Here is a 230,686-nt window from a genome sequence, read left to right on the forward strand (position 1 = left end):
TCAGGCATCTTGCCTGACAAGGGACAGCCAAGATGGCTATCCTACGTTGTTTGATTCCTGCTCCTAAAGGATTTGCGATCGCACTAAATTAGTCAATTAGTGAGAGTGATGAATAAATGTCCAGAAGTGACAAAGTTTTAGAATTTGCTAATTTTATATGTACTTTTGGAGAAGAAAAAGTACTTCTTGATTTCGCTCGAGAAATAGTTATACCTGCTTTTACAGATTCAGATTTGATACGTTCATATGCTGAGGTTGAGTACTTTTTTCTGGATGTCAATATCTTTGAAACAGTTGAAGGTGATGGTTCTTCCTTGGCAATTTCCGGACGTTTTGTAAAAGATACAAATCTCCAGAGAGAACAAATTTATGATCGAGAATCGGGAGAAATAATAAGAGATACAAGAAGCCTAAGATCATCGCCAACAGCTATATTCGTTTTGATTCTGGAAAACCATAAGTTGCTCTATCTTCATGAAACTGCGTATGCTCCACCCATAACTTCATTTGCAGCTACAATCAAAGACTTTATCAAGCGTAAGCATGATGAGCTTCTTTCAAGACTTCATAATGAATCAGAAAATCCTAAGGTTACATATTCAGAGCTTTTAAGGGAGTTCCCAAAACCCCAAGTAGATATCATTCCGCTAGCAAGTCAGGGGAGTGCTACAGAATTCATAAATAGATTTTCTATAGTTCAGAGAATCGAAATCATCTTGGTTAAGACAAATAATGAGTTAGATTTTTCCGAATTCATACAGAAGACGAGAGAAAGCGGCGAAACCATTGAAGCCCAACAAACAAAGTTAGAATATAGAAATTCACAGTCGGGATTATCCAAAGAGGAAGTGATAAACAGGATTTCGAATTCTTCTAACAATCAAAAAGTTAAGGTGAGCGGGAAAGACAAATCTGGTGCGATCTTGGCTGGCAACCAAAACCAATTTAAGGCAAGAGTATATATCAAAGCTGAAGAACTCGCTTCTACTATAGTTGGCATTGCCAAACAAGCTCGTCAACGTTTTATAGGAGCTTTATCTGAGGGGTCTCTACAAATTGGAGAGACAGATGAAAGTTCAAGATCGAAAGTTCAAGAATTGACAAACGACTTATTAGCAGATAATGAACAAGATCAATCCTGATGATATAACGAGGGAAGTAGACCTTTGGGATATATATAAGAAAAGCAGAAACTTACCTGAGGGAAGACTTAGTAGGAGAGTCGCAAAACCAGCATCATGGTTCGTTTTTGCATTACTCTCTACATATGCCATTTTTTCAGATGAGGAGGTTCATAAGCTCGCAGATCGAGCGAGAGACTGGGCTGATTTAGGCTTTAGTTTCTCTATTAGTATATTGGGTTTTTTGATTGCAGGTTTTACGATTTTTGCGACTGTTACTAAACCATCGCTTTTTGTTGAGCTAGCAAAACATGAACATTCCAAATCAGGTTTGAGCTATTTAAAGTACACTTTCTTCACTTTTATGAATGTGTTTATCATTTACCTAATGTTTGCCGTGGTATGTATTTCTGTAACGCTTCTCGCTGGTACTAACGGCTTACTATCGATGATAATAGGCTACATGTTTGATTCCCCAAGCTTAGTTATTCTCTCCAAAAGAATTCTTTCAGGTGTTGGAATTGTAGTGATTGGGACTTGGGCTTTTCATTTGATAGTTCTTCTACAATCCTTTATTTTTAATATCTATAAAACTATTATGCTGTCAATTCAATGGGAAATTGAAAAGAATAAGTAAGGAGAAAAAACAATTTTCGCACAAGTACATGAGAGTAAGAATTGATGAACTTTAGCGCAGCACATCAAACCACGTCATTCTACTAGCCACATCCATTTCAATAATCCTGTATTGACTCCACAGGCCAGATCCCGTACTGTGAAACGTTAAGTTGTTGAAGCGAACTGTCTAACCGCTGTCGGCAACTGGATACCAAAAATCTAGTCGGCGCGACCCAGCATTGCTGCGAACAATCCTGAGTCGCTAACCTGCCACGTTGAGCGAGCAACGCAACAGGCTTGGGAGATTATAGCTCCTTAGCCCTTCTGCATTGCACTTCAAAGCAGGAGGGCTAGATTTTTGGCTTTCCTCAGAAAGTCAAAAACACAGGAGAAACCAATGTCATATCTCATTCTCGGTGCTGCGCCCAACGCAGCGCCACAGCCTGCTGCGACCAATCCCAGCCCAGTTCAACGCGACGGTCGCCATCCGCTGCGGATCATTCTGCTCGGCACCCGTCCCGACATCATTGTCACGATTAAAAACCTCCATCGACGCGGCTTTGCCCCCGCTGACGAGTGGAGCCAACCCATTCCCTGCCCCAGCGCTAGCGACGTGGCGCGAATTGTCGCCCAGCGCCAGCCCGACGACCAAATCAGCATCCTCACCCGCTATCTGCACTAAAGGATAGGTTACGTAGGGGCGAATGGCCATTCGCCCCTACCAGGTATGCAAAACCTTAGTTACTACTTTTAACAGGACGAAACGCATTTAAGAAATTGATAAACGGGTACAAATTGCGCGACTGTACCCATAGTTTCCCTTCACCCGAAAAGCGGCAAACCAAACCTTCTCCGCCTAACACTCCCGTGCGTAAACCCTTCCAGGAGAGGCCGCCCATCATTTCCACCGAATAATTCAGCGTATCCTCAAACGCCACAATATAGCCCGTATCCACAATGTAATCCCCCGTCACAGGCACTTCAATAATGCCGCCAAACGACGAAAACCACAGATCGCCTGTCCCCGTCATCCGCAGAAGAAACAGCGATTCTCCACTAAAGAACCCGCGAAACCCTTGAAACTGAGCATCCAGCTCCACCGTTGGATCAGAGGCCACAAACGCCGACGATTGCAGCATGATTGACCGACCACCATCCAGCCGATAGTGCCGAATATCCCCCGAAATACCAGGCGCAATCCACAGCTTTCCGGGTTTGCCTTTAGCCGTAAACTCGCTCAAAAACAGCGACTCACCGCCCAGCATCCGGCCCAAGCTGCGACCCAGCCCCCCCTTCACCTTCGATTTCATCTCAATCCAGGGATCCATCCCCGCCATCGCGCCCGACTCCACCACCAGAGTTTGATTCGCGCGTAACTGCACCATCAGCGATGCATAGGCAGGCGAATGTTCAATTTTGTAAGCCGTTTCAGTTGCCATAAGGGGTTCCTAATATCCTCAATTAACGTGGCGGCAATTTACTGCCAATTTGCTGACCAAAAGCTCCGGGATTGTGGGTTTGACAGTAGAGTTTGCCCCGGCCTCGGAAGCGGCAGACCAGTCCTTCGCCGCCCAGGATTGAGCCGACCCAGCCAGCGCCAGCTTTAGTAATAGAAAAGTCGAGGGTGCGCTCAAAGGCAACGATATGTCCGGTATCGACAACGTACTCGCCATCGACATCAACGGTGTAAATGCCGCCGAAGGCGCTGAGGAAAACGACACCTGTACCGCTAATTCGTAGCCAGAAGATCGCCTCGCCGGAAAAGAAGGACTTGAGCCCCTGAAAGCCCAGGTCAACATCGACGCCGCCGCTACTCGCCATGTAGCCCGTTGACTGGACGACCAGCTCTTGTGAGCCATCCAGGTGATAGGGAAGAATATCGCCCATCAAGCGCGGAGCCAGATAGATCTCACCGGGGCCAGCGCCAGAGCGAAACACGCTGAGAAAGAGAGATTCGCCAGCCATCATCCGTTTTAGCCCGCCCATCAGACCGCCGCTTTTGCCTTGGCGCAGGGTGGTGCTGGCCTGAATGAAGCCACTCATAGAAATCATCGATCCGGCCTCAGCCATGATTTCCTCTTGAGGCTCCATGTGAATATGTGCGATCGCACTATCCGGCTGGTGTAAAAGCTCGTATTTCATAATCGGTTGCCCAATAATGCCAGTGAATGAGTTGCAGCGGAATTAACGCAGTTTGGGGCGTAGGAATCTGACTAGACCGTCAACACTGCGGGATTGCAGGTAAACCGTACCTTGCCCCTTCAAGCGATTGACTAAACCCTCTCCAGAGGTCATGGAACCCACTAGCCCTCCGGCCAAGCCGATATTTAGTTTGATAGTGGGCGGATAGGCCACCAGATGACCGCTATCGACCACAAACTCACCGTTAACCTGATATTTCTGAATACCGCCATAGGCTCCGAACAGAAGCAAACCTGGGCCTTTAACGGTTAGTCGAAACAGTCCTTCGCCAGCAAACAAACTAGACAAGCCAGCCCATTGCACTCCAAGCTTGGTGCTGCTAGAGCTGGCGATATAGGCTCCCGGTTGCAGACAGAGCGTTTCACCCGATTTCAACTGCAGCACTTCCACATCGCCGATGGTGGGCTGAGTGAGTACCACTTCCAGCGGTTGGCCGGTCTGATTTTTGAAAACGTTAACGAACAGGGATTCTCCGCCAAAAAACTTCTTCAGGAGAGCCGGAATCAGTCCGCCCGAAAGTTGGGTGGTCATGGTCAATGCTCCATCCATGCTGGCCATCGCACCCGCTTCGGCAATCAGGGATTCTCCAGGCTGGAGGGTCATAAAGGCTGTAGCAAAAGCTGGCTTGTAGCGAATCTCGTACCTCATGATTTCTCTCTTTGGGCAGTTGCCCTACATGACGCGCAGCGATTCCAGTGTGGCAGCAAATTTTGCTTCTGTCAGACCTTCTTAATGAAAGTCCAAACCTTGTATGGCTGACGGACAAATTGCCCAAATTTGGGCCAGTTCAGTATTTGTGGCTCATCGATTCGCACCCATGCGCATCTAATCCTGGCATTGATCAAATGTCCACAACGTATCCAAGATCAGCATCCAAGATCAGTATTTCTCACATCTTGCACCAAAACCCCGAAGGGTTATTTTGCCGCCGCATCGCGGCGGCAAAATAACCCTTCGCGTTTTCAAAGTGCAAGGTGCAAGATGTGAGTATTCAAGATTAATCCACAACAATCGCTATAAACAAAACTGCCTATATAGTGGACGCAACACTGGACAGGCTTCTGCTTCCTGCAAATTATCTGGCTTATTCCAGGTAAAGGGAGCCTGCTTCGCTGCCGACATCCACAGCAGTCGCCGAGCGCGAGTCATCGCCACGTAGAGTAAGCGGAACTCCTCCGCCGTTTTCAGCTGTCCCGCCTGCTGCCACGCCGTTTGCAAATCCGGTAGCTGCTGCGCCTCATGTACATATGACCGCAACTGGGCGCGAGCGACTTCTGCCAGGGTGAAATCGCCCAGAAACTTCATCTGCGGCGGCACCCAGGCGCTACCGGGAATCTGCCGCGCATGGAGAAATGGCAAAAACACCACGTCCCAGTCCAGCCCCTTGGCCTTGTGCATGGTGATGATTGTTAGCTGGCCTTTGCGCGTGTAGCGGCTGTCTAGATCCTCCGTTTCTACGGGTTCGAATCGCTCGGACGTGACGATATCGGTCAATGCTTGCAGCATGGCGCTGAGCGAACTATCGCCTTGGGTTTGCTGGAAAATCCGCGCCGCCAGCTTATTCAGCGTCGCCAAATCGCTCTGCTCATAGCTCAGCGTCAAACCAATAAACGGAATCAGTTGGGAGGGCGGCAGTTCCAACCGCGATCGCAACAGTCCCCCACAGTAGCGTCGCGCTTGGGTAATCGCGTCTGTGGTTGGAATGGGGCTGAGCGGCGTGGGATAGAGAAACTGCTCCGGCTGACTAGCCGCCAGGTTCAAATCCTGGGTTGGAATCAGCCGCCGCTGCATTAGAACCGTAAGCGCTCCTTTCAGGTAAGTCGGAGAATGGGGCCGCTGCATAAACTGCAGCAGAGACAAGACTTCGGCGGGAATATTGGAAGTGCGATCGCGCTCACCCACGTCATAAATCTGCACGTCACATTGAGTTAAATCAAACTGAAGCTGGCGCTGATCGGGATGGCGCAGTAGGTCAGCCAGAAACGTACCCTGTTTATTTTCCCGCACCAGAATTGCAGCGCGAGTTTCAGGATTTTCATTGAACAGCTCAATGACCCGCTGTCCAATCATCTCCACCGTCTTGTAAATATCCTCTGGTTGATACAGCTCTAAGCCTTGACCAATTGGTGCTGGATTTGCATCCGGTTGCGGATCGCCCGTTTGCACAGGATGAATCGCCTGGGGCCGAAACGGGGTGCGGTTCTGGTAGCGATATTCTTGATTTACCCAGTCCAAGACAAAATTGGCCGCCTGCATGATGATTGGACTGCTGCGACCCGCTTGGTCAATTGTGGCCAGTCGCCCCAAATCGGCACACTGCTCACAGAAATTGTTGAAGTACACCGGATCGGCGGGCGTAAACGTGGAGTTAATTGCCTGATTCGGGTCGCCGACTCGTACCAGGTTCAACTGCTGGGTGAGCGGCTGAACGGCTAATCGCTCCAACAACCGCGTTTGCAGCGGCGAGGAATCCTGCGCTTCATCCTCGAAAATGGCAAACACTTGTTCTTGCCAAAGCTGCCGCGCACTGTCGTTATCTAACACTCGCAGCGCCGCCAGAATCATATCGTCGTAGTCAATCATGCCGCGACTGCTGAGCAAATCCTGATAGCGCTCATACAGACCCGCAGCGATTTCGAGCAGGCTGTAATCCTCGTAGTCCGGCTGATCGGTGTTGACCAAGTAGCTCATCTGGTCGCTGAGCGATCGCAGATCCGCTGGCGACAAACCGGAACTTTTGGCCTCATGAATCACCGTATTGGCTAAGTCCGGCAGCACCTCGGTTCGTAATACGGACTGTCGCCGCAGTCGCTCGGTTTCCTCTCCGTCAAACTGTCGCCCCTCCAGCAGCCGCTGGTAAAGATTGGGATTCAGCGCAATCCACTGCTCCACGCAGGTACGCACCAGCCGATGTCCCTGATTCAGCGTCACCAGCGTCATCGTATCCAGGTTTATTCCCGACAAATCCGCGTGGCGAGTGGCAATATGTAGCGCTAACCCGTGCAGCGTATGCACCGCAAATCCATTCTGCGGCACGCCCAATTCTTGGAGATGTTGCCGAATTTTGGCCTTCAAATTCGCTGCCGCCGATCGCGTAAACGTGACCAAAATTAGCTGATGCCGCGCATGAAGCTGATGGTTGGTAATTGCGATCGCAGCCGCAGCAGCCATCCCGGTAGACTTACCGGAACCGGGTACTGCTGAGACTGCCAGTGGCCCGTTTTGCCAGTCGGCCATGTCGCGCTGCCCTGGTCGCAGTCCATTGCGAATGGCGCGGAGTTTGTCTTCACGGGTGAGTGACGGAGCAGTAGTCATGGCGGCCTAGCAGTACGGCTGTTTTAATTTTATTGTAGTGATTGTAGAAACTGGTGAATCAATGGCACGCAAACGATTAGTGATCGAAATGGGTATGGGCGTGGATCAGCATGGTCAAGATCCAACCGTGGCAGCAAAGCGCGCAGTCCGAAATGCGATCGCACATAATGCTCTACCGGGAGTTTGGGAAGTAGCAGGTTTGGATCATCCCAATGAAATGATTGTGGAAGTGCAGGTGGCGGTGCCCTATCCCGATCAGGTACGTGAGGAAGAAGTGCTGTCTGTCCTCCCGTTTGGCCAAAAAACACTCAAGCTGGAAACGGGTGGCATGGTGGTTGAGGGCAAGGCAATCCCCGAACTAGACGATAAAAACGATGACATGATCATCGCTGTCGCTGCGGTAACAGTGCTGATTCCCTAAAGTGCGATCGCACTTCTCGTATACAGCAATCACAAATAGGTAATGAACGAGGGAGAATAGAATAAAGAGTTATCCTCACCGAAGTAAATCAGCCATGACCTCCCTGGAAGAATTTATCCAAAGTAATCCCTCTGCCCAAGAACTGAAACGCGCCTTGGCCGTGCAACTGCACCAGAGAGGTCAAAGCTATCGGGCGATCCGAGATATCCTACAGGTTTCTCTGGGATTTATTAGTGCGAGTCACCAGCGCTATGAAGAGCGAGGAGTCGAGGGACTGAAATCCCACTACTGGGGCACCCAAGGCTATTTAAGCGCCGAGCAGAAACAGGACATCTTTGAGTGGTTGCAGCAGAAAAACTGGTGGACACTAGAGGAGCTTGTTGAGCAGATTGAAGAGCGCTATGGAGTGCTCTATCGCTCAGCCCAAAGCTATACCCAACTGCTCAAAGACGCAGGGTTTAGCTGGAAGAAATCCCACTCGGTGCATCCGGGCCAAGAGGAGGCCAAAGTCGAGGCAAAAAAGCCGAGATTCAACAGTTGCTGGTCCAGTGGCGAGCCGAGATCGCCAGTGGGCAGGTGCGAGTGATGTTTCTCGATGAGTGCCATCTGCTCTGGGGAGACCTCCGTGGATATGGATGGAGTCGGCGCAATCAGCGAGTGGACATCCCCATTGCCTCCATTCGAGAGCGGCAGACCTACTATGGAGCCTTGGACTATTTGAGCAAGAGCTTTGTTATTCATGAGTATGAGGCAGGCAATCAGCACAATACCGTGGCCTTTCTGAAGTATCTTCAATCTCAGTATGATGAGTCCACTCGCTTTTTCATCATCTGGGATGGAGCCAGCTACCACCGTTCCAAGGTGGTTCGCAACTACCTGAGTCAACAGAATCATGGTACTCGAGAGCAGCACTGGAAACTCACTTGCATTCAGCTTGCGCCTAATGCACCCGAGCAAAATCCGGTCGAAGATGTTTGGTTACAGGCCAAGCGATTTAGTCGTAAATTTGCCCGCTTGTGCCACTCCTTTCGCTCGGTCAAACTCCTCTTTTATCTGGCGACTCATCTGCAAACCTTCATCTTTGAGAAAGCCTTCATGTATGGTTACTGTTCATGTCCTGTTTGAGATTGCTGTAGGGAATATTACAATGAAGCGCACTGCACAAGATTTGTGATCGCACTTGTAAGCTCAACAGATTAAAAGCATTGAAATAAATTGAGATGAAGGAAATAGTGGTTGAAAAAACAAAATATATTTATTTGAGCAAAGACGAACTAGTGCCTGAAAGATTTGAGAGTTTTATTGTAAAAAATAAAAGCGATTTTACGGATGAAATTCTCAAGTATAAGCAGGATATTAGACTTGTTTTAATTAAAAGTATTTTGTCTGATTCTTTTTCGGTTTATTATTTATTTTGGAATGATGGCACAAATCTAGATGGATTAGATGTCGCCGTAGAAAACGATACGTTTGAAGACTATCAGTTTGAAAATGCGGTAAAGACGAATCACCAAAAAACAACTTGTTTTGAATGTTTTAGTATATGGAACACTTTAGTTATTCCGCCGGGAGATCCTTATCTTGGTAATCCAGGATTGGATAGAAAGAAGTATTTGCTAAGTACTATACTTCCCTGTCCTAATTGTCGAGCCTCACTTAGGCAATCAGTTGTTAAAATATTTTATCCACAAGTTGAATTGAAAGAAGGAGATATTGATCCTGCTGAATTGTTTGGCAAGAAAGATATTGAGAATCAAATACCTTAATTTGGCGACAAAGCGATTGCACTTCCCACACACCCACACAAGATATCAAGCCGTTAGATTAACACCACGATAGAGATCTGCGATCACCTTTAAGTAATGTTTTGGGAGTTGCTTATGACTTCGCTAATTTATGGAACTAATACGGATAATTTAGAAAAAATACTTGAGGTTCATGGGCAAGGAGGTTCAATTCTTTGTCCAGTTTGCAGCTCAAAACTTCTTATTTTGAACACTTATGAATCTGCTGCTAAGTATTCAAAAAAATCCAGGCATATATTGTCTAGAAAATGAAAATCATGTTCAAACAATATTTAACTTAGCTAATATACGCAACGAATTCTGGCGAAGATTTGAGCAACGTATGAAGTTGAAAGAGGAAGGTTCAAATAATACATAACGAGATCGCATCTATTGAGTAGGGTGCTGTTAGGCAAAGCCATAGCGCACCATTGAACTGCGATCACTTCAACATCTTGGAGAGATTAATTATGAGAGTTTGCTTGACTGCAGAAGAAGCATATGCTGCTATGTATTCTTATTTAGAAACGTTTTACGAGAGAACAAAATCTGACGATGTAGGAGGTTTATTAGGTAGTATGAGCATTTTGGAAGATGGCTCGACGGCTGACCCTGCTGTCTGGAAAGAGTGGATTGAATGTATAAATCTTGCTAAGCAAAAAAATATCGATCTCACACTATAAGTGAGATCGCACTTTCAGCAAGATATCAAGCCGTTGGATCAACGCCGAGGATTCCGGCTCGAAGAAACCCATCTGCGCGATCCCAATCGCTTGAGTAAGCTGTTTGCTTTGCTGACCTTGGCTCTCGGTTGGGCACTCAACAGTGGTCTCTGGTTACACCAGGCGAACCCCATTGAACCCCATTCCCCTCAAATCTTATGGACGGCGAGCCAAGAGCTTATTTCGTTATGGTCTCGACTACCTTCGCTCGATTCTCTCAATCTAGATTGCAACACAGCTCGGTTTTCAGCGGCTCTTCAGCTTTTGTCCTGTACTTAGGAACTCTGCTTTTAATTGCTTCAGCTCGGCAATTTTCTGGTTGAGTTCTTCCAAGATGTCTGGCATGGGCTTGTGTTCAGTTCGTTCGTCTCAATCCAATTTGAGTGGTTTTATTTTGAGACTTGCGATATTGATTTACCCAGCGCTTTTGAAGGTTTTCTTTGATTAAGTACAGGCTTGAGAGCCGATACTGGTTCTCGACGATTGGTTGTTGAACGATTTATTCCAAAGGCTCTAGCGCACCACCTCTGGCGATTGCCCGTTGATAGGCTGGACGCTCTTGATAGCGCCGCATAAACGCCTGAATCTGTGGATAGACAGCTAAATCAATGCGATTACTCGCGGCTTCTAACGGAAAGCTCATCTGAATATCGGCAGCGGAAAAGTCCCCTACCAACCAGTCTTGGCCCTGTAAACTGGCTTCAACAAAGCCTAGATGAGTGCTCAGTTGAGGATCGAGAAACTGGGTTTGCACCTTAGCCATAATCTGCTTGGCCACCGGACGCAGGAAAAATGGCATATCTGGACTTTCGGGAATGCGACTAAACACCAGCTTCATCACCAGCCACGGCATGAGCGAGCCTTCGGCGTAGTGTAGCCAGTAGCGGTAGCGGCGTCGCTGCTCCGGCTCGGTGGGAAATAATCGGCCTTGACTGTAAGTCTCTATCAGATAGTCAATGATGGCACCGGACTCGGCCACAGTGATATCACCATCGGTTATCACGGGAGACTTGCCCAGCGGATGCACGGCCTTCAGTCGTTCAGGTGCGAGCAGGGTTTGTGGGTCGCGCTCATAGCATTTGAGGTCATAGTCGAGTTCAAGTTCTTCTAGTAACCAGAGAATGCGCTGGGAGCGAGAGTTTTCGAGATGGTGGACAGTAATCATAAGCCCTCGAATTGTAGAAATTAAGATGACAAACGAATTACGCTACTTTATTTTCTGAGGTCTAACAGTTGACGCTGACCGACGGATAGCGCCCCCGTATAGGTCGGGTCGATGGAAAGATATGGGCAGTCTTCCAGCGCTCCCTTAGAAGAGTCGCTGCACAGCACCAGTTTCATCTGAGCGATTTGATCTGCGATCGCACTTAGCTCATTTAGCGCAGACGACCCGATCGCAAAATACTGATGATCAACCACAAGCCAAGTAAGCTGGCAGCAGCAAACAGCAAATAGCTGAGCCAGAGGAACTGACTCGCTCCACCTGTTGAAATTGTCGCCGCGCCGATAATCAAAGCTCCGACGACGATGCTAAAGGAGAGGCGATTGGCGGAATCGTCTAAGCTGCGGCGGAGGGCATCTAAGTTCTTCACCTGCAAGTTCCAGGTCAGCGTTTCCGTGGATACCCGGTCGAGCAGCGCTTCAACCTGGCGCGGCGATTCCAGCGAGAGATTTTTGACATCAATGGCCGTGCGTAACAGCGTTTGCACTGGATTATCACCCAACAACTGCCGCCGGAACAGGTCGGTCATCAGCGGACGAATTTCATCCAGCAGATTGACTTCTGGATCAAAGGAGCGGGCTACGCCTTCCAGATTAGCTAGGGTTTTGGCGTAGAGGCCCATATTGCCGGGTAGGCGAATCTTGTTGTCGCGAGCCACCTGCAAAATTTCGTAGAATACTTCGCTGAAGTTAATCTCGGCCAGACTGCGATTGTAGTAGCGGCGCAGCAGGCGCGTATAGTCCGCTTCTAAGCGTGACAGATTGACGGGGCGACCGGAGGATTCGGCCAGCTTGAGCGTCAGTTGAGCACAGCGCTGGGCGTCTAAGTCGATAATTGACAGCAGCATTTCGACCAAAATTGACTGCGTACGCGGATCGAGGCGACCGACCATACCGCAGTCAATCAGCGCTACGCGACCATCGTTGAGGTAGAAAATGTTGCCAGGATGCGGATCGGCATGGAAAAAGCCGTCAAGATAGATCTGCTGGAAAAAGGCCCGAAAAATCAGCCGCGTAATTTCTCGCCGCGACAGGACAACAGTTTGACCATTCCGATTTTCTAATACTTCTGCCATCAGAATTGGCACACCGTCCAGCCATTCCATCACCATCAGCTTTTCGGTGGTTAATGCCCAATAAATTTTGGGGACAACAATATGCTTGGTGTCAAACCAGCGGCTATTGGATAAGTTGCGCCGGAGCTGATCGGCATAGCTAGCCTCTTGCGTGAAGTCCAGTTCTTTTAGTAACGCCGAGGTAAACTCTTCTGCCAGCGTAGACGCATCATAATCTTGGCCAAACTCAGTCAGTTCGACCAGTTCGGCTAGTCCTTTGATGATGGCGATGTCCTGAGCAATGATGCTGTCAATGCCCGGTCGCTGAATTTTGAGTGCCACTTCTTCGCCAGAGGCCAGGGTGGCGCGGTGCGTTTGGGCAATGGAGCCAGCGGCCACCGGATTCGTTTCGATTTTGCTGAAAATTTCGTCCAGCGGTCGGATATACTGCTGCCGCAGTATCGCTTCAACTTCTGGCCAAGCAACGGGCGGAACATCGGCCTGTAGAGTGCTGAGCGCGTCAATGTAGCTGCCGGGCAACAGGTCGGGGCGGGTGCTGAGCAACTGGCCGAGCTTGACGTAGACTGGCCCCAGGTCGATCAGAATATTGCGTAAGACAGCAGGAGTCGGCAACCGGGGTTCGTCTGCTTTGCCGCCTGTCAATAACCCCCGCATATAATCCCAGCCGTTGCGAAAGACAACTTCCGCAATTTCGCGTTGTCGTCCACTCGTGCGAGCGATGCTAGAAAACACGGGGCCTCCCTTTAGTACAGTATTAAGACGAGTCAACTTGCCGTCATATTTAGCTTAAACGGTGGTTTTGCTTTGCGGCAGAATTTCTACTTGGGGATAGATTTATTGGGATAGGTGATGGGGTGGATGAGTGAATGGGTGGATGGTTATATCAAGTCTGTGTGTAAGAATCCGATTTATTTTTTGTGAAACGTTTGCGGAGCAAACGTTTCACAAAAAATAAATTATGGGTTTTCAATCAGACTTGGATATTAGAGGCGGTAGAGGACGCGATCGCAAATAAACAGCGTTCCGGCAGCGACACAAATCGGAATGCCGATCAGGTTGACGAAAGGGATACTCACTAATCCTAGACAAACCAGGCCAAAGGTTGCACTGGCGGGTAGGTTGCCAAACACAATGCCGAGCTTGCGGCGAAACTGGAGCCGTCGTCGCTCTAGGGGCGCATCGAAAAAGTCCAGGCAAACAATTGTGGCACCGAGAGTAATGCCGCCGATAGCTGCGATCGCAGTGCCAGCGACGGGAACCAAGTTACACAGCAGCAGCACTAAACCAACCGTGATCGCTAACCCTAGCTTTTTGATCTCAAACATAATCGCTCGCCACAGATCGCGGACGATGGCGGTGGGGCTAAACGGTTCTGGGGTTGGTTCTTTGCCCGTGCGGATTTTCTCTAGTTCTTCCGAGAGCTTGCCGTACCAGGGTGAACCGAGAATCACGCCAAACTGGAGCAGCAAGATTCCGGTCAAAATCAACAGCGCAATGCCCAGTAGCACTTGCAGAATCACTTCTACGACTGGCAGCACAACGCTCAAAAAGGCCAGCCACTCTGGCAGACGAGTCGCCAGCAGATCGAGCTGATCGATAAACCGAAAGCCGGGTAAAACTAAGCTGACATAAATGATTGCGCCCAGGAAGATATTCAGCAGAATCGGGAAAATGACGTACTGCAACAAGCGGGCGTTTTCCCGTAGTATCTTGATCGCTCGTAGCGGATAGGTTGCACCACTGAAGAAGCCGCGAATGCCTTTGGAGGGTTTACGGGGAGTCGAACGGGTTGCAGGAGCAATGGAATCCTGTCCATCTGATTTAGAGGACTCAGATGGTTTGGATGTTGAAGGTGCTTTTGGCCGAGTTGGCTCATTGGGCGGTTGGATGTCAGCCATATGCGACGGACGTGTGATAGTAAACGGTTGACAAGACCAATCCTGTCACGTCTTTCGCATTTTGAGCAGATGGGATACCCGAATCTGGATCTTACGACTCTATAAAGCTTCTAGTGACATAATGGCTTCGGCGTTGATAATGCTACGTGACTGGCAAAGTTGATTGGCGAAGCGAAGAGGAAGAAGTCATGGATGTGAAAGCTGCCGTTGCCTTTGAAGCGGGCAAACCTTTAAGCATTGAAACGGTTCAGCTTGAAGGGCCGAAAGCAGGCGAAGTCTTAGTCGAAGTCAAGGCTACAGGGGTTTGCCACACCGATGCGTATACGCTTTCTGGTAGCGACCCGGAGGGTCTGTTCCCCTCGATTTTGGGCCACGAGGGCGCAGGTATCGTCGTTGAAGTTGGCGACGGTGTCACCAGCTTGAAACCCGGCGATCATGTGATTCCTCTCTATACACCGGAATGTCGCCAGTGTAAGTTTTGCCTCAGCCAGAAAACGAACCTTTGCCAAGCGATTCGGGGTACTCAAGGCAAAGGCTTGATGCCCGATGGCACCAGCCGTTTTTCCTTGGACGGCAAACCGCTCTATCACTACATGGGCACCTCGACGTTTGCCAACTATACGGTGCTGCCAGAGATTGCCCTGGCCAAAATCCGCGAAGACGCGCCCTTCGATAAAGTCTGCTATATCGGCTGTGGCGTCACGACGGGGATTGGTGCAGTCATTTTCACAGCCAAGGTTGAACCGGGTGCCAACGTGGTCGTGTTCGGTCTGGGCGGCATTGGTCTCAACGTCATCCAGGGTTGCCGCATGGTGGGAGCCGACCAGATTATTGGGGTTGATATTAATCCCGACAAACGTGCGATCGCAGAAAAATTTGGCATGACCCACTTTGTCAATCCTAAGGAAATTGAAGGAGATGTGGTGTCGCACCTGGTCGAACTCACCGATGGCGGCGCAGACTATTCGTTTGAGTGCATCGGCAACGTCAACGTCATGCGCCAAGCTCTCGAATGCTGTCATAAAGGCTGGGGCGTCTGCACCATCATCGGCGTCGCAGGCGCAGGCCAAGAAATCAGCACCCGTCCATTTCAACTGGTCACGGGTCGCGTTTGGAAAGGCTCCGCCTTTGGGGGTGCCAGAGGCCGTACCGACGTGCCCAAAATCGTCGATTGGTACATGGACAACAAGATCAACATCGACGACCTGATTACCCACACCATGCCCCTCTCTGAAATCAACCACGCCTTCGACCTCATGCACAACGGCGAATCGATTCGCAGCGTCATTCTGTACGACTAAGAACTTATGTCTACCCTCACTCTTCGCTCCAAAACCCACTGCTTCAACGGCAGCGTCGAATTCTATAGCCACGAATCCACTGCCTGTAACTGCACCATGAATTTCGCCGTTTTCGTGCCCCACCAGGCTCAAAACGGCCCCGTTCCCGTCCTCTATTACCTCTCTGGCCTCACCTGCACCGAAGAAAACTTCACCACCAAAGCGGGTGCCCAGCGCTACGCCGCCGAACATGGCATCATGCTGGTCGCACCTGATACCAGCCCCCGTGGTTCAGGTATTCCGGGTGAAGATGATGACTGGGACTTTGGCACCGGAGCCGGATTTTACGTTGATGCGACCCAAGCACCTTGGTCGTCCCACTACCGGATGTATAGCTACGTGGTAGACGAGTTGCCAGAGCTAATCGCGGCCAATTTTCCAGTCAAGCGCGATCGCACTGGTATCTTTGGTCATTCAATGGGTGGTCATGGTGCCTTGATCTGCGCGTTGAAGAATCCGGATAAGTACCAGTCTGTCTCGGCTTTTGCGCCGATTGCTGCGCCGATGCAGTGTCCCTGGGGACAGAAGGCGTTTTCCAACTATCTCGGTGCTGATCAAACGCAGTGGCGAGCGTACGACGCAACGGAACTGGTCAAGACTGCAGCTCAGCCGATTTCGCCGATTTTGATTGATCAGGGAGGAGCGGATTCCTTTCTAGAGCAGGGGCAGCTTTTGCCGGATGTGTTTGAACAGGCTTGTCAGAATGCCGGACAACCCCTAACGCTGCGAATGCAACCTGGCTATGACCACAGCTACTACTTCATCGCCACGTTTATGGCCGATCACCTGCGCCATCATGCGGCAATTTTGTGTCGTTAACCTGGGCTCACACTGACAAGAGAGATTGATTTTGGGTTTGGCCAATTGAGCAATGAATTGATCAATTCATTGCTCAATTTAGTTTACTAGCTTCCTACCCATGCTCTCCCTACTCCATGTGCGCCCCATACCGCTGCACAAATTTTGAGATTGATACTGCAAGCCTCTTGAAGATTATGTCCAGTACATGTATTTAATTCACTTGGGCCAAGACCGTAAATAACGGCGTTTAGCGATTCGTACATAGTTCGCCATTCGCTCGCTGTCAGAGTGATTGATGGTGAATCGGCTTCAGACTGCGATCGCACTTTTGGTGCTAAGAGGCGTGCAGCTTCAACATGGTCGCCCAGAATATTTTGGATGATGCGTGTTGATCCGCCACCAAAAACTTCCATCAAAACAAAGGCCAGAAAGTGCTGTTCCTGTTCGTTGAAAGCGATCTCAATACTCATTGGCACAGATATTTGTGTAAATGCAACAGGAGTTCTCCAGTCAAGGCTGTGGAGGTGAATTAAGTCACAGAGTTGTACTTTTTCAGTCTCTACAGCCCTCTACAGCCTCTACAGCCTTTACAAATACTTCTTCAGCAACAACTCCAACTTAGCCTTCGTTTCCTCTGGAAACGCCTGCTTCGGCGTAATAATGGCATACTTCAAAGCCGAGTGCGCTTCTGAGACAAAGGGATTGGTGTTGAGCTGACGCACGGTTTCTTGAATCACCTTTTGGGCATTGACAGCATTCTTTTGCAGATTGCCAATTACCATCTCCACCGTGACGCTGTCGTGGTCGGGATGCCAGCAGTCGTAATCGGTGACGAGCGCCAGCGTAGCGTAGGCAATTTCGGCTTCTCGTGCCAGTTTTGCCTCTGGCAGATTTGTCATGCCGATGATGGTGGCGTTCCAACTGCGGTAGAGATTTGATTCGGCTTTGGTGGAAAAGGCTGGCCCTTCCATACAGACGTAGGTGCCGCCTTGGTGAACCGTGCTATCAGTCAAGTTGAGGCCGCGAGCCGCATCCGCAACAACTTGCGCGAGCTGGTGACAAATTGGATCGGCAAAGCCAATGTGAGCCACAATGCCGTCGCCAAAGAAGGTTGAAATGCGGTTCTTGGTGCGGTCAATGAACTGGTCGGGAATGACCATATCCAGAGGCTTTGCGGCTTCCTGAAGTGAACCGACTGCCGATGCCGAGATCAAGTACTCCACACCCAGACTCTTCATGGCATAGACATTGGCCCGGAAGGGCAGTTCAGACGGCATCAGGTGGTGATTGCGACCATGACGAGCAAGAAACGCCACGGATACGCCATCCAGTTTGCCCACAATCAAGGCATCGGAGGGATCGCCAAAGGGGGTTTCGACTCTGACTTCTTCAACGTCTTTGAGCGCTTCCATTTTATAAAGACCGCTGCCGCCGATGATGCCGATTTTTGCCTGTGCTGCCATAGGGGTTAGAGGTTAAGTGCTAGGGGAAATTTGCTTTCGTCATCATACGGTATTGCTGCGGGGGTGGGGCAAGGGGGCTGGAGAGAGTGAGGAGCGGGGAAGAAAGGGAGCAGGAGTATAGAAGAGGGCTGTAGAGGCAGGATCGGTAATTGTAGGGGCGAAAGGCTTTTCGCCTTCTAGCGAGGATGTGGAGTCAAAGGCAATGGGCACTGATAGAGCAAAGACCTATCCGCAGGTTGGACAGGTCTCTGTGACGATATTGAAGTTAAGAGAATTTTGAGTGATTACAGATTGCGCTGGTAGTCTTCGAGTAGTCTGACTAGCTCTTGCTGATTTTGGGCAGGAATTAAATCAGAGAGGGGAAGCTCGCGTTTGCCGCCGACTTTAACGGTCATGGTCTGTAAGGCTTGCATGACTGCATCTTCGGTTAGATTGCCCTGTTCCATCATTGGATAGAAGCGTTCAGCTAAGGGCGTGTGCAGCTTGGCATCACCGAGATAGAGATGCCATTTGGCGATATCCATGTAAATGTTTTCACCAATTTCAGCGGCTAAGGATTCAACTGCTTCAGTAGCGTAAGCCATGCTGATTTTTCCTCCTTATTATTTTTCTTCAGGTTACGTAGAACCCGGCGATGTGTCGTCTGTCGAGGGGACTGTGTTTTTGTTTGAATAGTCTGCGATCGCAAAAATAAAGATCGCATGTCCCAATAGAACAATTGCCCAAACCCCTGTCACATTTGCGACCCAGCTGACCCAGTTGGGATTGAGGGTATGCAGGAACCAGAGGCCGGAATTCGTGGCCGCAAAGATCGCGACATGCAGCGCAAAGTTCATGCGGTCATCGAGTTTGCGAAAAGCGGGATCATTTTTGCGATCGGGTTTGCGAGGCCAACGTGGAGGCATAAGGGTTCAGTCCGATTCTGTCTCATGAAAGTGCCTTTTCATTGTACGGTGTCGATGCGGCTATCGTAGGAGTATGACGAGACGGAATTCGAAGCGAGACTTGAAGCGAAATATAGACAGAAGTAGGCCACGCCCCAAACGTCAATTTCAGTCACCGTGGCAAGCCTTTCAATACTCTCTTTCAATTTACAAATACTGTGGCCGAGCGATTCGTCTGGTGTGGGCGACGGATTGGCGGTTGACGCTGGCGCTGGCGCTGTTGACGCTGTTGGGGGGAGTGCTGCCAGCGGCGACGGCCTATGTGGGGAAGCTGATTGTTGATAGTGTGGTGGCGGCGGCGCAGTCCGATTTAATGCGCGATCGCAACTTAGCCCTACTTTATCTGGGAATAGAAGCAATCTTAGTTGTATTGCTGGCGGGTAGTCGTCAGGGACAAGGCTTGTGCCAGTCGCTGCTGCGGGTGCTGCTGGGCCAAAAAGTCAACGTGCTGATTCTGGAAAAGGCGCTGACGCTCAGTCTGGAGCACTTTGAGGATTCTGAGTTTTACGACAAGATGACCCAGGCGCGGCGGGAGGCATCGAATCGGCCTCTGAGCATGGTGACGCGCACGTTTGGCCTGGTGCAGGACGTGATTTCACTGGTGACGTTCAGCGGTCTGTTACTGCAATTTTCCGCTTGGGCGGTGCTGATTCTGATGCTGACGGCGATTCCGCCGTTTGTGGCCGAGACGAAATTTGCCGGGGAAGCCTTTCGGCTGTTCCGCTGGCGATCGCCGGAAACCCGCCAGCAGACCTACTTGGAAGTGCTAATGGCGCGGGAGGACTACGCCAAAGAGGTGAAGCTGTTTCAACTGGGGCCGATGCTGCTCCAGCGCTACAAGGACATTTTTCACCGTTTGTACGCGGAAGATCGCAGTCTTACTGTTCGCCGCAATTTCTGGAGCTATGGGCTGAGTCTGCTGAGTACGCTGGCTTTTTACGGCGCGTACGCCTGGATTATTTTGGAAACGATTGCGGGCGCGATTTCTCTGGGCGATCTGACTATGTATCTGACGGTCTTCCGACAGGGGCAGACGACGTTTGCTTCTGTCCTAACTCGCATCGGCGGCATCTACGAGGATGGCCTATATCTGGCCAATCTGTACGATTTTCTAGAAGAGAAGGTGCCAGAGGATTTAGGCTATGCCCGCTATGGGCCAGCACCGGGCGATGGACTGCGGTTTGAGCAGGTGTCGTTTACCTATCCCGGCAGCGCCAAACCTGCACTACAGGGTGTTTCGTTTCATCTGCAACCCGGCGAGAAGCTAGCGCTGGTGGGTGAAAACGGCTCCGGCAAAACGACGCTGATTAAGCTGCTGACTCGGCTGTATGTACCAACTGGGGGACGCATTCTGCTCGATGGTCGCAATCTGCAAGAGTGGGATCTGGAGACACTACAGCGGCGGATCGGCGTGATCTTTCAGAACTTTGTGCAGTACCAGTTCAAAGTGGGCGAGAACATTGGCGTCGGTGATGTGGACGAGTTCGAAAACTGCGATCGCTGGCAAACTGCGGCTCAAAAAGGCACCGCTACACCGTTTATTGAAGCGTTGCCGGAGGGCTTTCACACCCAGCTTGGCCGCTGGTTTAAGGGTGGCCAAGAGCTATCCGGCGGCCAGTGGCAAAAAATTGCTCTTTCCCGTGCGTTTATGCGAACCGGGGCAGACATTTTGGTGCTGGACGAGCCAACTTCGGCGATGGATGCTGAGGCGGAGGTGAAAATCTTTGAGCAGTTTCGCCAAGCCACCGAGAACCAAATGGCGATCTTAATTTCGCACCGCTTTTCAACCGTGCGAATGGCGGACAAAATCATCGTCCTGTCGCATGGTGAGCTAATTGAGCAGGGCACGCACGAGGAGTTACTTGCGGCTCAGGGACGCTATGCACGCTTATTCAATATGCAGGCGGCGGGTTATCAGTAAGTATTCAAGTTTGAGTATTCAAGTTTGAGTATTCAAGTTTGAGTATTCAAGTTTTGTACTTGTTCATCCGTATTCCCACGGCGATGTCGATTAATTGTCATCAAGATATAACCAAATCTCCTCATAATCTTGGAGGTTAGAACCCATCGAAGAGAGGTATAACTCAAAAGGATTCAATCCTTGGTGCGGGCAAATTCATACGGAGTCTAGATATCATTACAGCTTCGCTCAAATTTTCTATTGAGTTCTCTTCTGCAACAAGTTGTGAGTCGGGATGAAAAAACTCGATGAATGTTTGTGAAAAGCCTGCCATATTTGCTTTTTATAAACATTATGATGTTCCAAGTCAGACCTGATATACCCATCAAACTCAGAGTCTGAATTCCATGCTTCATGACCTTTTACGCTTATCTTACGCTACATGATCACCGCTTTAATCTGACAAGTTTTAACTCTCGCATCACTACAATCGCATCAGAACCATGCTCAGATTTGGCGGGATCAAAAACCAGCAAATTGAGAGATCTTCATGTCTATTTCTGTCGCTCATAAGGCAATTGCGCTGGGTCTGCTGATTGCCATTGGTTATGCTCTAAAACGTAAATTTCCCGATCCCAATTCAATCAAAACGCTGCGATCGCTAATTTTGAACGTCGCACTGCCCGCTACCATTTTTCTGTCTACGCTGTCGATTGACACCAATCTGAATCTGGCCCTGCTGCCCTCATTTGCGATCACAATTAATTTAACGCTGCTGATCGTGGGCTTTGGCCTGGTCTACGGGTTTATGGGCGAGAACAGTCGCCCCCAGGTGCGGACGCTGGCGCTGCTGTTTCCCTCCTTGGCTCCAGGATTGACGCTGTATCCCTTCATTGAACAGTTCCTTGGTCGCGATGGTCTAGCCTGGGCAGCGTTAGCAGATGTCGGCAATAAGCTGTTTGTCCTGGTGGGGCTATATATTTTGGCCTTGGTTTGGTATCAGCGATCTCAGATTGATCCCGATCAGGCTGGACAGCCGCATCAGTCCCAAAAAAAGTCGGCTCAATGCGTTGAAATTCTGCGCTTCCTGGTAACGGAACCCGTCAACGTAGCCATTGTGGCGGGGCTGGGGCTGGCCTATTTCCACGTCACGCCCGAATCGTTACCCCCCGCGATATTCTCGGCGATTGATCGACTGGCGGACTGCTCCACGCCGCTGATTCTGATTTACATTGGCCTGTCGCTAAAGCTGCGATCGCCCCAGTTGGGCAAAACGCTGATGATTTTGCTGGTGCGCTCCGGCGTCGGCTTTTTAATCAGTGCAACTGCGATCGCACTTTTGAAGCCGACGGAACCAGAAGCGCTAATGCTGTTTGTGGCACTGCCGCAAGCGTCGTTTAGTCTGCTGCCGCTGCTTCATGCCGCCACGATTAATCAGCAGGCGGCACAAGCGCATCCCGATCCCACCGATCCCTTTGATGATCAACCAGACTCTGCATCGACTCCCTTCTTCGACACCGACTTCGCAACGACTTTACTCGCCCGCTCCTTTCTGTTTTCCATCAGCATCTTTATGCTAGTCTTCTCCAGCGGCACCCACTTCGCGCAGCCATTTAGCTTGGGTTTAGCGGGTTTAGGAGCATTCGCAGCATGTGCGATTGGCCAAGGATGGCGCTATTTACCGCTGCATTGGTTTCGCTTCAAGCGACCTAAGCACTCCATCGGCATGTGGATACCTTAAAGGCTCCTAATCAATCCGCACTGATGCAGTTTAGGCATATCCCAAGCCAGCGGATAAACAGCCAACTTTGATCAACAAGCTGGCAATGTTACATCGAGTCTGAATAGAAAGAACCCGAATAGGCTATTGTTCCGCTACATTATGGTGGCAAATATAGCAGTAGCCGCATTGGTTAGGACATTGGGAAACTCTAAAAACGTTCAAACGTTTAAATGTTGGATTTCGTAACTGTCTCAATCAAAGTGGTAAAGGCTCTACCTCTTCGGGTTCTTGATTTACAAGGTATAAGTCTGAGCTTGCTATTTGTCTCTTGTCTATCTCTATAGAGATTTGAGAACGTGTTTGATTTGTTTTATAGACTTTTGGTTAAGAGTAATTAATAGTTTGGTGGGCAGCAAAAATAAATTCTTCTTCAAACTTTCTGTCATTGGTAAAATAATTTCAGAGTTCTCAGAAGGAATAGCAACTTCTTGTTTAAGGCAAGCCTCGCGGAATCTAGGATCTGTATAAATTGATAGCTTGTGATGCAAAGGAAACGGAAACGGTTTCGCAGGAATACCAGCAGACTGTAAGGCATTTATAGCATCTGCGGCTGAAGCTCCAGCCTGCGTTACGTGAATTGGATATCCTTCATAGAAGCTGCCTCGAACTGCTTGTGGGGAAAGTTTGGCGAACTCAAAACCGTCTAGCTCTGCCAGCTCTTGATCAAGCATTTCCGCATGTCTTAATTTGATTTTATTGATCTGGTTGATGTGATCTAGATCGGCATTTGCTAATAGAGCACCAAGTGGATGCATGCGTCTTTTAAAGCCAACTCCGGTAAAACGAAACTCCTCCGCATCAATCTTAGAAAATAGATCGGCATGTCGCGTAAAATGTCCCCACATTGACATGCGAATGTAGCCTAAAAGGTGATTCGTTACAACAATTCCACCTTCACCGCTTGCTACCGTTTTACTACCTTGTAAACTGAAGGCTCCGTAATCACCAATACTACCGCCTAGCTGATCGCCCCAACGAGCACCATGTGCGTGGGAAACATCTTCAATCAGAGTGATGTTCCGTTCTTTGGCGATCTTCACTAAAGCATCCATGTCAGCAGGAATGCCAAACAAATGAACGACGATAATGGCTTTTGTATAAGGGGTGATCTTTCTAGCAACATCCAGAGGACAGATTGTGAATGATTGATCGACATCGGCAAAAACTGGTACTGCTCCGGCATTCACAATAGGATCAATAGATGCATGAAATGTACAAGACGGAACAATAACTTCATCTCCTTGTTTGACATTAGCAGCAAACAAGGCAGCTTCTATAGCGGAAGTGCCATTGCAAAAGCTGAGGGCATATTGCTTGTTTGAATACTTTGCGAACCGTTGTTCAAAGTCCTCAAGAAACTTGGGATAAAAGCTAATTTGTTTCGTTAGGACAGCTTTGCCGACTGCCATTAGTTGTTTTACGCGAACCTGAGACTGAATAAGCGAATAAGTTAGTGTACTCATTAATTTAATCTCATGAATTTGATACGGTACTAATTCTGTACATCGCTACTTTGGTTGCGGTTTTGCTCTTGCGAGATTTTATTGTGCCTAAGTCAATAACAAGAATGATTTTGTGCTGAATTTATCAATTCTTCGATTTAGTCAAACGCTTTATGAAAAAATTAAGATGGGTGGCGATTTGGTTCATGCAGCGGCTGCGAGTATGCTTATCGTATTGGCGCAAGATGGGAGTTGATTAACTTTCGTTCCTTGTTGCTGACGAATTGCGATCGCATATCCGATCCGAAAGTCCTCAGCGTATTATCTGCGTACTTTTAGCCAGTATGCTGAGTAGATTTGAGCATGCTAACCGTAGCTTGCTTCATTTAAATTTTCTGTCTTTGGGGTGAACAGCAGGTAGAGACACGGCACAACAACCAAGGCGCTGATAGTGGCCGCAATTAGACCGAAGATGATGGCGCTACAGAGGGGCATCCAGGTGGGATCGCTCAGCGCCAGGGGAATTAGGCCAATGATCGTGGTAACACTGGTGGTCAGCACGGGCCGAAGGCGATTGGCTACACCTTGAGCGGCAGCCTGTCGCACCCTCATGCCTTCTTGCTGATAGCTGTTCATCGTATCGACCATGACGATCGCATCATTCACGACGACACCGACCAAGGCGATGATGCCGATGAAGGCCGAAAAGGAAAAGGGAATACCCGCTAGAAAAAAGCCACCGACGGTGCCAATTAGGGCAAAGGGAATAGCCAACAGGATAATAAACGGTTGCCGAAACGAACCAAGCTGGAGAACCAAGACGGCAAAGACCAGAAAGATCGCCAGTCCCAGCGCTTGGCCTGCCGAGCCAAACGTTTCCGCTTGGTCTTCCGTTTCGCCCCCAAAGCTGTAGCCGTAGCCCTGCGGCCAGTCCTGCTGCAGCATCTCTTGTAGCTGCGGCTCTAGATCGGCTAAGATTTCGCCCACCGTGCGGTTTTGGTTCTTGGCCAGTACTGTTACGGTGCGCTGCCCGTCTCGCCGCGTGACTGAGAGGGGCGCTTCGGCCTGGACGGCATTGACGACGGCTCCGGCAGAAACAACTTCCTCTTCGGGATTGTTGGTAAAGAAGCGAGCCGCCAGCAGCTCATCGCGCCGGGTGGGGCCGCCAACTCTGCCCTCGCGTGAGGGCCAAGCCGTACTCAGCCGAATTTCTAGGTCTTCCTGATCACCACCGATCGCGTAGTCGCCCACGTCGATTGCCCGCGTGTAGTACTGGGCCTGGGCAGCTAGCTCATCTTCACTGAGGTCATAAAACGACAGCTCTTCGCGTTTGGGAATCAGACGTAAATCTTCTTGCAGTGCGCCCAAGTTGTCCCGCACGTCAGTGGCACCGGGGACTTGGCGCAGCACCAGCTGGACTTGCTGCGAAATCTGCCGGAGCTGGCTGAGGTTGCTGCCCGTAATTTCCACCTGAATGGGATCACCGCTCTGGGCGGACTGCTGGGCGTTGAGTACCAGCGTTGCGCCCGGATACTGGCTGACGGCTGCCTCTAGCTCGTCTCGCAGGTCATCCAGATATTCAAACGACAGCTGATCGCGCTCATCTTCCGGCAGAAAAATGCCTGAAAAACCCGCTAGATAGCTGCCTTCACTGGGCTGTAGCTCACCGGAAGCGACTAGATTACTGCGCTGTCCCACGTATTTGACCACGCTGTCCAGATAGGGCTGCTCCCGCAGAATCGCGCCCAGGTCATCGGCTACAGTCTGGGTTACATCTAGCGTCGTGGTGGGCGGCAGTTCAACGTTGACGCTGAAGTTGCGCTGGTTGCCTTGGGGAAAGAACTCAACCGAGATCTGGCTGAATGAGGCCATTGCACAAACAAACAGCGCGATCGCACCTAGCACCCAAGCCCAGGCCGTTTTCTTATTCTTGACGGTGTGATTGAGACTCCAACGCGCCCAGCGACGAGAAGCGGCTTCACTCAGACGGTCAATCCGAGACGTTTGCTCTCCCCCTTTGACATGGGCCAGAAAATAACGAGACAGGGGAATATTGACCAAAATTGCGATCGCAAAACTGAGTACCAGGCAAATAATCGCCGTATAGGGCAAAAGCTGAATGAATTTGCCGAGGGTGCCGCTAATCGCCAACAGTGGAAACAGCGCCAGAATAGTAGTGAGCTGCCCCGCAAATGCAGGTGGAGCATAGGTTTTCACCGTTTTCAGGGCTGCTTGATCAAAGCTGAGTCCTTGCACAAAGATGAACTCGTGCATCCCCTCCATCATCAGAATAAACACATCCACCAAGATGCCGAGAGCCAGCACCATGCCAATCAGCACCATGTTATTCAGCGTTTGTCCGGTCAGCCAGAGCACCGCCATCGTGCCCAAAAACGTCAGGGGAATCGACAGGCCCGCAATCAGTGCTTCGCGCCAGGAAAGGGCAATGAACAGGACGACAAACACCGCCGCCATCGCCTGGAGCGCGTTGACAAACAGGCTGCTCAACTGCTCCCAAATAATGTCCGCCTCGTTGGCAATCACGCTGTATTCCATGCCATTGGGCCAGTCATTGGGACTTTGCTGAATCTGCTCCACCGTGGCCAAAATGCGATCAATCACTTCAATCGAATCCTGCCCTGGCACCTTTTTAATGCCAACGCTAACGACGGGCTGGTAGGATTCGCCTTGGGTGCTGATGAAGGCGCGCGTCTCCTCCTGCTCCAGCTCGCGCTGCACGGTCGCCAGTTCCTCTAGGCGGACGACCCGCCCTTCTAGCCGGGCGACGGGCAATTCACGCAGGTCTTCGAGACTGCGAAACCGACCGTAAAACCGGACTTGTGAGCCAATGACGTCGCTTTCAATTTCCGATAGGGGAACATCTTGATTGGCCGAGCGAATTTGGTTGGCCACCGTTGTTGGCGCAATGCCCAGTGCTGCTAAGCGAAACGGGTTCATCTGGACGCTGATCACCTCTTCGCGCGACCCGCCCAAATTGACTTCGCTGACCCCTGCCACCTGTTCCAGTCGGTCTTGAATATTTTCTGCGGCTTGCGAAATCACCGTAGGATCAATATCGCCAAACAGCGCCAGCGTCAGAATCGGCGCATCATTGACTGAAACCTGTTCCACTACGGGCTGATCGGCTTCTTGCGGTAATTCTGACTCGGTTTGGGAAACCGCCTGTCGCAGTTCCTGAATCGCCTGATCCGGATCGGCCTCCGACGTGAATTCAACATTAATCACCGAAAAGCCTGTGTAGGAGGCGCTCTGGATTTCGCTCACGTTTTCAACCGAAGTGATTTCGGTTTCGATTTCGCTGGTGACCTGCTGCTCAATTGTGGTCGGGTCGGCTCCGCCCCAGGTGGTGGTGACGGTTGCAACCGCAATGTCGATATCGGGATTGGACTGCTTCGTCATCGCGAAATAGCCCAGCAGTCCACCCACTACCATCAGCAGACTGAGCAGAATCGCGAAAATAGTGTTGAGAAAAAAGAAGCGCTCCAGCCGCGATGCTCGTTTGGCACGAGGCTGAGCCGGACGATCGCCATCTCGATTGCTATTCAAGTCGTGCCCGTTGCCGTGCCTATTATTGCTGTTATTTTCGGTGTAATCATCATCCGTGCGAGCATGATCGGCGCGTTTGAACTCGCTCATTGTTATCCTTCACTCCCCTGATTCACCACCTGCACTACAGCCCCGTCTACCAAACGGTTTTGTCCAGCCGTCACGACCTGTTCTCCAGCCGTCACTCCACTTGCGATCGCTTGTTGGGTGATACCCGTAACCCCTAGCTCTACCTGGCGCTGCTCCACCATGCCTTCGGAATTGACCACAAACACGTAGGGCACCTGATCGCGGCGCACGATGGCATTGAGCGGCACCACAACCGCATCGGGGTTCTCGGCCACCGCAATCCAGGTTAAGACTTGCTCTCCGTGCCGAATATCGCCAGTGGTGGCTGGATTGAGTCGCACTCTGGCTTCAATGGCGCGTCCGCCAGGGCTAATTGCAGGGTTGACGGCAAAGACTTCTCCTCGTGCTCGGGCACTAGCAATCAGCGTGTCTTGATACGTCTCACCTTGATTGGTCGGATTATTGACGTCGGTTTCTGCGGCAACAAAGGCCGTTTGCCCTGCCTGCACTTGCTCACCCGTTGGCCCTGCTAAATCAACCAGCACCTCGTACTGAGCTGGATCAATAATCACCATCGGAATTCGCTCTAAGATGCCCTGATAGTCGCCCCCAAGCTGTGAGGTGACGACCTGCGGCGTAAAGTATTCGCCTTCTGAAATATTGAGATAGGCAATGATGCCGTCAAACGGCGCGTAAATACTGGCTCCTTCCAGTGCTACCTCTGCTTGAGACAGCCGCGCTTGAGCCGTTGTAATGGCGGATTCCCGCGCCTCCACCTGCTGCTGAGCCGCGTCTACCTGCGCCTGGGCCGAGGCAACTTGCTGGCGGGCTGATTCAACTCTGGCTTGAGCGGTCTGCACCTGCGCCTGAGCGTCCTCTAATGCATTCTGGCGCTGGTCAAACTCCAAGTCAGATACAGCACCTTGATTGGATAAATACTGGTATCGCTCAACATTGGTGGCCGCTAGATTCCTTGCCGACTGCGCATTCTGGAGCTGCGCCTGAGCTTCCTGCACCTGGGTGCGAGCTTGAGCCACCTGAGTGCGAGCGCGAGCCACATCGGCGGCGGCGGCGGCCCGCTGCTGACGGGCTTCGGCCACAGATGCTTCGGCCTGTTGCACATCGGCGGTCAGTTGCCGATCATCTACCCGCGCCAGTAGCTCACCTGCCCTCACCCGATCGCCTTCCCGCAAGCGACGACCATCCCGATCGGCTAAATACGTCACGTCACCTTCAACTTCAAAGGTGAGATGCTGATACTCAACCGCTCGCACATTGCCCTCACTGGACACCCAGGCGCGAATCGGCTGTCGTTCTGCCGTCACGGCCTGTACGGATAGAGGGGCCCGTTCCGTTACCTCAACGGGAGCATTGTTTTCTTGTAATCGAATAAAGGTAACACCGCCCACGGCAACCACCAGCCCCAGCACTGGAATCAGCCACCAGTACTTTTTGATGCCTGAATTCTGCTCGCCATCTTGTTTCGTATCTGCTGAGACACTGGATAGCTCCGTCGCTGCGTCGTCTTCGGTGGGTGCGATCGCAGTTGATCGTTGCTCCGCCATTGTGTCTTCCAGCGCATTCATGGGATTGGCCGCATCAGACCGAGATGATTCTGGATTGGGTGGTACGTTTGCAGATGGATGCTGATGGGCTGGTCGGTCTTGCGTGGGTTGTTTTTGGGGGGACATAAGGCAGATACAGTCAATAAGCAGCAGTCGATCAGACAGATTGGAATTCAAATCAGTAAGGGTCGGGACAAATTAGTTTGAGCAGTTCAGAAAATACAGTTCAGAACAGCGTTTCAACGTAATAAATCAAAGCGATAAAAGGAAAACTTGCATCAGAGTGCATCAGAGCAATACAAGTCTTTAGCGAATCTCTGCTGATTTTCTCAGTGAACCCTAGAACGTTTTGTGGCGAAGATTTTAAGAGTGATACGACTAGTGATGAGCGATCGCAGAGTATGCAGAACGCTCTTTCAATTTTGATTTTTTGAGGGTGGTTCCAGCATCCCCTCAGCGAAAGAGGATTCGTAGCTTGAAGTTCTTCATCTGTGACTCTGTGGGATGAATTGGTGAGGGAAAAAGGCTGTAGAGGGCTGTAAAGATTTGCACACTCTATTTGGAAAGAGTGAGAAGTGAGGCGAATGCCACTTTCCCTAAAACCCAGTCCCTCAAACCTAGAACCCAGCACCCAGCACCCGCCCATCCGCTAACTGAAAGTTATTTACGGGAAGAGTAAAGAGAGCGGCAAACTCGTAATCCGTATTCATTTGTGGCCTACGTATTTTTACAGGCTTTGCTTAGTTGGATGAGTCAAGAAAGCGCGATTGCAGATCCGGATCAGCAGAGCAAAGATTATCAAAATCACTGAATTAGTGAATTTTTGATGTGGAGTCGCCTAAATCGACGTATGGCTTGATAAATCGGCGAAAAATTGGTGCTTTCTATAGATGGGAGCATTTTCCGAATCGTTGCGTGCAAACCATTTAGCGAGAGATATCCATGACCATTTCCGTGACGCAGAAGGCCATCGCACTTGGGCTACTGATTGCAATTGGTTATCTCCTGAAAGGCAAGTTTCCAGATCCGAGTTCCGTTAAAACACTGCGCACGCTGATTCTCAACGTTGCGCTGCCCGCCACTATTTTTCTGTCCACGCTGTCGATTAATACTGACCTCAATCTGGCGCTGCTGCCGTCATTTGCGATCGCAATCAATTTAGTTTTAATCATCGTTGGCTTTGGTCTCACCCGCTGGTTTATGCGCGATAATCGCCCGCCGCAGGTGAGAGCGCTGGCGCTGCTGTTTCCTTCTCTGGCACCGGGACTGACGGTTTATCCGTTTATTGAGCAGTTTTTGGGTCGGGACGGTTTGGCCTGGGCCGCACTGGCCGATGTCGGCAACAAGCTGTTTGTACTGGTGGGGCTGTATACGCTGGCCTTTATCTGGTATCAGAGATCGCAAACTGAGCAATCCAAAACAGCTCAACAATCAGCGCCCCAGTCATCTAAGTCATCCGCTCAGTGGCTGAACGTGGTTCGCTTTTTAGTCACGGAGCCTGTCAACATCGCCATTGTCGCTGGATTGGGACTAGCCTTTTTCCGGGTCACGCCGGAAGCGCTGCCACCGGCTGTCTTTAGCGCCATTAATAGCTTGGCGGCCTGCGCGACGCCGCTGATTTTGATTTATATCGGCCTGTCGCTGAATTTGAAATCACTCCAGCTCGGTAAGACGCTGGCGATTCTGCTAGCCCGATCCGGTGTGGGATTTTTGATTAGTGCCGCTGCGATCGCGCTTTTACAACCGACAGAACCAGAAGCGCTGATGCTGTTTGTGGCGCTGCCGCAAGCTTCTTGCAGCCTCTGGCCGCTGCTGCACGCGACAACGATTAATCAACAAGCTGCTCAACAGTCGTCTACTCAAATATCCGGTAATTCCAGCACCGTATCTGACTCATTTTTTGATGTTGAGTTTGCCACAGCTTTATTAGCCCTTTCCTTCCCCTTTTCGATCAGCGTATTGATGATTGTCTTCTCTAACGGGATGCGCTTTACCCAGCCGCTGAACTTGGGATTAGCGGGATTGGCAGGATTAGTGGGATGTGCGATCGCATGGGGCTATTGCTGTTTACCGATTCGGATTCGCCTCCCGCTCCAAATGCGCGTCAGTCGTCAGCATCGCTACGGATTCAAGCTGCAATGGTGCAGTCTCGTGGAATCCATCACGCCCCTGTCAGCATCCCAATCCCAATCCGGCCCAACTAAGTAGAGATGGAAAGGCAACTGTTTCAAAAAGAAACAGTTGCGCTTAACTCGTTAATTCATTTGAGAATCCATATAGTTTTGCAATTCCCTCAATCTTGCGTATAACCTCATCCTCTACTATTATCTCTTTCTCCTCATTCTCTCTACGCTTCTTCTGATCTAATAAATCCAAGTAAATATTTAGGATTCTTTTTTTGTACTGCTCAAGTAGGTCTTTGTTGCTCGTGCGTCGGCTCAGATTGAGAAATAAATCAAATCCATCAAGCCACAAATTGTTTATATCTATAATTCGATCTAATAGTTCATCAGAGATATTATTGCATTTGACTTTATCTTCTTTTTGGTTTATCTTCCGCAAAACAATAGACAAATGAATTTTTATGTTTTGAATATAGTCTATTGCTTTTGTTACGCAAACTGGCTCCGCATAAAAATTTGCTGAAGCCGAGATTATAGTTTTATATGATGAATCAATTTTATTTAAAGAGTCTTTATAGCAGTTATTTATTAAATCTAAATCCATTTGAGACAGTTGACATACGTTTAACCTATTTTTTGCTGGGTCTAATTGTATTTTGTCTCGTATAGATTTATAGCTTTGGTCAATCTCTAGTAGGGAAAGCATGCAATTAGAAATATTGGCAGATAAAAAAGATAGAGCCTTCTCTCTATCTTTTATTAAATCGAATTTCCTTAAAAATAGATTGCCTAGGATTATGCTAGTAGCAGTTGTCAATATGGTTATTGGAGTTGCTATAATGCTTGAAAGATCTGCAAACAACTGGTGATTTCTTTGATAAAGATATATCGAGTCTGCAACGGCTCTTGATATCAGAAAAGGAGCAAATAAAGTGGTGAAAACAGAAAATATTATCTTAAGTCTATCTTTTTCTAGCCCGCTAAAATCGTTTTTTATCCATCCTGAATTTGAAGCTAGAAACAGTAAACAAAGTAGAAATACTGTGGCAAAAGTAATGTCAACAATTATCTTATTCTCAAATATTACAAAATCCCTATCTGAAATCCAGTAACCGAGGACATTGCACCAGTACTTGTATGTTATCCGAACGTGGATTTGAGTAATATCAATAGTCATATTGGCTTCGCTTTTACTGTAATGTTTGGGATATCATGGAGCGCCATTGTTCAGTAATTTTACTGACTTTGATGGTTTTCTGGCAGAAAAAACATCTATCTGAACGAAAAATGGCAATATTCTTCGTAAGAACCAATAGCTGTCTGGAATGTAGAGCTGAAACATAGCTTTGCGCGTCGTTACACAACTTGTATGGTTGCCAAAAGTATTCACACTGAGACAGCCAAGCTCAAACCCGATTGGGCTGGCTAAGGTTTTCTCTCTCGCCTCGTTAATCTGCTGATTTAAACTAAGCCGCTCCATATCCTAATAAAGCGACAGGCGCGGCAGGTTTTGATGTCAGCATGTCGGACGGGACGAACCACGGATTGGCGAAACCTGCCCCTACAAAATGTTTGGTAAACCCGTTTGGAGCGAACCATCGTTACGTGAAATCTCGGTCAAACCTGGGCACTCTAAGGCTACTTCCCCTCCCCCACGGCATATGAAATATTCAACCGATCTGCGTCAACTGAGAAAAGAGTGGCAGCCCCGCAACAGAGTCGTGTCGCTGCTCTTGATTAGTGGCACCATCTTAGCCGTTGGCGCGACGGCATTCACCAGCTACTGGTTTGTCCGCAATCTGATTTTGGACACGCTGAAGAATCATGCCCTGTCCAAAGTGGAAAAAGCCGGAGATGAGGTGGACGTTTGGCTATCGGGACGGCTGGGGGAAGTGGCCGCGATGGCCGAAACCTATGAAATTCGCTCAATGAACTGGGATATCGCCGAACCCTATCTTCAGCTAGAACAGGATCGGCTGTCTGACTTCTGGATGTTCATTCTGGTCAATCCTGACGGCACTTACTACACCACCCGCACAGGGTTTGCTGAAGGTCAGAACCTGACTGACCGCCCCTATTTTCAGATGGCGATGCAGGGCAAGGCACAAGCGTCTGACATGATTATTTCGCGCACGACGGGCAAGCGGCAGATTAATATTTCGGTGCCCGTTTGGTCGTTTCCGCCCGCCAATTATGACCAACTGCCAGAGGATCGGGTTGATATTCGTAGGGAAAGCTTACAGCGCCTGGGCTTACCGGATGATCCGAATGCTGAACCGGAGGTGATTGGCAATTTTGCAGGCAATATACCTGTCACCCATGTTACGAATGTCGTCAATCGCACCCAATTAGGTGAAGGCAGCTACGCTTTTGCGCTCGATTCCAACGGCGTACCGATTGCCCACCCCAACGAAGAATTTCTCCAGGGACTGGACAGCTTTTTAGATTCCAATAATCCAGCTCTGGCTCGTACCGCAGCCTCAATGGTGGCGCAAAAGTCCGGTGTGGAGCTGATGGAGATAGACGGGCAGTGGGTCTATGTCGCCTACAGTCCCTCGCAGCAGTCCAACTGGTCGCTGGCGCTGGTGATTCCGCGTGAGAACTTGGAGCATGAGCTACACGCTTTGAACTTATTGGCGTTAGTCATCGGCTGTCTGCTGCTGATCGCTACGATTACGGCCCTGCGCCAGGTGCAGATGCTCGATCAAACCCGCGATCGCGCCAATGAAGAAGCCCTGCTCAACCGGATGACACGGCGGATTCGTAAGTCTTTGGATCTCGATACCATTCTGCAAACCACAGTGGAAGAAGTGGCCAATCTGCTTAAGCTGGATCGAGTGGCCTTTGCCTGGTTAGATTTGCACAGTAATCAGTTCGTTAAGGTTTGCGACTATGTTTCCACCAACCAGCCCCGATTAACCCGCGAGCAGGAAGCAGCCCTATTTGAGAGCTTGGCTCAGCATACAAAGCCGGGTGAATCTCTACGGTTTGCCAAGGTCACTAACCTGCAAGACTGGACGGCTGAGGCTCGACAGGCGGTTGAGCAGGCAGGCATTCAGAGCTGTTTTGCGCTGCCTGTTCGACTCGGCACGCCGAAACGGATTGGCTACCTGATCTGCACGCAAAGCAAGGCCCGCCGCTGGGATGAGCGGGAAGCCAAGTTGCTCACTGCCGTCACCGACCAAATGGCGATCGCAATTAATCAGGCCAGCTTGTATCTACGGACGCAAGAGCAGGTCGAAATTGTCAGCACCCAGGCTGAACAACTCAAGGAAGCCAGCGCTCAGATTCGCGACACGCTGGCCTACCTAACGACCATTATTAACAACCTGGTAGACGGTCTGCTCGTCACCGATGCAGCGGGCACGATTACCCAAGCCAATCCCGCCTTTGCCGAGATGTTTGGTTTGGATGCTCATCAGATCATCAATCAGCCTTGTCAGCAGGTGCTGGATAGCGATCTGGCAGATTTAATCTACAAAACCCAGCAGTTTCCAGACGAAGTGTTTACCGCCGAGCTGTCGCTGATTGGTGGGCGAACCGGACAAGCGATCGCAACTGCCATCCATAAACACGCCGACTCAGACGCTATCCTCGATAATCAGCCCATCCCTTCTGACTTCACGATTAACCATGAACGACTAGCATCTGATTCCACCATCAGCCCCGAACCCCGACTCGGCACCGTCATCCTAATCCGCGACATCACCGCCGAAAAAGAAGTCGATCAGATGAAGACGGACTTTATCTCGACGGTCTCTCACGAGTTACGGACGCCGCTGACCTCCGTCCTCGGTTTCGCCAAGATCATCAAGAAAAAGCTGGACGACGTGGTATTTCCCCTGGTTGAGTCAGACGACAAGCGGGTGAAGCGCACCGTGCGCCAGGTGAAGGACAATATCGACATTATCTTGACCGAAGGGACGCGGCTGACAACGCTGATCAACGACGTGCTCGATATCGCCAAGATGGAAGCGGGCAAAGTCGAGTGGAAAATGGAATCGCTCAGCATTGCCGAGGTGATCGAACGTGCGATCGCAGCAACTTCTGCTCTATTCGAAGCCAAGCAACTGCGCCTGGTGCGGGAGATTGAGCCGGATTTGCCGCCGATTATGGGCGATCGCGATCGCTTAATTCAGGTGGTGATTAATCTGCTCTCGAACGCCGTCAAGTTTACCGATGAGGGTGCTGTTACATGCCGTGCGGTCTGCATCGAGCAGGACATCGTGGTGAGCGTGATTGACACCGGATCGGGGATTGCGCCGGAAAACTGTGACAAGGTGTTTGAGAAGTTCAAACAGGTGGGCGACACCCTGACCGATAAACCGAAGGGCACGGGCCTGGGCCTGCCGATCTGCGCTCAGATTGTGGAGCATCATCAGGGGCGCATCTGGGTTGAGAGCGAACTGGGCAAGGGCAGCACGTTCCGGTTTACGCTGCCTGTTCAGTCGGGAACTCGCGATCAGGTGCAGCGGATTGACCTCAATTCGCTGCTGCAACAACTGGCCCCGTCTCAAAAGTTGGCTTCTATTCCGGTAATTGACTCGACCGCCAAAACGGTTCTGATTGTGGACGACGAAGCCCACATTCGCGAACTGCTGCGGCAGCATCTGGAAGCCGAGGGCTATCACATTGAAGAGGCTCAGGATGGGCGGGAAGCTATCGGTAGGGTCAAGCAGGTCGCGCCGGATCTAATTATTTTGGACGTGATGATGCCCGATGTGAACGGGTTTGACGTGGCAGCGGTGATTAAGAATGACCCGCTGACGATGGGCATCCCGATTATGATTCTGTCAATTTTGGAGCATCAGGAACGCGGGCAGCAGATTGGTGTCGATCGCTATTTAACGAAGCCGATCAATACCGAGGAACTGCTGCAAGCGGTGCGGGAACTGATTTCTCAGGGTGGATCAAAGCGTCGGGTCTTGGTTGTCGATGAAGATGCGCTGACGGTGCAAACGCTGGTGGACGTGCTTAAAACCAAAGGATTTACAGTTGCCGAAGCCAGCAACGAAACTGAACTGATGGAAAAAGTGCTGGCGGCTCAGCCGGAAATGGTGATTGCCAACGCCAACTTCTGGGAACGATCCGACGCGGTGAAAACGCTCAAGTTAAAGAAAGGGCTAGAACATATTTCATTTCTGCTGATCGCTGATCACGATACCCATGATGCAACTGAGCCTGAAACAACTACTCCGTAAAAAAGATATCCAGGCAGTCTTTCACCAGCTTGCCAGCGCGATCGCACATCCCTTCTGCATCCAGTCCAGTGAGGGCACGGTGCTGCTGGGCGAGTATCGGCTCGATTATGCGCTGAAAACGCCCATCACGCTTGAAGATCAGGTACTCGGCTACGTCATGGGCAAAGCAGATTCAGTTGCGATCGCAACTCTCCTTTCGTTTCTGGGACAGCGCGAACTGGAAAAGAAAGCCCTGGCGCGTGAAACGCTAGATCGGTATAAGGAAATCTCGCTGCTCTACAGCATTTCCGAGCAGATCACCGCGCAGCTCGACTTAAAATCCGTTGCTAGTTTGGTACTGGATGAAGCGAAAAAGCTGGTGCAGGGCGATTGTGGTGCAGTAGTGCTCTACGACAAAGCTCAAGGTAGTTTTGAGACTATTGCCGAATTCTGCGATCGCGCTTTTAATGCCAGTGACATTACGGTCGGTCAAGGCATTATCGGCAGCGTCTTTCAGAAGGGGATCGGCGAAATCGTCAACGATGTTAGTACCGACCCCCGCTGCCACACCTGCGATGCCCAGTATCACTCCCTGATCTGCACGCCGCTGAAGAATCAAGACCAGAGCATCGGTCTGCTAGTCGTAGGCAGTACAACGCCGATTAGCTATACCGCTGGTGACCTGAAACGCCTGAATGCCCTAGCCTCCCAAGCCTCGGCAGCGATTGAAAACGCTCTGCTGCATGAGCAGGAGTTACGAGAAGCCCGCATCAAAAGCAACCTGGAGCGCTACGTCCCTGCCCAGGTGGTGCAGGCGATTCTGGAATCGAAGGGCAATATTTCCCTCGCCCCCGTCCGCAAAAACATCACCATTCTGTTTTCCGATATTCGCAACTTCACCACCCAGTGCGAAGAGCTAGAGCCAGAGCGGATCGTCGGCTACCTAAACGAATACTTCAGCTACATGGTGGACATCATTTTCAGCCACCAGGGCACGGTAAATAAATTCGTCGGTGACATGATTGTCGCCCTGTTTGGCGCACCGTCACCCGTGCCCAATCATGAGAAGCAGGCCATTCAAACTGCGATCGCAATGCAGCAGTGCCTCCAATCGATCCCAATTGATTGGATTCGCGAGAACTTCCATACTGGAATTGGCCTCAGCTCTGGGCGCGTCATCGTCGGCAACATTGGCTCACCGCAGCATACGGACTACACCGCCATTGGCGACGAGGTCAACACCGCCTCCCGTCTCCAGGCAGGGCTGATTTATTGAAAAAAGGAAAATAGACGGGGGATATCGTGGGCTAAATGCCGCAGTCCCTTGGTGATGGAGGCAAATCCGGCTTGGCGAAACAGATTGACCGCAATCGTTCGCACAATCGCAAAATTGGTCGGTGCATGACCATCACACAAAGGGGCGTGATCTTCATGAAGCACGACATCCTTTGGCCAATGCAATCGATTCTCAATGTGCCAATGAGAGCGAATGTGCTGAGCAAAGCCTACGGCATCCAACGGGAGTGAACTGATGTAGAACATGGTCTGAGTGTAAGGCTGGTTGTCACGAGTTCCGACTCGTTCGACTCGAACCATGCGCTCGACTCCAACCCAACCGGGGTCTATCCCTGCGACTGATTCCAAAACACTGACGGTACGACTTGTTTGGCGCTCACGCGTTCGTTCAACTTGGCAATCTGAACTGGTGGGTAACGATTGCTCAAACTGGGTTCGCAGATGCTCAAACAGCTTAGGTTGGTTCGGCTTGACGGCCATCAGGTAGTCATTGCCACTGGCAATAATCTGCTCAACCGTTTTTTTGAGTGTGCAACGCATCAAAACTGAAGCAAACTCCTTTGAATTGCAAGACATCTAACAAGGTCTGCACGGTGACAATCTCACTTTGCTGTTGGTTTCGCATCGATTGGAGTCCAACCACGACCCCTTGTTGCACACTGAAGGCAGAGACGACACTGACGAAGTCTTGATAACTTTGGTCATAGTCTGTGACGGTTGCCTTGATACTCTTGCCATCGGTGGCCAGTTGTTCTCCGGTTTGGGGCGCAAATGCCGTTGTTGCCCAGTCATTGAAGGCTTGACTCAGGTGTTCAAAGTTGGTTCGCACGATCACCTTGCGGATCGTTGAGTAGGCGGGCAGTCGGGTGTGAGGCAGCTCTAAACAGTCCAGCAACACCGTTTGATGCCGTTCGACGAAATCTTCAATCGCTCGGTAACCCAAGCACCCACTCATCGTTGCCATGATGATCAAAAGCAGCACGACCCACAGGGGATATCGCGGTTGAGTTCGAAAGTCTGGAATTTGCTTGAGATGGCTGATGAGGCTCATGGTTTAGTTGTTGTGCAAAAATGGTTACCTATCTCATTATCTTTTTTCTCTCATCAATAAATCAGCCCTGCCGTCTCCAGGGCATTGCCAAAGGCGGCCAAATCCTGGTCAGCCGCAGTGTGTATGAGGCGACTCGTGCTGATTTTGACTTCAAGGAAATGGGCACGGTGCAGCTCAAGGGTAAACGCAACGGCATCGAAGTGTTTGAAGTGAGATATTAGTGCGATCGCACGGATCAGGACAGTACGTACAAAGACAGTATCAAGAATAGACTTTATTGGAAATTGTTTTGTAGCGCGGCTTCGCCGCGCTACAAAACAATTTCCAACCCCAAAAACTTTATTTCCAATAAAGTCTAATGTTTATGCTTCATATCTGACACAGGACTAGCATTAGAACTGGTACAAGATACCGAGGTATTCACGATAGCCACAAATGTGTTCGCCACGGATATCAAACGAAATCGCCGCCTGATTTTGATAGGGTTTGCCCATCACCTCACCTTCGGATTGCACCTCAAAGACGACAGTATAGTCATTCCAGGTAATCCGTTTGACGATTAGCTGGAGCCCTTGCGGAAAAAACTGAGACACGTAGGCGAAAAACTCAGCCGCTTTCTCCTTCCCACTGTGGGTTCCCTGGAATTTGCCAATCGGAAATTCAAAGGTAAAGTCGTCGGTAATCAACTTGAGAAATGACTGCCACTCTCCCGTAGCTAAGCCATGTTGAAATGCTTCAAAGCCAAGCTGAGCCGTAATTAACAGCAAAGGAGTGGGTTCATGACGAATGCGATCGCGACTATTCATTAGTAACTCTATCTCAATAGCTTCGTAACAAAAGGGCTTCAAAAATGGCTCAAGAATGCAAGCAGCGGGTTTGGCAATCTATGCCTACTATGCCCAAAGTTTGGTAGGGATACTCAGAAGTGATATTCAGATCATAATGTTGGGTTTACGTGAGGGATGCCCATACAGCCCCGCATCCTGTCTGTTTGGCGGCTACCTACAAGTTTAAGGTAGTGCGAAGATTGAATGATTACCCATGCGGGGACTATCCACCTAGGCAAATCCTGAATACAGTGAATATGATTTGAACAGAAATAAAAGATACCCCTTCGGAATGCGATGAAACGATTAATCGTCTGTTGTGATGGTACCTGGAATTCTCTACAGCGCCCCTCCCAGGTCTCCCATAGTAACGTTGCAGAAATTGCCAAAGCGATTTTGCCCTACGATCCGCCGGAAGAATGCGATCAAACCGATGCAACTGCCGCCGGGGTGCAAACCGGGGTGCCACAAATCGTGTTTTATGATGACGGTGTGGGCACGGGCTATCTAACCATTGATCGCTTTTTAGGTGGCACGATTGGCCTTGGCATTGATGCTAATATTCTGGAAGCCTATCGGTTTCTCTGCATGAACTACTGCCCTGGTGATGAAATCTATCTCTTCGGATTCAGCCGTGGCTCTTATACCATTCGCAGCTTGGGCGGACTGATTAGTCGAATTGGACTGATGCGTCAGGATAAGCTCAATCAGTTGTGGAAAGCCTACAAGCTCTATCGGCAGCCCAAGCCCAAGCCCAAGCAGCAACCCCAGGAACATCAGGCATTTGAAGACACAATCAAAGCGTTTCGGCAGGAGCACAGCATGCCCTATGAGGTGAAAATTAAGCTGTTGGCCTGTTGGGATACGGTTGGCTCGCTGGGAATTCCTAGAATTCCGCCACTGATGCCGCTGAAGTGGGTACTGGAAACTATATTTAATCTCAAGCACAGCTTCCACGATACAAATCTCAGTCCGATTATTGAAAATGCCATTCATGCGATCGCACTCAATGAAGATCGGCGCGTGTTTGATCTGACTCCGATGAATCTACCGTCCAATAGCCCTACCCAACTGGAGCAGTGCTGGTTCATCGGTAATCACGGCTGCTGCGGTGGCGGCACCCGCCAGCTATCTGCGATTAACTTTGTTTGGGTTACCGAAACAATAAAGGCGATGGGGCTCCCCCTCAAGCTGAATCCGGATGTGATTGAAGCGAATCGCCAGCAGCAGTATCCACTACACCCGTATCAAACCTCAACAACCAAATTGATCAATTTCCTATTCTGGATTTTCAATTGGCCGCCGTTTATGCCGCATCGCCGCAAAAATCCGCCCCAAGCTAAAATCCATCCCACTGTCATGGATCGACTCAGCAAAGATTCAACCTACAAAAATCCGCTGCTCGAACAGCTGCAAGCCTAAACTCCTAAGCAAAACAGAGGGATGCGGCTCTTGCTGCATCCCTCTGTCGTACTCTTTAGTTTCAGTAGACTTTATTGGAAATTGTTTTGTAGCGCGGCTTCGCCGCGCTACAAAACAATTTCCAACCCCAAAAACTTTATTGGAAATAAAGTCTAGTGAAGAAGACCCGTTAAGCTGCCAGCGGCTCCTTGAGATCCACCCAGTGCACCTGTACAAAGTGGGTAGGCCGACCCGTGGCATCATCCGGCACCTCAACAACCCGATCAACGGCTAGGTTAAATGGAATGGCCGTTGTGATGTACTGCTGTGCGATCGCACCCAATTCTGGAGCTAACTGGGCGGCGGCAGCAGTCGCGACTCCAAATCCCAGCAGTTGCTCAATAGGGCCTTTGGGCAAGAAAACATGCAGCCCTAACGCAAAGCCAGAGGCCAGCAGCATGCCTACTGACAGATTCGTGCCACAGCGCGGATGGATGGCAAGCTGCCAATCCCCCTGGGTGAGCCGATGCAGCGCAATCGTCACTGCTCGCCTGAGCATTGCCGTTGTCACAGAGCCGTACAGGTAAAACCCCTGCTCCGTTGAAAATCCACCAAAGCTTTCAGTTTCATGAGGCAACCCAGCCTGTCGCGATCGCATTTCGCCCAACACCCACACCGTGGCATGTTCAAGCGCGTGCACCTGCCGCACCATCAGCAACTCCCTTAGCCCAGGCAGGTAGTGCAGTTGAGCCAACAGATTGCTGTCCTGATATGGATAAGGATGATAAGCCGGGAATTGAAAATCTGAAGCTGCTACCATGAAACCTTACTTTCAGCCTCTTTTGAGGGGTGCGAGCTAAAACTAACTTTTCGGGGCTGCTTAATTTTTGGGGATGAATTGGGATGTAGAGGCAGCGCCTTGATATTCCAATTCATCCCCAAAATCAGCACTGCCGACTTTTCAGCTTATGGACGTAACTAAGCCGTTGCTTCTTCTGCAACTGCTCCTTCTCCGACGCGACGGGCCACCTCAACGCCATTTTGCTCTAGAATCACCCGAGGTTCGCCGCCTTCACGTACTTCAATGCGCTTGACCAAAACTTGACCATTGGCAATCCGCTGTCCTTCACGCACATAGCGGCTCGGCTCGTTGGGGACGTCAACAATGGCATAATCAACGCCACCGACTTCAACAACTCCCGTAACTACAACGGCGGTGGCTAATTCTACAGATGGAGTGGGTGCCACGGCGATATTACCGGGCGCTAGCGGACTAGACGGTTGCTGCCCACCCGGCTGCCCACCAGATGGCTGTCCTTGACCTGGGCCAGGTTGATTCGGTGTGCGTGGCTGAACATTGGGCGGATTAGCCGGGGTCGTTGGCGTTCTGCCTCCTGGCGTAGCACCTCCACCGGGAGCTGTGCGCCCTCCAGGTGTACCAGGCTGGATCTGCGAGACGGGAACGGGTGGCGGTGGAATTGGCAAATTAGCAAAGGGATCTTCACGAGCCCCTACCCCAGATGAGATCTGCTGAACACGAGCATCAGCATCGGTGGATTGAATGAGCTCAGCGCTGGTCAAATCGGACGCCTCTGGAGGAGTGGGCAGTGCTTCCTCAGCTTCTGCTTCAGCCTCTGCTTTAGCTGGCTCTTCCGGCACTGGAACTACTACCTCACTGGTGTCAGCCTGATCCTCTCCGCCGCCCCCAAAAAGCTGACAGCCGCTTATTGATAGGGCGAAGGCACCGGATAGGACTACAAGAAAAAGCTTACGCATCATCCGTCCCTCATGAACTCCATCACACTGGGCTTGAACATGGCGGCGATACCGAATCGGTGCGCCAATTAACAGACCCCTTAACCCCTCAACGATAGCGCACTTCTTAGCGTTGCGTCCGTTTCTACATCGGCGCACAGGCAAACTGTTACGTAACGATAAACGATACGATTGCGGACTTTCGGTTTGTGACTGTTTCGTGATTAATTCTTGACTGACTGGTCTAACTCGGACTTGTCATTTAAGAGTGAACTGGTACAAGAATATTGTTGTTGCTGATGTGTTTTACATGGACGAATCTATAGTTTTCCTGTAGATTTAGGCTGCGATGCTGATGTATCTAGCTGATTTGCAGATTTAGATCTATAAGCAGAATGTGGCGATTTGCGCTCAACCCTCTCTCAACATAAATCTTTACTTTTACGATCGTTGGTCAAATGTCCAACACTTAATCTCTTCTGCGATCGCAACCTCTTATCCCACTATCCAGATTTCATCCAGACTCGCCCTACTAGAGCATTCCATTTATGACTAGCGACTTAAGCAAGTTAATTCCACGGGCATCCCACTACTGGTTGACAAATACCCATATTCCTCTTTGTTTACTGGATCAGGCTGAGTACAAGTCACCCATTCCGGCCTATCAGCAGGAGCCCATCTCAGAAGATTTAGTGGGTGCTGATATTGAATTACGGGATGGCGTAATCGTGCGGATTGTCCCATCAGGAACGGCTATTTTCGGAGAAGTGCCGACGGTTAACTGCCGCAGCGGTTTGGTCTGGCCCTGCTTTGCGGATTTGCATACCCATTTGGACAAGGGGCACGTGTGGTATCGGATGCCTAATTCCAGCGGTACGTTTAGCGATGCACTGGAGGCTTGTCGGCGCGACCAGGATGAGTATTGGCAACCAGACGATTTGTATCGCCGGATGGAATTTGGCCTACGTTGTGCCTATGCGCACGGTACGAAGGCGATTCGAACCCATCTCGATTCCTTTGGTGAACAGGCTAAAAAGAGCTTGGAAGTGTTTAGCCAGCTACGGGAAGAGTGGCGCGATCGCATTTTGCTACAGGCCGTATCACTCGTCTCGTTAGATTATTTCTTCAAGCCAGAAGCTGAGCAGTTGGCCGACTGGTATGCCGAATACGGCGGCATTTTAGGCGGCGTCGCCTATATGAATCCGGAACTGGACATCCAGCTTGAACGAGTCTTTCAACTGGCGCAGTCGCGGGGGTTAGATTTAGATTTCCATGTGGACGAAAGCGTCAATCCCGAGGATGTGGCCCTGCGCCATATCGCTGAGATGGCGCTCAAGCAGGAATTCAGCGGCCATATTGTCTGTGGTCACTGCTGTAGCCTGTCGGTGCAGTCTGAGGACGTGGCCAACGTCACGATGGATGCCGTCCAGCGGGCAGGTATCGGTGTGGTCAGCTTGCCGATGTGCAATATGTATCTGCAAGACCGGATGATTGGCCGAATGCCTCGGTTACGTGGTGTGACATTGCTACCCGAACTCAAGCAGCGGGGTATTCCAGTTGCGATCGCAAGTGATAACTGCCGCGATCCGTTTTACGCCTATGGCGATCACGACGGTTGGGAAGTGTTTCAGCAGACGGTGCGGATTGGGCAACTTGATCGACCCTTTGGCGACTGGCCCCGTGCCAACACCTGGACGGCAGCGGATTTAATGCAGCTTGAAGATGTGGGGCGGATTAGTGAAGGCAACACGGCAGATTTAATTGTCTTTAAGGCCCGGAATTTGAATGAACTAGTGGCGCGATCGCAACATGATCGGCTCGTTCTGCGTAAAGGACAACCGATTGATACCACCCTGCCAGATTATGCTGAATTAGATGATTTGATGCCCTTGGAGTTAGGTTAAATGACGGTTAGCCCGGTTCACGGTATTGATTGGGACGCTTTTATTGCTGCCCTAGATGGCGTTGAGGTGATTCAAGATCCCCATCAGGTCGCGAAACTCTCGCAGGATTACTACACGTTTAGTCCTGTTTTACAGACTGTTTTGGCCGACAAAATAGGCGATATCGTGGTGCGGCCTGCGACCGAAGAACAGGTTATCCAAGTCGCAGCAGAATGCGCCAAGCGTCGCATCCCGGTGACGATTCGTGGTGCAGGCACGGGCAACTACGGTCAATGTGTCCCTCTCGCGGGTGGCGTCATTCTCGATATGTCCCACCTGACTCAAATCTGCTGGATTAAACCGGGACTGCTGCGGGTGCAAGCCGGGGCAAAGCTGGCCGCGATCGACAAAGCCACTCGTCCGGAAGGCTGGGAACTGCGGATGGTGCCGTCTACTTACCGCACGGCCACGATTGGCGGTTTTATTGCCGGGGGCAGCGGCGGCATTGGCTCAATTCTCTATGGTCAACTGCGCGATCGCGGCAGCCTAATCGCTGTCAAAGTGATCACTTTAGAAGAGCAACCACGGGTGCTGGAACTGCGCGGCGATGAGGTGCAGAAAGTGAACCACGCCTACGGCACCAATGGCATTATCACTGAATTAGAAGTACCGCTGGGCACTGCCTACAACTGGGTGGACTGCATTGTCACCTTCGACGAGTTTATGACGGCGGCTCGCTTTGGGCAGGCACTGGGTGATGCCGATCCGATTATTAAAAAGTTGGTCAGTGTTCACGCTTGGCCCATTCCCAGTTACTTTGCTGCCCTCCAGTCCTTTCTACCGGAGCAGCAGCACGCGGTTTTAGTCATGATCGCCGATACCAATTTGGAACCGTTTCGCGATCTGGTTCAAGCCTGGGGCGGTACGATTACCTACGAAAAAGCACCGGGTGATCCCAACCGCAAAGCGCCACTGCTGGAATTTACCTGGAACCACTCCACCCTCCACGCCCGCAGCGTTGATCCGACGCTGACCTACCTGCAAACCATGTTCCCCTACGATCCGGAACTCGAACTTTTACAGCACATGTACGAGCATTTCGGTGATGAGGTGATGATGCATATTGAATTTTTGCGATCGCAAGGCCGCGTTATCCCCGCTGCACTACAAATTGTGCGCTATTCCACAGAAGAACGGCTGAACGAGATCATCCGCTACCACGAAGCGCAGGGAGCGCTCATCGCCAATCCCCACACCTATATTCTGGAAGATGGTGGACGCAAGACCATCGACACCGTTCAGGTCAACTTTAAGCAAGAAGTTGATCCCTACGGTTTGCTCAATCCTGGCAAGATGCGGGGGTGGATGGAGAGAGGGGCAGGAGAGTAAGCTTTTGGCGTAAATTATTTCATTGTTTTTCAAATCGGATTTTGTAAACCCGCTGTTAACTGAGATACATCCCAGAGAATATCTGCCTTTCGCCTCTTGCCAAGTTGGCCTCTCAGTCGGACACTAGGGGGGAGACATGTCTGGCAAATGGAGGTTGCTGTGAAACGAGTGCTTGCAATTATTTTAGGGGGCGGTGCGGGAACGCGGCTTTATCCGCTAACCAAGCAGCGCGCCAAGCCAGCAGTATCGTTAGCAGGTAAATATCGTCTTATTGATATTCCAGTTAGTAACTGCATCAATTCAGGAATTCTTAAAATCTATGTTTTAACCCAGTTCAACTCAACATCGCTCAATCGGCATATTGCCCGAGCCTATAATTTCTCGGTCTTTAGCGATGGCTTTGTTGAAGTGCTGGCTGCACAGCAAACTCAAGAAAATCCAAGCTGGTTCCAGGGTACAGCGGATGCTGTACGCCAGTACCTCTGGCTACTGAAAGATTGGGATGTAGATGAGTATCTCATCCTTTCCGGTGATCATCTGTATCGGATGGATTACGGCAAGTTTGTTGAACACCATCGCGAAACAGGTGCAGATATTACCTTATCTGTACTGCCCATCGATGAAGAGCGGGCCAGCAGCTTTGGCCTGATGAAAATCGACGATAGCGGTCGGGTGATCAACTTTAGCGAGAAGCCCAAGGGCGACGCGCTGAAGCAAATGCAGGTAGACACAACCACTCTTGGTCTAGATGCAGAGGCGGCAAAGGTTAAACCTTACATCGCTTCAATGGGAATTTACATCTTTAAGAAGCAGGTTTTGATTGATCTGCTTCAGCAATCTAAAGATGAAACCGATTTCGGTAAAGAGGTTATTCCCAGCGCGATCGACACCCATAATCTGCAAGCTTACCTGTTTGATGATTACTGGGAAGACATCGGAACGATCAAGGCGTTTTATGAGTCCAATTTGGCTCTAACGAAACAGCCTCGGCCTAGCTTCAGCTTCTACGACGAGAAAGCACCGATTTACACTCGTCCTCGTTTTCTGCCACCGACCAAGATGCTGAACTGCGAAATCACGGAGTCGATTGTGGGTGATGGCTGCATTTTGAAAAACTGCCGCATTCATCACTCAGTGCTGGGAGTTCGTACCCGCATTGATGAAAACTGTGTAATTGAAGATTCCCTGTTAATGGGTTCTGATTTCTATCAGGCTTCTGAAATGCGTGTTCATGCTTTCAAAGAGGGACAAGTACCGATGGGCATCGGTGAGAATTCCGTCATTCGCGGTGCCATCATCGATAAAAATGCTCGTATCGGCAAAGATGTGAAGATCATCAACAAGGACAACGTTGAAGAAGCCGATCGGGAAGATCAAGGCTTCTTGATTCGCAACGGTATTGTCGTCGTGGTCAAAAATGCGGTGGTTCCGGATGGCACGGTGATTTAGGCTTGGGTTGCGTGGCTTGATCTTGTTATTTACACAAGGGCTAAGTCCATACATCCCTACAAAACTGATACGTTGCCAAACAGAAGGGGCTGACCCATTGAGTCAGCCCCTTCTGTCTGTCTTTTGCTTATCGTTCTGTTGATTGCGGTTCTGGTGCAGCTCTTAAAGCTCGTAGTTCTGCTTCTAGTCCTTCAATCCGCTGCTGGAGCTGACGGTTCGATTCCAATAGTTCTCGCGATTGGCCGCTGAGATAAGGATCGCTTTCCCACCAGTTGATACCGATCTCCTTGGCTTTATCCACTGAGGAAACGAGTAGACGAATGCGAATTGTCAGCAGTTCTGTAGAACCAACGGAGATCGCAATATCGCCAGCGATGACGATGCCTTTATCGAGTACCCGCTCCAGCACATCGGCTAGAGTTGAGGCTTGAGTCGATGTGGCGATTGGGCGTTGAGGGCTACTTTGGGGACGGTTATAAGTAGTGCCAGTCATGGATTACCTAGTTAGTCAATAGACTCAGGGTTGGGACGGCCAGTCTGCGATCGCAGTTCACTTCGCCAAATGGCTAAAGCTAGCGAATCTTAAACATGGATGGCTTGCCTTGTCCGCCCACCTGAGTGATTAAGCCGAGTTCAGCAAGGCGCTTGAGCGCATTTACAGTTTGGAAACGGTTCAATCCCAAGGCGGCCTCTAGCTGAGATAGCCGAGCTGGGCCATCCGTGTTGAGCTGCTTGTAAACTGCGATCGCATCGGGGTTTTGGATGCGGGCAGCAGGGTCTGCCGCCGGAGCTGCTTTGGTGGCCGTTGCTTTTGCAGGTGCAGCTGATTGAGCTACCGCTGATTGAGCCGTTGTCGGCTGATCAGCAACTGGTTTGGCAACGGATTGGGCGACAGGCTGTGGACGGTTCGGGCGCGGTTCTGCCTCTAGGGTAGCAGTTGTGGCTGGTGTTGGAGCTGATTCATCGGTTTGCGGTTGAGCAGGGGTAGATGGCGGGGAAACTGCGATCGCAGTTTCTTTCTCTACTGTTTCTATTAGCTCTACCGTTGCGGAATTAGCTGTATTCGCTGCTCCAGCACCGTTTTGCGTAGGATTCAGCTTACCGTTTCCATTAATGAACTCAGGATGCTTGGGCTGAGTCAGGGTAGCTTCCGGTTCGGTCAAATCCCGGATTTCGGTAGCTAAGTCAACACCTGGCACAATCAGGTCGCTGACGATGACGCTGTTGAACAGAGACCAGAGAATCTGACGGGCTTCGTCAACGGGGACAGCGGCGCGTGAGAGGAGAATGTCGCTACAGGTATCGCGAAAGTCTACATCCTCTGGAACAATCCGCACATCATGCTCCTGGCAAACCTTGGCAATCATCATGCTGGCTCGCAGGCTGGAGGCGCGTTCTTTGCTCGCTTTCCGCTGAAAGGCTTTTACCATACGTACGATCGCCAGTGCTGCCGAACGCTCAATATTGGTTTTCTGAACCAGGATTTCCTGCTGGGTCAGCTCGTCCGGCTCCGGCATATCGATGGTAATTAAGCGATCCATCAGCGCATCTTGCGTACCGTGAACGCCGCAGTATTCCTCAGGGTTCGAGGTGAAAATGCCGCGAAAATGAGGATTTACTCGGATATATTCGGGCCGATTACCGCTGGGTGGTAGAACAATCAGCTTTTCCTCTAACGCCGACAGCAGAACGTTGTTGACTTCAGGCCGAGAGCGGTTGAATTCGTCGTAAACCAGCGTAAATCCTTCCCGACAGGCCAGGGTCAAGCGGGAATCGACCCAGGTTTGCCGCATTTCGTCTTCGACTTTAATTACACTGTGGATAAAGTTATCCACCACTTTTTTGCGGGTATAGCCGGACTGGTTGCCGATTAGGTCAGAGGTTTTGTACTCATCATCGCCAAACAGCAGCATGATCGGACGACTGAGCAAATCGGCCAAGTGCATAGCCAATGTCGTTTTCCCCGTACCCGCAGGGCCGCGTAAATGAATGGAATAGCCCGACTGGAGGTAGCGGAGCGATCGGGCCGCGATGCGCTCAACGCTGGGGGTACTGACGAATTGCCGGGGGCGAGCTTGCAGAACCGTGGTCACGATGTTACCTCATTACCTTATGCACAACATAAACGCCGTCGCGTCGAACCACTTGGCCGTTACAAATTAGCGATCGCAACGCATCTACTGCTTGAATACGATTGAGATTAAGCTGACGTTCAATTTCATTCAGCCGCAGTCCACCCATTTGGTTCAGGCAGTCATAAACTGCTTGCTCCGTCACATTTAACGATGGCTGAGCTACTGCTACTGTGGGAACTGGAATAGGTGCGATCGCAGGTGCCACCTCTTCCAGGGTTAGCGCTGGCAAAGTTGCCACGGCTGTTGCTTGGGGTGCTGCGGCTACGGGAGCAGACTGAGCAACGGGCTGAGCGGCGACTCGGACAGGTGCAGACTGTGCGGTAGCAGCCGGAACCGAGCGGGGCATAGCCGATTTCACAGCGACTTTAGCGGTTGTGGGTGCAGACCGCTGGGCCACAGGTCGGCTAGGTGGGGGTGGGCTGGGTTGGCCCAACTTTTTGGCGGAGGTCGCAGGTGCTACAGGTTTAGGAGCAGGGTGGCGAGGTGGCATGGTTGAACGCACCGGGGTGCGCGCTATGATGCCGTCGGATCCCCAAACATAGGCTTGAATTTGATTGCGATAGTCTTGCAGTTCGGTTCGAAACTCAGCGAATTCAGCAAACAATGCGTCCACTGCTACGAGACGCTCTTGCTGGCTCTGATTCAACATCTGTCGCAGTTCAAAAATCCGCTCTTGGCGCAGCACGTCGAGTTCCAGTAAATAAGTTTCGACATCAGCTTGGAGCTGCTGCACAAACTGAGTCAGTTCCTGTTGCTGCTGGGCACTCATGGCAACGCGATCGTGACGGTGCTGGGCCAATTGAACCTGGGTAATCGTTTGCAGAGCTTGAACCCTAGCTTGGAGATCGCTGCGTAGCTCGGCTACAGCCTGCTGCATTTCAGCATGAAACTGGCTGAGCGTTTGCGAGACTTCCTGTGCCATCAGAACGCGATCTGCTGCCGTCAACGATAGGAAATCAGCCGTTTCGGCTCGTAGAGATTCAACAAACTGGTGGAGTCGCTCGGCAACTTCAACACGGCGCACCTGCCGATCTTGAGCGGTCTGATTCAAAAAGGCTTGCGTGTCTTGCTGAAGCGCAAACGTGAACTGGCTCAAGTCATCTCGCACCTGTGCGGCTTGAATCGTGCGATCAATAGAGAAGGCAGCCAGAATATCCTGCACCTGCTGCTGTCGATTGAGAATTTCAGCCTGGCGATGTTGCCGCTGCTCTTGCCACTGTGCCTGGAGTGAAGTCACGGGCGCGACCTCCTAAGTACGCTTCTTAAACGGGTAAATTGCAAATGAGCTAATCGTTGAAAATGTAGCTTTGAGAATTTAGCTGTTGAAAATTTTGGATGTTGAGAATTAGTTTTTGGCAACTAAATGAAAAACTTGAACTCAAAAAAAGGGGAAAGGATGGACACGCAATAGCATAGTTGCGATCGCATCTTTTCCCCTTGTGTGATTAAGCGTTAGGAACAGCAGCTTGTGCGGTCAAACCAACTGCTTCGGCGTATTTCAGATAGGTTTCAACAGAAGCGATAACGACGCGAGCTTCTACAGCGAGAAGTTCGATACCTACCAGAGATACACGAACCCATGCGTCAACTACGATGCCTTTGTCGAGAATGCGGTCAACAACTTCAGCTAGGCTAGAGGAGGAATTAACTTTTTCAACTGCCATGGTTTAGGTTCCCTAATTTAATGCGTCAAGTACGAGATAAAGGTGAAAAACTTCAAGTTGTGAGTGAAAGATTGACGGCTCAGCGAGTGCGGAGTTGACGGAAACTATCCCTGTCCATTGAATTGGTTTACAGGTTGTTTTCTTGCCAGGTGGTGCTGTGCAAGTTGGAGGCTGAGCAATCTACAGAGCGATGGTAACGACAATGAATAGTGATCATTGGTCAGCTATTAATCGCTTTCATTTCAATCACTTCAGTTGAAGCTATCGCTATCATTCCCAAGTCCGATTTGAAAATCGCTATACAGGGCGATTAAAGTTAATGAAACGCAATGATGTTGTTGCAACCGTTGATATAGCAGTGCGGTTGACCTGTTGCTGAGGGGTTCTGAGGGGTGCTGAAGGGTGCGATCGCGCTTATCCACTTGCCGGATTGTTTGGGTGGAGATGATAGGAATCGAAAAGATTTATGCCTCACGCTCTATCAAGTCTGGATGTGAGAGAAGAGTACGCGCCGCCGCACGCCCCTCCACCACACGCCCTAAAAACCACGGACCCAGCCACCACAGCGGGAGGTGGCCTTGGGGTGCCGAGGTGCTAAATATTACGTCAGAGTAGCAAGTATACTTGCTATTCACTCTCCATCCGGTGAGATCGCAGAATTCTCCCCAAATCTTATCACCTGGATATTTGCCGTCTAGCTTTGCCCCACACTGGACGTAAATTTCTTTTTGCACGCTGAAACCAAATCGACCATTGCTGTACTTCACCCACAGCCGATCAATCGTCTTCAGATCCGTACAAGGAAAGTTTAGAAGGTCGTCACTGGATACCTCCCACCATTCGTCCTTTGCCATTGCCTTAAGCATTTTGTCAGCGGTTTCTTGATCCGCCTCTTTCCATTCACCCGCCTTCAGCAAATCTCGCAGTCGCGTGTGGTCAATCCCTTTCTCCGAACTCAGGTCATCATCTTCGCTGGGTTTTGGTGCTGGTGGTTTGGGTAGCTTGATATTCCCAATTTCCGATTGATAAAATGTATAGGATTGAGTCTTCTGCTGACTCGCCCGTAACGCTTCTAGCTCGCGCCGCAAAGCTTCCAATTCTTCATGTACCGCTGACGGTGGCGGAGCAGGATTTGGCTCTTGAATCGAAATCACTTCAGCCGTTGCGGGTTCCACCTGCAGACTGTCGGGTCGTTTACCCGTAATCCCCCACACGAGCTGCACCAGTGGATCAGGCTCTTGCAGCCGAAAATCAACCCAGTGGCGATTTTTCAAGAAAATTGGCAAGCGTGGCTGTTGAGGCGCATCGTGCAGCATCACCGGAATCACCGGACATTTGCGCCGAATAAATTCTTGCAGAAACGCATAAATTTCCTCGCTCTGCCAAGGGCCAAGTCCCTGCTGCCCAACGAAGACAGCCGCAGCGTTTATGCTTTCAATCTGCTGCTCTAGCTCAAATTGCCAAATTCCACCCGGCTGAAGTTCCCATACATCGAGCCAAGGCTTTAGCCCATTCATCCGTAGCTGTTGCGCGATCTGAATAACGGCAGGTTTGTCTTCGCTGTTGTGACACAGAAATACATCAAACTGCTGCTCCGTCATTCGTCAAATCGTCCTACAAAACTTTGGCTTTGTTATTTCCCTAATGTACCCGCTTCTTCTTTCGCGGCTAGCCTTGTAACGGTGCGTTTCGCGTTGCTCAACAGCACCCTACTGTAATAGGCTTCAACTATTGTGAGAGCAATTCAGGAATCGGCAAACCCTTCAAGTCTAAATTTTTGAGATCAACTTTGGAAGAAGCCAAGTCAATTTCTAAACCGACAACTCCACCCGCTTCATCAAAATCAACCACCACATCCGGCGCAATCTCCTCGGATTCAATACAGGGATTACTATTCAGCCGAATCGATAGCGTATCCGTTTCTGGAAAATACTGAATTTTCACGGTTCTAGCTCCTAATCTAGCTGAAGCAATTATTCGTTATGGCTCACAAGCCTGGATGCGAGAAAAGGAATCTAGTCTCTACGCCCCCTTTCCAAACAAATCCCCAACCACCAAAATGTAAACGACAGAACAAAGCAGGAAGATGGCCTTGAGGTGCTGAGGCGACAAACATCACATCGGAGTAGTAAAGATACTTGCCGTTTACCCGCCAGCCAACGAGATCGCAGAATTCTTGCCAAATCTTATTACCTGGATATTTGCCCTCTAGTTTCGCACCACACTGAATGTAGATTTCTTTTTGCACACTAAACCCAAATCGATTATCGCTGTACTTTGCCCACAGATGATCAATCGTTTTCAGATCTGTATGAGGGAAATTCAGTAACTCCTTACTGTGAATCCACTGACCATCTTTTCGACCAACTGCCTCTAGTATTCGCAGATAAGTTTCATTATCAGCCTCTTTCCACTCACCCGCTTTGAGCAAATCTCGCAATCGTGCATAGTAAATTCTCTTTTCTGAACTCAGGTCATCCTCTGCAAGTTTTACAGACTGTGATGATTGGGGCTGTAGTAATGAGGATGAAAAAGAAATTAGTTCCTTATATTTAGTTGGAATTATCTGTGAAGTTGTTAGTGCTTTTGAAAAATGTTGGCGCACAGTATCAAAAAACTGACTGGGTGGCAGTCCGCCATTTGTGACATCCACCACTTGCAGCGCGGCAACTGACAACCAGCGCCGCCCTTCCAGCAACAACGGAAAAATAGGCTTACCCAAGCTCAGCGCATGGCTCAGCTCACACTGCACCCAATGCGAGTCGCGAGAACGGGGAGACATCACCAGCAGAACCACTTGGCAATTTTCCAGATGTTCTTCAATCACACGCGGCCAGGTTGAACCGTATCAATCCGGTCATCCAACCACACAGGCAACTCTTGCGCCTTCAGTACCTGCACAATCTGCCCCACATAATCCTGATCCTGGCGACTGTAACTGACAAAAATAAAGCTCATCTACTCAAAATCTGCCCTGCTGCCCATCCAATTCCTGGATTTCTTCACCACTTTGTCCTACAACCAGCAACATTGTGATAAGCTCTATGACTCACAAATCGGGATGCGAAAGAAGAGACCACACCCATAAATAAACCCCCAACAAACCCCACCACCAACTCCCAGGGAGGTGGCCGTGAGGTGCAAATGTGCTAAATGTTATATCAGAGTAGTAGACATATGAACCGTTCACTCTCCATCCAATGCGATCACAGAATTCTTGCCAAGTCCTATCACCTGGATATTCGCCGTCTAGCTTTGCACTACACTGGACGTAAATTTCTTTTTGTGTGCTGAAACTAAATTGACCGTTGCTGTACTTCATTCACAGTCGATCTATCGTTTTTAGATCCGTACAAGGAAAGTTCAGAAGTTCATCTGACGTAAACCACTCCCCTGTTCTTTTGCCAACTGCCCGGATCATCACTTCATAGGTCTCTTTATCTGCCTCTTTCCACTCACCTGTCTTCAGCAAATCACGCAATCGCGTATAGTCAATCCCTTTCTCCGAACTCAAGTCATCATCGTTACTAGGCTCTGGCTCTGGTGGTTTCGGCAGTTCAACATCATTCTGTGAATTTGTTTTTGTGCTTATAGTGGGTTTTCGACCTGTAATTCCCCACTCTAACTGAAACAGCGCACGCTCATCACTAATTCCATTATTGAACCAAACTGCATGAAATTCTCTCAGGAAGAGTAACTCCTCTGGAATTGTTGTGGTATTGGGCAACAAAACCGGAATTACTGGAATATCACGCTCAACACATCGACTAATAAACGCTTTCAGCTCCAAAGTCTGCCAGCGACCTAAGCCACTTTGTCCAATACAGATAGCCGCTGTTTTAATTTTGCCGATTGCCTGTTGAATCTCATCTTGAAACTTTGTTCCAGGGGCAATTTCTTCTTCATCAAGCCAAGGGTTAATCCCTCGTGCTTTTAATTGACGATAGATCTGACGAATCAGTGGTTTATCTTTGCTGCTATGAGCCAGAAAGACATCAAACTGCTGCTCCGTCATCTACCAGTTGCTCCTGCTAAACCAAGTAAAAAAATCGTCCTACTCCAATATGCTTCAACTATTGTGAAAGCAATTCAGGGATCAACAAACCTTTCAAGTCTAAATTTTTGAGATTAACCTTGGAAGAAGCCAAGTCAATCTCTAATCCCACGACTCCACCCGCTTCATCAAAATCAACTACCACATCCGGCGCAATTTCCTCCGATTCAATACAGGGATTACTATTTAACCGAATCGATAGCGTATCCGTTTCTGGAAAATACTGAATTTTCACGGTTCTAATCCTCTTTAGCTGAAGCCTCTATTTGCGATGGCTGACAAGCCTGAATACGAGAGAAGAGAGTCACCCCTAAACCTGTCCCACAGAACACTGCCGGAAGGTGGCCCCTGGGTGCTGATGTGCCAAATGTTATATCGGGGTAGTAGATATATAAGCTGTTCATTCTCCAGCCAATTGCATTGCAGAATATTCTCCAAATTTTAGTACCTGGATATTCGCCATTCAGCTTGGCTTCACACTGGACGTAAATTTCTTTCTGCACACTAAAACCAAATTGACCATTACTATACTTCACCCACAGCAGATCAATCGTTTTCAAATCCGCACAGGGAAAGTTCAGCAGGTCTTGACTACCTACATCCCCCCGATTTTCCTTTTCCATCGCCTTGAGCATTTGGTTAGCGGTTTCTTTGTCTGCCTCTTTCCACTTGCCCGCTCTCAGCAAATTGCGCAATCGTGTGTAATCAACTTCCTTCTCTGAGGCTAAGTCATCTTCTGATGATGCTGATGTGAGAGATCTTTCTTTAATTCTTTGGGATGATTCTATAGCCGCCTTTGCCCTTTGCCGTATGTCCTCTCTTCGCGAATTAGGTAACCTAAGCGAGTTGTTTAATTTAGATAATGCCAAAGCTGAATCTAGATCGATCAAAGTTACCTGAGCTGCTTCTAGCTTTACCTGCGAACTATCTGGCTTTTCTCCAGTAATACCCCAAACAAGCTGCGCTAACGGTTCAGGATCTTGCAATCGAAAATCAACCCAATGGCGATTTTTCAAGAAGATTGGTAATCGTGGTGTTTGCGGCGCATCATCCAGCATCACTGGAATTACTGGACGTTTTCGCTGAATAAATTCTTGTAGAAACGCATAAATTTCCTCACTCTGCCAAGGGCCAATCCCCTGTTGCCCAACAAATACAGCGGCAGCATTAATATTTTCAATCTGTTGCTCCAATTCGAACTGCCAAATTGCACCAGGTTGAATTTCCCATATGTCCAACCAAGGTTTTAGGCCAATCTTTTGAAGCTGTTGTGCAATCTGAATGACAGCAGTTTTATCTTCGCTGTTGTGGCACAGAAATACATCAAACTGCTGTTCTGACATTCATCTAATGACTCCATTGAACCTGATCTAACGGTGCGTTTCGCGTTGCTCAACGGCACCCTACTCGTTGACTCCGGCAATCTCCGCTAGCGCATTGGCATACTGCTCCAACTCCTGACGCAATTTCTCCAACGCTGCGCGTAACTCCGGTTCATGCTCCCAGGCTTTCTCATGGGCTGGGGCACTCACCCCGTCAGTCTTCTTCACTTCCCACTCCTGAAGCTGTGGGTGCCACTTCGACAAAAACGGACGTAGGCCATTATTGAGAACCGCTATGGCAATTCCCCCCACCGACTGCCGCGATGCGCCCACCTTTGGCCCCGCCTTGCGTAAAATCTCGCGCGTTGAACCAAACAAACTGTAGAGCGAGTTCAGCGCCTCCCGCATTAACCCCTCCTCCGTGCTCAGCGACTGCACCGCCACCCGTGTCACCAGTTCAATGTAGAGTTCCCAAGCCGCATGGCGTTCAGTGGGGTCAGCTTCCCAGGAGGCCGAGCCAATGCCAAACGGCAGACTCACAGTAACCGATTTCAGCACAGCCGGATCGTTCTTAGACATAGGGTTTCGGGAATAAAGGAGCAGATCAATTATCAGTCAAAACCAAGGTTTCAGTCAGAGGGCACCGTTGTTAGAAAATTCTGAAGTGCGATCGCAGATATTACTGCACTTACAGTCCCAACTCTGTCCGCAAAGATTTCAACGAAACCGTTGCTTTTTCCTGAGACAGTTCTTCCAAAAACGGGATTGTAAATTAGATTGTGTCAAAGGTCAGAGATGAGATCTAATGAACTATTGAACCTAAGAGACTCGTACTATGACTTTTCGACCTGAACTCCTGGATGAATTGCTTAAAGGCTATCAGAATCCCGAAGACCTGCTGGGGGATGGAGGGATTCTTAAGCAGCTCACGGCGGCTTTGGTGGAACGCTGCTTGAATGCGGAAATGAAAACCCATCTGGACGAGCAACAGGCGGAGCCTGAAAGCGACGTCAAGCCAACTCGTAACCGCCGCAACGGCCACAGCAAGAAGACCATCAAAGGGGAGTTTGGAGAAGCTCAAATCAATGTTCCCCGTGACCGCAACAGTGAGTTTGAACCCATCATCGTCAAGAAGGGGCAGACCCGCTTCGAGGGCTTTGATGACAAGATCTTGTCCCTCTATGCCAGGGGCATGAGTACCCGTGACATTCAGGCTCAACTGCAAGACCTGTATGGCGTTGAGGTCTCAGCCGGGCTGATCTCGAACGTCACGGATGCGGTTGAAACGGAGCGTAAAATTTGGCAAAATCGCGCGCTCGACCCGGTTTATCCCATCGTCTATTTTGATGCCATCGTGGTCAAAGTCAGACAAGACGGGCGGGTGATCAACAAAGCGATTCACTTGGCGCTTGGGGTTAACTTGTCTGGCACCAAAGAACTCTTGGGGATGTGGATGACCCAGAACGAGTCTGCCAAATTTTGGCTTCAAGTGCTCACAGAGCTGCAAAATAGGGGTCTCAAAGACATCTTCATCGCTTGCTGTGATGGCCTCACTGGCTTTCCCGATGCCATTGAAGCGGTCTTTGCTCAAACCCAGGTGCAGTTGTGCATTGTTCACATGGTACGAAATTCACTCCGCTATGTGTCCTACAAAGACCGTAAGGCGGTTGCAGCAGACCTCAAGCTGATTTACACGGCCAGCACTGAGACTGAAGCAGAGCAGCGCTTAGTTGAGTTTGCCGAGCAGTGGGACCAGCAATATCCAACCATTAGCAGGTCTTGGCTTCATCATTGGCAGCGGATTATTCCCTTCTTTGCTTTTTCACCGGAGATTCGTAAAGCAATCTATACGACCAATGCGATTGAATCGATGAATATGACTCTTAGAAAGGTGATTAAAAACCACCGAGCTTTTCCAACCGATGAATCTGCCCTAAAAGTTATCTACTTGGCAATTCAAAATATTGCCAAAAAGTGAACCATGCCCATTCGCGACTGGAAACCCGCTCTCAACCGCTTCGCGATTGAATTCAGCGATTGCTTTCCAACTTGAGTTTTTACCTTTGACACAATCTATTTGACATACCCCCAAAAACGCCATGAACTCAGGATTTTTCTTCAGCAGCTCCACCTCAACATCGAAATCATCAACAGGTGCCAGCGCAAACAGTTGACCATCTGGATTCCGAAGGACAATAGCCTCACTTTGGGCTAGAGACATAACCTCATCTAGCGTTAGTTGCCCATCTTTTAACTCAACAACTCTCATAGTTGAACCTCTTTATCACCGATGTATAGCGTGTTGTGTTCCTTGTGCCCAATCGCTTTGACCTGGACAACCCTTTCGCCACTCTCAATAGCCACATCGTAGAACACTCGATACTTGTCTACTCGTAGCTCCCAGTTGGATAACTCGTTTTCTCCCAAGCGCTTCCAATTTCGTGTTTCTGTGACTGGCTCGTAAGCCAACTGCTCCTCAATTGCATCGAGAATGATTTGTTGCTCAAATTTTCTGTAGCCACGAATATGATTAACTGCGGCTGGCGTAAAGTCGATTTCGAACATCTCTGCTACTGGTCTTGAAAGAGATGAAGAGGCACATCAATTATAAGCAATCAAGATTTAGTCAAATTAGGATCAAAATTTCTCGCCAGATCACCCTCATCCCTCGGTACAATAAGACGGTTGTATTCTGCGACACGGGCCTTGATAGAACGCTACACCCTGCCCGAGATGGGCGATCTCTGGACGGACGACTATAAACTGAAAACCTGGCTGCAAGTGGAAATTGCCGTTTGCGAAGCCCAGGCCGAATTGGGCTATATTCCTGCCGAAGCGGTTGAGGAAATTAAAGCCAAGGCCAACTTTGATCGCGATCGCGTTTTAGAAATTGAAAAAGAAGTCCGTCACGATGTGATTGCCTTCTTGACTAATGTGAACGAGTACGTCGGCGACGCTGGACGCTACATTCACTTGGGCATGACCAGTTCCGACATGTTGGATACGGCACTGGCGTTGCAACTAGTAGCCAGTATTGAGCTGATCATGCGGCGACTAGAAGACCTGATTCAGGCGATTCGCTATCAGGCGCAGCAGCACCGCAACACGGTGATGATCGGTCGCTCCCACGGCATTCACGCCGAGCCGATTACCTTTGGCTTCAAACTTGCAGGTTGGCTGGCTGAAGTGCTGCGCCACCGCGATCGGCTGGCCGCAGTCAGCAGCCAGATTGCCACGGGTAAAATTTCCGGTGCGGTTGGCACCTACGCCAATGTTGATCCGCGCATCGAGTCCTTGACCTGTCAAAAGCTGGGTCTACAGCCCGATGCCGCTTCCACTCAGGTGATCTCCCGCGATCGCCATGCGGAGTACATGCAGGCATTGGCGCTGCTGACCGCTTCGATTGAGCGGTTTGCGGTTGAGATTCGCAACCTGCAGCGTACCGACGTGCTGGAAGTGGAAGAGTATTTCTCCAAAGGACAAAAAGGCTCCTCCGCCATGCCCCACAAGCGCAACCCGATTAAGTCAGAGCGTTTGACGGGGATGGCCCGAATTGTGCGCGGACATGCGATCGCAGCTTTGGAAAACGTTGCCCTCTGGCACGAGCGCGATATTTCCCACAGTTCCGTTGAGCGGGTGATGTTCCCGGATGCCTGCATCCTTACCCACTTCATGCTGGTGGAATCGACCGACCTGATCAAGAATCTGCTGGTCTATCCCGAAAATATGCAGCGCAACATGAACGTCTACGGCGGCGTGGTGTTCAGTCAGCGAGTGCTGCTGGCGCTAGTTGACAAGGGCATGTCTCGCGAAGAGGCGTACAAGGTAGTGCAGTCCAACGCTCACGAAGTCTGGAACGTGGAAGGCGGCGATTTCCATCAGCGCATTTGCGATGACCCGCGCGTGAAAGAGCATCTTTCACCGGAGGAAATCGAAGCCTGCTTCGACCCGCAGCATCACCTGAAGAATCTGGATGCGATTTATCAGCGATTGGGAATTTAAGCCCAAAACACCTAGTCTGTAATTGATAAACATTCGGTAGGGGCAGGTTTAGCAGATCCGTAATTGCATTGTAATTAGGGTTTCGGCAAAACCTGCCCTTACAGGTTTCTAATAACAATCCAATCATTCACCTATCCCAAACAAGAACAATGGATAAAGCCGAACAGCTGATTATGATGGCCGAGGACGAGCTGACTCAGTACAGCACCGAGGCTCGCAAAATCGAAAAGCTGCGCCCGAAGTACGGTCTGGCTGTACCTTATCCGCAGCAAAAAGAGGTCAGAACTGCGATCGCAGATAGTATGCCGAAAAACTTCATTGCCAAGCTGGTAGAAAACAATCGCCAACTGGTGGCGCTGCCGTTTTGGGGCATCGGCGGTTTGGGCTTGCTAATAGGCATTTCCTGGCGGCAACCGCTCGATTTCACCGCTACAGCGATTGGGTTTTACGTCGCGTTTGCAATTCAAAAATGGGGCTGGAATTTGGAAGCCAAGCGACTGGCAATTAAAACGCTGAATGCAATTGAGTCGGATATGTTGAAAGAAAAAGCGGAGAGAGAGGAATAGGACGACTTGACCTCTACCCTTTTACCGACGCCTTAAGTATGAGTTCCTTTCAACAATAGGATTAGTGTTGCTAGAGCAGTCAGCAATTATCGTTTGAGATGACAGAGGTACAGCCTAATCGGGATCAGTCGGAAGCACTAGCGGGTACGACGAGTCGCTCGGATAGACAAAGCGCGATCGCACAGCATCAAGCAGAAGATCAAGCGATTGTCACGTTTACCGAGCGAGCAGAGAAGGATATTTACTTTATCAGTGGTCTTGGAGCGGATGAGCGCGTCTTTCGGGAGCTGAAGTTTGAGGGCTATCGTCCGGTACATATTCACTGGCTAGAGCCGGAACGGGGTGAATCCCTGAGTAGCTATGCCTGCCGTTTGTCTAAGCAGGTTCAGTCGGATCAACCGATTCTAGTTGGCCTATCCTTTGGTGGATTAGTCGCGGTGGAGATGGCCAAGCAGATTGATGTCGAGCAGGTAATTCTCCTGTCTAGCGCCAAGACCACTGCCGAAATTCCGTTTTACTACAAACTATTTCGCTGGTTTCCCCTGCATCGCGTCTTTCCCTTCAAGACGTTGCTGTGGGCAGTTTATTGGTTTGCCTATTGGGTATTTAGCGTGGAAACCGTGGAAGAACGGAAGTTGCTAAAAGTTATTTTGCTAGATACCGACCCGCATTTTCTCAAATGGGCACTGCATCGCGTGGTGGTGTGGAAAAATCACACCATCCCCGATTCTCTGCATCATATTCATGGATTGTGCGATCGCATTTTTCCCATGCGTTGGATTAAACCTGACGTGGCGATTGAGCAAGCCGGACACCTGATGGTGCTGAATCGAGCCAGCCAAGTCTCTGAGCTAATCACTCAAATTATTGAGACAAACTCAAACCAATAGCCCCTACCTTTGGCAGGCTGAGATCAGCCCTGTGATGGACGTTCTGACTGTAAGACTCACTACTATGAAACCTGTACACAGAACTCCTCATAAAACTAAAACATGAATTTCTTAAAACGAACCCTCGGAATCCTCTTTGCTGGAATGCTGTTGTTCATCACAACCGCTTGTAGCAATCCCTCAACCTCTGCTAGCACCAAGGCCGTGCCCCAGCGCAGTACATCCAACGTCGAGCGAACGATTACTGACCAAGTTAGTCGCCCTAGTCGACCAGCTGCGGAAGTTAAGAGAGATGCCGAAAGGATAACGAAGCAGGCTAGAGAACAGCAAGCCAAAAGAACGGGTGATGTTAGGGAAAACGCTCAACGCGTTCTGGACAGTACCTCTGAGAATGCAAAGCGAGTTGGTAATCAAATCGAAAACAAAGCCAGTGAAGCCAAAAATCGGTTAGAAGATCAAGCAAATGCATCACTCGATTCGGCTAAAACCAAAGCAGAACGAGCTTTGGATAAAGCAGAAAATACGGTTGATGACTTAAGCTAATTCGGCATGTAGAATTCGGCGAATTTAATCGGGACATGGCATTGCCGTGTCCCGATATTTGTAGCGGTTCGTGAGCTGTCAATTCCTTCCAGCTTGTTGTAGGCAAAAATTAGGCAAAAATGGAGGGGCAGACTTGGTCAAACACCGATGCCCCCGTATTCACCGAGCCAAACACTTCAATGCCTAGACTGAACTAGCCTTGATCCAAGGCAATTATCTCAGCAATTTCGACGCTATACCCCGTCTTGTTAGGCTGCTAAAGTGCATTACCAGAGGACGTTAGCGCGATCGCATATTCTGTTCCCTCTCTGGTTGCCGCATCGCAGCTCTTCATACTCGCTAATGCTTCCGACCGATCCTGCTGTAGCCGTACCTCGAAGAGAATTAGATGACTAACGTAAACCAGTTGGAGGCAGGAACGGGTCGGGTTGTCCGGTTTGGAACAGAATTCGGCCATCTTGTACGGCAGCCAAATCAACTAAAACCGGGCCAGAGGCATAAATGGGCTGAGTTGCGATCGCTTGTAGGCTGACGGGCTGCCCATAGCGCTGCACCTGTTCTAAAAAGCGAAAGATGGTTTCTGGACGCCCCGCCACATCAACGTCGTCCACGACTACGCCAGCCTGTCGAGAACGAAACTGCGAGGTTGCTAAGAGTAAATACAATCGCTCTCGCAGGCCCTGAGTCGTTAAATTCTCGCGCTCAATAGGCGTGGCCGCGACAACATCTCCTGTGTCGAAAATCAAGTCATTGGGAACGGCATCCCAAAATACTTGAATACAGGGATCGTTCTCCTCCAAAACGCAGGGTTCGCCAACTAAGTAGTTTGCCGCTGACAGAATTCGTACTACATAAGCTTGTCCGTCATCAACCTGTTCAACAAGCTGCTGGACTTCCGGGTTCGTAATAAAAATAATTTGCTGCTCTGGATCGTTGAAGTTTGGTAAAACGGCGCGAAGCGCGGTTCGATTGGCCTCCTGAAGAATTTGGCGAATCGCATCCACTGCTGCTTCGGGTTGCTCAACCCGAAATACACCCGAAGCCAAGACCTGATTGCGAGCCAGTGCCACATTGCCTTGACGCAGTCCTTGTGCTTCTTGCTCCAGCCGTCTAACCTCGGTCGATAGATAATCCTGCTGGGCTTCCAGTTCTTCCAGTAAGTTTTTCTGACGTGCGATCGCAGTATCTCGTTGGCCAATTTCGCGATCGCGCTCCTCAATCAGCGCCCGAATTTCCCGTTCCCGCTCAATCAATGCCTGTCGTTCCGTCTGAAGCTGCTGGACTTCCTGCTGTAGCTCCTGCTCCTGCTGAGAGAGCTGACGCAGTTGACGTTGGGCTTGACCATAGCTGCGCTCGCTCTGCTGTAGCTCTGTTTGAGTCTGACTAAGCTGTGCCTGTGTCTGTTGCTGACGCTCTACTGCCGCGTTGAGTGAACTATTAATTTCTTGCAGCCGCTGCTGCGCCTTCTTTTGACGACTCTGGGCTTCTTCTAGTTCATCTTCGATTCGCTCGCGATCGCGCTGCACCTGCTGGAGATCCGTCTGTGCCTCCCGCAGATCCGTCTGCACTTCTTCGAACTCAAAAACGCCTTTGCGAAGCTGGCTGCTGACGGCAAATAAAATTCCCAGAGTAGAGGCCGAAATCAAGCTGCCTGTTATGACGCTAACCAATGTCGCAGTCTGCCGTGGACGCAGATTGAACAGGGTAAGCCGAGCTTTTCCCACCTTCATGCCGATGCGATCGCCCAATGTTGCGATCACACCGCCAAGAATGAGAATAGCCACAATCAGGACGTACCCTATGGTCATGGAAGAGTTTAGTTAACCTACAGCAACAGCCTGTTCAATCGACGCAATGGACGTAGTGTCAGGATCTCGGCTTCAATCTATACGTGAGATATAGCCACGTTCCTCTACCAGCATAGGTTTAAATGCCAAGCTTCGGGGTCAATTGCGAACAAGCTCACTGTAGAACAAAAAGGCAACGACAAATCAGTGTTGCGCTGATCGATAAACAAATGACGCACAGGCTACGTAAACTGCCGACTCAAAATGACAGGATTGTGTACAGTAATCTTTTTCTTGTGAATCGAAATCATCTCATCTTGGCGCAAATCACCTAACAGGCGGGTCACCGTTACGCGAGTTGAACCGATCGCTTCTGCGATCGCTTGATGGGACAGCTTGAGATCGATCGTAATACCGTCTTTGCTGGGTACGCCAAAATCGCGACAGAGAATCAGCAGGAAACTGACTAGCCGTGATCCCATATCCCGATGGGCGAGGGTCTCAATCATCATCTCGGTTTGCAAAATTCGCGAGGATAGACCTTGCAGCATGAGCATGGCTAATTCCGGATGCTCACCCAGGGCCTTGGAAACCTGCTCAATCGGCACCGATAGCAGTTCCACTGGAGTAAAGGCGACAGCATGGTAGAACCGATCCGAACGATTGCCCGTAATCAGTGACAGAACACCAAACACGCTATTTTCTCGCAATAGCGCTACGGTAATTTCTTCTCCCGCTTCATAGACCCGCGAGAGCTTGACTGCGCCTTTTAATAAAAAGTAGACGCGCTCAGCCGGATCGCCTGGGAAAAAAATGGTTTTACCTCGTTCAAATGACTCAACTACCGGTGGAAAAATACCGCCGCTGAGCTGCTTAAATAAATCCGCGAGTGGTCGCTCTTGCGTCACTACCATACCTCTTTGCCCTACCACCTGTTTGTGCTGGTTTTACGTATTTACCCACACGTATGGGACGAAACAGACCGTCTGTATCAACGCCTATATATTAGACCCACTAAAACCTACTCTTGAAACACTTTTTTGTGATAAATGCTACATATTCTTAAGGATAGGGATTGATTTTCTAAGGTTTTCTCGGTTTACGCCAATAATTCACCTCAATCATAAGCGGAGAAACTGGATTATGTGTGGATATTGCCATCCCTTGTCACTCTGAGAGTGCGCAATGAGTTGCAAGTAGTTGGTGCGCATCGCCCGACTACTGAGCCACTCTTCTGACCAAATGATTTGCGATCGCGATCGCTCACGAATTGATGAGCTGGCATGAGAGGATTGGGAACAGACGTTGACTATTGAACTACAGACATAAACGGACGACCATGCTAAATCTCTCAGGGAAAAACGCGTTTGTTACGGGTATTGCCAATAATCGTTCCATTGCTTGGGGCATTGCCCAACAGCTCCATCAAGCCGGGGCCAATTTAGCCATTACCTACTTGCCGGACGAGCGGGGTCGTCATGAAAAGAAAGTGGCTGATCTGGTTGAATCGCTCAATCCTGACCTGTTTCTCCCCTTAAATGTGCAGAACGATGAGCAAGTAACTGCGGCATTTGATGCGGTAAAGGAAAAGTGGGGACGAGTTGATATTTTGGTTCATTGCCTTGCGTTTGCCAATCGGGATGACCTGACGGGCAACTTTGTGGATACCTCTCGCACCGGATTTCAAACCGCGCTAGATATTAGTGCTTATTCTCTGGTGCAGTTGGCTAATGCCGCTAAGCCGTTGATGACCGAGGGCGGCAGTATCGTTACTCTGACCTATCTAGGCGGCGTCAAAGTAGTTCCGAACTACAACGTGATGGGCATCGCTAAAGCTGCACTAGAGATGAATGTCCGCTATCTAGCCGCCGATCTAGGCCCAGCCAATATCCGCGTCAACGGCATTTCGGCTGGCCCGATTCGCACGCTGGCCTCTTCTGCCGTTGGTGGCATTCTGGACATGATTCACCATGTTGAAGCCACAGCGCCCCTGCGCCGCACTGTAACCCAAAAAGAAGTGGGCAATGCAGCCGCTTTTCTCTGCAGCGATTTGGCCAGTGGGATTACCGGACAAATTCTCTACGTGGATTCTGGCTACGAAATTATGGGCATGTAAGATCGTACGTTCACGGTTGCCGCGACTAAGTTGAATTGGCTACAACTGGAACGCATAAATCGTCAGCAGAGAAGGATTTGCGATCGCAGATCCTCCTCTGCTGATCCTCAATTCATCAACATTCATCAACTCATCAACCAACCTGACATGACGGATTTAAAGCGGGCTATTCCTCAAGTTATCGCCTTGGCGGCAGTTGCGATCGCGCCGATCGCTTGTGCCTTCACCAGCCCACCATCGCATCAATCCCTAGCGCAGTCTCCATCAGCGATTGCCCAAGCCAGCGAACAGGTCATTCTGGATGCCTACGCTCAGCATGCGTCCAACGTCATGGTAGAAGCCGCAGGTCAAGTTGATCGGTTGCTATCAGATGATTTAGAGGGTTCCCGTCATCAGCGCTTCATCGTTCGCCTCTCGTCTGGACATACGGTTCTCATCAGCCACAATATTGACCTTGCACCCCGGATTGATGCTCTGCGTCAAGGAGACACAGTGCGATTTCGGGGAGAATACGAGTGGAACAGTCAAGGCGGAGTGGTGCACTGGACACATCATGATCCCAATGGCTCTCATCCCGGAGGCTGGATCGAGCATCAAGGGCAACGCTACGAATAATGCCGACCAATGGTGCTACGGATAATACTCCACCACCGTTACGGATCAGCCCGCACGAATGGTGCAGCTAGCGCGATAGGATAGATCCTGAGAGCTATTTATTTGACCCATGCAGACCCGCGATCGCCAAATTTCCACCGTCAACAATCTAGATACTGCTGCCCGGATTGCCTCGGTCAGCCGTACCACCAAAGAAACCGACATCCACGTTACGGTCAATCTCGACGGTCAGGGAAAATGTATCGCTGAAACCGGAATTCCCTTTCTGGATCACATGCTGGATCAAATTTCATCTCATGGCTTGATTGACTTGGAAGTACGCGCCACGGGTGACTTGGAGATCGATGATCACCACACCAATGAGGATGTGGGCATCACACTTGGCCAAGCCATTCATCAAGCCCTGGGCGATCGCAAAGGTATCCACCGCTTTGGTCATTTTGTTGCGCCGCTGGATGAATCACTCGTTCAGGTCGCCCTTGACTTTTCAGGACGGCCTCACCTGTCCTATGGCTTAGACATTCCCACCCAGCGAGTTGGCACCTACGACACGCAACTGGTACGCGAATTCTTCGTTGCCATTGTCAATCACGCTCAGATGACTCTGCATATTCGGCAACTGGACGGGATCAACTCTCACCACATTATTGAAGCGACATTTAAAGCGTTTGCTCGCGCTATGCGGATGGCGATTGAAGCCGATCCACGCCGCATTAATACCATTCCTAGCTCAAAAGGAGTTTTGTAGTCACCTCGCGACGCACTGCTGATTTCGCTCAGTATTTCTCGCTCAGTATTTTTACTCAGTATTGACTGAGCAGTTGAGCAAGTCTGGGCCAAGAATTCAGTAACCAAATGCAAAGTTACTTGAGAGAATATAAATAAAATGTTAAGACATAAGAAGTCGCGGCGACTCTGTCGTGATGCCGAACGTTCCAGGAGTTAATTCCTCGAATTATGCAGCATCAGCCAGCTCTATCTACGTGCCACACGCTGCCATGTAAGAGGTGCCTGACTGCTTCAATCTACGATGCCTATTGGAGCGATTTACCTATGGCTTCTCAGCTGTCAAAGACTGTTGCTGCACCCTCTACTCATCCTGAAATTACTGATTCAATCTCATCGCGACTACCGTTGGTGCTAGCGGTCGATGATGATGAAGACAGCCTATTACTGCTGTGTAAGGTGCTGGATATGTTTCACATTCCTTACCTCAGTACGACTAATCCACTAAAGGCGCTAACGCTGATTCAAGAGCATTGTCCCTCTCTCATTTTGTTGGATGTGGTGATGCCGGAAGTGAGCGGGCTAGATATTATTTATGCTTTAAAGCGCTCTGCCAAAACCCAGTTGATACCCGTTGTAGCCATCACGGCGCTGGCCAAGATGGAAGATCGTCAGCTTCTGCTGCAATCTGGCTTTGCTGATTACCTCAACAAACCCTACAACATTGACGATCTACAGGCGTTGCTGATCCGGTATTTAACCGCAGCTCACGTTGTAGAGGCTGACTGAAAAACTGCCTGATCTACGGAAATAGCATCTTATTTCCTGTGACGGAACAAATTGCTGCCTATTCCAACTGCTATTGATGAACTGGACTGGGTATCATGAGTTTAGAGGCTTGGATGATTATGACATCGCATCCTCAAACCCAGTCATATTTAATCCTGTAGCCCAACTCAATATCAAGTGAAGACTAAGCAAATTCTTACAACTGCGAGGATGCCACATTGTTTCTAACCTTATTTCTGTAGAGCACTCTGATAGGTGACAACTCATGGCTCATACGGTTCAGTCCTCCTACACTCAAGAGCAAATTGCTACCTGGCTAAGAGGACTGTTGACGATTGCTTGGGCAGACGGACATTTTGATGAGGAGGAAAAAGACCTCATTCACACGATTCTAGATGATGAACTGGCCAAAGACATCAACTTTGAAACGTTTGAACCCGTTACGGCTACCAGCTTAGCGGAGCATATCGGTCAAGATAGCCACATGGCGGAAAATTTTCTCCGCACTGCTGTAATGGTCGCGCTAGCGGATGGCGTATATTCCGCATCGGAAGATGAAAAGCTCCAGAGCTTTTGTGAGGCACTCAGCCAAGAAATTGAAGTACTCAATTCGCTGCGGTCTACACTGTATGACCTCTCTGGTTCCGAGCCGACAGCGGCGGCACCTGCGATCGCACCTGGCAGTCACGATGGCAAAATTGATCCGCTCAAACCCGCCCGCGAGTGGCTAGACCAGCTTGATGTACAAGATCCGCGTTTGGCACGATTTATCTGCAAACTGGTGCCACCCCAGTGTCCCTTTGAGCGGGATGTCAAGCTGTTTGGCAAGAAGATTGTTCACATTCCACCCATGTGTAAGCTCAATCCGCTGTATGAACAGCTTGTCGGTTTACGCTTCCGAGCGCTCTCCTATTTAGCGGATGATTGCAACGAGGATGTAACACCTTACATTTAAGACTCAAGCTGTATCACTCAGGCTTAAACAAGGGAATTGCTGATTTTAAGTATGAATTGTGATGTGGGGGCGATGCCCCCACATCACAATTCATACCCAGATTAAGTAACGCCTTAAACAAGAGGCCGCACAATGTGCGGCCTCTTGTTTAAGCTCTAATTTTAAGATGCGCCAGATTGCGATCGCGACACCTGCCAACTGAGCAGCATAACGGGAATCAAACCAACCAGCACAATTGCTAGCGCCGGAGCCGCAGCCTCGGCTAGACGCTCATCCGACGCGAGGCGATACACCTGCACCGCCAGCGTATCAAAGTTAAACGGGCGCACGATCAGTGTGGCTGGTAGCTCTTTCATTACGTCAACAAACACCAGAATGGCGGCGGTAACTAGCCCCCCTCCCATCAGGGGCGCATGGATTTTGAGCAGCGTCGATATGGAACCGTAACCCAGCGAGTGGGACGCGTCGTCTAAGCTGGGTTTGATGCGGCTGAGGCTGGACTGCACGGTGTTGTAGGAAACCGCTAGAAAGCGGACAAGATAGGCAAAAACGAGGGCGATAATCGTGCCACTGAGTAACAATCCGGTTGAGATGCCCAATAGGCTCTGCATGGAGCGATCCAACCAGTTATCAAATCGGCCCAGCGGCATCAGAATTCCGACCGCGATGACAGCTCCGGGTACCGCATAGCCAATTGAGGCTACGCGTACAGCAACAGCCATACTCGGTTTGGGCCGCAGCCGTAAGCCGTAGGCCATGATCAAAGCCAGGACAACGGCTAGCCCAGCGGTTAGAAAGGCCAGAACTAAGCTATTGCTGGCGTACTGCCAAAATCCAGTACTAAAGTTATCAGTCATATTTGCGATCGCCATTTCGGCCAGCACCACCGCTGGAATCAAAAATCCCAGAATGATTGGCAGGGCGCACATGAAGCTCGCTCCGATTGCTCGCCAATGGTGTAACTGAAAGGCTGAAAACGGCTGCTGACTGTTGTGGCTTTGATAGTACTTGGTGCGGCGGCGTGACCATTGTTCCAACACCAGCAGCGCCAAGATGAAGGTGAGCAGCAGCGCCGATAGCTGAGAAGCCGCAATCCGTTCACCCAAACCAAACCAGGTGCGATAAATTCCGGTTGTAAATGTTTCAACGCCAAAAAATTGGACGGTGCCGAAATCATTTAACGTTTCCATCAGCGCCAGCGCTACGCCGCCCATAATTCCGGGACGCGCCAGCGGCAGCGCCACTCGAAAAAAGCCGTTCCATGGATTGCAGCCTAATGACCGACTGGCCTCTAGGGTACAAACCGACTGGTCGAGAAAGGCAACGCGGGTAATCAGGTACACGTAAGGATAGAGTACGAGCGTCAGCATTGCGATCGCACCACCAAGCGAGCGAATATCAGGAAACCAGTAATCATTGACACTGCTCCAGCCAAAGATTTGGCGCAGGCTCGACTGAACCGGCCCATAGAATTCCAGTAGATCCGTATACACATAGGCCAAGATATAGGCCGGAGCGGCAAGCGGCAGCAGCAGTGCCCATTCGAAGACACGACGGCCTGGAAATTGACAGGTTGTTACCAGCCATGCCGTGCTGACTCCGATGATCGTGACGCCCAAACTCACACCGACCATCAGCCAAAACGATTGCAGCATATAGGTCGGCAATACAGTTGAGGCCAAATGGCTCCAAATTTCTTGACTAGAGGGAGTAAAGACCGAGCCGATGACCACCAGGATGGGCGAAGCAATCAAAATTGCGATCGCACCCACAACCAGCATCCATCCATCTATTCGTAAGTGTGAAGATCGCAAGTGTGAAGATACCTGCTTAACCCGATCTATATATTTGGTTGCCATTCTTCCTCGGCTCACTCATCAACCCTAGTAGCCAATCCTAGCGTTTCAAATGCCCCATCTAAAGCATTCGCCTGTCGGAAGACACCTGACTGGAGGCGACAGAACTGCCTACCAGAACGTTGACTCCTGCCAAGTGACAACTGCAATAGACTTTATTGGAAATAAAGTTTTTGGGGTTGGAAATTGTTTTGTAGCGCGGCGAAGCCGCGCTACAAAACAATTTCCGATAAAGTCTAAGATATGGCCCAACAGAAATCTCTGCGCTGTCTTTGGCAAGAGATCGACAGTACAACCCTTTTGCCAAAAACGTTTGCTAAAAATGTAGGTTCTTATCTCAATGCTTCCCGGCTGTTGGAGCTGGTCAAACAAATTATGGATTCGTGATCTACGATGACAGTATTCACTCCGCCAAGTATAAACTCGTATGGAGAATGTAAATTAGTTCTTCCCTGTTTTTGGTTGGACAGAGCGAGTCATTAACATTAGGGGTGCTTCCACAGAATCTTGTCCTGACGTTGCAGATGTAGTTGTGAAAAAAAGCCTAGTGGTTTTACAGGAAAGCGACCTTGCGGCGTAATTTACCTTCATCAAAACTAGATGTTTCTGATCAGCTAGAGTCACCAAAATTTGTCAGCTTGCGCGTCAAATTACTGTTGGGCTTTAGCGTGATTTTTAGCATCGTTTTCGCGGGTGCTTTTTATTGGTTCTATACCTTTACAACTGAAAAAACAATTGACCGACTGCGGACAGAACTGCGATCAACTCTCAAAGGGGCAGCAGAAGGGGTCGATGTTGAAGAACTGTTGGAGCTGTATGAAACTGGGGAGCGAAACGCCGCTGGATTTTCAGACGATCCGCGCTATCAGCGGCAGCTAGAGTGGTTTGAAACGGTGCATCGATTGCGCCCTGATACCTGGCTTTATTCAATGGTGGTGGGCAAAGCGGCTGATAATCGACGGATCGGCCCTGCCGTCGTTGCTCCCAATGAACGGGAGATGATCTATCTGGTCGATTTGCGGGTGAACTATGTACCTGAAAAGGCGGTCAAGTTTTTAGAGCCCGATATTTTGAGTTTGCGGGCGCGCAAAGTGCTGGAAACGGGTGAATTAGCTGAGCATTCTCGACTATATACCGATAAGTGGGGCACCTGGCTATCGGCTTCTGCACCGTTGAAAAATGATGCTGGTGAAGTGGTCGCCATCCTGGGACTGGATATTGATGCGCGTCATGTGCGAGACATTCAGCAGACGATTCGACATCGGGTGATTATCGCCTTTGCGATCGCATACGGAGTACTGTTTGTTCTGATTTATGTCCTATCTGGTGTTTTAACCCGTAATTTAATTGTGCTGACTGAAGCAGCCGAGCGAGTCGCTGACGGCGAATATGTGCAAAAGATTGCGTTCCCGCGTCAGAGTCGCTTTCCAGATGAAATGGATCGGCTGGCTCAGGTGTTTGACGTGATGGTGGAGCGCATTCGGACGCGGGAACGGCTGATCCGACATGGTAAGAGGGTGGAAACGGAAATTCGCAATGCGCTAGAAGAAGAAAAAGAACTGAATGCGCTCAAGTCCCGCTTCATCTCGATGGTCTCCCACGAATTTCGTACGCCGCTGACGGTGATTCGCACCTCGGTTGAACTGCTGGAACAGTATGGCCACATTGCCTCTGCCGCGAAGCGCCAGGAGTATTTTCAGCGCATTCGCTCAGCCATTCGCAACATGTCCCACCTAATGGAAGATGTCCTCACCATCGGCAAAGCAGAGGCAGGCAAGCTAGAGCTAGAGCTGACTCCAGTTGATTTGCAAGCCTTTTGCCAGGATTTGATCGATGAGATTCAGCTCAGCATCGGCAAATCCCATACTATTTCGTTTACCTGCGATCGCAACTGTCCCACTTCGGCACTGATTGATCCCAAACTGCTGCGATCAATTTTGACCAATCTGTTATCCAATGCGGTCAAATATTCACCCAGCGGTAAGCCAATTGACTTTCACCTCACCTGCTCTGACACCACCGCGATGTTCCAGATTGAGGATCACGGCATCGGCATCCCGGATGAAGATCAGCCTAAGCTGTTTGAGACGTTCCATCGTGCCCAAAATGCCATCAACATTCGCGGCACCGGACTCGGACTCGCCATCGTCAAGCAGTGCATTGAACTGCACAACGGCCAGGTTTCGTTTTCCAGCCAGCAGGGAGTCGGCACTGTCTTTCGAGTCGAGCTACCGCTAAACCTAAGTCAAAGCCACCTAGAACAACACTAAAGCGCCTGACCGGAGGCAATACTTTGGGCACCGGGTTCATGAATGTAGAGAATGCAGTCCGTTTCGCTCTTGACCATAATCAGGTCATCGCCCCGCTGAGCAATTTTGGTGATCAGCTCTAGCGCTCGATCCATGTCAGGCTCCTGACGGAAAAAGCTGTAGTAGCCACCGTTAAACGCGATCGCAACTAGGGGTTTATCTAAATCCGGTGTGCGGATGTAGCACGGTTGATACTGGGCGCGGTCAATTAGAATCGTACAGGTGCCGGGTGCGATCGCATTTAAATTAGCCGCAGGCGTACGGGTTTTGCAGACGATAGGCGTTGCATTGGGCTCCAAACCCCAGAGACTATACCCTTTAGGAGTAGCCAGAATCGCAACTTCTTCGCCCCGATAGCTCAACTTGGTCAATAACCTCAGCGTTTTGGCCACGGTGTCAGTCGCTTTCAGGAAGCTGTAGAACCCTCGTCCCGTTTGAATCGATGGCAAGCTGTGGTCACAGTCGGGGATCTGAATGCGGCAGGTATGATACTGCTGTCGGGAGGCTAAAAAAACGGTGGCAGCGGGAACGTGATGTTTAAGCTGTTCAGATGATAGTGACACAGTTCGAGATTGCATGGAGACACACAAAAGTATGGATGAATATACCTCCAAGGATTCCCTACTTTACCAACAAAATCCCACGGAACGGTTCTCAAATCGAGCACAGGACTACGCTCAGCACCGACCCAGCTATCCTGTAACTGCGATCGCGCATCTGTTGGCTGGCTTAGGTGACCCATCAGGCCTATCTGCTGCTGATATTGGCGCAGGCACAGGCATTTCGGCGCGTCTGCTGGCTGATCAGGGGGTGACGGTGTGGGCGGTTGAGCCAAATGCCGCTATGCGCCAAGCGGGACAGGCTGAAACCACGGGTTTACCCGACGCTGCTGTTGATCTAGTTACCTGCTGCCAAGCCTTTCACTGGTTTCAGCCCGAACCGAGTCTGCAAGAATTCCACCGGATTTTGCGACCGGGCGGACGACTGGCGCTGATGTGGAATGACCGCGACGAGAGCGACGAATTTGTAGGGCAGTACACTCAACTTCTCTGCGACGCAGCAGGCGATCGCTACCTCAACCATGCCGATCATCGTGATCTAGAGGCCGTGCAGCACAGTCTGTTATTCAAGGATTATCAAGCGTTGACCTTTCCCTATCATCAGTTCCTCACGCTTGAGGGACTGATTGGTCGCGCCATGAGTTCGTCCTATGTGCCGCAGACCGGGACGGCTGCGGAGTAGTTAGTTACCAACCTCACGCAACTGCATCAGCGGTTCAGCGATGCCGATGGGCGAGTCCGCTTTGCTTACGTCACTCGGCTCTATCTAGCCACCTATCGAGAAGTGGTAAATCATGCCTGAAGGCCCTGAAATCAAGCGCTCAGCCGACAAAATTGCCGCTGCGATCGCACATCGTCCAATTAAAGAGATCTTCTTTGCCTTTGACCACCTCAAACCCTACGCTGAAAAGCTACAGGAGTGCCAAGTTATCGCCGTAGAGCCGCGAGGCAAAGCTCTGCTCACGCGGTTCGACAACGGGCTGAACATCTACAGCCACAATCAGCTCTACGGCAAATGGATCATTCGCAAAGCCTACTCTTATCCCGAAACCAATTGGCAGCTCCGGCTAGCCATTCACACGGAGCGCAAGTCAGCCCTACTCTACAGCGCCTCTGATATCGACGTACTGGCCGATGCCGATTTGGCGCATCATCCGTTCTTACAGCGCATTGGGCCAGATGTGCTAGATGAGCAGGTTACCGTTGAACAAGTGATGGAGCGATTGCGCGATCGCGAATTTCATCGCCGCAAGTTCACCACGCTGCTGCTGGATCAGCATTTCCTGGCTGGATTAGGCAACTATTTGCGTACCGAAATTTTGTTTGTGGCGCGGGTTCACCCCGAACGGCGTCCGGTCGATTGTACCGAGGCAGAATTGCACCAAGTCGCTGAAGCTGCGATCGCAGTTTCGCGCCAGTCCTACGTCACGGCGGGTATTACAAACGATATTGATCTTGCTAACCAGCTTAAAGCGCAGGGCTATAAACGCTCGGCCTATCGCCACTGGGCCTTTAACCGCCAATATCAACCCTGCTTGATCTGCGGCACGCCGATTGTGAAAGCCATGTCCGGTGGGCGTCGCTACTACTTCTGTCCAACCTGCCAAGGTACCGCTTAAATTCCTTCAGCTCAGCCAAATCTGCCAGCACCTGATAGGTCTGACAAATGTGCGGGAATAATGAGTGCTGTGCGACGTTGTAATGCTTAGACATTACCGTCTGTCAAGATGCTAACCTCTGAAGTAGCCGCAGACTCATACGCGATCGCAAATTTCACTGGCGTCATTAGCGTCAACATCAGAATCACCCTATTGTCCTCAATGGACGATAAACAATAAACCGAAAACATGACCATCGCATTATCCGAGGAGATGGAGGTAATGGACAATTTGACCATCGGCTTAGACCCAACAAGCCGCCCCCTAAGTAGCCGAGGCCGTCCCGCCAAGCCCAAAATGTTGGTTGTGGACGATGAGCCAGACAACCTTGATCTTCTGTATCGGACATTTCGGCGGGATTTCCAGGTTTTAAAGGCCGAAAGCGGCATCATGGCGCTCGAAGTACTGGAATCCGAGGGCGAAGTAGCGGTGATCATTTCTGACCAGCGGATGCCAGAGATGAAGGGAACGGAATTCTTGAGCAAAACCGTGCCCCAATTTCCCAACACCGTGCGGATTATTCTGACGGGCTTCACCGACGTGGAAGATTTGGTTGAAGCGATCAACTCTGGTCAGGTTTACAAGTACATCACCAAGCCCTGGGATCCGAACGAACTCAAAATCGTGGTGCAGCGGGCGGCTGAAACCTATGAGTTACTCAATCAGCGCACTGAAGAACTGGTGAGAGCACAGGCTCAAATGTCGCTATTGAAGACGATTGTATCGGTTGCTCGTGAGCAAGATACCGTCCAAACCAGCCTTGAACCGCTCGCTAAAGCCTTTAGCCAAAGTTTCTCAACCAACTGCTGCGTCATCTGTCCCTTAGCCGACGGCTCAACGGGCGATGAAATCGGCTGTTATCCGGCTGGCATCAGCACCGATTGGTTGGCGAACGATCCCCTGGTGCAAAAAGCGATCGCAGAAAAGTCGCTCCAAGTTGCCACCAATATTCCAGCCGATGCCGAGCTTTCTGCCGTGTCCCATTACACCGCAGGTGATATTCAAGCGCATCTCGTCGCCCCGATTATCTACCGCGACCAGGTGATTGCCCTGCTCTCCCTCCAGTGGAAGCAGCCCTGCCAACTGCGGGATGATGAGCTATGCCTGATTGAGCTATCGGCCCAGCAAGCCGCTCTCGCCTTGATTAGCACTCGCTACTATAATATGGCGCAGGTCTAATATCGGCTTCATCACAACTTGGCATGGCTAAAACTGTTCAAACCGATGAGCCGCTTTCTCTCAGTGCAGAAGCGGCTCATATTCGTTCGTTATTCAATCAAATTGCCCCTGTTTACGATCAGCTCAATGATTGGCTGAGCCTGGGCCTCCACCGAGTTTGGAAACAAATGGCGGTGCAGTGGGCTAACCCCCATGCGGGTGATACCTGTCTGGATTTATGCTGCGGCAGCGGCGATCTGGCTCGCCGCCTCGCCCGCGCCGTTGGCCCAGCAGGTCAGGTTTACGGGGCCGACTTTTCGCCCGCTCAACTTGCGATCGCACAGCAAATCGCTCAGGCCAATACCTTACCGCTACCGATCACCTGGGTGGAAGCCGATGCGCTGAATCTGCCATTCGACGATGATTTTTTCGACGCCGCCACGATGGGCTATGGCTTACGCAACGTCACCGACATTCCCCGCTGCTTACAAGAACTGCATCGGGTACTAAAACCGGGAGCTGCGATCGCAATTCTAGATTTCCACCGTCCCAGCACTGCACCGATGCAGCAGTTCCAGCAGTGGTACCTTGATCAGGTTGTCGTGCCGATCTCAGAGCAGTTTCAACTCAAAGAGGAATATGCCTACATTAGTCCCAGTTTGGAACGCTTTCCCATCGGCTCAGAACAGGTGCAGCTTGCTCAACAGGCGGGTTTTACCACAGCCACCCACTACCCCATCTTGGGTGGCATGATGGGTGTTTTAGTTGCCCAAAAGTAACTTTAAAGAGCGGTGTGGTCATACGGCTCAGCCGTATGACCACACCGCTAAATGACCTACTCATTCATCGTTCGATAGGTTGCCACTGCTGAGGGCGAGATGCGGTTCAGATATCGGAAAATCCAGTACTTAAACACCGTATCTAGAATCACCGGGAACGTGGCGATAAATAGAAAGATAAAGTCGCGGTTTGCAGGTAAACCAAAGTGTCGCGAAATTCCTTCCAGCAGCACTTCCCAGCCGTGGGGAGAGTGATATCCCACAAACGTATCGGTGAACAGAATGATGATGAACGCCTTAGCGCTATCGCTGAGGCCATAGACAATCTCATCGATAAACGACTTGAGAATGGCGATCTCACGCCGACTGTTTAGTAATACCGCCGCAAATGCCACTGACGCAAAAATATCGGCAAAGACATTTTTAATTGCGTTAGTACTCAGCGCTAGATACTCTGCTTCAAGTTCAATCGCCTTTTCACGGATGCGCTCCTCGATCTCCCCTTCCGACATTGGCTCTACTTTGCCGATAAACTCCTCGAATCGCAACCGCTCCGAATACCGCTGGAGTTCGTGCAGCGCTTCTTCCTCCATCTCCATATTGAGGAAGTTGTCAGCCTGATCGCGCTGAATGGCCGCTACGTAACCGCGATCAACAATTGGCCCAACTAAGATATTTTTGCTCACCTGCTGCACCAGCAGCGGCACAATGATCAGCAACAGGATAAACTTCAGCGCCGAGAGCGTTTTAGCCCGCGATACGCGAAAACTTTGGACGACTTCTTCTTCCGCATCTGGATCGAGCTCTTGTTTAATCCGATCAACAGTACGCAGAATCGAACGGGGTAAAAAGCTAGCTTGATCAGACAAAGCATCCACATTCGATGGCACCTCCTCCTCCCTCGGCTGAACCATCTCTGGTTTGGGCACGTAGGCTTTTGGTGAACCAACCGGAGTTTTAGAGCGAGCTTTCGTCGTTGTCTGAGTAGAGGCTGAACCTAGAAGTCCGTCGTTTGACGCTTTGCGGGACGCCGCTTTATTAGACGAAACGGATTGCTGAACGAGTGCTGAGTTGCGAGGCGTTCGGTAGCGACTGAGCGTCTCGTCAATGTACTGGAGCTTCTTCAGGACAGCAGCAGGCTGATCGACGACATCAACGGTATACCAGTCTGAGGGCTGTTCTGAAACTTGAACTTCAGCACGGCGATAGTCCGGATCCCGAACTGTACTGCCTCTCTTGTGAAACAAAGCAAGCTGCCATTTGATTTCACTGAGATACTCTTTGAGTTTACTGTCAAAGTAAGTCTGAGAACTTTGCCCATAGTCTGCGTTTTCAGCGGCGATCCGTTGACCATTGAAGTATCGATCTTCGATTGACCGAAGACGCTGAGCTGCGACATACGCTCGATCCAGTGCTTGTTCTGAGGATTGAGACAACCACTGTTTAGCTCTCCGAAAATACCCCTGGATGCTCATATAAGAATGTCGTTAATGGCTGGAAAAGATAGATTAATACCAAGTCCGCTTGATCTGCACCGTGTTTAGGTTAAAACGTTTGGGTCTAACGATGTCAAACGTCCATACCAGTTTAGATGGCATAAATAAATCCAAAATCAGGAAAATGCCTAGAGAGAGCCCCCTCCAGTTTGGTTGTTTAGTTTCCGGGCGTTTGGATTGCTGATATTCCATTGCCTGGGGGTGATGGCAGCGGTCAGACGGTGAGATGAAGCGTTAAAGTCAACTCATCCTATCAAATTCTGTTTGAGGATTGCGGTGTCACCATCTTCTTTTTGGATCACAGGATCAACCCGCAGCGGCAAAACCGCTCGCCTGATTGAGCTAGGACTACGCTGGCAGGCCGAACAGTCTTCGGTTGAACAATCGGTTGTGCTTCAGTCGGTTGGCCGTTCAAGCTATCAAATAAATGATCAACCCTCAACTTTGCAGAACCGTCTAGCTACGCCACCTGGTAGCGTTCTCCTCGTGATGGCTGCTACGGGCGAAACCCGCATTGATCTGATGGATCGGCTGCTGGCTCAAACTCACGGTCGGTTGCCCGTCGAATCCACAACGCCACTGGGCTTTATTCAATCGGAAGTACAGCTTTTTTGGCCGCTGCTACGGCAGCAACTCGACATCAGCACTCAGTTTCCGATTCGGCTCCGTCCCGAAAAGGAGCAGGAGTTGGCCACTCAGCTTTGGCAGTCTGATTTAGAGCAGGGACGGCTGCAAATGGATGGCGTCTCGGAGTTTTACCAGGTTCGGCGCATCCTTGATTTGGTTCAATTGGCGGCCTTCGCGATGGTGCCGCTAGAGGATATTCCCACCCTGATGACCGAGGGCTGGACGCAGACCAATCCTGCACAGCTATGGCAAACCGTGGGCGAGGCGATTCTACGCTGGCGCTCATGGTGTTTGGAACAGGGACTGCTGAGTTATGGCTTGATGACGGATTTGTATTGGCAATACTTGTTGCCCCATCCCCTCTATCAAGAGCGATTGCGATCTCGCTTTTGGGGTGTTCTAGCCGATGATGTGGATGAATATCCTGCGATCGCACATGCCTGGTTTGCTTGTCTCCTCGATCAGGGTGCGGTCGGCGCGTTTACGTTTAATCCCGATGGGCAAGTGCGGTTGGGTCAGGGGGCTGATCCGCCGTACATTGAGCAACTGGCCGGACGCTGTGAAATTATTGCCCTGGAGCATGCTTCTGTGGATTCTCTAGGTTTTACCTGGAGCGAATCGATCATTAACTGGGTGCAAAATCCGTTTACGATTGAGGAACTACCAGAACCGTTTACGGCGATTCAAGAAACCTCGCGGGCACAGCTTTTGCGCCGATTGGGAGAGGCGATTACTCATGCAGTTCAAACGGGGCAAGTGGAACCCAAAGATATTGCCATCATCGGTCCGGGTCTTGATCCAATCGCTCGCTATACGCTGACCGAAATCTTGTCTAAACAGGGGATTCCGATCACCATTCTGAACGATCAGCGACCGCTGATTAGCTCACCGATTGTGCGATCTCTGTTGACGCTGCTGTGTTTGATCTATCCCAACCTGGGCCGCTGGATCGATCGAGAAGCGATCGCAGAAATGTTAATTGTGTTTAGCCAAAACCCGGCTCAAACCGTAGGGCAATCCTGGATTGATCTAGCCCGCATTGATCCCGTGCGAGCTGAACTGCTGGCCGATCACTGCTTTGAACCCCATCCCAATCAGCCCAAGCTGTTGCCAATGACCGCATTTTCCCGCTGGGATCGGCTGGGCCACCAAGCGGCGGAGGCTTATGAGAGCCTGTTGAACTGGCTCAATGACCAAATTCAACAGCAGCAGCAGCGGCTGATCCCTAGCGTTGTGGCATTACTGGATCGGGCGATTCAACAGTTTCTCTGGCGGGGTAGCCACTTGCCCTATGATCAGCTGGCGGTGTTGCGGGAGCTAATCGAAACCGCTCAGCACTACTGGGATGTAGAGGGGCGACTCAGGCGAGAGGATGATTTAGGAGCTTCAGAAGCTTCAGGGGCTTCGGGAGAAATTGCAGATTTCATTCAGCTTTTACGCTCTGGTGCGGTTAGTGCTGATCCCTATCCGGCTAAGCCCGTTGAGCAAACCCCGCCGATCACCCTAGCCACGGTGTATCAGTATCGTGTGCGCCGCCTGTCTCACCGCTGGCAGTTCTGGCTGGATGCGAGTTCTCCCCGCTGGCTCACGGGGGATGACAGTCGCTATGGTGCGCCCGTTTTCTGGCGCGACAGACCGCTGCATCCTTGGACAGCGGAAGACACACTCAACTTTGGCGAAGCACGACTGCGACGGATTCTGCTGGACTTATTGGCGCGTACATCTGATCGAGTGATTCTTTGTCACAGCGATTTATCTACGAGTGGTCAGGATCAGACAGGGCCGTTGCAGACCTTGGTAAATGCGGCACAGGGGATTGAGAGTGAGGGAGTTAGGAGTTAGGAGTGAGAAGTAGCGATTTTCCTTCCAAATACTCCGGCTTTTCAGCTTCGATTAAATCTAAAATCGTCGGCGCTAAATCGATCACCTCGGCTGTCGGCAAGTCAGTTCCAGTCTCAACTTGAGGGCTTTTCAGCAGCACGAATCCATCCGGCATGTGTCCCCCAGTGCGGTAGTAGGTGATGGGGCCGATGCGTCCGAGCCTTGGATGATCCACAACATCCGTGACCTGATCGTGCCAGAGCACCACCAAATCGGCATCGGGTAACTGGGGATCGCAACTGATTGCTTGATTCTGCGATCGCACGTTTACCACCGACTTGACTAATGGCTGGCCTGTCCGGGCATCCGTTAGCTGATACAGCAGTTGAGTCAGCTCCTCACAGGTTTGCTCATAGTCAGCTACGTCAACCACACCCTGACCTTCTCGACCTGCTAGATTAATCCGAATATGCCCAGCCGCAAAGGCAGGCAGGGCAAAGGCTTTCATCTGCGGCCAGAGATTGGCGTACCACATGGCGGGCATCCAATTAAGGGGCTGATTGCGATCGCGCATTTCATAGGGCGAGGTTAAGCGGGGATTCGAGCCAGCGTTGAGCCAGGTATCGAACCGACTCGGCACCCAGGGCATCAGCAGTCGCTTGAGCGGATTGGGGTCGTAGCGGCGCTGCCACACTTCGCCTGCCCAGCTTTTGCGACGGGGATGCAGGTAAGGAGGACGCGGAGGACGGTTGGTTGTATTTGGTGCGATCGCAACTTGCCCCGGAAAGCTGTAGCGGTACATCAGCTCCGGCAGGATGGTCATGCTGTTCATGTCGGTGACGTTGTCGCCCATGCCGTGAACGGCGAAGATCACCACTTGAGCATTGTCAGGAGCAGCCGCCACAATCTCGCCAATGGCCTGATCAATGTGCTGGAAGGCGGTTAAGAGTGGATCGTTGATGGACTGGTGATCAGCGGTTTGCTTTGTCGTGTGGCTAATCTTGCCTGAACGTGGATGGAGAGGATGACTAACCTGGTGCAAGTGCCAGAGATCGTGACCAGCGGTATGAGATTCACCGAAAACGGTGAGCAGCAGATCCCACTGTTCTTGTTGCAGGAGTTCCTGACAGATCTGCGATCGCACGTTTGCGCTTTTGACAATTCCCGTTTGAATACGCTCCAGATAACTCGCATCCCACCAGTTGCCGTAGTCCTGATGCAGCAGCGGATTTTTGCCGTAGCGCTGCAGCAAATCGGGCAGGACGTGTTCCGGCGACGAGTGGCTGGGTGTATGAGGCGCATGGCCACCCCAGCCCAGAATTTGGATGCCGTTCACCTGATCGGCCAGCGCTGAAACAGGTACGTCAAATACTGCCAGCCGTCGCGACTCGTCTAGGCTCCAAAATGGTGGATACTGCTGATAATCATAGGCTCCATTGATCGTGTCGTGAGTGATCCGATAGTCCTCCGCATCGAACTGAACCGGACTCCAGTACCCCGTCGTGTCAGGCCGACAGCCGCTGCCAAACATCACCCACAGTCGTTCCGTCGATGAAGTTTCGGTGAGATGGCCGCCGTAGTTGACCTGCGATCGCAGCCGACCGTAAGCTCCCTGCTGCCGGATGCGCTGCAAATGGGGCAGATCGCCACGCTGCATCCAGGTTTCTAAGCGATTGGGATCAGCCGCATCTAGGCCAATGGCAATAACGGGAGCTGGCATAGAACTCATAAGCTTAGGAACGCGGATTTAACAACGTGAAATTCTGGGGGTAGGGACACGGCATTGCCGTGTTCCTACGGATGGAATGATTAATAGGCTACTTAATTCACAATCTTTAGGGCCACAGGGCAGGTTCTTCGGCTGCCGAATCGAGCGTGGAATCAAGCGGCGGTGGACTGGAAAGGCCCAGATCCGTAGCGCTGGATTCTAAAGAATTGCGATCGCACTTTAGCGATCGCAACTGAAATAAATTTATGAGAGTCGAGATCGCAGATCGTGCTGCTTGCACCGTTTTACTCGAAAAAAAATGACTGGAAAAAAAAGCCCGCCATAAGTGCGATCGCATGAGCCAAAAGAAGGGGCTGATCAGGCTACACCACAGCATTTCCAATTCACAAGCTGTCACCACATCGCGCTTAGACTGACGCACGCTCATCGCTAAACCTAATAGATAGCGCCGCAGATCATTGCCAAAATACAGCACGCTCATCGCTGGCTGCTGCCAATTTGACCAGCGCATCATCCGAATATGATGACGGCTCAAGCCAATACAGCGCACTAGACTCAGCAGATAATCCGGTTCTAATCGCCAAGCCGGAATGTGGTGCCAAATTTCCAGCGTTGGTGCATACCAAATTTGCCAGCCTGCTTTTTGAATGTGCAGCACCGCCTCTAAATCTTCACTGGCCAAAAAGGCCTCTTTACCGCGATGATTCAAAACGAGCTGATGCGGAACCGATGCCAACCAGGCCTGACGCTGCACCACCAGTCCCGCTCCGGGCGGCAGCATTTTCTGATCAAATTGATACTGATGAGCCTCTGCTCCCCGCTCCACAATGGCAAAGTAGGGCGCAATCTGCTCAAACCGCTCTGGCACCTGCGCATCTGGCTCAAACCGAGGCCGCACCCGTCCGCCATAGGCACCCGCCTGTGGATGCGCTCGACCAAAGGCATAAGCCATCGCCACCCAATCTGGAGCAGGCCAGTTGTCATCATCTAAAAAGCCAATCCACTCACCTTGCGCCATTTCCACCGCCCGCTGCCGCGCAAAGGCCGCACCTTGCTTAGACTCCGTGCAATATCGCAAGGGCCATGCCGCTGTCCACTGCTGCTGATAATGCCGCACAATCTGCGCAGTTTGATCGGTGCTATTGTTATCCACCACCACAATTTCCCACCTAAACTGTTCGGTACCCGTTTGACGGTGCAGCCGATTGAGCACAGCGGGTAAACGCTGTTCCCCATTGAAGGTTGGAATGGCAATGGTGAAATCGACCATGAAGATTCCAGCAGAGTCCTAAGCCTAAGCGAATTTCGAGAATCGTCCAGATACAAGTGTTACGAAACAGCGTTGCCAGCTTGAATATTTCGCTTTGGATGTTTCGCTTGTCTAGAGAATGCACCGTTCATTAAAAAGTGGCAGTCAAACGCAGTCGGCTCCATGCTACTCGGTTTCGAAAAACAGAAACCGATCTCAATCACAGCATGCCTTCGGGATTTAACCATCCCTCTTACCTTATAGAAACAGCAAATCTACAGCATGTTCCGGGCAAATGGTTCGTCTAACGACGTAGTCCATTGGGCTGAGGTTGCAGAATCTACGGGAACTCTACAGTAAGAAAATAAAGATCATGTAAAGGCATATAGAATTACGTACCGCTCCTTTATGAAGTTTGCTACTTTTACTCATAAGGGTATCTAGCTTTAATACCTTGGGTGCATTGTGTCGACTGGCTTTCGTACTTAAATTCCAGATGAGTACGAGCTTGATTATCGGCTTTGAACCGCTGTGCTAACGGAGCCAACATGTGTTCCATAGCAGCTCAAATGAGCGAGATCACAGCTCCTCGTAAACCTATGGCTTACGCTGGTCTACGAGATTCCACTGAGACAGCCAAACAATATGGCCAAACAATATGGATAGTGGTTCGAGAAGGACATCTATCGGATTCGCAAGTTTTATGAAAAGCAGTTTAATCCTATTTGCTAAGCCACTGATGCGATCGCAACCTGTCAAGGCCTGCGGCGTCGCCCTATTCTTTGCTGGACTTGCATTTGCCAGCCCAGCCAACGCCGCTAGCTATACCATTGACTTTGAAACCGATGCGGCTGGGAACCCGATTAAGGTTGGGAATGGCAAAAAATCAGACGGTAACGGCGATCTGATCAGTGACCAGTGGCTCGACTGGGGGGTCAACATCAGTGCAGAGCGCAACGGTAGCCCGGAGCCTTTGCTGCTGTTCAACAGCAACTGCTTTGGAGAAAGCTGCACTGGTGACCCAGACGATGACTTGGCGACTGGCGAACCATTTGGGACAGAACCGCAGGGTAATGTGCTGATTATTCAGCAAAAGAACGATAAGCTCTGGGATCCCAATGATGATTGGCGGGGCGGCACGATTAGCTTTGACTTTATGGATGGTGGTGTCAATCTGGACTCCATTACTCTGCTAGACGTGGACGATGACTTTGGCCGCAACGGTGTCGATAGCATCATGTTCACGGCTTATTTCACCGATGGTACGACTGAGGAAATTGATATTTTCTCGCTACCTAACGGGCCAGATGGCATTGTTAAACAACTATCCGATGTCACGGGTGACAACTCACTCTACGAGTTTTCACTTGGCCTATCTGACGTCATGAAGTTTGACGTGACCTATCCCGGTAGCGGTGCGATCGCATCTATTAAGTGGGACGATGAAGTCACACGAGATATCCCTGAACCTGTTTCTGCCGTTGGCTTACTCGCCGCTAGCGCTATTGGTGCAGGTGCTACCTTGCGGCAAAAGCGAACCCGCCAATCCTAATTCAAAATCAACTCCAAAACCCAAACTTCGAAGGCACAATCCGCCCAGTATCTCTTATCCTGAGGACTGGGCGTTTTTTGGCAGCTTAAACCGTGAAGATCGCGACTTGGAACGTTAACTCAATTCGAACCCGCTTAGCGCATGTCACCGAGTGGCTCGACACTAATCCGGTAGACGTACTCTGTCTCCAGGAAACCAAAGTGATCGACGATGATTTTCCGCGCGATCCCTTCGAAGAACGGGGCTATTCCCTCTACGTTTTCGGCCAAAAATCCTACAACGGTGTGGCAATGGTCAGCCGCGAACCGCTGAGTGATGTGCAGATGGGCTTTAGTGCGATCGCACCTTCGGAAACGGCCACTGAGTTTGATGCCCAAAAACGAGTCATCACCGGAGTCGCCAACGGCACACGCATCGTCAATCTCTATGTGCCCAACGGTTCCTCCATCGGCAGCGATAAGTATGACTACAAACTGCGCTGGCTGAAAACCCTGGAGCAGTATCTAGGCGTACTACTCGACCAGCCCGAACCGATCAACGTCTGCGGCGATTTCAATATTGCCCTGGAAGATAAAGACATTCACAATCCGGAAAAACGAGAGAAGCACATCATGGCCTCGGACGCTGAACGCGAGGCACTGCAAAACGTGCTGCAGCTCGGCTTTCAAGATGTCTTTCGCAAGTTCACCGAAGACGGCGGCCACTTTAGCTGGTGGGACTACCGCGCCGCTTCGTTCCGCCGCAACCTCGGCTGGCGCATTGACCATCACTATGCCTCAGCCCCACTCTATGAAAAAGCGCTAGCCTGCGCAATCGACGTTACCCCCCGCAAACTAGAGAAACCCAGCGATCACGCCCCCGTCATCGTCGAGTATTAAATGTGATGACTCTTAATATGATTAAGCATGGGTTAATGCGATCGCAGATTGATTTAGTGAAGAAACCAGAGCAGAGAAATCCATCGCACTACAATCAAAGTAAAGAGCATAGGTCGCTGATATGGTATCGATCCCAATCGCGTTAGAACAACTGATTACAGCCGTTCAGCAACTGCAACCCCATGAACGTGCACGGGTGGCCAAAGCTTTGGTTGAGATCGATTTACATTCGGATCTGGCAGCGTTGATTCAAGAACTGTATGCCGAACCTCCAGTAGACGACATCACGGACGATGATATTGCGGCGGAAATTCAGGTTGTACGCCAGCGATCCAAGTCGGTATGAGACTAAGGACAGTCATTGATACCAACATTTGGATTCGTATTTTGCTTAAAGGGCGAGTTACATTGCCTATCTTAGAAGCGTTTGACTAAGATAAATTTCAGTTGGTGATGAGCCAACCACTCATGGAGGAACTCCATCTTGTTTGGAATCGCCCTCGTCTGAGAGAACGAATTGATTCAAGTCAAGCCGTTCGCTTAGAACGACAGTTGAAGTATCGTGTCGTATGGGTAGAACTGTTAACAGTTCCGCCTAATTGCCGCGATCCTAAAGATCTACCTGTATTGGCTACAGCCATTGATGGTCAAGCCGAAATCATTGTATCTGGCGATAACGACTTGAGAGCAGATGACAGTTTGAGAACAGCAATGGAAATCTACAACATTGAGCTGTTGGGTGTTCAGTCTTTCTTAGAACGTTTATCTAAATGACACCAGCAACGCATCTACCGCTGAACATTACAGATTTGTTACCGATTTCTAAGCCGCTGATCGGTAGGGTATCCTCCCTACGGTAAGCTGGATATCTGTGAGTGAATTCAACAAGTTCATTCAGCGCCTTGATTGATCGATTTTTGTATCCTGTTTTAGTCAAATTGAGTCAAAGTCACTAATGGTTGCTAGTCCTCCCCGCACGATTCGCATTGGTTCTCGGAAAAGCCAGTTGGCTATGGTGCAAACCCATTGGGTGCGCGATCGCTTGCAGGAATGCTATCCCGATCGCAAATTCGAAATCGAAACCATGAGCACCCAAGGCGACAAAATCCTCGACGTTGCCTTGGCCAAAATTGGCGACAAAGGTTTATTTACTAAAGAGCTAGAGTTGGGCATGCTGGAGGGCAGCATCGACTTTGCCGTCCATTCCCTCAAAGATTTGCCGACCAACTTACCCGAAGGCTTGATGCTAGGCTGCGTCACCGAGCGCGAAAACCCGGCTGATGCCTTGGTGGTTCACAGCAAATTCGAAGACAAGCAGATCGATAAGCTGCCGGAAGGTGCCGTAATCGGGACATCGTCTCTGCGCCGTCTGGCTCAACTGCGCCACCACTATCCCCACTTCACCTTCAAAGACGTGCGCGGCAACCTCAATACTCGCCTCGCCAAGCTGGATGCAGGTGAATATGATGCGCTGATCCTAGCTTACGCAGGTTTAGAGCGGTTAGGAATGCGCGATCGCATTCATCAGGTTCTAGCACCGGAAGTGTCCCTACATGCTGTTGGCCAAGGCGCACTGGGCATCGAGTGCCGCTCCGATGATCCTGAAATTTTGGATCTCTTGAAAGCTATTCAGCATGAACCCACTGCTCAGCGCTGCGCTGCAGAGCGTTCCTTTCTGCGGGTGCTCGAAGGCGGTTGCCAAGTTCCCATCGGTGTGAATACCGCGATTGAAGGTGATACGCTGACTCTAACTGGCATTGTGGCTAGCTTAGACGGCAAGCAACTCGTCAAAGGTACTGTGTCTGGTACTCCAGCGGAAGCAGAATCCTTGGGGATTCAACTCGCTAATCAGCTCAAGGCTGAAGGGGCTCAAGAAATTCTAGACGCAATCCTGGCTGAGATTCAGCGCAGCTAGTTATTCAGTGCAGCTAATTGGCTAGTTTCTATAACCATAAAAGGCCGCGCAATGCGCGGCCTTTTATCATGTCAATATTTTGTATATACAGCGATAGCCATATTGGTTAGGACGTTGTTATGGCGCGGCATCGCCGCGCCATAACAACGTCCTAACCAATATGGCTACAGCTTCAATCGCTACAACGAGCCTGATCCCGTGTTGGTTGGGACAACGATATAACCAGATTCAAGGTTGCCGAGGACGAGATTACGCTCAAGGCCCCAAACCCACCAGTAGGCAGCGATGTAGGCGCAAATAATGCTGTCGAGGCGATCCTCTAGGTCTTTCAAGGCTTTGCCCGTTTTGGGAATTTTGGCCCAGTTGGTATGGGTGAGATTTAGTTTGGGAGTTTGGGTGGGTAAGTCGTTGAAAATGCGATCGCGCAATTGAGTTAACCCAATCTTCCGTTCGGCTAAACGCCCCTTCTTGTACTTTAGAATGCGCTCTAGCCCAAACAGGCCGATCATGGCGGCATGGGGAAAGACTTCGATTTGGTAGCGCCCAAGCTGCTGGGGGGTAATCCTTGGTGCATGCACAAAACCACGCTGCTCTAAACTGTGGCCTAATCCAGTGGTGCGCTCAGCAAAGGGACGCCCTAAATTGGCGGGATAGCAGCCAGCGTGATATTTGCCAAAATGCTGATGAGCTAGGCGATCTGGCAGTCTCATGCCTGTAGAGTTAGGAATAATCGTCGGTGCATCAACGGCAATTAGAGCGGGTTCACTGGCAGGTGCGATCGCATCTACCCAAGCCAAGATATCTGCCATATCGGTTAGGCACCGCAAGTCAACCAGATGCAAACCGTCTTCAACATAATTGGGCTGGAGTTCTAGGCAGCATAAACCGCTAGCCCCTGAAGTCCACCCCAAATCAATCCCGATAAATTTCAAAAAGCTCGCTCGACAATCGCACTACGTTCGCTGATTATATGTTTCCTCCTTGTATAGCGCTATGCGCTTAGAACCAGACAGATATAGCGGTTTTAGATAAGAACGAAAGAGGAGCGTGCCTCAGGATGAGGCACGCTCCTCTTTCGTTCTCTCACTCTTAACTGGAACCACTATAGTTTTTGAGAAGCCGCGCTTTGCGCGGCTTCTCAAAAACTATCTGTCCTAATTCCGTCAGGCTATAGGTGCCGTTTCACACAAAAGAGCAATGTTAGCTTGTCGCTAGATTACCCGAAGCAAGTTGGCTAGTTTTGAGAGGTTGCTCTACATGTTGAACACGCCTAAACGAGCCACAACTCAATCACTGTAGGACGTTTCATCACATGTGTTTTACATCACGAAAATTGCCTTCTACACCGCATGTCTGCGTGCAGAAGGCAATTATGTATGAGGCCGTGAGCGCGAAAATTACAGAATAAAAAGTTGCCAAACGCTAGCTTCTATCGCTCATCCTGCTTTGCTAGGCAACGTCACTCGATGAATATGGAGTTGAGAACCGCGATCGCGGTGAAACAGCATCCGTCATGGTGGCGCTGACCGGAACTGCCTCTTTCTCATGCGATCTCGACAGCGGCAATACCTTGACGTCCCAGCTATCGCAGTTTGCTATCAGAGCTTCCCAGGTGGGTGCAAACGGTGGGATCGCTAACGGACAGGACTTCCATTCTCCCTGAACGGGTACATCGAGCTGTTGGCAATACCCCCCTCTACGTCCTTCCGGGGTATAACAACCACAGTATCGACATACGGAAGAATTAGAATCGAAGTTCCTCATGGTTTTCGTGCGTAGCGCATAAATTTCAATTTTGATTGTCTGCGATTTCTAGTGATCCCCATTGCTTCATTCAGGCTTCAAAAATCAAATGGAGCAAGGATTTCAGGCGTTTTTCCTAAGAAAACTCTTTTATGATCTCTTTATTTTCATGTAAAGAACAATTGCATTCTCTAATTGGAGAAAACAGGTAGAGTTTGGGCAAAAATATATTGGGGATCAACAAAAATTGAGGCTAGCTCATTCCAGAATATTTTATTTGCTGTCGTCGAGCTTTGCTGCGAACTGATCCGTACTAACAACGTTGCTCTCTATAAAGAGTTCCCTTTTAAACCGTAGATTTCCCATGCCGCTAATCATAATTTCATCTGTCATTTGGCATAGATTGCATCCAAATAGCAGCCATTTTTTCTGTGATTTCTGTTGAAATGTAACGAGCTATTAGAGTGCTTACCATCGCTTTGTAATACAAAGTGAACACACTGACCAGCGTTCTAGCTCACCTTTGGGCGTTGGGCAGTTGCATTGAGGGCAAAGCGGCAGAGACTGAGATCGCAGCTGTACCTGTTTGGCCCATCGCTCAAATACCTCACGGGGATCGGTCACTGCGTTTGTTAGAACGTGGGCCTCAGACGGGTTGGACTGATCCGAAATGCGGCTGGGGTGCTGCTGCCATACTTTTAGTGATTCGTTCATCGGCGTGTTTGTTCCAGTGGATGAATTCCACTGTGCTGTCGAGAATCGAATATCACGCAGGCTCAAGCTCAGCTCTGTATTGATTTTTTGCATGAGCCGTCGTCGCTCAAACATGAGGTTCTGCGCCCAAGATGCATTGGCTACGGCTACCTGTAACACCTGATTCTGTAAGCTTGTGGGACGCGTTTGTAGAGCAACGGCATCGCCAACTAATTCGGCCCAGCGAGATGTGATCTGGCGAAACACCTGCTGCGATCGCCAAGCTTTTTGCTGTTCAATTTGCTTCATCAAACGCTGGAGCGATTGCAGCGCCATAGGACGAGATAAACCTGAAGGGTGTGACTAGTGACTTCGACCCAAAACTGTAACACAGTCTAAGCAAAGGCGACGTAAGTCAGAAGTCAGAGCCGACCTTCGTTTGCTGCTGATTAGCTTTATGAGAAATTCATACGATTTGCGATCGCAGATCCTCCAAATGGCAGAGAAGATTATGCTGAGCAGACGGTTATGCTTGATACATAAGAAATTACAATCAAAATATGATCGGCTACCTCAGGTCAAAAAAATTTGAGCTCAGGCTGAACAAAGATCCGTTAATAAACCAGGTTACATATCGGTTTCGTTGATGCAGGCTGTGTTAACGAAATATGTAAACCGACAATTAGTTGATTCAACCAGACCGAAGGGTTCGATTGTTAAATGACCATCCAGCCCTGCCCAAGTTAGTTCCCGCATAAGCCCAAGTTAAGTGTAATGTTGTCTTACAAATCAGTCTCGACCCGCCCGATCAGTGTGGTGATCGCAGATGATCACGACCTAACTCGTTTGAGCCTAAAGCTAGCAATTAAGCAGCGTGGGCCCACAAACTTGGTTGGAATGGCCAAAAATGGAAAAGAGGCCGTTGAACTGGTCCAGCAGTGTCGGCCAGATGTTGTTGTACTGGATATGCAGATGCCCGTCATGGATGGGCCAAGTGCATCCCATTTGATTCGGCAAATTCAGCCGAACGCGAAGATTATTGCTTACTCATCTTTAGCAGGTAAATCCCTGGAACAGATGTTGCAAGAGGCAGAGTACGATGCCTTCTGCGACAAAGAGACGGACACCCAAGAACTACTGGATTTGATCATTGAGCTTGGCAATACTCAAACAAATGCTTGGACCGGTTAAAAGGCCAGCTACTTAATCCAGCCAATATGTGTTGCATGAATCATCAGACGATAAACCAATCAACGCGCCGCTCATTATGAGCGGCGCATTAGTTTTATAGTGATTCCAGTTAAGAGTGAGATAACGAGAGAGGAGAGTGCCTCAGGATGAGGCACTCTCCTCTCTCGTTCTTAACTAGAACCGCTATATGTCTGGTTGGACTGGAGGCTGGAGGCCGAATCCGAGTTGAATCCAAGTCTAATTAGGCCCAATGGGTGAGGGTGGAACTGTCCCTGTACTTGTGTTAGCGCCTGCGTCTGTATCTGCTGTATCTGCGATCGCATCCGTCAGAAATGCCTCTAGGTTAAACCGAACCGCGATTTGATTCAGAATTGTTTGTTCTTCATGAGTGATCTCCCGCCCATGTGCCTTGGCCATGTTATAGCAGCGCGACAGAACTGGCAGGGCAAACTCAGGTTGTAGCTGATCGAGCAGTTGATTAAGTGGAACTTGTTGTTCCAAATGTTGAGCAATATCAGCCGACAAGTCTAAATTGTTGGATGATTGGTGCAAACCTGCGACGACCGCTGGCCAGCTTTTATCGGGTTGGCTGGCCAAATACATGTGAGTCAGAATTTGGTCGATAATGGCCTGCTGTTCCAGCGTCGTTGCCCAGTAGGCTGCACTGTCAGATTGAATTGTTTGTAAATCCGCAGGCGTGGGTGTAGAACCCAGCTTCTGCTTCATCTCATAGTATTGGCAGGCAGCGTAGCCCACCGTGTAAAGCACCGCAATATCTGTGCTGGCTCCAATCACGGGGCCTGCCAGTGGAATATTGCGGAAGATCCCTAAACCAGTTTTGACGATGTTGGTACTGCCCATCGCCAGCCCTATTACCAAAACTAACTCTCCCTTCCGCGCGGGTTCTTTGAGGTCGAACCCATAGGCGGCAGCAATTTGATAAACCATTTCCGCTTGAATGGCAGTGGTTGCGGCTAGATCAATTGCTAGCAAGGCAACTGCCACCCCTGGGATCAAGCTGCTGGTGAATCCGGTACCGCCTGCAACCACAGCTTTCTGATTCATGATGCGCTGGGCAATTTCCAAGGCCGATTCGTTGGGATACTGTTGCTGAAGATCCTCGACGGCCTGCTTAGCCTGACGCGCATTCACCTTTTCGCCACTGTCCACTAACCAGTCCAGCCGAAACAAGCCTGCGACTCGATCGGCGAAGGGTAACTGACCGACAGCGGTTACGGCTTGCCCTGTTCCTTCAGCAGCCCAGTCAATTAATTGATAAACCTGTTGGTTGGCCAATTCACCCCATTCCGTCAAAGTGCCTGAAACGGGTTGAGTGGCATCATAAACCGATTTGCCCACCACTTCACCAAGGGCTATTGTGGTTGCGATCGCAGTTTCGCCCATCTGTGCGAGTTGCTCAAACGGCGTCGTTGGTTTGCGATCGCGAGACTGGGCATGAGCTTGCGGCCCAGTTTTAGCATTCTCTTGGGCCTGGGCTTGGGATGCGGCGTCTGAATTGATATCAGAGTATTCGGAATAAACAGAGCTATCCATAGCGGTATAAAAACAGTAAAAAAGTGGAAGTTGTCAAAAAATGGTCAGTTTGGCTGTGCTAGAGCTGAATCAGACGCATCCTATTCCTCATCGTCATGACGAAGATCAGAACGAAGCGCACGCGAGTCGCTAAAGGTTTCAGGCACCACGCTGGGATTATGAACGGCTTCGCGCGGATTTTCTGGTATTCTCTGGTTGTAGATTAAATCCTGGGTATCGACCGTCTTCTCGTCTAGCTCTTTTTTGATCTGATCAACCTGTTGATCTTGAGCTTTGTTTACCGAGTTGGAGGTGGAGTTTGGCTTCGGATTGGGATTGTTGTGTGACATATTAAGCAGTAGCTCGCTGATCATAACTAGTCATTTTTGTTTACCGTGAACGATTAGCGCATCGTCTGACGCAATGCAGATACATAGCAGACACATCATGATGCAGACAAACACGATGAACAGTTTCACAATAAGAACTGCTGCTCTGCTTTTCACCTACCGTTTGACCCGTATTCCTTATCACAATCGATAGATTTGGGTAGATTGAGCAACTTTATGGCTGGCCTGACATTCAGAATCTGCATGGAGAATCTGTATGGAGTCATACACTGAATCTAATGCCTAACTTTTGCTCAGTTACGACAAGCGCCTGCTTACTTAGTCTGGGGTTGTGGTTGAACAGCCTATGGTTGAGCCGTTCAACCGCTGCGATCGCACAACCGATTGCCGCTGAATCAGTTTCTTCTCAAACCTACTCAATTTGGCAGCCACCGCTTCCGCTCGCCGAATTCATGGACAGTCAAGCCGCGAACCAACAAGAACCAGCCGATTCATCTAGTCCAGCCTCGACCTCACCCGCAGACGCGTTCGACCTTGATCCAGACATTTACGAGAACAGTCCGGTGCTGCAGGAATGGTTGGCTGATCCGCCGGATATTGCAGACGAGATTTGCCATGATCCCAGCTTTCGTACTCGGTTGAAATTCGGCTATGTGCAGTTTCCCTCGACCGACCAGGCCAGCGGCTTTAACCTAGGCGTTGAAGATGTGTTCATCGGTCGTACGGGACTCACCGTCAGTGCCGACTACCAAGCGGCCTTTGATCGCGATCGCACCTCCTATGGCGCAGATCTGCATTACTTTGTCCGACCGCTGGGCCGCTATATTAATGTGGCTCCTCTGGTCGGCTATCGATATTTGGAAACGGACGACTACACCGAAGAGGGACTCAATGTCGGTATCCGGCTGATGCTGGCTCTATCCCGTACCGGAGCTGCAGACATTTCGCTATCCCAAAGCTGGGTAGATGTGGGCACAAGTCAAGAAGTGGGACTGACCTCCATTTCGGTTGGATACGCTCTCACGCAGCACCTGCGGCTTTCTGCCGACATCCAGAAGCAAAATTCCACCCACGGACGAGACAGTATGGTCGGAATTGGGCTGGAGTGGCTGCTATAAAGTTCGCTGTAGGAATCTGCTGTAATGACGTTGGTGCAATGATTTTGGTGTAGTGTCGAGAACTGCGATTGCAGTTCTCAAGGTTGCCAGATGGTGTGTTAGGTTAGAAACAGAGTCTACCCGCAGGGTGGGCAATTTTAGAGCGAATGTTAACGCTGGTAAAAGCATTCGCAAATTCTGCTAAAGTAAGTAGGCTTTTCACAATTCGGTCAATGTCTGGGGGTGAGCGCAAAATCGTCAGTTCATGAATGAGGTCACTAAGCAGCGACAGTCAGCATCCAAGCGGAAGCTGATGGCCAAGATATGCGCGACTGCTTAGTTGGACAAGCCCTAGACAGCCACAATCTTTTACTTATCCACTGCTCCTAGAGAAGCGTTCTGCGTGTGTAGCGTTTACGCATGCTTGATGTATGCTCCGGGAGAACAAGTGGTCTAATATCGCATCGCTTAGGTGCGATCGCGGGGAGTGTCATCCCGAGTTTTTGATTTCAGTTACAAACTGTTGTTAACCGTAGACATAAGTTAATTAGGAGTGAATGCTTATGACTCAAGTTGTTGTTGGCGAAAACGAAGGAATTGAATCTGCACTGAGACGCTTTAAGCGTCAGGTCTCAAAGGCCGGCATCTTCGCAGAGGTGAAGCGTCGTCGTCATTACGAAACGCCCCAAGAAAAGCGTAAGCGTAAGGCCGTTGCTCGCCGCAAGAAGCGTTATCGCTAAACCACTTGCAGTTTAGCTAAGTTGAATCACCGAAAGAGCTTTTCCCAGTGGGTGAAGCTCTTTTGGCTGTTTGTGCTTGTGTTTAATGCTGGCGTCCCATCTAACAACATCACACTTCAGTAGTCACTTTTGGCAAAATAGATTAGGCTTTGAGGCGAGTGCGATCGCGCTTGCATTTTTTGTTTGTGGATCATGTTACCTGTGACTGAAAGGAGGCCACTGTGCTGGACTTGCTCGCCACCGCACTAGCAGTGCTGGGGTTAGGGATTGGAGACGTGCAGCGCCTCAATCCTGTTGACAAAACCGTCTGGACAGAAACCGTCGATAGTTTAGATGCCTGGTCAGATACAGCCTTTCAGGTCGCCGTACAGCGCCCCGATCCGCAAGCCAAGCAAATTGTGGCTCAGTATCTACAATCTCTTAATACCGCAGGTAATCCAGTCGGTAGTCAGAGCGTTTTAGTGCAAATCGGCTCGGCTCCAATTGCTGCGCATCAAGCCACTAGTCCCCTGCCAGCGGCCTCGTTGACTAAGGTTGCCACTACGCTGGCAGCACTGGCGACGTGGAATCCCAACCATCGTTTTGAAACCGTGATTGCCGCTACTGGCCCAGTGCAAGATGGTGTTCTACAGGGGGACTTAGTTGTTCTCAGCCAAGGCGATCCGCTGTTTGTATGGGAAGAAGGGATTGCCTTGGGCAATGCGCTCCAGGATGCTGGTATTCAGCAGGTCAACGGTAATTTACTGGTTACGCCCGCCTTCACGATGAACTTCAGCCCAGATCCGGCTCAATCCGGCCAGTGGCTCCAGCAGGCAATTAACGCTGATCAGTGGGAATGGGAAGCTGAGCAGCAGTTTGCAACGCTGCCGCCCAATACGCCCCGTCCTCGCATCGTCATTAACGGCGGCATTCAAGTCATTTCTCCTTCTGCGCCAATTTTGCAATCTGTCAAGCCGCTAGTCAGCCATAAATCGCTGTCGCTGTTTGCCATCCTCAAGTCGATGAACATCTACAGCAACAATGAGATGTCGGAACAGATTGCCCGTCTCATTGGTGGCCCGACTGCGGTATCCAGCAAAGCGGCTCAAGCCTCTGGCGTTTCAGTTGATCAAATTCGGCTGATCAATGGTTCCGGCTTGGGACAAGAAAATCAAATTTCTGCGATCGCAGTTGTGCAAATGTTCCGTGCCATCCAGCTCATTTTGGAAGACACTGAGTTCAACGTGGCCGATCTATTTCCAGTTTTTGGTCGCGATGGTGGCACGTTGGACTATCGCAGCATGCCGACTGCGACCACAGTTAAGACCGGTACTCTTAATGGAGTGTGTACTTTGGCGGGAGTGCTGCCCACCCGCGATCGCGGTTTGGTTTGGTTTGCCATTTTTAACCAGGGCCCCAACATAGAAGACCTGCGGGCACGTCAAGATCAGCTATTGCAAGCGCTCACCCAGCATTGGGGAGCCGCCCAACCTCTCCCCCAAGACATCACACCGTCAGCCCTACCAGAATCTGAGCAGCTCGGCGCTGCTAGCCGCAATCAGGTCATTTAAAACCACCATAGCTATGTTGGTTAGGACGTTTTTGTAGTACTCTCTGCCGCACCACAAAAACGTCCGTATCCTAACAGAGCTGACTACAGCTATAACTTCACCCCAAGAGCAACAAGCGGGCTTAGCCCGCTTGTTGCTCTTGGGATTTGACTGGTTACTGAGGAATAATCTCCGTTATCACTGGGCCACCGCGCACCACGACCGTTTGATTTTCTAGACGGCCCACGGCCTGATCGCCCCTTAGATTAAATGGCGGATCGGTTTGCCGATAGCGGACATTGCCTCTGGCGTTAACCTGCTGGGTCGGAATGATCCAGGTTAGCTCGTTGGCATTGAGCTGAGAGCCATCTCGTTGGCCCACAGCCTGCACATTTTGACTGAGATAGACAATTTCTTGCTCCAGATCCATGCGACCGGTGTCAGCCGTGAGCGTGACTCCTTCGGTTTGATGCACGATGCGGATTGGCTGATTGCTGACGATTGTATTTTTACCCAAATTCCAAAACATATTGTTGCTGGAAACCTGCACCGGCGGCTCCCTTAATGTCAGCAGCGCATCCTCCGTGATTCTGACCAAATTTTCTTGCAGCTTGACTTCGGCCTGTTTTCCCGTCACCGTATCAATAATTTGATTGCCTTCATAGCGTTCCACCTTGATTGGGACTGGACTCACAACCGTTTCAGCTTGCAAATTCCACAAAATCTTTTCGCTTTGTAGACGAACATTCGGATCTTTGGTTGTCGCAATTACTTTGCCAGTAATTTCCATCGTGCGATCGCGCGTCATCACCTTGGCTTCTTGAGCCGAAGCATTCATTTTGGGATGAGTGCCCTGGATTCCGCCCCGCACAAAGATGACATTCTCCTGTGGTCGCCACTCCAGTTCTTCTCCCTTGAGCACGGCTCCGTCGCGCGTATCCGTGGCCACTACGTCACCGCGCAGATAGATCACCTCTCCATCCTGGTGAACTTCGGCGGTTTTGGCCTCTACGTTGTAAATTTTCTCGCCATCCTGTAGCAGATCGCCGATGGGATTGGTTACCGTGGCAATCTTTTGGTCAGGGCTGTAATTGGCCTCTTCTGCTTTAATACTCCAAACCGGGTTGCCTGCTTCGTCGGACTGGCTTAAGGTGATGTTCTCAAAGGTCAGATTGCTGGTTTGTTCCTGCACTGCTGAGCTATCTTCCGCAATCTGATCGGCGGCCCGATTTCTGCGATCGCAACTTACCAAGCCACCCCCAATCAGAGTGATGGCGAGGCATACCCCGATAGGGCGCGTCCATTGGCCATTCTTCATTCGACGTTCGTCCTTATGTAGACCGTGTCATGACTATTCTGACACGGACGTTTCATGAACATCATTTTGCATTAAAGCCCAGTAGTGCTGTGTCAAATCAGTTTTGATGGTTGATACATCACGCTTTGCGCGGCATATCAATCATCAAAACCCATCAAAAACCACCAAAACAACGTTGACAAACCAATAGAGGGAATTGGCTACCAAGTCACGGCAACTCGTCACCTCTTCTAAGCTGGGAGATAAGTTATGAGACGAAACATCAGCAGTGTCTCATAGATTGTCGTCTAGGATGGGACAAGGCTTCCATCACAAAACCGATTTTCGATTCAGTATGGCTCGTTCTCAACTGCATAAACTAGGCACCTACCTGCGCCCCCACTGGAGACTAGAAACAATCGGAATCCTATGCCTGTTTGCCGTGAATGGACTTGGCACCTGGATTCCCTTGATCATTCGAGACAGCGTTGATGAACTCCAAGTGACGTTCGACTTCAACCAAGTTTTGCGCTATGTCGTGCAGATTTTGGTGATGGCAACCATCATGCTGGGTTTCCGAATGGTCTCGCGCATTGTGTTGTTTGGCGTGGGGCGACAGGTCGAGTTTGACCTCAAGCAAAAGATTTTTCGCCACTTGTTGACCCTTGAACCGGCCTATTTCGCTCGCAATACAGCCGGGGAGTTAATCAGTCGCGCCACCAGCGACGTGGATAATATTCGACGGCTGGTCGGCTTTGCCGTCTTAAGTTTGGCCAACACCATCTTTGCCTATGCGATTCGACTACCTGCCATGCTGTTTATCAACGTGCGCTTGACCCTGGCAGCGATTGTGATTTACCCCATCATGCTGATTCTGGTGCAAGCCTTTAGCCACAAACTGCGCTCAGAGCAGCTCAATGTGCAGGAACGTCTATCAGACTTGAGTGATTTGATCCAGGAAGATATGAGCGGTATGCCGCTGATCAAAATTTATGCTCAAGAAGAAAACGAACGCCGCGCCTTTCACCAGCGGAATCAGAAATTACTGGGGGCAAACCTAGCACTGGCCAAAACTCGCAATACGCTATTTCCCCTGCTGGGCGGACTAGCCAGCATCAGCTTATTGATTCTGCTGGCGTTAGGAGCTGGAGCCATCTCTACAGGGCAAATCTCTGTGGGTGACTTTGTTGCGCTGCTAATTTATGTCGAGCAGCTCGTCTTCCCCACTGCGCTGCTCGGCTTCACGATTACGGCTTATCAGCGTGGTGAGGTCAGTATTGATCGAGTAGAAGCTATTCTGACCGCTCAACCGCAAATTAAAAATGAACCAGATGCCATCGATTTACCGTTGGAAGATGTATCCGGACGACTAGAAGCACGACAGTTGACCTATACCTATCCCGATGCTGCCGAACCGGCTTTGCTCTCAGTCAATTTTTCACTCAATCCCGGTGAAACCATTGCTATTGTTGGCCCAATCGGTTCCGGTAAATCGACTCTAGCTAATGCTTTACCGCGTTTACTGGATATTGAACCAGGTCAACTCTTTCTGGACGGGATTGACGTGACCCGTATTCGGCTCCAGGATCTGCGACGTGCGATCGCATATGTTCCCCAAGACAGCTTTCTGTTCAGCACATTAATTAAAGACAATATCCGATACGGCGACCCCTTAGCCTTCCAAACAGACGTAGAACATGCCGCCAAAGAAGCGCAAATCCATGAAGAAGTTCTCAATTTTCCAAAGCAATACGAGACCATCGTTGGAGAACGCGGCATCACTCTATCGGGAGGTCAGCGTCAGCGCACTGCTTTGTCCCGTGCGTTACTTGTGGACTCATCCATCCTGATTTTGGATGATGCTTTATCCAGCGTCGACAACCAAACTGCCACCCGTATCCTCAATAACTTGTCCACAGGCACACAGCGCAAAACCGTACTGTTTATTACCCACCAAATGTCTGCCGCCGCCACCGCCGATCGCATTTTGGTCATGGAGGCTGGTCAAATTGTCCAATCAGGCTCTCATACTGAACTCGTTAGCCAACCGGGGCTATACCAATCCCTCTGGGAGCAGCACAAGCTCGAAGAAATTTTGCAGTAAACCCGCATCTTGCACTGAATCTCCAAAATTACACTTTAAAGCTCTTGTTGTTTGGTTCTTGCTCTGTAGAGCAAGTTCAACTATGTAGCAGCTCAATAATCTTTGGTGAAAGCTCCGCTTAGAATGGGTTTCACTGAAGATTATTGCTTATTTTGGTAGCAGATTTTGTATGACAATTTACGGTGAGTGCGGGTGCAGATGACTGGTTTCCATGAGCAAATTTGGTATACGACGGGCAAACTGATCTAGACCACTATCATTGGCGCAGTATGGTTTCGTTATTGCACAAATTAAATTACTATCGGCAAACCGTCCCACGAGAACTGCCGTATTGGATGCGAGATCAGATCCGGCTAACACTGCAAGCCCCTAGCCTTGAGCAGGTTGTCAATCAGCGAGAAATTCGAGTTTTAGGCCTGCGTCGCAGCGGAAATCATGCCATTATTAACTGGATACGCCATCAGCTGTCTGGTAACATCTGGCATTTGAACAACATTCGGCCCGATAAAAATCCCTATCGGGTTTTGTATCAGCACTACCCCAAAGATCATCTCAAGCCAGAGGCTTGGGGCAATTTCACGCCGAAAGATGCATTAATTTATTCCTATGAGGACTATCGCCTAAGCGATATTGTTACCTCTAAAACCACGGCTCATCATGACCTCTATCTAGGCCGCAGCGCCCAAACAACTACCGTTTTGATTCTGCGCGATCCGTTCAACCTATTTGCCAGCCGCCTCAAACAGGGATTTATTAAAGTCAAATCTCCTGCCCACAGCATGGTCGATTTGTGGTTGGAATATGCACAAGAATTTGTGAGGGAGAGCCAGTTTTTGGATGATTCCACCATCTTCGTAAACTACAATGAATGGTTTCGCAGCCCAGCCTACCGTCAAACCGTTGCGGCTCAACTAAACATCCCATTCTCCGACGCAGGACTGGAACAGGTTAAGTCCCAAGGCGGCGGCAGTTCGTTTGATGGGCAAGCTTTGCAGGGACGTGCCCAAGAAATGAGCGTGTGCGATCGTTGGCAGCACTTTGCCACCGATCCAACCTATCTCCAGCTCCTCTCAAATCCTGCCATCAGTCACTATTCAGAACATATTTTTGGCCACATCGCTGGCACAGAAGTTCTTTCGCAAATTTAGATGACAAAACCTAGCGGTGCCAAAAAAAGAAGATGACTGGGAAGAAGCTATACTGCGCGCTAGTAGCCTTTAGCCAAATTTGTTTGACTTCAGAATGATCCGAATCACCTTGTATCTTGGCCTATTTACTTAAATGCGCCTGATATATAAACTTTGATCATGGTTTTGCAGCAAGAAATACAATTATATTTTTTAATCAAACTTTATTCCTGGATGGGCTTACCCTCATGGAGATACAATCAAAATCTGAGGATCAGTCTGCAAGCTATATAGCTATAGGAGGTGCAGACGGGAATGTATCGACAACAACACATTTACTATAGATATATAGCTTAATCAATCAATGCAATTCGATCAGCCAAATACTGTGAATTATCTATATTCTTTGCTGCAAAAAAAAGCGAAAACTTTTGTAGTTTTTTGCTTACTTAGTTTGATTCCAACGCTATTTAATTTTTCAGTTTGGCTCAATATCTTTTCGGAAGAGGGATTATTATTCTCATCCACATTCCAACCATCTCGATTTTTAATTATTACTATAGCCGTTTTATTTGGTCTTCTAGAATGGCTAATTCTCAGCAGCCTTTTAATTAGTGCTTATTGTTTATGGGCATATAGGATTGACCATCATAAGCGTATATTGCTGGTTTATATCATTTCGCTAGCCATCAGCCTAAGTACATTTTGGGTTCTAGTATTCTATCCAGGTATTATGTCTTATGATGCGACCACAGCTTGGGAACAAGCACTAGAAAATCGTTACGATGTATGGCATCCCCCTGTTTTGGCGATGACTATGCATCTTACGCAGAAAATGGTCAAAAACCCAAGCTTATTTACTGGATTACAAGGTTTCGGCTTTTGGTCGTCAACGTTTTATTTACTCTGGCAAATTATACAAAACCAAAGATTATTTTTAGTTAGCACAGCGATTGTTTCTCTTATTCCCCAGCTTTGGCTATATTCGAACGCCGCAATCTCGAATACCTCAATGGCATCCTTTGTAATGTTAGCGGCAGCTTTTCTTATTCGAGCATCCCGCCTCAAAAGCCAGTCATCGGTTTTTCTATCTGTTATTTGTTTATCGATTGCAGTTGCATTTCGGCGTGAAGCGATTTTATTAGCTGTGATTCCGCTTGGATATGTTATTTGCCTGGCATGGCAACAGAAAAAAATTCGTGGAGTCATCAAGTCAATTCCGCTGATTATAACTTTGTTAATTATTCCAGCTAAGTTAATTGAGTTAAGTCCCAATGTTACTGGAACATCTCCAGCAAGCTATGTTTTCTTAAGCCAGTATATAGGCACTATTCATCGAGCAGGCTCTAAAATCAGTACAGCAGAAATGCAAATAGAAGAACAGTCTATTGATACGGCTTTCGGATCGGGAACATTTCAAATTTTGATGGGCGAAGGTTTTAACTGTCGATTTCCTCAGCTTTGGCTCCGTAACATCAGGCTAGCCGATAAGGAAGAGGTTATTTTGGCAAAACCTAAGTTTATTATGCGGAAGGCAGCTAATATGATGCTAAGGTATCCATCTGCTTATGCTAATCACAAATCTTGCAATTTCTCTTATGTTTTACAAATTCCCAAGGTCGTTTACCAGAATTGGGGCGGTATTGGAGGTCCAAGTTTAGCAATAGGACGAAGACAGCAACTTAACCTCGAGTTTAATAGTCAGTTGCCCTCATTCAAAAAAGCTTACGCTCATTTTATGCAATGGATGTTAGATCATCCAGTACTAAGCTGGACGTTTAAGCATTATATTTTCTATGGATTTTCGTTGCTAACGTTGCTGATTGGATTGTTTGCACGCCGTGTTGAGTGGATTATTCCTGCAGTTTTTAGTGGTGTGTATGCATTGGGTAATTTAATTCCAGATTCATTTCCCTTCTGGCGTTATCTATTTCCATGCTATGTATTAGCTTGGATTTGCATATTAGCTCTACTGAGTCATGTGGCTAAGAAAGTTTTCCCAACCACTTTTTATCATTAATACACGTAACCGAAAATAAATTGACTACGCTATTGCAAAAGCGAAAGCTGTCCAACTTGTGCCCAGGCTTTATTCACAGCGTATCCTTAGTTCTTTTTTATGCCGTTTGACAATAGACCTCTTGCATAAATCGAAAAACACAACGTAATCACAGGGGTTTTAGCCTTCAAATCCTGGTTCGTGCAAGAGGTCTAATACATCTCATACCAATTTAAATTGAGAATAACAAGAATGATCCCTCATAAGGTGAGGGACTTAAGCTCCTTGTTCAATGCAATTTTACAAAGAATGGGTATCAGGTCGAAGTGATAAGCAAATTGCTGAATTAGGATAGGCTCTACATCGGTGCGAGTAAGACCAGGAATAAACTGCGCTAGGCTACCGACGGGTTTATCGGCAATGCCGCAGGGTATGATGTGCTGAAACCCAGCCAAATCAGGGCAGATGTTGAGGGCAAAGCCGTGCATAGTAATCCATCGACTGGCCTTGATGCCGATTGCAGCTACTTTACAGTCTGCAATCCAAACTCCAGTTAAACCTGGAATTCGCTGTCCTGTTAAGCCCAGATGAGCCAAGGTTTGAATTAATATTTCTTCAAGTTGGCGTAAGTACCAATGTAAGTCTTTTTGATGTCGGACTAGGTTCAATATCGGATAGCCAACTAACTGTCCGGGCGTGTGATAGGTGATTTCGCCGCCCCGCTCAACTCGATACAATTCGACATCAAGACTAGCGGGATCACTCTTAAGAAATTCTAAACTTGCGCCTTGCCCAAGGGTGTAGACTGAGGGATGCTCTAGCAACAGCAAAACATCGGGTAAATCCGGCTGCTGACGGCGAGCTTCAACGAGTTGTTGCTGCCACTGCCAAGCGGTTGCATAAGGGATTTGTCCCATTTGATAAAGCTGGCAAATCGGCTGCGATCGCACATTAGGCATAGCGAAGAAAGACGAAAAAAACAAGCGGATTTTACCTGAAACTGGCTTGAAAATGTGACGAAACACGTCAAGAAACGTCAAGTCATGCAAAGGATCTTAAAGGAGTCTGTTGTCCAGAATACAAGGTGTTAGGGTGAAAGTATCCCACAGATCTACAGGGATGTAACACCCAATAAGTAAGGGGAGGAAGCTGTATGAAGCTTGTTATCCAGGGTAAAAACATAGACATCACAGACTCTATCTATGATTACGTCCATCAAAAAATTGAGAAGGCAGTGAGCCACTATGAAAATCTGACAACCGAAGTCGATGTGACATTGTCGGTGGCTCGTAATCCCCGGATAAATCCAAAGCAAACGGCTGAAGTTACGATCTACGCTAATGGAACGGTTGTTCGTGCAGAAGAAAGCAGCGAAAACCTTTATGCCAGTATCGATTTAGTCGCCAACAAGATTGCTCGCCAGTTGCGCAAGTATAAGGGTAAGCGAAATCGCAAATCGCACACAACTACCAAACCCAATGAAGTGTTCCGTGGTCAGCAGATCACGACGGATGTTTCACGTGTCCTACATGAGCGTCAGCCAGAGCTGCCGTCGGAAGTAGTGCGGGCAAAGTACTTTGCCATGCCGCCGATGACCGTTGCAGAGGCACTAGAGCAGCTAGAGCTTGTGGATCATGATTTTTACATGTTCCTCAATGCAGATACTGATGAGATCAACGTGATTTATGAACGGAATCACGGTGGGTATGGTCTCTTGCAACCCCGCAAAGCTAATCATCATGAGAATGGCAATGGCTTCCATGCTGAGATGGAAGAAGAAGCCCTCGAAGCGTTAAGCCAAAGCTAGACAACGCTAAATTCCCAATACTCTTATAAAGTCCCAAAGAGCCATGATGCCGTCGCAACGCGACGGCATCATGGCTCTTTGGGACTTTAGGATCTGGCAACAGGGCAATCTTTTTAGCGTAAAGGCCACCAAGAGACCTTATCGCGTGTAGCGCTGTAAGCTTCTTTGAGTCCTTCTGGATTCGTGACATGCACGATATCGTTGCTGCCGTCGGATGCTTTACCTGATTTCAAGAGCCCAACTTTAATCATTCCTTTTAGCACCTGCTCGACGGTGCGATGATTAAGCTGGCAGGCTTTAGCGATGATATCTACGGGGAGGTCGAAATCAAACGTGGCGGTGTCATCAGGCAGGTGCCGCAGCGTGCGCTCTTGATAAACTAATGCCCGTAACAACGAGGCAACAGCTTGAGGCGGATAGGCGCTACAGTTCAGCAGATGGTACTGAAACTTTTCCCGCAGTTCGAACAGCATGTTGTAGCGATCGCAAAATAGAGCATTGCTTTCGTAGAGCGCTTGAATCGCTGCCACAGGAATTTTGACGACATCCGTGGTTTTATAGGCCTCAACCAAACTAGGAAACGCACGGCAGACTTTACCGTAAGCAAAATCCAAATTACGCATCCCGAAGCAGCCGCCGGGATAAGTAACGGCAATAATCCGATCGAGCGGTGTACTGCGAATCACCACTGGCCCACCCGCCGTAACCACATAAAGGTGCTCAAGGGAATGATCAGGACGAAATGCCGTGTAGATCGGACGACTGGAGTACAGTTTTTCGACAATGAGCTGATTGGGATCGAGATAAGTTGCGACATCGGCAGCATTCATACCCTGGAACAAAAAATTGCCCTGAATCAACAGGTCGATGAGGTCAGATGGAGCTAAATGCTTTGCCTGCTTTGTCATGCCGATGCTCCCGACGAGTTAGCCAACCTATTGTGGCATATGGAATCAAGATTTTTGGGCCGTCTCAAGAATTGGGGCTGATGAGTTTCATGAAAGCTGTAGCGTGCTACCAGCATAATCTTTCAGGCTTTAGATTAACTCCGCGAGCGCGGTCTATTGGCAGATTTAGTGTGAGTTTTCGATAAAGCTAAATTAAATCGATTTGAATCTGAATACATTTAAGATACACTCAGGAATCAAATGCATTTGCATTCTTAGCCTTGTGAAAGGCTGCTCAAGTTGAAGGTGCTGTTTCAGTTGAAGCAGTTTTCTTATCTCAGCGTTGATTCCGTTCAACATTGATTGATGAATGTGGGCACACTATGACCGCTCCACTCCCTCGCTCTATTTCTCAAGGGATCTGATATGCAAATTACACGGTTCAGATTTTTACGTGGATCTTGGCGGCGCAGTCCGTGGCAAAGTCTTGGCTTACTGGTTTTGCTGGGTGCTGGGTTGAGTGTTGGTATAGCCTTAATCGGCGGGACAGAGCTTGCGCTACCGCTGGATTTGACTTGGCAGGGTTGGCTTGCGATCGCAGTTACTGTATTGGCGTTCTTGCTCAATGCACTGACCCAACTACCAGCCGATATCGTGTTTTTGGGCGGCTTAGCCGTCCTTTTTTTGACGGGAGTACTGGATGAGCAGGCAGCTCTGGCCGGATTCAGTAATTCCGGTTTACTGACTGTAGGTGTGCTCTACATTGTGGTGATGGGCCTGCAACAAACGGGGGGACTGGCCTGGATTTCCCAGCGCGTCTTGGGTTTACCAAAAGGATTATTTCGGGCGCTGTTACGTCTCATCTTGCCCGTCGTCGGCATGAGCGCCTTTTTGAACAACACGCCCGTTGTCGCCATGTTTGTGCCCGTGGTGAATGACTGGTCGCGTAAGTTACGCCTCAGCCCGTCGAAACTGATGATTCCACTCAGCTATGCTGCGATTTTTGGCGGTATTTGTACGCTAATTGGTACCAGTACGAATCTGGTGGTCAACGGTTTGCTGATTGCCAATACGGATTCTCCTGGTCTGAGAATGTTTGACATCACGCTGGTCAGCTTGCCCTGTGCGGCAGCGGGTTGTATTTACCTGCTGGCCGTCAATCGCTGGCTCCTGCCCGATCGCAAGCCCGCCCTGAGCAACTATGACGATCCCCGTGAGTACACCGTCGAAATGGTGGTTGAGCCTGGCAGTCCCCTGGCTGGTAAAAACATTGAACAAGCCGGATTGCGCCATTTACCCGGACTGTATTTGGGTGAGATCGTGCGCGATGGCCGCATGATTGGAGCAGTCAGTCCCCAAGAAGTCCTACAGGAAGACGATCAACTGGTATTTGTTGGCGTTATTGACTCAATTGTCGATCTGCAAAAGCTGCGCGGCCTCAAACCTGCCACCAATCAAGTCTTTAAGCTGGATGAGCCACGGACAGAACGCTGCCTGATTGAAGCCGTGGTATCCAATACCTGCCCGATTGTGGGCCAAACCATTCGCGAAGGTCAGTTTCGCACTCGCTACAATGCTGTCGTGATCGCCGCTGCCCGCAATGGTGAACGCTTGCAGGGCAAAATTGGCGATATCATTCTGCGTCCGGGTGATACGCTCCTGCTGGAGGCCAGCCCTTCCTTTCTAGAGCGGCAGCGCGGCTCCCGCGATTTCTATTTGTTCAGCGCCGTGCCCAATTCGGAACCGTTGAACCACGATAAAGCTCCTTTGGCGCTAGCAATTTTGGTTGGTATGGTGCTGCTAGCGGCGTTTGGCTGGATGAGTATGCTACAGGCGGCGGTATTGGCATCGGTTTTGATGATTGTGACCCGCTGCTGTGCGCCTGATAAAGCGTTGGGCAGCGTGGAATGGTCGGTGCTGCTCGTGATCGCGGCGGCATTAGGTATCGGTCAAGCCCTGGAAAGTACCGGAGCTGCAACCGCGATCGCAACTTCATTTGTGTCCCTGGCAGGCGATAATCCCTGGATTGCCTTAACCGTGGTTTACGGGATCACCACGATTCTGACGGAGGTAATCACCAATAACGCGGCGGCGGCGCTGGTCTTTCCAATTGCACTGGCGGTTTCTCAAAGTTTAGACGTGAACTTTATGCCATTTGCGATCGCAATTATGATTGGCGCATCGGCAAGTTTTGCCACCCCCATTGGCTATCAAACGAACCTGATGGTCTATGGCCCTGGTGGCTATAAGTTCACCGACTTCATGCGAATTGGCATCCCGCTCAATCTGCTGTTCTGGATTTTAACCGTTACCATTACCCCTCTGGTTTACCCGTTCTAACGAAACGCTTCAAAAACAGTAAGCCCTGCCGCAGTTGCGGCAGGGCTTACTGTTTTTAGGCTAATCAGAAATTCAGTCCCCGTCGGGACACGGCATGCCGTGTCTCTACAGCAGGCTCATCAACCCGCAATTCTAGAGTTGCTTCACTTCAGCCACTAGCTCAGACACCACGTCTTTCGCGCTGCCGAACATCATCATGGTTTTGTTCTTGTAGAACAGCTCATTATCGATGCCCGCAAAGCCAGTATTCAGGCTGCGCTTAATCACAATGGTGTTTTTGGCTTTATCAACTTCAAGAATCGGCATCCCGTAGATAGGGCTGCTCTGGCTGTCCCGTGCCGCAGGATTCACCACGTCATTGGCACCAATGACCAGAACCACATCTGTCCGATCGAACTCAGGATTAATGTCATCCATATCGGCAAGCTGCGTATACGGCACATTGGCCTCGGCTAGCAAGACGTTCATGTGACCTGGCATCCGGCCTGCAACGGGGTGAATCGCGTACTTCACACCCACGCCCAGCCGCTCTAGCTGATCAACAAGTTCCCGTACCGAATGCTGCGCTTGAGCAACGGCCATACCGTAACCGGGCACAATCACCACGCTGCGAGCATAGCCGAGCATCATTGCGCCTTCTTCTGCTTCGATGGAATGCACCACCTTATCAGTCACAGTGCCACCGCCACCTGTTGCACTGCCAGCCGCGCCATCTGTACCAAACGCACTAAACAAGACGTTGGTAATCGAGCGGTTCATCGCCTTACACATGATTTGGGTCAGGATAATCCCTGATGCACCAACCAATGCACCGGCAATGATCAGCATGTTGTTGCCCAAGATAAAGCCAGCGGCACTCGCAGCCAAACCCGAATAGGAGTTCAATAGCGAAATGACCACGGGCATGTCAGCCCCGCCAATCGGGATGACAAACAAAACTCCGAGTACTGCCGAAACAGCCACTAATCCCAGAAATAGAGCGGAATTAGCCGGATTCCACAGCAGATAGCCACTACCCGCAAGAAACAGACCCGCTAGTACAATGCTAACGACCCGCTGCCCAGGAAATAAAATGGGGCTACCGGACATGATGCCTTGTAATTTTGCAAAAGCGACTAAGCTACCCGTCAGCGTAACGCCACCAATAAATACGCCAAGCACAGCAATCAGCGTGGCATCCAACGGGACTCGGTTCGGTTCACCCAGCAGTCGGTAAAACTCACCCACAGCGACGAGGGCTGATGCCGCACCGCCTAAACCGTTGAGTAAACCTACCATCTGTGGCATATCGGTCATTTCGACTTTGCGAGCTGCGATCGCACCAATCAGCGAACCGATAATGATCCCCACCAGAATCATTTCGTAGTTGAGGACGTTCTGGTTTAAAAGCGTGGCGACTATTGCTGCCAACATGCCGACTGAAGCGAGAATATTACCTTGACGGGCTGTGGCAGGCGATCCCAGTCGTTTGAGACCGACAATAAACAAGGAGGCGGCCAGCAGATATGTGAGTTCGATTCCGGTATTTAACATTGAATTCATGCCTTCACCTCCCTATTTCTTGAACATTTGCAGCATACGGTCAGTCACCAGAAAACCACCGACTACATTCACCGTTGCCAAAACCACGGCAATCAAACCCAAAATGACAGTAATATTCCATTCCCGTGGCCCCGCAATCAGCAGAGCGCCGACGACGGCAATTCCTGAAATGGCGTTTGCACCCGACATCAGCGGCGTATGGAGGGTTGGCGGGACTTTATTAATCACCTCAAATCCCACAAACGATGCCAGCACAAATACAAATAAGCTAGCGATAAATAGTCCGGTCATAATTTTGCTATTGCGTCCTTCTTCTGTGCTTGACTACATCAGAGCTACTTCCAGCGCATCCTGTACCCGTTGATTCAAAATTTCACCATTGTGGGTAACACAGGCTCCGCTGATAATGTCGTCACCAAAATCGAGATTCAATTCGCCATCTTTGACGATCAGCTGCACCAGTGTTTGCAAATTCTTGGCATAGAGCTGGCTGGCATGCACGGGTACTGAAGACGGTAAATTCGTAGGGCCAATAATCGTGACTCCATGCCGCACCACATCGCGCCCGGATTCAGATCCAACCACGTTGCCGCCCTGATCGGCTGCTAAGTCCACAATGACGGAACCCGGAGCCATGCTGGCCACCATTTCGTCCGTAACTAGAATGGGGGCTTTCTTACCCGGCACCTGAGCGGTGGTGATCACAACATCGGCCTGACTCACATGTTCGGCGACCAACTCACGCGATCGCTGTTTTGCCTGCTCCGATAGCTCCTTGGCATAGCCACCTGCTGCCGCTGTTTCTTCATCCAGCGTCACTTCGACAAACCGTGCGCCCAAACTTTGCACTTCTTCTTTCACCGCTGGCCGAATATCAAAGGCTTCCACGACAGCACCTAATCGACGAGCAGTTGCGATCGCTTGTAATCCGGCAACACCCGCTCCCATGACAAATACCTTGGCCGGACGGATGGTTCCCGCTGCCGTCGTCAACATTGGGAAATATTTAGGCAGTGCAGTTGCTGCAATCAACGCTGCTTTGTAACCAGCAATACTAGCTTGGGATGACAGCGCATCCATGCTTTGCGCCCGCGTCGTGCGGGGGATCATTTCCATGCTGAATGCAGTGACGCGGCGGTTGGCTAGGCGACGGGCAATTTCTGGCTGACCCAGTGGATCCATAAAGCCCACGAGAACTGATCCATCTCGAAGCAAATCCACTTCCGATCGCCCATCTTGATCTTGAGGGGGCCGCACCTTGAGCAGGATATCGGCTTCCCGCCACAGCTTTTCTCGATCGGTAATAATCTGGGCACCCACAGCCTCATACTCTGCATCCGGAAAATAAGCACGATCCCCAGCGCCAGCCTCAACCCAAACGTCAAAGCCCTGCTTCACGAGTCGCGATACGACATCGGGGATCAAAGCAACTCGACGTTCACTAACTTCGATTTCTCTTGCTACTGCAATTTTCATAAATATTCCTCAATAAACAACGCTAAAGCCTGAAACACTCAGGCTCAAGCAGTGTATCGATAGCATGGAATCGTTGATTTAGACGTTAATGACAACCACACTGCTGCAACATTTGCGTCAAATTGCTTGCGTCTCAACTTTGACTCATTCCAATTCGTCTCAACAGCTTTGATAAATCGCCCAATCCAGCACTTCTCAAAACCATGTTTTTTTGCTGCCATCTCACAGCAGTGCTGATAAATTCAAATCGCACTCATTTCAAATTCTAAAGAGTTTTTTCGCTACAGCGTCCTGTTCTTTAGCTTGTTTTATAGATTGAATGACATTGACTCCGCGCTTATCCAAATTTTCTTGGATTTCAACCTGATTCTTTATATTTAGCTCAAAAAGCAGAGGTATATAGACCTACTCTTTGACAACGTCTAAATCTACAGCAGGAGTATTTAACTCATTCTTTTTGTTTTTAGCTATTCAGTTTTATCTGATACCTCTCATCGCCTCAATCTGTATCTTCAGATGCTTGCTCGGGCCAATTATATGTTCAGTCCCATAGGCATCGTTTAACTCGAACTCGTTTAAAGATCGAAGCCAATTATTCTATTCACAATGTCATGTTTTCCTGATGCTAATCTTGAATTTTGTAGTCGATAAGAATAAAAACTTTAAAGTGCAACTCTGATTCAGTTGAACGCGCGAAAATCATATATTTTTATAAAAACGAAATAAGCTTTGCTAAGCCAATTTGAAACTGAAAATAAAAATCTATTGCTTTACAATTTATTCAAACTAAATATCAATAATTCAATACATAAAACATTGAGAACACAATAAAGAGCAAGAAGAAAGCAAGACAGAACTAGTTAGAGGTGCAGGATATTTCAGACTTCATACCAATTGTGTTTGGCTTCAACACAGCGACAGAACGACTATAGCGATTTGAGCTATGGCCACTAACTCCCCAAATGACTTGAAACGAAGATCAGGTGGGCGATTACGTAAATAGCTGAGAATACTGAGATAAGCGTTTTGTGCTATTTTCCTTTGCTGCGGTTTAGCTTTAACAAAAGCTTGCTCATTATCAAGTACACAGCAAGCACCATCTTGTTTGGCGTGATCTTAGCCCAACCGAGGAACAAATCATCCCTGATTTAGGTCAATCTTCTTGATGTTGGTCAAAGTTTCCTGCCTGACATTACTTAATTGACGGTATGGGGCTGTCTGCGTAGTTCGATTCTGCCGACTCTATCGGCAATTCGACAACATAACTGCTACATTCATTAAGATTGAGCAACGTTCTGTAATAGTTGCCAAATAGTCGCCGCGCGATTGTAGAAACATCTAAGTCTCTGCATTCGTCTGATTCTAGGGTCAATCTGACCGTTGTTTGTGCTGCATCGGCAGTTTTGAGTTGTCCATCAGACAAAGTGTAGTTTGACACAAATTCATGCTTAGCTAGTTTGTGAGGAGCTGAATTCGCTTTATGAATATTCGTCATTTATCTAAAACCGGGCTTATTGCAGGACTTGCGATCGCAACCTGTTTAGCCAGCAGCCTTCCCCTTGTTGCCGTTGCCCAAAGCGGACTGCCTGGCCTCACCATCTTTGGAGGCCCGGAAGAGGAGCTAGGTTATCGCTTTGACTTTGGGGGCACAAGAGCGACGACCGATCGGCTCCGCTTGCGTTTTCCGGGAGATAAGCTGGAACTGGGTGTCAACGAAATTTTGATTACCTATCCAGAAACCTACAGAGGTGATTTCGAAACCGATGAAATTGATGTTCGGGTTGACGGCGATAACCAGCCAATTGATGAAGTGGTATGGGACGAAGATCGGCGCGAAATCCGAATCTATTTAGTAGAGCCAATTCCAGCCCAAACCAGTATTGAGGTCGTAATGTCTGATCTCTATCTGCCACGTCGCTCGGGAATGCACTTCTTTGAAGGATATATTTATGCGCCTGGCGATGTCAGCATCAGCCGCAAGATCGGAACATGGGTTGTCACTGTCAACTAGTCATTATCAACTAAATTGATTGTCGTGATGATCAATTCTTGGATTGATTCTTACAGAGATGGCAATTTTTAATGCTAACATAGTAGACTGCGTCTTCATGGTAGTCACAGAGCAAGCAGGAGGATAGAGATGACTAAGCGCACGCTAGGAGGTACCGTCCGCAAGCGGAAAAGAACCTCCGGATTTCGCGCACGGATGCGCACCAAGACCGGACAGCGTGTCATTAAGGCTCGTCGTCGTAAGGGGCGGCAGCGTCTTAGCGTCTAATCTGTCCACCAGATTGGGTTCGCTTTCTAAATTCAAAAAGAGCTTGATTAAGAGTTAGGTAGTTGGTTCTCGTTGCCTTCGCAATTTGTTGTTTGCGTTGATCAGAACCCAGTCTTAGTCGGTATGGTTTATTTCAAAAGATCGCAGAACTTTAGTAGATCTGCGATCTTTTGTTGCTTTGGTTAAACCAGCAAGCTGGATATGGCACTACGTCCGTAGGTTAGAGCATACATACATACTTTTTGCAAAGGTGACTTTTTGCAAAGGTGTTTTCTGGGAAGCCACGTGGAACGTGGCTTCCCAGAAGAATTAGTTTTAAGTTTTAATTGAGCGCGTAGCGCCATAAAGCAGTTTGGAGGAGAGACTTAGGTGGGACTGCCGAGAGCAAATCGGTTGACGCATCGGCGAGATTTTTCAGCAGTCTATCGCCACGGGACTCGCTTTAGTTCCCCACACCTCATGCTAAGAACCTTGCCGATCTCAGCCTCACCGCTGCAGGCCAAGCTTGATAATGTGCAGGATGTAAATTCTGGATCTCAACAACCTCATACTCGTATTGGCATTGTTGTCAGCCAAAAAGTCGATAAACGAGCTGTTGTGCGTAACCGAATTAAGCGTCGGCTCCAGGCCGCCTTCATGACATTGCGATCGCAGATTCAACCCGGTTGGTTACTCGTGGTTGGCGTCCGTCCTCAAGCAGTTCAATGCGAATACGAACAATTTCTGCAAGAATTAGAGCAGTTATTGGCCGATGCGGAGGTATTCAATGGCAATTAAAGAGGAAGTCTATTTCGAGGGAGGCCCGCACATTGGCGATCTGATCATTAACCTGCTTTTGGCCTTCACCGTCATTTGTATCCCCTTAACCATTGGGGCCATCGTACGTGCCCTGTGGCTACGCTATCGGATCACGAATCGACGGATTTCCATCAACGGAGGCTGGCTTGGTCGCGATCGCACCGATGTCATTTACAAAGAAATTTCCAAAGTTGTTACCGTCCCCCGTGGTTTAGGGCTTTGGGGCGATATGGTTCTAACTCTCAAAGATGGCAGCCGTCTAGAAATGAAAGCCGTCCCCAATTTCCGCGATGTTTATGATTACATCAACGAAAAGCTTTCGCCTGGTGCAAAAGCCGCCAGCGGCGCAATTGGCAGCTAGCATTAGTTGATGACAACGATAACAAGCACGGATAGCAAATAAGCAAATACTGATTTGAATTGTGTGGCCCCAAAGCCCGTGATGATTTGTGTAGAAGGTTTGCAGTGTCACCCCTCTACACAAAATGGTGGGAGTCTTACACATGAGCTTGATATCAGACGTAAGATATTGCTAGATATAGAGCTGATCAAGCTGCTCTCGAAGTACTCCAAAGAGACTAGAAGAGGAACAAGGGTGGTTTTCCGACCCTATTCACAATTCGCAATCTGATCCGGATTCGGATAGATTAGAGTTCAGGCGATTTAGCCGTCGATCAACACAGCAGATTAAACAACAAGACGCATGGATTTCGGTATCGGATTTCTTTCCAACAATGTCATGCTGCCAATCCTGGATTTCTTCTACGGGATTGTGCCCAGCTATGGCCTCGCAATTGTCGCATTGACGCTGGTGATCCGCTTCGCGCTGTATCCGCTTAGCGCTGGATCTATCCGAAATATGCGTCGGATGAAAGTGACGCAGCCTATGATGCAAAAGCGAGTGAAGGAAATCCAAGCTCGCTATAAGGATGATCCAACTAAGCAGCAAGAGGAAATGAGCAAAGTCTACAAGGAGTTTGGTAACCCCTTGGCAGGCTGTTTTCCAGTCTTACTGCAAATGCCCATCCTGTTTGCTCTGTTCGCAACGTTAAGAGGATCGCCGTTCTCGGATGTTGCCTATACCTTTAATCTGCAGGTCTTGCCCCAGACGCAAATCGAACAGATTCAGCCCCAAACATTCTCAACCAAGCCACAAAATATTTATGTAACAGACGGAATCCACGAGAAGGTAGCGGCGATTCTGCCAGGTGGCAACAAGCTGGCTGTTGGTGAGAAAACAAACCTAGAATTTCAAACGCCAGATGGGAAACCCCTAAGCACTCTTGTTAACGAGTATGGGCAAACGTCTGATTTAACTCCTCACCTTGAAGTAACCAAAGGACAGGAGCGGGTTCAAATTGATGAAAATGGCAACATTCAGGCGCTGCAGCCAGGTGATGTCACGATTCAAGCCAAGATTCCAGGTTTAGCATCGAATAAGGGTTTCTTGTTTATTGAAGCTCTAGGTCGGGTGGGTGCCGTTGGTGAAAACGGAGACATCCACTGGGATATTGCTGGCATGATTCTCTTTTTCGGCATTAGCCTGTACGTTAATCAGCTACTGTCCGGTCAGGGAGCCAGCGATAACCCCCAGCAGGCGACTGTCAATAAGCTGACCCCAGTGCTGTTTTCGGGTATGTTTTTCTTCTTCCCTTTGCCCGCTGGTGTGCTGATGTACATGGTGATTGCTAACATCTTCCAAACGGCTCAGACATTTATCCTGTCGAGGGAACCCCTGCCAGAAAATTTACAGAAGCTGGCGGAAGCTGGCGCTAGTGCATCGGGTGGTAGCGGAAACGCAGATAGCAATGGAGACTCAGGCCGAGAAGCACTGCCATTTGAACCCGGTCAAGGTAAAAGCCAAAGCAAGAAGAAAAAGAAGGAAAAAGCGTAGGATATTAAACCCATGAATGAGAGCCAACAGCGCGGCATTGAATGGATGGAATCATTCCTAAATCTTGCTAATTTGCCTGCTCAGGTTAAGGCGCATGAGGATGAGCATGTGGGCGAAGAAAACAGCTGTTGGCTCACTATTGATGAATCGCAAATGACCCCGGCGCAAATTGAAGGTTTGACTGGATCTGATGGTGCGGTACTGGATGCTATTCAGTATTTGGTAAACACGGTACTCAACATTGGTCGAGACAAGAATGAACAGCAGCCTTATACCGTTGAACTAGCTGGGTATCGTGTACGGCGGCAGGCTGAGCTGACCCAGATGGCTGAGCAAGCAGCGCAAGAGGTACGTGAAACTCATCGGGAAGTGGAGTTATCTTCTCTATCTGCTGCGGAACGCCGACAAATTCATACCCTATTCAAAGAGTATGAAGAACTAGAAACTTACAGCCGCGGCAAAGAGCCTAACCGTCTACTGGTTGTGCGTTTAGCCTCAAATGCTGATTCAGATGAGGAACAGTGATTAATTGTTCGATTGCCTAGTTTCTGTGTTTAGTTGCTGTAAGCCGATCGGGATGTTTGGATGGTAGGCAGAACAGTCTCGAATGTCGGCAAGCTTCAGCCTTAAGCTAGGAATCAGGATTGGTCTCAATACAAAATTTTAAGTCAGGTTAAAACCGGATGCTCCATTAGCAGGCAGCAGGAGGATGATTAAGATGATGCGTGCAATTTACATTCCCGAACTGCGTCAGGCACCGGATCAAACCCGCGTTTTAGACGTTAAAGAGTATTTGCCTGATCTTGAAAGCCTTACTCCTGTGCAGGGGACAATGAAAGTGAGTCACTGCGGTAACTACATAGAGGTGGAAGCACAGGTTGAAACGATTGTGACGCTGACCTGTAACCGCTGTTTACAGCAGTACAATCATCGGCTCAAGGCAGATACAAAGGAACTGATTTGGCTCCAGGATGAGCTGCCCGAAGCTGATCAGCCTGGCGTGGAGATTGAAGTTCCTCTAGAAGATCTGGTTGAAACGCTACCGCCAAAAGGATATTTTCAGCCGGCTGACTGGCTATATCAGCAGCTTTGTTTAGCTCTGCCAGCACGGCAGTTGTGCGATCGCAACTGTCCTGGCATTGACACATCGAACGCGGAAGCGCAATCCTTAGTGGATTCTCGCTGGTCAGCACTGGAAATCTTGAAACAGCAACTGTCCAATAACTAGTGGCTTCATATCTTAGCCTCAAGAATCATGAGCTTTAGCCAAGAGCTAGAACTGCTGCTGAGAGCGCGATACTCTGTGCTGTATCTGCCGACCCGCGAAGAAGAGCGGGTAGAAGGCGAGATCGCTGCTCTCGCTCAGCGTCAGGGCAATCGCGCCGTTTATACCTGGGACTTCGTTGACGGCTATCAGGGCAATCCCAACGATGCTGGATTTGGGCGGCGCAATCCTCTGCAAGCTCTAGAACTGGTTGAAAAATTACCGTCCTCAGCCGCCGCTATTTTTGTACTGCGCGATTTTCATCGGTTTTTAGACGATGTTGCGATCGCACGTAAGCTGCGCAACCTCGCCCGCATTCTCAAATCGCAGCCTAAAAATTTAATTATCATTGCGCCAACGGTCACCATTCCAGATGATCTGGGTGAAGTGATTACGGTTCTAGAGTTTCCGCTACCGACCCTGGACGAAATCAGTACTGAAGTGCGATCGCTGCTATCTGCTACCAATAGTCACTTGGATAGCCGCACAGAGGATGAGCTAATTCGTTCCTGCCAAGGACTTTCAATTGAGCGGATTCGTCGAGTCATTGCCCGTTCAGTTGCCACTCACGGTCAATTTCAAGCCGATGATATTGACCTGATTTTGCAGGAAAAGCGTCAGACAATCCGTCAGACTCAGATTCTAGACTTTTATCCGGCCAGCGAAAAAATTTCTGATATTGGCGGTTTAGAAAACCTCAAGGATTGGCTGCTGAAGCGCGGCGGTGCTTTTTCTGAACGGGCACGACAGTACGGATTGCCCCATCCTCGGGGATTGCTGCTGGTTGGTATTCAAGGTACAGGTAAGTCTCTCACAGCTAAAGCAATCGCTCATCACTGGCATTTGCCCCTGCTGCGGCTGGATGTCGGTCGGCTCTTTGCGGGGCTGGTGGGTGAGTCGGAGTCACGTACTCGGCAAATGATTCAAATTGCCGAAGCGCTGGCTCCCTGCGTCCTGTGGATTGATGAAATTGACAAAGCATTTGCTGGCTTTGATAGTCGAGGAGATTCCGGCACCACCAGCCGCGTGTTTGGCACCTTCATCACCTGGTTAGCCGAAAAAACATCGCCTGTCTTTGTGGTGGCGACTGCCAATAATATCCAAACTCTACCGCCAGAAATGCTGAGGCGCGGCAGATTTGACGAAATTTTCTTTGTTGGTTTGCCGAGTCAGGAAGAGCGTAAAGCCATCTTTGAGGTTCATCTTTCTCGTTTACGACCTCACAATGTCAGTCAGTATGACTGCGATCGCTTAGCCTACGAGACTCCCGATTTCTCTGGAGCAGAGATTGAACAGACGATCATTGAAGCCATGCACATTGGTTTTAGCCAGAATCGCGACTTCAATAACGATGACATTCTCGAAGCAGCTAGCCAAGTGATCCCGCTAGCCCGTACCGCCCGCGATCAAATCCAGCGGCTACAGGAATGGGCCAATTCTGGTCGAGCCAGACTGGCTTCTCGACACAGTAGCCTTAGCGATCGCATTCAGCGACAAATGGAATCTACTGATTGAATCGTTTAATTGGTTTTGCATAAGTATGGACACGGCATCTCGTGTCCATACTTTCAGTCCCAAATTATTAAAAATCATCCCGATCTAAGCGATGGGTATTACACTTGTGTTCTAGCAGAGCCTCAAGACTGCTCACACTAGAATTTTGGCGGTTAATTTTGCCCAAATCTGTCGTGGTAAGCAGGTTGGCTAAATCAACGCATCTAAAAACCGGGGGAGCGCCCCGGAGGGGCGCTCCCCCGGTTTTTAGATAATGCTTTTATTTATATACGGCTACTTACATGTTGCTACTCTTATCGGGAATCAAACGGTCATGAAACTACTGACTGGACTGGTCAAACTTACGTTAGGCATCTTTTTCGCACTCGTGCTGATGTCTCTAGTGGGCGTTGCGGCGACTCGATACTTTATTGCCCGCCTCACTGCGGTGCCGCCAAAACCGGCATTTGCGAATGATACCGAAGAGACCTATGGTGCTCCCATCAATCAACCTGAGGAGCAGGAGCAACCGGCTACGGAACTCAAACCGCTAGGTGAAGGTACTCCACCACCAGAGGCTCCCCAGCCAGAAGCAGCACCTGCTGAGCAGCAAACGGAGGCTACACCTGAAGCCCCAGCCGAAGAAGCAGAGGGTTATGCGGCTCGCGTAACTCAACCGATTGGCTTGATTTTGCGGCAAGACCCATCACAGGATGCTGAGCATATTGGTGGAGTGGAGTATGAATCTGAACTGGTTGTTTTGAGTGAAAGCGACAACGGCGAATGGCAAAAGGTCAAATTGAGCAATGATCAAGTTGGCTGGGTGAAGGGCGGTAATACGGAGCCTGTAGGCGAATAGTGATACCGTCGTTGCTATTGTGGTTGCGGCATTTGAAAAATTTAACGCTGGAACGTTCTAAAGTTAAAGCGTTTTAACGTCTCCAGAGTTCTTTAATCTTCTAGCTAATGCGTATTGCCATCAACTCTCAAAAGCGTTAGAGCCTTCAAGTATCTGTGTTAAGAAATATGTGTAAAAGTCAACCTTGATTGCGTAGACTGCGGTTTCGGTTTTCTTCCTCAAAAGCCGATGATACCTTGATCAACAGCTTGATAAGCATTATTCGATCTAGGGATTATTCGGCGTTCTGATGTATAAAAATTCAAAGAAAGATTGGGTTAGCTCTGTCGTAACGGCTGGTCTGGGTGCTGGAGTCGTTACATCCTTCGCAATCAGTCAGGGGCAGCATCCGCTCTTGGCGTTTGGAATTACCGTTTTTGCCATTCTGCTGGCGCTTTTGATTGATCATTACACCTAACTGATACGGTGCTGAGAACTGAGTGCAGTAGAGAATGCGGCAGAAGGCAACGTTGCTTGTCTTCTGCCGCATTTGCTATCAGCCATAACAGCCGTTAAACCTGTCGTTCGACGAAGATGACGTTTTCTGTCACCTTTTCAAAGGTGTCATCGTGACTGATGACAAAGATTTGACGGAAGGTTTTAATTCGAGCGATCGCTTCGGCGAGACTGTCGCGGCGGGGGCGATCCATGTTGGTAGTTGGTTCGTCGAAAAAGGCAATATCGAGATCAGCCAGTACTTTCAGCAGCGCCAGCCGAACAGCCAGAGCGGCACACATTTGTTCTCCACCTGAGAGGTTGGTAAAGCGACGGGTATTGGCACCCTCTTGCACTACAATCTCGTAATCCTGCGTCCAGTCCAGTGAAACATTGGGGCGATTGAGTAACTCTCGAAATAGGCGATCCGCCTCCCGGGAGATGGTATGGAGATAAAGCTGAGTAATTCTTGGCCCTGCTTCTTTGTAGGTTTTACGTGCAAAATTGATAAATCGCTTGGTGCGATCGCGTTTTTGGCGCTCCTGTTCAGCCTGATCCCGCTTAGCTGCAGTTTCTTTGAGAGCTGCGACTTGCTGATTAAGTTCGTGCAGTAGCTTTTGCTGTTGCGGCAGGCTACCTGTAATCTGGTCAGCCTGACTGCGAGTAGCGCTATAGGTTTGTTCGAGCTGAGCTAAGGTTTCGGCATCAAAGTCAGCCATCTGCTGATCGTATTGGGTATGAAGTTCAACCTGCTGTGCCTTCAATGCCGTGGTTCGCACGGTAATCTGCTCAATTTCCTGGATGACAGACGGTAGTGCTTGCGCCGCTTTTTCATGCTGTAAGTAGCATAGATAGCCGTCATGTTGCTGCTGCTGGCATTGCTTTTCGGCCTCGACTAGGGCATCAAGTTCTGCAAATTCAGCAATTTGCTGCTCAACCTGATTGAGCTGAGTTTGGATATCTTTGAGTGCCGTTTGCAGCGCGGCATATTGCTGCTGAATAGGCTTGAGCTGCTGAAGTTGCTGCTGGAGGAGCTGACTGCGGCCTTTGGGATTGCCTAACTGTTGGATCTGCTGAGTGTAAGCCTGCTGCTGAAGTTGCTGCTCTGCTTCGGTTTGTAGCTGCTGCTGGTGCTGGGCTAACTGCTGCTGTAAACGCAGACCTTCCTGCTGGAGTGCGGCCTGCTGCTCCAGTTTTTGGGGCAAGCCAGCAGCTTGAGCTTTGGACTGATAGGCAGTGGCTAAATTCGACTGGTGCGATCGCAACTGCTGCTGCAACTGAGGTACGGATACCTGAGCCGATAGATCAGTCAAAATGCCATAGAGCGATCGCAGCATCTCTTGAGTGACCTCCACGCCGGACTCAATGGCCGCTGCAATCGATTCGACAGGGCTGGCAGCCAACAGCGGCATACTGCTTTGCAGATCCTTTAGGGTTGCTAGTGCTGCTGCCGCTTCGGTTTGGTAGCGATCATGGCGTTCCTGTCCGCTGCTGACCAACTGGTGCAGTTCTGCCTCAAACTGTTTGGCGGCTTCGACGCGGCTCAACTGCTCTTGGATGCGATTGCGTTTTTTCTCCAGATCAGGAATCTGCTGAATCTGCGCATCGAGACGCTGAATCTGTTCGATTTCAGACTGCACAGACTGGAGCTGGCGGCTGACTTGCTGGATTTGCTGCTGTACAGCTTGAGCTTGCACAGCAATCGACTGAAGCTGTTGCAGGGCTTTGCTAATTTCAGCAAGCTGTTGTTCAAGCTGTTCTTGCTGCTCAATCAGCGGTTTCAACTGAGTCAGATCCTGCTCAGCCGTTGCTAGCTGCTCTAGCCGCAACTTCAGCCGAGTCAAATCCGTATCGCGATCGCGCATTTGCTGACGATACTGCTCTCGCTGATTCCAGAGTATTTGCCGCTGTCGGATCTGCTGCTCAAGCTGCTTCAGCTTATCGGTTGCTGCCTGATAGCTTTCGTAAGCAACTCGATTCACCTCGCAAATCTGCACCGCTTCTTTCGCCTGCTGCAGTGCCTGATCCAGCCGAATTGTCTGCTGTTCCTGCCCCTGAATCTGGGCGGTCAGAGTTGAAAGCTGAACCTTGAGGGTTTGGATTTGCTGCTGCTGGGCGAGTCGTTTTTGGCGTTCGGCTTCTATCTGCTCTAGTTGAGTTTTTAGAGTCTTCAACGTGGCCTCATTTTGCTCCAGCTCCTGCTGCGCCTGGGCTTGCCGCTGCTGAAGCTCATCCCACTGCTCTAAGGTTTCATTGTATTGAAGAATCCGATCTGCGATCGCAGCCGATTGCCCCTCGGCATACTTCCGCAGTCCGTTCAACTCCTTGAACACTTTTTCGTATTCTTCAACTTTGAGAATTGCATCAAATACCCTTTTCCGATCAGACACTGACTTGAGAAAATCGGCAGTGAAGGTTCCTTGCGGCACGCCAATCGTGTTGGCAAAGAGCTGGCCCAAATCCACGTTGGGAGCGACGCCCATATGTTCTCGCAGCCAAGGAAGAATTTCATCCTCAATCCGGCTGTAGGATAATCGCTGATCAAGCTGGGGATCATAAATGGTATAACCTTTGTTCGTGGAGCGGAGCACCTGATATGTCCGACCGTCGCGGCTAGACACAAATTCCACCATTACTTGAGCGCTACCTGTGCCATTTCGAATCAAATCTGCCGTGACGTAGTCACCCCTGTAATTAAACAGCACCCAGGCAATCGCTTCTAAAATACTGGTTTTGCCTGCTCCATTTTCACCACAAATCGCATTGGTGCCGGGCTGAAACTTAAAGTGGCGATCCTGATGGGTCTTGAAATTCGTTAGCGTTACGGACAGAATCTGCATGATTCTCGTTCGAATTCTCGTTCAAAAATGGTACAGAGGATCTGATTTTAGCTTGTCTCATCTTAGCGTTCTGTTGGCAAACGGGAGAACATCACGAATGTTTTAGCGATCGCACTCATTTACTGCTCTTGTAACTGATATGACTTGGGTAATTGCTCAACTCGGTTGACCCAAGCACGGCTTTGAGAGAAGATGATAAGCTTTTGCCATGACAGAACTGCCCCCACTCGATGGATTAAGCCCCGCCGAAAAAGATGCCCTGATTCAAGGGCTGTGGCAGGAGCTGCAACGGTTGCGAGCAGAAGTCGAACAACTGAAGCAAAAGCGGGTAAAGAAAACGTCGCGCAATTCGAGTTTGCCTCCCTCCAAGGGCTTCAAACCCAATCAGAGCCGCTGTGAACCCATGGCTAGTCCATCGGAAGAAACGGGAAGCCACCGTGACGGTGGGCGAGAATTAAGTCAACACCCCGATCAAGTTGTGGTCGCCCAAGCCAAGAGCTGTCCCCACTGTGGAGCTGAGGTTGACCGTTCAATGCAGCGCTTGAGCGGGATTTACGAGCGGATTGAATTGCCTCAGCTCACCCCTGACATCACCCGAGTTGAACGCTATGGCGGGGTATGTCCCTGTTGCCAGCAAACCTATGAGGCTCCCGTTCCAGTCGGGTTGGAACCCGGCTCTCCTTTTGGTAACAGTGTGGCAACTCTAGTCACCTATCTACGCTACCGCCATGCCATCAGCTATGAGCGGCTGAGCCAGTTGATGAGCGACCTTTGCGGTCTGAGCGTGTCGCAAGGAGCCATTGCCAATCTGCTGAAACGAGTGCAGGGGCAACTTGAATCCCCGGTAGCCCAAATTGTGGAGCGCTTGCGCAGTGCTCGTCTGGTCGGCAGTGATGAGACGGGGGCACGAGTCAATGGAGTCAACCAGTGGGAGTGGGTGTTTCAGAATGAGCAGGTCTGTTTGCATGTGATTCGCCCGAGCCGAGGAAAAGCTGTCATTGACGAGGTGATGGACGGCCATCGGCCTCAGGTGTGGGTCTCTGATTTGTTTAGTGCTCAGAAGGCTCATCCGGCCCACGAGTGGCAAGTGTGTTTGGCCCATCAACTGCGCGATTGTCAGTATGCCATTGATGCCGGTGATGACTTATTTGCTCCTCGGATGAAACAGCTGTTCCTCAAAGTCATTGCTCTGCAACGGCGACGACACACCCTGGCGGTTTCAACCGTCGAGCAGTATGGCGCTCGATTTCGCGGTTCACTGCGGGAGATTTTGAATCTGCAACCCCAATCGCTTGAGGGGCAGCGGTTGCTCAGACGCTATCAGAAAATTCGCGCTCATCTGTTGCTGTTTTTGACGGATGAAACCATCCCACCGACCAACAATGCCAGTGAGCAAGCGTTGCGCTGGAGCGTGGTCTTTCGCAAGGTGACTAACGGATTTCGATCCGACTGGGGAGCCGAGTTGTTCGCTCAGGTGCGCTCGCTCATCAATACCGCACAACGTCAGGGCATGTCTGCCTTTGATGTCATTTCTCGTGCCCTTACCTCTCAGCAGTCCGATTGGCTACTGGGTTGAGCAATTACTGACTTGGTATTCATAAGCTCGCATCTTGCCCAGAATACTTCTATTTTTTCCAATCTGAATAAAAGTTCGGCTTAGGTGAAAATCTCTCAGAATTGCTATTCCTAGTGTTTTAGACGGGGTCGAAGTGGGAATACTGGAACTGATTTATTTTTACAGCAAGAATATTTAGGGCAGCCCTATGCAACTTTCCCGATTCACAACCTGGCATAAGTTTTTGCATTGGCAGCACCACCAGCATTTCAAGGGACTGTCTTCTAACTTACTCACACGGTTGATTATTGGTGGTACCACCTTAGTTGTGAGTGCTTCTGCTTACTGGAGTTATCAAGTGGTCAGAAACTTGACGCTTGACAACCTCAAACAAAATGCTTTCTTAGAGGTTCAGCAAGGAGTCAATGAGATTGACAAATGGCTAGCCACTCACAAGGCAGAAGTGGTAACGCTAGCCAACACTGAGACAGCTTTGTCAATGGATTGGTCTGTTGCTCAATCCTATCTAGAGGCAGAAGCAAAACGCCTTGAAGGGTTCCATCATCTAATTTATGCCAATCCAGATGGTTCCTACTACGTTACAGGGCAAGGTTTAGCTCAAGGTAACAATATTAGCGATCGCTTATATTTCCAAGAAGCGATCGCAGGACGAGTTAATGTTTCTGATCCCTTCATCAGCCGCTCGTTGGGCATTCCTAAAATTGGGGTCAACGCCCCCATTGGGCCTGCTGAACGACCCGTTGGCGTATTGAGTGGTGGCATCCGCGTGGATCGCATTGTTCAAGTTACCCATCAGTTGCAGTATGGCTCCGGCAGCTATGCCTTCGCCCTAAATTCGCAAGGACAAGCCATCGTCCATCCTAATCCAGCATTGATGTCAACAATTGAAAGGCCAGCTCCTACTCTAACTGAAGCATCAGATCCAGGCTTAGCTGCGATCTCGCACAAAATGGTTAATCAGCAGCAAGGGATTGAGCTGGTTAACCTCGATAATGTGGGCCAATATATTGCCTACATTCCACTCGAAGAAGCCAATTGGTCAATTGCCTTAGTCATTCCACGAAAGAATATTGAAGCTCAGCTACTGCCTTTGGATGTCATTGCCGTCGTCGTCGTCGGACTAGCGGGCACGATGATTACAGTGCTATGGAAAGTGCAGTCGTTTGAGCAGGCACAACTCAAAAGATCTAAAGCGGCGGCGGAAGCGGCTAAACAAGCGGCTGACGCTGCCAACCAAGCCAAGAGCCAGTTTCTGGCCAATATGAGTCATGAACTGCGGACGCCCCTCAATGGAATTTTGGGTTATGCCCAAATTTTTCAACGTGACAAAACACTGACTTCCAAGCAGCGAGATGGACTCAATGTCATCTATCAGTGTGGCTCTCATCTGCTCAATCTAATTAATGATGTCTTAGATATTTCTAAGATCGAGGCTAAAAAGCTAGAGCTATATTCTACTGATTTTGCCTTGCCCCATTGCTTACATAACATCAAAGAAATTTGCCGCATTAGAGCTGAACAGAAAGAACTAGAATTTGACTATCAAGTTGTTAATTCTCTACCCCGTGCTGTTCATGCCGATGAAAAACGTCTCCGTCAAGTTTTAATTAATCTACTCGGTAATGCTATCAAGTTTACAGATCGAGGGAAAGTCACCTTCAAAGTTGAGGTTTTAGGAAGGAGCAGTAAACCTATTCATCAACAAAGCAATCGTAATACAGAGCTATCATCTGCTGCAGAATATACAATAATTCGCTTTCAAGTAGAAGATACTGGTGTGGGCATGAGTCCAGATCAAATGGCAAGAATATTTCTCCCCTTTGAGCAAGTAGGAGATGATTTGCGTAAGGTTGAAGGTACAGGATTGGGATTAGCAATTAGCCGCCAAATTGTTGAAATGATGGGGAGCGAAATCCAAGTTGAGAGTACTCTAGGCATTGGCAGCAGGTTTTGGTTTGATCTCGAATTTCCAGAAGCAGCCGAAGTAATTGAGCGAGAATGTGCTGCAGCACAAACTGCGATTACGGGATATCAAGGGGAACGACGTACTATTCTACTAGTGGATGATCGCTGGGAAAATCGTGCTGTCATTTCCCATTTGCTGCAACCGATTGGTCTCGAAGTGATTGAAGCAACGAATGGCCAAGAGGGAATAATTCAGGCTCAACGGCACCAACCCGACTTAATCATTACAGATTTAGCAATGCCTATAATGGATGGCTATCAAATGACCCAAGAATTACGGTCACGAACAGAATTTATCAACATCCCTATCATTGCATCTTCAGCATCTGTATTTAGTTTTAATCGCCAACAAAGCCAAGAAGCAGGCTGTAATGATTTTCTCGCTAAACCTGTGCAAGCAGAAGAACTCTTTGAACAACTTCAGCGCTATCTCAATCTAATTTGGGTTCAAGAAATCGCGGAGCTAAATCCTCGCTGTTCAATTGCTACAACACAAGACCAAGCAGATAGTAATGTGCAGGAAGGCTCAGCTCAAGACATGGTTGTGCCACCCGTAAAAGAATTGTTGACGCTTTATCAAGCTGCTCAAGCTGGCTATATTGCTGTGATTGAACAGGAAGCAAGACGAATCAAACAGCAAAACCGAGATTATCGAGCTTTTGCGGACAAAATCTTAGATTTAGTCGATACGTTTGATGATGAATTAATTGTTGATCTTATTCGTCCCTATCTCGCGTAATTCAAGATGCACAAGTTATCTGGTGACTCTATTCTTGTTGTTGATGATATTCCAACTAACATAAAAGTTTTATTCGATCTGCTGTATGACTCTGGTTTCAAAATTTATGTTGCGAAGAGTGGAGAAAGTGCATTAAGCAAATTGCAACAAGTGCGACCAGATTTGATTTTACTTGATGTAATGATGCCAGGAATCGATGGATTTGAAACCTGTCGTCGTTTAAAAGCTGAACCTACCACCAAAGAAATTCCGGTTATCTTTATGACTGCCCTATCTGATGTAGTAGATAAGGTTAAGGGGTTACAGCTAGGAGCAGTAGACTATATCACTAAACCGATTCAACACGAAGAAGTACTCGCTCGTATCAACGTTCACTTAGAACTTCGGCAAGCCCAACTTAAGCTTATTCAGGAAGAAAAAATGTCTTCTCTGGGTCAATTGGTGGCGGGCATCGCTCATGAAATTAACAATCCAGTTAATTTTATTTGTGGTAATCTAGCTCACGCTCATCAATATATTCAAGAATTATTTGGCCTATTTCAACTCTATGAAAGTCATTTAGCTGAGCCCAACATAGAAATTCAAGCTTATTCAGAAACGATTGATCTTGAATTCATTAAACAAGATCTACCCCAATTATTATCTTCGATGAAAGTAGGAACTACCCGCATTCAGGAAATTATACGAGCATTACATTCATTCTCTAGGCTAGATCAAGCTGAATATAAGTCGGTGAATTTGCACGACGGTATTGACAGTACGCTCATGCTCTTAAATAACCGCCTTAAAGTCAAACCGTCGCGTCCAGCAATTGAGATCGCAAAAGAGTATGGTGATTTACCAGAAGTGGAATGCTATCCTGGGCCACTCAATCAGGTTTTTATGCATCTTCTAATGAATGCGATTGATGCGATTGACGAAAAAATAGACCGTAAAGATATCTCTCAAGCAGACTTTGAGCCTCAGATTAGGATTCGTACGAACTGGGTAGATGAACATCAAGAAGTTGTTGTTCACATTGTGGATAACGGTGTGGGTATGTTCCCACAAGTACAGCAGCAGATATTCAATCAGTTTTTTACGACCAAGCCGATCGGTCAGGGAACCGGATTAGGGTTATCAATTAGCTATCAAATTGTCGTAGAGCGCCATCAGGGCCAGCTGTGGTGTAGCTCAGAATTTGGTCAGGGCACCGAATTTATGGTTAAGATTCCTTTAGGCAGTAAATATCAGACACATGAAAGCTGATTCGGAAACTAGAGATAGACCTACAGAGCATTAGCTATTTTCATAGCATTACGCACAAGAACGAAATTATGGCTAAATTTTTTCTTGCGATCGCACCCATCCTAGCTGGCATCGCTGTCGCTGCCGGAGCCTTTGCGGCTCATGCGCTCAAGTCTAAGCTATCGGAAAATGCGTTAGAAATTTTTGAAACGGGTGCTCGCTATCAGATGTATCATGCGCTGGGATTGCTCCTGATTGGCATTCTGCTGCTGCTGGCTCCATCTGGCCAAACCTGGATAACGGTGGCAGGATTTGCCTTTTTAGCCGGAATTGTCCTGTTCTCAGGTAGCCTGTATGGTCTGAGCCTGACGGGGATGAAGTGGCTGGGGCCAATCACTCCGCTCGGCGGCGTTGCTTTTATGGTGGGCTGGGGCTGTCTTGCGATCGCAGCACTTGGCTTCAAAGGATAAACTAAACTCATACTGAAAAGGGAGGCTAAACAGCCTCCCTTTTCGTGTTTTCACTTGTCTCTAGAAATTGGCTAATTGCCTAAATTTCTAGCGGTCTATAGTGGAGCTAACTGAAGCAGCACCAATGGCGCTCGACTCTTTCAGGAAACCACTGTAAGCTTCCATGCCGTGTTCGCTGATGTCTAGACCAACCAGCTCTTCCTCTTCGGTTACGCGGATACCCAACGTAGACTTGAGCGCTAACCAAAAGATTGAGCTTGCGATAACGGTAAACAAACCGATGGACAGAATACCAACGATTTGTGCAATGAGCTGCGTAATGCCGCCGCCATAGAACAGACCGACGATTGCATCTTCTGAGCCAGCCTGGTAGAAGTTGTTGGGATTCGCAAATAGACCGACCGCTAGCGTTCCCCACACACCGCAAACCAAGTGAACGGAGGTTGCACCTACTGGATCATCAATTTTGATGCTGTCAAAGAAGAGAACTGAGAAAACAACCAGTACACCCGCAATCAAACCGATGATGACTGCGCCAAGATAGCCAACAACAGCAGTTCCAGCGGTGATGCCAACTAAACCAGCCAAAATGCCGTTGATGATCATGGACAGGTCAGGCTTGCCAGAGGTGATCCAGGAGGTGATCGTTGCAGCTACACCACCTGCTGCTGCTGCCAAATTGGTTGTTACAGCAATAAAGGGAACATTTGCTGTTGCACCGAGCTCGGAACCTGGATTAAATCCAAACCAGCCAATCCATAGAATTAAACAGCCCAACATCGCCAAACTCATGTTGTGACCAGGGATCGCATTGGTTTGGCCACCGGAATATTTACCGATCCGGGGGCCAAGGAATGCTGCGCCCATCAGAGCTGCCCAACCACCAACAGAGTGAACTACGGTTGAGCCAGCAAAGTCATGGAAACCAAATTCAGCCAGCCAACCACCAGCCCATACCCAGTGACCTGTAATTGGATAAGAGATACCGGTTAGCAGGATGCTGAAGATGAGGAAGTCTACGAATTTAACCCGTTCAGCCACCGCACCAGAAACGATGGTTGCTGCCGTAGCGGCAAATGCGACTTGGAATAGGAAGGACACTGGAACGGTCAAACCTGCAGTTGGATCATTGCCATAGGTTTCAGGACCACCCGACAAGAACCAACCGCCACCTCCAATAAAACCATTGCCACCGGTTCCATACATTAAAGAGAAACCAATAGCCCAATAGGCAAGAGTGGCTAATGCAAAAACGATTAGGTTCTTAGACAGAATGTTGACTGCGTTCTTCTGACGGCAGAATCCGGTTTCTAACATACCGAATCCAGCGTTCATGAAGATAACCAGTACGGCTGCGATAGTAATCCAAATGTTGTCCAAAACGGACTGGATATCGGAATATGGTGCATCCTGAGCATGAGCTGCAGTTCCCCATACAACTGCGATCGCAATTGCCAGTGGGAGGCAAGCAACCCACGTCCAGGACTTCATGCTACGAGGCAGTGCAATCTGGTTAAAGATTGAAACTGGTGAATAAAAATTAATCCCAGAGGACGCCCGTTTTGCTCGCCCCCTAGATCTCTGTGTCATTTCTCTAGACATCATTACTGGAGATTCCTTCTCTTAGGGTCAACACATCTACTCTCCACTGGATAAGTTTGCCTCACCCAGGTTTGAACTAAAGGAGAATCGGTAGTACACGTCAGCGGGAGGCACCGCTCCCAACGGATTCCCGTTACGCTTTGGTTTGGAAAACTTGACCTCAACCAGATAAACCCAATGGATCTTTCACGATTCAGATCAAATCTGACAGTGTTAATGCACTCAAATGCAAAATTTGTGTAAAAAAAGAGTCAAGATGATTGCACCAATTCCACTGAGTTAATTCTGTATTTCCTGATACACTTTCGAGGCAGAGATCGCTGGAATACCGTACGGAGAAGGCTTTAGAGAAATCTGAATAATCCCAAAAATCAACATAGTCTACGTGTATTTTAAGTATCAAATAGCACGCCGTTTTTATTCTTGACTTTTACTGTAAGGTTTGCTGACTCGGTTCAAGCTGGTGACAAGCTGCCGGGCTTAATCGTCTACAAGCCTTGAGGAGTCAAAGCTTAGACTGATTAAGGGTATTAGGAATTTCAATACTGATTCTGGGTTGTTAAACCATAATGCGATCGCACTCCGGATTACACTGGAAATATCGTCGGCTACATTTGCTACATTTGCGCTAGGTAGGCTTGATACCCCAGCTTGTCTAAGTCTGTTTGTTTTTGCATCACCATTTCTAATAGCGATTGCCGATAGGCCAGAATTCGATTCAATAATTCAGGTTGCTGACTACCTAAAATTTGAACGGCCAACAGCCCAGCATTTTTTGCGTTCCCAATTGCTACCGTCGCCACTGGAATGCCTCCTGGCATTTGCACAATTGAGTACAGCGAGTCTACGCCGCTGAGGGTGCTCGTTTTGACGGGTACACCGATCACGGGCAACGGCGTCAAGGCCGCTACCATGCCCGGTAAATGAGCGGCACCACCAGCTCCGGCAATAATCACTTTTAGCCCCCGCTCATGCGCCGTTTTGGCGTATTCCACCATTCGCTCGGGGGTCCGATGCGCGGAGACAATCGCGACTTCGTGAGCAACGTCAAACTGCTCACAAATTTCAATAGCCGCTTGCATGGTTGGCAGATCCGAATCGCTGCCCATGATGATGCCAATTTGAGGTTGAGACATAGATTGTTATTCGTTTGAAAAGCACTCAATTCAAGTATTCTAGTGGCTGGTTGTTCTGTAAATCGCCATGCTGGATCAACAGACTACTCGCGTCACTGATTTGATTAATGCTCGGGTTGTAGGCTACGACGGCCTACAGCGTGTCCAAATTTGCGATCGCATCATCCAGTCCATTCAGCCGATGCAGCCATCTTTAGCGGCTGCATCAAGCCCATCGGTGATAGACATGGCTGGAGATTGGCTCTCCTTGGGCGGCATTGACCTGCAAATTAATGGCGCGTTGGGCTTGGCATTTCCTGATCTAAATGCACAGAATGCAACGAAACTGGTTGAAATTGGCCAGTTTTTGTGGAATCAGGGCGTAGACGGCTATCTGCCGACTCTAGTTACAACCTCTATTGACAAGATTCAGACCGCTCTCGCTGCGATCGCACCTTCTGTCCGCCAGCCCCAACCCGATGCAACGACCGCTCAGATCCTCGGTGTTCACCTGGAAGGCCCCTGTTTGAACGCTGAAAAACGCGGTGCTCATCCGGCAGAACACCTACAGCCGCTGTCTCTGGACAGTCTGCGGCAGATTCTGGGTGAGTATACCGACGTGGTCAAGGTGATTACCCTCGCACCCGAACTCGACCCGACTGGAGAAGTGATTCCCTATCTGCGATCGCACGGAATCACCGTTAGCCTTGGCCACTCCCAAGCCACAGCCGCTCAAGCTCAAGCAGCCTTTGATCAGGGTGCAACAATGGTGACGCACGCCTTTAATGCCATGCCGGGGCTGCATCACCGCGAGCCGGGATTACTAGGAGCGGCGATTGTCGATCCGCGTGTTCAGTGTGGCCTAATTGCTGATGGTCAGCATGTGTGTTCCACAATGATGGACATTCTGTTGCGCGCCTCACGTTACGAACAGGGCCTTTTCCTGGTCAGTGATGCCCTGGCTCCGTTGGGACTGTCTGATGGTCGCTATCCCTGGGATGAGCGCGAAATCGAAGTGGTTCAGGGGACGGCACGACTGCTGAATGGGACTCTTTCTGGCACGACGCGCCCACTGCTGGATGGAGTGAAAAACCTGGTGGATTGGGGCTTATGTGATTTGAAAACTGCGATCGCACTCGCTACCCTCGCTCCTCGTCGCGCAATTGGTTTGGTGGATAGTTACATCGGCCAAGCTGCTCATTTGCTGCGCTGGCAGGGTACGACTTGGTCACGGCTGTTTGAGCCGAACACCCATTAACAAAACGTAATCAACAAACACCCCCGCATCTTGGCATGCTTGTAAACGCATGCTAATTTCGGTAACGCTTTAATACACGTTTTCATTCCGTACTCAACTCATCCCGCACTTTATTAAGACTATGCCGACCACCACTACTGACGATAAAACTGTTGTTCGCGAATATTTCAACTCTACAGGCTTCGACCGTTGGCGGCGCATCTACGGCGAGGGCGAAGTAAATAAAGTGCAGTTGGATATTCGCAAAGGTCATCAGCAAACCATTGACACCGTTTTGGCTTGGCTGCGCGACGATGGCGATACCGCAGGTCGCAGTATTTGTGACGCTGGCTGTGGCACCGGTAGCCTCAGCATTCCGCTGGCCGAAATGGGTGCAAACGTTTATGCGACCGATATTTCAGAAAAGATGGTCGGAGAGGCGAAAGAGCGGGCCACCGAACTGAATGGTCAAGCACCAACGTTCGAAGTGAAAGACTTAGAAAGCCTGTCCGGCAGCTATCACACTGTCATTTGCCTGGACGTGCTGATCCACTATCCTCAGGACAAGGCAGCCGACATGATTCAGCACCTCAGCTCATTGGCTGAATCGCGCCTAATCCTCAGCTTTGCGCCTAAAACCTTTGCCTACAGCCTGCTGAAGAAAATTGGTGAGTTTTTTCCTGGCCCCAGCAAAACCACGCGAGCTTACTTACACAAAGAGTCTGATGTGGTTACCATCCTGGAGCGCAATGGCTGGCAAATTAAGCGCAACGGCATGACCAAGACCCAGTTTTATTTCTCCCGAATCCTGGAAGCAACCAAATAAGTTCTGTCTGGATTTTAAGTATGAGTATAGTGGTTCCGTCGCCATGCTCATGCTCATGTCTAGATATAGCAATGGCTAGGTGTGTCAGGTAGGGACATTTTATGGAGCAGTTCAACCGCCCCACAAAATGTCCCTGTCCTAACTTAGCTGGCTACAGCGATATTTCTAGATTTTGAGTTTATGGCGGTCAATTGATTTGGGCAGGCTAAGATTGCGGATATTTGAGATCCGGACTTGGATCTTGACTTAAACTTTGCGATCGCAGTTGAACAACGGCTATGAAATTACTGAAGTGGATATTTGGAGGATGCTTTGCCACCGCTGGTCTACTTTGGTTGCTGCTGTGTATTGCGATCGCAGCGGTTGAAAAGTTCGAAGATCCTTCTGAGCGAGTTAACATCTTGGCCGCAGGCTTTGTAATGGGTTTGCCGCCCAGCCTGCTCGGCGGCGTGTTGCTATGGAGCGCTTACCAGCAAGGGCAACGCGAGTATCACAATCGGCTGTGGAACGCCTTTTACGAGTTAATTCAAACTGACGGTGGTCATATTTCAGCCCTGAGCTACGCAATGAAAGCGAAGGTAACTGGGGAAGTTGCGCGGCAGTTTTTAGATGCGCGATCGAGAGAATTCAATGGTCATTTTCGCGTCAGCGCTGAAGGCGATATTTCCTACTGGTTCAGTCCTCAGCTTGGGCAAGGTAAACCGTCATATCAGCTCGACCAGGTCTTAGATCCGTTACCTCTGGATACTTTGCCGCTAGAATCTTCACCGGAATCGACTTATCCGGAGCAAGAACTATGAAACTGGTTAAGCGAATTGCGGCTGGAGTACTTCTAGCATGGGGCTTTATCTGTGCAGTCCGAGTCGTTGATGTATCGCTGGCGCGACAAATTGATCCACTTGATCGACGCAATATTATTGTGGCCTGTTTAATGCTTGGCACTCCGGCTTTGGCAGGTGGTGGCTGGCTCGTATGGCAAGAACAGCAGCGACGAGAGCAACAGATTGACAAGCGACTGCAAGCCGTCTTCTTTCAACTGCTGCGTCAAGGGGAAGGTTATATCTCGGTCTTACCCTTCGCTATGCAAACCGAGCTGAATGCCGCCGAGGCTAAAGCTTATCTCGATCAGCGAGCTAGAGACTTCCAAGCTGATTTTCAGGTCAGCGAGACGGGGCAAGTCTTCTACTATTTCGATATCAATGGCATAAGCTCCAAGCAACTCGGTGGTGCGGTCGCGTTAGAGCGGTTTGACGTCGTCTTAGAGTCGTTCCCGTCCCATGAGCGACGATTGGTCATTCGAGCCATCAAGCAAATCCGCGATTGCTCTTGGAAGGAGGCGAAAGCACTCGTAGACTATGTTCCTTTCCCAGTGCAGCAAAACATTGACCGCCCATTAGCAGAAGCAGCTCAACGCAAACTCGCTGCAACGGGTGCAAGCGTGGTTTTGATTCTAAAGAATGCGTAGCAACCAGATGGATACCAATATGAAATCCGCTTGAAAACCAAAGCGGATTTCAAGCGGATTGATGGGGTATATGTTTTGTTGTCTATGTTTTTATCGAAAAAGCCTTTGTCAGAAAGCTCTGTGCAGACAAGTTACTCTACATGAGTCGAGGTCATTGACTGCTGCAATGATTTCAGTCCTTTCTTAATCCGGCGCGAAACCGTAACGGCACTGATGCCTAAGCGCTCTGCGGTTTCTTTTTGCGTCAAGTCCTGCAAGAAAACGAACTCTAGAACTTCTCGGGTGCGATTTTCGAGTTGGGACAGACACTGCTGAAGTCGAATTTGGTCTTCCTGAGCCAGTTGGAAACTCCGATAACGAGCATCGGGAATTAAATCTCCCAAAGATGCAGTATTTTCGTCGTCTTCCCGCATGGGAGCATCTAAACTGAGCGGCTCTTTGTTGCGACCTGCTAGCTTAATCTCCTGCCATTCGCTGACCTCAACTTCCAAGTAGGTAGCCACTTCTAGGTCTGAGGGATAGCGACCCGTTTCAGATTGGAACTGTCGAGTAAACCGAATGGCTTGTCGCTGCAAACGCTGCCAGCGTCTGGGAATGCGTAGCGAACTAGCTTTATCTCTCAAATAGTGCTGAATTTCACCACGAATATAGGGAATTGCAAACGAACTAAACGCATGCCCTTTGGATAGGTCAAATCGTTCAATTGCACGGATTAGACCGAGACTGCCGATCTGAACGAGATCATCATAGAGTTCAGTACACTGATTCACCCAATGGTGAGCCTCTTTGCGTGCTAGCCCGATATTGAGCTGCACCAGCCGATTTCGGAGTTCGGGAGAGGGCGATTGCTGATATTGACGCAACAGCTCAAGGGTTTCGCTTTTCAGTTCGTGGTGACAAGTGGTAGGCATGACGACATCAGGAGGTAGATTGCAGGACTGGTATCAGAGGAAGAACAACTGTCATTCATTTGGTGCTTCCTAGGATGGCGATGTGCCAAACAGTGCGCAAAGACAATTCAAACTTAGTACCAACATTATTCAGTTAGGGACAGGTTTATCAACCTCATTTCTACTGAATCCTGCATAAACAAGTAAGTTCCGGTAGTTTATAAAAAGCTGTCTCTTATGGTCGAAAAACTATGCAATCTGGTCAGGATCGATAGTTGAGATAGATGCAACAAAATGTAACTCTTATGCATAATTCGTAATTGCTCAACCCAGTAGCCAATCGGACTGCTGAGAGGTAAGGGCACGAGAAATGGCATCAAAGGCAGACATGCCCTGACGTTGTGCAGTATTGATCAGAGATCGCACCTGAGCGAACAACTCGGCTCCCCAGTCGGATCGAAATCCGTTAGTCACCTTGCGAAAGACCACACTCCAGCGCAACGCTTGCTCACTCGCATTATTGGTCGGCGGGATGGTCTCATCGGTCAAAAACAGCAACAGATGAGAACGAATCTTTCGATAACGTTTGAGCAACCGCTGCCCCTCAAGCGATTGAGGGTTGAGATTCAAAATCTCCCGCAGTGAACCGCGAAATCGAGCGCCATACTGCTCGACGGTCGAGGCCGCCAGAGTGTGTCGTCGTCGTTGCAGAGCAATGGCTTTGAGCAACAGCCGTTTCATCCGAGGAGCAAATAGGTCATCGCCAGCATCGATGGCATACTGACAATCACGCAGTTGATGGGCCAAACACACTTGCCACTCGTTTGCCGGATGGGCTGTCTGAGCACTGAACAAATCCGAGACCCACACCTGAGGCCGATGACCGTCCATCACCTCGTCAATGACAGCTTTTCCTCGGCTCGGACGAATCACATGCAAACAGACCTGCTCGTTTTGAAACACCCACTCCCACTGGTTGACTCCATTTACCCGTGCCCCCGTCTCATCACTGCCGACTAGACGAGCACTGCGTAAGCGCTCCACAATCTGGGCCACCGGGGATTGAAGTTGAGCCTGCACTCGTTTCAGTAGATTGGCAATGGCTCCTTCCGACAAGCTCAGACCCCAGAGGTCGCTCATCAACTGGCTCAGCCGCTGATAGCTGATGGCATGACGGTAGCGCAGATAGGTGACTAGACTTGCCACACTCGTGCCAAAGGGAGAACCGGGTTCCAACCCAACTGGAACGGGAGCCTCATACGTCTTTTGACAACACGGACACACCCCGCCATAGCGTTCCACCCGCGTGATGTCAGGGGTGAGCTGAGGCAATTCAATCCGCTCGTAAATCCCGCTCAAGCGCTGCGCCGAACGGTCAACCTCAGCTCCACAGTGGGGACAGCTCTTGGCTTGTGCCACCACCACTTGATTGGGCTGTTGACTTAATTCTCGCCCACCGTCACGGTGGCTTCCCGTTTCTTCCGATGGACTAGCCATGGGTTCACAGCGGCTCTGATTGGGTTTGAAGCCCTTGGAGGGAGGCAAACTCGAATTGCGCGACGTTTTCTTTACCCGCTTTTGCTTCAGTTGTTCGACTTCTGCTCGCAACCGTTGCAGCTCCTGCCACAGCCCTTGAATCAGGGCATCTTTTTCGGCGGGGCTTAATCCATCGAGTGGGGGCAGTTCTGTCATGGCAAAAGCTTATCATCTTCTCTCAAAGCCGTGCTTGGGTCAACCGAGTTGAGCAATTACCATAATTCTACGGAGTAGATGCGTAAACCTTATTTAAGGAATACTACATCACAGGCCAAAAATATCAATTACTGCTGTGTGTTCAAGCAAGATTTACATACTATGCATCCCAGACTTGATACTGAGCAATTTTGCTGAAATTCCCAGTGGCGTAGCACAACATTCTCAGCTTGTTAAGCGCCTGCTGTTCTAAACGAGAATCTTTCATTTGCTGTACGATGGTTAATCGCTGTTCGCAACAGTCGAGCGCCTTGTTTTGTTGTCCTAATGCACTGTAGGCGGTACTAAGGCTTTCTAACGTTTGTTCTTCACTCCGGTAGTCTCCGTGCTGCTGAGCCAGTTCTAGCCGCTGTTGTAGGTAATGAATCGCTTTTTGGTAGTCGCCGATGGTACTGCAAGCATTGGCTAAGTTGCGCAGAATTTGATTAATACTACGCGGATCTTGCTGCTGTTGTGCGATGCTCAAAACTCGCTCATAGTAGTTAACGGTATCGGCATAGTTCCCCATCGCGTGGGCTGCGTTGCCGAGGTTCCGTAGGATTTGTTTTTCAATGGCATGTTCTTGTAGATTTTGTGCGATCGCAAGACTTGCTTTGTAATAGCTGATGGCCGAATCGTAGTCGCCGCGCGCCCGGTAAACCATGCCTAAGTTGTTCAGCGCAGCCATTTCTTTCATTGGATCATTTAAACGTTGAGCCAGTTCCAAAGCCTGCTGTTTATATTGAATGGCCTTGCCATAGTCTTGCAAATGTCGATACGCATTCCCTAAATTAGCCAATGCCTGATGCTCAAGTTCAATATCTCCAAGATTTTGAGCAACCATTAAGCTTTGGCGTCCACACGTAATAGACGCCCCGTACTCAGCTAGCGAATAGTAGGTCAGCGCTAACCAGCTTAAAATTTTTCCTTCTAATGGCAGTCCATCCTCATTGAGCTGGCGACACTGTTCTAAAGCTTCTTCTAACAATGCACAAGCCGACTGAAAATGGCCCGTACGATATTGCTGGATACCCCTTTGGCATCGAGCTTCTGCGGGACTGCCAGATTCCCTCGCTTCAGCAATCAGCGAAGCATCGTTTGCTGAAGCACTCGTTGAATCTACTTTAATCAGCGAAGCATCGTTTGCTGAAGCACTCGTTGAATCTACTTTGCTTCGAGATAAAGCTGGAATTGTGCCACGAGACAGTCGGGTGATGCGGTTTTGGGCATCACTAGAGTAATCATCAACTGGAAATGGTTTTGCATTCATCGCAAGCAAAGCATCCTTCACAAGTCAGTGCAATTAAAGCATCATGCGAAGAGGCACTGAGGCAAGAAAATAGGAGTGTGCAATAGTCTTCCAGTTGGAATACGCTTGCGAACCACTCCTCCACTTCACATTCTTCGATTTGTTCTTTAACTTTAGATAAATCAATGGCTAGCCCCCACCGTGATATTCCGCATTTCTGAAAATGCCTACTGAGTAAAGACGTCCTAGAAAATACGGTACTTTGCGGACATCAACCGTTAGATGCCGTCATATTTAACCTATCCCTCAAATGGTCACTCAGTACTGTGACGGAGATCACGTCGTAAGTTGATTGAGATCGTATTTCTCTAATGGTGAATCGCGCATACTCTATATAGACTCAACTCTAGCCGAGTCATCAACAGGGAACACACAACTGCCGACAGCTTTCTTCGTGAGAGATGTCGGTTTTTTATTGGATAGTTTTTGATTGATTTTTCTTGGACAAAAAAGAGGAGTGATGGTTGTCCTCGAAACAAACATCACTCCTCTTTTCGGGATGGCTAGGCGAAACTTACACAATTTCGACTAGCTCAATATCAAATATGAGCTTTTCGCCTGCTAGCGGATGATTTGCATCCAGCGTTACCTTACTCTCGGATACATCAGTGACAAGCACTGGAATTGCTTGGCCATTGGGTTGGCCGATCTGGAGTTGCTGACCAACTGCCAGTGGGATATCCGCTGGAATTTGCTGGCGCTCAACCACAACCACCCGTTCCGGATTGTGGGAACCATAGGCTTGATCAGGAGGAATACTAGCCGTTTTGGATTCGCCCGGACTCATTCCCATCACAGCAGACTCAAATCCAGGGATGATGCCGCCTGATCCAACGGAAAATTCTAGCGGTTCACGGTTTGCAGAGGAATCAAAGACCGTTCCGTCTTCGAGCTTCCCGGTGTAGTGTACTTTGACTGTATCGCCGGTTTTGACTTGTGACATAAGAAGTTGCCTCGTTATCTAGTGCCACCTTAACAACTACTTGGCAATTACCCCTCAGGCCTTAGGCATTTCTAGAGATTTCCAATTAATCAAAAATATTAAAAATGCCAAAGACGGTAGATAGAATGCGGCCAATGGGACTTGTAATCTGACCAGCTGAGTCAGAAAAACGGGTTAACCCAGAGCGTCCGACAACGATGACATCATTTTCGAGCAGTGCAGGATTATTCTCTTCACTCAACTCATTCCCTAAGTCAATTTCAATCTCTCGTTCGACGACAGTGCCATCTGGATTGAGCCGCACTAGATTGACTTCATCCTTTTCAGCTCGCACCGGATCAAATCCACCGGCTGAGAGGAGGGCCTGATTGAGCGGCGTATTGGGGGCAACTTGAATGGGGCCAGGGGATTCAACTTCGCCAATCACAAATACCGTAATCGTTTCGGGTGAGATGCTGGTCGAACCGATTTGAATCGCTTCCGCTGCCGTGAGCGCTTCTGCTGTGGGAATAAAAATAGAATCACCACTTTGCAGCGTAATGTCTTTACTCAGATTTGCATTGGTGACGAGCTCCCACAGGTTAACCGTCATCGACTGATCAGGACTACCAGAAGAGGCTCGCTGGACTTCTACTTCTCGAAGATTGGCACGTGGTGTAATACCGCCAGCAAGCTGAATCGCTTCGGTCAGCGTGGGAAATCCGCCTTCTTGTCGCTGCTCTAGTGAAATCGTGTAGGAACCTGGACGTTTGACGGCACCTGCGATCGCAACTCGTACCGGACGCAGAGCTAGGGGAGAAACCGTCACAACGGCTCGCCGTAAATAGGGACGATAGGCCACTGCGATCGCATCTGCCGCTTCTGTAAAGGTCAAACCTTGAACCGCAACACTGCCAGCAGTTGGTAAGTTCACCGTGCCATCGGTTAGAATCAGCGCTTCACCACTGTATTGCTCTGCCCCAAAAATGCTGATAGCAACGCGATCTCCAGGTCCTAAGGTATAGCGATCGCTAATCGTGGGTGTAGTGGGTGCAGCCTGTGGTGGCACATGAGAATCTTGATTATTTTCGTTGAAAATGTCGTAGCGAGTAGATGGACTAGCGGAATTGCCTCCAGGCGAGAGTTCCGGTAGGGGAGTGGTCTGTACCGGATAGTCGGCAATATAGTGTTGGGACTCCAGATTATCTAAACTATCTGCTTGAGGGCTAGAATGCTGGTGCTGATTGGGCTGAACGGTCAGAGCAAGATTGCTATTGCTGATTGCAAGAGGTTCATAAACTGGCTGAAGCGATTGTGCGATCTCACAATCTGACAACATCCAGAGCGAGACCAAAGCCGCGCTACCGCATAAAAATCGTGGAGATTTAGGAAACCAAGCCATAATCAACTCGCTTGTTTTTGCTTCAAGACGGGCAAAGATGATGCTTGTTTCCTTTTTCTCAAACTCGATGGCTGATCCGGATGGTGATCGTGGTGTTGTGGTAAAGACGCCGACCTACTGATGGGTCTAGTGCTGAGCTACAATTTGCTTCACTCCCCACGTCTCTCGCCTCACGTCGCCGAGAACCGGAAATACCCGAAACGTATTAAACGCAGTTGGGACAGGCGCGATCGGCTTCGAAATCCGCCAGATTAGAAAGCGTTGTATGTGCGATCGCATCCAATGCATTTTGCGTAAAAAAGGCTTGGTGAGCTGTGATCACCACATTGGTGAATGATTGCAGAAGTTGAAATGTCTCGTCCTGAATCACAACGTCAGACAAATCCTCAAAAAACAAATCGGCTTCTTCTTCATAGACATCAATGCCCAGATAGCCGATTGTGCCGTCTTTGATGGCATCGATGGCAGCACGGGTATCAATCAGTCCACCCCGACTGGTATTAATTAGCATTGCGCCTCGCTTCAAGTGCTGAAGAGAATCCCCATTGATCAAATGATAGGTATCTGGCAGCAGCGGACAGTGGAGTGACACAATATCGGAGCGCGATAGTAGCTCAGGCATATCGACATATTGTACCCCCAGTTCTAAACAGGCTGAATTTTGCTGTACATCATGAGCTAGCAGCTTACAGCCAAAGCCATGCATAATCCGGGTAAAGCATTCGCCGATTTTACCTGTGCCGACAACGCCTACTGTAGAGCCGTGCAGGTCAAACCCCAATAGGCCACTGAGGGCAAAGTTGTCCTCACGGGTGCGGTTATAAGCCCGATGCAGTTTGCGATTGAGAGTGAGAATGAGGCCCACCGCATGTTCTGCCACCGCATAAGGTGAGTAAGCAGGCACCCGCGCCACTGTAATACCGTGTTGCTTGGCGGCATCTAAATCTACGTTGTTGTAGCCAGCTGATCGCAAAACTACAAAGTGCGTCCCCTGATCCGCTAAGGTCTTCAACGTCTCATGGTCAAGCTGGTCGTTGATGAAGACACAAACCGCTGGAAATCCCTCTGCTAGTTTGACTGTACTTGGAGTAAGCCGGGGCTCAAAAAAAGTGAGGTCATGCCCATAGGACTCATTGGTTGAGCGAAGCGAAGAGCGATCGTAGGGTTTTGTACTAAAAACAGCAACTTTCATAAATCTTGCAGCACCACGGGCGGATTAGGTCTTCGCCAGTGATGGTATCGTCAACAGCGCTTCAAATGTATCAAACGATAGTCAGAAATCGCTGTTGCGATCGCAACCAGCAGCCCTAAACAATGGTTCCAGATCTACAATTGCTCGATTAAATTGCACTATGACTGGGTTAATTCATGGAAGTGGCATCACGGGTTGCGCTGTCGCTGGATTGCGATCGCGTTGCGAGGACTTCTACCGTTTCGCCAACTTGTACGGTACCTAGCTCGTTTTGGATCAGGTTCTGACCAAACCAGATTTGGCCATCCCACAGCCGATATTTGGCCAATGTCCGTAGCGGTTCACTGCTCCGTACGGCAGTCGATTGCTCCACCGTGGTCATAATACAGCGCGAACAGGGCTTTACCACCTGAAACGACACAAGGCCAATCTGAATTTGGCTCCAGGTATCTTCCTCGTGAGCCTGCACGCCATCTACAACAAAATTAGGCCGAAATCGATCCATCGGCACAGGATGAGCTAACTGCTGATTGAGGTTATCCAGCGATGCCTGAGAAATCAGCAAAAACGGATAGCCATCGGCAAAACTCACGAGCTGATTCGACAGGAGCGGATGATTTACCAGCCGACGCGATGAGTCTGGCATGTAGACCAACTGGCAGCGCACGTTGAGAAATCGACTAAACCACTCATTAATTTCATCATTTAGTGGAATCGCGCCACAGATATCCCGCCAAACCTGAACCGAAAGCTGGCCTTTGCGGTTTGGTTGTAAGGGAACCGAGAGCGGCGGCATTTGGGGGGCTGCGATCGCCAATCGTCCCTCCTCGGCTGCGATCGCAACTTGAATCAAAGCCATGCGCGGATGCTGACGCTGAGTCATAAACTGACCCGCTTGATCCACCAACATCCAACGCCGATCGTACTGTAGCCCCCGTGTTTCAACCTGCCCCGTTGACAGGGAAATACCAGCGGCAGATTTAATCGGATAAATATACAGACCGCTTAGGGTGATGGGGGGCATGCATCCAACTCCAGCAATCATAAATGGACTGATTGAACGCCCGAATTCAAAATAGAATTCAGACTAAAGAGTCCATTATCACCCTTCACTGTCATTCATGGTGGACTGAGCCCTTAATGACAATAGCAGTCTGTTGTTGCCAATTGTTTTTGACAGTTATGTAACATATGCGGATGGCGAGACTCGAACTCGCAAGGCTTGCGCCACACGCCCCTCAAGCGTGCGTGTCTACCAATTCCACCACATCCGCGTGGGATATACGCTTTCTAGAATCTGAGCTGATCGGTAACCTGAACAGTTACTTTTATCCTGTTGACAGATCAATAAACAGAACCAACTGCGATTTATCAGCATAGACCATTATGCTACCTTTGCAACCCTCTGACAAGTAAAATCATTGCTAATCCTCAAAAGAGACTGATTGTGCGTGTTGTGTGTGACGTGGGCTCTGTTTACCCGCCCGAAATCATCATCAACCGCCGCTACTCAATCATCAATTGATTGACGAGCAAGGCTCAACCACATGGTAGGATTAACTACCGTCAAGATACAGTCAGATAATCGTTTCTAAAAGACAGCATCGGCTACCAGATGAGCTTTTCCAAGATTTTAATTGCGAACCGAGGGGAAATTGCGCTACGCATCATTCGAACATGCGAGGAACTTGGGATTGCCACGGTTGCCGTCCATTCGACAGTGGACAAGCATGCGCTCCATGTTCAGCTCGCGGATGAAGCCGTTTGCATTGGCGAAGCTCCCAGCAGCAAAAGCTACCTGAATATCCCTAACATTATCGCTGCGGCTTTGACGCGCAACGCCTCTGCGATTCATCCCGGCTACGGTTTCTTGGCCGAAAACGCCAAATTTGCTGAAATCTGTGCTGATCACCAAATTACTTTCATTGGCCCTACTCCAGAAGCCATGCTGTCGATGGGCGATAAGTCCACGGCCAAGGCAACCATGCAGCGGGTGGGTGTACCCACTGTACCGGGCAGTGATGGTTTAGTACTGGAAGACCAGGATGCACTTGCGATCGCAGATCGGATCGGCTACCCAGTCATGATCAAAGCCACGGCTGGCGGCGGTGGCCGTGGTATGCGCCTAGTACGCGATCCAGGCGATTTATTGAAGCTATTTTCGGCAGCACAAGGTGAAGCCGAAGCAGCCTTTGGCAATCCTGGGCTTTATCTGGAAAAATTTATCGAACGTCCTCGCCACATTGAGTTTCAAATTTTAGCCGACAGCTATGGTAACGTTGTTCACCTGGGTGAACGAGACTGTTCAATTCAGCGTCGCCACCAGAAATTACTGGAAGAAGCTCCCAGTCCGGCTCTTGATCCAGTTCTGCGCGAAAAAATGGGTCAGGCTGCAGTACGAGCCGCTCAGTCCATTAACTACGTTGGAGCCGGAACGGTAGAATTTTTGCTCGATGCCCACGGCAACTTCTACTTCATGGAGATGAATACCCGCATCCAGGTTGAGCATCCCGTCACTGAAGTTGTCACGGGGTTAGACCTGATTGCAGAGCAAATCCGAGTGGCTCAAGGCGAACGGCTCTCGTTTACCCAAGATGAGATCTGTTTACGAGGTCACGCCATCGAATGCCGCATTAATGCTGAAGATCCAGCACATAATTTCCGGCCTCATCCGGGGCGAATCAACGGTTACTTACCTCCCGGCGGCAATGGTGTACGCATGGATTCCCATGTCTATACAGACTATGAAATTCCGCCTTACTACGATTCACTAATTGGCAAACTCATTGTCTGGGGGCCAGATCGACCTACAGCAATTCGCCGTATGCGGCGGGCACTGCGTGAGTGCGCCATCACCGGACTGCCCACTACCATCAGTTTTCATCAGAAGGTGCTAGAAACGCCCCAGTTTTTGGCTGGCGATGTCTTTACTGACTTTGTAGACAAGGTTATGATGCCGTCTACACAAACCTGATTACTAGGTAGGCACCAAAAAAGACGGCAGCGCCGTCTTTTTTGGTCGTGGAAAACAATCAAAGTGCCTACCAGCTAGTTACATCATGTGAACTAAACCTTGCTGGCCGAGTAGGATTTCGCGTACCAGGCTCAAAATCCCGACCCAGATGATGGGGGAGATGTCAACACCACCCAACGGTGGGATCAGCTTCCGGACGGGAATGAGAAATGGTTCTGTTGGCCAAGCGACTAAATTAAAGGGCAGACGGTTCAGGTCAGCTTGAGGATACCAGGTCAGCACGATCCGGAAAATAAACAGCAGGATCATGAGTCCGAGTAGAGGCCCAAGAACCCAAGTTGCAGCAGTTTCAAGCGTCATGTCGTTCAACCCATCCAGTTGCATCATCTTGTTGTCGTTATCATCGACCAAAGCGGCTACCCGTGGCGCATCTTTAGCGATATCTGTTGATTTTGTTTGTGTTGTGGAGAGATCTAAGCAAATTATAACCTTTTGTAAAGGCAAGCGGTCTAGCGGTAACTTGCTGTTTTAGGTACGGTTCAGCAAATTTAGTTACAATCAAGCTTCTCAAGACTGTAACAGCCCTATAAAATTAAGTTAATAAAGTCAACGTTTCAACCTTTCGGAAAGGTAAGCCATTATGACTCCATCTTTGATGAATTTCATTTTAAGCCTGGTAGCGGGTGCAGCAATCGTTGTTATTCCTGCCACTGTTGCCTTGATCTTTATTAGCCAACGCGACAAAATTCAGCGTAGCTAGAACCTTTTAGGGTTAGTAAGCTGCATCTGACTTCCAAGGGACGTACGAATGTACGTCCCTATTGTTTAGGTTTAACGGAGAATGTGAGCGGTTTACAGTCTGTAGCGATTTGCCCAGTCGGTTTACTACTGACGGTATGCATACAGTATTCGTTAGGAGTTTAGCTTCCATAAACGAACTTGATACTATATAAGCTATGTGAAGCTGCTTGAGGCTCGCTAGAATGGGCATGATGATTTAATCATCAGTGTTGCAAAAAACAACTGATTTTGCGTTTAAGTGCTTGGCTAATACTTAAACCTGTAGTGGCCGAACAAGACTGCACGTTTGGTGTATGTCGATGTTGATATAGGCTGTCTGCGGCTTTGGTGCTGAGTTGTCACCTTGAGAGGAATTTACTGTGGGTTTTGGTACTCCCGTTCCCCTGCTGTTGGGAATCATCATGATTGTTGGCGCTGTGGCGCTGTTTTTTCTGAATCGGCTAAAGCCTGGTTATGAGCGCGATATCGATAAGATCTATGCGTTCGCATTCTTGATAGCAGGGATCATCCTGTTGACGGAATGGGATATGTCGTTTCCGGCAGCAATGCAGCAACTCATCGTGGTGCTATCGCTGATCAGTCTCACGATCCAAAATATCTACTCCCGTACACCGCTGGATCCCCGCGTGGCTCCACCTGTGGGAGGATACGATGGCGGACGCGATGACTATCGACCTCCCAGCCGTCCGGACTATCGGCCTGGCCCTCGAACCAATGTGCGAGCAGAGTTGGATCGCAGAGACTACATGCCTGACGACCGCTATTATGCGAATCGGCCCATGATCGGGGGACGGGAAGAGCCTTACTACGATGATTATCGGGGTGCTCCTCCCGATGCTTACAGCAGCTATCGGCCAGGAACCCCACCGAATAATGGCGTCATCGGTCGTTTACCAGGTAATATGCCAGACCGCTCTGAGCGGGGAATGCGCCCATCTTGCTCGGATAGTCGCGATCGCACTCCTGATCGTCCCTACAATCAGCCACCCAGTTCATACACTCAGCAGCCACCTGCCGATCCGTACAGTAGCCGTCCACCTGCTAATAACGAACGTTGGAATGATTGGAACGATCGGCCAGCGCGTCCGTCTTCCCGTCCACTCGGCAACCGTCCCTCTTCGCTAGATGATGCGCGACGCTCTCCAGCTCCAACCCGGACAGCAGCTCGGTTTGATGCTCATAATCCGGCGGCAACCAACCAGGATGAGCCGATGGCTCCCAGTAATTATGTCGATTACAGTGCCGTTAACCCAGATGATCGTCCCGATCAGCCACTGAACTTGAGTTAACGCAGTTTGGATTTAATGCAAGAGAGGGCTGGTAGCGTGCTGCGCTGCCAGCCCTCTTTTTTGATTCGATTAGATAGCAGCTTCCTGTTTTGCGGCTGCTTTTTGGCGCGATCTCAGTTCCAGGTACACAATCAGAGCGTTCACATCGGCGGGATTGACTCCACCAATGCGAGAGGCTTGACCGATCGTGAGCGGCTGCACCTGAGCCAGCTTTTCCCGTGCTTCTTTCGATAACGTTTCGATTTGGTGATAATCCAAATCGGACGGCAGCTTGCGATTGGCCTGTTTGAGCACTTGGTCAATCTGATTTTGCTGGCGCTGAATGTAGCCAGAGTACTTGATGTCAATTTCTGCGCCTTCTTTCTCAGTGCGCTCTAGCGCGGGTTGCCCCAAGCCGTAGTGCTCCAAATTGGCGTAGTGAAATCCGGGCCGCCGCAGCAAATCTGCCAGTGTAATCGAGCCTTTGATCCGCTGCTGCGTATCCTGCATGATCGCCTGACCAATCTCGTCATGCTCTTTAACCCGCGTTTCGTAGAGGCGCTCTTTCTCTGCCGCAATGTTTTCCTGCTTGTGCTGAAACAACTGCCAGCGGCGGTCATCAATCAAACCAATCTCGCGCCCCAGCGGCGTCAACCGCTGATCGGCATTATCCGATCGCAGCAGCAGCCGATACTCAGAGCGCGAGGTCAACATGCGATACGGTTCCCGCAGATCTTTGGTGCAGAGATCGTCAATCAGCGTCCCGATATAGCTGCCTTCGCGGGGCAGAATTACCTCATTTTGACCGCGTACAAACCGCGCGGCATTAATGCCTGCGACAATGCCTTGGGCCGCTGCTTCTTCATAACCCGTAGTGCCGTTGATTTGACCTGCGCAGTACAGACCTTCGATCTTTTTCGTCATCAGGGTCGGGAAACACTGCGTAGCAGGCAGGTAGTCATACTCCACCGCATAGGCAGGCCGCAGCATGGCGCAATGTTCCAATCCAGGTAGCGATCGCAGCATGGCGAGCTGAAGCATTTCCGGCAGTCCAGTGGAAAATCCTTGGATATACAGCTCTGGACTGTCGCGGCCTTCTGGCTCTATAAAGATTTGATGGCTATCTTTATCGGCAAATCGAACAATTTTATCCTCAATGCTCGGACAGTAGCGTGGCCCTTTAGCATCGACCCAGCCGCCATAGACGGGTGAAAGGTGCAGATTATCCCGAATAATTTGATGCGTTTCTGCCGTCGTCCGCGTCAAGTAACAGGGCATTTGCTCCTGCTCAATCCAGACCTCGGGATCGAAGCTGAACCAGCGGACATCCTCGTCACCGGGCTGTGCTTCCATTTTGGAGTAGTCTACGGAGCGCCGATCTACACGGGCAGGGGTACCCGTCTTTAGTCGTCCTGTTTCAAAACCGAGCTGGTTCAAGGTCTCCGTTAAGCCAATTGCCGCAAACTCCCCGGCTCGTCCCGCCGGCATTGACTTGTTGCCAATCCAGATACATCCCCCCAGAAACGTTCCGGTCGTCAAAATGACGGCTTTGCACTTGAACGCCACACCAAAATAGGTCTGCACGCCAACAACTTCATCGTTGTGGCCCATAACCAAATCCGTCGCCATGCCCTCGCGGATCACCAGATTGTCCTGGTTCTCCACGATGGTTTTCATAATGGCGGCATATTCGCGCTTATCGGTTTGCGCCCGCAGTGCCCAGACCGCTGGCCCACGCGAGCTGTTAAGAATTCGCTTTTGCAGATAGGCTCGATCGGCCATTTTGCCAATTTCGCCACCCAAGGCATCGACTTCGTGGGTCAGTTGTGATTTGGCAGGCCCGCCGACAGCAGGATTGCAGGGCTGCCAGGCAATCTTGTCGAGGTTGAGCGTCAGCAGCAGCGTCCGACAGCCCAATCGCGCTGTGGCTAAAGCCGCTTCACAACCCGAATGTCCGGCTCCGACGACGACGACATCAAATTCATCTAAAAACTCTACATTTGCGAGCCTGACCATACCTCAACCCGTTGAAGGACACAGTCTCAATTTTAGCGGTTGCGATCGAGGCTTGGAGTTGCAGATCGATTCTGATCGGCTATGAGGAACCTGAATTAGGGAGCTTAGTACTGCTGTTGAGAATAGGCTGGTGGATAGGCATAACTAGACGTGTTAGGGACAAAGGGTGGTACGCCGGATGACGTGGGTCTAGGCTGCTGTACAGGTTGGTTATGTGCTGCCGGTGCCGAATGGGATGCCGTATCTGCGCTGCCTGCACGATTAATGTGGACAAAGCTGGGTGTGAAGAGAAAGATGGTTTCACCGAGACGTTCTTGGTCACCATCAATGGCAAACGTGCCGCCAGCGACATAGTCAACGGCGCGCTGAGCCTGATCCGGATCCATCCGATCGAGGTTGAGGATAACGGCCTTACGTTCGCGTAGAGCTGCGATCGCACGTGGCATATCTTCAAATGAATCGGGTTCCAGTACCATAAACTCAACATGCTTTAGCCCCAAACCCGGCATCGCCACAATATTGTTATTGGCGGGATTACCAGCGGGCATTGGATTTACAGTGGGCGGCAGGGAAGCACCTGGAACCGCCTGTGGCGATGGAGGAGTCGGATAGGCGGATGCGGTTGGCGCATCATAGCCGTTGTCATAATCGGCATCCTGGTTGGCATCGTAGACATAGTCGTATTGACTCGCCTCGCTCCAGCCCAAAGAATCTTGTATGCGCTGAAATAAACCCATAGCCATGCCACCTTTAGTTCGCATGTTCTGTTTTTTTATATCATTTTTAGATTGTTATTGCCAGAGTAAAGATGCGGATTCTTGAGCATCAAGCTGAGTTTTATTCAGTGATTTAGATCGCTTAAATTCAGATCTTTGATCACTTTTTAGCTGATAAACCAGTGCATCACCTGTTAAATCCAGATGCTTTTGGGCATTCTGAGGCAAAATGCCATATTTCTCTTGCCAAAGGATGGAGTCATGCTGTATTTAGCATCTCGTTTAATCCGTCGAAGTTCTTTTCTGAGTGGCTTATTTGCGATCGCGCTCAGTCTAACGGTGCTGACCGGGATTTCTGCACGGGCACATCTGAACTAAACGTGAAGCCGTTGCGGGTGGGTCTGAATAGCTGGCCGGGATTTGATGTGGCGCTGTATGGCTCCGACGCAGGCATTTTTGAGCAACGGGGACTAGAGGTCGAATTTGTGCGATTCGATGTTGCTCAAGATACGGTACGAGCGCTGCTGCGCGGGTCGTTAGATGCGGCGTTTGTCTCGCTGTGGGATATTGCAGGCCGATCCGGGAGAGCATAATCCGGCTTTCATTATGGCAACCAACGTATCGCATGGTTCCGATGGCATTGTGGCCCAAGCCGGCATTACTTCGGTGGCTGAGCTGAAAGGAAAAGTTGTCGGCTTGTGCAGAATTACGCGACTCTACCAGGTGTGGTCGAAATCGCGATTTTATCACCCAATCGGGAAACATTGGCGCGCAGTCCATCTGCGGTCGGGGATGAGTCGTTTGTGCGAGATTATCCCAATTTGATTCCTGTTTTAGAAACAGCCGCTCGTACCGGAGTAGCCACCAATCTTCAGACAACTGTCGGTGGTACTCCCGTGCTGGTGGATATTTTGCCGTTTAGCAGCACCCTATTCGGTGCGGGTCAACGCGGACTTGCGATCGCAATTGTCGATCTGCATCAAATGCAGCAAGAGGCACAATCAACCTTTCTCGCCTTTACCATTACCATGTTTGGGGGGGGCAGCCGTCATTTTGGGGCTCATGGCGCTGTTGGTGCAGCACAACGTTTTGGAACCCATGCGCCAGCTCACCCAAACCGTGAAGCAGAGCCAGAAAACCGGCAGTTTTCAGCCGCCGTCTCATCTGCCTAATAACGAAATTCAATTCTTGGCCGAGACCTTTAGCACTGTCTTCAAGGAGCTGGAATCCTATCTCCAACTTTAGCTTGAAATTCGCGTCGGAAAGAAATTGAGGCCGAACTGCGGGACAGCGAAGCCAATGAGCGGCGTAAGTCAGAACAGCTTGAAAAAACGCTGGCCGAATTGCGGCAGGCGCAAGCTCAACTGGTGCAAAGTGAAAAGATGTTCAGTCTGGGTCAACTGGTCGCCGGGGTAGCCCATGAAATTAATAATCCCGTGAGCTTTATTTACGGCAATCTTGTGCATGCGGAAACGAGCATTGACGATTTGTTGGGGCTGATTGCCCTTTACCAGCAGCACTATCCTGATCCAAATGCTGAGATTCAAGATGAGATTGAAGCGATTGATCTAGAGTTCTTGATGACTGATCTGCCCAAAATGCTGCACTCAATGAGATCAGGGGCTGATCGGATTAGAGATATTGTGATGTCCCTGCGCGTGTTTTCGCGTATAGATGAGGCTGAGGTTAAATCGGTAGATTTGCACGAGGGACTGGATAGTACCCTAATGATTTTGCAGAGTCGGCTGAGGGAGAAACCTGAGCATCCTGCAATTCAGGTGATTAGCAATATGGAGATTTGCCTCGGGTTGAATGCTATGCCGGACAGGTCAATCAGGTGTTTATGAACATCTTGGTCAATGCTATTGATGTGCTGGAAGAGTGCGATCGCAACCGGACTTGGCCAGAAATTCAGGCTAACCCCAGCACCATCACAATTTAAACAGAAGCCGTCATCAATCCAACCGATCCCACCGCTGAACCCGAGCGAGTTCGCATCCGCATTCGTGACAACGGCTCTGGAATTCCGACAGAAATTCAGGAACGGCTGTTTGACCCCTTTTTCACCACTAAATCCGTTGGCAAAGGTATGGGTTTAGGTCTATCGATTAGCCACCAAATTATTATGGGGAAACACAATGGCCAGCTGACATGCTACTCCACCATAGGCGAAGGCGCTGAGTTTGTGATTGAACTGCCGTGCTACATGCCAATCACAGAACGCCTATCCTTTTGCCAGAAACAAGGTCTGAAACCGACAGTGACGAAGAACTAGACCCCACCATCATGCTGGTGCCACCGGATACTCAGTGATTAATGGTTATTGCTTGTGACCTAATGTCAATCCAAACGCCAATCTAATGGTGTGAAATGCCTGCACAGCCAAAGTTTCACACCATCAGGCACGGGTTTTCTAACCAGGCTTCAAATCAACCCTATGGGTAGAAGCTCATTTGGGGTAGTCCTAACGTTTCCTCCCAGCCCATCATGATATTCAGACACTGTACGGCTTGACCCGCCTGCCCCTTCATCAAATTGTCGATCGCCGACATGACGATAACTCGATCGGTGCGGGGATCAACCTCAATGCCGATGTAGCAATTGTTGGTGCCGTAGGCCCATTTGGTTTGAGGATAGACGCCGTTGGGCAGCATCTTTACCCAGGGACAGTTGCGATAGAAGGCACTGTAGATCGTTAATAAATCATCACGTACCAGTCCTGGATCGCGCAGCGTGGCATAAACCGTTGCCAAAATTCCCCGCACCATCGGGATCAGGTGAGGCGTAAACTGCACGAGCACTTCATGTCCGGCTAGGCGGCTGCAGATTTGCTCAATTTCTGGTGTGTGGCGATGACGGGCCACGCCGTAGGCCGCTAAGGAATTATCAGCTTCAGCCAGCAACAAGTGCGTTTTAGCCTGCCGTCCGCCGCCGGATGTGCCGGATTTGGCATCGACAATGGCAGTTTCGGTCAAAATCAAGCCTTGCTTCATCAACGGCGACAGAGCCAGCAAGCTCGCGGTGGGATAGCAGCCCGGACAGCCAATCAGTTGCGCCTCGGCAATGCGATCGCGATATAGCTCCGGCAGACCATACACTGCTGTTTCCGCGACGGCTTTGTCCTGCCGTTCTTTGCCATACCACATTTCATAGGTGCCCAAATCAGAGAAGCGGTAGTCGGCTGACAGATCCAGCACCTTGCAGCCCTTCTCTAGTAGGGGCGGAGCCATCTCACAGGCTAAGCCATTCGGCAGGGATAGAAACACAACATCACAGCGGCGGGCGATTTCGTCTAAGTCAATTGCTTCTACTTTCAAGTCAAACTGGCGCGTCAGATGAGGATAAATATCGGAAAAAGCTTGCCCGGCGCTGCTATCACCACCGAGATACACAATCTCTGTTTTGGGGTGTTCGCTGAGGAGCCTAACCAGTTGAATGCCGCCGTAACCCGATGCACCAATAATTCCGATGGATAGCTCAGAATCGCCCATAATCGATCGCCTACACAAACGTAATGTCAACAGTAGTATTGGTTATCTCGGTCTGTCAAAAAACTGTCAACGTCTTGCCAAAACCAGTTGACGCTGCCGCATCAACTTTGCAGAGTCATGATATGTGGAGCAGGGAAATGGTGTCTCCCTCCGCAGTTGGGCGTTGAGTTTTAGCTGTGAGCAAATCTTGACAGTTGAATTTGACAGCTTTCCCTAACAGTCGTGATTGGATTGTAGTACCAAATATTCAGATTGATCCGCTGATCCCCAGAGATGTTGTTGGCGATACATGACGCAGGCAGCATCCGGGCTTTGGCGTTACAGATCAAAATACAACCAGCGGTGTATTTGTATTTTTTGTTAAGTTAAGTTACAGTGGGTCTAATAAGAAATGTATTGAGGATTTCACATGCCATATACGAGTGAAGAGGGTGGTCGCTTAAACAACTTTGCAGTTGAACCAAAGATGTATGAAGCAGAACCCCCTTCTAAAGGGCAAATGATTAACTACGTCATTTTAGGCGCTGGTGCGATCGCACTTATTGGTGGTCTATTTTTCGTAGCTGCTTCTGTTTCATAAGATATTAATTCTTAAATAAAACGATTTTGATCCAAATCAGAATTTAACGCACCTGCTGTTTCTAGACGAAGCGGCGGGTGTTTTGGCTTTAAGCACTCAAAGCACTCTGAGTGCTCACGTTTTTGCGATCTCACGATCGCCACGTCGCCTCTCCTTCCGTCATTCACTGTCGCCGTTGAGTCGTTGATTGATCACTGACAGATGCCTATACTTACCTCCACCAACTTTGAGGGACTTGTCAATCGCCGATTTCTGAAAAACTTGTTGCCTCAGCCCGCTCGCCCTGTTTTGTCGCTGGGCAATTCAACACCTGATTTTGAACTCTTTTGCATTCAGCAGCCGCAGATCATTCGGCTGTCCCAACTGATTCAGGCAAAACGACCAATTCTCCTGGCTTTTACGCGCATTTTTACTGAAAATCAGTACTGTCCGCTCTGCTTTCCCCATATTCAAGCACTGAATCGTCAGTATCAGCAATTTCAGCAACTTGGCGTAGACGTATTCATGATTACGAGTACGGACTATGACCAAAGCACAATCGTCGTACGCGATCTGGGGCTAAAAATTCCGTTACTCAGCGATCCGACCTGTGAGGTCTTTCGCCGCTATGGGCTGGGGCAAGCGCTGGGTGCGCCACTGCCGGCGCAGTTTTTGCTCGATCAAACGGGACGCTTGCAGTATGCCCATCTCTTTTCGTTTTTATCTCACAATGCGGATGTAGACGGGTTGCTGTCCGTCGCACAGGCTTGTTGTGTATGAGTTGCAAAACCAAAAGAGAACGGTCAGCTTAGCTGATCGCCCTCTTCTGGTTATTGGTTTTTATCAACGGAGAGAGAGGGATTCGAACCCTCGATGGAGTTTAACCCCCATAACTCCTTAGCAGGGAGCCGCTTTCAACCACTCAGCCATCTCTCCAAGCGGAACTGGATAATTATCATAACAGATGAGGCTGCCAAAGTTGAGTGCGATCGCACAGATTTTCGACAAAAATTAGTGCCTTAAGTTGCTGAACAATAGACCAGTCAAGGATTACAGATGATTTATTGACGAATCATCAACACAGCAGTTTGCTCTTTCTGAAGAAAACGCTTTCTATATTGATGCGCTTCCGTCTACGGCCAAATGTCTTTTCTAGGTTTGATGAAGAGATTAATCGTCAAATGTGATCGATAAAGCACACTTTTTTATGGATTTGCAATCAAAATTAACGTATGCCCATAGAGTAGCTTCATACAATATGAATGCACTTTTAGACTGATGAAGTTCCCTGACGCTACGTTTTAGAACAAAAACAGGCAATACGGTTAGTTTTAGCAGTATTGCTACCAATCGGTCATTAGTTTTTGGCTATCCAATCACCTGTGCAGACTGACAGCGTTTAGATACAACACTTACAACTAATCCAGCTTTCATTCGCAGATACAGGTGCGGCACTCGAATTCTCGTGATTTTTAGTTTTTAGTTTTTTTGTGCTCGTAGTTTTTTGAGTTTACCGTTACGTGGCTGCTCCTGACTTGATTCAGTGAGTTGGAGTACCAGAAAGAGCTGTGAATTCAATTCTTTGAAGAATTTTTAGAAACATTATGTTATCCCAAAATTTAAACCACATTGCCTTGATCTCTGTTCATGGCGATCCTGCCGTTGAAATTGGTAAAGAAGAAGCGGGTGGCCAAAATGTCTATGTCCGCTGTGTCGGGGAAGCACTGGCTCGTCAAGGCTGGCAGGTGGACTTATTCACTCGCCGTACCAGCCCTGAGCAAGAGCCGATTGTTCAGCATGCCGATAACTGCCGCACCATTCGCTTAACGGCTGGCGAGGCAGACTTTATTCCCCGCGATGAAATTTTTAATAGCTTGCCGATTTTTGTCGAGCAATTCCTAGACACCCAGCGAGAACTGGGAATTCGTTATCCCCTCATCCACACAAATTATTGGCTGTCGGGCTGGGTTGGACTAGAGCTGAAAACGCGGCAAAACATTCAGCTGGTGCATACCTATCATTCGCTGGGGGCTGTGAAATATCAAAACACGTCGATGGTGCCGCTGATTGCTAAAACTCGGCTGGCTGTCGAAAAAGCCTGTTTAGAGCAGGCTAATCGGGTAGTGGCGACGAGTCCACAAGAAGAACAACATCTGCGATCGCTGGTTTCTCGCCAAGGGTACACCGAGGTGATTCCCTGCGCGACGGATGTTGAGCGCTTCGGATCAATCAGCCGCATTCAGGCGCGGCAGCATTTAGGGATCGATTTGGACACCCAAATGATTTTCTATGTGGGTCGTTTCGATCCCCGAAAGGGCATTGAAACTCTGGTGCGAGCCGTCAATCAGATTCAGTCAGCGAATTGCGATCGCAACTTGCGTCTTGTAATTGGAGGCGGCAGTCGTCCCGGTCGCAGCGATGGTCAAGAACGCGATCGCATCGAAGGCATTGTGAACAGTTTAGGTATGGAATCATTCACCGAGTTCCCAGGCCGGATCAGTGATGACAACTTGCCGATTTACTATGCTGCCGCTGATGTGGTGGTGGTGCCCAGTCACTATGAACCCTTTGGATTGGTTGCAATTGAAGCAATGGCCAGCGGTACACCTGTGGTTGCCAGCGATGTCGGTGGACTGCAATTTACCGTGATTCCAGAACAAACGGGGTTGCGAGTGCCACCGAAAGATGTGGCTGGGTTTGCTCAAGCGATTCAGCGAATTCTGGATAATCCTGATTGGCAGCACCAACTCGGCCAAAATGCCCGTCAGCGAGTTGAACAGCAATTTAGCTGGGACGGCATTGCCGCAGAATTGAGCCATCTTTATTGCAAACTGTTGGCAGAGAGCGATCAGAATTTGACGCTAACCTCTGCAACCGCATAAAGAACAGCAGGAATCTCTTATGTTTGCGAAATTAATCTGAATCTGTGGAGGGGAAAAGCATCAGCCTATGCTGAATCCGTCCGCCGCAACTCATGCAGGAACCGCAGACTGTTAAATCTATTTATTTCCGAGAGAGTAAGGCTCTACTTCGCTCTGCTGTGGATCAAGGTGCATTGAGCTCAGCTGAACAGGCAGTAAAACGGCTCAATGCACCAGCAAATAAGGCTTGATGAATGTTAATCTGTGTTGCTTTATCAGCAAATCCTGACAGGATTGTGTATTTTTTGATACGAAATGACGCGGATTGAAACAGATCAGGGAATATTGGATTATAAGGCCAGCAAAGGAAAACAACTCTACCCGATAAGCTTTTCCTTCTGACCCCGCAGCGCTACAAGCGGAGATAGAGTCCTATGTTTAATCCTTTAGATGCTCTGGGAGCTCTCGGTTTAAAAAACGTTGGTCAGGTTTACTACAACCTCTCGGTGCCACAACTGGTGGAACATGCGATCGCACATAAAGAAGCCAAACTGGCTGCCAATGGTGCCTTGTGTGTCAAAACCGGACATTACACCGGGCGATCACCCCGCGATCGCTTTATTGTGGATGAACCCAGCATTCACGACCAAGTTGATTGGAATGCGGTAAACGTGCCCATTTCCAAAGCAGCTTTTAATCAGCTCTATCAGCAGATTCGCGCCTATGTTCAAGGGCGCGATTTGTATATGTTTGATGGTTTTGCCGGAGCTGATCCAGAATATCGGGTGGGAGTGCGGGTGATCAATGAGCTGGCGAGCCAAAATCTGTTTGTACATCAGATGTTCCTGCGCCCGACGCCCGAAGAGCTGAAGCTGCACCAGCCCGAAATTACCGTGATTGCGATGCCTGGATTGCATGGTGATCCAGAGCTGACACCGGGAATCCGCAGCGAAGCGTTCATTGTGATGGACATCGAGCAGCGACTGGTGATTATCGGTGGCTCCAAATACGCGGGAGAAATCAAGAAGTCCGTCTTTTCAATGATGAACTTCTTCTTGACCGAGCGGGGCGTCTTGCCGATGCACAGTTCCGCCAATGTGGATGACGAGGGCCATACGGCGCTATTTTTTGGTCTGTCGGGTACTGGGAAAACTACGCTTTCGGCTGACCCCAATCGGCGGCTGATTGGCGATGACGAACATGGTTGGTCGCCCAACGGCATTTTCAACTTTGAAGGGGGCTGCTACGCCAAAACGATTCGGCTCTCACCGGAAACCGAGCCGCAAATTTGGGATGCGATTCGGTTTGGGGCACTGATGGAAAATGTGGTGCTTGACCCACACACGCGCCAGCCGGATTACAACGACGGCAGCCTGACGGAAAATACCCGCGCAGCCTATCCGCTACACTACATTCCCAATGCGGTGATTCCCAGCGTCGGTCGCCATCCGAAGGTGATTATTTTCCTGACCGCAGATGCCTTTGGCGTGTTGCCACCGATTGCCAAACTGACCAAGCGGCAAGCTATGTATCACTTCATTTCCGGCTACACCAGCAAGCTGGCCGGAACGGAGCGGGGCATCACCGAGCCGCAAGCGGTCTTTTCGGCCTGCTTCGGCAAGCCGTTCATGCCGAGATCCCCGGCTGTCTATGCGCGGATGCTGGGCGATCGCATTTCAGAGCATAATGCCACGGTGTATTTAATTAATACGGGCTGGTCAGGTGGCGCTTACGGTGTGGGTCATCGGATTCCCCTGGCCTATACGCGGGCAATGGTGACAGCGGCGCTGACGGGCGCACTGGATCACGTTCCCTGCCATCCTCATCCGATCTTTAAGGTACTGATTCCAGAGCAGGTGCCGGGAGTGCCGACGCGACTGCTGAATCCGCATCAAACTTGGGTAAGCGCCACCGCCTATGAGCAGCAAGCCCATGCGCTAGCGGAACAGTTTATCGACAACTTCAAGCAGTTTGAGGCAGACGCACTGGAGCTGATCGCCGCCCAGCCCGATCCAACGGGTCTATCGATGCTGGAACCTGCGATCGCAGTTCCCTTAACGTAAGCACAATTGCTTATCGTTTTATTGCGATCGCGAACCTTATAGTCTAGTGGAGGTTCTAGCATAAAGATAGAAAGACTTAGCTCTACTCTCTACAAAGGAGGGCTGCATCATGTCGATCAAGTTTTTCCAAGTTGCGTTTGTGGCTTTGGCTGGTGCAAGTCTCGCTACACTTGCGTTTGCCATGACACCGCTGCGGGCCGAACCGCAGTGGGGCGGGATGCCAATGGGCAGACCGATGCACTCAGCCCAATCGCAAGGACATCACCGTGGCGGTGGCCCCGGATGGGGTGGTGGGCCTTGCTGTGATGACGCGGTGTTTGACTCAGCCGAACTGGAAACCTTGGAGGGCACAGCCCTTGAGGTTAACCAGTACAACGGTCATCAAGGCGTTTTTGTGCGGATGCAAACGGGACAAGGCCCGGTTGAGGTTCACTTGGGGCCAGCCTGGTATCTGGAGGATCAGGGGATTGAAGTCACGCCTGGCAGGGCGCTAACAGTAACGGGTTTCCGCAACCAGTTCAATAATCAGCCGATGGTGATGGCTACCGAACTCCAATCCGGCGATCAGGTTGTACAACTGCGCGATGCCGATGGCTTCCCGGTCTGGATGGGACGGGGCTTTCGGCATCACCCAAGGAGTTGGTAATCCTAACCCTGTAAACCGAGCTTCTGTGATGGGCGCGAATACCCGAAACCAGAAACCCAGTTGCTGGCTCAGACGATCGCACTAGAATAGGGTCAGATTCGCTCAAGACTTCATGCTTCAGGTTCGGTTTCGCTTTTATGGCAGCCTCAATGACTTTCTCACGCCAGAGCGGCGGCAAGTGGAATTTGCCCACAGTCTGAACGAGCCGGGAGCCGTCAAAGACACCATTGAAGCGTTGGGCGTACCTCATCCGGAAGTGAACCTGATTTTAGTCAATCAGGTATCGGTTGGCTTTGGCTATAGTTTGCAGAACTGCGATCGCATTAGTGTTTATCCAGCGTTTCGGTCGTTAAACGTATTGGAACTATCCCAGGTACAGCCACCGCCACTGCATCCGCTGCGGTTTGTGCTGGATGTGCATTTGGGCAAACTGGCGACTTATTTGCGACTGCTGGGGTTTGATACGCTCTATTGGAACGATATAGATGATAGCGAACTGGCGCAGATTTCTCACCAGCACTTGCGCCTGTTACTCACGCAAGATCGCGGTTTACTGAAGCGCAGCATCGTTACCTATGGCTATGCCGTGCGAGCCGAGCAGCCGGAGGCTCAGCTGATCGAAGTAATTGAGCGGTTTCAACTACAGTCTGCGGTGGCTCCCCTACAGCGGTGTCCGCGCTGCAACGGCGAGTTGAAGCCCGTCCCCAAAGCGGAGATTTACGACCAGTTGCCTGAGCGGACGCGGCAGCACTACGATGAGTTTGCCCAATGCCAGAACTGCCAGCAGGTGTACTGGAAAGGAAGTCACTATGCGCGCATTCAAGCGCTGATTGAGCAGGTGATAGGTAACAACGTCTGGTAGGGATTAGTCATGTAGGTTGGGTTGAGCTTGCGAAACCCAACAATTGCAGTGAACAGACACGAAGGATAGTTGGGTTTCGTTCCTCAACCTAACCTACGAACTACAGCCCTTTACTGGTAAGGGCGAATGGCCATTCGCCCTTACGTAATCTCATCTAATCTGGAGGCTGGGTTCTGCTGCATGAGACGGATCGCGCTTCATTAGCAACAGGTAAGTGGTCATTTCTCCTTTTCCCTTCACCGCGATCGCACCTCGTTTTTCAAGAAAATACTTGTCTTTCAAACATTCATAGGTCGCTTCGGTGACTTGAATGCGGTTGGCGATGCCGTGGGATTCCATGCGGCTGGCCAGATTGACCGTATCGCCCCACAGGTCGTAAATGAATTTTTTGATGCCGATCACGCCAGCCACGACTGGCCCGGTGGCGATGCCGATGCGGATGTGGAAATCCTGCCCGGTGCGCTGGTTGAACTCGTGCAGGGTGCGCTGCATGTCGAGTGCCATATCTGCGATCGCATCAGCATAATCGTCGCGGGGAATGGGCAGGCCCGCCACCACCATGTAGGAGTCGCCAATGGTTTTAATTTTCTCCAGTCCGTGCAGGTCGGCTAGGCGGTCGAATTCCGAAAAGATTTGGTTGAGTAACTCCACCAGCTCAGGCGGCTCGATCCGCGAAGAGAGTTCGGTGAAGCCGACGATGTCGCCAAACAAAACGGCCACGTCGCTAAAGCTGTCGGCGATGGTGCTGTTTTGTTGCTTCAGTCGCTTGGCAATCGGTTCCGGCAAAATGTTGAGCAGCAGGCGTTCGGAGCGTTCCTGCTCGACAGATAGCTGCTCGTAGGCGCTTTCGAGGGCGCGGCGCGAGTTAAAGTCTGAGCGCTGCAAGCGATCGTAGAGATATACCGATAAGTCGCAGGTGCCGCACAGCCAGAAGAAATAGAGAAACGTGACGGGTGCAGTCATCCATTCGGTCGGCATGATGACATCGAGCTTAAAAACAACGGTCAATACTGCACACAGCCCAAACAGTCCCAGTTGCGATGCCATGTGTAGTCGCCAGCGGACGGGGATGAGCGTGGCCTGACCGAGAAACATCAGCGGCCAAATCAGCAGAGACGGTTCCATGTTGCCTTCGACGATGCCAGCGGCTTGGGCATTGAGGTTAATCGACCAGGAGGTCAGCAGGAAAATCACTTCTGGATAGCGATAGCCAAATGGCGATCGCAGTAAGACATACCAGATGAGCAGGCACAATTCGCCGACGAGTTGGGTAATAAACCAACTGCCTAGAAATTCCTCGGGTTGAAACAGCCACTCGTAGAGTTCCAGCCCCATGAACGTGAGGAAGGAAAGAAAGGCGAGGACAAGTCCCAGGCGCAATCGCTTGTGCATGAAGTGCTGCCGCCACTCGTTGTAGTTGGCTGCTCGACCAGCGGGGAGACTACCAAACAGGAGATACTGCACCCGAGCGAAGAGTCTGGCGATTGGCGATCGCTGGGCTGGGTGAGGCTGGGTTGAGGGTTGTTGGCGCACGGCGTTAAATCGTCTGGGAACTTTTAACTTAGTTGTACCCTTTCGGGATTGAGTTGTACCCCGAATTCGGTCGAAAAGATAGTTCGATGGCCTGTAGTCATACCATACGCACTTCGAGATCTGAGATCAGTTTGCGATCGCTGTTTGATAGCTACACCCAAACAGGTGATCGACCCTGATCAATCAACACTCGATCCAACGTGCATTACCCAAACTGTTCTTACGCAACACCTTTGCAACCCGTTACTGCAACACATTACTATGGCTAGCATTAGACGCTTCATCCAAGCCGTTCATCGCTATTACACAATTGGCGAGGTCGGCGATGTGGCTTTTCTCAAAATCAATCTGTTCAAAGCGGGAGTGAATCCGGCGATCCAAGACCAGCTTCAGGAGTTGGCCGGATACTACCCCAAAATCGACCTCGATCAGCTCAGCCAGCTACCGCCGGGAACGCTTGGCTACGAATACGCTCAGCATATGCGGAAAAATGGCATTCAGCCGTTGAACATTAGCCCAGATCTGCATGAAGCGGCCAACCGCAACCCGTTTGCGCTGCGCTATGTGGTGACGCACGATATGTTTCACGTCCTGCTGGGATTTGACACGAGCTATGCCGGAGAAATTGGGGTCTATTCGTTTGTGGTGGCGCAGAACTACAGCAAATTGTTGAACCTGTTTCATCCCATCGCTCAGGTGCTCTATCCAGTGATTGAACCCCGGCGCATCCAGGAAACGCGCTCGTTTTTCCGACTGGGAAAGGCGTTGGGTGAGCAGGCGCAGTGTCTACTCACCTATCGGTTTGAAGATAACTGGGAACGGCCTATTGCGGATGTGCGATCGCAACTGGGTTTGGTCTTGACGACTCAACAGCCACCATCTGATGACGCTTATCCAGCAACCCCAGCCGTCATTCACTGATGATCGTCGGTTTTGGCCCTCATCCCCCAGCCCCTTCTCCCGCAGGAGAAGGGGAGCCGGAAAGTTAATTTTTCAAAGTCCCTCTCCTGTGGGAGAGGGATTTAGGGTGAGGGCAATTAGCCCAAGTACCGGGTCAGAATGCTCATTTGATCAGCGGGTTGCCTGGGTAACAGCCGCGCTACATCGACCGCATTGGGACAGGGAATTGGCTGGCTCCAATCGTTGGCTTCGGCAAAGCCGCGCCGATGCAGGTTTTTGATGGTGATGATGATGTCGGGACGGGTGCCGAGCAGAATAATCCGCAGGGGATGGCGACCGTCACGCTGAAAGCTTCTGGGATTGGGCGCACTGGGCTGTGGCGCTGCATCGGAGGCAGCACCGAGAATGAAATATGTCATTGTGGTTCTCCTGTTTTTGACTTTTTGAAAGCCAAAAATCTAGCCACCCCGCAAACGTGCAGCGCAATGCAGGGTGGCTTTGGAGAAGGTTATAATCCTCCACAGCCGCCGCGTTGCCTAGTACAACCGGGGGTTAGCTATCCAGGGTTGGTCGCAACAACTCTGGGTAGCGTGACTAGATTTTTGGTATCAGTCGCCGCACGTGTTTAGGGCTACGACAACTTAACGTTTCACAGTACGGTATCTGGCCTGTGGAGTCAATACAGGTTCACTGACAGAAAATAGAATGACTGGAATTGTTGGGTTTCATCCTTCACCCGACCTACAGGATTTTTTTAGATAAAATTATAGACCGTAGATACTCTTCAAAATCAGTTTGGTTTTGATGCATTTTTTCTAATCGTAAACTCACAATGATTCCTGATACTTTAATTATTCCAACAGAAGTCTCACCTTGCTTGAGAGATATTAAGCGAGCTCTCCTATCTTACGAAAAAGTATATTTGATTTCACCAGATGATAGAGATTCTGATTCCTCCAAGAGCATTTATGCATGCAGCTTTTGGAATTCCACCATTCTTTGCTTGTGAGATGAATGCGGTAAGACCGTTAGGTAAAGCCGCAACATATGATAATGACTTTGATAAACTTATTCACGAATGTCAATTAGCTATTCAACAAGATGCTTTGGAAGTTATTTCTACCTATGAAGAGTCAGTGGCACCAGGTAGCCTTACTCTTGGTGGGCTTGGAATTAAAAACTACCCATTAAATCCAAGTTCTATATTTTGGATATATCGACATATGGCATCTGATCAAGCCTTCTTAAATCTAGCTCTAGAAGATCCATATTTAAGTTCTATAACTTCGAGAGATGAAATTTTAGCGTTAGCACTTGACGGAATAGGTGATGGAAAAATCAACGATATCCCATCTTTACCCTTAATTGATGAATACGAGCATGATACTGAACTCAAACAGGCAATATCACAAATAAGTCATGCACGAATTGGAGCAATAATAAAATATATAGGATTCTGCCACGAAAAGGAAATCATCCCATTTTTTTCCAATAAGGGATATCAGAAAATAGTTAATCTATTACTACAGAATAGTGCTTCTATAATTAAAGTAAATTCTCCTGATAGCGAAGATTGTTTTTGGACTAAGCTGAATAGACTTCAGAATATCGTCTATCAAGATTTCGTCGATCCTAAAGCTTTGGATGAGCTAAGCCTTAGAGAAATATTAGAGCTACGAAGTAGAACTTGGGGAAAGGTCTTTAATGCAAAAGAAGAGTTATTTGAATCACTTAGGCAAATAGCTTTAGAAGTCAAAGGAGATGAGAAGTTTGAAGAAAAAGCTAAAGAATTGGTTCAGGATTATAGATCCCAGGCTGAAGAGCTGGAACAAGAAAGGAAATCCCTAAGACTCGGGAGCACGTCATCCGCTGAGGAGATAAAAATATAATGGAGTGAGTGCCCTTATCGGATCCTGACATGACTCCAGACCAGCGCGACCAAATGCAGCATCACGTCAACGCTTTAGCACAGATCCTCTATGACGACGCCAAGGAACAGGGGATGAGGATGACGAGCTTAGGCGAAATCGAGCAAACGGTCCGTGAGCAAGTGCACCGTCATGTGTCACCCAACTTAGGTCTTTTTTTATCGACACAAGCGTCGGCAAAGATGAAGGAGAAACCCGAAAGCTAACCAGCATCCTTGGCATATTGCAGGTTGGCCGACAGCAGGCCAAGCGGCTTGGAGTCAAGCCCAGAGTCCAGTTCAGCCCCCTGGTCGAGCTGTGTTGTCTGCAGATGGGAGCAACGGTGTCCTTCGTGCAGGCGAGTCGGGATGTTGAACTGCTCACCGGGGTCACCGTGAGCGCCAAGAGTGTCGAGCGCATCGTAGGGCGCAATCCGATTGAGTCATCGGCTCCAGAGGAGACAGTCAAGGAGATGGCTCTCGATGGCGGGATGGTTCGCCTAGTGACTCCGAGCGGAGAGCCCAGCGAGTGGAAGCAGTACAAGGCGGTGCGGCTGGACGGTGACGGTGTGGGTATGGCCTGGTTTGACGACAATGATGCGCTGTTGGCCTGGCTCAGGAGCCTTTGCTGGGCCAGTGTTGTGTTCTGCTTAGGAGACGGACACAGCGGCATTTGGTCGCTCTACCAACAGATGGAGAGGCTCACTCGCCAGGAGGTCTTGGACTGGTATCACCTGATGGAGAACCTGTATAAAGTGGGCGGTTCCCTTCAACGGCTCAACCAGGCCAGACACCTTCTGTGGCACGGTCAGGTCGATGAGGCCAGTGCCCTGTTTGCGGGGCTCAACTCTCAGCAGTCTCAACGATTTGGGAGGTATCTGGAGCGACATCGCGCTCGGATTGTCAACTACAGGTACTACCAGCAAGAGGGGATGCCGATTGGCTCAGGCCCGGTCGAATCACTCATCAAGCAGATTGATGCCAGAGTGCAGGTCGCAGGTGCGCAGTGGAACCCTCAGAATGTTCCTCAAATTCTGGCGCTCCGCTGCGCTTACCTGAACAACCAGCTCAACCTTTATTCTCTCGCCAGCGGATGACGTGCTCCCCTAAGACTCAAACTCTTATGCGAGGTTGGGACAGTTTCAATAAATGCAACTCACAAAGTAGTTGGCGATATTACCCAAGTTAACAACGGGATTGGTAGCGCAGAGTTAATTCTTATTGCAGGTAGTATTTGGTTTTTAAATCAAGTGAAAGACATTGGCAACGAACTTCTCCAACTCCAAGCCAAAGAGGCAAAATTTCGAAAGAGTGCTGGTTTTGGCCTTGCAAATTCTTATTCTAGACTTATGAAGAAGTAATGAATTCAAAATCTCGCAGAGCGCGTCCTCGTAATTTAAACTCGATTGCCTCTAGTTCCAACTTATTTTGTGTCAGCGTTCCTGAGCAATGGTCTTCTGCCATTCAACGATGAGGCAATCAGCCAATTGCGAACCCAGTTGTCGTGATAGCGGAAGCCGTTGAGTTGCTCAAAGGGGCATAAGCACCCGCCCATTGCTTTGCGAGTCTTGCGACAAAAGGGATGGAAGTTCCAGAGTAAGGCCATCGAGCGCACCGACTGTTCCGCCGAGTCCCAGAATCCATGAAAATCTTGCATGGCATACAAGATGCGGTCAAGATAGTTCATCGGACGGTCAACCTGATTGCTGGTGCGATAGGCGTCAGGGAAGTCAAAGGCGCGTTGGAAGACGTGAGATTTGTCGTTGAGGCGTCGCAAGCGAGCGTCAATGGCCTGGGGCAACGCGTGGGTGTTCACCCACTCCAGCAACCGACGCAACCGTTGAGCAAAGTGACGTTTGCTCTGGCCCCGATACAGATGCCAAAGCTTGTCGGCTAGTTGCTGACCCAGGACTGGTTTAGAGCGGCACCCATCGCGAATTTTAATCACCTCATGCAGGAAGCACAGAATCCAGACCAGGCCAGGGAATAGCTCCTCCCAAGCGGCTCGGGTGGCCTCCCAACCATCAGTCGTCACCGTCTCGGGCGCATAGTCGGGAACATGATGGGCAGCTTCCTGCTGGAATACCCCATAGGCTGCGGTTAATCCATCCTGACCCGCATTGGCACTGAGACTGGCTCCCAGGACGCACCCTTGCGCCGCTGTCACTGCCAGATAGACTCGCTGCCCGTGCCAATCACAATGCTTCTCATCGGCAACTAGATGGGGGGGAGCGCCGTTTCCCTTTTGAGGGTACTGCCCACAATCGAGGCTCGACCGAACGACTGACAGAGCCGATACCAGTGCATCTCAGAACGGCCCAGCACATAGGCAATCCCCTCATACGACAGGCCATGCTTTCTTAAATAGAGCGCTTTGTCGGCCATCTCCGCCGTCTCGCTCATGTACGGCATCACCAAATCGGGACGCAGTTGATAAGCCTCTCCGGTACTCGGCAGCAAAATCCGCCGGGTCTTGAGCTGTTGACGAGAGGACTCGACCCATCCGTGAAAGCGATAGCCTGCCTCAATCCCGTCGGGAAACAGTTCCGGGTGGGATGCGATCTGCTCGTTGAGATACTGGCGAAAGGCTTCCCGGTCTTCTACTAAGACCTCGTAGTCAAGGTCGTCTGCAATGGGCAGACAAATCGTTTTATCGCCTGCTGTGCCACGCTTGCGTCGTTGCTGAGCCATCGGCTTTGGCCTGCTGAACTCTCTGCCTCAATTCTACTCAACACAAACTTGGGTGGAACTAGGATTGCCTATGGCGCGACTCACATCTTGTAGGGTGCATCTCCTAACAAAAACTCTGTCGGTTGTAGCACTGATACTCCTGAAGCGCATCGTATTGATTAGACAAAGTGATAAACCGCACGATGCCCAATCCGAATTACCCAAGGTTGAGCATCAGGATACTGTTCAAACAAACAATTCGTCGCAAGCAACACCTGATCCGCAACCTCAAACGCACCCGTCTCAATATCAATCGCAACAATTCTGCCCTCATTGCCAGCCTTAACCTGCTGCCGAATACCCGATTCGTACAGCTCTTGCCCTCGCCGAGCCAATTCCTCTTTGCTATATCGCCGCTGTCGAACTGCCATATTTCGCCCTAGCTCAACGCCCAACACAATTATATCTTGAGCAAAAATTTAGCTTTTGCAGCGCAATTCACACAACTTTTGTCGGTTATAGCACTGGTATTCCTAGAGCGCACCATCGCATCCCATCACCTGTTATCACGGCATTTTGCTTCTAAACTGCGCCTGGTTGAGCAGTGTGCGTAATTGTTTCCAGGTATAGGCCATTTCCGCTCCTAATACCCCGATGTAAAAAACCGCCAAGCCATAGATAAACTCAGGGGGATAATCACGGGGATACTGTGTCCGATCCATCAGCAGCTCAACAGCAATGCCGCCTAAAAGCAGAAGCACCATGAAAATCGCAATGGGATCAGGTTGAACCGAATAGCGAACCTTTCCTTCCACACGATCCGTCACAACCACACGAGCACGCGGTATCAAGAGACGAAAAACACCGCGTTTGGGTAAAAACGTGCGGCGACGCGTCGCAATCAAACGTTGGTCAGCAACTTTGATATCAAATATAGGGTTTGAGGTAAGCAGCCGTTTGACGGCTTCAAATTCATTCAAAGAATCCATTACCCGACCTCTTGCAAAAATAGTTATTCACTGCCCAACATTTAACCGTGCCTTGAATCGTAGCACTGGTTTTTGGGAACACACTATCTCTGCAATCACTTGTTATAGGCGCGTTTCGCTTCACTCCGCACATCCTATAACGCAATTGCTCAATTGCGTCAGTCAGCGATCGCAACTCCCGTATCGCAACTACACCAAAAGACTCAACCAGCGATCCGTTTCCGCAGGCGATCGCAACCGCAAAACAGTCAGATGAGCATACTCCGGCTGCTGTAGCAGAATCGGGTATTCCCGCCGTCGCCGATGATAGGTTTGCAGCGCCCAGAGCAGAATCGACTCGCGACTGAAAAACGACAATCGCCAATTCTCTCGATTGCCATTGCACACTAGCTCCTGCGTCATCGCCCGCCGCACCGTACGACGCAGTAAACGGCTCATAATCACAGGCAGCGAATAGTCCAACCAAATTAGCGTATCGGCCTGCTGCCAAATGTGCGATCGCACCGGACTGTAATTGCCATCCACCACCCAGCGATCGCCCGACAGCGCCACCTCCACCCGCGCCTGAAACACCTCATTCGGCACTTCGATCCAGCCTGGCTCCCAATGCAGCGCGTCGAGTTCAACATGAGGAATTGCCAAACGCTGAGCCAACTGCCGCGCCAGCGTTGTCTTTCCGGCCCCGCTGGTGCCAATCACAACAATTCTCTGAGCGCTACTCATCCAACGCCAACCTGCCATCTACTCAACATTCGGCAAGTTAACTACAACGCTCTCCCAGCCAATTCCGTAGGAATCAAGGGTAAATACTCAGCTACAAAGAAGTATCTAGATTTTCTAAATCTGCCAAATCTTGTAATCGGCCTGAGGCACGTTTATTCACCCGTAAGTTCTCTAAATCAATGAAGTTAACCAGCACGCCTGCCATCTCAATTTTAAGTCGTGCTGCATAACAGGTTGCAAAATCCACTCCATCCGGTGTTGTTAGCAAATCAATTCGATTGGGTGGATATCCCAATTGAATAACCTGATTTGGCACTATAAAATCTTGAGCCTGCAAATCAAGTGCAGCAAAGCCAAATTGCTGTAAGGCCTGAATCATGCGGCTTGCATTATCAAGGGACATCTCAATCCAAATATCAATGTCTTTGGTGTAACGAGGATATGCAGTGCAACTGCATATCCTCTAATAACCAAATAACGAACCTGATTATCGTTTAGTGACTGTATAAACTCTTTGAAATCCTGGTTGAGCACCGTATTTCCAACTTATAAATTCCTGACGAATGGATTCTAATGCCGCAAGTCGCGTTGCGTAAGGTTGAGTTTGCCAGTAGGATACATCAACCTTAGGCGACCGCATGTCAACTTTAACAACCTTGATTTGACGCTGCTTTGGTACTGATGCCATTGAGGAGTTCCAATCAGTAGAATCTAGTCCATTATGGCATGATCGATATATCTAGATATCCAGCTAATCACCTCTTCATGCCTACGCCGACTCTTTCACCCGAACTCCAACAGCGACTCGCGACTCCGCTCCAGATTGGTCACGTTACTCTGCACAGTCGGGTGCTGCAATCGCCGCTGTCGGGCGTGACAGATTTGGTATTTCGCCGCTTGGTGCGCCGCTATGCGCCGACTTCGATGATGTATACCGAAATGGTGCATGCGTCGGGGATTTGCCATGCCAAAGAGCTGCCCTGCATCATGGATGTCGATCCCAATGAGCGACCCATTAGCATTCAACTCTTTGACTGTCGGCCTGACTTCATGGCCGAAGCAGCGCAGATGGCGGTGGCCGAAGGGGCTGAAACCATCGATATTAATATGGGTTGCCCGGTGAACAAAATCACCAAAAAGGGCGGCGGTTCTTCTCTGCTGCGGCAGCCAGAACTAGCGGCGGAGTTGGTGCAAACCGTGGTGAATGCGGTGGATGTGCCCGTTTCCGTCAAAACCCGCATTGGCTGGGACGATAACGACATCAATGCCGTCGAGTTTGGCCTACGCATGCAGGAGGCCGGAGCGCAGATGCTTACCCTGCACGGTCGCACTCGCGCTCAGGGCTACAATGGCACCGCTCGCTGGGAGTGGATCGCCAAGGTAAAAGCTGCACTGGATATTCCCGTAATCGCTAATGGTGACATTAACTCGGTGGAATCCGCCATTCGCTGCCTGGAACTGACCAGAGCCGATGGCGTTATGTGCTCGCGCGGGACGCTGGGCTATCCGTTTTTAGTAGGCGAGATCGATTATTTCCTCAAGACGGGCCAGGAAAAAGCGCCACCGACCGTAATCGAACGCTTACGCTGTGCCCAAGAGCATCTGCAAATGCTGTGGGAGTACAAGGGAATGCGGGGTCTGCACCAGGCTCGCAAGCACATGACCTGGTATGTCAAAGGATTTGCCGGAGCGGCAGAACTGCGCGATCGCATGTGCCAAATGCAGTCGGTTGAAGAAGGAACGCAATTGCTCGAAGCTGCGATCGCAACTTTAACAACTTTAAATCCAACAAATTTAAATCATTCAGCCGAGCCAACCGTGGGCTTGGTAGGGGTTTAACGCCAACTGGGTTCGGATTCACTCCCTTCGCCCCTGTCCTAATCGCGCTAGGATGGAAAACAAAGTCTTATCAAAGTGTGTCCTAAAGATTGACAACGTGCGATCCATTTGCCGTTAAGTTTGTTACATCAGCCCTGTGAGCTTCACCGTAAGATTCATAGGCTTGTAAGATACAACGATAAGATTGAATTAACCATAGCTGCTTCCATAGGCTGTACAGATGACATCATACGCAACCTCATCGACTCGGGCAGATGTGAGTGAATTGCGCCGTTTGAAGACCTTGCTGCCGCCAGAGCTGAAAAGCTGGGTCACGGTGGAATCCTCCACGGTCGTCAATCCGCCGCTGATTACTTGCGAAGAAATTGGCAAAGATCAGGTCGAAATTCAGATTGACCTAGTGCGCTGGGATCAACTGGCAATTGATCAGCGCAACCTCATGTTCTGGCACGAAGTTGCCAAAATTCAGAACGACACGATTCCCCGCGATGGTTGGGAGATGGCGGCGTTAGCGATTGGTCTCGGTGGCGCAGTCGGTGAACTTTGGGTACAGGATGGCCTGTTGCTGATCCTTGCCCTTGCCCTCTGTGGTGTCTCTGGCTTCCGCCTCTACAAGCGCAACAATGGGGAGCGCAAACTGCAAGAATCGATCTCAGCCGACGAAAAAGCGATCGCACTTGCCACTCGTTTTGGCTACACGCTGCCCAATGCTTATAAGAGCCTCGGTAGTGCGCTGAAAACGCTGATTGAACAATCACCGAAGAAGCGCCAGCGACAAAAATACGAAAAGCGCCTAGATGCTCTGAAGCGCAGCGCCGCCCGCGCTAAGGATCGCGCTCGCGGTTCGCGAATGCCGTCCTAATTCGTCTGAGTACGTCTCAGTACAATCGAACATATGTATAAAAGCGCCAGGTCAATGCTGACCTGGCGCTTTAGTTTTTACAGCTTGGATATGATGTGAAGTAGTTGGCAAGACATTTACGATTCAGATTGTGCGATCGGCAGCAGATCAGCATCAAATTTCAAGCTGTCCAGAATAGTCTGAGCTGCAGGCCAGTAAGCATCAGCCATTTCCGACGGATAAAGCAGCGTCACCTGTACGGCTTGCCCGTTAGTTTGACCAATCAGAATATGTCCCGACTGTTCCATATCGGTGCTGAAATCAAACACCATCTCAAACCAGGAGTAGGGAAACTCACTCGCCGTATCGGCGCGGCTACCGTCCAGCATCCAGCCATTGCTTTCAATTAAACCATTCGGGCCAGTGATAAATGGCATTAGTTCAGTTGTTGAGGGAGTACCCGCTGGCAGAAAGACATGCACATAAGCATCATCGAGGGCGTTCCCTTGCGGCTTGAAGGTAAAGAAAACGCCAACTCCCTCTCCGCTACCTGCACTCATGACCTCAACCTGATCGGCAGGATACTGAGCCATCACAGGAATGCCAGCGGCTGTTTCGTCAAAGGTTTGTAGATCAGACTGCTGTAAATTCGACGGCTCAGTGGGAGCGAATTCTGTGTCCTCAGACGTTGTCTCTTCTTCTACGTTACTGTACGTGTCAGCCGGCAGTTGAGGCACTAAAACGGGCTGCTCGCCTGCCATCTCGACTTCGTAGAACAAACGGCTTTGCCCCGAGGCGCAGCAGAGCGCGTCTTCAGGTGTGTAGCGATTGAATGATGCGTCTAAATAACCTTCACGATAGAGATCAAAATCGGCCAAACTGCCATCGGTACGGGAATCCATTGGCATGGGTGACAGCGTGCCTGCAAATTCTCCATCGGAAAAGACAAACACTTGGTACTGCAACGGGCGACACATGCCATCGGCATCGGCCATGCCCATGATCACCGTTGTGTCATTGAAGATTTCCGCCGATCCGGTGAGCGTCCAGCCTGCGGCCTCAACTAGAGCATCTTCCGGCAGCGTGGCTTGACGCACACCGATATCGCAGTTGGGTAGATTATTACCACCTTCATACATCGGGGCCTGGGGAATTTCGGCTCCGGCTGTATTCCAATTTGTTTCCTGATCCAGCCAAGTTCCTGAGGGGTCAGACGGTGCAGATTGTGAGATCGCACTTTGGGTCAACAGCAGCGAAGTTATTAATACTAGAGAGTTCGACAGCCCCAAAATAATCTGTTTCACGGCTATATTATCCTTGCAAAAGAAATTTAAGGAACACCATACCAATAACTGAGTATCCCAAGATTAGTTCTTTCGCTTCACTTCAGCTAAAGTCCGGATACATCGGTAGTGTTTCCGGGCGTAGACGGTTGGGCCTGGAGTTGATCGAGTTTGTTCTGTGCCTGCAACAGCAGCACTTGTGCATCTCGATAAGCAGTTGTCCCGTTTTCAATTTGCTTGAGCTGATTGATAATGCCTTGAATTTGGCTAATCAGCCTATTCCGGTCGTAGCGAGCGGAATTTGCCTGGAGTGTTTGAATATTACGCTGCGCTTGCTGAAGAGTCTCCACGGCCTTCGCTTCTTGTTGGCGACGAACCTGAATTTGGGCCAAGTTATCTCGATATTCAGCTCGTAGGTTCTGGGCGGCTTCATAGCCGACTGAATCTTCAGGAGAAACCTGATCGAGGTGTTGGATCGCGTCCTGCCACATGTTTTCAACTCTCTGCCATTCCTCAACTGAATGGGGCGGATTTTGTCCTGCTTGAGCCGCCCTGATACCGTAATCCCGCGCAATCTGGATTTGAGTCGCTGCTTGTTGATTGCTCGCGGCCAGTCCGACGGTATCCTGCCACTCCCGTTGTGCTGCCGTTAATTGTTGCTGAGCTATCCGACCCGCTAAGGTTTGCGATGGCACCTGCGCCAGTTGAGCCAGTGCTGATTGCCAAGCTTGGCTAGCCGTGAGCTGAGCGGCAGCCGTATTTGCTTGCTGATATTGCTGTTTAGCCAGATCGATGGCTTGCTCTGCATCTGTTAATGCGGCCTGAGCGTTACGCTCCTGGATCGCTTTGGCATCAAGCCGACCAATCTCACGGCGAGCTGAATCAAATCCGGCATGGTTCATCCGGCTATACCACCACCAGGAGCGGTAGCCCGGTAGTTCATCCCATAGCCAAAGCGGCAGTTTATCCAGATGTTCTTTTGCTTCTGCGACTTTCTGAGCGCCTAAATCAATGTCAGCTGGAGTCGTTGCATTGTCCACAAGCTGCTTGGCCTGTTCAACGGCGTCAATGGCGGCCCGATAGCTGTGATCCATTCTGGTATAGCTGGGCAGTAGGAGAATCGGAGCATTCTCAGCAATGGGGCGACGAATTGGCGGATAAGGCAGATTGATCGCCCATAGTGTACCGACGGGTACACCCACGAGTAGAGTCATGCCAATCAGTTTGCCAGTCCATCGGTTTTTGTGCTGGGGGGATGCGGATTTTAGGGAATGTGGTTTGTACTGCGCTAGGACTTCTTGCTCTAGCTGTTGCAGAGTTTTTTGCGATGATGTCGTTGGCAGCGGCGCACTGGGCAGAGACGCAGGTGCTTGAGCGGAGGGCGGCGCACTAGGCTGGCTCACCTGATTGGCCCGAAACCAAGAATGAAACTTCGAAAACAGCCCCATGATGTTCTATGGCTACTTTAGCGTTTGAGATCCAGTCTCCAGTATGCCCATTTATATGGGGCCAAGTCACGAGTATTTATGACTCACAACAAAGTCTGAGACAATGACAATCTTGGGATGAAGATAGAAATAATTTTTTGTTGTGTGAGCGTTGCCCACACAACAAAGTCATCTTCCAATATCAAGCCTAGTTGAAAACCCATAATTTATTGTTTGTGAAACGTATGCGGAGCATACGTTTCACAAACAATAAATCGGGTTCTTATACACAGACTTGATCTAACCAATAAGATAAGGCGATTTCGAGGATAGGTGAGTGCCGCAAGTTGTTTTAGTTGAACCCCAAATTCCACCCAATACAGGCAATATCGCCCGCACCTGTGCGGCTACGAATACCGAACTGCATTTAGTGGGGCCATTGGGGTTTGAAATTAGCGATCGCTATTTGAAGCGAGCTGGATTGGATTATTGGCCGCATGTCAAACTGCATGTGCATGAGTCAATGGCCGAGTTTGAGCAGCACGCCCGCAGTCGGGGCGGACGCTGGATTGGATTTACCAAATTGGGCAGCCGCAACTACACTAAGCTGAGCTATCAGCCGGATGACTGGCTGCTGTTTGGTCGTGAAACAACGGGACTGTCTAAAGAAATCTTGGCGGCCTGTCACGAAACGGCGCGGATTCCGATGGCCAATTGTGGTGTGAGAAGTTTGAATCTGTCGGTCAGCGTGGCAATTGGTTTGTTTGAGGCGCGGCGGCAGTTGGGGTATTTGGAGGAGTAGCTGGGGGTGAGGCGAGAGGAGTGATAGGTTAGGAGATTAGAGGGGCAGGGGAGATGGGGAGTGGGGGAGCTAAGGGTGAAGTAGGAATGAGGTGAATGAGTAGTGTTGGGTGTAGCGGGGGTGACACTACTTTTACTTTGACGGCTTTTTAATTGGCAGATCAAGCTGATATACCATCGTGGAGGATTGCGATCGCATATCAAACTTTATCTCTTAAGCCCTGACTCTCAAGTCGCTCTAGGGAACTTCGTCCTGCTCTTCAACTAGCCCTAAACTGCCGAGGGGACGGTAGGTATAGGGATGACGGGGTGTTTTTTGGATGTCTTCTTTGATGCCATCGAGATCGATGTATCGATCCGACACATTGATCAGACTATCGCTGGTCATGGAGCGGAGGCTGACGACCTCGACGCGGACGCCTCGGTAGCTGACGGCATCGACGGCATAGGCCAAATCGCCATCGCCGCTGACGAGAACTGCGGTGTCGTAGGAACCGACCAGCGCCATCATATCGACCGCGATTTCAACGTCTAAATTAGCTTTCTTGGAACCGTCTGGTAGTTGAACAAGATCCTTCGCGATGACGCGGTAGCCGTTGCGGCGCATCCAGAGCAAAAAACCCTGCTGCTTTTCATTGGTGCGATCCACACCCGTGTAGAAAAAGGAACGGAGCAGCCGAGAACCTGCGGTCAGACGACACAGAAGTTTGGTGTAGTCAATTTCAATACCGAGCTGTAGAGCGGCATAAAACAGATTAGAGCCATCAATAAAGATGGCTACGCGCCCTCGATTTTCTAAAACCTGTTCGGGTGTTGAAAATACAGAATCGCCCTCTATATCGGGACTATGAAACATGTGAAAACCTCTATATTATGTGATCCAATGTTAGGCAAGAGGCATAGATAAATCTGCATACCTCTCAATTTCGTCTAAGTTTGTAATGAATGTTAGTTTTATGACTCGATCCGTTGGAATACGGGCTTGGCTTCACCCAAGGCTTGTCCAGCGGGCAAAAAGCCCCACTGCGCGTGATCCCGATGATGTGCGATCGCGCCAATTTCGCGATTATTAAAATCAGTTCCGTGAAAACCGAGTTGCGAATATACCTCGGTACTGATATCTGGGATCAGCGGTGAAAGTAAATATGCGGCGAGACGAACACTTTCTAAAACGGCATAGAGAATTTCCTCGACAGCAGCTTGTTCACCCTGTTTGAACTTTGTCCAGGGTGCTTCTTCGTCTAGGTACTTATTGCTGGCACGGACGACGCCAAGTACCGCTTGAGCAGCGGTGCTAAACGAGAGACTGTCGTAGGCAGCAAAGACTTCTTCGGCTAAGGTTTGGCTCTTGGACTTGAGCATGTTGTCAACCGAAATCTGGTTAGCGGTAACGTTGGGGACGTTGCGATCGCAGTACTTATACGCCATCCGCAGCGTCCGATTGAGCAAATTGCCCAAGTCGTTGGCGAGATCGGCATTGAGCACGTTGATAAAGCGCTGCTCATTGAAGTCGCCATCGCGACCGAACTCGATTTCCTTCATGAAGTAGTAGCGCACGGCGTCGGCCCCGTACTGATCCACCAGATCAAACGGATTCAGCGTGTTGCCCAAGCTCTTACCCATCTTTTGACCGTCTTTAGTCAAAAAGCCGTGTCCAAATACGCGCGGCGGCAGCGGCAAGTCCGCTGACATCAACATGGCGGGCCAGTAAACCGCATGGAAGCGCAGAATGTCCTTACCAATCAGGTGAATATTAATCGGCCACCAGCGCTTGAGCGCATTCTCTAGCGTTGGCTCATCTTCGGGTTCAAGTAATGCCGTGATGTAGCCCAACAGCGCATCAAACCAAACGTACAGTGTATGCTTCTCGTCGGTTGGTACAGGAAAGCCCCAGTCCAGATTGACCCGTGAAATGGAAAAGTCCTGTAAACCACCAGAAACGAAGCTCAGCACCTCATTGCGACGGCTGACAGGCTGAATAAAATCAGGATTTGCTTGGTAATAGTCTTCAAGCTGCTGCTGATATTGAGAAAGCCGGAAGAAATAGTTTTCTTCATCGCGCCATTCGGCGGACTGATTGGTGTGAATAGCGCAGCGATGATCGTCTAGTAGCTCACGCTCTTCTTTAAACTCCTCACAGGAGACACAGTACCAACCCTGCTGGCGGTCTAGATAGATATCCCCTTTCTGCCAGACGCGATCAAAAAATTCATTCACAATCGCGAGATGGCGCTCTGCCGTCGTGCGGCTGAAGCGGTCATATTGAATATTTAGCCGCTGCCATAGGTCTTTGAAGCCCTCGGCAATTTGGTCACAGTGCTCTTGGGGAGAGCGATTCAGGCTTTGGGCCTTGCGCTCAATTTTTTGCCCATGTTCATCTGTGCCTGTAATCATCAGTGTGGGACGATGGCGCAGCCGCTGCGATCGCGAAATTACGTCTGCGGCAATGGTGGTGTAGGCACTCCCAATATGCGGCAGATCGTTAACGTAATAGAGCGGTGTTGTAATAGAAAACGGAGATTCAGGCGCAGAACTCATGAAGGCTTATTAAAGACAAAACAATTTAAACTATCGGCATCTCAATCCCAGGTCGAACCAAACGTCAGAGCGAAGGTCGGATTTTAAGGGATTGATTCTTTATTATTCTTATATAAGGATACAAAACTAAAGGATACAAAATAAATATCACTCTGTTGCCTGCCGTGCTGATGCCAGCAAAAATGGTTGAAAAGCAGCTAATCCATAGTTGTCTCACAGCAAGATTGACCAGTTTACGTGGTTAGAACCTATTTGTCAGCCATAATCTTTAACGAAGTATTCAGAATTTATGCCAAGTGTGATGGGTCGCTGGCCGATAATCTTAATGATTACTTCGGGATTGGAGGGGCGACACGCAGAGCGTACTGGCGGTATACAATCGAAAACACTGACTGAGTTAAACCAACTCGTTAAACAAAGCCGTTAAGCGAACTGAGTCAGTTGCTGATTGATATGAAGGATGTCGCTGTACCCATGACCACTCATTTCATTACCGCCGAAATTGACTTACAAGCTTCACCTGCCGAAACGCAGAAAGCCATTGAAGCCGAACTCAGCAAGCGAGGAGAACCCTTGCGCTGGGCCGTTGCCAAAGTAGACGACGAGCAGAACAAAGTTCAGGTTGAAGCAGTTGTCACAACAGATGCTGCTCAGTAAGTTTCTAATCCTTCTGTAGGTTGGGTTGACGAAGGAAACCTAACATTACACGCAACCTCAGTTCTCCAGACTACTGCTTGTACACATCTGAATAGTCCTTCTAAATCCCGGACTGATCCCCCTAAATCCCCCTCAAAAAGGGGAACTTTGAGCAGGTCCCTTTTTAAGGGGGGCTAGGGGGGATCTCAACGTCGAAACGAAGTCTAGGAGATTTATGTATAAACAGTAGGTTCTCCAGAAGAGATGTTGGGTTTCGCCAGCTCAACCCAACCTACAAAATGTATTAAACCCTATGCGGCAACTGCTTTGTGAATTCTAATTCTCTGACCAGACCCTATACCGCACTGCTCGTGATTCCGACCGGGATCGGAGCAGCAATTGGTGGCTATGCAGGCGATGCGCTGCCCGTGGTGCGGGCCATGTCCCAAGTGTGCGATCGCATTATTACCCATCCTAATGTGCTCAATGGGGCGCAGCTCTACTGGCCACTGCCCCAAGCTTGGTACGTCGAGGGTTACGGATTAGACCAGTTTGCAGCAGGTCACTGGGGATTGCAGCCCGTTCACCGTAACCGGATTGGGTTACTGCTGGATCAGGGCATTGAGCCGGATCTACGGCTACGACATTTGCAAGCGGCTGATGCGGCGCGGGCGACACTGGGACTGGATTTAACCGATTATGTCGTCACCGATGCGCCACTGGGCGTTGAGTTGCGCACATCCGAATCCGGCGCAACCTGGGGCACGATTCAGCGACCCGATAGTCTACTACGAGCCGCAGAGAAGTTAATTCAAGAGGCTGGGGCAACTGCGATCGCAATTGTGGCTCGTTTCCCAGATGACGAAGGCAGTCCTGCGTTGCAAGCCTACCGCATGGGCCAAGGCGTTGATCCCCTGGCTGGAGCGGAAGCGGTAATCAGCCATCTAGTCGTGCGTCAGTTCCAAATCCCTTGCGCCCACGCTCCTGCGCTCCGTCCCCTAGACCTCGATCCCGACCTTTCTCCTCGTTCCGCTGCCGAAGAGTTGGGGTACACGTTTCTGCCCTGTGTCTTAGCTGGACTCAGCCGCGCGCCCCAGTTTGTCACGTCTCAGTCAACCTCGACTCCAGCCACTTGGGCAGATGAAATTGATGTTGCGGTTGTGCCCACAACGGCCTGTGGTGGCAGCGCCATCTTAAGCCTGACCCGTAGGCCGATCCCAATTTTGGCAATTGATGAGAATGTGACTAAACTTGCGATCGCACCGGAACGCTTAGGACTATCGGTGCAGCGAGTAAACTCGTATCTAGAGGCGATTGGCGTGATGGCAGCCCACAAAGCCGGAGTTCGACCGGAGGCGCTGCACCATGATATTCGCCAGATTCAGCCTTTATCCTGCCGTAACGCAACAAGCCTGTGAGTGATCCCCAGTCCAACCCTAATTCGTTTGAACCATTGAGCCGCTTCCAAGTGCTAGTCATGATTGGCGTAACGGCAGTTGCACTGCTCGTCGTCGCCCGACTGTGGCTGCTGTTCGATCCGGCGGCATTTCTGCCCGTCACGTGGTCAGTGCAGGGGGTGCTGCTGGGTGCCGGACTCGCGATTGGCATCACGCTAGCAAGCAGCGTCGTTTATCGCCTGTGGGATGATTATCGAGAAAGCGCCGATTTCTATTTGGATTTTGTGCTGAAGCCGCTAGCGCTACCGGATTTAATCTGGCTGGGCTTACTGCCAGGACTGAGTGAAGAATACCTGTTTCGAGGCGTGCTGCTACCTGCGATCGGGTTTAATGCTATCGGTGTGATTCTGTCGGGTCTGTGCTTTGGGCTGCTCCATTTAGCCGGACGGCAACATTGGCCCTATGCGGTTTGGGCAACGGCGGTCGGCCTCATTTTAGGCTTTAGCGCTTTGTTCACGGGCAATTTACTAGTACCGATCACGGCGCATATTTTGACCAATTTCGTATCGGGCTTGATTTGGAAAGTGAGTCAGGATGACAGTGCTAGTTAAAGTTATTAAGGCCAAAAGGGAAGAAATTGCGCTGCAATTTCTTCCCTTTCAATCCTTATTAAAACTAGTTTTTAATGAGGAAATCAAAATAAGCTTGGTCGGGATTTAATCTAAAGCCGTGCTTAGCAAACCTGCACACAGCCCGATGCGATCGCATCATCCAGAATTTCTAAACATCGATTCTCTTCAGCACTGAGGTATTCCGCTTCGGCATAGTCCTGGAGGTGGGTTTGAGCCTCAGGAGATAGCATTCCAAGCATCAGGGCTTCGCGAACGATGGTTTCGATGCTGGACTGAGTGAGGGGATTCAGTGTTTTCATAGGAACTTCAGAACAGGTGATTGACAGAGCAGTTGTTGAACGATGTTGTAAAAAACTTCAATGCATTTATCCCCGATTTCGGATATGTTAGCCTGATTCCCGGACAAAATTCTGTTCATCCTTATCTAGATCATTAAAATTCACGTCGGCAATGATGCCGATTAATACTAATTAAAAGTATTGGTCTGTGCTTTGAACGTAAATCTATTTCGTTCTAGAGTTGGAAACTCACATTAATGTGATCGATAACCTGAACTGAATCATTTACCCTGGGTTCTGTTCGCCGCCGCTGATGGATGCAACGGTAAACTCCTCATGCCAAGCTGACACAGGCGGACGTTTTCATCATTGCATTTTGCACCTGGCAAGATCGATACCCCCGGGGGGTAATTTGGCTACCTGATTGAAGCCTGTCTAATGTTTAACCCAAAAAATTGGAGTCTCTACAGGATTTGTTGATTACGTTTGGCTGGCGGCAAGCGCGATCGCAATTGGATAAATATGATGTTCCTGCACCTGAATCCGAGCTTGCAGCGTTTCTACCGTGTCAGTGGGCAGGACTGGCACAGCAGCTTGGGCGATAATTGGGCCGCTATCGACTGCTAATTCTACATAGTGAACCGTACAGCCCGTGATTTTGACATTAGCTTTCAGTGCCTGTTCCGGGGCGCGAATGCCTGGAAAACTGGGTAGCAAACTGGGGTGAATATTCAAAATTCGGCGGGGAAAGGCATCAATCAAAACCTGCGTCACTTTACGCATCCAGCCCGCCATAATCACCCAGTCCACATCGGCTTCTTCAAATAGCGTAATGATGGACTGATCGAGCGCCTCGCGAGAGTCAAACTTGCGGTGATTGAGTAAAGCCGTTGGCACCTGCCAGCGGCCAGCCCGTTCTGCCACTTTTGCCCCAGGATTGTTGTAGATCAGGAGTTGCACCTGGGCATTGAGCTGCTGATTGACGATGGCTTGTGCGATCGCTTCAAAATTGCTGCCGTTACCGGAGGCCAGTATGCCTAATTTCAGCGGTTTTTCAAAACTGGGAATCGCGTCTGGCAAGTAAGGCGAAATGATGGCCTGATTGGCATCGGTCAAAATGGGCTGAACAGTCATAATGATGGATTCGATTCTATATCAGTGATCAATGGTCTCAAGAAAATAGCATCGAATATGATCAACATACATATTTGGCCCTAACTCAGTTGTGAATCATGTTGCGGGAAACGCTCCAGCTAGAAATCGATCAGCTAAACGATAGCCAACTAAGGCGTATTGCGCATAGGTAGTGCCATGAAAGAGTCTTCTCCAAGCGCTCCACCCAAATCTGCACCAACCTTTGCTCAGCGGTTGGCACGGCTGATGGATCAAGATGCGATCGCAGCTTTGATTATGCTGGCTCCGGCACTGATTTTGCTGGGCGTATTTGTATTCTGGCCGATCATTGATGTCGTTCTGCTGAGCTTCACGACGGGCAGCTTTACCCGCGCAGGCATTCAGTGGAACGGATTGCGGAACTATCTGCGCTTGCTGATTGACCCTGATTTTTGGAACATCATGGGCAATACAGTGTACTTTACTGTGGCGACCGTGATTCCGAGTTTAGTCATACCGCTAGTGTTAGCCGTGCTGCTCAATCAGTCTCTTGCGCTGCGTGGGCTATTTCGTACCGCCTACTTTATTCCGTCGATTACGTCCCTGGTTGCGGTTGGCTTGGGTTTCCGCTGGCTGTTCCAGACTAATGGCCCCGTTAATGCGCTGCTGATGAATGTGGGGCTAGAGCCGATTTCCTGGCTGAGCAGTCCGATTTGGGCCATGCCCGTGCTGATTATCCTCAGCACCTGGAAGCAAATTGGCTTTAATCTGGTTGTCTTTCTGGCAGGCTTACAGACCATCCCCCTGAATCGTTACGAAGCAGCGGAACTCGATGGAGCCAATGCTTGGCAAAAATTTTGGCATATCACACTACCAGGACTGCGACCGACTCTGGTGTTTGCCACGATTACCACTGCCATCTTTACGCTGCGTAGCTTCGAGCAGGTGTACGTGGTGACGGGTGGTGGCCCGCTCAATTCCACCAATATTTTGGTCTACTACATTTATGAGCAGGCATTTTCGCTGTTTGACTTTGGCTATGCCTCGGCTGCGGCGACGGTGCTACTTGCGATCGCACTTGTCCTGGTGTACTTTCAACTCCGGATTTGGAGTGAAGATTAGGTGAAACTTATTTGGTAATGATCATCGGTAAAGATCAATAGACATACACGAATCCATTGGGTTCAATCGATAAGGTAATCGCGCCTGGAATCATGCTGGTCTGCTCACTAACGACGACTTCAACAACATTGTTGGCTGTTGAAACAACGTACAGGTTAATGCCAACATCGTTGAGGGATGGATCGATAGCTAAGTAAACGGGTGGTGGTAGAAAGCTAGTGCGAGTGGAACCGAACGAAATTTCACCATTGGGCGGCAGTGTCCGTCGGATAGTGCCGGGCTGAGTGAGTTCAAACAGCACCTCTAAATCCCCGCCGTTGACGATATCAATCCGAATGGGCTGATCTGGATCAATGCGACCCACTGGCTCTCGGACGGATTGGGCCATGTGTGCTGCATCTGCTTGTGACGTATGTGGTTGTGACGTATGTGGTTGTGACGTATCTGTCGCAACGGCTGCGATCGCAATTTGATAGCTGTCAGACAGATGCGGATCATCCGCCGGTTCCAGTGCAACCCCAGAAGTAGGTCGTGTAGTGGTTATGCCGACACAAACCAGCACCGCCCCCAGCAGCATCGCTTGATTCAGGACTTTATGCTGAACGCTGCGGCTTCCCGTTGGATGCAACTTGCCCATCATGCTGGCTCCTTTGGATGACTCTAAACAACACAGCAGCAAAATCCCAGTTGGGCTGTGTTCTTACTGTGTCCCAAATAAGGGCTGATGATCCAAAACTTCGCACAATTCTTTTCAGAACGGTTAATAGTGTTACACGCTTTAAGTAAAACCAATATTTGGGGGAAAGCTGCGCGGCGCACAGCTTTCCCCCAAATATGTTCTAACCCACTTTCTAACCCACTGATGTCGGGTCATATTCGTCAATCAGGATGATGTGATGAGTCGTACCAGTTCTACAAACCAGTGTTGTGGATGAGGTCAGTGCTGAGTGCTACAAATCCTCAAACACGTTGCTGATGACTGTTTTCGCTTTATGATCCAGCGCCACCCAATCGACATCACCAATTTCCGTATCGATCAGCGATTCATCAATGACAACGGTTTGCTCTGCATTTGGATCATCGATCTGCTCTGGATCGTACTCTGCAAAGCAAACCCGATAACACAACTGCCACAGGTCAATCCGCTGTTCCTGATCGCCATGCTTGAGACAGAGCGCGTATTGCGGAAATGGTTCCGGTAAATCAGCTAGCTGTTGTTCAACGGCTGCGATCGCATCTGGACTACTAGCCTGCTTAAGCTGCTCCTGCAGTTGCAAAACATGGGCTTTGGTTTCATCTGAGGTGTCTTCTGGCCAGAGCAGTTGATTATCGTAGGAACCATGCCAGTCGGATGTTTCTAACTGCTTGCGGATATTGTCAATCACGCGAATAAAGGCAGGCTGCATCAGCAAATTGGCCTGCTGCCAGTCTTGAGAATTGGCAAACTTGGGTGTCATAACGTTTAGGGGCGACTCTACAGAGGATTTTATTCGATTCCGGACGGCAAAAACTGGGTCGGCGGTTCCGGTTCCGGCTGGGGTCTCACTTCCTGATATTGGCTGATCTAGAAGATCAGGCTGAAGGGTTGTCCCATTGCTTCCGTAGCGACGCAATCAGCATCGCGCCAATAATTACCGCAGTGCTATTGGATAACAGGCCAAAGGTTGCGATCGCGCAGGAGCCCACATATCAGTACCAAGTAGTCTCGATTCAGCGCGGAATCATCCAGCAGGCTATCTTCGATGTAGCGAATGCCTTGTGGAGATATGCCACGATACTTTTTGCCAAATTTTTTGCCGATGGTCTTGCAAGGGTCTCATCCTCAAAGCCTCCTCCCTTTTATAACCTGCATTGGAAAATCTACTGATATTCAGCCAACGGGGTAAACTAGGGAAACAGTTCATTAGGTATTTCTTAAGATTCACTAGCATCTGCTATCTGAACCGACAGTAGCGCTGTCTAATCTGTTGTTAGCTATGCCTGATTGAGATTGGTGTTCACCTGTTCATCTGCTCCTTCCAGCTTGGGAACTTTAGTTTGACTCTAGCTGCAAACTTCGCTTTGTTGTTCCAATGTGAGAGACCGCATGGAGGCATTATCGAGCAAGGCAACTCAGCCTGATGTATCGCTACAGCTTCTGCTATTTATTGACCGACGACCAGGTTCAACGGAACAGGTGCGACAAATCCGTGATCATTTGAACACGCTCAAATTAAACTACCCCTCAGACTACCCTGTTGTCCTGGATATCGTAGATGTTGGAGAGCAGCCTTACCTAGCTGAGCACTTTAAACTGATTGCCACTCCCGCTTTAGTCAAGCTGTCACCCGAGCCGCGTCAAACTCTGGCTGGCAGTAACATTCAAGATCTGCTCAATCAGTGGTGGCCCCGCTGGCTCAAAGCGCTGGACGAGAATCAAACTCAACGGCAGCGAGAACAAGCCAATAGTGTTCGCTCTCAAATCAATGGGGTCGCCGAATCCGCCGAAATTATTAAGCTGTCTGACCAAATTTTTCAGCTCAAGCGAGAGCAAGAAGAACTAAAAGCCCAGCTGCAGTTCAAAGATCGGATCTTGGCCATGCTGGCCCATGATTTGCGCAATCCCCTGACGGCGGCATCGCTGGCTGTGGAAACACTGGATATGGGCTACGGCATCGAAACGGGCTGGAACAGTCGGCTAACGCCGAAACTGATCGCTCAGTTGCTTAAACATGCCCGCACCCAAACCCGCACCATCGATCGCATGATCACCGATATTCTGCAAATTGCGCGGGGCACCGCTGCAGAAATTCATATCAAGCCACAGGAACTCAATCTTCAACAGCTCTGTTTATCGGTGATTCAAGACTTTGAAAATAAACTCAAGGACAAAAATTTAAGGGTTGATACCGACCTGCCCGAAGATTTACCTCCCGTTCATGCGGATTCTGAGCGGGTGCGGCAGGTGATTACCAACCTGATTGACAACGCCATTAAATATACTCCGGCTGGCGGCCAGATTCATCTCTCAACCCTGCACCGCACCACGCAAAAAGTGCAGGTGTCGATCTGCGATACGGGACCTGGTATTCCGGAAGAGAATAAAGAGCGCATTTTTGAAGACAGTTTTCGCTTGGAGCGAGATGTCAGCAAAGACGGCTATGGCATTGGGTTATCGCTTTGCAAACGTATTGTCTGTGCCCATTACGGCCAAATTTGGGTTGATTCTGTTCCTGGACAAGGAAGCTGCTTTCACTTTACGTTGCCCGTTTACCGTCAATAATTACTCTTTTATCTGCGATCGCAACTGTTCCAGTTCTTCATCAACAGAGGCATTGGGATCGGCAGCGGGCAGCGTTCCGGCTGCGCTAGAGCCAGAGAGCATTTCGGTTTTCATCGCTGCAAGCTGGGCATCAATGTTATCGCCGCCCTCTAATTCGGCAAATCGCTTTTCTAGGCTGTCTGAACCCAGTTCAGCCGAAACTTCTGCTTGGGCTTCCAGCTGATGCACCCGTTCTTCCATGCGCTCAAAGGCGGCCATCGCGTTATTGGTGCCGACCTGATTCAGCATGTCGTTGATTTGCTGCGACGCCTGAGCTGAACGGGCACGGGCGATGTACAAGTCTTTCTTACTGCGAGCATCCGCTAATTTACGCTCTAGTTGGCCCATATTTTGCTTCAGCTTGGCGACGACATCGCGCTGTTGAACAATCTGTGTTTCTAGGCTAGATGCGGTTTCAGCATAGGATTGGCGGCGGGTAAGGGCTTCACGGGCGAGTTGCTCATCGCCTTTTTGGAGGGCAAGCTGGGCGCGGCGATACCATTCATCTGCCGTGGATTGCGCTTGCGAGCATTGGCGTTCGGTGCGCTTTTGAGTTGCGATCGCTTGTGCAACGGCCTGTCGGATTCGAATCAGGTCTTCCTGCATGTCCGCGACAGCCTGCTCCAGAATTTTCTCTGGATCTTCAGCATTGCCAACCATGCTTGAAATATTGGCTCGAATTACCCGGCTCAACCGATCCAAAAGTCCCATACCTCTGCCTCAAGCGGTTTCAAAACGTTTCGAAAAATGATGAATTGCTTTTATGCTACCGCACAGCTTCAAATGGGCGTTGCTTGCTCTAGGTATAAATTGGGATAAGGCAATGCTCCATATCCCAATGCCATAACTTGAGATCAGTCATTTTGCTCGGATTAACTATTCTTCGATATCAGCCTCTATGCCTTGTTCTTGCAGATTTTGCACCATTTCTTGAGCGCTCGACTGATCCGCAAATGCGCCTAGACGAATGGTGGCTCCCGCTGACGAGTTGTGAATGTAGGCATCGCCTGCAACCTGTCTTGCCTCGTTCAGGCTTTGGTCGCCTGTGTAGGGGACGACGACATGGTAGTAATCGCTGGAACTGGCCGAACCCGTGGAACGGGAAGCGGTTTCTGACCGATCTGAACTGCCAGAATTCTCTGAGCTGCTAGAAGCGGGACTGTTCGAACCTGCACCGGAACCTGATGAGCCGCTGGGAGCTGCGGCCTGTTCTGTTGCAGGCGATGCCGCAGGTCTAGGGGAAGGGGAAGCCGCAGGAGCCGGAGCCGCTGGCCGACTTGCCGCAGATGAACTAGAAGCTGTTGCTGGCTGAGATGACCGCGATCCGCTAGCACTCGATGATGCTGGGGCAGATGAACGGGATGAGCTAGAGCTGGATGGGGCAGCACTGGATGAGGCTGAGGGTGTTGTAGGAGTTGGACTGGCACTAGACGATGGTGTTCCAGTCGTCCCGGTTGCGGCGGCTGAATTAGATGGTGTGACAGGTGATGCCAGTGGTGTCGGTGTCGTGGAACCATTGGCGGCTAAGCCTGGAGCTGGACTGGGCAGATTGGGCGCAGATCCGTTGCTAGGTAATGTGCTAAGCGTGCCTAAGTCCAGTTCGACGAATTCTTCGGAGGACAAATTGGGCTGACCGGATGGGTCAAATTCTGATGCACTCGGCGTAATCGGCGCGTCTAAATCGGTGCTGGAAGTCTCGTCATCCGCCTGCCATCTGGTGGTGATGCTGCTGATTGCATCTGGATTGGCAATGACGTAGCCCAAGCCGACGCTGGACACCAACAGCAGCAGCATTGACCCGATTCCCAGCGGCGTAAATAGCTGGTTTGTCCAGCCGCTTTTCTTGGGATTTTCTGCCGTTTGGGCTTCTTCGACCAGGCTCTGCAGCAGATGTTCTGACGATTTTAGGTAGTCCTGTGGCTCAGCGGCATCGTGGGTAGCGCCAAGATGATTCGATTCAGAATGGGGAACAGGGACGATATTGCCGTGGGCCTGGGCTGTATGCGGAGCGGTTGCGATCTCATCACGACTCTCCTGAGATTGAGGCACATTCAAAGTTGCGATCGCACCACCTGCACCTGCAATGGCCTGTATTCCATTGCCATTACCGTTATCAGAATGGCCGTGATGCGCGCCGTTCGCTGAGCCGTTGGTATAGGACGATCCGGTTGGGTAAGGGGCTGCGGCTGCTTGAGTAGGGGGATGAGTGGCTGCTGGATTGGGTGATGAAGGTTTGACGGAAATTAGGTCTAAACCGTGCTTTTTCTTGGTGCGAATATTGCCTTTGAAGGGGCGGTTGGGCGTGGGTTGAGCGGAGCGCTGCCGCCGATAGCGGGTTAATTCATCGTCAAGCTGTACTTCTAAACAGCCCAAAGCCGATTGCAGCAACGGGTGCAATCGGCTTTGAGGTACGTTCGAGTTGGATGCGTTTGGCTGTCCCATCGTCTATCTTCCCTTCTCAGCAAGCGAAATCACGGTTCCAACAGGTTAGCGTTATTTCGAAATCTCGATAGTTGAGTTTCGGTAATAACTATCAAGTCCGTAGACGGGAATCCAGTTCATCTTCTGTACAAGGCTGGCAAAGTCAGCATTTCACAGAAAATCACACTATTGGGTTTTCCACCGGACTTCACATACGGTTGGATGAGTACTACTACTAGCTCTAAGAGCTTAGCTAAAAGTTTCAATTCGTCAAGCAAATATCACAAATGTGTCATCTGAAGTGGTGGCTGGGCAGAGTTGCGCCGGATTGGATGTGCGATCGCACTCCACATCTAGCGGTTAAGTTTCCAATCTGCGCTTTTAGCCTCAAGATACAGTAATCTAAATTATTTTGACTATATTTTCTGATGGCTATTGTGTGAATTTGTTCTGCGAATCCGAGGTTGTCTTTGGCGTCCCTGCATTGATACCCTGGAAAGTCGGTTCAATGTTTAATCACTCAACTTTTAGAGACAAAACGCGATCGCATCATGGCAGAAACTTATACCGTCGAAATTCATCATCAAGGGCAAACCCATACGATTCAGGTGGCTGATAATCAAAAGATTTTAGATGCGGCTCAGGACGCAGGTTTGGATCTACCGTTTTCCTGTAGTGCTGGGGTCTGTACGACCTGTTCAGCTCTGGTGCTGGAGGGCGAAGTGGAACAGCCGGATGCGATGGGCGTGGGGCCGGAGTTACAGGCGAAGGGATATACGCTGCTATGTGTGGCGTATCCACGATCGGATATTAAGCTGGAGACGGAGAAGGAAGAAGAAGTTTATCAGCAGCAGTTTGGTACGTCGCAATAGTTGATTGCTGCTTGGAGTTTGATCGGCGCCCTTCTCCCAAATGTGGGAGAAGGGCTGGGGATGAGGGCAATGCAGAGTTGGGCAGCTTTTTGAGAAGTCGCTGCTCATCATGTGACGTTGGTTCTGAGGGGACTAGTCCCCTCAGGCTCCCCAACTGGTGCGTTCCGCCGCCCCAGGCCCCCACGGACGAGGTGATCGGTGGGGGGTGTTACGTCGCTTCGCATCGGTGGAGTGGCAAGGCAGTTATCTGTTGAGGACACAGTTGGCGTGGAACGCCAATCGATTGCAGGACTCACACTTTCTCTCTCGCTTCCCTTCCGATTCCCTTGACTTCCTTTACAGTTTCCTTGACTTCCCTTTGCAGCTTCTCCTCCTTACACTCTGACCATTGCTCCCATCACGCTTTCAAACAGCGCTAAGCCATCTGTGCTACCGAGGACGGCATCGACGGCTCGTTCGGGGTGGGGCATCATGCCGAGGACGTTGCCGCGTTGGTTGCAGATGCCAGCGATGTTGGCGAGAGAGCCGTTGGGGTTGGCTGCGTCGGTGATGTCGCCAGCTGGGGTACAGTAGCGGAAGATGATTTGGTGGTTGTCTTCTAATTGCTTGAGGGTGTCGGCGTCGGCGTAGTAGCAGCCTTCACCGTGGGCAATGGGCACGGTGATGACTTGATTGGCTTGGTATTTATTTGTCCAAGGTAGGTCGGTGCGTTCAACGCGCAGGGAAATGCGATCGCAGATAAAGTGCAAGTCGCGATTTCGCACCAGCGCGCCGGGTAGTAAGCCTGCTTCGGTTAAGACTTGAAAGCCGTTGCAGATGCCGAGAACCAGCTTGCCTGCTTCGGCATGTTTGATGGTGGATTGCATGGCGGGCGAAAACCGCGCGATCGCACCACAGCGCAAGTAGTCCCCATAGCTAAAGCCACCGGGAACGACCACTACATCTAAATCCGACAGATCGCTTTCTTCGTGCCAAACCATTCGCGTCGGCTGCTTCAGCACGTCACGCACGGCATAGGCCATATCGCGATCGCAATTCGAACCCGGAAATACAATAATTCCAAATTTCATATCTACGCCTGCACCGTCTCTTTCAAATCAAACCGATAGTTCTCAATCACCGGATTGGCCAAAAGCTGATCGCATATCCGATCGAGCTGCTGTCGAGCATGATCTTCATCTTCAGCCGCGAGAGACAGCTCAATGTATTTGCCGATGCGAACGTTGTGAACCTGGTCGTAGCCCATGTGCTCTAGGCTAGACTGAACGGCTGTTCCCGCCGGATCGAGTACCGAAGGCCGCAGCGTAACATAAATTTTTGCGTGAAACAGTCCCATAGTCTTTATCTTTCCGGAGATAGTTGCTGAGTATTAACGGCAATAGACCCATTGCTCCCTTATTCTAAAGTCTTCTGCTAATCTGCGATCGCGCATCCAGCATGAGGTCAGCAAACATCGGTTCAGATAGCGTCTAAGCTAGAGATAAAGCAAGTACAGCGCTTGCTTATTTATTGGGATTCCCACACATACCATGAAGACCCGTCGAACCCGCAGTCAAAGCCAGATATTAAATTTGCTGAAAGACTTGAATAAAGAGATTTCTGCCCAAGATTTGTATATGGAACTGCGTGGACAAGGGCACAGCATGGGGTTAGCCACGGTGTATCGCTCCCTGGATGCGCTGAAGTTAGACGGCTCGGTGCAGGTACGAACGTTGGCCAATGGCGAATCACTCTACAGCCTGATTCAGCAAGATCGGCATCATCTCACCTGCCTACAGTGTGGCCAATCTATTCCAATCGATCGCTGCCCCGTTCATGCGCTTGAAGAACAACTTCACGAGGAGCATCAGTTCAAAATCTACTACCACACACTAGAGTTTTTTGGCTTGTGTACGGGGTGTCAAGAGAAGGGCTAGAGTTTGGAGGCTGTATCGTCTTACATCACCAAGTTGGTACGCAGCGCTATCAAGGCGGTAACGGATCGAGATTTTTAGCACAAGCGCAGCGCGCCGAACGGATTAGAACGACGCATTGCACGTTGGTTTAGTCGTGATTTCGTTAGAACAACTGGCTCAGAATAGCTGGTGCTAGAACAGATCCAAATCGGTGACTGCTCCTTTGCTGCTCGACGACACCAGTTTGGCATACTTGGCCAGAACGCCTTTGGTATAGCGGGGTGCAGGCGGCTGCCAGTTGGCGCGACGCTGGGCTAACTCTTCATCTGAAACATGCAGATGTAGGCTGCGCTCATCGGCATCAATGGTGACAGTGTCGTCTTCTTGAACCAGTGCGATCGCACCTCCAACTGCGGCTTCCGGTGCAACGTGACCAACGACCATGCCGTAGGTGCCACCAGAGAAGCGACCATCGGTGATTAGACCCACGGAATCACCCAAGCCTGCGCCAATGATGGCTGAGGTGGGAGCTAGCATTTCCCGCATACCGGGGCCGCCTTTTGGCCCTTCGTAGCGAACGATAATCACGTCGCCTGCTTTAATTTTGCCGGCCAGGATGGCATCAAGACATTCTTCTTCCGATTCAAAGACTCGCGCAGGGCCAGTAATCTTACGGTTCTTTACCCCAGTGAGCTTGGCAACGGCACCTTCGGTCGCCAAATTACCTTTCAAAATCCCTAAGTGGCCTTGAGGATACATCGGGTTATCCCACTGGCGAATCACATCTTGATCGGTGGCGGGATTGTCCGGTACGTCGGCTAGCAGTTCTGCGATCGTTTGTCCGGTAATCGTCAGCGCGTCACCGTGCAGCAACCCATGATTGAGCAGCATCTTCATGACTTGCGGAATGCCACCGACGCGATGGAGATCGGTTGCGACATAGCGGCCAGAAGGCTTCAGGTCGCAGATAACGGGCACTTTTGCACGGATGGTTTCAAAGTCGTCCAGCGTCAGGGGCACTTCTGCCGCATGGGCAATGGCCAATAAGTGCAGTACTGAGTTGGTTGAACCACCGACGGCCATAATCACCGCCATCGCGTTCTCAAATGCCTTGCGGGTGAGGATTTGGCGGGGCGTGATCTGCTTCTGAATTGCTTCTCGCAGAACGAAAGCAGACTTCTCAGCGCTATCCGCTTTTTCGGCATCCTCAGCCGCCATTGTGGAGGAGTACATCAAGCTTAAACCCATTGCTTCAATGGCTGATGACATGGTGTTTGCTGTGTACATGCCGCCACAGGAACCCGCACCGGGGCAGGCGCGGCGCTCGACTTCAATCAGTTCATGCTCGTCAATTTTGCCTGCGCTGTATTCACCAACAGCCTCAAAGGCGCTGACAACCGTTAGGTCTTTACCGTTGTAGTGACCGGGCTTGATCGTGCCGCCATAGACAAAGATGGCCGGAATATTCATGCGTGCGATCGCAAGCATGGCTCCCGGCATATTCTTGTCGCAGCCACCGATAGCTAAGACCCCATCCATGCTCTGACCGCTACAGGCGGTTTCAATAGAATCGGCAATCACTTCCCGCGACACCAGGGAATATTTCATCCCTTCCGTACCCATTGAAATACCGTCGCTAATCGTAATCGTGCCGAACATCTGGGGCATTGCGCCTGCGGATTTCAGCCCGGCTTCGGCCCGTAGCGCCAGGTCGTTGAGACCCATGTTGCAGGGTGTAATGGTGCTGTAACCGTTGGCCAGGCCCACAATGGGCTTATTGAAATCCTCATCTCCAAAGCCGACAGCCCGCAGCATGGCGCGGTTGGGTGTGCGCTGCACGCCTTGAGTAACAACTTGGCTCTTGCGATTGTCCGACATGGCGACAATTCCCCTCTTAAGACTGATGATCGTAGCGACAAATCTTACAGTAGCAAGGATAACGACTTCAGCCGTGAAACTGTGCGGATTCTTTGCTGACTGTACTGTTCATCATGGCAGTCCCCTCGTCCGGCTACAAATCACAGCGTTAATCGGGTTTCATTATTGATTTCAATATTGATTTCAACATTGATGCAATCTGTGTCGTCGATTCGCATACAAAAAAGGGGGTCGTCGCATCGCGGCGACACCCCTTTTTAAATAAACTTTATTGGAAATAAAGTTTTTGGGGTTGGAAATTGTTTTGTAGCGCGGCTCCGCCGCGCTACAAAACAATTTCCGATAAGGTCTAATAATTAGAACCAGTCCGGCAGCGAGGAGGGGAGGCGATTCAAAATGCCCTCTAGTCGTCCCTGAAGTCCTGCCAGCGTTTGATAGGCATCTGCTAATTCATCGCCATCAACGTGAACTTCCGGCGTGGGATAGTTTTGCAGAATTTCCAGTAACGTGACGTTGTTGTCATCGGCAGCAGACAAGATAATTGCCGCCCGCATCGCCTGCCGATCTGCTTGTTGCGAAGGCGGATAGATCGCTTTACCAACCTGATCCAGCGCATAGTTGCCGACAAAGCTGTTCAGAATCTGGTCGAGCAGCACAACGTCCATTTCTACTTCGCGGTTGAGCAGTTCCTGCATTTCTTCGGCGTCGTAACCTGCGATACGTAAGTAGAGATCCAGTTGACGGGTTGTCTCACCCGTTTCAGCCAAACGGTTTAAATCTTCCACCGGAACAGACCGCTCATGTGCTCGGTACTTCAGCACTACCTGTTCTGATGCGATCGCAGATGTGCTTGGTAGTAAAAGAGTAAGAGTTGAGATCGCAGCACCTAATCGAGTTGCCAATTTCTGATTCATCGTGATTTATCTCGTAAGTCTAATTACAAGCCGTCCAATATCAGTTCAATATCAATGCGTAGGCATCTGCCAATAAATTCTTGCTCAAGCGAGTGAAATATCGGGAAAGTAATCTCCAACATGCTCGTGGATTCTTCCAGATTCAAAATCTAGCTCCGTCTTGTCGCGGCAACTACCAAAACCTGAAGCGACAATTGCGCAGTTTCACAGCCGTTTGAGCAACCGAATTTGAGATGTAAAGATTTTCTAGATCTCAGTTTCCGATTTGCCAAAGCCGATTACCGTTTTCAGCACCGGATGCTGATGCCATTGGCTATTCCCACCGAAGTTCTATAATCAAAACCGAATTTTTCACCTTCACTCAAATTCTAAAACTCGTCTAAATTCAGAACGTATTTTCCAGGGTAGAGATTTCCACCTGACTGTTTATCTACTCACCCACCCATCTACTCACCCACCCATCTACCCATTCATTCACGTCGAACTCTCATCTTGTCACTATGAAACCGTTAACAGCTTATTTGTTCCGTGCTTCCCTATCCCGACGATTACTGCCCCTTGCTAGTCTGGTACTGATTTGGGGCGGGACAGTGCTTCCTGCGACGGCACAAACTCCGTCCCGCGCCTCTACCACCACCGCGCAGCAGTTACCGATTAACGCTCGCATTATTCATGTCAACCCCACGTTGGGCAGCGATGTTCCCTCCGCTGGCGCGACAGAAGCAACGCCCTACAAAACGATTGCCTACGCCTTGCAACAAACTGAAAACGTGCCGCAGGTCGTGATTCAACTGGCACGGGGTGTGTATGCTGCCGATACGGGCGAGGTTTTCCCGCTCCAGCTACGTCCAGGGGTGATTTTGCGGGGAGATGAACCGAATAAAGGCTCAACCACTCGGATTATTGGTGGAGGACAATTCATCAGCCCCAACTTTGCCCGACAGAACGTAACTGTCTTAGCTGCTCAAGACAGCCAAATTCGCGGCTTGACGGTTACTAACCCGAATACTCGCGGTACGGCAGTGTGGGTCGAATCCGCCAATCCAACAATTCGCAACAATACCTTCAGCGAAAGCAATCGAGAGGGTGTCTTTATCAGCGGTACGGGCAATCCTCTGATTGAAGACAATATCTTTACTGCCAATACAGGCAACGGTGTTTCGGTAGCCGTCTCGTCCCAGGGCACGATTCGCAATAACGTTTTTCGTGACACCGGATTTGGTATTGCCATCAGCCAAACCGCAACGCCTCTGATTGAAGGCAATCAAATTGTTCAGAATCAAGACGGTATCGTTGTGTCTGACTCGGCAACACCCGTGCTGCGTAGCAACATCATTGAAAGCAACGCCCGCGACGGTGTGGTGGCTATCACCAATGCTCAACCAGATTTAGGTACCGCTAGCAATCCAGGCGGCAACTTAATCCAAAACAACGGTCGCTACGACATTCACAATGCCACCCGCACCAACACGCTGCTAGCAGCGGGTAACCAAAGCCAAACCAAGCAAATTGAGGGAGCCGTTGATTTTGTGGCGGCCAATGTGAATCTGGGCACAGGCAACTTCTCGGATGTCACAGGGCACTGGGCCACCGACTTTATTACCGCATTGGCCGAGCGAGGCATAATTAGTGGGTTCCCAGACGGCACATTTCGTCCCGAAGAACCCGTGACCCGCGCTCAATTTGCGGCCATTGTCGCTAATGCCTTTAATCCTTCTGCTAAACGGGAAGGCACTCAGTTTGTGGATGTTGGCAGCAATTTCTGGGGCTACAGTGCCATTCAAAAGTCCTATCAAGGCGGCTTTATGGCCGGTTATCCAGGCGGTAAGTTTGAGCCGCTGCTGGAGATTCCACGGGTGCAGGTACTCGTCGCACTTGCGAATGGGTTGGGTTACACCACCAGTAATTCGAATGTGCTATCGGTTTATCAAGACAGCACAGCGATTCCTGACTATGCGGTAGACAGCGTTGCCGCTGCCACCGAGAAGCGAATGGTGGTCAACTACTCCAATCCGGCCCAGCTACAGCCCAACCGCAATGCTACCCGCGCCGAAGTCGCCGCGTTTGTGTATCAGGCGCTAGTCAATGCTGGTCAAGCCGAACCAATCTCGTCTCCTTACATCGTGCAGCCGCAGTAGAGCGGGATTCGACGAGCCGCAAATTTAGTGTAAATCGTGACGTGCGATCGCAGTTTCAATTGCAGTTTGCAATGTGCGATCGCACGTTTGTTGCAACCTGTAACAGGGTTTTGCGCAGGTTTCCGTATCTACCCTTAGAAAAGTCTCCGATAAAGCTGGGCATCTTTAAATTGAAGGACACAGCGGCAGCACGTATCGCACCCAACGTCCTACGTTCTGTTATCGATCATCGAAGACACACTAGCTATGAACTCTAAGCAAAATTCCGTTCGCTTTCCCCTCGGGCAGTATCTCAACCAGCCACTCTTCAACAAATACTACAGAGCCGTCTTAAATCCGATGAGCTACTGGTATCTCTATCGGATCCAGCATTTGGAACGTTGCTTAGTGAAACAGCATCGCCCCGAAGAGAATTTTCATTAGACTTTATTGGAAATAAAGTTTTTGGGGTTGGAAATTGTTTTGTAGCGCGGCGGCGTCGCGCTACAAAACAATTTCCGATAAAGTCTATTGATTGTGACTGAGCTTGTGACGGAAGGATTTTGACTAAAGCGAATCGTGCAAACCAGTCTGCCAAGCCGCTTGAAAGAAATCGCGTTCGCACAGCATGGCATAGTGATAGGCTGACCGCACAGCATCGCTATCCTCGCCATATTCCTCCAGTAAGTGATCAAGCTGTTGAGCCAAAGCTGCAAATTCAGCACTGCTATAGGTTTGAATCCAGTCACTATAGGCATGTTGAGAACTGCCAGCTTGGGCCAGTTGCTGCCCCAGGAATGCATACAGACTCATGCAGGGAGACATGGCTGCCGCTGTAACACCAACGGGTTGGCTCCATGCCGTAGCTAGAAGAAAATCGGTATAGCGTCGCGTCGCGGCACCGGGCTCAACTGCTTGTAAATCAACCTGCCACTGCTGAGCGTACTGATGATGCAGCTTGAGTTCTGCCAGTACCCCATTCGCTAGTTCGTGAAAGACTGCAAAGCCCTGCCAAGTCGGGGCTTTTGCTGCAGCAATGCTATAGGCACGGGCAAACGCTTCGAGAAAGAAGGCGTCTTGACCGACGTAATAGGCAAACGTGGTTTGGGGTAGTGAACCGTCTTTGATTCCCTGGACAAACGGATGTTCGAGTGACGCTTGAATCAAGCTCTGATTTTGCTGCCAAAGCTGTTGGGCAAGGGACATGGGCACGTTGAACTCGATGCTAACTGCTATATTCTCGGCAACTGATTATAGGCCACTCCAGGGTAGGGTTGTTTCACGTTTATCGGAGAATGGTCGCAACCGTTGACGTTACTTAAGAGTCATGATTGGGTTGCTAAACCCCTCCCTACCCAGGGTTTCAGAATAGATCATTCGTGCGTAATTAATAGAGGCATGTTTTTTGTAGAGGGTTGTGATGCAGCATGGATGGGGAGTTCAACATAAAACGTGGTGCCGTTGCCGGGGGGAGACTGGCAGGTTAAGTGGCCCTGATGATGATCGACAACAATTTGCCGACTGATTGAAAGGCCGAGGCCAGTGCCCTTGCCCGTGGGTTTGGTGGTGAAAAAGGAATCAAAAAGCTTTTTCTGGATGTCGAGTGGAATGCCGGGGCCATTATCTGCGATCGCAATTCGCACCCAGTCATTGGTCATCACCTCAGTTTGAATCTGGATGTGAGGATGCGTCACTGATCCTTGCTCCACGGATTCCTCCAGCGCATCGATAGCATTGCTCAGAATATTCATAAACACCTGGTTGATTTGACTGGCAAAGCATTCCACCAGCGGCAAGTTACCGTAGGTTTTGATCACTTCAATTTCTGGACTCTCCGCAGTTGCTTTCAGCCGATTTTGCAGAATCAATAGCGTGCTTTCGAGGCCATCGTGCAGATCCACTGGCTTGACCTCAGCTTCGTCTAGGCGAGAAAAGTTACGCAGCGACAGGACAATTTGCCGAATTCGATCGGCTCCCATCTTCATGGATGCCAGCAGTTTGGGCAGATCGTCTTGTAAGAACTCCAAGTCGATTTCTTCAATTCGCGCTTGGAGGGCTGGCGTGAGCTGGGGATATTCCTGACAAAATAGATTCACCAAATCCATCAAGTCCTGCACATAGTCGCAAGCAGGGGCGAGGTTGCCGTAAATGAAATTGACCGGATTGTTGATCTCATGAGCAACACCCGCGACTAGTTGGCCCAGTGACGACAACTTTTCGCTTTGCACAAGCTGGAGCTGAGTTTGCTGGAGCTGATTCAGAGCTTCCGTCAGGTGGGCAGTGCGTTGGGCAACCTGGGCTTCTAGCGTTTGATTTAAATGGCGCAGCTGCAGATGGACACGAATTCGAGCCAGCACTTCTTCTTGCTGGATTGGCTTGGTGATGTAGTCCACTGCACCGAGGTTCAGCCCTTTGACCTTATCGACTGGATCGGCCAGTGCAGTCATAAAGATCACCGGAATGTCTTTGGTCACTTGGTTTTCCTTCAGGCGGCGGCAAGTTTCAAATCCGTCGATTCCCGGCATCATCACGTCGAGCAGAATCAAATCCGGCAGTGAGTCTTGGAGACGTTTAAGGGCGCTTTCACCGCTTTTGGCAACGGCAATTCGATAGCCCGACGCTTTGAGGACATCAAATAAAACTTGGATGTTAGTTGGTGTGTCATCGACAACCAATATGGTGGCTTGATCTGGAGGAAACGCAAGAGACATGAGACTAATCCTGACTAATTTGATAGATGTTGCTCGATCAACTGAATAATGGCTTCATCCTCAAACTGTTGAGCGAGATCAATTAGCTGATCCGCAAACAGGGCGTAGTTGGGATTGAGCTGTTTCAAGGCTTCTGCTTCTTGCTGGATTTCATCAATAAAACCGCCCCGAGCTGCACGGTAGATCGCTTCTAATTCGGTCGGCATTGGAATAATCAGAGTTTCATTCAGAGTTTGATGATGTTGTGCAGACGGCTCTCTGGCCTCATACGCTATCTGTTCGCCGTAGAGCCAGGTGATGTCCAGTAACTGCTCTAGCTCTTGGAGCAGAAGTTCGAGGTCAACGGGCTTAGGCAAAAAGGCATTGCAGCCAGCATCCAAACTTTCTTGCTTTTCAACATGGGAGAGGCTGGCGGGCGAGGCAATAATCGGCAAGTCTTGAAAATCCGGTAGTTGGCGCAGGCGGCGGGTCATGTCCAACCCCGTCAAATTTGGCATCACGACGTCAGTGATGATCAGGTCAGGCCGAAGTGCGATCGCAGTTTCCAGTCCCACCTGACCATCGGAAGCGGTAGTAACTTTAAAGCCCAATGGCTCTAGCATGTTGAGTACCACAGAGCAGTTCTCAGCGTGATCATCAATCACCAAAATGTGGCGTCGTTGACCCTGATAGCCGCTGATCTGGATAGTGGGATGCGATTCGGCTGCGATCCAGTTTTCTTCAACTACGGGTAAGTCCAGGTTAAACGAGAAGCGGCTCCCCTCGCCGGGTTCGCTATCAACCTGAATCTGGCTGCCCATCATTTCGATAATCTGCTGACTGATGGCCAGCCCCAAACCCGTACCTTCAGAATTGCGATCGCGACTGCTCGCCTGTTCAAACGGCAAAAAGATCCGCTCTAGCCGCTCCGGGGTCATGCCAATGCAGTGTCGGTAATGGTGAAATGAATCTGCTTTAGATCGGCAATATTAGACGGAGACGACAATTCAGCCAGTTCGACCCGGAAGGTGACTGAGCCGATATCGGTAAACTTGACTGCATTACTGAGCAAGTTCAGCAAAACCTGCCGCAGTCGTTTTTCATCGGCCTGAACGACAAGAGGTAAATCTGCTGCTTTCTCAAACTTAAACGCAATTCCTTTTTGCTCGGCTTTAATCCGGCACATGTCAGCCGTCGTTTCTAAGAAGAGCGGCAAGTTAAACGCTTCGGGATACAGATCCATTTTCTGGGCTTCGATTTTGGCCAGATCCAGAATGTCGTTAATCAGCGTCAGCAAATGGTCGCCGCACTGCCGAATGATGTGAATGCCTTTTAGCTGTTTTTCGGTAATATGCGAATCGCGCTGCAAAATTTGGGCATAGCCCAAGATGCCGTTGAGCGGCGTTCTCAGCTCGTGATTCATATTGGCCAAAAATTCGCTCTTGGCATGGTTAGCTACTTCAGCCGCTTCTTTGGCGCGCTCCAGTTCAATTGCCCGCTCCGCCTTTTCTTGCAGGAGTTGATCCACTTTGCCAATGAGCTGATTGAGCGATACGGTCAGGGTGCCAACCTCATCCGTTCCCGTAACCGGGGCTTGCAGGGCAAAATTTGAGTCTCGCGTTACCTGTTTGGCCACTTGGGTGACGACTTGCAGCGGACGAGCAATCGTGCGGCTGGTGATCAGCGTCAGCAGCGTTGCCACTAGTGGTCAGTCAATAAAAGGATGACGGGTAAAAGAGTAAGATGAAGTCAGTGCAATCAAGGTGCTGACATGGTCAAAAAGTACATCGTAAGCTTAAGCGAAGCAGAACGACAAGAACTCGAACAAATGGTTAAAACGGGCAAACGAGCGGCTTATACGATCAATCATGCCCGGATTCTCCTGAAAGCAGATTGCAATCAACCAAGTGGGAGTTGGCGTGACCAGGAGATTAAAGATGCCTTTGGCATGAGTATCAGAACGATTGAGCGGGTGCGTCAGCAATTTGTCGAGGAAGGACTGGAAGCGGCGCTGAAGTGCCGTCCCGGTGGCGGTCGAAAACGGAAATTAAATGGCGAGGTTGAGGCGCATTTGATTGCATTGCGCTGTAGCGAGGTTCCGAAGGGAAAGGGGCGATGGACATTGCGGTTGCTAGCAGATCAGATGGTCGAGTTGAACTATGTTGAGCAACTGAGCCATGAGAGTGTGCGACAAGTGCTGAAAAAAACGAACTGCAACCCTGGCGACAAGAGTGCTGGGTAATTCCGCCTGAACAATCAGCCGAGTTTGTCTGGCGCATGGAATGCGTGTTGGAGGTGTATCAAACAGCTTACAATCCCAAGATTCCTGTGATTTGCATTGATGAGGCAACCAAACAATTAGTCAAAGAAACCCTGGTTCCCATTCCTGCTGAACGGGGACACCCCAAACGCTTCAATTATGAATATGAACGCAATGGTACAGCGAATCTGTTTATGATTTGTGAGCCAATGGTGGGATGGCGGCGGGTGGAAGTGACGCAGCACCGCACGGCACTCGATTATGCTCACTTGCTCAAAACGTTGGTTGATTCAGATTATGTTCAGGCAGAGAAACTGATTGTGATTCAAGATAATCTCAATACCCATTCGCCCGCATCGCTCTACAAAGCGTTTGAGCCACAAGAAGCACAGCGAATCTTGAGTCGGTTGGACTTTTGTCATACGCCCAAGCATGGAAGTTGGTTGAATATGGCAGAAATCGAATTGAGTATTCTCAGTCGTCAATGTTTAGATCGTCGTATTCCTGATTTGGAGACGCTCAAATCCGAGGTTGATGCCTGGCAGGACAATCGTAATCACGAAGAAACCTGGATTGATTGGCGGTTTACAACAGCCGATGCCAGGGTTAAATTACATAGACTTTACCCGTCAATTATTAATTGACTGAACACTAGGACAGACAGCAAAATACCCAGGACAATAATTTGCGATCGCAGTTTTTCGGCCTGTTCAAACGAGATTTCGGCTTGAGCATATTCTTGCTCTGCCACTTTAATACTTTGATTGAGACGTTCTGACAGCCGTTCAAATTCAGTACCCAGCCGGACAATGTCGCCACTATTGGTAATTTCTAAGAGATCTTCCCGGACGGCTTGGATATTGGCCTGAGGCACGTTAGCGGGATCGAGCGTTTGCCATAGTGAGGTGATGAGTTCGTTATAGTCGCGGGTTGCTGTTTCATAGCGATTAGCTAAATCCGTCACTGCCGCTTTTTCATGCTGGTGAATAATTGCTGAGGTTGTGAGTTCCTCCGTTAAACTCAGCACCCGCTGCACGTCATTCTTAAATTTGGCTGTTTCGTACTGGAACCAAACCGAATCGCCGATCACCGTGGTCAATCGCTGGGGATGCGATCGCACTTCCAAAATGCCATTTTCCAGCTCGTTGAGTAAGCGTCGTTCCTCATTCGCATGCATGAGCTGATCGAGCGCCCGCCGCTGGTGAACTTCACCAATCACGAGTCCAGCAACCACACCACAAACTGAAATTCCCATGCTGAGCGTGAAGCTGTAGCTGATTTTTTGAGCAATGCCGAGATTGCCTATTGCACCTTGCAGTCTTTGAAACAGCGAGGATGAGAATAGTTGGTTTGACGTGTGAGGACCGGACTCTTGATTGTTTAAGCTAACTGCCAAATGAGCCTCCTGGTTTGCTCTTTTCGTATGACCTTACTGCACAAACTCGCCTTGACCAATCGCTTGGTAGACCGCTCGAATCGAGTCATAGTCTTCATCTGCTGCTGGTTTTAGCGTGGAACCAATGTATTTGGTTTCATGAGTTGCGATCGCAGTTGTAATTTCGTCCTCATGAGCCAATAAGCGCTCTTTGATCAGCTCCACTGCGACCGGATCAAGACTACTGCTCGCAATTAGCACATCACTGGGCAGCAATTCGCCTTCCACCAGCACCTTAAACCCACCTGATCCATCGTCAATTAGATCAGCATAGTCTGTAGCTGAACCGCCCCAAGCCTCAACCTCTCCAGCTTTCATGGCAGCAGCGCTTCCGTCATCTCCCAACATCTGCGCGGTCACATCGGTTTTCGGATCAAGACCCGCTTCAATCAAAATATAGGTTGGCCCCAGATGCCCGCTGGTGGAACCAATATCTGACATTGCGATCGCAGTTCCTTTTAGATCAGCCACACTGGCAATATCACTATTGGTTGGAACCGCAATTACCGACCGATAGTTTGGACGGGTAACCGCAACGACAGGCACTGCATTGGTTTGCGAATTAATCACTATATATTCTGAAGGTCCCGCTAGCGCTAAATCAATATTGCCCTGCTTGAGCCCTACAGTTGCCGCTGCTGAGTTCTCAACTGGATAAAATTCGACTTCCGTTTCCAATGCATCCGCCAACGCTAGTCGAAACTCTTCATACTCTGTTTCTAAACCTTCTAAACCACTAACATCAGTAATGGCCAATTGAATAGTCGGCAATTCGGCTACAGGCGGTTCCGCCGAACGGCTACAGGCAATCCCAAAACTGGCCATCAGCAGAATTGAACACCCAAGCATCTTTCGTCGTTTCATAGGGCAGCATCTCTCAAGAACATTCGAATTAGTTGAAGTTGAATATCAAAGTTGAACATCAAAGCTGAACTTAAATCTTCGGTTTATTTCTCAATAAAAAACCGTTACAGAAAGCAGTGTCAAAATTTGTTTCTCAGCTTATTCACGAAATTTTGAGTCTTTCAAAAAGCAGAAACACTGCCTAATCTATATAAGATTCAATAAATCTGTTCCCCATGAACACTTTAAGAATACCCAATCCCTCCTAAGATCTAACAGTTCCGTATCTAAGCCGTTAGTGCTCCAGCACGCAGTCATGCCGGAGATCTCAGCTCAAAATGTAGCAGGTAAGTGCTAAATAGAAAGACTAAAGATTTTATCTTTAGAGGCAGCTCATACGTTGAAAGTTACCTCACTGCCAATGGGGTTATAGCCTACTTTAATTGATGAGCAATTGGTTAAGTAAAGGTTAATTAAAAGCCCAGTTTTGATTAAAAACTTTGTCATCTTCGATTTCTACAACAAGAGCAATAAGGCATGAGCTTCATTCAGCAATCAGTCCATCCCATCTATTACCGCTAACCGTGGCTGAAGATTGCGGCCATGCCCACTTGGAGCCTGTAGGATCACAGTAGGTGCTTTGGCAATTCGTTGATCTATGCAAACTCAATCTCCTGCTTCAATTTCGTCCTTATCTGATACGCTGCGACAGCGTCGAGTCCAACTGGCGCAGCAGTTTGATCAGCCTGTTCTGCTTTGGTCAGGCCGAGCCAGTTCGCGTAACTTTCCGGCTAACACCTATCCGTTTCGGGCCAGCAGTCATTTTCTTTACTTTGCTGGTTTGCCGCTAGAACATGCCGCGATTCATCTTGACCAGGGGCGACTGACGCTGTTTATGGACGATCCGACGCCGGATGATGTGCTCTGGCATGGATCAACCGCGAGTCGTGCCGAAATTGCCGAGCAAATTGGGGCTGAGGCCGACTATCCCTATGCAGAATTAGCCAAGTGGACAGAGAACGTGGCGACGCTACCGCTGCAGCATCCACTCGCAATCGAGCAGCAAACACAGATGCTAAATCGGGCAGTTGGTGTTGCGGCTCATCCCCCAGATCAACAACTGGCAAACGCGATTGTGCAACTGCGGCTGGTTCAGGATGAAGGTGCGATCGCAGAAATCCGGCGAGCGGCATCTGTGACGGTGAAAGCTCATCGGGCTGGCATGGCCGCAACCCAAACTGCCACAACCGAAGCCGATATTCGGGCGGCAATGGAGCAGGTGATTCAAGCGCATAACATGTCCTGCGCCTACACCAGCATCGTCACAGTTCACGGCGAGGTGCTGCACAATAACCACTACCATCACCCGGTTCAGGCTGGAGATCTTTTACTAGCCGACGTTGGAGCCGAAACAGAAAACGGCTGGGCCTCTGATGTAACCCGGACATGGCCCGTCTCCGGCCAGTTTTCTGCCACCCAACGCGATCTTTATCAGGTCGTGCTTGCGGCCCACGATGCCTGTATTGCCGCTGCGAAACCGGGTGTAGAGTACCAGGATTTACATCTCCTCGCCGGTCGTGTGATCGCTGAAGGTTTAGTCAGCCTTGGTATCCTCAACGGCCAGCCCGATTCGCTGGTTGAACAAGATGCCCATGCTCTCTTTTTCCCGCACGGTGTTGGACATTTACTGGGTTTAGATGTTCATGATATGGAAGATTTGGGCGATCTGGCGGGTTACGCCGCAGGACGGCAGCGCAGTCAACGGTTCGGTCTCGGTTTTTTACGATTGAATCGTCCGCTGCAAACGAGCATGATTGTGACGATTGAACCTGGTTTTTATCAAGTGCCCGCGATTTTGCAAGACCCAGAAAAGTGCGATCGCTATCGAGACAGGATCAACTGGGATCGGCTAGCCGAGTTTGCAGACGTGCGCGGTATCCGTATCGAAGACGATGTTCTCATTACAGATCTTGGCTGCGAGGTGATTACGGCTGCGTTGCCCACCTCGATCAACGACATTGAAGCATTGGTTAATTTGAAGCAGACGGGGCGCTGAACACCACGTAGAGCATTTCTTGCAGCGGCCTCAGGACGATGCTCGATGCCGCCGATACCAAGTGGCACCACCAACCAAAAGCCCAATCAGCCCCAGTGCCAGCATGAGCGGTAGCACGTTGCCCGTTTGCAACGCGGTCAAGCCTGAACTGCCCAGTAGCACAAACGGCAAGATGCCCGGCACCGTCCCCAACGCCGTCCCAATGAGGTAGTCACGAAACCGAATGGATGTCAGTCCGGCAGCAAAGTTTACCAGCCCGTAGGGAATCAGCGGCAGCAGCCGAATCGCAAACATATAAAACAAGCCGCCATCATGCAGCTCGGCATCCAGCGTTTGCCAGCGTCCTTCCAGCCGCTGCGCCATCCAGGTGCGGCCAATTGTGCGGGCAAAGGCAAAGGCCACAATTGCAGCTGCGATCGCAGCCACACTGGTCCAAAGAGTACCCATCCATACGCCGAAAATGGCTCCTCCAGTCAAATTCAGCGCCGTCGAAGGCATGATCAGCAGCGTTGCCACCACATATACCACCACGTAGACCACGGGTGCCCAAAATCCGGCCTCAGCTAGCCATTGCTGTATCTGCGCCGGATCAATCCCGCCCAAGCCGTGCGCTACTGCCACTGTCGCCGCCGCGCAAAACAGTAGCAGTAGCACTAAGCCTCGTTTGCCGTTTTTCTGCATACCTACACGCTAGTTTGCGATCGCTAGTAGACTTTATTGGAAATAAAGTTTTTGGGGTTGGAAATTGTTTTGTAGCGCGGCTCCGCCGCGCTACAAAACAATTTCCGATAAGGTCTAGTGTAAGAAATGACGCACACCCGTCAGCGCCATCATTAAGCCCAGTTCATTTGCCGCCTTGATCGAATCCTCGTCGCGAATACTGCCGCCGGGTTGCACTACCGCAATCACGCCCGCATCTGCTGCCGTCCGCACCGAGTCATCAAACGGGAAGAAACCATCGCTCGCCAGAATCGCCCCCTGGCTCTTGTTACCTGCCTGTTCTAGCGCAATCTTGACCGAGCCGACTCGGTTCATTTGGCCGGCACCGATACCCACCGTCGTGCGATCACGGGTTACCACAATCGCATTGGATTTGACATGCTTCGTTACATGCCAAGCAAACAGCATTTCCTCAAGCTGCTCCGCCGAGGGCTTCTTATCGGTAACAATTTGCCAATCGGCGGGATTATCGCCAATATCGTCAGAATCCTGCACCAGGAATCCCCCAGCAATCGAGCGCACCGTCTGATCCGGCCCCTGCTTCAGATCCGGCAGCACCAAAATTCGTAGCTTCGATTTCTTGCTGAGAATCTCCTGCGCCTCCGCATCGCAGCCGGGAGCCACCACGCATTCCAAGAACGTTTTGGTTAACGCCGTCGCCGTTTCCGCATCAATTGGCCGATTCAGCGCCACAATGCCGCCGAAGGCCGAAACCGAATCGGCATCAAACGCCCGCTGATAGGCATCAGCCATATTGTCACCAAAGGCCACGCCGCAGGGATTCGTATGCTTCAGCACTGCTGCCGCTGCCCGTGGAGAATCGGCAAACTCGGCAATAATCCGTCGCGCCGCTTCCAAATCCACCAAATTGTTGTAGCTCAGTTCCTTACCCTGGAGCTGCTGTGCCGCTGCCCAACCCGTCGCCTGATTGCCGCTGCGATACCAAGCCGCTGGCTGATGCGGATTTTCGCCATAGCGGAGGGTTTGCTGCTGCTGGCCTGTCAGCGTAAACCGTTCCGGTAACGCGGGAGCAGTTTCTTGATCCAACTGCTGGTCGCTCAGGTAAGTTGCGATCGCATGATCATAGGTAGCCGTATGCCAGAACGCCTGCTGGGCACAGTTGCGCCGGAAGCTGGGCGACGCCAAGCCATCGTTAGCTTTCAGCTCGTCTAGATAGGTGTTGTATTGATTGGGATTACACAACACTGTCAGATAGGCGTGATTCTTCGCCGCCGCTCGCAGCAGCGTCGGGCCACCGATATCAATTTGCTCAATTGCTTCTGGCAGCGTCACGTTTGGATTGGCGATTGTCGCTTCAAACGGGTAGAGGTTAACCACGACCAGATCGATTGGCCGAATATCGTTATTGGCTAAATCCGCCTGATCCTCTTCCAGAGAACGACGCGCTAAAATACCGCCGTGAATCCGGGGATGCAGCGTTTTCACCCGGCCACCCAAAATTTCGGGCGACCCCGTGTAGTCGGATACTTTCGTCACGGATAGCCCTGCCGCCTGCAGCGCTTTAGCTGTGCCGCCGCTGCTGATCAGCTCAAAGTCAAAATCTGCCACTAGCCGCTGGGCCAGCTCGACGATACCCGTTTTGTCCGATACGCTCAGCAGTGCAAGACGCGCCATATTCATTGCTCCCCAAGATGCTCTTCAACTAAATTCTGAGATAGACCCAAGTTTGTGCATTACTCAGAATAGTAGAAGTTCTGCCGCTTTGGCTGAGCGAACCGAAGACGAATTTAAGGTCTATCAATATGCTGCACGAAAATCTCTGCTGTGGGTTCTAGATTTGCAATGTGCAAAAATATGAGGATATAGGCATTTTGACCGAAATATTGATAGTTACGGCCAGTTAAAAGGGAATTCTTTCCTCGGATAAAATTTTAGCCGGTTGGACTGCCAATGAAATCGTTTCCCCTATTTTCCTGGAAGAGAGGCTCACCGCTTGGCAAACGCTTATCAATTGCCAAGTGGCAGTATGTCTACTATGTGCTGGCTGCGTTTAATTTATTGACTGTCACAACCAGTCTATACCTCAACTATAAAATCATGAGTATCTATGCTCAATCAATTGAGGTCAATCGCGAGTGGGTCACCCGGTTAGAAACCTACTCTAAACTTGGTGAACTGCTGGCCAATCTGAATGTTCCTGGCAATGATGTTTTCAATTCTCAAGATGTTAAGTTGGAGTCTCGTCGATTAGAAGCGGCTCAGGAGATTTATCAGGAGAACCTAGAACGCATTCGATCTGAGCTGCAAACTGAGGTCAATCCTGACCAAGCCCAGGTGCTGCTCAAGGATTTAGACGCGATCGAAACCGCAAAAGCAGACATGCTGAATGAAACTCAACTCATTTTTGCTGATTTTCGCCTTAATCAAGCTGAAATGGCTGCTAAACGGATGGCATTAATGGATCACAAATACCATTATGTCAACGAAACCTTTGCCACCTTTCAGCATGACATCAGCACCGTCCAGCAAAATCTGCTTGATCAGCAAAAGATTGTAGCCGACTCGTTTCGACGCTATGAATCTGCGATCGCAGGGGCCATGCTGCTGATGGTGGGCGGGATTACCGTATATGGGCACCAGCTTGCCCAAAAGATGAAATCGGAAGCCCAGGAAAAAGAACAGTCGATTGCAGAGCTTCAAAGAACAGAAATCCTCTTGAAGGAGCAAACTCAACAGTTGCAACTCACGCTCGATCATCTTCAGAACACTCAGTTGCAGCTGATTCAAAGCGAAAAAATGTCATCGTTGGGACAGTTAGTTGCCGGTGTTGCCCATGAAATCAACAATCCAGTGAACTTTATCCACGGGAACTTAGCGCATGTCCAAGACTATACCCAGGATTTATTAAACTTCGTACACCTGTACCAAAAGCACTATCCCCATCCTGTGCCTGAAATTGAGTCTAAAGCCGAAGTCATTGATCTGCCGTTTTTACAGGACGATCTAGCCAAGACGATTGCTTCCATGAAAATTGGCACGGAGCGGATTCGCCAAATTGTGCTGTCGCTGCGCAATTTTTCCCGCATGGATGAAGCAGAATTTAAGCCCGTCGATATCCATGAGGGCATCGAAAGTACCTTAGTCATTCTGCAACATAGCCTCAAGGCTCGCTCTGAACGACCAGCAATTGAAGTGATTCGAGATTATAGCCAGTTGCCACTCGTGGAATGCTACCCTGGCCAACTTAACCAGGTGTTGATGAATATTCTGACGAACGCAATTGATGCCCTAGATGATGCTCATGCCAAACAAACAGCACCTGCGATCGCAGCTCGTCCCAGCCAAATTACCATTCGCACATCTCTGTTTAATCGCCAAATGCCCGACAGCCAGTGGATCGAAATTGCGATCGCAGATAATGGCCCAGGTATTCCTGAAGCAGTAAAGCAACGGATTTTTGATCCCTTTTTCACAACTAAACGAATTGGCAAAGGCACCGGGATGGGCTTATCTATCAGCTATCAAATTATTGTTGAAAAACATGACGGTCAGCTAGAGTGCAGTTCTAATTTCACACAAGGCACCGAATTCCTGATCAAAATTCCTGTTCGGCAACAGATTTGCCAACCTAAGCCCTCAAGTAAAACGAACAACAGTAGTGCAAGCTCGCATGACAGGCGCTCAAGCCATGACAACGGTTTTAAGTCAACACCATCCAAATCAATCTCTTAACAAATGTGCCGCGTAAAACAGCGGCACACTTTGGTTTAAGGAAGCTTCATCAGGAATTAAATTGCTTTTCAAAAAATAAAACGGTAAATGCAAACATTCATCGATATTTGCGGCAAAATACGGCAAAATCATTCCGGCTCAACTTCCGATCATCGCTCAATTTCGGCAAACGGTTACAAATCTGTCACGCCGTTTTCACACAATTGTCATGTGTTGCATTTAGATTAAGTACAGGTGAATGAACAACCCGGAGCAGTGCGTCGCCATCGGTATTCCCCGGTTCTCACTAGGAACTTAGGCTAGGAGTTTAATCATCGGCGATCGCACGCTCCTTTTTTGTCTTTAAAAGTGCTGAGCGTACCGTGACGTTGGCAGGTACGCCGCTGATTGTGGAGAATTTTGTGCAGGATGCGATCGCATAAGTTCGCCAGCACGACCATCTCAATGACGTGGTGATGTCGCACATAACGGTTTAGTGTCCCAATAGAAAAAGGACTGGCAGCGCCAGTCCTTTTTCTATTGGATTAGGAATAATAGAGAAATTATCGCCAAGTCCGATTTCCTTCATCATCGGTGCGAGCCTGACGAATCACGTCTGAGATTTCTTCAGCGTCTTTCACGTGGTGGAGCGCTTCTTGGCTACCGTCTGGTTCGTTGACAACAAAGTAAGTGGGCACAACAATGTGATCGCCAGTGATGTCTGGAGCGTTAACTGCAACTTGGCGTGCCTTCTCTTCTAAAGACATCGGCCCTTTAACGCGATCACCTGGATTGAGCGTATTGTCTTCTTCCTCTAGCGCTCTCTGCCGTTCTAGCTCTTGTTCAGGGGTGATTTCTTCAGGAGTGAGCGGCTGATGAATCTCTTTAGGTGAGGAAGATTTAGATTCATGCAAGTCATGTAAATTGTGTTCGTGAGTTGCCATATTTGCCTCTAATCTAAAACGAATTTTTTGTAATCACTGCGCTTATTCGTATTAGACCGCAAAGCAAAAGTCGCTGAATCGCCCCAACGTTTGAGACCGGAGCCTTCAGCGACTAGTCGCGAGTTAGATATTTAGAGAACCAAAGAGCGCACCTAAACGGCCAAGAACTCTTGAATCACCTGATTGCTCAGCTCACTGGTTGCCCCCGATGCTACGATGCCGCCCTTCTGCATAGCGTAGTAGTAATCCGCCTGCCGTACAAAGTGCAGATGCTGTTCAACCAGTAGGACAGAAATGCCCGTTGCTTCAATAATTCGGCGCACCGCTCGCTCAATGTCGAGAATAATCGACGGCTGAATCCCTTCCGTCGGTTCATCCAATAACAGAAGCTTGGGCCGACCCATTAGTGCACGTGCGATCGCAAGCTGCTGCTGTTGACCACCGCTGAGATCGCCGCCCATGCGGGGCAGAAACTCATGCAGAATCGGAAATAGCTCAAAAATTTCCGCTGGAATCTGATCTTTACCCCGCCGTCCTTTCGCTTGCGCTTCTAGACCCAGCAGTAGATTTTCTTCTACGGTGATGCGGGGAATAATTTCGCGGCCTTGGGGCACATAGGCGATTCCCTTCCGGGCGCGCTGGTTGGGGCTGAGCCGATTAATTTCCTTGCCCTGATAGCGAATCGTGCCCTGCCGCGACTGTAGTAGACCAATAACGTTTTTCAGCAGCGTCGTCTTGCCCACACCGTTGCGGCCAATCAGGCAGACCATCTGTCCCGCTGGCACAGTTAAATCAACGCCGCGCAGAATGTGGCTTTCCCCGTAGTAAAAGTGCAGATCCGAAATTTGCAGTGTCGGTGCAGTGGTTGTTAAATCTGAGATCGGGTTGGGAATCGTTTGGGTCATGGCTATACACTCGCGTAAACGTCGGCTTCAATCCGCTGCACGGTTTCCAGAGGCAAACCGAGCAGGCTGAGTAATTCCTGGTAGGCTGCAGCTTCGTGGGGATTGATTTGGTTGACCAGAATCACCTGATAGGCCAGGCGCAAAGCGGTTTCGCGGTCTTGATCACTGGTCAAATTCGGCACCAGCTCATCCAAGGGAATGTCGCTGGCCAGATAGTCTCGCAGTTCCGATCTCAGTTGTTCCTGATGCTCGGCATCGTGGGCAAACTCCTGACTCAGCCGATTCAGAATTAGATTCATCTGCTCAGGCGCAAAGTTCCCATCTGACCAAGCCATCGTGGCCGCAATCCGCAAAATTGTCATTTGCTGTTGCGTGATCGAAGGCGCGCTGCCCAGATAAACCTCAATCACGCGCGGGTCGTTCTGCACTTGATTCATCGTGCCTTCGCACAGCACCGAACCCTGATGCAGCACCGTCACCTGCCGCGCAATCTGCCGCACAAACTCCATATCGTGCTCAATCACAATCACCGAATGGCTCTCGGCCAGCGCAATCAGCAAATCTCCCGTCTGTTCTGTTTCTTCATCGGTCAAACCCGCCACAGGCTCGTCTACGAGCAGTAAATCCGGATTCTGCGCCACCAACATACCGATTTCCAGCCACTGCTTTTCACCGTGGGAGAGCAGCCCCGCAGGCATATCTGCTTTGGCCGTCAAGCCAATCGTTTCCAGCAGACCACCAATATTGCGCCGTTCTGCCGTTGAGGTTTTACCAAACAGGGTCGAAAACACGCCCTTGTTGGTATTACTGGTCAGCTCTAGATTTTCGCGCGGCGTTAGGTTCAAGAACACGCGCGGCGTTTGGAACTTGCGCCCAATCCCCATCCGTGCGATCGCATGTTCCGACCGAGCACTCAAATTCTGTCCTTTAAAGTGAACCGTGCCCTCTGTCGGCTGAACTTTGCCCGTGATTACGTCTAAAAACGTTGTCTTGCCCGCTCCGTTGGGGCCAATAATCACCCGCAGTTCCCCTTCTTCCATATGAAAGTTGAGGTCGTTGAGCGCCTTGAAACCGTCAAAGCTAACGGTCAAATGATCAATATCGAGAACGGTGGCTGCCATTTTTCCTCATGCGTCCTGTGATACTTGTCTGAATTAATTCTTGTAGAGCGGACATCGCCCACCCTACTTGGCGTGACTACTTTGGCGTGGCTACTTATGTTCAACCTGTTCAAAGCTTTCGCGTTCCTCTTCCACAGTCGGATCAAGTTCCAAACTGGGATAGGTCATCAGCGGTTCGGGCCGGAAGCGGGCCTTCAAGTCCTTAATGAGCCCAACCAAACCATCTGGCAAGAACAGCACCACAATTAAGAACAGAGCCCCCTGTAAAAAGAGCCAAAACGTGGGAAATCGCTCACTGAAATAAACCCGTGCATACTGGACAATCAACGTTCCCAGCACTGCGCCCATCAGCGTACCGCGTCCACCAACGGCGACCCAGATCACCATCTCAATCGAGAAGGCTACCAGCATCACGTCAGGCGTAATAATCCCCGTCTGGGCGGTATAGAGCGCCCCAGAAATACCCGCCAGTGCCCCCGAAATTGCAAACACCAGTACCTTAAAGCCCGTTGGGTCATAGCCCGAAAACCGCACCCGGTTTTCATCATCGCGGATTGAAATCAACAAGCGACCAAACCGACCGCTAGTAAACCAGCGACACAGTGCATAGGCCAGGATCAAACAAATAATGGTGGTGAAGTAGAACCAAGCTTGCGCCGTTTGAGAACTGGCCAAGACACCAAAGAAGTTAGCGGTATCGGTTTTGAGACCGTTGGTGCCGTTGATGAGTTTTTGCTGACCGTTGAAAAAGTTGTAGAACACGACCAGCGCGGCCTGGGTCAGAATCGAGAAATAAACGCCCCGAATCCGGTTGCGAAAGACCAGGTAGCCCAGCAGTCCCGCCACAATCGCCGGAATTGTAAATAGACCAATGACAGTGACTGGGAAGGAGTAAAACGGATACCAAAAGGCTGGCAGTTCACTCACACCGTAATTGGAGAAGAAGTCAGGAATCTGACCTTCTGGCAGCTGTAAGTTCAGGTGCATGGCAAAGATATAGCCACCTAGAGCAAAAAAGATGCCGTGTCCTAAGCTCAATAGCCCCGTATAGCCCCAGATCAGGTCAATGCCCAGCGCCACAATGCCGAGAGCCAAAATTCGACCCAGTAGCTCTAGGCGAAAGTTTGACAGCACCAGCGGCATGATCACGGCTAGGATAAGTGCGATCGCAATAACGGCTCCCACTTCAATCTTCAATGCCCGCTTTTGCTTCTTCTGCCGCAACTTTCGAGGCTCAATCGTTGGTTCAACTGCAGTTTTAACAGTCATGGTTCTTGTCTCAATGTGTCGTCGTTCAGTTGCCGTAACCCGATCTGCAATGCGTTTACGCCTCGACCATCCGTCCTTTCTGTGGGAACAGTCCTCGCGGCTTGAACTGGAGGAAGATAATAATCAGTGCAAACACCATCACCTTGGCCATGCTGGTGTCGGCAAAGAAGGTAAAGAAATCGTAGAGCGGCTTGGTGGCTCCTTCCGGCGGCAAAATCAGCAGCATCGTCCCGGAGCCAATCAGATATTGGACAATGCCGATACTGAGGGCGGCCACAATCGTACCGACCAAGTTGCCGACGCCGCCCACAACCACAACCATGAAGGCGTCCACAATGTAGTTTGCGCCCAGGTTTGGCCCCACTGCGCCCAGTAGCGTAATGGCACAGCCCGCTAGCCCAGCTAAACCTGAACCAAGGGCAAAGGTAATCGCATCTACCCGCTCAGTTGGAACGCCTAAACAAGCGCTCATGCTGCGGTTTTGGGTAACAGACCGAATTCGTAACCCCCAATTTGTGCCGCGCAGGAACCAGTACACGCCTGCAACGCATACAATCGTCAGCACAATAATAAAAATCCGGTTAGCCGGAAACTGCATAGCGTTCCCGAGAGAGAAGCCGCCCTGTAGCCAACTGGGGGCTTCAACAGACTTGTTCTGCTTACCAAACCAGGCGACGGTGAGCCAGTTGATGGTGGCCCGTTGCCCAGTGGTATAGATGATTGTGCCAATAACGGTGGCAATCACGGCAGATGCGATCGCAAAAATAGCGGTGAGCCGATTCTGTTGCGTCATCCATTCCGGTCGCTGGCTACCAATCTTCAAGGCAATAAAGAACAAAATGCCAAAGACGAGAAGTGCGATCGCCATTGATGTGTTTATGCTGCGCACCAGCTCAATCAGGATCAAGCTCACGCCCCAAGTTGCCAACAGCGTTTCCAGTGCCCGACCGTAGAGAAAGCGAATCACCCAGCGCTCTAACAGCACACCCATTAAGGCCGCCACAATAAACGCCGCAATCAGCGCCGGAAAGATGTAGGTTTTCTGCCAAAACTGTTCAAAGCCCTCACTTATCGGTAGGGAAATTCCCAAATTAGCTGGAATTGTCGGCAAAATTTGCACCACGTAAGTGGTGTAAGCCCCTAACATCATCAGTTCACCGTGGGCCAGGTTAATTACTCCCATCAGGCCAAATACGATGGCCAAACCCAGCGCCACAATCAGGAGCACTGCCCCAATTCCCAAACCATTAAAAATTCCGCTAATCAGTTGCTCAATCACACTCATCCCTCAGCCAACGACAGCTCAGTCCATGCCTTGTTCCAAATCCAACTAGGAAAAACTCAAATCATTTTTTGTGAAAGTTAGGCACAGCCCAACTTTCACAAAAAATAAAACTGGTTTTCATGAGCGGACTTCATATCACAATCAGACTTATGTTTTGGTGAACAGTTGGGATTCTACGCCCTGCCAACCGTTTACCAAAAAATAATCTGCGGTTTTCAAACCAAATTCTGTATCGTTTGTATCGCCCATCTTTTGACCGGAGAAAGCTTGTAGATAACGTTAGGGGATTGACAAAGAGGGAGAGCCGTCAGCTTGATCCCTCTTTCGTCATCTCCTAATGGCGATGTCGGCGTCGCAGCTAATTACAAGCTGCGATCTCAAAACAGCGATATTGAAAACGGCGATTTCAGTATGCAATTGTTCGCACACTGAAATCACCTGTTGAAGACTACCCGCTACGCTTCCGCCTGATACTTACCGCCCTTCGCCGGATCAGACCAGTCACAGGCAAATCCCTTCGTGTCAGGAACATACTGGTTCCAAGGCAGCGGATCAACTGGGCCATCGGTGGATGACACGATCTCGAACATACCGTCATCGCGGATCTCACCGATTCTCACCGTCTTAGAAATGTGGTGATTCGGGTTCATCGTGACTAAGCCTTCGGGGGCGTTAAACGTTTGACCATAGGCTGCTGTCCGCACAGCATTGAGATCGTCAGCTGTTCCAGCTTGCTCAACCGCCTGCTTCCAGAGGTAAACCATGATGTAAGCGGCTTCCATCGGGTCGTTTGTTACCCGATCATCACCATACTTCGCCTTGAAATCTGCCACCCACTTCTCGTTTTCAGGTGTTTCAACGGTTTGGAAGTAGTTCCAAGCCGCATAATGGCCGGTTAAGAAGTCTGTACCGATCTGGCGAACTTCCTCTTCTGCAATGCTCACCGACATAACAGGATACTTGTCTGGAGTCAGACCCGCTGACTTCAACTGCTTGAAGAATGCAACGTTGCTGTCTCCGTTCAGGCTATTGAAGATCACGCCGCCATCGGGTAAAGCCGCCCGAATTTTGGCGATGATTGGAGTAACCTCAGTATTACCCAGAGGCAGATAGTCTTCTCCAACCGTCTCACCACCTTTGGCCGTGAGCTGCTCTTTGATAATTGTGTTAGCTGTACGCGGGAACACATAGTCGGAACCCACTAGGAAGAACTGATTGCCTTTGTTTTCTAGCAGCCAATCCACCGCAGGCTCGATCTGCTGGTTTGGCGCAGCACCCGTGTAGAAAATGTTTTTCGAGCACTCTTGGCCCTCGTACTGAACGGGATACCAGAGCATGTGATCCTTGGATTCAAACACGGGCAGAACAGCCTTACGGCTAGCCGATGTCCAGCAGCCAAAGATCGTTACCACTTGATCCTGGTCAATTAGCTTCTCAGCTTTTTCCGCAAAGGTTGGCCAGTCGGATGCACCGTCTTCCATGACGAACTCGATCTGCTTGCCGAGTACACCGCCGTTGGCGTTAATTTCGTCGATTGCCATCTTCTCAGCATCCACGACGGTCGTTTCGCTAATCGCCATCGTGCCGCTCAGGGAGTGCAGAATTCCTACCTTGATCGTGTCACCACTGCTCGGCGCAGCCCCTGTCGTTTCCCCAGTTGTCTCTTCAGTTGTGGACTCAGCTTCTGTCGTTGCATCGGGACTCGCCCCACATGCCTTCAACAAAATGCTGGTTCCTAATGCAGCAGACCCGTACAGTAAAAATTTCCGTCTACCAAATTGACTTGACATGCAGCGTCTCTCCTGACTCAATCAGCCATTCACCACTACGCGATTGACCTAAATCTCTAAATTCTCAGCAACGAAGCTATCGTTAGGTCAAATACACGTAAGTACACCGAGTGCGATATTAGGCCGATGGTCTAGCAAGAATTGTATTTAACGATACAAATATTCTCTTTCGCGGGATAGATGCCAACTTACAAAATTAACTATCTAAGTTGGATTCAGCTATTTTGAATGAGTCTCTGCACAGGTATGGTTCAGTAATCAGAATCAATAAAAATTCTCAGCAATGCCAAATTTGGGCTCCAAACCTTTAAATTACTTAACAATTGAGGCATTTTTAGCGCTTGGCGTGAGGCTGGAGACGCGCCATTGAGGGCAATGCTATAGCGAGCTGGAATTGAGGCTATCGGCTTCGCCAGGAGTCTGTGGTAGATGCAGTCCACATTCCTGCTTTAAACCTCGGAAGCGAGTATCTCGTTCATCTTCATCGCTGGCGGTGAGAGGACGACTCGAATGCCAATCGCCAACCGTGACGTAGCCTTGATCGAACATGGGGTGATAGGGCAGATCGTGCGTGGTTAAGTATTGATAAATGTCGCGTGAATTCCAGGTGAGAATGGGATGCACTTTATAGATATCGCCTTGCCGAGCTACCCAGCCCAAGGATTGCCGATGACTGGTTTGCTCACTGCGTAATCCAGCCAGCCAAGCTGTCGCGCCCAGTTCCTTCAGGGCGCGCTGCATCGGTTCAACCTTGCGCATGTAGTCGTAGCGGTTGAGATCGTCTAAATCATCTTCTGCCCAAAGCCTGCCGTAGAGGGCTTCCATGCGAGCTGGACTAATAGGAGATTGATAAACCTTGAGATTGAGGTGCAGTCGTTCGGATAGTTCTTCGGCAAATTGATATGTCTCTTTGGGTAAATAGCCTGTATCAACCCAAATCACTGGAATATCTGGCACAACGGATGTGACCAAGTGCAGCATGACGGCGGATTGGATACCAAAGCTAGTACTCAGCACTAACCCCTCGCCAAAGGTATCAGCAGCCCACTGCACTAGCTGAGTTGATGAAAATCCATCTACGTCCTGGTTGACGGCATTTAGATCCAAATCGGGAGGCTGAACCGCATCGCTCAGAATGTGGAGGTCTGAAGATTGCCGATGACGATTATGCTTGATTTGCTGGATAGCAAGTGAATCCATTTTCTCAGCTGTGATCACTCGTCCATTGTGGTCAGAGGTAGTTGGATTCAGATGCGGCATAGGTCTATCTGCGAATAAACGTTGATGGTGTTCAATAATAACCATCTGACTAGTTTATCGCGATGTCTGTTGCTTCAACGTGCCCCGGTATCAGTATTGTGAAATTTCAGTATTGTGAAATGAATGATGGGATTTGGGGCGCTGGGCTAAACGGTTGAGCAGGGGTGAGTGAGGCGAAATTAAATTAAAGATTAAGTCTGGACTGGCTAACGCAATCTGTCGTGTCGGCGCTTCAGGCTGTTCTTGTGGAAGGTTTCGCTTCCCTTGGGCAACCGTAAAGCAGGGGAAACGGTAAAAACCCTGCACCACACGTTAACCAGTCCAGATGAGGCCGCCACTCTGAATAGGTAGTTATCAGAGCGATCACGATCAGCCTCTTTTAATCATTGGCCAAATCATCACCATTTTGATCCCTGACACCGTTCTCCTTCGGGATCAAATGAGCAGAGTAAACAGCAAAATCCCTGCGATGGCCTCTGCAAAAGCCTTTCCAAACTGGAAATGGCTTTGCCTTGCAGTACCTTCATTGTGGCTATTAGTTCCGAAAATGTAATGCAGTTTACAAAAAATCTTAAATATTCTTAGAGTAGTAACGCTGAGAAGAGGTTTAGGGAAGGGGGTGGGATCAGGTACTAGGTGTTGGGTACTAGGTGTTGAATATGTAGGTATAAGAGGGTAGGGATGCAGCTATTCCTGATTTTCCAGTACCTAAAACCTAAAACCCAATATCCAATACCTAGCGCTCTCGATTCTTCATCGTCAACATCAGCTTGACGGCGACTAGCAAAGGCTGGGCTTACGTTGTCCCTGTTGTCGCTGTTGATATTGTTGGCGATTAAAGGTTTTTTGCTCCTCCGTCAGAATGTCGGGTTCAGCAGGTGGTCGCATATCCCACTGCACTTCGGCTAAAAGGAGTAGACAGCCTGATAAAACCGAGCCACTGGCCAGGAACTGCCAGGTCGGGACAAATTGCAGCAGCGGAATTGCCACACAGTGCAATAGTCCAGCAATAAGGAAGGTGCGCGATCGCAACCCGATGCCGGTACAAAAATAGCCGAGTGCGCTCAAGCCCAACCAGAGAGGACAGAGGTGAATCAAAATCCAGACGTTGCTTTGGAAAATGCCGTAGTCGGTTAGGCTGATCCCCAGCAGCATTAGGCCGCTCCAGCAGTAGATCACCCAGCGCAGACGTTCGACTCTGACCCAGAACCAGGCCAAGTTAGTCATGGTTGCGATCGCAACTGCGACCAAAACGGAGCCACCAATGGCCTGAATCCGCCAGTCAATCGGAGCAAACTGGGCAATGCCAAAAATGAGAGCCGTCAGCCAGCCCCAAATGACAAAAATCTGATCGATGCGGGTATACATCAGGGACAGGAGCGTGTACCCCCGGAAACCCCACTGAATTTTGAGTAAGCCTTGCTGATCTTGAATGTCGAGTGCTTCTTGCTTGCAGCGCAGGAGCGGTTCAGTCGGATTGAAAAACGTCATCGGCTAGAGCAAAGATTTAATCTTTAATTTTTGTAAATCACTAGCAAAATTGTAACAAAAAGATACAAGCGCAGGATCAAAAAGTCCTGGATACCCTTTTAAGGGTTTGACTAACCCACCCGTTTCTGTAGGGGCAGGTTTAGCCGTGAGCTGATGATCAACAGCACTCAAGCGATTAACAAAACCTGCCCCTACGGGATGTTGAAACGCGATTAGATTAGCCATTGGCAGAGCAAGAAAGCTGCGATCGCACTGCCGACAGGAACGGTCAAATTATCAATTCCCCAGCGAGAGAAGGCTTCGAGCGTGGTTGCAATCAGGGCGGTGCCGATGGCGACTGAAACTGCGATCTCAAATGGATTGCCTGCCACGAGCAAAATAAGGCTAGTCACAAGGCCACTCATGACAGCCATTGTCAGAGAGCCTTCCCAGCTTTTTTTGATGCCCCACAGTTCGTAGGGGTGAGCGCCGAAGCGTTGCCCAATGAGCGCCGCAAAGCCGTCGCCCCAGGTCATGACCAGAATGCCAATGACCGCAAATTCGGGTCGAGGCATCGGCCAGAAAATGCTGACCAATACGCCAATGCTGACGGCGTAAAAGAAGGTGCCGAGACTGTTACGACCGACGCCGTTAATGCTGGGCAAAATCGGCAAGCGATAGGAAATCAGCGCCACGATGCTAAAAATCACCGATGCGCCGATGCTGACCCAGGCCGGAATTTGCAGCCACCAGGCCAGCAAAATCACGTTACCAGTCCCGATATGCACGATTTTGCGCGTTACCTCTGAATCGAATTTGGTGTAGCGGTTCAGTCCCTCTGCCAGTCCGCCGACAACGCCTAGCCACCCCAAAACGGCAGCGAGTTGAACGCTTAACGGCAGGACGGAGTTAGATTCATTCAATACGGTTAACAGCAAGGGAATCGACTCTCCAAAAACTCATTTTTTACCGTACTACGTTTCTGAATGCTGCTTCTGAACTCCTCTTGCCTCACCTTCTTTGCATCTTATAAATTGTAAAAGTTTGAGATTGATATAAACGCTCGTAACTATTGAGATCCGGTAGATTGTCGAACGGTGATTGTTCTGAGGTTGCGGAACTCAATGTCGAAAGTTGATCCGATAGAACACTGTTGCGTACGACTAATAAGACAGGGTGATTGGCATGAGTTTGAAGCTGATCGGCCAGATCTTCCAGCGTCTGGGGGCGCTTGATTTCGCTGAGACGGCTGTAAACATTGAGGCTTGGTTCGTTGATGCCAAAAGCGATTACCGTTTCGCCACAGGTATCGCAGGTTTCCTGGCGCAAACTTTGGGCCACCGGGCGCAACTGTCCGTCGAGGACTACCGGATCAAGATTCGGCAAGACAGATTGAGTTGCGGTCAGGGCCACGCCACAAAAGACCAGAATACTAATTTGCCAAATCCAGAGCAGACGCGGTTTGACCGTGCAAACTGCGATCGCAACGACTCCGCTGCCATAAATTCCGGCCAAAATCCAGTGCCAGCCCTGGGTTTGAACCAGTTCCTGAATCGCGGGTTCTGGGATAAAGCGAGGGGACAGGAAAACTGCGATCGCAAGTAGTCCATACAGTCCGGCAATGAACCCCAAGCCCCAGCGTAGGCCGCGCGTAGGCCGCTGAATTTGGCGATCCCAGGCTAGGGCACAGAGGTAGGCTAAAGCAGGAAAACCGGGATAGGTGTACCAGGGCAGTTTCGTAGCGGCAATGGTCATGAATAAGGTAATGGCCACAAACCAGAGGCCCATGAAGAGCGTTAACTGTTGGTCGGGTGGTTGATTGCGCCAATAGGTAGGCCGCCACCAGGAAACGGTTGAGGTGATTGCTGTGGGTGGTTGAGCTGAGGATTTAGAGTTGTGGACAGATGCCTGATTGGAGTGCCGAGGCGATCTGTGGGTTGATGGTTGATGGAATACTTGACTGAGTATCTGGCTAAGTGCTGGATCAAGTAATTGAATCAACAGCAGCATGATCCAAGGAAAGAAGCCGATCAGCGTGACTGGAATGTAGTACCACCAGGCTCCGGCTTGATTTTGATTGGGTTCTAGAAACCGATCCAGATTGTTGTAGAGAAACGCCTGCTGCAAAAATTCTTGGCCGTTAACGGCAATGATGGCGATATACCACGGCAGTGCGATCGCACAAAATATTGCGAGTCCCATTAGCCAGGGCGTAGATTGAGACTGCGAAAAACTGCGATCGCGCCCGCTCCGCATCCAAATTCCAAACGGGATCAGCACCAATGCCGCCAGGGCCAGCGCCAGCGGCCCTTTTGACATTACGGCCAAGCCTAGCAGCGCAGAAAACGTCAGGTAGCCCCAGCGTTGCCCCGTGCTGTAGCCCCAAAACCAGGCATAGAGTGCTGCCGTCAAGAAGAAAGTCATCAGTATGTCGTGCTGTCCCACCCGCGCCAGCGCAAACGTGAGCGGATTCGCGGCCAGAAACGTGGCACTGATCAGCGCCACCCGCTCCGAGGCAAATCGCCGCACAAACAGCCAGGTGAGCACAACCAACCCCGTACCCGATAGGGCAGACGGCAGCCGCACGGCCCATTCATTGACCCCAATCAGCCGATAGCCAATCGCCATCAGCCAGTGCAGCAAAATCGGCTTATCGAAATAAATGCCTTCGTTGTTATAGATCGGCGTAATCCAGTCCTGCCGTACCAGGATCTGCCGCGCGATCTCGGCCTGTTTGGACTCCGTAATGCTAAATAGGCTGTAACCACCAAGCTGCCAGCCGAACAGCAGCAGGCAGAGTAAAAGCAGGATGAGAAGTGGTAGTGGAAAAAGTGCGATCGCATTCCGTTGAGTGAGGCGTTTCCAGGCACTGGTGAAACGCGGGTTCCATCGTTGCGTAAGTTGACTAACAGGTCGCGGCATCCGTCGGTATTAGGGCATCCAAGCCAATCAAATACCCCCATTCTACGGACTTGAATGAGAATCAATTGATCCGTTCGGATGTTTATCCTGGCGGGGCTCATTGTGCCCAGTGACAAGCAGTTTGGCCCTGCGAAACAACATGAGGCTGTTTATAGAAGCGTAAGCCACCTTTGCTATTTACTCGTTTTTACAAGGCGTCTTCAAATAGTTAATCCATTCAATTGTGCAAAGTTGGGTAGGCTAGCTGCAGCCGCCTCTTATAAATCTTTTATGTTTGCTAGGCGTCAATGAAACCTGGGGAATTTGCATTACGAATTTGCACATTTTTATAATCTTTTCTTTATTTTCTGATCTAATTGTGTAGGCTGAGTTTTAATTTTTGCGGGCTTAAAATAAACTCCAGCGAAATATTGCAGTCAAGAATAATTACTGCGTTAGGCTACAGGAGATAGTTAAGTATACCCGTTCTACCTCTCAGAACTGATTAAAACTGCGGTGTGTAGCGAATTAATTAAACTTGTAAAAGGTATTAGATAATACTTTTGATTGACGAAATATTTGTTTTTTAGCTCTACCTTCCTTCCACTGATAGAGACGGCCTTCCCCCTCTTCATGAGAAACTGAATCAAGGATTAAACACATAATCCTGTGCCAAAACTTCTGCTAAAAGATCGCAACTGAATGTGTTGACCATGTTTATTCCTATGCAACTAACAGAGCTGATGTCCATCTTCATGACATTAAATTCAGATTGCAAGATTAATTAAAGTCAATCACATCAATAGATAAAACTGCGATTTTTTTATCGCTAAGAATTTTCCTACATCCATAAGAAGATTCTTAGACGAATCACACCCTTGACTGAAGTCTTCCATCTGTTGTCTACATCATTCAACAATGCATTATCAAGATTTCCATCAAAATGTAAGCAGATGTTTCTCTAGCCAGAGTAATAATCGAGCACACTTTATTCGACATATATGTTCACCAGCCTGGTATAAAGTGCAACAAGATCAGTAGCATTTTTAGCGCGTTTATGTAACTATTGCAACCTCATTGTAAAGATAGTTTAATTAGACTTGCCAAAAGCATGAGTTAGCTGCTAACTCAGTACTGACGTTGAAATTGACTTTGCTCAGCAACTGCATCAAATCTAATTTTTATGTTCTTGATTTTAGGCAAAGTCTAGTTTAGTCTCTATCCACGGTGCTTCACCCAACCAGGGTAAAGCTTTCGTTAACTAGGCACCCAGATGGATGGGATTGTAGTTCAGGGAACAGATCGAGTCGTTGGTTCAAGTATTGTTAGCTCAGAGTTCGAGCACGGTGTTCATGTTGATAGCCATTCGTACCGCCTAGAGGGAAATCTCAGGCACGCGGTTAGATGACACGTTAGATAGAGTCTCGTTCAAAGCGAAGCAATACACTACTTGCTCAGATGTCTTGATAATTAGCGCTTGAGTTTTGGGGACGTCTGGGCCGTCATATAGGTCTTGCATGGATCTGCATAGATCTATATCGATGCTTTGTATATCTTGATGAACTAATCCTTAAGATTTCCCAAAATATTTGTCAGGCTTCAGATCCATTTTGGGACTGCCTAGATGGGTATTTCAACTGTCAAGCTCTACCCCAATTTATTTCTGAAAAATACTCCTAATGTTGTATTGACGTTTGATTCATAATGTCTTAGTTTTTCGATACTTTCTGGTTCGCACAATTTGTAAACGTAAGGTAAGGCGCGGCATTCGATATGACAGCCCTCTATAAATTTCAAGCCGATTTTGAAACGAGTTTAGCTGAACTCGATTCTGAAACTGATCACCAAAATGAATTAGAAGAGAATGGGTTGGAAGATACGACAGATACGACTCCAACCGATACTCTAAATGGCTCTTTAGATAACGAAAAAGAAGATACAAACTGGTCAGAAGATGACAGCATCTTGGTTGAATTTTCCGAAGATGGCAATGTTAGTACTTCTGGATATAGCAAAACCATTTCCGATGATGCTGTTGGAGCATTTTTTAAGGAAATGGCCCGCTATCCGTTGCTAAAAGCTGGAGAAGAAATTGAGCTTGCTCGTCAGGTGAAATTTCTGGTTCAGGTGGAAGAAATTCGAGGGGCTTTCAAAGAGAAGTATGAGCGTTTTCCCACGAAGTCGGAAATTGCGGCTCAGCTTGAGTTGACGGAGCGCCAGCTTGATCGCCACCTGCATCAAAGCCGGGGCGCAAAGCGGAAAATGATTCGCTCCAATTTACGCCTCGTCGTGTCAATCGCTAAACGCTATCTTAATCGTGGTGTGCCATTCCTGGATCTTATTCAAGAGGGTGCTCTGGGTTTAAATCGAGCCACCGAAAAGTTTGATCCAGACAAGGGCTATAAGTTTTCCACCTATGCCTATTGGTGGATTCGTCAGGGCATTACCCGCACGATTGCTAACGATGCTCGTACCATTCGACTGCCGATTCATATTGTTGAGAAGCTGAATAAGCTGAAGAAGGCACAGCGCGATCTGCGGCGTGAACTGAACCGCAATCCTAATGAAGACGAGCTAGCGGAAGCGCTGGATATCACGACCGATCAACTGCGCAACTTACAGCAGGTGCGGCGGCGTTCCCTGTCGCTCAACCATCGTGTGGGTAAAGGTGAAGACACAGAGCTAATGGAGTTACTGGAAGACGGCACGTCTCGCTCGCCAGAAACCCAGATGAGTGAAGCGATGATGCGCCAGGAAATCTGTGATGTGCTGGCTGAGGTGCTGACCCAGCGGGAGAAAGACATTATCTCTCTGCGCTATGGTCTAACTACGGGTGAACCCCATACGCTTGAGGAAGTTGGTGGTTTATTTAACTTATCCCGTGAACGAGTTCGGCAGATCCAAACCAAGGCTATGCGTAAACTCCGTCGGCCCCAAGTGGCGTCTCGTCTAAAGGGCTGGCTGCGGTAAGTCCATAAAGAGAATCTGTCTGTCATTTGTCTGCTAGAAGTATCTATCTGCGTATCAGCAAACGAAAAAGCACCCCGTAGAGGAACTGCGATCGCAGTTCCTCTACGGGGTTTCAGTATTTTTGGCTAAACTGCTATCATTTGCTGTCCAACGTTAGTCACCTTCTAGTTTTCTCTGTCGTACCTAGACCTATGTCATCCACCGAAATCACCATTCGCGCTGTCACTCCTACGGATGTAGCCACTGTTTTCCAACTGATTATGGCGCTGGCCGAGTATGAAAAACTGGCCCATGAGGTCACGGGTAGCTCGAAAGAACTGGAGCAAGCGCTATTTGGCGATCGCACCTATGCCGAAGCGATTTTGGCGGAATATGAAGGACAAGCCGTCGGATTTGCCTTATTTTTCTATAACTTCTCGACGTTTCTCACCAAGCCGGGACTGTATCTCGAAGATCTATTCGTTTTGCCGGAGTTTCGGCGGCGCGGCATTGGGCAAGCACTGCTTCGCTACCTGGCACAGCTAGCCCTCGACAATGGTTGTGGGCGCTTTGAATGGTCAGTGCTCGACTGGAATGAACCTGCGATCGCGTTTTATCAACGGATGGGAGCGGATGTTCTGCCAGATTGGCGTACTTGCCGGGTTACGGGGCATTCTCTGATCAAGCTGGCGCAGGTGTAGACGCATTAGAACCGCAGGTAGTGCATCAAATCTGCAGTTAGGGATGGCGGCAACGACAACTGCTGTTGCAGGTCAGCAATATTCTGGAAGCGGCCCTGCCGCTGGCGGCGCTGCACAATCAGACGCGCCAGGTAGAGATCAATGGCAGGAACTTGAGTAAGCTGTTCGACAGATGCCTGATTGACGTTGAGCAAGCAGGGAGACATGACGCTGGCGGTATCGTAGTAACAGAAGCGCAGCAGCGGCTGCAGCGGCTGCAGTTGCTGCAGAGAAACGCCCAGGGCTGCTGCTAGATCCTCTAAACAGTGGAACTGTACGCCGCTTTGACTAAGCTGTACCAGCGATCTCGCTTGCCGGATGGAAATTCCCGGTAGCCGCAGCCAGTCGTCTACGCTGGCCTGATTCACATCAATGCAAACGCCCATCTGCACCGCCTGCTGAATATCAGCCACGGTCTGTAGCCGATGGTAGGGATTCTGTTGGAGGGGATGGGGCTGCGATCGCAACTGCTGGCGCAATCGATTTTTCCAAGCGGCAAACATAGGATCAAGTGGAATACTCTGTAGTGATCTGGCAATGGCTGACGCGATCAGTGATTGCCTAACCAGCTACGGTGACTACTACTCAATTTTATCCAGCAGACAGCGCCGCTTTTGTTCAAATTCGTACTCTGAGATCAAACCGTCCTGCCGCAGTTGATCAAGCTGACGCAGCGCATCTGCGATCGCGCTAATTTGTTCAGGATTGACCGTTGGCTGCGACACAGTTTGAGATTGGTTTGAACCCGCAAAGTTGAATTTGTTAGAAAACGTTTGGCTATCTTGTGTGAGATACCATACTCCTTCTACAGCACTTGCAAAGCGAGGAATTGGCATGAGTGGAGTAAACCCAAGCAGCAGGTAGACAATTCCCCATCCCGGTTGACCAAGATAAAATTTATGTAAGCCTGGAAAAAAAACTCCAGCCAGCGCCAGCGCTACGGCTACCGAGCGATTTTTAGGCTTGCTTAGGGTGTGACTACTATTCACGACAGCGTTACTCGTTTTGACTGACTTACTTATGGTTGTAGCTCATATTTGCATAAGTCAGCTAAACCATTAATTTGATAAACCGCTAGAATTGGCAAAATTTCCTTAAAGGAAAAACCAGATCGCGCCCTAGCACTCAACCTGTTAAGTAATGTAAATATTGGTGGAGCCTACCAGACTATGTTGAACGATGCGAACGGTTCCTGAATCCGTTGCAAACAACCGAGTGGTTGAGGTGATAGCAGTGACCGCAATACCGCTCACATCTTGCCAAAACCTCAGAAGATTAGTTTGCTGTCGGATTTAGCGGCGAAATGACCCTTTCGAGGTCTTGATTTGCGAGATGCAAAATGTGATGTTACAAGGGATTCTCTAAATCTTTTGATAGAGATTTTTGAATTTGAACCCAAGTCATCCGGGTAACGGTCAATGGTGAGTGAAATTTTTAACGGATAGCTCTGTGCCCGTATTTCCACATATGACTGGAACATCCTTGATACAGAGTTACAGACCCCACAAGCCAACAGCCTTTACTCAATCCCAGACCTAAAAGAACCTTTTGCCGAAGTTCTTACAAAAAACGCTCGAATTGGAAGAAGTAGACTGGAGTTAACCATTCCGTCAGTTACACATCAGTGAAAACTGGATACAACTTCTTCATCCCTATTGGTTTAAGTTTAGTAGCTAAATTGGGTAGCAATATTGCGTTCTCTTATGAAACAG

209 protein-coding genes, 2 tRNA genes and 4 pseudogenes (1 of these 215 running past the window's edge) are annotated in these 230,686 nt (G+C 49.8%); 102 read left to right on the forward strand and 113 right to left on the reverse strand.

The window, feature by feature from the left end:
* Window positions 1–116 precede the first annotated feature (116 nt).
* From AC286M_RS09795 to AC286M_RS09805, 3 genes are all read left to right on the forward strand, one after another.
* On the forward strand, window positions 117–1,142 hold the full coding sequence (locus AC286M_RS09795; RefSeq protein WP_488204205.1) for a hypothetical protein: 1,026 nt from the start codon (window positions 117–119) through the stop codon (window positions 1,140–1,142).
* Window positions 1,123–1,758 (forward strand): hypothetical protein, encoded by a 636-nt coding sequence (locus AC286M_RS09800; RefSeq protein ID WP_488204206.1) that lies wholly within the window; start codon window positions 1,123–1,125, stop codon window positions 1,756–1,758. Before AC286M_RS09795 ends, AC286M_RS09800 begins: the two co-directional genes overlap by 20 nt.
* Before the next feature lie 378 nt (window positions 1,759–2,136).
* The gene (locus tag AC286M_RS09805) at window positions 2,137–2,421 is read left to right on the forward strand and encodes a hypothetical protein (RefSeq protein ID WP_488204207.1); all 285 of its coding nucleotides are present in this window, start codon (window positions 2,137–2,139) and stop codon (window positions 2,419–2,421) included.
* Between the two features lie 55 nt (window positions 2,422–2,476).
* Here AC286M_RS09805 and AC286M_RS09810 read toward each other — a convergent pair whose 3' ends face one another.
* From AC286M_RS09810 to AC286M_RS09825, 4 genes are all read right to left on the reverse strand, one after another.
* On the reverse strand, window positions 2,477–3,178 hold the full coding sequence (locus AC286M_RS09810) for a TIGR00266 family protein (RefSeq protein ID WP_488204208.1): 702 nt from the start codon (window positions 3,176–3,178) through the stop codon (window positions 2,477–2,479).
* Window positions 3,179–3,200: 22 nt separating this feature from the next.
* Complete coding sequence (locus AC286M_RS09815; RefSeq protein WP_488204209.1) at window positions 3,201–3,881, reverse strand: TIGR00266 family protein; 681 nt, start codon at window positions 3,879–3,881, stop codon at window positions 3,201–3,203.
* 42 nt (window positions 3,882–3,923) lie between these two features.
* A complete protein-coding gene (locus AC286M_RS09820; RefSeq protein WP_488204210.1) occupies window positions 3,924–4,589 on the reverse strand; it encodes a TIGR00266 family protein in 666 nt (221 codons plus the stop codon).
* Window positions 4,590–4,955: 366 nt separating this feature from the next.
* Entirely contained in the window at window positions 4,956–7,256 is a 2,301-nt protein-coding gene (locus tag AC286M_RS09825) for an ATP-dependent helicase (RefSeq protein ID WP_488204211.1), read from the reverse strand.
* Between the two features lie 61 nt (window positions 7,257–7,317).
* On the opposite strand from AC286M_RS09825, the gene AC286M_RS09830 reads away from it, so the two are divergent.
* The 6 genes and pseudogenes from AC286M_RS09830 to AC286M_RS09855 form a co-directional block, all read left to right on the forward strand.
* A complete protein-coding gene (locus tag AC286M_RS09830) occupies window positions 7,318–7,677 on the forward strand; it encodes a Lin0512 family protein (protein ID WP_488204212.1) in 360 nt (119 codons plus the stop codon).
* Between the two features lie 94 nt (window positions 7,678–7,771).
* Window positions 7,772–8,263 (forward strand): helix-turn-helix domain-containing protein, encoded by a 492-nt coding sequence (locus AC286M_RS09835; RefSeq protein ID WP_488203724.1) that lies wholly within the window; start codon window positions 7,772–7,774, stop codon window positions 8,261–8,263.
* Window positions 8,215–8,802: a transposase gene (locus AC286M_RS09840; protein WP_488203438.1), complete on the forward strand. Its 588-nt coding sequence runs from the start codon at window positions 8,215–8,217 to the stop codon at window positions 8,800–8,802. Before AC286M_RS09835 ends, AC286M_RS09840 begins: the two co-directional genes overlap by 49 nt.
* A 95-nt stretch (window positions 8,803–8,897) precedes the next feature.
* Window positions 8,898–9,443 carry a hypothetical protein gene (locus AC286M_RS09845; RefSeq protein ID WP_488204213.1) on the forward strand — a complete coding sequence of 182 codons (546 nt, stop codon included), beginning with the start codon at window positions 8,898–8,900 and terminating at the stop codon, window positions 9,441–9,443.
* A gap of 500 nt (window positions 9,444–9,943) precedes the next feature.
* Window positions 9,944–10,144: a hypothetical protein gene (locus tag AC286M_RS09850; RefSeq protein WP_488204214.1), complete on the forward strand. Its 201-nt coding sequence runs from the start codon at window positions 9,944–9,946 to the stop codon at window positions 10,142–10,144.
* 45 nt (window positions 10,145–10,189) lie between these two features.
* Window positions 10,190–10,462 (forward strand): annotated as a pseudogene (locus tag AC286M_RS09855) (IS4 family transposase); the annotation flags it as partial.
* Between the two features lie 220 nt (window positions 10,463–10,682).
* On the opposite strand, the gene AC286M_RS09860 reads toward AC286M_RS09855, so the two are convergent.
* The 4 genes from AC286M_RS09860 to AC286M_RS09875 all read right to left on the reverse strand — a co-directional run bounded on the left by AC286M_RS09860 (window position 10,683) and on the right by AC286M_RS09875 (window position 14,378).
* A complete protein-coding gene (locus AC286M_RS09860; protein ID WP_488204215.1) occupies window positions 10,683–11,348 on the reverse strand; it encodes a glutathione S-transferase in 666 nt (221 codons plus the stop codon).
* 47 nt (window positions 11,349–11,395) lie between these two features.
* Window positions 11,396–11,602 carry a hypothetical protein gene (locus AC286M_RS09865; protein WP_488204216.1) on the reverse strand — a complete coding sequence of 69 codons (207 nt, stop codon included), beginning with the start codon at window positions 11,600–11,602 and terminating at the stop codon, window positions 11,396–11,398.
* Complete coding sequence (locus tag AC286M_RS09870) at window positions 11,560–13,212, reverse strand: ABC1 kinase family protein (RefSeq protein WP_488204217.1); 1,653 nt, start codon at window positions 13,210–13,212, stop codon at window positions 11,560–11,562. Before AC286M_RS09870 ends, AC286M_RS09865 begins: the two co-directional genes overlap by 43 nt.
* A 251-nt stretch (window positions 13,213–13,463) precedes the next feature.
* The gene (locus AC286M_RS09875) at window positions 13,464–14,378 is read right to left on the reverse strand and encodes an EI24 domain-containing protein (RefSeq protein WP_488204218.1); all 915 of its coding nucleotides are present in this window, start codon (window positions 14,376–14,378) and stop codon (window positions 13,464–13,466) included.
* 188 nt (window positions 14,379–14,566) lie between these two features.
* Here AC286M_RS09875 and AC286M_RS09880 point away from each other — a divergent pair, with 188 nt between their 5' ends.
* Window positions 14,567–15,679: an S-(hydroxymethyl)glutathione dehydrogenase/class III alcohol dehydrogenase gene (locus tag AC286M_RS09880; protein ID WP_488208825.1), complete on the forward strand. Its 1,113-nt coding sequence runs from the start codon at window positions 14,567–14,569 to the stop codon at window positions 15,677–15,679.
* A gap of 6 nt (window positions 15,680–15,685) precedes the next feature.
* The gene (fghA, locus tag AC286M_RS09885; RefSeq protein ID WP_488204219.1) at window positions 15,686–16,537 is read left to right on the forward strand and encodes an S-formylglutathione hydrolase; all 852 of its coding nucleotides are present in this window, start codon (window positions 15,686–15,688) and stop codon (window positions 16,535–16,537) included.
* Window positions 16,538–16,623: 86 nt separating this feature from the next.
* On the opposite strand, the gene AC286M_RS09890 is transcribed toward fghA, so the two are convergent.
* The 4 genes from AC286M_RS09890 to AC286M_RS09905 all read right to left on the reverse strand — a co-directional run bounded on the left by AC286M_RS09890 (window position 16,624) and on the right by AC286M_RS09905 (window position 18,887).
* A complete protein-coding gene (locus AC286M_RS09890; protein WP_488204220.1) occupies window positions 16,624–16,989 on the reverse strand; it encodes a hypothetical protein in 366 nt (121 codons plus the stop codon).
* Window positions 16,990–17,106: 117 nt separating this feature from the next.
* A complete protein-coding gene (locus tag AC286M_RS09895) occupies window positions 17,107–17,982 on the reverse strand; it encodes an S-methyl-5'-thioadenosine phosphorylase (protein ID WP_488204221.1) in 876 nt (291 codons plus the stop codon).
* Window positions 17,983–18,266: 284 nt separating this feature from the next.
* Window positions 18,267–18,566 carry a DUF3181 family protein gene (locus tag AC286M_RS09900; protein ID WP_488204222.1) on the reverse strand — a complete coding sequence of 100 codons (300 nt, stop codon included), beginning with the start codon at window positions 18,564–18,566 and terminating at the stop codon, window positions 18,267–18,269.
* Window positions 18,567–18,599: 33 nt separating this feature from the next.
* Window positions 18,600–18,887 carry a 2TM domain-containing protein gene (locus AC286M_RS09905; protein WP_488204223.1) on the reverse strand — a complete coding sequence of 96 codons (288 nt, stop codon included), beginning with the start codon at window positions 18,885–18,887 and terminating at the stop codon, window positions 18,600–18,602.
* A 217-nt stretch (window positions 18,888–19,104) separates the two neighbouring features.
* Here AC286M_RS09905 and AC286M_RS09910 point away from each other — a divergent pair, with 217 nt between their 5' ends.
* On the forward strand, window positions 19,105–20,847 hold the full coding sequence (locus tag AC286M_RS09910; protein WP_488204224.1) for an ABC transporter ATP-binding protein: 1,743 nt from the start codon (window positions 19,105–19,107) through the stop codon (window positions 20,845–20,847).
* Between the two features lie 529 nt (window positions 20,848–21,376).
* Window positions 21,377–22,567, forward strand: coding sequence for an AEC family transporter (locus AC286M_RS09915; protein WP_488204225.1), 1,191 nt, complete (start codon window positions 21,377–21,379; stop codon window positions 22,565–22,567).
* 320 nt (window positions 22,568–22,887) lie between these two features.
* On the opposite strand, the gene AC286M_RS09920 is transcribed toward AC286M_RS09915, so the two are convergent.
* From AC286M_RS09920 to AC286M_RS09930, 3 genes are all read right to left on the reverse strand, one after another.
* The gene (locus AC286M_RS09920; RefSeq protein ID WP_488204226.1) at window positions 22,888–24,072 is read right to left on the reverse strand and encodes a DegT/DnrJ/EryC1/StrS aminotransferase family protein; all 1,185 of its coding nucleotides are present in this window, start codon (window positions 24,070–24,072) and stop codon (window positions 22,888–22,890) included.
* Window positions 24,073–24,417: 345 nt separating this feature from the next.
* Window positions 24,418–27,708 (reverse strand): efflux RND transporter permease subunit, encoded by a 3,291-nt coding sequence (locus AC286M_RS09925; protein ID WP_488204227.1) that lies wholly within the window; start codon window positions 27,706–27,708, stop codon window positions 24,418–24,420.
* Between the two features lie 2 nt (window positions 27,709–27,710).
* Window positions 27,711–29,378 (reverse strand): efflux RND transporter periplasmic adaptor subunit, encoded by a 1,668-nt coding sequence (locus AC286M_RS09930; protein WP_488204228.1) that lies wholly within the window; start codon window positions 29,376–29,378, stop codon window positions 27,711–27,713.
* A gap of 816 nt (window positions 29,379–30,194) precedes the next feature.
* On the opposite strand from AC286M_RS09930, the gene AC286M_RS09935 reads away from it, so the two are divergent.
* Window positions 30,195–31,460: an AEC family transporter gene (locus AC286M_RS09935; protein ID WP_488204229.1), complete on the forward strand. Its 1,266-nt coding sequence runs from the start codon at window positions 30,195–30,197 to the stop codon at window positions 31,458–31,460.
* A gap of 39 nt (window positions 31,461–31,499) precedes the next feature.
* Here the strand turns inward: AC286M_RS09935 and AC286M_RS09940 are convergent, their stop codons facing one another.
* Window positions 31,500–32,552 (reverse strand): hypothetical protein, encoded by a 1,053-nt coding sequence (locus AC286M_RS09940; protein WP_488204230.1) that lies wholly within the window; start codon window positions 32,550–32,552, stop codon window positions 31,500–31,502.
* Between the two features lie 484 nt (window positions 32,553–33,036).
* On the opposite strand from AC286M_RS09940, the gene AC286M_RS09945 reads away from it, so the two are divergent.
* Window positions 33,037–36,576 (forward strand): response regulator, encoded by a 3,540-nt coding sequence (locus AC286M_RS09945; RefSeq protein WP_488204231.1) that lies wholly within the window; start codon window positions 33,037–33,039, stop codon window positions 36,574–36,576.
* The gene (locus AC286M_RS09950; RefSeq protein WP_488204232.1) at window positions 36,542–37,831 is read left to right on the forward strand and encodes an adenylate/guanylate cyclase domain-containing protein; all 1,290 of its coding nucleotides are present in this window, start codon (window positions 36,542–36,544) and stop codon (window positions 37,829–37,831) included. The genes AC286M_RS09945 and AC286M_RS09950 overlap by 35 nt, the downstream gene beginning before the upstream one ends.
* Here the strand turns inward: AC286M_RS09950 and AC286M_RS09955 are convergent.
* A pseudogene (locus AC286M_RS09955) lies at window positions 37,825–38,902 on the reverse strand (ISAs1 family transposase). The gene AC286M_RS09950 and the pseudogene AC286M_RS09955 sit on opposite strands and share 7 nt — an antisense overlap.
* Window positions 38,903–38,922: 20 nt before the next feature.
* On the opposite strand from AC286M_RS09955, the gene AC286M_RS09960 reads away from it, so the two are divergent.
* Window positions 38,923–39,123 carry a hypothetical protein gene (locus tag AC286M_RS09960; RefSeq protein WP_488204233.1) on the forward strand — a complete coding sequence of 67 codons (201 nt, stop codon included), beginning with the start codon at window positions 38,923–38,925 and terminating at the stop codon, window positions 39,121–39,123.
* 171 nt (window positions 39,124–39,294) lie between these two features.
* On the opposite strand, the gene AC286M_RS09965 is transcribed toward AC286M_RS09960, so the two are convergent.
* On the reverse strand, window positions 39,295–39,708 hold the full coding sequence (locus AC286M_RS09965) for a nuclear transport factor 2 family protein (protein ID WP_488204234.1): 414 nt from the start codon (window positions 39,706–39,708) through the stop codon (window positions 39,295–39,297).
* 318 nt (window positions 39,709–40,026) lie between these two features.
* Here AC286M_RS09965 and AC286M_RS09970 point away from each other — a divergent pair, with 318 nt between their 5' ends.
* Window positions 40,027–41,151, forward strand: a complete 1,125-nt coding sequence (locus AC286M_RS09970; protein WP_488204235.1) for a T6SS phospholipase effector Tle1-like catalytic domain-containing protein — start codon at window positions 40,027–40,029, stop codon at window positions 41,149–41,151.
* A 169-nt stretch (window positions 41,152–41,320) separates the two neighbouring features.
* Here AC286M_RS09970 and AC286M_RS09975 read toward each other — a convergent pair whose 3' ends face one another.
* Both AC286M_RS09975 and AC286M_RS09980 read right to left on the reverse strand, forming a co-directional pair.
* Window positions 41,321–41,950, reverse strand: coding sequence for a DUF6391 domain-containing protein (locus tag AC286M_RS09975; protein ID WP_488204236.1), 630 nt, complete (start codon window positions 41,948–41,950; stop codon window positions 41,321–41,323).
* 158 nt (window positions 41,951–42,108) lie between these two features.
* Entirely contained in the window at window positions 42,109–43,044 is a 936-nt protein-coding gene (locus tag AC286M_RS09980; protein WP_488204237.1) for a hypothetical protein, read from the reverse strand.
* A 389-nt stretch (window positions 43,045–43,433) separates the two neighbouring features.
* Between AC286M_RS09980 and AC286M_RS09985 the strand changes: the two genes are divergently transcribed.
* The 3 genes from AC286M_RS09985 (at window position 43,434) to AC286M_RS09995 (ending at window position 47,606) form a co-directional block, all read left to right on the forward strand.
* Complete coding sequence (locus tag AC286M_RS09985) at window positions 43,434–44,789, forward strand: cytosine deaminase (protein ID WP_488204238.1); 1,356 nt, start codon at window positions 43,434–43,436, stop codon at window positions 44,787–44,789.
* Window positions 44,790–46,157, forward strand: coding sequence for an FAD-binding oxidoreductase (locus tag AC286M_RS09990; protein WP_488204239.1), 1,368 nt, complete (start codon window positions 44,790–44,792; stop codon window positions 46,155–46,157).
* 159 nt (window positions 46,158–46,316) lie between these two features.
* Window positions 46,317–47,606, forward strand: coding sequence for a glucose-1-phosphate adenylyltransferase (locus AC286M_RS09995; RefSeq protein ID WP_488204240.1), 1,290 nt, complete (start codon window positions 46,317–46,319; stop codon window positions 47,604–47,606).
* Window positions 47,607–47,733: 127 nt separating this feature from the next.
* Here the strand turns inward: AC286M_RS09995 and AC286M_RS10000 are convergent, their stop codons facing one another.
* The 12 genes and pseudogenes from AC286M_RS10000 to AC286M_RS10055 form a co-directional block, all read right to left on the reverse strand.
* Window positions 47,734–48,099: a gas vesicle protein gene (locus tag AC286M_RS10000; RefSeq protein ID WP_488204241.1), complete on the reverse strand. Its 366-nt coding sequence runs from the start codon at window positions 48,097–48,099 to the stop codon at window positions 47,734–47,736.
* A 79-nt stretch (window positions 48,100–48,178) separates the two neighbouring features.
* On the reverse strand, window positions 48,179–49,699 hold the full coding sequence (gvpN, locus tag AC286M_RS10005; RefSeq protein ID WP_488204242.1) for a gas vesicle protein GvpN: 1,521 nt from the start codon (window positions 49,697–49,699) through the stop codon (window positions 48,179–48,181).
* A 4-nt stretch (window positions 49,700–49,703) separates the two neighbouring features.
* Window positions 49,704–50,978 (reverse strand): hypothetical protein, encoded by a 1,275-nt coding sequence (locus tag AC286M_RS10010; RefSeq protein WP_488204243.1) that lies wholly within the window; start codon window positions 50,976–50,978, stop codon window positions 49,704–49,706.
* A 208-nt stretch (window positions 50,979–51,186) separates the two neighbouring features.
* Window positions 51,187–51,405, reverse strand: a complete 219-nt coding sequence (gvpA, locus tag AC286M_RS10015) for a gas vesicle structural protein GvpA (RefSeq protein WP_488204244.1) — start codon at window positions 51,403–51,405, stop codon at window positions 51,187–51,189.
* A gap of 464 nt (window positions 51,406–51,869) precedes the next feature.
* Entirely contained in the window at window positions 51,870–53,006 is a 1,137-nt protein-coding gene (locus AC286M_RS10020) for a GUN4 domain-containing protein (RefSeq protein WP_488204245.1), read from the reverse strand.
* Window positions 53,007–53,133: 127 nt separating this feature from the next.
* Window positions 53,134–53,349 carry a DUF2283 domain-containing protein gene (locus tag AC286M_RS10025; RefSeq protein ID WP_488204246.1) on the reverse strand — a complete coding sequence of 72 codons (216 nt, stop codon included), beginning with the start codon at window positions 53,347–53,349 and terminating at the stop codon, window positions 53,134–53,136.
* Between the two features lie 43 nt (window positions 53,350–53,392).
* Entirely contained in the window at window positions 53,393–54,232 is an 840-nt protein-coding gene (locus AC286M_RS10030) for a GUN4 domain-containing protein (protein WP_488204247.1), read from the reverse strand.
* Window positions 54,229–54,363 carry a TIR domain-containing protein gene (locus tag AC286M_RS10035; RefSeq protein WP_488204248.1) on the reverse strand — a complete coding sequence of 45 codons (135 nt, stop codon included), beginning with the start codon at window positions 54,361–54,363 and terminating at the stop codon, window positions 54,229–54,231. Before AC286M_RS10035 ends, AC286M_RS10030 begins: the two co-directional genes overlap by 4 nt.
* A gap of 91 nt (window positions 54,364–54,454) precedes the next feature.
* A pseudogene (locus AC286M_RS10040) lies at window positions 54,455–55,420 on the reverse strand (GUN4 domain-containing protein).
* Window positions 55,421–55,478: 58 nt separating this feature from the next.
* The gene (locus AC286M_RS10045; RefSeq protein WP_488204249.1) at window positions 55,479–55,694 is read right to left on the reverse strand and encodes a DUF2283 domain-containing protein; all 216 of its coding nucleotides are present in this window, start codon (window positions 55,692–55,694) and stop codon (window positions 55,479–55,481) included.
* Window positions 55,695–55,698: 4 nt separating this feature from the next.
* Entirely contained in the window at window positions 55,699–56,802 is a 1,104-nt protein-coding gene (locus AC286M_RS10050; protein WP_488204250.1) for a GUN4 domain-containing protein, read from the reverse strand.
* A gap of 60 nt (window positions 56,803–56,862) precedes the next feature.
* Window positions 56,863–57,360, reverse strand: coding sequence for a hypothetical protein (locus tag AC286M_RS10055; RefSeq protein ID WP_488204251.1), 498 nt, complete (start codon window positions 57,358–57,360; stop codon window positions 56,863–56,865).
* 256 nt (window positions 57,361–57,616) lie between these two features.
* Here AC286M_RS10055 and AC286M_RS10060 point away from each other — a divergent pair.
* Window positions 57,617–58,834: pseudogene (locus tag AC286M_RS10060) on the forward strand (IS256 family transposase).
* Here the strand turns inward: AC286M_RS10060 and AC286M_RS10065 are convergent.
* Both AC286M_RS10065 and AC286M_RS10070 read right to left on the reverse strand, forming a co-directional pair.
* Window positions 58,715–59,050: a hypothetical protein gene (locus AC286M_RS10065; RefSeq protein WP_488208883.1), complete on the reverse strand. Its 336-nt coding sequence runs from the start codon at window positions 59,048–59,050 to the stop codon at window positions 58,715–58,717. The pseudogene AC286M_RS10060 and the gene AC286M_RS10065 overlap by 120 nt on opposite strands.
* Window positions 59,047–59,346 (reverse strand): type II toxin-antitoxin system RelE family toxin, encoded by a 300-nt coding sequence (locus tag AC286M_RS10070; RefSeq protein ID WP_488204252.1) that lies wholly within the window; start codon window positions 59,344–59,346, stop codon window positions 59,047–59,049. The genes AC286M_RS10065 and AC286M_RS10070 overlap by 4 nt, the downstream gene beginning before the upstream one ends.
* Before the next feature lie 120 nt (window positions 59,347–59,466).
* Between AC286M_RS10070 and purB the strand changes: the two genes are divergently transcribed.
* The 4 genes from purB to AC286M_RS10090 all read left to right on the forward strand — a co-directional run bounded on the left by purB (window position 59,467) and on the right by AC286M_RS10090 (window position 62,782).
* Window positions 59,467–60,783: an adenylosuccinate lyase gene (gene purB, locus AC286M_RS10075; protein WP_488204253.1), complete on the forward strand. Its 1,317-nt coding sequence runs from the start codon at window positions 59,467–59,469 to the stop codon at window positions 60,781–60,783.
* A gap of 149 nt (window positions 60,784–60,932) precedes the next feature.
* Window positions 60,933–61,349, forward strand: coding sequence for a hypothetical protein (locus tag AC286M_RS10080; protein ID WP_488204254.1), 417 nt, complete (start codon window positions 60,933–60,935; stop codon window positions 61,347–61,349).
* A gap of 98 nt (window positions 61,350–61,447) precedes the next feature.
* Complete coding sequence (locus AC286M_RS10085; RefSeq protein WP_488204255.1) at window positions 61,448–62,239, forward strand: alpha/beta hydrolase; 792 nt, start codon at window positions 61,448–61,450, stop codon at window positions 62,237–62,239.
* Window positions 62,240–62,341: 102 nt separating this feature from the next.
* Window positions 62,342–62,782, forward strand: coding sequence for an ATP synthase subunit B family protein (locus tag AC286M_RS10090; protein WP_488204256.1), 441 nt, complete (start codon window positions 62,342–62,344; stop codon window positions 62,780–62,782).
* Between the two features lie 392 nt (window positions 62,783–63,174).
* Here the strand turns inward: AC286M_RS10090 and AC286M_RS10095 are convergent, their stop codons facing one another.
* Window positions 63,175–64,590: a DUF3084 family protein gene (locus tag AC286M_RS10095; protein ID WP_488204257.1), complete on the reverse strand. Its 1,416-nt coding sequence runs from the start codon at window positions 64,588–64,590 to the stop codon at window positions 63,175–63,177.
* A gap of 221 nt (window positions 64,591–64,811) precedes the next feature.
* Window positions 64,812–65,483: a global nitrogen regulator NtcA gene (gene ntcA, locus AC286M_RS10100; protein ID WP_488204258.1), complete on the reverse strand. Its 672-nt coding sequence runs from the start codon at window positions 65,481–65,483 to the stop codon at window positions 64,812–64,814.
* Between the two features lie 425 nt (window positions 65,484–65,908).
* On the opposite strand from ntcA, the gene fabI reads away from it, so the two are divergent.
* From fabI to AC286M_RS10125, 5 genes are all read left to right on the forward strand, one after another.
* Window positions 65,909–66,685, forward strand: a complete 777-nt coding sequence (gene fabI / locus AC286M_RS10105; RefSeq protein ID WP_488204259.1) for an enoyl-ACP reductase FabI — start codon at window positions 65,909–65,911, stop codon at window positions 66,683–66,685.
* A 147-nt stretch (window positions 66,686–66,832) separates the two neighbouring features.
* Window positions 66,833–67,300, forward strand: coding sequence for a DUF3465 domain-containing protein (locus AC286M_RS10110; protein ID WP_488204260.1), 468 nt, complete (start codon window positions 66,833–66,835; stop codon window positions 67,298–67,300).
* A gap of 109 nt (window positions 67,301–67,409) precedes the next feature.
* Window positions 67,410–68,048 (forward strand): imidazoleglycerol-phosphate dehydratase HisB, encoded by a 639-nt coding sequence (gene hisB / locus AC286M_RS10115; RefSeq protein WP_488204261.1) that lies wholly within the window; start codon window positions 67,410–67,412, stop codon window positions 68,046–68,048.
* Between the two features lie 305 nt (window positions 68,049–68,353).
* A complete protein-coding gene (locus AC286M_RS10120) occupies window positions 68,354–68,815 on the forward strand; it encodes a response regulator (protein ID WP_488204262.1) in 462 nt (153 codons plus the stop codon).
* A gap of 265 nt (window positions 68,816–69,080) precedes the next feature.
* Window positions 69,081–69,770, forward strand: a complete 690-nt coding sequence (locus tag AC286M_RS10125; RefSeq protein ID WP_488204263.1) for a Mo-dependent nitrogenase C-terminal domain-containing protein — start codon at window positions 69,081–69,083, stop codon at window positions 69,768–69,770.
* A 161-nt stretch (window positions 69,771–69,931) separates the two neighbouring features.
* On the opposite strand, the gene AC286M_RS10130 is transcribed toward AC286M_RS10125, so the two are convergent.
* A complete protein-coding gene (locus AC286M_RS10130) occupies window positions 69,932–71,551 on the reverse strand; it encodes an ABC transporter permease (protein ID WP_488204264.1) in 1,620 nt (539 codons plus the stop codon).
* A 644-nt stretch (window positions 71,552–72,195) separates the two neighbouring features.
* Here AC286M_RS10130 and AC286M_RS10135 point away from each other — a divergent pair.
* Window positions 72,196–73,896, forward strand: a complete 1,701-nt coding sequence (locus tag AC286M_RS10135) for a sensor histidine kinase (RefSeq protein WP_488204265.1) — start codon at window positions 72,196–72,198, stop codon at window positions 73,894–73,896.
* On the opposite strand, the gene AC286M_RS10140 is transcribed toward AC286M_RS10135, so the two are convergent.
* The gene (locus tag AC286M_RS10140; protein WP_488204266.1) at window positions 73,893–74,513 is read right to left on the reverse strand and encodes a hypothetical protein; all 621 of its coding nucleotides are present in this window, start codon (window positions 74,511–74,513) and stop codon (window positions 73,893–73,895) included. The two genes, AC286M_RS10135 and AC286M_RS10140, sit on opposite strands and share 4 nt — an antisense overlap.
* On the opposite strand from AC286M_RS10140, the gene AC286M_RS10145 reads away from it, so the two are divergent.
* Complete coding sequence (locus AC286M_RS10145; RefSeq protein ID WP_488204267.1) at window positions 74,512–75,177, forward strand: class I SAM-dependent methyltransferase; 666 nt, start codon at window positions 74,512–74,514, stop codon at window positions 75,175–75,177. The genes AC286M_RS10140 and AC286M_RS10145 overlap by 2 nt on opposite strands.
* 112 nt (window positions 75,178–75,289) lie before the next feature.
* Window positions 75,290–76,114, forward strand: coding sequence for an endonuclease VIII (gene nei / locus AC286M_RS10150; RefSeq protein WP_488204268.1), 825 nt, complete (start codon window positions 75,290–75,292; stop codon window positions 76,112–76,114).
* A gap of 86 nt (window positions 76,115–76,200) precedes the next feature.
* Here nei and AC286M_RS10155 read toward each other — a convergent pair whose 3' ends face one another.
* Window positions 76,201–76,392 (reverse strand): hypothetical protein, encoded by a 192-nt coding sequence (locus AC286M_RS10155; protein ID WP_488204269.1) that lies wholly within the window; start codon window positions 76,390–76,392, stop codon window positions 76,201–76,203.
* On the opposite strand from AC286M_RS10155, the gene AC286M_RS10160 reads away from it, so the two are divergent.
* Window positions 76,376–77,332, forward strand: coding sequence for a response regulator (locus AC286M_RS10160; protein ID WP_488204270.1), 957 nt, complete (start codon window positions 76,376–76,378; stop codon window positions 77,330–77,332). The genes AC286M_RS10155 and AC286M_RS10160 overlap by 17 nt on opposite strands.
* A gap of 23 nt (window positions 77,333–77,355) precedes the next feature.
* Window positions 77,356–78,090 carry a bifunctional demethylmenaquinone methyltransferase/2-methoxy-6-polyprenyl-1,4-benzoquinol methylase UbiE gene (gene ubiE / locus AC286M_RS10165; RefSeq protein ID WP_488204271.1) on the forward strand — a complete coding sequence of 245 codons (735 nt, stop codon included), beginning with the start codon at window positions 77,356–77,358 and terminating at the stop codon, window positions 78,088–78,090.
* Window positions 78,091–78,146: 56 nt separating this feature from the next.
* Here ubiE and AC286M_RS10170 read toward each other — a convergent pair whose 3' ends face one another.
* On the reverse strand, window positions 78,147–79,565 hold the full coding sequence (locus AC286M_RS10170) for a proton extrusion protein PcxA (RefSeq protein WP_488204272.1): 1,419 nt from the start codon (window positions 79,563–79,565) through the stop codon (window positions 78,147–78,149).
* A gap of 297 nt (window positions 79,566–79,862) precedes the next feature.
* On the opposite strand from AC286M_RS10170, the gene AC286M_RS10175 reads away from it, so the two are divergent.
* Window positions 79,863–82,055: a recombinase family protein gene (locus tag AC286M_RS10175; RefSeq protein WP_488204273.1), complete on the forward strand. Its 2,193-nt coding sequence runs from the start codon at window positions 79,863–79,865 to the stop codon at window positions 82,053–82,055.
* Here the strand turns inward: AC286M_RS10175 and AC286M_RS10180 are convergent.
* Entirely contained in the window at window positions 82,045–83,754 is a 1,710-nt protein-coding gene (locus AC286M_RS10180; RefSeq protein WP_488204274.1) for an alkaline phosphatase family protein, read from the reverse strand. The genes AC286M_RS10175 and AC286M_RS10180 overlap by 11 nt on opposite strands.
* Window positions 83,755–83,869: 115 nt before the next feature.
* Window positions 83,870–85,033, reverse strand: a complete 1,164-nt coding sequence (hpsE, locus tag AC286M_RS10185; RefSeq protein ID WP_488204275.1) for a hormogonium polysaccharide biosynthesis glycosyltransferase HpsE — start codon at window positions 85,031–85,033, stop codon at window positions 83,870–83,872.
* 682 nt (window positions 85,034–85,715) lie between these two features.
* Between hpsE and AC286M_RS10190 the strand changes: the two genes are divergently transcribed.
* The 5 genes from AC286M_RS10190 to hemC all read left to right on the forward strand — a co-directional run bounded on the left by AC286M_RS10190 (window position 85,716) and on the right by hemC (window position 89,357).
* The gene (locus AC286M_RS10190; RefSeq protein WP_488204276.1) at window positions 85,716–86,564 is read left to right on the forward strand and encodes a hypothetical protein; all 849 of its coding nucleotides are present in this window, start codon (window positions 85,716–85,718) and stop codon (window positions 86,562–86,564) included.
* A gap of 92 nt (window positions 86,565–86,656) precedes the next feature.
* Window positions 86,657–87,442, forward strand: coding sequence for an exodeoxyribonuclease III (xth, locus tag AC286M_RS10195; RefSeq protein WP_488204277.1), 786 nt, complete (start codon window positions 86,657–86,659; stop codon window positions 87,440–87,442).
* 121 nt (window positions 87,443–87,563) lie between these two features.
* Complete coding sequence (locus tag AC286M_RS10200; protein ID WP_488204278.1) at window positions 87,564–87,788, forward strand: hypothetical protein; 225 nt, start codon at window positions 87,564–87,566, stop codon at window positions 87,786–87,788.
* Window positions 87,789–87,892: 104 nt separating this feature from the next.
* Entirely contained in the window at window positions 87,893–88,216 is a 324-nt protein-coding gene (locus AC286M_RS10205; RefSeq protein WP_488208826.1) for a putative toxin-antitoxin system toxin component, PIN family, read from the forward strand.
* Window positions 88,217–88,397: 181 nt separating this feature from the next.
* On the forward strand, window positions 88,398–89,357 hold the full coding sequence (hemC, locus tag AC286M_RS10210) for a hydroxymethylbilane synthase (protein WP_488204279.1): 960 nt from the start codon (window positions 88,398–88,400) through the stop codon (window positions 89,355–89,357).
* A 179-nt stretch (window positions 89,358–89,536) separates the two neighbouring features.
* Here the strand turns inward: hemC and AC286M_RS10215 are convergent, their stop codons facing one another.
* From AC286M_RS10215 to AC286M_RS10225, 3 genes are all read right to left on the reverse strand, one after another.
* Complete coding sequence (locus AC286M_RS10215) at window positions 89,537–90,268, reverse strand: DUF429 domain-containing protein (RefSeq protein ID WP_488204280.1); 732 nt, start codon at window positions 90,266–90,268, stop codon at window positions 89,537–89,539.
* A 538-nt stretch (window positions 90,269–90,806) separates the two neighbouring features.
* Window positions 90,807–91,121, reverse strand: coding sequence for a hypothetical protein (locus tag AC286M_RS10220; protein WP_488204281.1), 315 nt, complete (start codon window positions 91,119–91,121; stop codon window positions 90,807–90,809).
* 447 nt (window positions 91,122–91,568) lie between these two features.
* Window positions 91,569–92,129, reverse strand: a complete 561-nt coding sequence (locus tag AC286M_RS10225) for a DciA family protein (protein WP_488204282.1) — start codon at window positions 92,127–92,129, stop codon at window positions 91,569–91,571.
* A gap of 438 nt (window positions 92,130–92,567) precedes the next feature.
* Here AC286M_RS10225 and AC286M_RS10230 point away from each other — a divergent pair, with 438 nt between their 5' ends.
* Window positions 92,568–92,984, forward strand: coding sequence for a response regulator (locus AC286M_RS10230; RefSeq protein WP_488204283.1), 417 nt, complete (start codon window positions 92,568–92,570; stop codon window positions 92,982–92,984).
* A 237-nt stretch (window positions 92,985–93,221) separates the two neighbouring features.
* Here the strand turns inward: AC286M_RS10230 and AC286M_RS10235 are convergent, their stop codons facing one another.
* Both AC286M_RS10235 and AC286M_RS10240 read right to left on the reverse strand, forming a co-directional pair.
* Window positions 93,222–94,538: a YcjF family protein gene (locus AC286M_RS10235; RefSeq protein WP_488204284.1), complete on the reverse strand. Its 1,317-nt coding sequence runs from the start codon at window positions 94,536–94,538 to the stop codon at window positions 93,222–93,224.
* 80 nt (window positions 94,539–94,618) lie between these two features.
* Window positions 94,619–94,867 (reverse strand): hypothetical protein, encoded by a 249-nt coding sequence (locus AC286M_RS10240; protein ID WP_488204285.1) that lies wholly within the window; start codon window positions 94,865–94,867, stop codon window positions 94,619–94,621.
* A gap of 335 nt (window positions 94,868–95,202) precedes the next feature.
* Between AC286M_RS10240 and AC286M_RS10245 the strand changes: the two genes are divergently transcribed.
* The 3 genes from AC286M_RS10245 (at window position 95,203) to AC286M_RS10255 (ending at window position 98,254) form a co-directional block, all read left to right on the forward strand.
* Window positions 95,203–95,985, forward strand: a complete 783-nt coding sequence (locus AC286M_RS10245; protein WP_488204286.1) for a hypothetical protein — start codon at window positions 95,203–95,205, stop codon at window positions 95,983–95,985.
* Between the two features lie 542 nt (window positions 95,986–96,527).
* On the forward strand, window positions 96,528–96,704 hold the full coding sequence (gene rpsU, locus AC286M_RS10250; RefSeq protein ID WP_488204287.1) for a 30S ribosomal protein S21: 177 nt from the start codon (window positions 96,528–96,530) through the stop codon (window positions 96,702–96,704).
* A gap of 221 nt (window positions 96,705–96,925) precedes the next feature.
* A complete protein-coding gene (locus AC286M_RS10255) occupies window positions 96,926–98,254 on the forward strand; it encodes a D-alanyl-D-alanine carboxypeptidase (RefSeq protein WP_488204288.1) in 1,329 nt (442 codons plus the stop codon).
* Window positions 98,255–98,408: 154 nt separating this feature from the next.
* On the opposite strand, the gene lptC is transcribed toward AC286M_RS10255, so the two are convergent.
* A complete protein-coding gene (gene lptC / locus AC286M_RS10260; protein WP_488204289.1) occupies window positions 98,409–99,551 on the reverse strand; it encodes an LPS export ABC transporter periplasmic protein LptC in 1,143 nt (380 codons plus the stop codon).
* A gap of 334 nt (window positions 99,552–99,885) precedes the next feature.
* On the opposite strand from lptC, the gene AC286M_RS10265 reads away from it, so the two are divergent.
* The 3 genes from AC286M_RS10265 (at window position 99,886) to AC286M_RS10275 (ending at window position 104,781) form a co-directional block, all read left to right on the forward strand.
* Window positions 99,886–101,634, forward strand: a complete 1,749-nt coding sequence (locus AC286M_RS10265) for an ABC transporter ATP-binding protein (RefSeq protein ID WP_488204290.1) — start codon at window positions 99,886–99,888, stop codon at window positions 101,632–101,634.
* Window positions 101,635–101,969: 335 nt separating this feature from the next.
* Window positions 101,970–102,782 carry a hypothetical protein gene (locus AC286M_RS10270; RefSeq protein ID WP_488204291.1) on the forward strand — a complete coding sequence of 271 codons (813 nt, stop codon included), beginning with the start codon at window positions 101,970–101,972 and terminating at the stop codon, window positions 102,780–102,782.
* A gap of 343 nt (window positions 102,783–103,125) precedes the next feature.
* The gene (locus tag AC286M_RS10275; RefSeq protein WP_488204292.1) at window positions 103,126–104,781 is read left to right on the forward strand and encodes a hypothetical protein; all 1,656 of its coding nucleotides are present in this window, start codon (window positions 103,126–103,128) and stop codon (window positions 104,779–104,781) included.
* 239 nt (window positions 104,782–105,020) lie between these two features.
* On the opposite strand, the gene lipB is transcribed toward AC286M_RS10275, so the two are convergent.
* Entirely contained in the window at window positions 105,021–105,743 is a 723-nt protein-coding gene (lipB, locus tag AC286M_RS10280; protein WP_488204293.1) for a lipoyl(octanoyl) transferase LipB, read from the reverse strand.
* Between the two features lie 170 nt (window positions 105,744–105,913).
* On the opposite strand from lipB, the gene hpf reads away from it, so the two are divergent.
* The gene (gene hpf / locus AC286M_RS10285) at window positions 105,914–106,567 is read left to right on the forward strand and encodes a ribosome hibernation-promoting factor, HPF/YfiA family (RefSeq protein WP_488204294.1); all 654 of its coding nucleotides are present in this window, start codon (window positions 105,914–105,916) and stop codon (window positions 106,565–106,567) included.
* 113 nt (window positions 106,568–106,680) lie between these two features.
* Here hpf and AC286M_RS10290 read toward each other — a convergent pair whose 3' ends face one another.
* On the reverse strand, window positions 106,681–107,475 hold the full coding sequence (locus AC286M_RS10290; RefSeq protein ID WP_488204295.1) for a cyclic nucleotide-binding domain-containing protein: 795 nt from the start codon (window positions 107,473–107,475) through the stop codon (window positions 106,681–106,683).
* A gap of 495 nt (window positions 107,476–107,970) precedes the next feature.
* On the opposite strand from AC286M_RS10290, the gene AC286M_RS10295 reads away from it, so the two are divergent.
* The gene (locus tag AC286M_RS10295; RefSeq protein WP_488204296.1) at window positions 107,971–109,794 is read left to right on the forward strand and encodes an SLC13 family permease; all 1,824 of its coding nucleotides are present in this window, start codon (window positions 107,971–107,973) and stop codon (window positions 109,792–109,794) included.
* Window positions 109,795–109,926: 132 nt separating this feature from the next.
* Here AC286M_RS10295 and AC286M_RS10300 read toward each other — a convergent pair whose 3' ends face one another.
* Genes AC286M_RS10300 through AC286M_RS10310 form a run of 3 tightly spaced genes read right to left on the reverse strand, consistent with a single transcriptional unit; the run spans window position 109,927 to window position 112,812 of the window.
* Window positions 109,927–111,336 carry an NAD(P)(+) transhydrogenase (Re/Si-specific) subunit beta gene (locus tag AC286M_RS10300; protein ID WP_488204297.1) on the reverse strand — a complete coding sequence of 470 codons (1,410 nt, stop codon included), beginning with the start codon at window positions 111,334–111,336 and terminating at the stop codon, window positions 109,927–109,929.
* Between the two features lie 12 nt (window positions 111,337–111,348).
* The gene (locus tag AC286M_RS10305) at window positions 111,349–111,627 is read right to left on the reverse strand and encodes an NAD(P) transhydrogenase subunit alpha part 2 (RefSeq protein WP_488204298.1); all 279 of its coding nucleotides are present in this window, start codon (window positions 111,625–111,627) and stop codon (window positions 111,349–111,351) included.
* Window positions 111,628–111,660: 33 nt separating this feature from the next.
* Window positions 111,661–112,812, reverse strand: coding sequence for a Re/Si-specific NAD(P)(+) transhydrogenase subunit alpha (locus tag AC286M_RS10310; RefSeq protein ID WP_488204299.1), 1,152 nt, complete (start codon window positions 112,810–112,812; stop codon window positions 111,661–111,663).
* Between the two features lie 1,480 nt (window positions 112,813–114,292).
* Here AC286M_RS10310 and AC286M_RS10315 point away from each other — a divergent pair.
* From AC286M_RS10315 to AC286M_RS10360, 10 genes are all read left to right on the forward strand, one after another.
* The gene (locus AC286M_RS10315; RefSeq protein WP_488204300.1) at window positions 114,293–114,823 is read left to right on the forward strand and encodes a DUF2808 domain-containing protein; all 531 of its coding nucleotides are present in this window, start codon (window positions 114,293–114,295) and stop codon (window positions 114,821–114,823) included.
* A gap of 129 nt (window positions 114,824–114,952) precedes the next feature.
* A complete protein-coding gene (gene rpmH, locus AC286M_RS10320; RefSeq protein ID WP_488204301.1) occupies window positions 114,953–115,090 on the forward strand; it encodes a 50S ribosomal protein L34 in 138 nt (45 codons plus the stop codon).
* Between the two features lie 369 nt (window positions 115,091–115,459).
* Window positions 115,460–115,867: a ribonuclease P protein component gene (gene rnpA / locus AC286M_RS10325; protein ID WP_488204302.1), complete on the forward strand. Its 408-nt coding sequence runs from the start codon at window positions 115,460–115,462 to the stop codon at window positions 115,865–115,867.
* A complete protein-coding gene (locus tag AC286M_RS10330) occupies window positions 115,857–116,249 on the forward strand; it encodes a PH domain-containing protein (RefSeq protein ID WP_488204303.1) in 393 nt (130 codons plus the stop codon). The genes rnpA and AC286M_RS10330 overlap by 11 nt, the downstream gene beginning before the upstream one ends.
* Window positions 116,250–116,591: 342 nt before the next feature.
* On the forward strand, window positions 116,592–117,782 hold the full coding sequence (gene yidC, locus AC286M_RS10335; protein ID WP_488204304.1) for a membrane protein insertase YidC: 1,191 nt from the start codon (window positions 116,592–116,594) through the stop codon (window positions 117,780–117,782).
* 12 nt (window positions 117,783–117,794) lie between these two features.
* A complete protein-coding gene (locus AC286M_RS10340) occupies window positions 117,795–118,307 on the forward strand; it encodes a Jag family protein (protein ID WP_488204305.1) in 513 nt (170 codons plus the stop codon).
* 193 nt (window positions 118,308–118,500) lie between these two features.
* Window positions 118,501–119,010, forward strand: a complete 510-nt coding sequence (locus AC286M_RS10345; protein ID WP_488204306.1) for a YceD family protein — start codon at window positions 118,501–118,503, stop codon at window positions 119,008–119,010.
* Between the two features lie 27 nt (window positions 119,011–119,037).
* Window positions 119,038–120,561 carry a Ycf46 family AAA ATPase gene (locus tag AC286M_RS10350; protein WP_488204307.1) on the forward strand — a complete coding sequence of 508 codons (1,524 nt, stop codon included), beginning with the start codon at window positions 119,038–119,040 and terminating at the stop codon, window positions 120,559–120,561.
* Between the two features lie 313 nt (window positions 120,562–120,874).
* Window positions 120,875–121,399 carry an SH3 domain-containing protein gene (locus AC286M_RS10355; RefSeq protein ID WP_488204308.1) on the forward strand — a complete coding sequence of 175 codons (525 nt, stop codon included), beginning with the start codon at window positions 120,875–120,877 and terminating at the stop codon, window positions 121,397–121,399.
* A 289-nt stretch (window positions 121,400–121,688) separates the two neighbouring features.
* A complete protein-coding gene (locus AC286M_RS10360) occupies window positions 121,689–121,856 on the forward strand; it encodes a hypothetical protein (RefSeq protein WP_488204309.1) in 168 nt (55 codons plus the stop codon).
* A 94-nt stretch (window positions 121,857–121,950) separates the two neighbouring features.
* Here the strand turns inward: AC286M_RS10360 and AC286M_RS10365 are convergent, their stop codons facing one another.
* Window positions 121,951–124,713, reverse strand: coding sequence for an AAA family ATPase (locus AC286M_RS10365; protein WP_488204310.1), 2,763 nt, complete (start codon window positions 124,711–124,713; stop codon window positions 121,951–121,953).
* A gap of 208 nt (window positions 124,714–124,921) precedes the next feature.
* On the opposite strand from AC286M_RS10365, the gene tnpC (AC286M_RS10370) reads away from it, so the two are divergent.
* The 4 genes from tnpC (AC286M_RS10370) (at window position 124,922) to AC286M_RS10385 (ending at window position 130,690) form a co-directional block, all read left to right on the forward strand.
* The gene (gene tnpC, locus AC286M_RS10370; RefSeq protein WP_488204311.1) at window positions 124,922–126,289 is read left to right on the forward strand and encodes an IS66 family transposase; all 1,368 of its coding nucleotides are present in this window, start codon (window positions 124,922–124,924) and stop codon (window positions 126,287–126,289) included.
* 187 nt (window positions 126,290–126,476) lie between these two features.
* Window positions 126,477–128,993 carry a hybrid sensor histidine kinase/response regulator gene (locus tag AC286M_RS10375; protein WP_488204312.1) on the forward strand — a complete coding sequence of 839 codons (2,517 nt, stop codon included), beginning with the start codon at window positions 126,477–126,479 and terminating at the stop codon, window positions 128,991–128,993.
* 6 nt (window positions 128,994–128,999) lie between these two features.
* On the forward strand, window positions 129,000–130,241 hold the full coding sequence (locus AC286M_RS10380; protein WP_488204313.1) for a sensor histidine kinase: 1,242 nt from the start codon (window positions 129,000–129,002) through the stop codon (window positions 130,239–130,241).
* A 68-nt stretch (window positions 130,242–130,309) separates the two neighbouring features.
* Window positions 130,310–130,690 carry a DUF423 domain-containing protein gene (locus AC286M_RS10385; protein WP_488204314.1) on the forward strand — a complete coding sequence of 127 codons (381 nt, stop codon included), beginning with the start codon at window positions 130,310–130,312 and terminating at the stop codon, window positions 130,688–130,690.
* Window positions 130,691–130,777: 87 nt separating this feature from the next.
* Here the strand turns inward: AC286M_RS10385 and AC286M_RS10390 are convergent, their stop codons facing one another.
* Window positions 130,778–132,181: an ammonium transporter gene (locus AC286M_RS10390; protein WP_488204315.1), complete on the reverse strand. Its 1,404-nt coding sequence runs from the start codon at window positions 132,179–132,181 to the stop codon at window positions 130,778–130,780.
* A 728-nt stretch (window positions 132,182–132,909) separates the two neighbouring features.
* On the reverse strand, window positions 132,910–133,428 hold the full coding sequence (purE, locus tag AC286M_RS10395) for a 5-(carboxyamino)imidazole ribonucleotide mutase (RefSeq protein WP_488204316.1): 519 nt from the start codon (window positions 133,426–133,428) through the stop codon (window positions 132,910–132,912).
* Window positions 133,429–133,495: 67 nt separating this feature from the next.
* On the opposite strand from purE, the gene nagA reads away from it, so the two are divergent.
* From nagA to AC286M_RS10415, 4 genes are all read left to right on the forward strand, one after another.
* Window positions 133,496–134,665 (forward strand): N-acetylglucosamine-6-phosphate deacetylase, encoded by a 1,170-nt coding sequence (gene nagA, locus AC286M_RS10400; RefSeq protein ID WP_488204317.1) that lies wholly within the window; start codon window positions 133,496–133,498, stop codon window positions 134,663–134,665.
* Window positions 134,666–134,786: 121 nt separating this feature from the next.
* Complete coding sequence (gene bchM, locus AC286M_RS10405; protein WP_488204318.1) at window positions 134,787–135,470, forward strand: magnesium protoporphyrin IX methyltransferase; 684 nt, start codon at window positions 134,787–134,789, stop codon at window positions 135,468–135,470.
* Window positions 135,471–135,748: 278 nt separating this feature from the next.
* On the forward strand, window positions 135,749–136,270 hold the full coding sequence (locus tag AC286M_RS10410; RefSeq protein ID WP_488204319.1) for a hypothetical protein: 522 nt from the start codon (window positions 135,749–135,751) through the stop codon (window positions 136,268–136,270).
* Window positions 136,267–136,935 carry a ribosomal protein L7/L12 gene (locus AC286M_RS10415; RefSeq protein WP_488204320.1) on the forward strand — a complete coding sequence of 223 codons (669 nt, stop codon included), beginning with the start codon at window positions 136,267–136,269 and terminating at the stop codon, window positions 136,933–136,935. The genes AC286M_RS10410 and AC286M_RS10415 overlap by 4 nt, the downstream gene beginning before the upstream one ends.
* A gap of 131 nt (window positions 136,936–137,066) precedes the next feature.
* Here AC286M_RS10415 and AC286M_RS10420 read toward each other — a convergent pair whose 3' ends face one another.
* The 8 genes from AC286M_RS10420 to AC286M_RS10455 form a co-directional block, all read right to left on the reverse strand.
* Window positions 137,067–137,846: an RNA polymerase sigma factor SigF gene (locus tag AC286M_RS10420; protein WP_488204321.1), complete on the reverse strand. Its 780-nt coding sequence runs from the start codon at window positions 137,844–137,846 to the stop codon at window positions 137,067–137,069.
* A 303-nt stretch (window positions 137,847–138,149) separates the two neighbouring features.
* A complete protein-coding gene (tnpC, locus tag AC286M_RS10425; protein ID WP_488202877.1) occupies window positions 138,150–139,517 on the reverse strand; it encodes an IS66 family transposase in 1,368 nt (455 codons plus the stop codon).
* A gap of 160 nt (window positions 139,518–139,677) precedes the next feature.
* Complete coding sequence (locus AC286M_RS10430) at window positions 139,678–140,826, reverse strand: tetratricopeptide repeat protein (protein WP_488204322.1); 1,149 nt, start codon at window positions 140,824–140,826, stop codon at window positions 139,678–139,680.
* A 553-nt stretch (window positions 140,827–141,379) separates the two neighbouring features.
* On the reverse strand, window positions 141,380–141,808 hold the full coding sequence (locus tag AC286M_RS10435) for an FKBP-type peptidyl-prolyl cis-trans isomerase (RefSeq protein ID WP_488204323.1): 429 nt from the start codon (window positions 141,806–141,808) through the stop codon (window positions 141,380–141,382).
* Between the two features lie 85 nt (window positions 141,809–141,893).
* Window positions 141,894–143,189 carry a polysaccharide biosynthesis/export family protein gene (locus tag AC286M_RS10440; RefSeq protein ID WP_488204324.1) on the reverse strand — a complete coding sequence of 432 codons (1,296 nt, stop codon included), beginning with the start codon at window positions 143,187–143,189 and terminating at the stop codon, window positions 141,894–141,896.
* 205 nt (window positions 143,190–143,394) lie between these two features.
* Window positions 143,395–144,381: a 2-hydroxyacid dehydrogenase gene (locus AC286M_RS10445; RefSeq protein WP_488204325.1), complete on the reverse strand. Its 987-nt coding sequence runs from the start codon at window positions 144,379–144,381 to the stop codon at window positions 143,395–143,397.
* A 169-nt stretch (window positions 144,382–144,550) separates the two neighbouring features.
* Window positions 144,551–145,405 carry an MOSC domain-containing protein gene (locus AC286M_RS10450; RefSeq protein ID WP_488204326.1) on the reverse strand — a complete coding sequence of 285 codons (855 nt, stop codon included), beginning with the start codon at window positions 145,403–145,405 and terminating at the stop codon, window positions 144,551–144,553.
* A gap of 168 nt (window positions 145,406–145,573) precedes the next feature.
* Window positions 145,574–145,655 (reverse strand) — tRNA-Leu (locus AC286M_RS10455).
* A gap of 341 nt (window positions 145,656–145,996) precedes the next feature.
* Here AC286M_RS10455 and accC point away from each other — a divergent pair.
* Window positions 145,997–147,355 (forward strand): acetyl-CoA carboxylase biotin carboxylase subunit, encoded by a 1,359-nt coding sequence (accC, locus tag AC286M_RS10460; protein ID WP_488204327.1) that lies wholly within the window; start codon window positions 145,997–145,999, stop codon window positions 147,353–147,355.
* Window positions 147,356–147,433: 78 nt separating this feature from the next.
* Here accC and AC286M_RS10465 read toward each other — a convergent pair whose 3' ends face one another.
* On the reverse strand, window positions 147,434–147,742 hold the full coding sequence (locus AC286M_RS10465) for a YggT family protein (protein WP_488204328.1): 309 nt from the start codon (window positions 147,740–147,742) through the stop codon (window positions 147,434–147,436).
* A 253-nt stretch (window positions 147,743–147,995) separates the two neighbouring features.
* On the opposite strand from AC286M_RS10465, the gene psbX reads away from it, so the two are divergent.
* Window positions 147,996–148,115, forward strand: a complete 120-nt coding sequence (gene psbX, locus AC286M_RS10470) for a photosystem II reaction center protein PsbX (protein ID WP_488204329.1) — start codon at window positions 147,996–147,998, stop codon at window positions 148,113–148,115.
* Window positions 148,116–148,515: 400 nt separating this feature from the next.
* Complete coding sequence (locus tag AC286M_RS10475; RefSeq protein WP_488204330.1) at window positions 148,516–149,445, forward strand: Ycf66 family protein; 930 nt, start codon at window positions 148,516–148,518, stop codon at window positions 149,443–149,445.
* A 69-nt stretch (window positions 149,446–149,514) separates the two neighbouring features.
* On the opposite strand, the gene mnmG is transcribed toward AC286M_RS10475, so the two are convergent.
* Together mnmG and AC286M_RS10485 are read right to left on the reverse strand one after the other, a co-directional pair.
* Window positions 149,515–151,440 carry a tRNA uridine-5-carboxymethylaminomethyl(34) synthesis enzyme MnmG gene (gene mnmG, locus AC286M_RS10480; RefSeq protein ID WP_488204331.1) on the reverse strand — a complete coding sequence of 642 codons (1,926 nt, stop codon included), beginning with the start codon at window positions 151,438–151,440 and terminating at the stop codon, window positions 149,515–149,517.
* 104 nt (window positions 151,441–151,544) lie between these two features.
* A complete protein-coding gene (locus tag AC286M_RS10485) occupies window positions 151,545–152,177 on the reverse strand; it encodes a cell division protein SepF (RefSeq protein ID WP_488204332.1) in 633 nt (210 codons plus the stop codon).
* Between the two features lie 161 nt (window positions 152,178–152,338).
* Here AC286M_RS10485 and AC286M_RS10490 point away from each other — a divergent pair, with 161 nt between their 5' ends.
* From AC286M_RS10490 to AC286M_RS10505, 4 genes are all read left to right on the forward strand, one after another.
* On the forward strand, window positions 152,339–152,749 hold the full coding sequence (locus AC286M_RS10490; RefSeq protein ID WP_488204333.1) for a type 2 periplasmic-binding domain-containing protein: 411 nt from the start codon (window positions 152,339–152,341) through the stop codon (window positions 152,747–152,749).
* Window positions 152,750–152,854: 105 nt separating this feature from the next.
* A complete protein-coding gene (locus AC286M_RS10495) occupies window positions 152,855–153,328 on the forward strand; it encodes a hypothetical protein (RefSeq protein WP_488204334.1) in 474 nt (157 codons plus the stop codon).
* A 171-nt stretch (window positions 153,329–153,499) separates the two neighbouring features.
* On the forward strand, window positions 153,500–154,003 hold the full coding sequence (locus AC286M_RS10500) for a sensor histidine kinase (protein WP_488204335.1): 504 nt from the start codon (window positions 153,500–153,502) through the stop codon (window positions 154,001–154,003).
* A gap of 188 nt (window positions 154,004–154,191) precedes the next feature.
* A complete protein-coding gene (locus AC286M_RS10505; RefSeq protein ID WP_488208827.1) occupies window positions 154,192–154,431 on the forward strand; it encodes an ATP-binding protein in 240 nt (79 codons plus the stop codon).
* A 160-nt stretch (window positions 154,432–154,591) separates the two neighbouring features.
* On the opposite strand, the gene argC is transcribed toward AC286M_RS10505, so the two are convergent.
* Window positions 154,592–155,647, reverse strand: coding sequence for an N-acetyl-gamma-glutamyl-phosphate reductase (gene argC / locus AC286M_RS10510; protein WP_488204336.1), 1,056 nt, complete (start codon window positions 155,645–155,647; stop codon window positions 154,592–154,594).
* Window positions 155,648–156,056: 409 nt separating this feature from the next.
* Between argC and psb34 the strand changes: the two genes are divergently transcribed.
* Both psb34 and AC286M_RS10520 read left to right on the forward strand, forming a co-directional pair.
* Window positions 156,057–156,227: a photosystem II assembly protein Psb34 gene (psb34, locus tag AC286M_RS10515; RefSeq protein WP_488204337.1), complete on the forward strand. Its 171-nt coding sequence runs from the start codon at window positions 156,057–156,059 to the stop codon at window positions 156,225–156,227.
* A gap of 201 nt (window positions 156,228–156,428) precedes the next feature.
* A complete protein-coding gene (locus tag AC286M_RS10520) occupies window positions 156,429–156,986 on the forward strand; it encodes a peroxiredoxin family protein (RefSeq protein WP_488204338.1) in 558 nt (185 codons plus the stop codon).
* Between the two features lie 67 nt (window positions 156,987–157,053).
* Here AC286M_RS10520 and AC286M_RS10525 read toward each other — a convergent pair.
* A tRNA-Ser gene (locus AC286M_RS10525) sits at window positions 157,054–157,142 on the reverse strand.
* Between the two features lie 668 nt (window positions 157,143–157,810).
* Between AC286M_RS10525 and AC286M_RS10530 the strand changes: the two genes are divergently transcribed.
* The 4 genes from AC286M_RS10530 to AC286M_RS10545 all read left to right on the forward strand — a co-directional run bounded on the left by AC286M_RS10530 (window position 157,811) and on the right by AC286M_RS10545 (window position 162,638).
* The gene (locus AC286M_RS10530; RefSeq protein ID WP_488204339.1) at window positions 157,811–159,088 is read left to right on the forward strand and encodes a glycosyltransferase family 4 protein; all 1,278 of its coding nucleotides are present in this window, start codon (window positions 157,811–157,813) and stop codon (window positions 159,086–159,088) included.
* Between the two features lie 413 nt (window positions 159,089–159,501).
* The gene (pckA, locus tag AC286M_RS10535) at window positions 159,502–161,130 is read left to right on the forward strand and encodes a phosphoenolpyruvate carboxykinase (ATP) (protein WP_488204340.1); all 1,629 of its coding nucleotides are present in this window, start codon (window positions 159,502–159,504) and stop codon (window positions 161,128–161,130) included.
* Between the two features lie 109 nt (window positions 161,131–161,239).
* Entirely contained in the window at window positions 161,240–161,776 is a 537-nt protein-coding gene (locus AC286M_RS10540; protein WP_488204341.1) for a MamS/MamX family magnetosome protein, read from the forward strand.
* Window positions 161,777–161,888: 112 nt separating this feature from the next.
* The gene (locus AC286M_RS10545; RefSeq protein WP_488204342.1) at window positions 161,889–162,638 is read left to right on the forward strand and encodes a Mut7-C RNAse domain-containing protein; all 750 of its coding nucleotides are present in this window, start codon (window positions 161,889–161,891) and stop codon (window positions 162,636–162,638) included.
* Between the two features lie 150 nt (window positions 162,639–162,788).
* Here the strand turns inward: AC286M_RS10545 and AC286M_RS10550 are convergent, their stop codons facing one another.
* A complete protein-coding gene (locus tag AC286M_RS10550; protein ID WP_488204343.1) occupies window positions 162,789–164,171 on the reverse strand; it encodes an adenylate/guanylate cyclase domain-containing protein in 1,383 nt (460 codons plus the stop codon).
* Between the two features lie 261 nt (window positions 164,172–164,432).
* Here AC286M_RS10550 and AC286M_RS10555 point away from each other — a divergent pair, with 261 nt between their 5' ends.
* Complete coding sequence (locus AC286M_RS10555; protein WP_488204344.1) at window positions 164,433–165,092, forward strand: Coq4 family protein; 660 nt, start codon at window positions 164,433–164,435, stop codon at window positions 165,090–165,092.
* 116 nt (window positions 165,093–165,208) lie between these two features.
* On the opposite strand, the gene AC286M_RS10560 is transcribed toward AC286M_RS10555, so the two are convergent.
* The gene (locus tag AC286M_RS10560; RefSeq protein ID WP_488204345.1) at window positions 165,209–165,490 is read right to left on the reverse strand and encodes a hypothetical protein; all 282 of its coding nucleotides are present in this window, start codon (window positions 165,488–165,490) and stop codon (window positions 165,209–165,211) included.
* A 516-nt stretch (window positions 165,491–166,006) separates the two neighbouring features.
* Here AC286M_RS10560 and AC286M_RS10565 point away from each other — a divergent pair.
* Both AC286M_RS10565 and AC286M_RS10570 read left to right on the forward strand, forming a co-directional pair.
* The gene (locus AC286M_RS10565; protein WP_488204346.1) at window positions 166,007–166,960 is read left to right on the forward strand and encodes a hypothetical protein; all 954 of its coding nucleotides are present in this window, start codon (window positions 166,007–166,009) and stop codon (window positions 166,958–166,960) included.
* A 29-nt stretch (window positions 166,961–166,989) separates the two neighbouring features.
* Window positions 166,990–168,074, forward strand: a protein-coding gene (locus AC286M_RS10570; protein ID WP_488203071.1) for an ISKra4 family transposase whose coding sequence is annotated in 2 segments (ribosomal slippage) — window positions 166,990–167,176 and window positions 167,176–168,074 — 1,086 coding nt in all. Because the reading frame shifts where the segments join, the coding sequence is not laid out codon by codon here.
* A 326-nt stretch (window positions 168,075–168,400) separates the two neighbouring features.
* On the opposite strand, the gene AC286M_RS10575 is transcribed toward AC286M_RS10570, so the two are convergent.
* From AC286M_RS10575 to AC286M_RS10600, 6 genes are all read right to left on the reverse strand, one after another.
* Complete coding sequence (locus AC286M_RS10575; protein ID WP_488202632.1) at window positions 168,401–169,144, reverse strand: hypothetical protein; 744 nt, start codon at window positions 169,142–169,144, stop codon at window positions 168,401–168,403.
* 50 nt (window positions 169,145–169,194) lie between these two features.
* A complete protein-coding gene (locus AC286M_RS10580; protein WP_488202633.1) occupies window positions 169,195–169,668 on the reverse strand; it encodes a hypothetical protein in 474 nt (157 codons plus the stop codon).
* Between the two features lie 158 nt (window positions 169,669–169,826).
* Window positions 169,827–170,078, reverse strand: a complete 252-nt coding sequence (locus AC286M_RS10585; protein WP_488204347.1) for a hypothetical protein — start codon at window positions 170,076–170,078, stop codon at window positions 169,827–169,829.
* Between the two features lie 135 nt (window positions 170,079–170,213).
* Window positions 170,214–170,636: a hypothetical protein gene (locus AC286M_RS10590; protein WP_488204348.1), complete on the reverse strand. Its 423-nt coding sequence runs from the start codon at window positions 170,634–170,636 to the stop codon at window positions 170,214–170,216.
* Between the two features lie 189 nt (window positions 170,637–170,825).
* Window positions 170,826–171,359, reverse strand: a complete 534-nt coding sequence (locus AC286M_RS10595) for an AAA family ATPase (protein WP_488204349.1) — start codon at window positions 171,357–171,359, stop codon at window positions 170,826–170,828.
* A 91-nt stretch (window positions 171,360–171,450) separates the two neighbouring features.
* Entirely contained in the window at window positions 171,451–171,762 is a 312-nt protein-coding gene (locus AC286M_RS10600) for a hypothetical protein (protein WP_488204350.1), read from the reverse strand.
* A gap of 362 nt (window positions 171,763–172,124) precedes the next feature.
* On the opposite strand from AC286M_RS10600, the gene dusB reads away from it, so the two are divergent.
* Complete coding sequence (dusB, locus tag AC286M_RS10605) at window positions 172,125–173,198, forward strand: tRNA dihydrouridine synthase DusB (protein ID WP_488204351.1); 1,074 nt, start codon at window positions 172,125–172,127, stop codon at window positions 173,196–173,198.
* Between the two features lie 220 nt (window positions 173,199–173,418).
* Window positions 173,419–174,060, forward strand: coding sequence for a DUF3318 domain-containing protein (locus AC286M_RS10610; protein ID WP_488204352.1), 642 nt, complete (start codon window positions 173,419–173,421; stop codon window positions 174,058–174,060).
* 116 nt (window positions 174,061–174,176) lie between these two features.
* On the opposite strand, the gene AC286M_RS10615 is transcribed toward AC286M_RS10610, so the two are convergent.
* Both AC286M_RS10615 and AC286M_RS10620 read right to left on the reverse strand, forming a co-directional pair.
* Window positions 174,177–175,343 carry an LppP/LprE family lipoprotein gene (locus AC286M_RS10615; RefSeq protein WP_488204353.1) on the reverse strand — a complete coding sequence of 389 codons (1,167 nt, stop codon included), beginning with the start codon at window positions 175,341–175,343 and terminating at the stop codon, window positions 174,177–174,179.
* 86 nt (window positions 175,344–175,429) lie between these two features.
* Window positions 175,430–176,770 (reverse strand): coiled-coil domain-containing protein, encoded by a 1,341-nt coding sequence (locus AC286M_RS10620; RefSeq protein ID WP_488204354.1) that lies wholly within the window; start codon window positions 176,768–176,770, stop codon window positions 175,430–175,432.
* 316 nt (window positions 176,771–177,086) lie between these two features.
* Between AC286M_RS10620 and AC286M_RS10625 the strand changes: the two genes are divergently transcribed.
* Window positions 177,087–177,551 carry a tRNA (cytidine(34)-2'-O)-methyltransferase gene (locus AC286M_RS10625; protein WP_488204355.1) on the forward strand — a complete coding sequence of 155 codons (465 nt, stop codon included), beginning with the start codon at window positions 177,087–177,089 and terminating at the stop codon, window positions 177,549–177,551.
* Between the two features lie 237 nt (window positions 177,552–177,788).
* Here the strand turns inward: AC286M_RS10625 and AC286M_RS10630 are convergent, their stop codons facing one another.
* Both AC286M_RS10630 and metG read right to left on the reverse strand, forming a co-directional pair.
* Window positions 177,789–178,406 carry a LabA-like NYN domain-containing protein gene (locus AC286M_RS10630; protein ID WP_488204356.1) on the reverse strand — a complete coding sequence of 206 codons (618 nt, stop codon included), beginning with the start codon at window positions 178,404–178,406 and terminating at the stop codon, window positions 177,789–177,791.
* Window positions 178,407–178,504: 98 nt separating this feature from the next.
* Complete coding sequence (gene metG / locus AC286M_RS10635) at window positions 178,505–180,088, reverse strand: methionine--tRNA ligase (protein WP_488204357.1); 1,584 nt, start codon at window positions 180,086–180,088, stop codon at window positions 178,505–178,507.
* 474 nt (window positions 180,089–180,562) lie between these two features.
* Between metG and AC286M_RS10640 the strand changes: the two genes are divergently transcribed.
* The 3 genes from AC286M_RS10640 (at window position 180,563) to AC286M_RS10650 (ending at window position 182,732) form a co-directional block, all read left to right on the forward strand.
* Window positions 180,563–180,745, forward strand: coding sequence for a DUF8621 family protein (locus AC286M_RS10640; protein ID WP_488204358.1), 183 nt, complete (start codon window positions 180,563–180,565; stop codon window positions 180,743–180,745).
* Between the two features lie 308 nt (window positions 180,746–181,053).
* On the forward strand, window positions 181,054–182,142 hold the full coding sequence (locus tag AC286M_RS10645; protein WP_488204359.1) for a DUF3326 domain-containing protein: 1,089 nt from the start codon (window positions 181,054–181,056) through the stop codon (window positions 182,140–182,142).
* On the forward strand, window positions 182,139–182,732 hold the full coding sequence (locus tag AC286M_RS10650; RefSeq protein WP_488204360.1) for a CPBP family intramembrane glutamic endopeptidase: 594 nt from the start codon (window positions 182,139–182,141) through the stop codon (window positions 182,730–182,732). The genes AC286M_RS10645 and AC286M_RS10650 overlap by 4 nt, the downstream gene beginning before the upstream one ends.
* A gap of 122 nt (window positions 182,733–182,854) precedes the next feature.
* On the opposite strand, the gene AC286M_RS10655 is transcribed toward AC286M_RS10650, so the two are convergent.
* Together AC286M_RS10655 and purN are read right to left on the reverse strand one after the other, a co-directional pair.
* A complete protein-coding gene (locus tag AC286M_RS10655) occupies window positions 182,855–183,052 on the reverse strand; it encodes a hypothetical protein (protein WP_488204361.1) in 198 nt (65 codons plus the stop codon).
* A 459-nt stretch (window positions 183,053–183,511) separates the two neighbouring features.
* Window positions 183,512–184,165: a phosphoribosylglycinamide formyltransferase gene (gene purN / locus AC286M_RS10660; protein WP_488204362.1), complete on the reverse strand. Its 654-nt coding sequence runs from the start codon at window positions 184,163–184,165 to the stop codon at window positions 183,512–183,514.
* A 177-nt stretch (window positions 184,166–184,342) separates the two neighbouring features.
* Between purN and AC286M_RS10665 the strand changes: the two genes are divergently transcribed.
* Window positions 184,343–185,266, forward strand: coding sequence for a carbohydrate ABC transporter permease (locus AC286M_RS10665; protein ID WP_488204363.1), 924 nt, complete (start codon window positions 184,343–184,345; stop codon window positions 185,264–185,266).
* 34 nt (window positions 185,267–185,300) lie between these two features.
* Here the strand turns inward: AC286M_RS10665 and AC286M_RS10670 are convergent, their stop codons facing one another.
* On the reverse strand, window positions 185,301–185,906 hold the full coding sequence (locus tag AC286M_RS10670; protein WP_488204364.1) for a hypothetical protein: 606 nt from the start codon (window positions 185,904–185,906) through the stop codon (window positions 185,301–185,303).
* A gap of 310 nt (window positions 185,907–186,216) precedes the next feature.
* Window positions 186,217–186,723, reverse strand: coding sequence for a hypothetical protein (locus AC286M_RS10675; RefSeq protein WP_488204365.1), 507 nt, complete (start codon window positions 186,721–186,723; stop codon window positions 186,217–186,219).
* Window positions 186,724–187,352: 629 nt separating this feature from the next.
* Here AC286M_RS10675 and AC286M_RS10680 point away from each other — a divergent pair.
* A complete protein-coding gene (locus AC286M_RS10680; RefSeq protein ID WP_488204366.1) occupies window positions 187,353–188,528 on the forward strand; it encodes a histidine kinase in 1,176 nt (391 codons plus the stop codon).
* On the opposite strand, the gene AC286M_RS10685 is transcribed toward AC286M_RS10680, so the two are convergent.
* A complete protein-coding gene (locus AC286M_RS10685) occupies window positions 188,529–189,278 on the reverse strand; it encodes a PspA/IM30 family protein (RefSeq protein ID WP_488204367.1) in 750 nt (249 codons plus the stop codon).
* A 165-nt stretch (window positions 189,279–189,443) separates the two neighbouring features.
* Complete coding sequence (locus tag AC286M_RS10690) at window positions 189,444–191,009, reverse strand: hypothetical protein (RefSeq protein ID WP_488204368.1); 1,566 nt, start codon at window positions 191,007–191,009, stop codon at window positions 189,444–189,446.
* A gap of 530 nt (window positions 191,010–191,539) precedes the next feature.
* Here AC286M_RS10690 and AC286M_RS10695 point away from each other — a divergent pair.
* Window positions 191,540–191,860, forward strand: a complete 321-nt coding sequence (locus tag AC286M_RS10695; RefSeq protein WP_488204369.1) for a 2Fe-2S iron-sulfur cluster-binding protein — start codon at window positions 191,540–191,542, stop codon at window positions 191,858–191,860.
* 374 nt (window positions 191,861–192,234) lie between these two features.
* On the opposite strand, the gene purQ is transcribed toward AC286M_RS10695, so the two are convergent.
* Together purQ and purS are read right to left on the reverse strand one after the other, a co-directional pair.
* Window positions 192,235–192,930, reverse strand: a complete 696-nt coding sequence (purQ, locus tag AC286M_RS10700; protein WP_488204370.1) for a phosphoribosylformylglycinamidine synthase subunit PurQ — start codon at window positions 192,928–192,930, stop codon at window positions 192,235–192,237.
* Between the two features lie 2 nt (window positions 192,931–192,932).
* Window positions 192,933–193,196 (reverse strand): phosphoribosylformylglycinamidine synthase subunit PurS, encoded by a 264-nt coding sequence (gene purS / locus AC286M_RS10705; RefSeq protein WP_488204371.1) that lies wholly within the window; start codon window positions 193,194–193,196, stop codon window positions 192,933–192,935.
* 193 nt (window positions 193,197–193,389) lie between these two features.
* Here purS and AC286M_RS10710 point away from each other — a divergent pair, with 193 nt between their 5' ends.
* The gene (locus AC286M_RS10710; protein ID WP_488204372.1) at window positions 193,390–193,776 is read left to right on the forward strand and encodes a Fur family transcriptional regulator; all 387 of its coding nucleotides are present in this window, start codon (window positions 193,390–193,392) and stop codon (window positions 193,774–193,776) included.
* A 171-nt stretch (window positions 193,777–193,947) separates the two neighbouring features.
* On the opposite strand, the gene ilvD is transcribed toward AC286M_RS10710, so the two are convergent.
* Entirely contained in the window at window positions 193,948–195,633 is a 1,686-nt protein-coding gene (gene ilvD / locus AC286M_RS10715; protein WP_488204373.1) for a dihydroxy-acid dehydratase, read from the reverse strand.
* Between the two features lie 356 nt (window positions 195,634–195,989).
* The gene (locus AC286M_RS10720) at window positions 195,990–196,547 is read right to left on the reverse strand and encodes an alpha/beta hydrolase (RefSeq protein ID WP_488204374.1); all 558 of its coding nucleotides are present in this window, start codon (window positions 196,545–196,547) and stop codon (window positions 195,990–195,992) included.
* Window positions 196,548–197,047: 500 nt separating this feature from the next.
* On the opposite strand from AC286M_RS10720, the gene AC286M_RS10725 reads away from it, so the two are divergent.
* The gene (locus AC286M_RS10725) at window positions 197,048–198,685 is read left to right on the forward strand and encodes a DUF1565 domain-containing protein (protein ID WP_488204375.1); all 1,638 of its coding nucleotides are present in this window, start codon (window positions 197,048–197,050) and stop codon (window positions 198,683–198,685) included.
* Window positions 198,686–199,231: 546 nt separating this feature from the next.
* On the opposite strand, the gene AC286M_RS10730 is transcribed toward AC286M_RS10725, so the two are convergent.
* The 4 genes from AC286M_RS10730 to AC286M_RS10745 form a co-directional block, all read right to left on the reverse strand.
* Window positions 199,232–199,870: a TenA family protein gene (locus AC286M_RS10730; RefSeq protein ID WP_488204376.1), complete on the reverse strand. Its 639-nt coding sequence runs from the start codon at window positions 199,868–199,870 to the stop codon at window positions 199,232–199,234.
* A gap of 167 nt (window positions 199,871–200,037) precedes the next feature.
* On the reverse strand, window positions 200,038–201,375 hold the full coding sequence (locus AC286M_RS10735; RefSeq protein ID WP_488204377.1) for a sensor histidine kinase: 1,338 nt from the start codon (window positions 201,373–201,375) through the stop codon (window positions 200,038–200,040).
* A gap of 14 nt (window positions 201,376–201,389) precedes the next feature.
* Complete coding sequence (locus AC286M_RS10740) at window positions 201,390–202,292, reverse strand: ATP-binding response regulator (RefSeq protein ID WP_488204378.1); 903 nt, start codon at window positions 202,290–202,292, stop codon at window positions 201,390–201,392.
* Window positions 202,289–203,056, reverse strand: coding sequence for a sensor histidine kinase (locus AC286M_RS10745; protein WP_488204379.1), 768 nt, complete (start codon window positions 203,054–203,056; stop codon window positions 202,289–202,291). Before AC286M_RS10745 ends, AC286M_RS10740 begins: the two co-directional genes overlap by 4 nt.
* Window positions 203,057–203,125: 69 nt before the next feature.
* On the opposite strand from AC286M_RS10745, the gene AC286M_RS10750 reads away from it, so the two are divergent.
* Window positions 203,126–204,258 (forward strand): IS630 family transposase gene (locus AC286M_RS10750; protein WP_488204380.1). Its coding sequence is split into 2 segments (ribosomal slippage): window positions 203,126–203,552 and window positions 203,552–204,258, totalling 1,134 coding nucleotides; the frame shifts between segments, so codons are not numbered across the junction.
* Here AC286M_RS10750 and AC286M_RS10755 read toward each other — a convergent pair.
* Window positions 204,237–204,869, reverse strand: coding sequence for a hypothetical protein (locus AC286M_RS10755; protein ID WP_488204381.1), 633 nt, complete (start codon window positions 204,867–204,869; stop codon window positions 204,237–204,239). The genes AC286M_RS10750 and AC286M_RS10755 overlap by 22 nt on opposite strands.
* A gap of 174 nt (window positions 204,870–205,043) precedes the next feature.
* Complete coding sequence (locus tag AC286M_RS10760) at window positions 205,044–205,913, reverse strand: phosphate/phosphite/phosphonate ABC transporter substrate-binding protein (protein ID WP_488204382.1); 870 nt, start codon at window positions 205,911–205,913, stop codon at window positions 205,044–205,046.
* A 637-nt stretch (window positions 205,914–206,550) separates the two neighbouring features.
* Here AC286M_RS10760 and AC286M_RS10765 point away from each other — a divergent pair.
* Window positions 206,551–207,948 carry an aminopeptidase P family protein gene (locus AC286M_RS10765; RefSeq protein ID WP_488204383.1) on the forward strand — a complete coding sequence of 466 codons (1,398 nt, stop codon included), beginning with the start codon at window positions 206,551–206,553 and terminating at the stop codon, window positions 207,946–207,948.
* A 30-nt stretch (window positions 207,949–207,978) separates the two neighbouring features.
* On the opposite strand, the gene AC286M_RS10770 is transcribed toward AC286M_RS10765, so the two are convergent.
* Both AC286M_RS10770 and purH read right to left on the reverse strand, forming a co-directional pair.
* Window positions 207,979–208,629: a TVP38/TMEM64 family protein gene (locus AC286M_RS10770; protein ID WP_488204384.1), complete on the reverse strand. Its 651-nt coding sequence runs from the start codon at window positions 208,627–208,629 to the stop codon at window positions 207,979–207,981.
* A 114-nt stretch (window positions 208,630–208,743) separates the two neighbouring features.
* Window positions 208,744–210,303, reverse strand: a complete 1,560-nt coding sequence (gene purH, locus AC286M_RS10775; protein WP_488204385.1) for a bifunctional phosphoribosylaminoimidazolecarboxamide formyltransferase/IMP cyclohydrolase — start codon at window positions 210,301–210,303, stop codon at window positions 208,744–208,746.
* A gap of 276 nt (window positions 210,304–210,579) precedes the next feature.
* Here purH and AC286M_RS10780 point away from each other — a divergent pair, with 276 nt between their 5' ends.
* On the forward strand, window positions 210,580–212,361 hold the full coding sequence (locus AC286M_RS10780) for an ATP-binding protein (RefSeq protein ID WP_488204386.1): 1,782 nt from the start codon (window positions 210,580–210,582) through the stop codon (window positions 212,359–212,361).
* 311 nt (window positions 212,362–212,672) lie between these two features.
* Here the strand turns inward: AC286M_RS10780 and AC286M_RS10785 are convergent, their stop codons facing one another.
* From AC286M_RS10785 to AC286M_RS10840, 12 genes are all read right to left on the reverse strand, one after another.
* Entirely contained in the window at window positions 212,673–212,795 is a 123-nt protein-coding gene (locus tag AC286M_RS10785; protein WP_488204387.1) for a hypothetical protein, read from the reverse strand.
* A 108-nt stretch (window positions 212,796–212,903) separates the two neighbouring features.
* Window positions 212,904–213,284 carry a hypothetical protein gene (locus AC286M_RS10790; protein ID WP_488204388.1) on the reverse strand — a complete coding sequence of 127 codons (381 nt, stop codon included), beginning with the start codon at window positions 213,282–213,284 and terminating at the stop codon, window positions 212,904–212,906.
* Window positions 213,285–213,436: 152 nt separating this feature from the next.
* Window positions 213,437–214,189 carry an urea ABC transporter ATP-binding subunit UrtE gene (urtE, locus tag AC286M_RS10795; protein WP_488204389.1) on the reverse strand — a complete coding sequence of 251 codons (753 nt, stop codon included), beginning with the start codon at window positions 214,187–214,189 and terminating at the stop codon, window positions 213,437–213,439.
* 2 nt (window positions 214,190–214,191) lie between these two features.
* On the reverse strand, window positions 214,192–215,310 hold the full coding sequence (gene urtD / locus AC286M_RS10800; RefSeq protein WP_488204390.1) for an urea ABC transporter ATP-binding protein UrtD: 1,119 nt from the start codon (window positions 215,308–215,310) through the stop codon (window positions 214,192–214,194).
* A 90-nt stretch (window positions 215,311–215,400) separates the two neighbouring features.
* The gene (gene urtC / locus AC286M_RS10805; protein WP_488204391.1) at window positions 215,401–216,579 is read right to left on the reverse strand and encodes an urea ABC transporter permease subunit UrtC; all 1,179 of its coding nucleotides are present in this window, start codon (window positions 216,577–216,579) and stop codon (window positions 215,401–215,403) included.
* A 55-nt stretch (window positions 216,580–216,634) separates the two neighbouring features.
* On the reverse strand, window positions 216,635–217,858 hold the full coding sequence (locus AC286M_RS10810; RefSeq protein WP_488204392.1) for an ABC transporter permease subunit: 1,224 nt from the start codon (window positions 217,856–217,858) through the stop codon (window positions 216,635–216,637).
* A gap of 461 nt (window positions 217,859–218,319) precedes the next feature.
* A complete protein-coding gene (gene urtA, locus AC286M_RS10815; protein WP_488204393.1) occupies window positions 218,320–219,588 on the reverse strand; it encodes an urea ABC transporter substrate-binding protein in 1,269 nt (422 codons plus the stop codon).
* 444 nt (window positions 219,589–220,032) lie between these two features.
* Window positions 220,033–220,914, reverse strand: a complete 882-nt coding sequence (locus AC286M_RS10820) for a phosphoadenylyl-sulfate reductase (protein ID WP_488204394.1) — start codon at window positions 220,912–220,914, stop codon at window positions 220,033–220,035.
* Window positions 220,915–221,694: 780 nt separating this feature from the next.
* Window positions 221,695–222,405, reverse strand: coding sequence for a hypothetical protein (locus tag AC286M_RS10825; RefSeq protein ID WP_488204395.1), 711 nt, complete (start codon window positions 222,403–222,405; stop codon window positions 221,695–221,697).
* Between the two features lie 3 nt (window positions 222,406–222,408).
* Window positions 222,409–222,630: a hypothetical protein gene (locus tag AC286M_RS10830; RefSeq protein WP_488204396.1), complete on the reverse strand. Its 222-nt coding sequence runs from the start codon at window positions 222,628–222,630 to the stop codon at window positions 222,409–222,411.
* Window positions 222,618–223,307, reverse strand: coding sequence for a diacylglycerol/polyprenol kinase family protein (locus tag AC286M_RS10835; protein WP_488204397.1), 690 nt, complete (start codon window positions 223,305–223,307; stop codon window positions 222,618–222,620). Before AC286M_RS10835 ends, AC286M_RS10830 begins: the two co-directional genes overlap by 13 nt.
* A gap of 88 nt (window positions 223,308–223,395) precedes the next feature.
* The gene (locus AC286M_RS10840; protein ID WP_488204398.1) at window positions 223,396–225,306 is read right to left on the reverse strand and encodes an ArnT family glycosyltransferase; all 1,911 of its coding nucleotides are present in this window, start codon (window positions 225,304–225,306) and stop codon (window positions 223,396–223,398) included.
* A gap of 1,752 nt (window positions 225,307–227,058) precedes the next feature.
* Here AC286M_RS10840 and AC286M_RS10845 point away from each other — a divergent pair.
* Both AC286M_RS10845 and AC286M_RS10850 read left to right on the forward strand, forming a co-directional pair.
* Window positions 227,059–228,255, forward strand: coding sequence for an RNA polymerase sigma factor, RpoD/SigA family (locus tag AC286M_RS10845; RefSeq protein ID WP_488204399.1), 1,197 nt, complete (start codon window positions 227,059–227,061; stop codon window positions 228,253–228,255).
* 191 nt (window positions 228,256–228,446) lie between these two features.
* Window positions 228,447–228,935: a GNAT family N-acetyltransferase gene (locus tag AC286M_RS10850; RefSeq protein ID WP_488204400.1), complete on the forward strand. Its 489-nt coding sequence runs from the start codon at window positions 228,447–228,449 to the stop codon at window positions 228,933–228,935.
* 5 nt (window positions 228,936–228,940) lie between these two features.
* On the opposite strand, the gene AC286M_RS10855 is transcribed toward AC286M_RS10850, so the two are convergent.
* Window positions 228,941–229,477: a helix-hairpin-helix domain-containing protein gene (locus AC286M_RS10855; protein ID WP_488204401.1), complete on the reverse strand. Its 537-nt coding sequence runs from the start codon at window positions 229,475–229,477 to the stop codon at window positions 228,941–228,943.
* A 78-nt stretch (window positions 229,478–229,555) separates the two neighbouring features.
* The gene (locus tag AC286M_RS10860; protein WP_488204402.1) at window positions 229,556–229,963 is read right to left on the reverse strand and encodes an NINE protein; all 408 of its coding nucleotides are present in this window, start codon (window positions 229,961–229,963) and stop codon (window positions 229,556–229,558) included.
* A 714-nt stretch (window positions 229,964–230,677) separates the two neighbouring features.
* Between AC286M_RS10860 and AC286M_RS10865 the strand changes: the two genes are divergently transcribed.
* Window positions 230,678–230,686: the beginning of a J domain-containing protein gene (locus tag AC286M_RS10865; RefSeq protein ID WP_488204403.1), read on the forward strand. 975 nt of this gene lie beyond the right edge of the window; 9 of the gene's 984 nt are visible here — the first part of the coding sequence; it begins with the start codon at window positions 230,678–230,680; the stop codon falls past the right edge of the window.

This window comes from Thainema salinarum CENA647, from assembly GCF_057732415.1.

Bases quoted from the DNA above. Each gene is read 5' to 3' on its own strand.
- AC286M_RS09795 (WP_488204205.1), top strand. From the start codon at position 117: ATGTCCAGAAGTGACAAAGTTTTAGAATTTGCTAATTTTATATGTACT.
- AC286M_RS09800 (WP_488204206.1), top strand. From the start codon at position 1,123: ATGAACAAGATCAATCCTGATGATATAACGAGGGAAGTAGACCTTTGG.
- AC286M_RS09805 (WP_488204207.1), top strand. From the start codon at position 2,137: ATGTCATATCTCATTCTCGGTGCTGCGCCCAACGCAGCGCCACAGCCT.
- AC286M_RS09810 (WP_488204208.1), bottom strand. From the start codon at position 3,178: ATGGCAACTGAAACGGCTTACAAAATTGAACATTCGCCTGCCTATGCA.
- AC286M_RS09815 (WP_488204209.1), bottom strand. From the start codon at position 3,881: ATGAAATACGAGCTTTTACACCAGCCGGATAGTGCGATCGCACATATT.
- AC286M_RS09820 (WP_488204210.1), bottom strand. From the start codon at position 4,589: ATGAGGTACGAGATTCGCTACAAGCCAGCTTTTGCTACAGCCTTTATG.
- AC286M_RS09825 (WP_488204211.1), bottom strand. From the start codon at position 7,256: ATGACTACTGCTCCGTCACTCACCCGTGAAGACAAACTCCGCGCCATT.
- AC286M_RS09830 (WP_488204212.1), top strand. From the start codon at position 7,318: ATGGCACGCAAACGATTAGTGATCGAAATGGGTATGGGCGTGGATCAG.
- AC286M_RS09835 (WP_488203724.1), top strand. From the start codon at position 7,772: ATGACCTCCCTGGAAGAATTTATCCAAAGTAATCCCTCTGCCCAAGAA.
- AC286M_RS09845 (WP_488204213.1), top strand. From the start codon at position 8,898: ATGAAGGAAATAGTGGTTGAAAAAACAAAATATATTTATTTGAGCAAA.
- AC286M_RS09860 (WP_488204215.1), bottom strand. From the start codon at position 11,348: ATGATTACTGTCCACCATCTCGAAAACTCTCGCTCCCAGCGCATTCTC.
- AC286M_RS09875 (WP_488204218.1), bottom strand. From the start codon at position 14,378: ATGGCTGACATCCAACCGCCCAATGAGCCAACTCGGCCAAAAGCACCT.
- AC286M_RS09880 (WP_488208825.1), top strand. From the start codon at position 14,567: ATGGATGTGAAAGCTGCCGTTGCCTTTGAAGCGGGCAAACCTTTAAGC.
- fghA (WP_488204219.1), top strand. From the start codon at position 15,686: ATGTCTACCCTCACTCTTCGCTCCAAAACCCACTGCTTCAACGGCAGC.
- AC286M_RS09890 (WP_488204220.1), bottom strand. From the start codon at position 16,989: ATGAGTATTGAGATCGCTTTCAACGAACAGGAACAGCACTTTCTGGCC.
- AC286M_RS09895 (WP_488204221.1), bottom strand. From the start codon at position 17,982: ATGGCAGCACAGGCAAAAATCGGCATCATCGGCGGCAGCGGTCTTTAT.
- AC286M_RS09900 (WP_488204222.1), bottom strand. From the start codon at position 18,566: ATGGCTTACGCTACTGAAGCAGTTGAATCCTTAGCCGCTGAAATTGGT.
- AC286M_RS09905 (WP_488204223.1), bottom strand. From the start codon at position 18,887: ATGCCTCCACGTTGGCCTCGCAAACCCGATCGCAAAAATGATCCCGCT.
- AC286M_RS09915 (WP_488204225.1), top strand. From the start codon at position 21,377: ATGTCTATTTCTGTCGCTCATAAGGCAATTGCGCTGGGTCTGCTGATT.
- AC286M_RS09920 (WP_488204226.1), bottom strand. From the start codon at position 24,072: ATGAGTACACTAACTTATTCGCTTATTCAGTCTCAGGTTCGCGTAAAA.
- AC286M_RS09925 (WP_488204227.1), bottom strand. From the start codon at position 27,708: ATGAGCGAGTTCAAACGCGCCGATCATGCTCGCACGGATGATGATTAC.
- AC286M_RS09930 (WP_488204228.1), bottom strand. From the start codon at position 29,378: ATGTCCCCCCAAAAACAACCCACGCAAGACCGACCAGCCCATCAGCAT.
- AC286M_RS09935 (WP_488204229.1), top strand. From the start codon at position 30,195: ATGACCATTTCCGTGACGCAGAAGGCCATCGCACTTGGGCTACTGATT.
- AC286M_RS09940 (WP_488204230.1), bottom strand. From the start codon at position 32,552: ATGACTATTGATATTACTCAAATCCACGTTCGGATAACATACAAGTAC.
- AC286M_RS09945 (WP_488204231.1), top strand. From the start codon at position 33,037: ATGAAATATTCAACCGATCTGCGTCAACTGAGAAAAGAGTGGCAGCCC.
- AC286M_RS09950 (WP_488204232.1), top strand. From the start codon at position 36,542: ATGATGCAACTGAGCCTGAAACAACTACTCCGTAAAAAAGATATCCAG.
- AC286M_RS09960 (WP_488204233.1), top strand. From the start codon at position 38,923: ATGGTTACCTATCTCATTATCTTTTTTCTCTCATCAATAAATCAGCCC.
- AC286M_RS09965 (WP_488204234.1), bottom strand. From the start codon at position 39,708: ATGAATAGTCGCGATCGCATTCGTCATGAACCCACTCCTTTGCTGTTA.
- AC286M_RS09970 (WP_488204235.1), top strand. From the start codon at position 40,027: ATGAAACGATTAATCGTCTGTTGTGATGGTACCTGGAATTCTCTACAG.
- AC286M_RS09975 (WP_488204236.1), bottom strand. From the start codon at position 41,950: ATGGTAGCAGCTTCAGATTTTCAATTCCCGGCTTATCATCCTTATCCA.
- AC286M_RS09985 (WP_488204238.1), top strand. From the start codon at position 43,434: ATGACTAGCGACTTAAGCAAGTTAATTCCACGGGCATCCCACTACTGG.
- AC286M_RS09990 (WP_488204239.1), top strand. From the start codon at position 44,790: ATGACGGTTAGCCCGGTTCACGGTATTGATTGGGACGCTTTTATTGCT.
- AC286M_RS10000 (WP_488204241.1), bottom strand. From the start codon at position 48,099: ATGACTGGCACTACTTATAACCGTCCCCAAAGTAGCCCTCAACGCCCA.
- gvpA (WP_488204244.1), bottom strand. From the start codon at position 51,405: ATGGCAGTTGAAAAAGTTAATTCCTCCTCTAGCCTAGCTGAAGTTGTT.
- AC286M_RS10020 (WP_488204245.1), bottom strand. From the start codon at position 53,006: ATGACGGAGCAGCAGTTTGATGTATTTCTGTGTCACAACAGCGAAGAC.
- AC286M_RS10035 (WP_488204248.1), bottom strand. From the start codon at position 54,363: ATGAGCTTTATTTTTGTCAGTTACAGTCGCCAGGATCAGGATTATGTG.
- AC286M_RS10050 (WP_488204250.1), bottom strand. From the start codon at position 56,802: ATGTCAGAACAGCAGTTTGATGTATTTCTGTGCCACAACAGCGAAGAT.
- AC286M_RS10055 (WP_488204251.1), bottom strand. From the start codon at position 57,360: ATGTCTAAGAACGATCCGGCTGTGCTGAAATCGGTTACTGTGAGTCTG.
- AC286M_RS10065 (WP_488208883.1), bottom strand. From the start codon at position 59,050: ATGAGAGTTGTTGAGTTAAAAGATGGGCAACTAACGCTAGATGAGGTT.
- AC286M_RS10070 (WP_488204252.1), bottom strand. From the start codon at position 59,346: ATGTTCGAAATCGACTTTACGCCAGCCGCAGTTAATCATATTCGTGGC.
- AC286M_RS10080 (WP_488204254.1), top strand. From the start codon at position 60,933: ATGGATAAAGCCGAACAGCTGATTATGATGGCCGAGGACGAGCTGACT.
- AC286M_RS10085 (WP_488204255.1), top strand. From the start codon at position 61,448: ATGACAGAGGTACAGCCTAATCGGGATCAGTCGGAAGCACTAGCGGGT.
- AC286M_RS10090 (WP_488204256.1), top strand. From the start codon at position 62,342: ATGAATTTCTTAAAACGAACCCTCGGAATCCTCTTTGCTGGAATGCTG.
- AC286M_RS10095 (WP_488204257.1), bottom strand. From the start codon at position 64,590: ATGACCATAGGGTACGTCCTGATTGTGGCTATTCTCATTCTTGGCGGT.
- ntcA (WP_488204258.1), bottom strand. From the start codon at position 65,483: ATGGTAGTGACGCAAGAGCGACCACTCGCGGATTTATTTAAGCAGCTC.
- fabI (WP_488204259.1), top strand. From the start codon at position 65,909: ATGCTAAATCTCTCAGGGAAAAACGCGTTTGTTACGGGTATTGCCAAT.
- AC286M_RS10110 (WP_488204260.1), top strand. From the start codon at position 66,833: ATGACGGATTTAAAGCGGGCTATTCCTCAAGTTATCGCCTTGGCGGCA.
- hisB (WP_488204261.1), top strand. From the start codon at position 67,410: ATGCAGACCCGCGATCGCCAAATTTCCACCGTCAACAATCTAGATACT.
- AC286M_RS10120 (WP_488204262.1), top strand. From the start codon at position 68,354: ATGGCTTCTCAGCTGTCAAAGACTGTTGCTGCACCCTCTACTCATCCT.
- AC286M_RS10125 (WP_488204263.1), top strand. From the start codon at position 69,081: ATGGCTCATACGGTTCAGTCCTCCTACACTCAAGAGCAAATTGCTACC.
- AC286M_RS10130 (WP_488204264.1), bottom strand. From the start codon at position 71,551: ATGCTGGTTGTGGGTGCGATCGCAATTTTGATTGCTTCGCCCATCCTG.
- AC286M_RS10145 (WP_488204267.1), top strand. From the start codon at position 74,512: ATGGAGACACACAAAAGTATGGATGAATATACCTCCAAGGATTCCCTA.
- AC286M_RS10140 (WP_488204266.1), bottom strand. From the start codon at position 74,513: ATGCAATCTCGAACTGTGTCACTATCATCTGAACAGCTTAAACATCAC.
- nei (WP_488204268.1), top strand. From the start codon at position 75,290: ATGCCTGAAGGCCCTGAAATCAAGCGCTCAGCCGACAAAATTGCCGCT.
- AC286M_RS10160 (WP_488204270.1), top strand. From the start codon at position 76,376: ATGGACAATTTGACCATCGGCTTAGACCCAACAAGCCGCCCCCTAAGT.
- AC286M_RS10155 (WP_488204269.1), bottom strand. From the start codon at position 76,392: ATGGTCAAATTGTCCATTACCTCCATCTCCTCGGATAATGCGATGGTC.
- ubiE (WP_488204271.1), top strand. From the start codon at position 77,356: ATGGCTAAAACTGTTCAAACCGATGAGCCGCTTTCTCTCAGTGCAGAA.
- AC286M_RS10170 (WP_488204272.1), bottom strand. From the start codon at position 79,565: ATGAGCATCCAGGGGTATTTTCGGAGAGCTAAACAGTGGTTGTCTCAA.
- AC286M_RS10180 (WP_488204274.1), bottom strand. From the start codon at position 83,754: ATGCCAGCTCCCGTTATTGCCATTGGCCTAGATGCGGCTGATCCCAAT.
- hpsE (WP_488204275.1), bottom strand. From the start codon at position 85,033: ATGGTCGATTTCACCATTGCCATTCCAACCTTCAATGGGGAACAGCGT.
- AC286M_RS10190 (WP_488204276.1), top strand. From the start codon at position 85,716: ATGAAAAGCAGTTTAATCCTATTTGCTAAGCCACTGATGCGATCGCAA.
- AC286M_RS10200 (WP_488204278.1), top strand. From the start codon at position 87,564: ATGGTATCGATCCCAATCGCGTTAGAACAACTGATTACAGCCGTTCAG.
- hemC (WP_488204279.1), top strand. From the start codon at position 88,398: ATGGTTGCTAGTCCTCCCCGCACGATTCGCATTGGTTCTCGGAAAAGC.
- AC286M_RS10220 (WP_488204281.1), bottom strand. From the start codon at position 91,121: ATGAGGAACTTCGATTCTAATTCTTCCGTATGTCGATACTGTGGTTGT.
- AC286M_RS10225 (WP_488204282.1), bottom strand. From the start codon at position 92,129: ATGGCGCTGCAATCGCTCCAGCGTTTGATGAAGCAAATTGAACAGCAA.
- AC286M_RS10230 (WP_488204283.1), top strand. From the start codon at position 92,568: ATGTTGTCTTACAAATCAGTCTCGACCCGCCCGATCAGTGTGGTGATC.
- AC286M_RS10235 (WP_488204284.1), bottom strand. From the start codon at position 94,538: ATGGATAGCTCTGTTTATTCCGAATACTCTGATATCAATTCAGACGCC.
- AC286M_RS10240 (WP_488204285.1), bottom strand. From the start codon at position 94,867: ATGTCACACAACAATCCCAATCCGAAGCCAAACTCCACCTCCAACTCG.
- rpsU (WP_488204287.1), top strand. From the start codon at position 96,528: ATGACTCAAGTTGTTGTTGGCGAAAACGAAGGAATTGAATCTGCACTG.
- lptC (WP_488204289.1), bottom strand. From the start codon at position 99,551: ATGAAGAATGGCCAATGGACGCGCCCTATCGGGGTATGCCTCGCCATC.
- AC286M_RS10265 (WP_488204290.1), top strand. From the start codon at position 99,886: ATGGCTCGTTCTCAACTGCATAAACTAGGCACCTACCTGCGCCCCCAC.
- AC286M_RS10270 (WP_488204291.1), top strand. From the start codon at position 101,970: ATGCGAGATCAGATCCGGCTAACACTGCAAGCCCCTAGCCTTGAGCAG.
- AC286M_RS10275 (WP_488204292.1), top strand. From the start codon at position 103,126: ATGCAATTCGATCAGCCAAATACTGTGAATTATCTATATTCTTTGCTG.
- hpf (WP_488204294.1), top strand. From the start codon at position 105,914: ATGAAGCTTGTTATCCAGGGTAAAAACATAGACATCACAGACTCTATC.
- AC286M_RS10290 (WP_488204295.1), bottom strand. From the start codon at position 107,475: ATGACAAAGCAGGCAAAGCATTTAGCTCCATCTGACCTCATCGACCTG.
- AC286M_RS10300 (WP_488204297.1), bottom strand. From the start codon at position 111,336: ATGAATTCAATGTTAAATACCGGAATCGAACTCACATATCTGCTGGCC.
- AC286M_RS10305 (WP_488204298.1), bottom strand. From the start codon at position 111,627: ATGACCGGACTATTTATCGCTAGCTTATTTGTATTTGTGCTGGCATCG.
- AC286M_RS10310 (WP_488204299.1), bottom strand. From the start codon at position 112,812: ATGAAAATTGCAGTAGCAAGAGAAATCGAAGTTAGTGAACGTCGAGTT.
- AC286M_RS10315 (WP_488204300.1), top strand. From the start codon at position 114,293: ATGAATATTCGTCATTTATCTAAAACCGGGCTTATTGCAGGACTTGCG.
- rpmH (WP_488204301.1), top strand. From the start codon at position 114,953: ATGACTAAGCGCACGCTAGGAGGTACCGTCCGCAAGCGGAAAAGAACC.
- AC286M_RS10330 (WP_488204303.1), top strand. From the start codon at position 115,857: ATGGCAATTAAAGAGGAAGTCTATTTCGAGGGAGGCCCGCACATTGGC.
- yidC (WP_488204304.1), top strand. From the start codon at position 116,592: ATGGATTTCGGTATCGGATTTCTTTCCAACAATGTCATGCTGCCAATC.
- AC286M_RS10340 (WP_488204305.1), top strand. From the start codon at position 117,795: ATGAATGAGAGCCAACAGCGCGGCATTGAATGGATGGAATCATTCCTA.
- AC286M_RS10345 (WP_488204306.1), top strand. From the start codon at position 118,501: ATGATGCGTGCAATTTACATTCCCGAACTGCGTCAGGCACCGGATCAA.
- AC286M_RS10350 (WP_488204307.1), top strand. From the start codon at position 119,038: ATGAGCTTTAGCCAAGAGCTAGAACTGCTGCTGAGAGCGCGATACTCT.
- AC286M_RS10355 (WP_488204308.1), top strand. From the start codon at position 120,875: ATGAAACTACTGACTGGACTGGTCAAACTTACGTTAGGCATCTTTTTC.
- AC286M_RS10360 (WP_488204309.1), top strand. From the start codon at position 121,689: ATGTATAAAAATTCAAAGAAAGATTGGGTTAGCTCTGTCGTAACGGCT.
- AC286M_RS10365 (WP_488204310.1), bottom strand. From the start codon at position 124,713: ATGCAGATTCTGTCCGTAACGCTAACGAATTTCAAGACCCATCAGGAT.
- tnpC (WP_488204311.1), top strand. From the start codon at position 124,922: ATGACAGAACTGCCCCCACTCGATGGATTAAGCCCCGCCGAAAAAGAT.
- AC286M_RS10375 (WP_488204312.1), top strand. From the start codon at position 126,477: ATGCAACTTTCCCGATTCACAACCTGGCATAAGTTTTTGCATTGGCAG.
- AC286M_RS10380 (WP_488204313.1), top strand. From the start codon at position 129,000: ATGCACAAGTTATCTGGTGACTCTATTCTTGTTGTTGATGATATTCCA.
- AC286M_RS10385 (WP_488204314.1), top strand. From the start codon at position 130,310: ATGGCTAAATTTTTTCTTGCGATCGCACCCATCCTAGCTGGCATCGCT.
- AC286M_RS10390 (WP_488204315.1), bottom strand. From the start codon at position 132,181: ATGAAGTCCTGGACGTGGGTTGCTTGCCTCCCACTGGCAATTGCGATC.
- purE (WP_488204316.1), bottom strand. From the start codon at position 133,428: ATGTCTCAACCTCAAATTGGCATCATCATGGGCAGCGATTCGGATCTG.
- nagA (WP_488204317.1), top strand. From the start codon at position 133,496: ATGCTGGATCAACAGACTACTCGCGTCACTGATTTGATTAATGCTCGG.
- bchM (WP_488204318.1), top strand. From the start codon at position 134,787: ATGCCGACCACCACTACTGACGATAAAACTGTTGTTCGCGAATATTTC.
- AC286M_RS10410 (WP_488204319.1), top strand. From the start codon at position 135,749: ATGAAATTACTGAAGTGGATATTTGGAGGATGCTTTGCCACCGCTGGT.
- AC286M_RS10415 (WP_488204320.1), top strand. From the start codon at position 136,267: ATGAAACTGGTTAAGCGAATTGCGGCTGGAGTACTTCTAGCATGGGGC.
- AC286M_RS10420 (WP_488204321.1), bottom strand. From the start codon at position 137,846: ATGCCTACCACTTGTCACCACGAACTGAAAAGCGAAACCCTTGAGCTG.
- tnpC (WP_488202877.1), bottom strand. From the start codon at position 139,517: ATGACAGAACTGCCCCCACTCGATGGATTAAGCCCCGCCGAAAAAGAT.
- AC286M_RS10430 (WP_488204322.1), bottom strand. From the start codon at position 140,826: ATGAATGCAAAACCATTTCCAGTTGATGATTACTCTAGTGATGCCCAA.
- AC286M_RS10435 (WP_488204323.1), bottom strand. From the start codon at position 141,808: ATGTCACAAGTCAAAACCGGCGATACAGTCAAAGTACACTACACCGGG.
- AC286M_RS10440 (WP_488204324.1), bottom strand. From the start codon at position 143,189: ATGGCTTGGTTTCCTAAATCTCCACGATTTTTATGCGGTAGCGCGGCT.
- AC286M_RS10445 (WP_488204325.1), bottom strand. From the start codon at position 144,381: ATGAAAGTTGCTGTTTTTAGTACAAAACCCTACGATCGCTCTTCGCTT.
- AC286M_RS10450 (WP_488204326.1), bottom strand. From the start codon at position 145,405: ATGCCCCCCATCACCCTAAGCGGTCTGTATATTTATCCGATTAAATCT.
- accC (WP_488204327.1), top strand. From the start codon at position 145,997: ATGAGCTTTTCCAAGATTTTAATTGCGAACCGAGGGGAAATTGCGCTA.
- AC286M_RS10465 (WP_488204328.1), bottom strand. From the start codon at position 147,742: ATGATGCAACTGGATGGGTTGAACGACATGACGCTTGAAACTGCTGCA.
- psbX (WP_488204329.1), top strand. From the start codon at position 147,996: ATGACTCCATCTTTGATGAATTTCATTTTAAGCCTGGTAGCGGGTGCA.
- mnmG (WP_488204331.1), bottom strand. From the start codon at position 151,440: ATGGTCAGGCTCGCAAATGTAGAGTTTTTAGATGAATTTGATGTCGTC.
- AC286M_RS10485 (WP_488204332.1), bottom strand. From the start codon at position 152,177: ATGGGTTTATTTCAGCGCATACAAGATTCTTTGGGCTGGAGCGAGGCG.
- argC (WP_488204336.1), bottom strand. From the start codon at position 155,647: ATGGGCGATTCTGAGCTATCCATCGGAATTATTGGTGCATCGGGTTAC.
- psb34 (WP_488204337.1), top strand. From the start codon at position 156,057: ATGCCATATACGAGTGAAGAGGGTGGTCGCTTAAACAACTTTGCAGTT.
- AC286M_RS10520 (WP_488204338.1), top strand. From the start codon at position 156,429: ATGCCTATACTTACCTCCACCAACTTTGAGGGACTTGTCAATCGCCGA.
- AC286M_RS10530 (WP_488204339.1), top strand. From the start codon at position 157,811: ATGTTATCCCAAAATTTAAACCACATTGCCTTGATCTCTGTTCATGGC.
- pckA (WP_488204340.1), top strand. From the start codon at position 159,502: ATGTTTAATCCTTTAGATGCTCTGGGAGCTCTCGGTTTAAAAAACGTT.
- AC286M_RS10540 (WP_488204341.1), top strand. From the start codon at position 161,240: ATGTCGATCAAGTTTTTCCAAGTTGCGTTTGTGGCTTTGGCTGGTGCA.
- AC286M_RS10545 (WP_488204342.1), top strand. From the start codon at position 161,889: ATGCTTCAGGTTCGGTTTCGCTTTTATGGCAGCCTCAATGACTTTCTC.
- AC286M_RS10555 (WP_488204344.1), top strand. From the start codon at position 164,433: ATGGCTAGCATTAGACGCTTCATCCAAGCCGTTCATCGCTATTACACA.
- AC286M_RS10560 (WP_488204345.1), bottom strand. From the start codon at position 165,490: ATGACATATTTCATTCTCGGTGCTGCCTCCGATGCAGCGCCACAGCCC.
- AC286M_RS10565 (WP_488204346.1), top strand. From the start codon at position 166,007: ATGATAGAGATTCTGATTCCTCCAAGAGCATTTATGCATGCAGCTTTT.
- AC286M_RS10580 (WP_488202633.1), bottom strand. From the start codon at position 169,668: ATGGCTCAGCAACGACGCAAGCGTGGCACAGCAGGCGATAAAACGATT.
- AC286M_RS10585 (WP_488204347.1), bottom strand. From the start codon at position 170,078: ATGGCAGTTCGACAGCGGCGATATAGCAAAGAGGAATTGGCTCGGCGA.
- AC286M_RS10590 (WP_488204348.1), bottom strand. From the start codon at position 170,636: ATGGATTCTTTGAATGAATTTGAAGCCGTCAAACGGCTGCTTACCTCA.
- AC286M_RS10595 (WP_488204349.1), bottom strand. From the start codon at position 171,359: ATGAGTAGCGCTCAGAGAATTGTTGTGATTGGCACCAGCGGGGCCGGA.
- AC286M_RS10600 (WP_488204350.1), bottom strand. From the start codon at position 171,762: ATGTCCCTTGATAATGCAAGCCGCATGATTCAGGCCTTACAGCAATTT.
- dusB (WP_488204351.1), top strand. From the start codon at position 172,125: ATGCCTACGCCGACTCTTTCACCCGAACTCCAACAGCGACTCGCGACT.
- AC286M_RS10610 (WP_488204352.1), top strand. From the start codon at position 173,419: ATGACATCATACGCAACCTCATCGACTCGGGCAGATGTGAGTGAATTG.
- AC286M_RS10620 (WP_488204354.1), bottom strand. From the start codon at position 176,770: ATGGGGCTGTTTTCGAAGTTTCATTCTTGGTTTCGGGCCAATCAGGTG.
- AC286M_RS10630 (WP_488204356.1), bottom strand. From the start codon at position 178,406: ATGTTTCATAGTCCCGATATAGAGGGCGATTCTGTATTTTCAACACCC.
- metG (WP_488204357.1), bottom strand. From the start codon at position 180,088: ATGAGTTCTGCGCCTGAATCTCCGTTTTCTATTACAACACCGCTCTAT.
- AC286M_RS10640 (WP_488204358.1), top strand. From the start codon at position 180,563: ATGACCACTCATTTCATTACCGCCGAAATTGACTTACAAGCTTCACCT.
- AC286M_RS10655 (WP_488204361.1), bottom strand. From the start codon at position 183,052: ATGAAAACACTGAATCCCCTCACTCAGTCCAGCATCGAAACCATCGTT.
- purN (WP_488204362.1), bottom strand. From the start codon at position 184,165: ATGACTGTTCAGCCCATTTTGACCGATGCCAATCAGGCCATCATTTCG.
- AC286M_RS10665 (WP_488204363.1), top strand. From the start codon at position 184,343: ATGAAAGAGTCTTCTCCAAGCGCTCCACCCAAATCTGCACCAACCTTT.
- AC286M_RS10670 (WP_488204364.1), bottom strand. From the start codon at position 185,906: ATGATGGGCAAGTTGCATCCAACGGGAAGCCGCAGCGTTCAGCATAAA.
- AC286M_RS10675 (WP_488204365.1), bottom strand. From the start codon at position 186,723: ATGACACCCAAGTTTGCCAATTCTCAAGACTGGCAGCAGGCCAATTTG.
- AC286M_RS10680 (WP_488204366.1), top strand. From the start codon at position 187,353: ATGGAGGCATTATCGAGCAAGGCAACTCAGCCTGATGTATCGCTACAG.
- AC286M_RS10685 (WP_488204367.1), bottom strand. From the start codon at position 189,278: ATGGGACTTTTGGATCGGTTGAGCCGGGTAATTCGAGCCAATATTTCA.
- AC286M_RS10690 (WP_488204368.1), bottom strand. From the start codon at position 191,009: ATGGGACAGCCAAACGCATCCAACTCGAACGTACCTCAAAGCCGATTG.
- AC286M_RS10695 (WP_488204369.1), top strand. From the start codon at position 191,540: ATGGCAGAAACTTATACCGTCGAAATTCATCATCAAGGGCAAACCCAT.
- purQ (WP_488204370.1), bottom strand. From the start codon at position 192,930: ATGAAATTTGGAATTATTGTATTTCCGGGTTCGAATTGCGATCGCGAT.
- purS (WP_488204371.1), bottom strand. From the start codon at position 193,196: ATGGGACTGTTTCACGCAAAAATTTATGTTACGCTGCGGCCTTCGGTA.
- AC286M_RS10710 (WP_488204372.1), top strand. From the start codon at position 193,390: ATGAAGACCCGTCGAACCCGCAGTCAAAGCCAGATATTAAATTTGCTG.
- ilvD (WP_488204373.1), bottom strand. From the start codon at position 195,633: ATGTCGGACAATCGCAAGAGCCAAGTTGTTACTCAAGGCGTGCAGCGC.
- AC286M_RS10720 (WP_488204374.1), bottom strand. From the start codon at position 196,547: ATGAATCAGAAATTGGCAACTCGATTAGGTGCTGCGATCTCAACTCTT.
- AC286M_RS10725 (WP_488204375.1), top strand. From the start codon at position 197,048: ATGAAACCGTTAACAGCTTATTTGTTCCGTGCTTCCCTATCCCGACGA.
- AC286M_RS10730 (WP_488204376.1), bottom strand. From the start codon at position 199,870: ATGTCCCTTGCCCAACAGCTTTGGCAGCAAAATCAGAGCTTGATTCAA.
- AC286M_RS10735 (WP_488204377.1), bottom strand. From the start codon at position 201,375: ATGTCTCTTGCGTTTCCTCCAGATCAAGCCACCATATTGGTTGTCGAT.
- AC286M_RS10740 (WP_488204378.1), bottom strand. From the start codon at position 202,292: ATGACCCCGGAGCGGCTAGAGCGGATCTTTTTGCCGTTTGAACAGGCG.
- AC286M_RS10755 (WP_488204381.1), bottom strand. From the start codon at position 204,869: ATGGGAATTTCAGTTTGTGGTGTGGTTGCTGGACTCGTGATTGGTGAA.
- AC286M_RS10760 (WP_488204382.1), bottom strand. From the start codon at position 205,913: ATGAAACGACGAAAGATGCTTGGGTGTTCAATTCTGCTGATGGCCAGT.
- AC286M_RS10765 (WP_488204383.1), top strand. From the start codon at position 206,551: ATGCAAACTCAATCTCCTGCTTCAATTTCGTCCTTATCTGATACGCTG.
- AC286M_RS10770 (WP_488204384.1), bottom strand. From the start codon at position 208,629: ATGCAGAAAAACGGCAAACGAGGCTTAGTGCTACTGCTACTGTTTTGC.
- purH (WP_488204385.1), bottom strand. From the start codon at position 210,303: ATGGCGCGTCTTGCACTGCTGAGCGTATCGGACAAAACGGGTATCGTC.
- AC286M_RS10780 (WP_488204386.1), top strand. From the start codon at position 210,580: ATGAAATCGTTTCCCCTATTTTCCTGGAAGAGAGGCTCACCGCTTGGC.
- AC286M_RS10790 (WP_488204388.1), bottom strand. From the start codon at position 213,284: ATGGCAACTCACGAACACAATTTACATGACTTGCATGAATCTAAATCT.
- urtE (WP_488204389.1), bottom strand. From the start codon at position 214,189: ATGACCCAAACGATTCCCAACCCGATCTCAGATTTAACAACCACTGCA.
- urtD (WP_488204390.1), bottom strand. From the start codon at position 215,310: ATGGCAGCCACCGTTCTCGATATTGATCATTTGACCGTTAGCTTTGAC.
- urtC (WP_488204391.1), bottom strand. From the start codon at position 216,579: ATGACTGTTAAAACTGCAGTTGAACCAACGATTGAGCCTCGAAAGTTG.
- AC286M_RS10820 (WP_488204394.1), bottom strand. From the start codon at position 220,914: ATGCCGCATCTGAATCCAACTACCTCTGACCACAATGGACGAGTGATC.
- AC286M_RS10825 (WP_488204395.1), bottom strand. From the start codon at position 222,405: ATGACGTTTTTCAATCCGACTGAACCGCTCCTGCGCTGCAAGCAAGAA.
- AC286M_RS10830 (WP_488204396.1), bottom strand. From the start codon at position 222,630: ATGGCTAATCTAATCGCGTTTCAACATCCCGTAGGGGCAGGTTTTGTT.
- AC286M_RS10840 (WP_488204398.1), bottom strand. From the start codon at position 225,306: ATGCCGCGACCTGTTAGTCAACTTACGCAACGATGGAACCCGCGTTTC.
- AC286M_RS10845 (WP_488204399.1), top strand. From the start codon at position 227,059: ATGACAGCCCTCTATAAATTTCAAGCCGATTTTGAAACGAGTTTAGCT.
- AC286M_RS10850 (WP_488204400.1), top strand. From the start codon at position 228,447: ATGTCATCCACCGAAATCACCATTCGCGCTGTCACTCCTACGGATGTA.
- AC286M_RS10855 (WP_488204401.1), bottom strand. From the start codon at position 229,477: ATGTTTGCCGCTTGGAAAAATCGATTGCGCCAGCAGTTGCGATCGCAG.